The sequence below is a fragment of the Bacillus sp. FJAT-45066 genome (assembly GCF_002335755.1).
Taxonomy (GTDB): Bacteria; Bacillota; Bacilli; order Bacillales; family Bacillaceae_I; genus Bacillus_CD; species Bacillus_CD alkalisoli.
In genome coordinates this window covers 576,716-807,401 of record NZ_NISQ01000001.1, presented here as the reverse complement: position 1 = coordinate 807,401, position 230,686 = coordinate 576,716, and the positions used below count along the sequence as shown (strand labels likewise).

Annotated in this window: 253 protein-coding genes, 4 pseudogenes, 4 riboswitches and 2 other annotated features (1 of these 263 only partly in view); of the genes and pseudogenes, 45 read left to right on the top strand and 212 right to left on the bottom strand. The window is 36.2% G+C overall.

What is annotated here, in order from left to right:
• The 26 genes and pseudogenes from aroA to CDZ92_RS04000 all read right to left on the bottom strand — a co-directional run.
• Nucleotides 1–1,041, bottom strand: partial view of a 3-phosphoshikimate 1-carboxyvinyltransferase gene (aroA, locus tag CDZ92_RS04120; RefSeq protein ID WP_176483707.1) — the 5' portion only. It extends 258 nt beyond the left edge of the window; 1,041 of the gene's 1,299 nt are visible here — the first part of the coding sequence; it begins with the start codon at nt 1,039–1,041; its stop codon lies off the left edge, out of view.
• Between the two features lie 21 nt (nt 1,042–1,062).
• Nucleotides 1,063–2,166 carry a prephenate dehydrogenase gene (locus CDZ92_RS04115; RefSeq protein WP_096153784.1) on the bottom strand — a complete coding sequence of 368 codons (1,104 nt, stop codon included), beginning with the start codon at nt 2,164–2,166 and terminating at the stop codon, nt 1,063–1,065.
• A gap of 82 nt (nt 2,167–2,248) precedes the next feature.
• The gene (gene hisC, locus CDZ92_RS04110; RefSeq protein ID WP_096153782.1) at nt 2,249–3,364 is read right to left on the bottom strand and encodes a histidinol-phosphate transaminase; all 1,116 of its coding nucleotides are present in this window, start codon (nt 3,362–3,364) and stop codon (nt 2,249–2,251) included.
• 312 nt (nt 3,365–3,676) lie between these two features.
• Complete coding sequence (gene trpA / locus CDZ92_RS04105) at nt 3,677–4,480, bottom strand: tryptophan synthase subunit alpha (RefSeq protein ID WP_096153780.1); 804 nt, start codon at nt 4,478–4,480, stop codon at nt 3,677–3,679.
• Nucleotides 4,480–5,685 carry a tryptophan synthase subunit beta gene (trpB, locus tag CDZ92_RS04100; RefSeq protein WP_255249850.1) on the bottom strand — a complete coding sequence of 402 codons (1,206 nt, stop codon included), beginning with the start codon at nt 5,683–5,685 and terminating at the stop codon, nt 4,480–4,482. The genes trpA and trpB overlap by 1 nt, the downstream gene beginning before the upstream one ends.
• 18 nt (nt 5,686–5,703) lie before the next feature.
• Nucleotides 5,704–6,306, bottom strand: a pseudogene (locus CDZ92_RS20215) (phosphoribosylanthranilate isomerase); the annotation flags it as partial.
• Nucleotides 6,303–7,079, bottom strand: a complete 777-nt coding sequence (trpC, locus tag CDZ92_RS04095) for an indole-3-glycerol phosphate synthase TrpC (protein ID WP_096153776.1) — start codon at nt 7,077–7,079, stop codon at nt 6,303–6,305. The pseudogene CDZ92_RS20215 and the gene trpC, both read right to left, overlap by 4 nt.
• Nucleotides 7,054–8,094: an anthranilate phosphoribosyltransferase gene (gene trpD, locus CDZ92_RS04090; RefSeq protein WP_096153774.1), complete on the bottom strand. Its 1,041-nt coding sequence runs from the start codon at nt 8,092–8,094 to the stop codon at nt 7,054–7,056. Before trpD ends, trpC begins: the two co-directional genes overlap by 26 nt.
• The gene (gene trpE / locus CDZ92_RS04085; protein WP_096153772.1) at nt 8,087–9,604 is read right to left on the bottom strand and encodes an anthranilate synthase component I; all 1,518 of its coding nucleotides are present in this window, start codon (nt 9,602–9,604) and stop codon (nt 8,087–8,089) included. The genes trpD and trpE overlap by 8 nt, the downstream gene beginning before the upstream one ends.
• Nucleotides 9,605–10,089: 485 nt before the next feature.
• A complete protein-coding gene (gene aroH, locus CDZ92_RS04080; RefSeq protein WP_096153770.1) occupies nt 10,090–10,455 on the bottom strand; it encodes a chorismate mutase in 366 nt (121 codons plus the stop codon).
• Nucleotides 10,456–10,489: 34 nt separating this feature from the next.
• Nucleotides 10,490–11,596, bottom strand: a complete 1,107-nt coding sequence (aroB, locus tag CDZ92_RS04075) for a 3-dehydroquinate synthase (RefSeq protein ID WP_096153768.1) — start codon at nt 11,594–11,596, stop codon at nt 10,490–10,492.
• Nucleotides 11,580–12,752 (bottom strand): chorismate synthase, encoded by a 1,173-nt coding sequence (aroC, locus tag CDZ92_RS04070; RefSeq protein WP_096153767.1) that lies wholly within the window; start codon nt 12,750–12,752, stop codon nt 11,580–11,582. Before aroC ends, aroB begins: the two co-directional genes overlap by 17 nt.
• A gap of 353 nt (nt 12,753–13,105) precedes the next feature.
• Nucleotides 13,106–13,882, bottom strand: coding sequence for a CheR family methyltransferase (locus CDZ92_RS04065; RefSeq protein WP_096153765.1), 777 nt, complete (start codon nt 13,880–13,882; stop codon nt 13,106–13,108).
• A 194-nt stretch (nt 13,883–14,076) separates the two neighbouring features.
• Nucleotides 14,077–14,523, bottom strand: a complete 447-nt coding sequence (ndk, locus tag CDZ92_RS04060) for a nucleoside-diphosphate kinase (RefSeq protein WP_096153763.1) — start codon at nt 14,521–14,523, stop codon at nt 14,077–14,079.
• Between the two features lie 108 nt (nt 14,524–14,631).
• Nucleotides 14,632–15,594, bottom strand: a complete 963-nt coding sequence (gene hepT / locus CDZ92_RS04055; protein ID WP_096153761.1) for a heptaprenyl diphosphate synthase component II — start codon at nt 15,592–15,594, stop codon at nt 14,632–14,634.
• A 22-nt stretch (nt 15,595–15,616) separates the two neighbouring features.
• Nucleotides 15,617–16,330: a demethylmenaquinone methyltransferase gene (gene menG / locus CDZ92_RS04050; RefSeq protein WP_096153760.1), complete on the bottom strand. Its 714-nt coding sequence runs from the start codon at nt 16,328–16,330 to the stop codon at nt 15,617–15,619.
• Between the two features lie 3 nt (nt 16,331–16,333).
• Nucleotides 16,334–17,152 (bottom strand): heptaprenyl diphosphate synthase component 1, encoded by an 819-nt coding sequence (locus CDZ92_RS04045; RefSeq protein WP_096153758.1) that lies wholly within the window; start codon nt 17,150–17,152, stop codon nt 16,334–16,336.
• A 386-nt stretch (nt 17,153–17,538) separates the two neighbouring features.
• A complete protein-coding gene (mtrB, locus tag CDZ92_RS04040; RefSeq protein ID WP_096153756.1) occupies nt 17,539–17,766 on the bottom strand; it encodes a trp RNA-binding attenuation protein MtrB in 228 nt (75 codons plus the stop codon).
• 27 nt (nt 17,767–17,793) lie between these two features.
• A complete protein-coding gene (folE, locus tag CDZ92_RS04035) occupies nt 17,794–18,363 on the bottom strand; it encodes a GTP cyclohydrolase I FolE (protein WP_096153754.1) in 570 nt (189 codons plus the stop codon).
• A 134-nt stretch (nt 18,364–18,497) separates the two neighbouring features.
• A complete protein-coding gene (locus tag CDZ92_RS04030) occupies nt 18,498–18,770 on the bottom strand; it encodes an HU family DNA-binding protein (protein WP_096153752.1) in 273 nt (90 codons plus the stop codon).
• Between the two features lie 733 nt (nt 18,771–19,503).
• Nucleotides 19,504–20,982, bottom strand: coding sequence for a stage IV sporulation protein A (gene spoIVA, locus CDZ92_RS04025; RefSeq protein ID WP_096153750.1), 1,479 nt, complete (start codon nt 20,980–20,982; stop codon nt 19,504–19,506).
• A 242-nt stretch (nt 20,983–21,224) separates the two neighbouring features.
• Nucleotides 21,225–21,950 (bottom strand): hypothetical protein, encoded by a 726-nt coding sequence (locus CDZ92_RS04020; RefSeq protein ID WP_096153748.1) that lies wholly within the window; start codon nt 21,948–21,950, stop codon nt 21,225–21,227.
• Nucleotides 21,951–21,958: 8 nt separating this feature from the next.
• Nucleotides 21,959–22,162 carry a DUF2768 domain-containing protein gene (locus CDZ92_RS04015; protein ID WP_096153746.1) on the bottom strand — a complete coding sequence of 68 codons (204 nt, stop codon included), beginning with the start codon at nt 22,160–22,162 and terminating at the stop codon, nt 21,959–21,961.
• A gap of 615 nt (nt 22,163–22,777) precedes the next feature.
• Nucleotides 22,778–23,809, bottom strand: a complete 1,032-nt coding sequence (locus tag CDZ92_RS04010) for an NAD(P)H-dependent glycerol-3-phosphate dehydrogenase (RefSeq protein WP_096153745.1) — start codon at nt 23,807–23,809, stop codon at nt 22,778–22,780.
• Between the two features lie 14 nt (nt 23,810–23,823).
• Nucleotides 23,824–25,134 (bottom strand): ribosome biogenesis GTPase Der, encoded by a 1,311-nt coding sequence (der, locus tag CDZ92_RS04005; RefSeq protein WP_096153743.1) that lies wholly within the window; start codon nt 25,132–25,134, stop codon nt 23,824–23,826.
• 180 nt (nt 25,135–25,314) lie between these two features.
• On the bottom strand, nt 25,315–25,935 hold the full coding sequence (locus CDZ92_RS04000; RefSeq protein WP_096153741.1) for a YphA family membrane protein: 621 nt from the start codon (nt 25,933–25,935) through the stop codon (nt 25,315–25,317).
• Between the two features lie 126 nt (nt 25,936–26,061).
• Between CDZ92_RS04000 and CDZ92_RS03995 the strand changes: the two genes are divergently transcribed.
• Nucleotides 26,062–26,196, top strand: a complete 135-nt coding sequence (locus tag CDZ92_RS03995; RefSeq protein ID WP_096153739.1) for a YpzI family protein — start codon at nt 26,062–26,064, stop codon at nt 26,194–26,196.
• 52 nt (nt 26,197–26,248) lie between these two features.
• On the opposite strand, the gene fni is transcribed toward CDZ92_RS03995, so the two are convergent.
• The 9 genes from fni to prsW form a co-directional block, all read right to left on the bottom strand.
• Nucleotides 26,249–27,304, bottom strand: a complete 1,056-nt coding sequence (gene fni, locus CDZ92_RS03990; RefSeq protein WP_096153737.1) for a type 2 isopentenyl-diphosphate Delta-isomerase — start codon at nt 27,302–27,304, stop codon at nt 26,249–26,251.
• 21 nt (nt 27,305–27,325) lie between these two features.
• Nucleotides 27,326–28,468, bottom strand: coding sequence for a 30S ribosomal protein S1 (rpsA, locus tag CDZ92_RS03985; protein WP_096153735.1), 1,143 nt, complete (start codon nt 28,466–28,468; stop codon nt 27,326–27,328).
• 322 nt (nt 28,469–28,790) lie between these two features.
• Complete coding sequence (locus tag CDZ92_RS03980) at nt 28,791–29,372, bottom strand: lysophospholipid acyltransferase family protein (protein WP_096156904.1); 582 nt, start codon at nt 29,370–29,372, stop codon at nt 28,791–28,793.
• Nucleotides 29,373–29,375: 3 nt separating this feature from the next.
• On the bottom strand, nt 29,376–30,062 hold the full coding sequence (gene cmk, locus CDZ92_RS03975) for a (d)CMP kinase (protein WP_096153734.1): 687 nt from the start codon (nt 30,060–30,062) through the stop codon (nt 29,376–29,378).
• Nucleotides 30,063–30,146: 84 nt separating this feature from the next.
• Entirely contained in the window at nt 30,147–30,338 is a 192-nt protein-coding gene (locus CDZ92_RS03970; protein WP_319830036.1) for a DUF5359 family protein, read from the bottom strand.
• Nucleotides 30,339–30,371: 33 nt separating this feature from the next.
• Nucleotides 30,372–31,028: a flagellar brake protein gene (locus CDZ92_RS03965; RefSeq protein ID WP_176483706.1), complete on the bottom strand. Its 657-nt coding sequence runs from the start codon at nt 31,026–31,028 to the stop codon at nt 30,372–30,374.
• 394 nt (nt 31,029–31,422) lie between these two features.
• Complete coding sequence (gene ypeB, locus CDZ92_RS03960; protein WP_096153728.1) at nt 31,423–32,763, bottom strand: germination protein YpeB; 1,341 nt, start codon at nt 32,761–32,763, stop codon at nt 31,423–31,425.
• A 15-nt stretch (nt 32,764–32,778) separates the two neighbouring features.
• Nucleotides 32,779–33,828: a spore cortex-lytic enzyme gene (gene sleB / locus CDZ92_RS03955; protein ID WP_255249849.1), complete on the bottom strand. Its 1,050-nt coding sequence runs from the start codon at nt 33,826–33,828 to the stop codon at nt 32,779–32,781.
• Nucleotides 33,829–34,179: 351 nt separating this feature from the next.
• Nucleotides 34,180–34,830 (bottom strand): glutamic-type intramembrane protease PrsW, encoded by a 651-nt coding sequence (prsW, locus tag CDZ92_RS03950; RefSeq protein ID WP_096153724.1) that lies wholly within the window; start codon nt 34,828–34,830, stop codon nt 34,180–34,182.
• Nucleotides 34,831–34,941: 111 nt separating this feature from the next.
• Here prsW and CDZ92_RS03945 point away from each other — a divergent pair, with 111 nt between their 5' ends.
• Entirely contained in the window at nt 34,942–35,916 is a 975-nt protein-coding gene (locus tag CDZ92_RS03945) for an asparaginase (protein ID WP_303621588.1), read from the top strand.
• A 339-nt stretch (nt 35,917–36,255) separates the two neighbouring features.
• On the opposite strand, the gene CDZ92_RS03940 is transcribed toward CDZ92_RS03945, so the two are convergent.
• The 4 genes from CDZ92_RS03940 to CDZ92_RS03925 form a co-directional block, all read right to left on the bottom strand.
• Nucleotides 36,256–37,227, bottom strand: a complete 972-nt coding sequence (locus tag CDZ92_RS03940) for a YpdA family putative bacillithiol disulfide reductase (RefSeq protein WP_096153722.1) — start codon at nt 37,225–37,227, stop codon at nt 36,256–36,258.
• A gap of 170 nt (nt 37,228–37,397) precedes the next feature.
• On the bottom strand, nt 37,398–38,678 hold the full coding sequence (locus CDZ92_RS03935; protein ID WP_096153720.1) for a Glu/Leu/Phe/Val family dehydrogenase: 1,281 nt from the start codon (nt 38,676–38,678) through the stop codon (nt 37,398–37,400).
• A gap of 380 nt (nt 38,679–39,058) precedes the next feature.
• Nucleotides 39,059–39,649 carry a genetic competence negative regulator gene (locus CDZ92_RS03930; protein ID WP_096153718.1) on the bottom strand — a complete coding sequence of 197 codons (591 nt, stop codon included), beginning with the start codon at nt 39,647–39,649 and terminating at the stop codon, nt 39,059–39,061.
• Nucleotides 39,650–39,892: 243 nt separating this feature from the next.
• A complete protein-coding gene (locus CDZ92_RS03925) occupies nt 39,893–40,801 on the bottom strand; it encodes a MerR family transcriptional regulator (RefSeq protein ID WP_096153716.1) in 909 nt (302 codons plus the stop codon).
• Nucleotides 40,802–41,138: 337 nt separating this feature from the next.
• Between CDZ92_RS03925 and CDZ92_RS03920 the strand changes: the two genes are divergently transcribed.
• Nucleotides 41,139–41,726: a hypothetical protein gene (locus tag CDZ92_RS03920; protein WP_096153715.1), complete on the top strand. Its 588-nt coding sequence runs from the start codon at nt 41,139–41,141 to the stop codon at nt 41,724–41,726.
• 70 nt (nt 41,727–41,796) lie between these two features.
• Here the strand turns inward: CDZ92_RS03920 and CDZ92_RS03915 are convergent.
• The 8 genes and pseudogenes from CDZ92_RS03915 to CDZ92_RS03880 all read right to left on the bottom strand — a co-directional run.
• Nucleotides 41,797–41,934: pseudogene (locus CDZ92_RS03915) on the bottom strand (IS1595 family transposase); the annotation flags it as partial.
• A 96-nt stretch (nt 41,935–42,030) separates the two neighbouring features.
• A complete protein-coding gene (locus CDZ92_RS03910; RefSeq protein WP_096156902.1) occupies nt 42,031–42,759 on the bottom strand; it encodes a metallophosphoesterase in 729 nt (242 codons plus the stop codon).
• A gap of 45 nt (nt 42,760–42,804) precedes the next feature.
• On the bottom strand, nt 42,805–43,173 hold the full coding sequence (locus CDZ92_RS03905; RefSeq protein ID WP_096153713.1) for a hypothetical protein: 369 nt from the start codon (nt 43,171–43,173) through the stop codon (nt 42,805–42,807).
• Between the two features lie 80 nt (nt 43,174–43,253).
• Nucleotides 43,254–43,709 (bottom strand): DUF2663 family protein, encoded by a 456-nt coding sequence (locus CDZ92_RS03900; RefSeq protein WP_096153712.1) that lies wholly within the window; start codon nt 43,707–43,709, stop codon nt 43,254–43,256.
• 464 nt (nt 43,710–44,173) lie between these two features.
• Complete coding sequence (locus tag CDZ92_RS03895) at nt 44,174–44,824, bottom strand: LysM peptidoglycan-binding domain-containing protein (protein ID WP_176483704.1); 651 nt, start codon at nt 44,822–44,824, stop codon at nt 44,174–44,176.
• Entirely contained in the window at nt 44,811–45,434 is a 624-nt protein-coding gene (locus CDZ92_RS03890; RefSeq protein ID WP_441296490.1) for a CPBP family intramembrane glutamic endopeptidase, read from the bottom strand. The genes CDZ92_RS03895 and CDZ92_RS03890 overlap by 14 nt, the downstream gene beginning before the upstream one ends.
• Nucleotides 45,424–46,968 (bottom strand): RecQ family ATP-dependent DNA helicase, encoded by a 1,545-nt coding sequence (locus CDZ92_RS03885; RefSeq protein ID WP_441296489.1) that lies wholly within the window; start codon nt 46,966–46,968, stop codon nt 45,424–45,426. The genes CDZ92_RS03890 and CDZ92_RS03885 overlap by 11 nt, the downstream gene beginning before the upstream one ends.
• Complete coding sequence (locus tag CDZ92_RS03880) at nt 46,946–48,013, bottom strand: helix-turn-helix domain-containing protein (protein WP_096153704.1); 1,068 nt, start codon at nt 48,011–48,013, stop codon at nt 46,946–46,948. The genes CDZ92_RS03885 and CDZ92_RS03880 overlap by 23 nt, the downstream gene beginning before the upstream one ends.
• Nucleotides 48,014–48,295: 282 nt before the next feature.
• Here CDZ92_RS03880 and CDZ92_RS03875 point away from each other — a divergent pair, with 282 nt between their 5' ends.
• Together CDZ92_RS03875 and CDZ92_RS03870 are read left to right on the top strand one after the other, a co-directional pair.
• On the top strand, nt 48,296–48,544 hold the full coding sequence (locus CDZ92_RS03875; protein WP_096153702.1) for a ferredoxin: 249 nt from the start codon (nt 48,296–48,298) through the stop codon (nt 48,542–48,544).
• A 179-nt stretch (nt 48,545–48,723) separates the two neighbouring features.
• The gene (locus tag CDZ92_RS03870) at nt 48,724–49,623 is read left to right on the top strand and encodes a TIGR01777 family oxidoreductase (RefSeq protein ID WP_096153700.1); all 900 of its coding nucleotides are present in this window, start codon (nt 48,724–48,726) and stop codon (nt 49,621–49,623) included.
• A gap of 126 nt (nt 49,624–49,749) precedes the next feature.
• Here the strand turns inward: CDZ92_RS03870 and CDZ92_RS03865 are convergent, their stop codons facing one another.
• The 21 genes from CDZ92_RS03865 to CDZ92_RS03770 all read right to left on the bottom strand — a co-directional run bounded on the left by CDZ92_RS03865 (nt 49,750) and on the right by CDZ92_RS03770 (nt 69,993).
• A complete protein-coding gene (locus tag CDZ92_RS03865) occupies nt 49,750–50,337 on the bottom strand; it encodes an ECF transporter S component (protein WP_096153698.1) in 588 nt (195 codons plus the stop codon).
• Nucleotides 50,338–50,500: 163 nt separating this feature from the next.
• Nucleotides 50,501–50,688, bottom strand: a riboswitch (FMN riboswitch).
• A gap of 232 nt (nt 50,689–50,920) precedes the next feature.
• Nucleotides 50,921–51,802: a M23 family metallopeptidase gene (locus CDZ92_RS03860; RefSeq protein WP_141395196.1), complete on the bottom strand. Its 882-nt coding sequence runs from the start codon at nt 51,800–51,802 to the stop codon at nt 50,921–50,923.
• Nucleotides 51,803–51,987: 185 nt separating this feature from the next.
• The gene (locus CDZ92_RS03855; RefSeq protein ID WP_096153697.1) at nt 51,988–53,238 is read right to left on the bottom strand and encodes a hypothetical protein; all 1,251 of its coding nucleotides are present in this window, start codon (nt 53,236–53,238) and stop codon (nt 51,988–51,990) included.
• Nucleotides 53,228–53,764: an RNA polymerase sigma factor SigX gene (gene sigX, locus CDZ92_RS03850; protein WP_096153695.1), complete on the bottom strand. Its 537-nt coding sequence runs from the start codon at nt 53,762–53,764 to the stop codon at nt 53,228–53,230. Before sigX ends, CDZ92_RS03855 begins: the two co-directional genes overlap by 11 nt.
• A gap of 467 nt (nt 53,765–54,231) precedes the next feature.
• Nucleotides 54,232–54,756 (bottom strand): ECF transporter S component, encoded by a 525-nt coding sequence (locus CDZ92_RS03845; protein ID WP_096153693.1) that lies wholly within the window; start codon nt 54,754–54,756, stop codon nt 54,232–54,234.
• Nucleotides 54,756–55,157, bottom strand: a complete 402-nt coding sequence (locus CDZ92_RS03840) for a DUF4430 domain-containing protein (RefSeq protein ID WP_096153691.1) — start codon at nt 55,155–55,157, stop codon at nt 54,756–54,758. The genes CDZ92_RS03845 and CDZ92_RS03840 overlap by 1 nt, the downstream gene beginning before the upstream one ends.
• A gap of 82 nt (nt 55,158–55,239) precedes the next feature.
• Nucleotides 55,240–55,368, bottom strand: coding sequence for a hypothetical protein (locus CDZ92_RS20210; RefSeq protein ID WP_255249776.1), 129 nt, complete (start codon nt 55,366–55,368; stop codon nt 55,240–55,242).
• A gap of 441 nt (nt 55,369–55,809) precedes the next feature.
• Nucleotides 55,810–56,003: riboswitch (cobalamin riboswitch) on the bottom strand.
• Nucleotides 56,004–56,105: 102 nt separating this feature from the next.
• Nucleotides 56,106–57,881 carry an ATP-binding protein gene (locus CDZ92_RS03835; protein ID WP_096153689.1) on the bottom strand — a complete coding sequence of 592 codons (1,776 nt, stop codon included), beginning with the start codon at nt 57,879–57,881 and terminating at the stop codon, nt 56,106–56,108.
• Nucleotides 57,878–58,597, bottom strand: a complete 720-nt coding sequence (locus CDZ92_RS03830; RefSeq protein ID WP_096153687.1) for a response regulator transcription factor — start codon at nt 58,595–58,597, stop codon at nt 57,878–57,880. The genes CDZ92_RS03835 and CDZ92_RS03830 overlap by 4 nt, the downstream gene beginning before the upstream one ends.
• Before the next feature lie 310 nt (nt 58,598–58,907).
• On the bottom strand, nt 58,908–60,074 hold the full coding sequence (gene ccsB / locus CDZ92_RS03825) for a c-type cytochrome biogenesis protein CcsB (protein WP_096153685.1): 1,167 nt from the start codon (nt 60,072–60,074) through the stop codon (nt 58,908–58,910).
• 11 nt (nt 60,075–60,085) lie between these two features.
• The gene (gene resB / locus CDZ92_RS03820; RefSeq protein WP_096153684.1) at nt 60,086–61,738 is read right to left on the bottom strand and encodes a cytochrome c biogenesis protein ResB; all 1,653 of its coding nucleotides are present in this window, start codon (nt 61,736–61,738) and stop codon (nt 60,086–60,088) included.
• A 15-nt stretch (nt 61,739–61,753) separates the two neighbouring features.
• On the bottom strand, nt 61,754–62,290 hold the full coding sequence (resA, locus tag CDZ92_RS03815; RefSeq protein WP_096153682.1) for a thiol-disulfide oxidoreductase ResA: 537 nt from the start codon (nt 62,288–62,290) through the stop codon (nt 61,754–61,756).
• A gap of 317 nt (nt 62,291–62,607) precedes the next feature.
• Nucleotides 62,608–63,336: a pseudouridine synthase gene (locus CDZ92_RS03810; RefSeq protein ID WP_096153680.1), complete on the bottom strand. Its 729-nt coding sequence runs from the start codon at nt 63,334–63,336 to the stop codon at nt 62,608–62,610.
• 346 nt (nt 63,337–63,682) lie between these two features.
• Nucleotides 63,683–64,216, bottom strand: a complete 534-nt coding sequence (locus tag CDZ92_RS03805) for a spore maturation protein (RefSeq protein WP_096153678.1) — start codon at nt 64,214–64,216, stop codon at nt 63,683–63,685.
• Nucleotides 64,216–64,809, bottom strand: coding sequence for a nucleoside recognition domain-containing protein (locus tag CDZ92_RS03800; RefSeq protein WP_096153676.1), 594 nt, complete (start codon nt 64,807–64,809; stop codon nt 64,216–64,218). Before CDZ92_RS03800 ends, CDZ92_RS03805 begins: the two co-directional genes overlap by 1 nt.
• On the bottom strand, nt 64,802–65,962 hold the full coding sequence (locus tag CDZ92_RS03795; RefSeq protein ID WP_227521465.1) for a D-alanyl-D-alanine carboxypeptidase family protein: 1,161 nt from the start codon (nt 65,960–65,962) through the stop codon (nt 64,802–64,804). Before CDZ92_RS03795 ends, CDZ92_RS03800 begins: the two co-directional genes overlap by 8 nt.
• A 285-nt stretch (nt 65,963–66,247) precedes the next feature.
• Nucleotides 66,248–67,120 (bottom strand): superoxide dismutase, encoded by an 873-nt coding sequence (locus CDZ92_RS03790; RefSeq protein ID WP_406564879.1) that lies wholly within the window; start codon nt 67,118–67,120, stop codon nt 66,248–66,250.
• A gap of 265 nt (nt 67,121–67,385) precedes the next feature.
• Nucleotides 67,386–67,874 carry a YpuI family protein gene (locus CDZ92_RS03785; RefSeq protein WP_096153674.1) on the bottom strand — a complete coding sequence of 163 codons (489 nt, stop codon included), beginning with the start codon at nt 67,872–67,874 and terminating at the stop codon, nt 67,386–67,388.
• Nucleotides 67,875–67,896: 22 nt separating this feature from the next.
• Nucleotides 67,897–68,331 carry a hypothetical protein gene (locus tag CDZ92_RS03780; RefSeq protein WP_096153673.1) on the bottom strand — a complete coding sequence of 145 codons (435 nt, stop codon included), beginning with the start codon at nt 68,329–68,331 and terminating at the stop codon, nt 67,897–67,899.
• 317 nt (nt 68,332–68,648) lie between these two features.
• Nucleotides 68,649–69,230, bottom strand: a complete 582-nt coding sequence (gene scpB, locus CDZ92_RS03775) for an SMC-Scp complex subunit ScpB (protein WP_096153671.1) — start codon at nt 69,228–69,230, stop codon at nt 68,649–68,651.
• Entirely contained in the window at nt 69,217–69,993 is a 777-nt protein-coding gene (locus CDZ92_RS03770; RefSeq protein ID WP_096153669.1) for a segregation/condensation protein A, read from the bottom strand. The genes scpB and CDZ92_RS03770 overlap by 14 nt, the downstream gene beginning before the upstream one ends.
• A gap of 139 nt (nt 69,994–70,132) precedes the next feature.
• Between CDZ92_RS03770 and CDZ92_RS03765 the strand changes: the two genes are divergently transcribed.
• A complete protein-coding gene (locus CDZ92_RS03765) occupies nt 70,133–70,648 on the top strand; it encodes a DUF309 domain-containing protein (protein ID WP_096153667.1) in 516 nt (171 codons plus the stop codon).
• A 19-nt stretch (nt 70,649–70,667) separates the two neighbouring features.
• Here CDZ92_RS03765 and CDZ92_RS03760 read toward each other — a convergent pair whose 3' ends face one another.
• The 25 genes from CDZ92_RS03760 to spoIIM form a co-directional block, all read right to left on the bottom strand.
• Nucleotides 70,668–71,015 (bottom strand): GNAT family N-acetyltransferase, encoded by a 348-nt coding sequence (locus CDZ92_RS03760; RefSeq protein ID WP_096153666.1) that lies wholly within the window; start codon nt 71,013–71,015, stop codon nt 70,668–70,670.
• Nucleotides 71,016–71,153: 138 nt separating this feature from the next.
• Nucleotides 71,154–71,618 (bottom strand): 6,7-dimethyl-8-ribityllumazine synthase, encoded by a 465-nt coding sequence (ribH, locus tag CDZ92_RS03755; RefSeq protein ID WP_096153664.1) that lies wholly within the window; start codon nt 71,616–71,618, stop codon nt 71,154–71,156.
• 38 nt (nt 71,619–71,656) lie between these two features.
• On the bottom strand, nt 71,657–72,859 hold the full coding sequence (locus tag CDZ92_RS03750; protein WP_096153663.1) for a bifunctional 3,4-dihydroxy-2-butanone-4-phosphate synthase/GTP cyclohydrolase II: 1,203 nt from the start codon (nt 72,857–72,859) through the stop codon (nt 71,657–71,659).
• A 13-nt stretch (nt 72,860–72,872) separates the two neighbouring features.
• Nucleotides 72,873–73,523, bottom strand: coding sequence for a riboflavin synthase (gene ribE, locus CDZ92_RS03745; protein ID WP_096153661.1), 651 nt, complete (start codon nt 73,521–73,523; stop codon nt 72,873–72,875).
• A gap of 162 nt (nt 73,524–73,685) precedes the next feature.
• Nucleotides 73,686–74,771, bottom strand: coding sequence for a bifunctional diaminohydroxyphosphoribosylaminopyrimidine deaminase/5-amino-6-(5-phosphoribosylamino)uracil reductase RibD (gene ribD / locus CDZ92_RS03740; RefSeq protein WP_096153659.1), 1,086 nt, complete (start codon nt 74,769–74,771; stop codon nt 73,686–73,688).
• Nucleotides 74,772–74,896: 125 nt separating this feature from the next.
• Nucleotides 74,897–75,049, bottom strand: a riboswitch (FMN riboswitch).
• 251 nt (nt 75,050–75,300) lie between these two features.
• Nucleotides 75,301–75,738 carry a peptidylprolyl isomerase gene (locus CDZ92_RS03735; protein ID WP_096153657.1) on the bottom strand — a complete coding sequence of 146 codons (438 nt, stop codon included), beginning with the start codon at nt 75,736–75,738 and terminating at the stop codon, nt 75,301–75,303.
• Nucleotides 75,739–75,890: 152 nt separating this feature from the next.
• A complete protein-coding gene (gene lysA, locus CDZ92_RS03730) occupies nt 75,891–77,210 on the bottom strand; it encodes a diaminopimelate decarboxylase (RefSeq protein ID WP_096153655.1) in 1,320 nt (439 codons plus the stop codon).
• Between the two features lie 281 nt (nt 77,211–77,491).
• Entirely contained in the window at nt 77,492–78,964 is a 1,473-nt protein-coding gene (locus CDZ92_RS03725; protein WP_096153653.1) for a spore germination protein, read from the bottom strand.
• Entirely contained in the window at nt 78,909–79,523 is a 615-nt protein-coding gene (locus tag CDZ92_RS03720) for a stage V sporulation protein AE (protein WP_096153651.1), read from the bottom strand. Before CDZ92_RS03720 ends, CDZ92_RS03725 begins: the two co-directional genes overlap by 56 nt.
• A 7-nt stretch (nt 79,524–79,530) precedes the next feature.
• On the bottom strand, nt 79,531–79,881 hold the full coding sequence (gene spoVAE, locus CDZ92_RS03715) for a stage V sporulation protein AE (protein ID WP_096153650.1): 351 nt from the start codon (nt 79,879–79,881) through the stop codon (nt 79,531–79,533).
• Complete coding sequence (gene spoVAD / locus CDZ92_RS03710) at nt 79,882–80,895, bottom strand: stage V sporulation protein AD (RefSeq protein ID WP_096153648.1); 1,014 nt, start codon at nt 80,893–80,895, stop codon at nt 79,882–79,884.
• A gap of 17 nt (nt 80,896–80,912) precedes the next feature.
• Nucleotides 80,913–81,368, bottom strand: coding sequence for a stage V sporulation protein AC (gene spoVAC, locus CDZ92_RS03705; protein ID WP_096153646.1), 456 nt, complete (start codon nt 81,366–81,368; stop codon nt 80,913–80,915).
• Nucleotides 81,369–81,383: 15 nt separating this feature from the next.
• Nucleotides 81,384–81,806 carry a stage V sporulation protein AB gene (locus CDZ92_RS03700; protein ID WP_096153645.1) on the bottom strand — a complete coding sequence of 141 codons (423 nt, stop codon included), beginning with the start codon at nt 81,804–81,806 and terminating at the stop codon, nt 81,384–81,386.
• Nucleotides 81,796–82,416, bottom strand: a complete 621-nt coding sequence (locus CDZ92_RS03695; protein ID WP_096153643.1) for a stage V sporulation protein AA — start codon at nt 82,414–82,416, stop codon at nt 81,796–81,798. Before CDZ92_RS03695 ends, CDZ92_RS03700 begins: the two co-directional genes overlap by 11 nt.
• An 869-nt stretch (nt 82,417–83,285) precedes the next feature.
• On the bottom strand, nt 83,286–84,044 hold the full coding sequence (gene sigF, locus CDZ92_RS03690; RefSeq protein WP_096153641.1) for an RNA polymerase sporulation sigma factor SigF: 759 nt from the start codon (nt 84,042–84,044) through the stop codon (nt 83,286–83,288).
• Between the two features lie 13 nt (nt 84,045–84,057).
• Nucleotides 84,058–84,498, bottom strand: coding sequence for an anti-sigma F factor (spoIIAB, locus tag CDZ92_RS03685; protein ID WP_096153640.1), 441 nt, complete (start codon nt 84,496–84,498; stop codon nt 84,058–84,060).
• Entirely contained in the window at nt 84,498–84,848 is a 351-nt protein-coding gene (gene spoIIAA / locus CDZ92_RS03680) for an anti-sigma F factor antagonist (RefSeq protein WP_096153638.1), read from the bottom strand. Before spoIIAA ends, spoIIAB begins: the two co-directional genes overlap by 1 nt.
• 134 nt (nt 84,849–84,982) lie before the next feature.
• Nucleotides 84,983–86,149: a D-alanyl-D-alanine carboxypeptidase family protein gene (locus CDZ92_RS03675; protein WP_096153637.1), complete on the bottom strand. Its 1,167-nt coding sequence runs from the start codon at nt 86,147–86,149 to the stop codon at nt 84,983–84,985.
• A gap of 201 nt (nt 86,150–86,350) precedes the next feature.
• Nucleotides 86,351–87,655, bottom strand: coding sequence for a pyrimidine-nucleoside phosphorylase (locus CDZ92_RS03670; protein ID WP_141395195.1), 1,305 nt, complete (start codon nt 87,653–87,655; stop codon nt 86,351–86,353).
• A gap of 229 nt (nt 87,656–87,884) precedes the next feature.
• Nucleotides 87,885–88,685 (bottom strand): purine-nucleoside phosphorylase, encoded by an 801-nt coding sequence (locus CDZ92_RS03665; protein ID WP_096153633.1) that lies wholly within the window; start codon nt 88,683–88,685, stop codon nt 87,885–87,887.
• Between the two features lie 14 nt (nt 88,686–88,699).
• Nucleotides 88,700–89,884: a phosphopentomutase gene (deoB, locus tag CDZ92_RS03660; protein ID WP_096153632.1), complete on the bottom strand. Its 1,185-nt coding sequence runs from the start codon at nt 89,882–89,884 to the stop codon at nt 88,700–88,702.
• Nucleotides 89,885–90,293: 409 nt separating this feature from the next.
• Nucleotides 90,294–91,184: a site-specific tyrosine recombinase XerD gene (gene xerD, locus CDZ92_RS03655; protein WP_096153630.1), complete on the bottom strand. Its 891-nt coding sequence runs from the start codon at nt 91,182–91,184 to the stop codon at nt 90,294–90,296.
• A gap of 6 nt (nt 91,185–91,190) precedes the next feature.
• Entirely contained in the window at nt 91,191–91,418 is a 228-nt protein-coding gene (locus CDZ92_RS03650; protein WP_096153628.1) for a YqzK family protein, read from the bottom strand.
• A gap of 254 nt (nt 91,419–91,672) precedes the next feature.
• Nucleotides 91,673–92,137, bottom strand: a complete 465-nt coding sequence (gene fur / locus CDZ92_RS03645; RefSeq protein WP_096153626.1) for a ferric iron uptake transcriptional regulator — start codon at nt 92,135–92,137, stop codon at nt 91,673–91,675.
• 113 nt (nt 92,138–92,250) lie between these two features.
• The gene (spoIIM, locus tag CDZ92_RS03640) at nt 92,251–92,892 is read right to left on the bottom strand and encodes a stage II sporulation protein M (RefSeq protein WP_096153624.1); all 642 of its coding nucleotides are present in this window, start codon (nt 92,890–92,892) and stop codon (nt 92,251–92,253) included.
• A 297-nt stretch (nt 92,893–93,189) separates the two neighbouring features.
• Here spoIIM and CDZ92_RS03635 point away from each other — a divergent pair, with 297 nt between their 5' ends.
• Nucleotides 93,190–93,753, top strand: coding sequence for a GNAT family N-acetyltransferase (locus tag CDZ92_RS03635; protein ID WP_096153622.1), 564 nt, complete (start codon nt 93,190–93,192; stop codon nt 93,751–93,753).
• A 288-nt stretch (nt 93,754–94,041) separates the two neighbouring features.
• Here the strand turns inward: CDZ92_RS03635 and CDZ92_RS03630 are convergent, their stop codons facing one another.
• On the bottom strand, nt 94,042–95,211 hold the full coding sequence (locus tag CDZ92_RS03630; protein ID WP_096156899.1) for an endonuclease Q family protein: 1,170 nt from the start codon (nt 95,209–95,211) through the stop codon (nt 94,042–94,044).
• Between the two features lie 11 nt (nt 95,212–95,222).
• The gene (locus CDZ92_RS03625; RefSeq protein WP_096153621.1) at nt 95,223–95,774 is read right to left on the bottom strand and encodes an NUDIX hydrolase; all 552 of its coding nucleotides are present in this window, start codon (nt 95,772–95,774) and stop codon (nt 95,223–95,225) included.
• 73 nt (nt 95,775–95,847) lie between these two features.
• Here CDZ92_RS03625 and mciZ point away from each other — a divergent pair, with 73 nt between their 5' ends.
• Both mciZ and CDZ92_RS03615 read left to right on the top strand, forming a co-directional pair.
• Nucleotides 95,848–95,979, top strand: coding sequence for a Z-ring formation inhibitor MciZ (gene mciZ / locus CDZ92_RS03620; RefSeq protein ID WP_096153618.1), 132 nt, complete (start codon nt 95,848–95,850; stop codon nt 95,977–95,979).
• A gap of 103 nt (nt 95,980–96,082) precedes the next feature.
• A complete protein-coding gene (locus CDZ92_RS03615; RefSeq protein WP_255249774.1) occupies nt 96,083–96,997 on the top strand; it encodes an aldo/keto reductase in 915 nt (304 codons plus the stop codon).
• A 43-nt stretch (nt 96,998–97,040) separates the two neighbouring features.
• On the opposite strand, the gene CDZ92_RS03610 is transcribed toward CDZ92_RS03615, so the two are convergent.
• Entirely contained in the window at nt 97,041–97,304 is a 264-nt protein-coding gene (locus CDZ92_RS03610) for a YqkE family protein (RefSeq protein ID WP_096153614.1), read from the bottom strand.
• A gap of 200 nt (nt 97,305–97,504) precedes the next feature.
• Here CDZ92_RS03610 and CDZ92_RS03605 point away from each other — a divergent pair, with 200 nt between their 5' ends.
• On the top strand, nt 97,505–97,966 hold the full coding sequence (locus CDZ92_RS03605) for a DUF4362 domain-containing protein (RefSeq protein ID WP_096153612.1): 462 nt from the start codon (nt 97,505–97,507) through the stop codon (nt 97,964–97,966).
• 74 nt (nt 97,967–98,040) lie between these two features.
• Here CDZ92_RS03605 and CDZ92_RS03600 read toward each other — a convergent pair whose 3' ends face one another.
• From CDZ92_RS03600 to CDZ92_RS03590, 3 genes are read right to left on the bottom strand one after another with little or no spacing between them, the layout of a single operon-like run.
• The gene (locus tag CDZ92_RS03600; protein ID WP_096153610.1) at nt 98,041–98,709 is read right to left on the bottom strand and encodes a CoA transferase subunit B; all 669 of its coding nucleotides are present in this window, start codon (nt 98,707–98,709) and stop codon (nt 98,041–98,043) included.
• A 17-nt stretch (nt 98,710–98,726) separates the two neighbouring features.
• The gene (locus CDZ92_RS03595; RefSeq protein WP_096153608.1) at nt 98,727–99,416 is read right to left on the bottom strand and encodes a CoA transferase subunit A; all 690 of its coding nucleotides are present in this window, start codon (nt 99,414–99,416) and stop codon (nt 98,727–98,729) included.
• Nucleotides 99,417–99,436: 20 nt separating this feature from the next.
• Nucleotides 99,437–100,624 carry an acetyl-CoA C-acetyltransferase gene (locus CDZ92_RS03590; protein ID WP_096153607.1) on the bottom strand — a complete coding sequence of 396 codons (1,188 nt, stop codon included), beginning with the start codon at nt 100,622–100,624 and terminating at the stop codon, nt 99,437–99,439.
• A gap of 139 nt (nt 100,625–100,763) precedes the next feature.
• Here CDZ92_RS03590 and CDZ92_RS03585 point away from each other — a divergent pair, with 139 nt between their 5' ends.
• From CDZ92_RS03585 to CDZ92_RS03575, 4 genes are all read left to right on the top strand, one after another.
• A complete protein-coding gene (locus tag CDZ92_RS03585) occupies nt 100,764–101,675 on the top strand; it encodes a hydroxymethylglutaryl-CoA lyase (protein WP_176483702.1) in 912 nt (303 codons plus the stop codon).
• Between the two features lie 54 nt (nt 101,676–101,729).
• The gene (locus CDZ92_RS20205; protein ID WP_255249773.1) at nt 101,730–101,861 is read left to right on the top strand and encodes a hypothetical protein; all 132 of its coding nucleotides are present in this window, start codon (nt 101,730–101,732) and stop codon (nt 101,859–101,861) included.
• A 286-nt stretch (nt 101,862–102,147) separates the two neighbouring features.
• Entirely contained in the window at nt 102,148–103,062 is a 915-nt protein-coding gene (locus CDZ92_RS03580) for an alpha/beta hydrolase (RefSeq protein WP_096153603.1), read from the top strand.
• A gap of 185 nt (nt 103,063–103,247) precedes the next feature.
• The gene (locus CDZ92_RS03575) at nt 103,248–103,676 is read left to right on the top strand and encodes a ferritin-like domain-containing protein (RefSeq protein ID WP_096153602.1); all 429 of its coding nucleotides are present in this window, start codon (nt 103,248–103,250) and stop codon (nt 103,674–103,676) included.
• A gap of 325 nt (nt 103,677–104,001) precedes the next feature.
• On the opposite strand, the gene CDZ92_RS19835 is transcribed toward CDZ92_RS03575, so the two are convergent.
• From CDZ92_RS19835 to CDZ92_RS03550, 7 genes are all read right to left on the bottom strand, one after another.
• A complete protein-coding gene (locus CDZ92_RS19835; protein WP_176483701.1) occupies nt 104,002–104,142 on the bottom strand; it encodes a hypothetical protein in 141 nt (46 codons plus the stop codon).
• 19 nt (nt 104,143–104,161) lie between these two features.
• On the bottom strand, nt 104,162–104,698 hold the full coding sequence (locus CDZ92_RS03570) for a histidine phosphatase family protein (RefSeq protein ID WP_096156898.1): 537 nt from the start codon (nt 104,696–104,698) through the stop codon (nt 104,162–104,164).
• 24 nt (nt 104,699–104,722) lie between these two features.
• Nucleotides 104,723–104,920: a hypothetical protein gene (locus tag CDZ92_RS19560; RefSeq protein WP_141395194.1), complete on the bottom strand. Its 198-nt coding sequence runs from the start codon at nt 104,918–104,920 to the stop codon at nt 104,723–104,725.
• Between the two features lie 356 nt (nt 104,921–105,276).
• The gene (locus CDZ92_RS03565) at nt 105,277–105,711 is read right to left on the bottom strand and encodes a hypothetical protein (protein ID WP_096153600.1); all 435 of its coding nucleotides are present in this window, start codon (nt 105,709–105,711) and stop codon (nt 105,277–105,279) included.
• Between the two features lie 26 nt (nt 105,712–105,737).
• Nucleotides 105,738–106,529, bottom strand: coding sequence for a DUF817 domain-containing protein (locus CDZ92_RS03560; protein WP_096153598.1), 792 nt, complete (start codon nt 106,527–106,529; stop codon nt 105,738–105,740).
• 15 nt (nt 106,530–106,544) lie between these two features.
• Nucleotides 106,545–107,276, bottom strand: a complete 732-nt coding sequence (locus tag CDZ92_RS03555; protein WP_096153596.1) for a hypothetical protein — start codon at nt 107,274–107,276, stop codon at nt 106,545–106,547.
• A gap of 66 nt (nt 107,277–107,342) precedes the next feature.
• Nucleotides 107,343–107,864, bottom strand: a complete 522-nt coding sequence (locus tag CDZ92_RS03550; protein ID WP_096153594.1) for a DUF6886 family protein — start codon at nt 107,862–107,864, stop codon at nt 107,343–107,345.
• Between the two features lie 90 nt (nt 107,865–107,954).
• On the opposite strand from CDZ92_RS03550, the gene CDZ92_RS03545 reads away from it, so the two are divergent.
• Nucleotides 107,955–108,359 (top strand): DUF4181 domain-containing protein, encoded by a 405-nt coding sequence (locus tag CDZ92_RS03545; protein ID WP_096153592.1) that lies wholly within the window; start codon nt 107,955–107,957, stop codon nt 108,357–108,359.
• A 259-nt stretch (nt 108,360–108,618) separates the two neighbouring features.
• Here CDZ92_RS03545 and CDZ92_RS20445 read toward each other — a convergent pair whose 3' ends face one another.
• From CDZ92_RS20445 to CDZ92_RS03525, 5 genes are all read right to left on the bottom strand, one after another.
• Nucleotides 108,619–108,702, bottom strand: a complete 84-nt coding sequence (locus tag CDZ92_RS20445; protein ID WP_227521574.1) for a putative holin-like toxin — start codon at nt 108,700–108,702, stop codon at nt 108,619–108,621.
• A 778-nt stretch (nt 108,703–109,480) separates the two neighbouring features.
• Entirely contained in the window at nt 109,481–110,941 is a 1,461-nt protein-coding gene (locus tag CDZ92_RS03540) for a protein adenylyltransferase SelO (protein WP_096153591.1), read from the bottom strand.
• Between the two features lie 237 nt (nt 110,942–111,178).
• Nucleotides 111,179–111,544 carry an NUDIX hydrolase gene (locus tag CDZ92_RS03535; RefSeq protein WP_096153589.1) on the bottom strand — a complete coding sequence of 122 codons (366 nt, stop codon included), beginning with the start codon at nt 111,542–111,544 and terminating at the stop codon, nt 111,179–111,181.
• An 83-nt stretch (nt 111,545–111,627) separates the two neighbouring features.
• Complete coding sequence (locus tag CDZ92_RS03530; RefSeq protein ID WP_096153587.1) at nt 111,628–112,092, bottom strand: NUDIX hydrolase; 465 nt, start codon at nt 112,090–112,092, stop codon at nt 111,628–111,630.
• 111 nt (nt 112,093–112,203) lie between these two features.
• On the bottom strand, nt 112,204–112,599 hold the full coding sequence (locus CDZ92_RS03525; protein ID WP_141395193.1) for a hypothetical protein: 396 nt from the start codon (nt 112,597–112,599) through the stop codon (nt 112,204–112,206).
• A 360-nt stretch (nt 112,600–112,959) separates the two neighbouring features.
• On the opposite strand from CDZ92_RS03525, the gene CDZ92_RS03520 reads away from it, so the two are divergent.
• The 3 genes from CDZ92_RS03520 to CDZ92_RS03510 all read left to right on the top strand — a co-directional run bounded on the left by CDZ92_RS03520 (nt 112,960) and on the right by CDZ92_RS03510 (nt 115,990).
• A complete protein-coding gene (locus CDZ92_RS03520; RefSeq protein WP_096153584.1) occupies nt 112,960–114,684 on the top strand; it encodes a hypothetical protein in 1,725 nt (574 codons plus the stop codon).
• A 339-nt stretch (nt 114,685–115,023) separates the two neighbouring features.
• Nucleotides 115,024–115,266, top strand: coding sequence for a hypothetical protein (locus CDZ92_RS03515; RefSeq protein WP_096153582.1), 243 nt, complete (start codon nt 115,024–115,026; stop codon nt 115,264–115,266).
• Between the two features lie 289 nt (nt 115,267–115,555).
• Complete coding sequence (locus tag CDZ92_RS03510; RefSeq protein ID WP_255249772.1) at nt 115,556–115,990, top strand: hypothetical protein; 435 nt, start codon at nt 115,556–115,558, stop codon at nt 115,988–115,990.
• A gap of 147 nt (nt 115,991–116,137) precedes the next feature.
• On the opposite strand, the gene CDZ92_RS03505 is transcribed toward CDZ92_RS03510, so the two are convergent.
• From CDZ92_RS03505 to CDZ92_RS03480, 6 genes are all read right to left on the bottom strand, one after another.
• Nucleotides 116,138–116,338 (bottom strand): hypothetical protein, encoded by a 201-nt coding sequence (locus tag CDZ92_RS03505; RefSeq protein WP_096153580.1) that lies wholly within the window; start codon nt 116,336–116,338, stop codon nt 116,138–116,140.
• A gap of 150 nt (nt 116,339–116,488) precedes the next feature.
• On the bottom strand, nt 116,489–118,129 hold the full coding sequence (metG, locus tag CDZ92_RS03500; RefSeq protein ID WP_096153578.1) for a methionine--tRNA ligase: 1,641 nt from the start codon (nt 118,127–118,129) through the stop codon (nt 116,489–116,491).
• Nucleotides 118,130–118,192: 63 nt separating this feature from the next.
• Nucleotides 118,193–118,470: a binding site (T-box leader), on the bottom strand.
• A gap of 165 nt (nt 118,471–118,635) precedes the next feature.
• Nucleotides 118,636–119,400, bottom strand: coding sequence for a nucleotidyltransferase domain-containing protein (locus CDZ92_RS03495; RefSeq protein WP_096153576.1), 765 nt, complete (start codon nt 119,398–119,400; stop codon nt 118,636–118,638).
• 63 nt (nt 119,401–119,463) lie between these two features.
• Nucleotides 119,464–119,889, bottom strand: a complete 426-nt coding sequence (locus tag CDZ92_RS03490; protein ID WP_096153574.1) for a hypothetical protein — start codon at nt 119,887–119,889, stop codon at nt 119,464–119,466.
• A 23-nt stretch (nt 119,890–119,912) separates the two neighbouring features.
• A complete protein-coding gene (locus CDZ92_RS03485; RefSeq protein WP_096153571.1) occupies nt 119,913–120,359 on the bottom strand; it encodes a GNAT family N-acetyltransferase in 447 nt (148 codons plus the stop codon).
• 83 nt (nt 120,360–120,442) lie between these two features.
• Nucleotides 120,443–120,916: a GNAT family N-acetyltransferase gene (locus CDZ92_RS03480; protein ID WP_096153569.1), complete on the bottom strand. Its 474-nt coding sequence runs from the start codon at nt 120,914–120,916 to the stop codon at nt 120,443–120,445.
• A 462-nt stretch (nt 120,917–121,378) separates the two neighbouring features.
• Here CDZ92_RS03480 and CDZ92_RS03470 point away from each other — a divergent pair, with 462 nt between their 5' ends.
• Both CDZ92_RS03470 and CDZ92_RS03465 read left to right on the top strand, forming a co-directional pair.
• The gene (locus CDZ92_RS03470) at nt 121,379–121,978 is read left to right on the top strand and encodes an HD domain-containing protein (RefSeq protein ID WP_096156896.1); all 600 of its coding nucleotides are present in this window, start codon (nt 121,379–121,381) and stop codon (nt 121,976–121,978) included.
• A gap of 3 nt (nt 121,979–121,981) precedes the next feature.
• Nucleotides 121,982–122,434: a GNAT family N-acetyltransferase gene (locus CDZ92_RS03465; RefSeq protein WP_096153567.1), complete on the top strand. Its 453-nt coding sequence runs from the start codon at nt 121,982–121,984 to the stop codon at nt 122,432–122,434.
• A 119-nt stretch (nt 122,435–122,553) separates the two neighbouring features.
• Here CDZ92_RS03465 and CDZ92_RS03460 read toward each other — a convergent pair whose 3' ends face one another.
• The 7 genes from CDZ92_RS03460 to CDZ92_RS03430 form a co-directional block, all read right to left on the bottom strand.
• Complete coding sequence (locus CDZ92_RS03460; RefSeq protein WP_096153565.1) at nt 122,554–123,606, bottom strand: DUF2332 domain-containing protein; 1,053 nt, start codon at nt 123,604–123,606, stop codon at nt 122,554–122,556.
• Between the two features lie 48 nt (nt 123,607–123,654).
• A complete protein-coding gene (locus CDZ92_RS03455; RefSeq protein ID WP_096153563.1) occupies nt 123,655–124,425 on the bottom strand; it encodes a class I SAM-dependent methyltransferase in 771 nt (256 codons plus the stop codon).
• An 83-nt stretch (nt 124,426–124,508) separates the two neighbouring features.
• Entirely contained in the window at nt 124,509–124,940 is a 432-nt protein-coding gene (locus CDZ92_RS03450; RefSeq protein WP_096153561.1) for a hypothetical protein, read from the bottom strand.
• Between the two features lie 20 nt (nt 124,941–124,960).
• Nucleotides 124,961–125,581, bottom strand: a complete 621-nt coding sequence (locus CDZ92_RS03445; RefSeq protein WP_096153560.1) for a hypothetical protein — start codon at nt 125,579–125,581, stop codon at nt 124,961–124,963.
• A gap of 203 nt (nt 125,582–125,784) precedes the next feature.
• Nucleotides 125,785–126,537 (bottom strand): class I SAM-dependent methyltransferase, encoded by a 753-nt coding sequence (locus tag CDZ92_RS03440; RefSeq protein WP_096153558.1) that lies wholly within the window; start codon nt 126,535–126,537, stop codon nt 125,785–125,787.
• 22 nt (nt 126,538–126,559) lie between these two features.
• A complete protein-coding gene (locus tag CDZ92_RS03435; RefSeq protein ID WP_096153556.1) occupies nt 126,560–126,874 on the bottom strand; it encodes a DMT family transporter in 315 nt (104 codons plus the stop codon).
• A complete protein-coding gene (locus tag CDZ92_RS03430; protein WP_096153555.1) occupies nt 126,875–127,213 on the bottom strand; it encodes a DMT family transporter in 339 nt (112 codons plus the stop codon).
• Between the two features lie 272 nt (nt 127,214–127,485).
• A riboswitch (guanidine-I (ykkC/yxkD leader) is annotated at nt 127,486–127,597 on the bottom strand.
• 106 nt (nt 127,598–127,703) lie between these two features.
• On the opposite strand from CDZ92_RS03430, the gene CDZ92_RS03425 reads away from it, so the two are divergent.
• Nucleotides 127,704–128,942, top strand: coding sequence for an MBL fold metallo-hydrolase (locus CDZ92_RS03425; RefSeq protein WP_096153553.1), 1,239 nt, complete (start codon nt 127,704–127,706; stop codon nt 128,940–128,942).
• A 5-nt stretch (nt 128,943–128,947) separates the two neighbouring features.
• Nucleotides 128,948–129,217, top strand: a complete 270-nt coding sequence (locus tag CDZ92_RS03420) for a DUF3006 domain-containing protein (protein ID WP_096153551.1) — start codon at nt 128,948–128,950, stop codon at nt 129,215–129,217.
• A gap of 212 nt (nt 129,218–129,429) precedes the next feature.
• Here CDZ92_RS03420 and CDZ92_RS03415 read toward each other — a convergent pair whose 3' ends face one another.
• Entirely contained in the window at nt 129,430–130,245 is an 816-nt protein-coding gene (locus CDZ92_RS03415; RefSeq protein ID WP_096153550.1) for a hypothetical protein, read from the bottom strand.
• A 150-nt stretch (nt 130,246–130,395) separates the two neighbouring features.
• Here CDZ92_RS03415 and CDZ92_RS03410 point away from each other — a divergent pair, with 150 nt between their 5' ends.
• A complete protein-coding gene (locus CDZ92_RS03410) occupies nt 130,396–130,908 on the top strand; it encodes a GNAT family N-acetyltransferase (RefSeq protein WP_227521461.1) in 513 nt (170 codons plus the stop codon).
• Between the two features lie 72 nt (nt 130,909–130,980).
• Here CDZ92_RS03410 and CDZ92_RS03405 read toward each other — a convergent pair whose 3' ends face one another.
• Together CDZ92_RS03405 and CDZ92_RS03400 are read right to left on the bottom strand one after the other, a co-directional pair.
• Nucleotides 130,981–131,223, bottom strand: coding sequence for a DUF2552 family protein (locus CDZ92_RS03405; RefSeq protein ID WP_096153546.1), 243 nt, complete (start codon nt 131,221–131,223; stop codon nt 130,981–130,983).
• A gap of 2 nt (nt 131,224–131,225) precedes the next feature.
• The gene (locus tag CDZ92_RS03400; protein ID WP_096153545.1) at nt 131,226–131,555 is read right to left on the bottom strand and encodes an iron-sulfur cluster biosynthesis family protein; all 330 of its coding nucleotides are present in this window, start codon (nt 131,553–131,555) and stop codon (nt 131,226–131,228) included.
• Nucleotides 131,556–131,737: 182 nt separating this feature from the next.
• Between CDZ92_RS03400 and CDZ92_RS03395 the strand changes: the two genes are divergently transcribed.
• Nucleotides 131,738–131,950 carry a CDGSH iron-sulfur domain-containing protein gene (locus tag CDZ92_RS03395; RefSeq protein ID WP_096153544.1) on the top strand — a complete coding sequence of 71 codons (213 nt, stop codon included), beginning with the start codon at nt 131,738–131,740 and terminating at the stop codon, nt 131,948–131,950.
• A gap of 41 nt (nt 131,951–131,991) precedes the next feature.
• Here CDZ92_RS03395 and mntA read toward each other — a convergent pair whose 3' ends face one another.
• The gene (gene mntA, locus CDZ92_RS03390; protein ID WP_096153543.1) at nt 131,992–132,396 is read right to left on the bottom strand and encodes a type VII toxin-antitoxin system MntA family adenylyltransferase antitoxin; all 405 of its coding nucleotides are present in this window, start codon (nt 132,394–132,396) and stop codon (nt 131,992–131,994) included.
• A 169-nt stretch (nt 132,397–132,565) separates the two neighbouring features.
• Here mntA and CDZ92_RS03385 point away from each other — a divergent pair, with 169 nt between their 5' ends.
• On the top strand, nt 132,566–132,805 hold the full coding sequence (locus tag CDZ92_RS03385) for an HPr family phosphocarrier protein (RefSeq protein WP_096153542.1): 240 nt from the start codon (nt 132,566–132,568) through the stop codon (nt 132,803–132,805).
• A gap of 102 nt (nt 132,806–132,907) precedes the next feature.
• On the opposite strand, the gene CDZ92_RS03380 is transcribed toward CDZ92_RS03385, so the two are convergent.
• From CDZ92_RS03380 to CDZ92_RS03370, 4 genes are all read right to left on the bottom strand, one after another.
• Nucleotides 132,908–133,516 carry a hypothetical protein gene (locus CDZ92_RS03380; protein ID WP_096153541.1) on the bottom strand — a complete coding sequence of 203 codons (609 nt, stop codon included), beginning with the start codon at nt 133,514–133,516 and terminating at the stop codon, nt 132,908–132,910.
• Between the two features lie 49 nt (nt 133,517–133,565).
• A complete protein-coding gene (locus tag CDZ92_RS20200; RefSeq protein ID WP_255249771.1) occupies nt 133,566–133,691 on the bottom strand; it encodes a hypothetical protein in 126 nt (41 codons plus the stop codon).
• 110 nt (nt 133,692–133,801) lie between these two features.
• Nucleotides 133,802–134,125 (bottom strand): YolD-like family protein, encoded by a 324-nt coding sequence (locus CDZ92_RS03375; protein ID WP_096153540.1) that lies wholly within the window; start codon nt 134,123–134,125, stop codon nt 133,802–133,804.
• Nucleotides 134,126–134,148: 23 nt separating this feature from the next.
• Nucleotides 134,149–135,414 (bottom strand): Y-family DNA polymerase, encoded by a 1,266-nt coding sequence (locus CDZ92_RS03370; protein WP_096153539.1) that lies wholly within the window; start codon nt 135,412–135,414, stop codon nt 134,149–134,151.
• Between the two features lie 211 nt (nt 135,415–135,625).
• Here CDZ92_RS03370 and CDZ92_RS03365 point away from each other — a divergent pair, with 211 nt between their 5' ends.
• A complete protein-coding gene (locus tag CDZ92_RS03365) occupies nt 135,626–135,814 on the top strand; it encodes a YqzH family protein (RefSeq protein WP_096153538.1) in 189 nt (62 codons plus the stop codon).
• 89 nt (nt 135,815–135,903) lie between these two features.
• On the top strand, nt 135,904–136,398 hold the full coding sequence (locus CDZ92_RS03360; protein WP_096153537.1) for a hypothetical protein: 495 nt from the start codon (nt 135,904–135,906) through the stop codon (nt 136,396–136,398).
• 25 nt (nt 136,399–136,423) lie between these two features.
• On the opposite strand, the gene CDZ92_RS03355 is transcribed toward CDZ92_RS03360, so the two are convergent.
• Nucleotides 136,424–137,743 carry a DUF4179 domain-containing protein gene (locus CDZ92_RS03355; protein ID WP_096153536.1) on the bottom strand — a complete coding sequence of 440 codons (1,320 nt, stop codon included), beginning with the start codon at nt 137,741–137,743 and terminating at the stop codon, nt 136,424–136,426.
• A complete protein-coding gene (locus CDZ92_RS03350; RefSeq protein WP_141395192.1) occupies nt 137,736–138,257 on the bottom strand; it encodes a sigma-70 family RNA polymerase sigma factor in 522 nt (173 codons plus the stop codon). The genes CDZ92_RS03355 and CDZ92_RS03350 overlap by 8 nt, the downstream gene beginning before the upstream one ends.
• 200 nt (nt 138,258–138,457) lie before the next feature.
• On the opposite strand from CDZ92_RS03350, the gene CDZ92_RS19830 reads away from it, so the two are divergent.
• Nucleotides 138,458–138,613 carry a hypothetical protein gene (locus CDZ92_RS19830; RefSeq protein ID WP_176483700.1) on the top strand — a complete coding sequence of 52 codons (156 nt, stop codon included), beginning with the start codon at nt 138,458–138,460 and terminating at the stop codon, nt 138,611–138,613.
• Between the two features lie 93 nt (nt 138,614–138,706).
• Here CDZ92_RS19830 and CDZ92_RS03345 read toward each other — a convergent pair whose 3' ends face one another.
• The 5 genes from CDZ92_RS03345 to CDZ92_RS03325 all read right to left on the bottom strand — a co-directional run bounded on the left by CDZ92_RS03345 (nt 138,707) and on the right by CDZ92_RS03325 (nt 141,960).
• Complete coding sequence (locus CDZ92_RS03345) at nt 138,707–139,147, bottom strand: hypothetical protein (RefSeq protein WP_096153535.1); 441 nt, start codon at nt 139,145–139,147, stop codon at nt 138,707–138,709.
• A gap of 24 nt (nt 139,148–139,171) precedes the next feature.
• Nucleotides 139,172–139,543, bottom strand: coding sequence for a hypothetical protein (locus CDZ92_RS03340; protein WP_096153534.1), 372 nt, complete (start codon nt 139,541–139,543; stop codon nt 139,172–139,174).
• Nucleotides 139,527–140,087, bottom strand: a complete 561-nt coding sequence (locus tag CDZ92_RS03335; protein WP_096153533.1) for a DUF3221 domain-containing protein — start codon at nt 140,085–140,087, stop codon at nt 139,527–139,529. Before CDZ92_RS03335 ends, CDZ92_RS03340 begins: the two co-directional genes overlap by 17 nt.
• 99 nt (nt 140,088–140,186) lie before the next feature.
• Entirely contained in the window at nt 140,187–140,975 is a 789-nt protein-coding gene (locus tag CDZ92_RS03330; protein WP_096153532.1) for an SDR family NAD(P)-dependent oxidoreductase, read from the bottom strand.
• A gap of 10 nt (nt 140,976–140,985) precedes the next feature.
• On the bottom strand, nt 140,986–141,960 hold the full coding sequence (locus CDZ92_RS03325; RefSeq protein WP_096153531.1) for an MBL fold metallo-hydrolase: 975 nt from the start codon (nt 141,958–141,960) through the stop codon (nt 140,986–140,988).
• A gap of 525 nt (nt 141,961–142,485) precedes the next feature.
• Nucleotides 142,486–142,711, top strand: a binding site (T-box leader).
• 59 nt (nt 142,712–142,770) lie between these two features.
• Between CDZ92_RS03325 and proC the strand changes: the two genes are divergently transcribed.
• Complete coding sequence (gene proC / locus CDZ92_RS03320) at nt 142,771–143,583, top strand: pyrroline-5-carboxylate reductase (protein WP_255249770.1); 813 nt, start codon at nt 142,771–142,773, stop codon at nt 143,581–143,583.
• 157 nt (nt 143,584–143,740) lie between these two features.
• The gene (locus CDZ92_RS03315; protein WP_096153529.1) at nt 143,741–144,571 is read left to right on the top strand and encodes a TVP38/TMEM64 family protein; all 831 of its coding nucleotides are present in this window, start codon (nt 143,741–143,743) and stop codon (nt 144,569–144,571) included.
• 177 nt (nt 144,572–144,748) lie between these two features.
• On the opposite strand, the gene CDZ92_RS03310 is transcribed toward CDZ92_RS03315, so the two are convergent.
• The 7 genes from CDZ92_RS03310 to CDZ92_RS03280 all read right to left on the bottom strand — a co-directional run bounded on the left by CDZ92_RS03310 (nt 144,749) and on the right by CDZ92_RS03280 (nt 151,209).
• A complete protein-coding gene (locus CDZ92_RS03310) occupies nt 144,749–144,946 on the bottom strand; it encodes a DUF2281 domain-containing protein (protein WP_096153528.1) in 198 nt (65 codons plus the stop codon).
• Between the two features lie 40 nt (nt 144,947–144,986).
• Nucleotides 144,987–145,553 carry an AAA family ATPase gene (locus tag CDZ92_RS03305; protein ID WP_096153527.1) on the bottom strand — a complete coding sequence of 189 codons (567 nt, stop codon included), beginning with the start codon at nt 145,551–145,553 and terminating at the stop codon, nt 144,987–144,989.
• Between the two features lie 114 nt (nt 145,554–145,667).
• Nucleotides 145,668–146,042: a hypothetical protein gene (locus CDZ92_RS03300; RefSeq protein WP_255249769.1), complete on the bottom strand. Its 375-nt coding sequence runs from the start codon at nt 146,040–146,042 to the stop codon at nt 145,668–145,670.
• 329 nt (nt 146,043–146,371) lie between these two features.
• Entirely contained in the window at nt 146,372–146,770 is a 399-nt protein-coding gene (locus CDZ92_RS03295) for a hypothetical protein (RefSeq protein ID WP_255249768.1), read from the bottom strand.
• Nucleotides 146,771–146,817: 47 nt separating this feature from the next.
• Nucleotides 146,818–147,666 (bottom strand): DUF5700 domain-containing putative Zn-dependent protease, encoded by an 849-nt coding sequence (locus CDZ92_RS03290; protein WP_096153525.1) that lies wholly within the window; start codon nt 147,664–147,666, stop codon nt 146,818–146,820.
• Between the two features lie 211 nt (nt 147,667–147,877).
• Nucleotides 147,878–149,500 carry a sensor domain-containing diguanylate cyclase gene (locus tag CDZ92_RS03285; protein ID WP_096153524.1) on the bottom strand — a complete coding sequence of 541 codons (1,623 nt, stop codon included), beginning with the start codon at nt 149,498–149,500 and terminating at the stop codon, nt 147,878–147,880.
• Nucleotides 149,501–149,595: 95 nt separating this feature from the next.
• Nucleotides 149,596–151,209, bottom strand: coding sequence for a M20/M25/M40 family metallo-hydrolase (locus CDZ92_RS03280; RefSeq protein ID WP_096153523.1), 1,614 nt, complete (start codon nt 151,207–151,209; stop codon nt 149,596–149,598).
• Nucleotides 151,210–151,345: 136 nt separating this feature from the next.
• On the opposite strand from CDZ92_RS03280, the gene namA reads away from it, so the two are divergent.
• The 3 genes from namA (at nt 151,346) to CDZ92_RS03265 (ending at nt 153,935) form a co-directional block, all read left to right on the top strand.
• Nucleotides 151,346–152,362, top strand: a complete 1,017-nt coding sequence (gene namA, locus CDZ92_RS03275) for an NADPH dehydrogenase NamA (RefSeq protein WP_096153522.1) — start codon at nt 151,346–151,348, stop codon at nt 152,360–152,362.
• A gap of 346 nt (nt 152,363–152,708) precedes the next feature.
• Nucleotides 152,709–153,200 (top strand): CBO0543 family protein, encoded by a 492-nt coding sequence (locus CDZ92_RS03270; protein ID WP_227521459.1) that lies wholly within the window; start codon nt 152,709–152,711, stop codon nt 153,198–153,200.
• A 222-nt stretch (nt 153,201–153,422) separates the two neighbouring features.
• On the top strand, nt 153,423–153,935 hold the full coding sequence (locus CDZ92_RS03265; protein WP_176483699.1) for a DUF3231 family protein: 513 nt from the start codon (nt 153,423–153,425) through the stop codon (nt 153,933–153,935).
• Nucleotides 153,936–154,105: 170 nt separating this feature from the next.
• Here CDZ92_RS03265 and CDZ92_RS03260 read toward each other — a convergent pair whose 3' ends face one another.
• The gene (locus tag CDZ92_RS03260) at nt 154,106–154,792 is read right to left on the bottom strand and encodes a DUF1287 domain-containing protein (RefSeq protein WP_096153520.1); all 687 of its coding nucleotides are present in this window, start codon (nt 154,790–154,792) and stop codon (nt 154,106–154,108) included.
• Nucleotides 154,793–154,804: 12 nt separating this feature from the next.
• On the bottom strand, nt 154,805–155,302 hold the full coding sequence (locus tag CDZ92_RS03255) for a GNAT family N-acetyltransferase (RefSeq protein WP_096153519.1): 498 nt from the start codon (nt 155,300–155,302) through the stop codon (nt 154,805–154,807).
• 204 nt (nt 155,303–155,506) lie between these two features.
• Between CDZ92_RS03255 and CDZ92_RS03250 the strand changes: the two genes are divergently transcribed.
• Nucleotides 155,507–156,472, top strand: a complete 966-nt coding sequence (locus CDZ92_RS03250; protein WP_096153518.1) for a ring-cleaving dioxygenase — start codon at nt 155,507–155,509, stop codon at nt 156,470–156,472.
• A gap of 48 nt (nt 156,473–156,520) precedes the next feature.
• Here CDZ92_RS03250 and lepB read toward each other — a convergent pair whose 3' ends face one another.
• On the bottom strand, nt 156,521–157,132 hold the full coding sequence (lepB, locus tag CDZ92_RS03245) for a signal peptidase I (RefSeq protein ID WP_096153517.1): 612 nt from the start codon (nt 157,130–157,132) through the stop codon (nt 156,521–156,523).
• Nucleotides 157,133–157,365: 233 nt separating this feature from the next.
• Here lepB and CDZ92_RS03240 point away from each other — a divergent pair, with 233 nt between their 5' ends.
• On the top strand, nt 157,366–158,085 hold the full coding sequence (locus CDZ92_RS03240; RefSeq protein ID WP_096153516.1) for a SurA N-terminal domain-containing protein: 720 nt from the start codon (nt 157,366–157,368) through the stop codon (nt 158,083–158,085).
• A 41-nt stretch (nt 158,086–158,126) separates the two neighbouring features.
• On the opposite strand, the gene rnz is transcribed toward CDZ92_RS03240, so the two are convergent.
• Nucleotides 158,127–159,047, bottom strand: coding sequence for a ribonuclease Z (rnz, locus tag CDZ92_RS03235; RefSeq protein ID WP_096153515.1), 921 nt, complete (start codon nt 159,045–159,047; stop codon nt 158,127–158,129).
• A gap of 136 nt (nt 159,048–159,183) precedes the next feature.
• Between rnz and CDZ92_RS03230 the strand changes: the two genes are divergently transcribed.
• Nucleotides 159,184–160,017 (top strand): HAD family hydrolase, encoded by an 834-nt coding sequence (locus tag CDZ92_RS03230; protein ID WP_096153514.1) that lies wholly within the window; start codon nt 159,184–159,186, stop codon nt 160,015–160,017.
• Nucleotides 160,018–160,062: 45 nt separating this feature from the next.
• Here CDZ92_RS03230 and CDZ92_RS03225 read toward each other — a convergent pair whose 3' ends face one another.
• Nucleotides 160,063–160,698 (bottom strand): 2OG-Fe(II) oxygenase, encoded by a 636-nt coding sequence (locus tag CDZ92_RS03225; protein WP_227521573.1) that lies wholly within the window; start codon nt 160,696–160,698, stop codon nt 160,063–160,065.
• A gap of 186 nt (nt 160,699–160,884) precedes the next feature.
• Between CDZ92_RS03225 and CDZ92_RS03220 the strand changes: the two genes are divergently transcribed.
• Together CDZ92_RS03220 and CDZ92_RS19825 are read left to right on the top strand one after the other, a co-directional pair.
• The gene (locus CDZ92_RS03220) at nt 160,885–161,097 is read left to right on the top strand and encodes a hypothetical protein (protein ID WP_096153513.1); all 213 of its coding nucleotides are present in this window, start codon (nt 160,885–160,887) and stop codon (nt 161,095–161,097) included.
• The gene (locus CDZ92_RS19825; protein ID WP_157842695.1) at nt 161,081–161,257 is read left to right on the top strand and encodes a hypothetical protein; all 177 of its coding nucleotides are present in this window, start codon (nt 161,081–161,083) and stop codon (nt 161,255–161,257) included. The genes CDZ92_RS03220 and CDZ92_RS19825 overlap by 17 nt, the downstream gene beginning before the upstream one ends.
• 14 nt (nt 161,258–161,271) lie before the next feature.
• Here the strand turns inward: CDZ92_RS19825 and CDZ92_RS03215 are convergent, their stop codons facing one another.
• From CDZ92_RS03215 to mce, 5 genes are all read right to left on the bottom strand, one after another.
• Nucleotides 161,272–162,513 (bottom strand): DNA polymerase IV, encoded by a 1,242-nt coding sequence (locus CDZ92_RS03215; RefSeq protein ID WP_096153512.1) that lies wholly within the window; start codon nt 162,511–162,513, stop codon nt 161,272–161,274.
• A gap of 97 nt (nt 162,514–162,610) precedes the next feature.
• A complete protein-coding gene (locus CDZ92_RS03210; RefSeq protein WP_096153511.1) occupies nt 162,611–163,072 on the bottom strand; it encodes a chemotaxis protein CheW in 462 nt (153 codons plus the stop codon).
• 81 nt (nt 163,073–163,153) lie between these two features.
• Complete coding sequence (locus CDZ92_RS03205) at nt 163,154–164,272, bottom strand: tripeptidase T (RefSeq protein WP_096153510.1); 1,119 nt, start codon at nt 164,270–164,272, stop codon at nt 163,154–163,156.
• A gap of 240 nt (nt 164,273–164,512) precedes the next feature.
• The gene (locus tag CDZ92_RS03200; RefSeq protein ID WP_227521458.1) at nt 164,513–166,066 is read right to left on the bottom strand and encodes an acyl-CoA carboxylase subunit beta; all 1,554 of its coding nucleotides are present in this window, start codon (nt 166,064–166,066) and stop codon (nt 164,513–164,515) included.
• Nucleotides 166,056–166,475, bottom strand: coding sequence for a methylmalonyl-CoA epimerase (mce, locus tag CDZ92_RS03195; RefSeq protein ID WP_096153509.1), 420 nt, complete (start codon nt 166,473–166,475; stop codon nt 166,056–166,058). Before mce ends, CDZ92_RS03200 begins: the two co-directional genes overlap by 11 nt.
• 148 nt (nt 166,476–166,623) lie before the next feature.
• On the opposite strand from mce, the gene prli42 reads away from it, so the two are divergent.
• Nucleotides 166,624–166,719 (top strand): stressosome-associated protein Prli42, encoded by a 96-nt coding sequence (prli42, locus tag CDZ92_RS19820; RefSeq protein ID WP_157842694.1) that lies wholly within the window; start codon nt 166,624–166,626, stop codon nt 166,717–166,719.
• Nucleotides 166,720–166,760: 41 nt separating this feature from the next.
• Here prli42 and CDZ92_RS03190 read toward each other — a convergent pair whose 3' ends face one another.
• The 19 genes from CDZ92_RS03190 to CDZ92_RS03095 form a co-directional block, all read right to left on the bottom strand.
• Complete coding sequence (locus CDZ92_RS03190; RefSeq protein WP_096153508.1) at nt 166,761–167,270, bottom strand: L,D-transpeptidase; 510 nt, start codon at nt 167,268–167,270, stop codon at nt 166,761–166,763.
• A gap of 69 nt (nt 167,271–167,339) precedes the next feature.
• The gene (locus tag CDZ92_RS03185) at nt 167,340–168,311 is read right to left on the bottom strand and encodes an aromatic acid exporter family protein (protein ID WP_096153507.1); all 972 of its coding nucleotides are present in this window, start codon (nt 168,309–168,311) and stop codon (nt 167,340–167,342) included.
• Between the two features lie 169 nt (nt 168,312–168,480).
• Entirely contained in the window at nt 168,481–170,361 is a 1,881-nt protein-coding gene (gene pepF / locus CDZ92_RS03180; protein ID WP_096153506.1) for an oligoendopeptidase F, read from the bottom strand.
• Nucleotides 170,362–170,806: 445 nt separating this feature from the next.
• Complete coding sequence (locus CDZ92_RS03175; RefSeq protein ID WP_096153505.1) at nt 170,807–171,529, bottom strand: amino acid ABC transporter ATP-binding protein; 723 nt, start codon at nt 171,527–171,529, stop codon at nt 170,807–170,809.
• Nucleotides 171,522–172,181, bottom strand: coding sequence for an amino acid ABC transporter permease (locus tag CDZ92_RS03170; RefSeq protein WP_096153504.1), 660 nt, complete (start codon nt 172,179–172,181; stop codon nt 171,522–171,524). Before CDZ92_RS03170 ends, CDZ92_RS03175 begins: the two co-directional genes overlap by 8 nt.
• A 123-nt stretch (nt 172,182–172,304) precedes the next feature.
• Nucleotides 172,305–173,081 carry a transporter substrate-binding domain-containing protein gene (locus CDZ92_RS03165; protein ID WP_096153503.1) on the bottom strand — a complete coding sequence of 259 codons (777 nt, stop codon included), beginning with the start codon at nt 173,079–173,081 and terminating at the stop codon, nt 172,305–172,307.
• A 232-nt stretch (nt 173,082–173,313) separates the two neighbouring features.
• Entirely contained in the window at nt 173,314–173,751 is a 438-nt protein-coding gene (locus tag CDZ92_RS03160; protein ID WP_096153502.1) for a BrxA/BrxB family bacilliredoxin, read from the bottom strand.
• A gap of 413 nt (nt 173,752–174,164) precedes the next feature.
• Nucleotides 174,165–175,178: a methylmalonyl Co-A mutase-associated GTPase MeaB gene (gene meaB, locus CDZ92_RS03155; protein WP_096153501.1), complete on the bottom strand. Its 1,014-nt coding sequence runs from the start codon at nt 175,176–175,178 to the stop codon at nt 174,165–174,167.
• A complete protein-coding gene (gene scpA / locus CDZ92_RS03150; protein WP_096153500.1) occupies nt 175,168–177,342 on the bottom strand; it encodes a methylmalonyl-CoA mutase in 2,175 nt (724 codons plus the stop codon). Before scpA ends, meaB begins: the two co-directional genes overlap by 11 nt.
• Nucleotides 177,332–179,179 carry a methylmalonyl-CoA mutase subunit beta gene (locus tag CDZ92_RS03145; protein WP_176483698.1) on the bottom strand — a complete coding sequence of 616 codons (1,848 nt, stop codon included), beginning with the start codon at nt 179,177–179,179 and terminating at the stop codon, nt 177,332–177,334. The genes scpA and CDZ92_RS03145 overlap by 11 nt, the downstream gene beginning before the upstream one ends.
• 145 nt (nt 179,180–179,324) lie before the next feature.
• Nucleotides 179,325–180,293: a nuclease-related domain-containing protein gene (locus tag CDZ92_RS03140; protein ID WP_096153498.1), complete on the bottom strand. Its 969-nt coding sequence runs from the start codon at nt 180,291–180,293 to the stop codon at nt 179,325–179,327.
• Nucleotides 180,294–180,982: 689 nt separating this feature from the next.
• On the bottom strand, nt 180,983–182,311 hold the full coding sequence (locus CDZ92_RS03130) for a dihydrolipoamide acetyltransferase family protein (RefSeq protein WP_096153496.1): 1,329 nt from the start codon (nt 182,309–182,311) through the stop codon (nt 180,983–180,985).
• A gap of 104 nt (nt 182,312–182,415) precedes the next feature.
• Nucleotides 182,416–183,399 (bottom strand): alpha-ketoacid dehydrogenase subunit beta, encoded by a 984-nt coding sequence (locus tag CDZ92_RS03125; protein ID WP_096153495.1) that lies wholly within the window; start codon nt 183,397–183,399, stop codon nt 182,416–182,418.
• A 12-nt stretch (nt 183,400–183,411) separates the two neighbouring features.
• On the bottom strand, nt 183,412–184,404 hold the full coding sequence (locus CDZ92_RS03120) for a thiamine pyrophosphate-dependent dehydrogenase E1 component subunit alpha (protein WP_096153494.1): 993 nt from the start codon (nt 184,402–184,404) through the stop codon (nt 183,412–183,414).
• A 107-nt stretch (nt 184,405–184,511) separates the two neighbouring features.
• Nucleotides 184,512–185,933, bottom strand: coding sequence for a dihydrolipoyl dehydrogenase (lpdA, locus tag CDZ92_RS03115; protein WP_096153493.1), 1,422 nt, complete (start codon nt 185,931–185,933; stop codon nt 184,512–184,514).
• 15 nt (nt 185,934–185,948) lie between these two features.
• Nucleotides 185,949–187,058 carry a butyrate kinase gene (buk, locus tag CDZ92_RS03110; protein ID WP_096153492.1) on the bottom strand — a complete coding sequence of 370 codons (1,110 nt, stop codon included), beginning with the start codon at nt 187,056–187,058 and terminating at the stop codon, nt 185,949–185,951.
• Between the two features lie 162 nt (nt 187,059–187,220).
• Nucleotides 187,221–188,324 carry a branched-chain amino acid dehydrogenase gene (gene bcd / locus CDZ92_RS03105; protein ID WP_096153491.1) on the bottom strand — a complete coding sequence of 368 codons (1,104 nt, stop codon included), beginning with the start codon at nt 188,322–188,324 and terminating at the stop codon, nt 187,221–187,223.
• Nucleotides 188,325–188,361: 37 nt separating this feature from the next.
• Complete coding sequence (gene yqiS / locus CDZ92_RS03100; RefSeq protein ID WP_096153490.1) at nt 188,362–189,261, bottom strand: phosphate butyryltransferase; 900 nt, start codon at nt 189,259–189,261, stop codon at nt 188,362–188,364.
• A gap of 135 nt (nt 189,262–189,396) precedes the next feature.
• Nucleotides 189,397–191,451, bottom strand: coding sequence for a sigma-54 interaction domain-containing protein (locus CDZ92_RS03095; RefSeq protein ID WP_096153489.1), 2,055 nt, complete (start codon nt 191,449–191,451; stop codon nt 189,397–189,399).
• Nucleotides 191,452–191,640: 189 nt separating this feature from the next.
• Between CDZ92_RS03095 and CDZ92_RS03090 the strand changes: the two genes are divergently transcribed.
• Complete coding sequence (locus CDZ92_RS03090) at nt 191,641–191,874, top strand: DUF2627 domain-containing protein (protein WP_096153488.1); 234 nt, start codon at nt 191,641–191,643, stop codon at nt 191,872–191,874.
• A 41-nt stretch (nt 191,875–191,915) separates the two neighbouring features.
• On the opposite strand, the gene CDZ92_RS03085 is transcribed toward CDZ92_RS03090, so the two are convergent.
• A complete protein-coding gene (locus tag CDZ92_RS03085; RefSeq protein WP_096156890.1) occupies nt 191,916–192,650 on the bottom strand; it encodes a glycerophosphodiester phosphodiesterase in 735 nt (244 codons plus the stop codon).
• A gap of 111 nt (nt 192,651–192,761) precedes the next feature.
• Between CDZ92_RS03085 and CDZ92_RS03080 the strand changes: the two genes are divergently transcribed.
• Together CDZ92_RS03080 and CDZ92_RS03075 are read left to right on the top strand one after the other, a co-directional pair.
• Nucleotides 192,762–192,908, top strand: a complete 147-nt coding sequence (locus tag CDZ92_RS03080; protein WP_096153487.1) for a YycC family protein — start codon at nt 192,762–192,764, stop codon at nt 192,906–192,908.
• Between the two features lie 250 nt (nt 192,909–193,158).
• Nucleotides 193,159–193,626, top strand: a complete 468-nt coding sequence (locus CDZ92_RS03075; RefSeq protein ID WP_096153486.1) for an STAS domain-containing protein — start codon at nt 193,159–193,161, stop codon at nt 193,624–193,626.
• 91 nt (nt 193,627–193,717) lie between these two features.
• Here the strand turns inward: CDZ92_RS03075 and spo0A are convergent, their stop codons facing one another.
• The 25 genes from spo0A to CDZ92_RS02950 all read right to left on the bottom strand — a co-directional run bounded on the left by spo0A (nt 193,718) and on the right by CDZ92_RS02950 (nt 217,817).
• Nucleotides 193,718–194,503, bottom strand: a complete 786-nt coding sequence (gene spo0A / locus CDZ92_RS03070; RefSeq protein WP_096153485.1) for a sporulation transcription factor Spo0A — start codon at nt 194,501–194,503, stop codon at nt 193,718–193,720.
• Nucleotides 194,504–194,803: 300 nt separating this feature from the next.
• Entirely contained in the window at nt 194,804–196,096 is a 1,293-nt protein-coding gene (gene spoIVB, locus CDZ92_RS03065) for a SpoIVB peptidase (protein ID WP_096153484.1), read from the bottom strand.
• A gap of 174 nt (nt 196,097–196,270) precedes the next feature.
• Nucleotides 196,271–197,977, bottom strand: a complete 1,707-nt coding sequence (recN, locus tag CDZ92_RS03060; RefSeq protein WP_096153483.1) for a DNA repair protein RecN — start codon at nt 197,975–197,977, stop codon at nt 196,271–196,273.
• A gap of 26 nt (nt 197,978–198,003) precedes the next feature.
• Complete coding sequence (ahrC, locus tag CDZ92_RS03055; RefSeq protein ID WP_096153482.1) at nt 198,004–198,453, bottom strand: transcriptional regulator AhrC/ArgR; 450 nt, start codon at nt 198,451–198,453, stop codon at nt 198,004–198,006.
• A 113-nt stretch (nt 198,454–198,566) separates the two neighbouring features.
• Nucleotides 198,567–199,403: a TlyA family RNA methyltransferase gene (locus CDZ92_RS03050; RefSeq protein WP_096153481.1), complete on the bottom strand. Its 837-nt coding sequence runs from the start codon at nt 199,401–199,403 to the stop codon at nt 198,567–198,569.
• 5 nt (nt 199,404–199,408) lie between these two features.
• Nucleotides 199,409–201,301, bottom strand: coding sequence for a 1-deoxy-D-xylulose-5-phosphate synthase (dxs, locus tag CDZ92_RS03045; protein WP_096153480.1), 1,893 nt, complete (start codon nt 201,299–201,301; stop codon nt 199,409–199,411).
• 19 nt (nt 201,302–201,320) lie between these two features.
• On the bottom strand, nt 201,321–201,920 hold the full coding sequence (locus CDZ92_RS03040) for a hypothetical protein (protein ID WP_255249767.1): 600 nt from the start codon (nt 201,918–201,920) through the stop codon (nt 201,321–201,323).
• A gap of 800 nt (nt 201,921–202,720) precedes the next feature.
• Nucleotides 202,721–203,635, bottom strand: coding sequence for a polyprenyl synthetase family protein (locus CDZ92_RS03035; RefSeq protein WP_096153479.1), 915 nt, complete (start codon nt 203,633–203,635; stop codon nt 202,721–202,723).
• The gene (locus tag CDZ92_RS03030; protein WP_096153478.1) at nt 203,616–203,849 is read right to left on the bottom strand and encodes an exodeoxyribonuclease VII small subunit; all 234 of its coding nucleotides are present in this window, start codon (nt 203,847–203,849) and stop codon (nt 203,616–203,618) included. Before CDZ92_RS03030 ends, CDZ92_RS03035 begins: the two co-directional genes overlap by 20 nt.
• A gap of 2 nt (nt 203,850–203,851) precedes the next feature.
• Complete coding sequence (gene xseA, locus CDZ92_RS03025) at nt 203,852–205,210, bottom strand: exodeoxyribonuclease VII large subunit (protein ID WP_096153477.1); 1,359 nt, start codon at nt 205,208–205,210, stop codon at nt 203,852–203,854.
• A gap of 129 nt (nt 205,211–205,339) precedes the next feature.
• A complete protein-coding gene (gene folD, locus CDZ92_RS03020) occupies nt 205,340–206,215 on the bottom strand; it encodes a bifunctional methylenetetrahydrofolate dehydrogenase/methenyltetrahydrofolate cyclohydrolase FolD (RefSeq protein ID WP_096153476.1) in 876 nt (291 codons plus the stop codon).
• Between the two features lie 33 nt (nt 206,216–206,248).
• A complete protein-coding gene (gene nusB / locus CDZ92_RS03015) occupies nt 206,249–206,647 on the bottom strand; it encodes a transcription antitermination factor NusB (protein WP_096153475.1) in 399 nt (132 codons plus the stop codon).
• Nucleotides 206,648–207,207: 560 nt separating this feature from the next.
• Nucleotides 207,208–207,609: an Asp23/Gls24 family envelope stress response protein gene (locus CDZ92_RS03010; protein ID WP_303621586.1), complete on the bottom strand. Its 402-nt coding sequence runs from the start codon at nt 207,607–207,609 to the stop codon at nt 207,208–207,210.
• A gap of 16 nt (nt 207,610–207,625) precedes the next feature.
• Nucleotides 207,626–208,984, bottom strand: a complete 1,359-nt coding sequence (gene accC, locus CDZ92_RS03005; RefSeq protein WP_096153473.1) for an acetyl-CoA carboxylase biotin carboxylase subunit — start codon at nt 208,982–208,984, stop codon at nt 207,626–207,628.
• 12 nt (nt 208,985–208,996) lie between these two features.
• Nucleotides 208,997–209,500, bottom strand: coding sequence for an acetyl-CoA carboxylase biotin carboxyl carrier protein (accB, locus tag CDZ92_RS03000; protein ID WP_096153472.1), 504 nt, complete (start codon nt 209,498–209,500; stop codon nt 208,997–208,999).
• Nucleotides 209,501–210,125: 625 nt separating this feature from the next.
• Nucleotides 210,126–210,722: a SpoIIIAH-like family protein gene (locus tag CDZ92_RS02995; protein WP_096153471.1), complete on the bottom strand. Its 597-nt coding sequence runs from the start codon at nt 210,720–210,722 to the stop codon at nt 210,126–210,128.
• Between the two features lie 3 nt (nt 210,723–210,725).
• Entirely contained in the window at nt 210,726–211,388 is a 663-nt protein-coding gene (gene spoIIIAG, locus CDZ92_RS02990) for a stage III sporulation protein AG (RefSeq protein WP_096153470.1), read from the bottom strand.
• Nucleotides 211,389–211,390: 2 nt separating this feature from the next.
• Nucleotides 211,391–212,014, bottom strand: a complete 624-nt coding sequence (gene spoIIIAF, locus CDZ92_RS02985) for a stage III sporulation protein AF (protein WP_096153469.1) — start codon at nt 212,012–212,014, stop codon at nt 211,391–211,393.
• A 13-nt stretch (nt 212,015–212,027) separates the two neighbouring features.
• Nucleotides 212,028–213,200 (bottom strand): stage III sporulation protein AE, encoded by a 1,173-nt coding sequence (gene spoIIIAE, locus CDZ92_RS02980; protein ID WP_096153468.1) that lies wholly within the window; start codon nt 213,198–213,200, stop codon nt 212,028–212,030.
• Between the two features lie 26 nt (nt 213,201–213,226).
• Nucleotides 213,227–213,616 (bottom strand): stage III sporulation protein AD, encoded by a 390-nt coding sequence (gene spoIIIAD, locus CDZ92_RS02975; protein WP_176483831.1) that lies wholly within the window; start codon nt 213,614–213,616, stop codon nt 213,227–213,229.
• Between the two features lie 16 nt (nt 213,617–213,632).
• Nucleotides 213,633–213,836 carry a stage III sporulation protein AC gene (gene spoIIIAC / locus CDZ92_RS02970; RefSeq protein ID WP_096153466.1) on the bottom strand — a complete coding sequence of 68 codons (204 nt, stop codon included), beginning with the start codon at nt 213,834–213,836 and terminating at the stop codon, nt 213,633–213,635.
• A 17-nt stretch (nt 213,837–213,853) separates the two neighbouring features.
• On the bottom strand, nt 213,854–214,366 hold the full coding sequence (gene spoIIIAB / locus CDZ92_RS02965; RefSeq protein ID WP_096153465.1) for a stage III sporulation protein SpoIIIAB: 513 nt from the start codon (nt 214,364–214,366) through the stop codon (nt 213,854–213,856).
• Entirely contained in the window at nt 214,354–215,295 is a 942-nt protein-coding gene (gene spoIIIAA, locus CDZ92_RS02960; RefSeq protein ID WP_096153464.1) for a stage III sporulation protein AA, read from the bottom strand. Before spoIIIAA ends, spoIIIAB begins: the two co-directional genes overlap by 13 nt.
• 100 nt (nt 215,296–215,395) lie before the next feature.
• Complete coding sequence (locus CDZ92_RS02955) at nt 215,396–215,680, bottom strand: YqhV family protein (RefSeq protein ID WP_096153463.1); 285 nt, start codon at nt 215,678–215,680, stop codon at nt 215,396–215,398.
• Nucleotides 215,681–216,149: 469 nt separating this feature from the next.
• A complete protein-coding gene (locus CDZ92_RS02950) occupies nt 216,150–217,817 on the bottom strand; it encodes a glycoside hydrolase family 13 protein (RefSeq protein ID WP_096153462.1) in 1,668 nt (555 codons plus the stop codon).
• Nucleotides 217,818–218,063: 246 nt separating this feature from the next.
• Here CDZ92_RS02950 and CDZ92_RS02945 point away from each other — a divergent pair, with 246 nt between their 5' ends.
• On the top strand, nt 218,064–219,305 hold the full coding sequence (locus CDZ92_RS02945) for a TolB family protein (RefSeq protein WP_096153461.1): 1,242 nt from the start codon (nt 218,064–218,066) through the stop codon (nt 219,303–219,305).
• A 46-nt stretch (nt 219,306–219,351) separates the two neighbouring features.
• Here CDZ92_RS02945 and efp read toward each other — a convergent pair whose 3' ends face one another.
• From efp to CDZ92_RS02925, 4 genes are all read right to left on the bottom strand, one after another.
• Complete coding sequence (efp, locus tag CDZ92_RS02940; protein ID WP_096153460.1) at nt 219,352–219,909, bottom strand: elongation factor P; 558 nt, start codon at nt 219,907–219,909, stop codon at nt 219,352–219,354.
• Between the two features lie 90 nt (nt 219,910–219,999).
• On the bottom strand, nt 220,000–221,061 hold the full coding sequence (locus CDZ92_RS02935) for a M24 family metallopeptidase (RefSeq protein ID WP_096153459.1): 1,062 nt from the start codon (nt 221,059–221,061) through the stop codon (nt 220,000–220,002).
• 1 nt (nt 221,062) lies between these two features.
• Nucleotides 221,063–221,503, bottom strand: a complete 441-nt coding sequence (gene aroQ, locus CDZ92_RS02930) for a type II 3-dehydroquinate dehydratase (protein ID WP_096153458.1) — start codon at nt 221,501–221,503, stop codon at nt 221,063–221,065.
• 80 nt (nt 221,504–221,583) lie between these two features.
• Nucleotides 221,584–222,111: a YqhR family membrane protein gene (locus CDZ92_RS02925; protein ID WP_096153457.1), complete on the bottom strand. Its 528-nt coding sequence runs from the start codon at nt 222,109–222,111 to the stop codon at nt 221,584–221,586.
• A gap of 319 nt (nt 222,112–222,430) precedes the next feature.
• On the opposite strand from CDZ92_RS02925, the gene CDZ92_RS02920 reads away from it, so the two are divergent.
• Complete coding sequence (locus CDZ92_RS02920; RefSeq protein ID WP_096153456.1) at nt 222,431–222,805, top strand: SA1362 family protein; 375 nt, start codon at nt 222,431–222,433, stop codon at nt 222,803–222,805.
• Nucleotides 222,806–222,951: 146 nt separating this feature from the next.
• On the opposite strand, the gene CDZ92_RS02915 is transcribed toward CDZ92_RS02920, so the two are convergent.
• The 5 genes and pseudogenes from CDZ92_RS02915 to CDZ92_RS02890 all read right to left on the bottom strand — a co-directional run bounded on the left by CDZ92_RS02915 (nt 222,952) and on the right by CDZ92_RS02890 (nt 229,190).
• A complete protein-coding gene (locus CDZ92_RS02915; RefSeq protein ID WP_096153455.1) occupies nt 222,952–223,836 on the bottom strand; it encodes a patatin-like phospholipase family protein in 885 nt (294 codons plus the stop codon).
• 140 nt (nt 223,837–223,976) lie between these two features.
• Entirely contained in the window at nt 223,977–224,396 is a 420-nt protein-coding gene (gene mntR / locus CDZ92_RS02910) for a transcriptional regulator MntR (protein ID WP_096153454.1), read from the bottom strand.
• A gap of 164 nt (nt 224,397–224,560) precedes the next feature.
• Nucleotides 224,561–225,703: pseudogene (locus CDZ92_RS02905) on the bottom strand (hypothetical protein); the annotation flags it as partial.
• 776 nt (nt 225,704–226,479) lie between these two features.
• Nucleotides 226,480–227,922: pseudogene (locus CDZ92_RS02895) on the bottom strand (vitamin B12-dependent ribonucleotide reductase); the annotation flags it as partial.
• Nucleotides 227,923–228,353: 431 nt separating this feature from the next.
• The gene (locus CDZ92_RS02890) at nt 228,354–229,190 is read right to left on the bottom strand and encodes a lipoate--protein ligase family protein (protein WP_096153451.1); all 837 of its coding nucleotides are present in this window, start codon (nt 229,188–229,190) and stop codon (nt 228,354–228,356) included.
• A gap of 208 nt (nt 229,191–229,398) precedes the next feature.
• On the opposite strand from CDZ92_RS02890, the gene CDZ92_RS02885 reads away from it, so the two are divergent.
• On the top strand, nt 229,399–229,782 hold the full coding sequence (locus CDZ92_RS02885) for a rhodanese-like domain-containing protein (RefSeq protein ID WP_227521455.1): 384 nt from the start codon (nt 229,399–229,401) through the stop codon (nt 229,780–229,782).
• Nucleotides 229,783–229,878: 96 nt separating this feature from the next.
• On the opposite strand, the gene CDZ92_RS02880 is transcribed toward CDZ92_RS02885, so the two are convergent.
• Nucleotides 229,879–230,259 carry a DUF3221 domain-containing protein gene (locus tag CDZ92_RS02880; RefSeq protein WP_157842692.1) on the bottom strand — a complete coding sequence of 127 codons (381 nt, stop codon included), beginning with the start codon at nt 230,257–230,259 and terminating at the stop codon, nt 229,879–229,881.
• Nucleotides 230,260–230,293: 34 nt separating this feature from the next.
• Nucleotides 230,294–230,479, bottom strand: coding sequence for a hypothetical protein (locus CDZ92_RS19815; RefSeq protein ID WP_157842691.1), 186 nt, complete (start codon nt 230,477–230,479; stop codon nt 230,294–230,296).
• Nucleotides 230,480–230,686 lie beyond the last annotated feature (207 nt).

Below are 230,686 nucleotides of genomic sequence, written 5' to 3'. Positions count from 1 at the left end.
ATTCGTTTCTTTCACTTTTAATTCTTCTGCGTCTTTAATAATAGTCGTTCCCTCTGCACATGTTGCAAGTAGCGCAATTATTGGAATCTCGTCAATTAATCTTGGGATGAGGCTTCCGCTAATTTCTATCCCTTTTAAACTCGATGACATTACCGTTATATCGGCATATGGCTCTGCTACATCTTCACGCAAGTTAGTGATAGTAATGTGTCCTCCCATACGTTCAATCGCTTCGATTATACCTGTACGTGTAGGATTCATCCCCACTTTTTTCAGCGTGATTTTACTATTTGGCACGACCAGACCTGCCACTAGAAAAAATGCTGCCGACGAGATATCTCCTGGAACGGTGATATGCATACCGCCTCGTAGACGTTGCTTCCCTTCCAATATAACCGTATTTCCGTCTTCTTCCACCGTACAGCCAAACGCCCGCAACATTCTCTCCGTATGGTCTCTAGATTTATATGGTTCTTGCACGGTTGTAACTCCTTCTGCTTGCAATCCAGCTAAAAGAATAGCTGATTTTACTTGGGCAGAAGCAATCGGCGAGGAATAATTTATACCTTGTAGTTCCCCACCATTGATCGTAATCGGTGTATAGTTAGCATCTTCTCTACCTGTAATATGGGCACCAAGTTCTCTCAATGGGTTCGTTACTCTTTTCATAGGTCGTTTGGCGATAGAATCATCACCAACTACAACAGAGTGAAACGGTCTTCCTGCTAATACACCCATCATTAATCTCGCCGTCGTACCAGAGTTCCCAACATCTAGTATTGCTTTTGGCTCTTGTAACCCTTCTAGTCCGTTCCCATACACAGTAACACTTGTGCCTGCTTGCTCGATTGTCACTCCTAGGTTTCGAAAGCAGTTTATCGTACTTAAACAGTCCTCGCCATCTAGAAAGTTTTCAATGGTCGTTTTGCCGTTTGCGATAGAACTAAACATGACAGAACGATGTGAAATGGATTTATCGCCAGGAACTTGAATATCACCAATTAATCCTATTGTTACGTTAGAAGTAAGTTTCTTATTCACTATGGGTTGCCCCCCTTTATTCTATAAAATATATGTATCGTAAGTTGTCTTATTTTTGATACAATCCGCTGCTTTTTCTCGGTCTTCTTCTGTTTGGAAGCTAATTGTTAATACTCCATACACTTCCGTACGAGTTTCAATAATGCGGATATTCGTAATACTAATTCTTTCATCTGCTAAATGACCTGTAATTTCGGAAATGACCCCTGGGCTATCTGGAACGTCAATAAATAGGTCGTAATAAGAGGGAATAGCACCTTTCTCTTTTAAAGGTAACCCATCTCGATATTTTTTGGCAACTTCAAAGAACGTGTATAGAGACGTTTCATCTCCTTTTTGTATGGAATCTTTTACATTGGCCATATGATGTATCCAATTATCCATAATAGATAATAGCGTCTCTTTGTTTTGTAATAAGATATCTTTCCACATTGTAGGACTACTTGAAGCAATACGGGTAATGTCTCTGAATCCTCCAGCGGCTAATCGATTCACATAAGGAAATGATTGTTCATAGTGCTCCGCTTGATGAACAAGACTTGCAGCTATAATATGTGGAAAGTGACTTATAACACCTGCAACAGTATCGTGTTCATCCGCTTCCATTATAACAAACTTAGCTCGGGTACCACTTAATGCTTCTTTTAACTGTTCCACTTTTTCCGGTTGTGTATGGTTAGTAGGAGTTAGTATGTAATAGGCATTCTCAAATAATAATGTTTTGGCAGCAGTTACACCACTTTTATGAGAACCAGCCATCGGATGGCCTCCGATAAACGTTAAAAATTCATTCGAGAATTTCGCGTTAGCATATTCAACAATCTTCTTTTTCGTACTACCTACGTCTGTTATCGTAATAGGTTTTTTGTATTTAACTTTGGACAGATTTTCCATTACCTCGATCGTTTTTTCTACAGGGACGGCAATGATAACAAGGTCACATTTTTTGGCAGCTGACATATAACATATTGCTTGTTCATCTATTACTTTGAGCGCTTGGGCTACATTCATTGTTTGTTTGTCTATGTCAAAACCGATAATGTTTAATTCTGGGTTTTTATTTTTTATCGCTAGTGCAACGGATCCTCCAATTAAGCCGAGGCCTATAAGTAATACATTTTTCATGTTGTTATAACTCCTTTAAATATGACAATGATACTGTTAATAAGGAAAGGAACCATCATTTTAGATTCTGGTTCCTTTTCCATTAGGCATAGTATTTAGCATTTCCTTCTGTTTGTCTTATATAATCTGATAATATAGTAATGATTTCTTCGTTTTGATTATGTGTACCTACAGTTATGCGTAAGTGTGTTGGAAAACCTAACGCTTTACCTGATCGAACAATATAGCCGTGTTGTAATAAGTATTGAAATACAACATCGCTATCTTCTTCCACATCAATTAGAATAAAGTTGCCTTCGGATGGATAATAGTTTAGGTTATTTTCGTTACAAAAAGTATAATACTGAGATAAACCTTCTTTGTTTTTTTGTACGCAATTTTTTATAAATAGTTGGTCGCCAATGGCTGCTGTAGCAGCAACTTGGGCAAAAGAGTTACCATTGAACGGTTCTCTTACTGGTTCTATTTTCTTAATAAAATCTTCCGTACTAATACCGTAACCAATTCGGAAGCTAGCAAGACCATATACTTTGGAAAACGTTCTAGTTATCAATACATTTTTATATGAAGTTAATAGTTTGATTGTATTAGGATAGTCGCTTGCAGTGGCATACTCACAATATGCTTCATCTATGACAACTAACGTAGTACTAGGTACTTGATTAATGAAAGCTTCAAGCTGTTCATTTGAAATGTATGTTCCAGTTGGGTTATTTGGGCTGCATAACCAAACAACTGCTGTGTTTTCGTCTATAGCATTTAACATTGCTATTAAATCATGATTTCCTTCATTGTCCAGTGGTATTTCACGTACTTCTGCTCCTTCAATGGTAGCGTTATGTTTATATTGAGGAAAAGTTGGCGTTGCCATAACAGTATTTTTACCAGAGTATAAGAGACTTCTACATACCATTTGAATGACTTCATCTGAACCATTACCAAATATAAGTTGCTTTTCGCCAATTTGAAGGTGGTTTGATAGTTTTTTTCTTAAGTCTGTCGCATACCCGTCTGGATATGTGGAGGCCTTTTCTATTTGTTTTGTAACAGCAATTTTAACTTGCTCGGAGCATCCAAACGGATTCTCATTGGATGCCAGCTTTGTTATTTTTTCTAATCCCAATTCCCTCTTAACTTCATCCATCGATTTACCAGGTTGGTATGGAGTTAACGTGTGTAGCTGCTCTTTTATCTTCATAAATATCACCTTTCATTTAGGCTATGTTAATAACCGCTGTTGATTTCCGCGCAAGTCTCCGCTTTTCGCGGGCGTGTCTAGGTCAAGCGGCTAGCTCCTCGAGGATAAGCCATGGCCATCCTGAGGGCAAAAACCGCCCACAAGCTGACCCTGTCTTATCCTTGTCGGAGCTGTGCGAGCCGCTTCACATTTCGTAGTGGCTGGAGCCTCCTCGGCTTCGCCTGTGGGGTCTCCAGTCCCCCGCTACTCCCGCAGGAGTCTACGACTTGCGCAGAAATCAACCGCTTATTAGGTTTCAATCAATATTAACCTCTAACACATCCGTCTTTCATTTAAAATAGGAGAAATGATTTCTTTTATGCGTTGTTTTATCTGTAATAGAGCAACTGCTTCGTCTTGTTTTATCGTGTCTAATAGCTCTTCTACCATTCTCACAATGGCACTACCAATTATGACACCATCGCATATTGAGCTAACATATTCGACTTGATTTTTATTAGATATGCCAAAACCTACTGCAACTGGTACGTTGCTAAACTCTTGTGCTTGTTTCACAAATGCTTCTATATTCGAATTTAGCTCTGACCGTTCTCCAGTTACTCCTACAGAAGAAACACAATATAAGAATCCTGTTGCACGTGTTGCAATTTTTTCTATTCGCTCTTTGGAAGTTGGTGCAACTAGTGATATTAGCTCTAATCCATAGTCGGTACATATACTTCTACACTCTGTACTTTCTTCTAAAGGAAGGTCAGGAATGAGTAGTCCATCTACACCATTTTGCTTCGCTAAAGCACAAAAGGATTTGTATCCTAATTGTAACACAGGATTTAAGTACGTAAAGATAATTATTGGTATTTTCAAACCGTTTAAGCGCATTTCACCTGCAAGTTCTATTGCTCTTACAATATTCATTTCATTTTTTATTGCTCGACTAGATGCTCTTTGAATAACTGGTCCATCCGCAAGTGGGTCTGAATATGGGACACCAAGCTCTAGTATAGATGCTCCCACTTCTTGAAGAGTAAGCGCTAATTTTATTGTAAAAGAAGGATTCGGATCTCCAGCCATAATAAATGGAATGAATAGTTTGTTATCTGACGGTAAATTATTCATTATAAATACCTCTCTTCTAAAACTGGTAATAATGACTGTACATCTTTGTCTCCTCGTCCAGACAAGCAAACTACGATACTATCTTTTTCACTCATATAGGATGCGTTTTTCATTGCTAAGGCTAGAGCATGTGATGTTTCTATGGCTGGGACAATTCCTTCTGTTTGAGAAACAATAACTAAAGCCTGCAGTGCTTCTTCATCCGTAACACTTTCGTACGCAACGCGTTTATTATCTTTTAAGAAAGCATGTTCTGGTCCTATTCCAGGATAGTCTAATCCAGCAGAGATGCTATATGGCTCTTGTATTTGTCCGTAATTATCTTGTAGTAAATAAGTAAAAGAACCGTGAATAATCCCTTTCGTTCCTTTAGTTAAAGTAGCGGCATGATAAGGGGTATTTGTACCTTTACCAGCTGCTTCTACTCCAATTAATTCAACTTCATCCTCTATGAAAGCATGAAACATCCCAATAGCGTTACTTCCACCACCAACACAAGCAACTATTTGTGTTGGCAACATTCCTTCTCTTTGAAGAAATTGTTTTTTCGTCTCTTCTCCGATCACTTTTTGAAACTCTCTTACCATATAAGGATAAGGATGAGGTCCAACAACGGAACCTATCATATAAAAGTGATCTTCACAATGTTGAACCCAGTAACGTATCGCTTCATTTGTTGCATCTTTTAACGTCTTACTACCGCTATGAACAGGGATTACTTCTGCCCCTAATAGCTTCATTCGAAAAACATTTAGTTGTTGCCTATTAATATCTTCTTCTCCCATAAAAACTTTGCATGAGAGTCCAAACTTTGCAGCAACAGTTGCTGCTGCTACACCATGCTGTCCAGCACCTGTTTCTGCAATTATTTTTTTCTTCCCGAGCTTTTTTGCTAATAGAGCTTGAGCAATTGCATTGTTAATTTTATGTGCGCCAGTATGGTTAAGATCCTCTCGTTTGAAGTAAATTTTTGCTCCACCAAGTTTTTCTGTTAGGTTTTTAGCGAATGTTAACGCAGTCGGTCTTCCAGAGAATTCTTGCAAATGAAAAAGAAGTTCGTCTAAGAAGTTCGGATCTTTTAATGCATCGTTTAACCCTTTTTCTATTTCTTCTAAAGGAGCCATTAACGTTTCTGGTACATATTTTCCTCCAAATTCACCAAATCTGCCAAAAAAATCCGGTTTGCGGTCTGTAGAATTTATCATGCTTTCCATCCTCCTCATTAATAGTTCATCTTTCCTGAAATCACATTCTATTCCAGAAGAAATATCTATTCCATCTACTTTGTATTTTAATAACTCATGTATATTTGATGCATTTATTCCACCAGCTATGAAGCATGGAATAGATAGTTTTCGGGCTACTTCTTTGTAGGTTGGTATATGTGTCCAATCAAACGATCTACCCGTTCCCCCGTATTGAAGACCAATTTTACAATCTATTACCATTCCATCTATTATCCCTTCAAAAGCAAGAATATCTGAGGCTTGCCAATCAGGTGTGTGGTGAAACACTTTCCAAATATCTTGATTTACTTTTCCTCTCAATCTTTTAATATATTGGGGAGACTCATCACCATGTAATTGAATTATAGATAGTGGTAAAACATTGGAAGTACGAACTACTTCTTCAATTTCTTCATTTACAAAAACTCCAACCAACCTCTTATCGCCAATGCTGACTTTATCTATCCATAAAGCTACCGTTTCTGCACCTACTTTTCGTTTGCTCTCTGCAAAAACGAACCCTATATAATCTGCCTTTGACCTAATAGAAAGGCAAAAATCTTGTATGCTTTTATTGCCACAATATTTTAATTTCGTCATTTGCCTACTTCTCTACTAAACATCTTTTCTATTCCTTCTTGAATATCATTGGATTTCATAATAGCTTCCCCTACTAAAACTGCATTAGCTCCATATTTTTTCACATAATCTAAATCTGCCCTTGTAAATATTCCACTTTCACTAACTAAAATAGAGGATGCAGGTACGAGAGACATAACGCTTTTTGTAGTTTCTATGGAAGTCTCAAATGTCGTGAGATCTCTGTTATTTATGCCTATGATTTTTGGATTGAAAGTATCTAAAACTTCTAAAAGTTTTCTACTACTATGCACTTCTAGTAACACTTCCACTCCTAAGGAAGTAGCTAATTCATATAGTTTCTTTAGTTTTTGCACCTCTAATGCTTCCGCTATTAGTAATAATGCATCCGCTCCATACTCTACACTTTGAATAACTTGTGCTTCACTTATAATAAAATCTTTTCGAAGAACAGGAACATCTACAACTTCTTTCACTAATTTGATATAGTCGATTGATCCTTGAAAGTATGTCTCATCTGTTAAAACCGAGATAGCGTCCACCTTTGCTTCTATAAACTGCTTTGCAATTTCTACAGGATTGAAATCGGCACGAATAACTCCTTTAGACGGTGAAGCCTTTTTTATTTCAGCGATTAAGGCAATGTCTCTTTTGGGATGTTTTAGTGCATGAATGAGCGACTTACCTTCTCTATGTTCGTGTATTTCATTTATTTTTTTAGAGTTTAGTTGTAAGTTTTCGATTTTTTTAGTTTCCAGTATTTTTGCCAGCATATATTTGACCCTCTTCCTCTTGTAAACTAAGAAATTTCTTAAGTGCTACTCTGTTTTGTAATAGAGATTTCGCAAAATGAATCCCTGACTCAAAGGTTGGTTTCACACCAGAAACATATAGTGCAGCACCAGCATTTAATGCAACAATATTGATAGCACTCTCAGGAGTTTTCCCTAGGAAAATATCTTCTATAATGGATGCACTTTGTTGTGTATTTTTCACTTGAATTTCTTTTATATCACTAAGTTCCATCCCAAAGTCTAATGGAGAAACTATATATTCATTAATCGTTCCATCTTTTATCTCGATTACGTCCGTTTCAGATGAAATACTTATCTCATCTAAACCATCACGTCCAGAAACAATCATTACATGATTTGTACCAAGATATTGCAATACTTTTGCCATCTTTCTTGCATAATCGATAGAAAATACACCGATAACTTGATTTTCACATGCTACTGGATTAGCTAATGGCCCTAAAATATTAAAGATTGTTCGAAATCCGATTTCTTTTCTAGAGAGAGCCACGTTTTTCATAGAAGTGTGAAACTTCGGTGCAAATAAGAAAGCCATTCCTTTCTCATTTAGTCTAGTAATGGCAGCTTGTTTATCTAACTGAATCGGAATACGAAGTGCTTCTAGTACATCCGCACTCCCTGTATTAGAGGAAAAAGCGCGGTTCCCATGTTTGGCTACAGTTGCTCCACCACTAGCTGCTACGATAGCTGCAGCTGTTGATATATTAAAGGTAGATGCTTTATCCCCACCTGTGCCACATGTGTCCACTAAGTTTGTTTGTTGGTAGGAAATTCGGCTCATTTTTTTCCTCATAGCCATTGTAAAGCCAATCATTTCTTCAACCGTTTCCTCTCTAAACCTTAATATGGTTAAGATACTTGCGATTTGACTATCTGTAACTTCCCCGTTCATGAAAGAAGTCATTGTTTTTTCTGCTTCATCAATTGATAAAGTTCTTCCGTCTAGTAATAGTTGAATTGTTTGTTTAATCATTCGCTAACACCCCTTTTTCAGAGAAAATGTTATGTGCCATCTGAATAGCATGAAGCAATGCCTTCGCTTTGTTTTTAGTCTCTTCCCACTCTAACTCTGGAATAGAATCCGCAACGACACCGGCACCTGCTTGTATATGAAAGTTATCATGTTGTTTTTCTATTGTTCTTATTGTTATACAAGAATCGATGTTGCCATCAAAACTTAAATAGCATACAGCTCCTGCATATTTATTGCGTGCTATTGGCTCTAACTCTTCTATTATTTGCATCGCCCTTACTTTTGGAGCACCTGAAACGGTACCCGCTGGAAAAGCTGCTAACAATGCATCCATCGGTGACTTTGATACGTCTAATTGACCATTGACTACACTGATAATGTGCATCACTTCGGAAAAATAGACTATTTCTCTTAATCTAGTCATTTTAACGGATCCATACGTTGCAACCCTTCCGATATCATTACGAGCTAAATCTACCAGCATAATGTGTTCCGCTGCTTCTTTTTCATCTTGTAAAAGGCTTTCCTTCAATTTCTCGTCTTCTTCTGTCGTATTTCCACGTCTTCTAGTTCCTGCTATCGGATGAATTTCTAGTTCGCCGTTTTTCACTTGAATTAATCGCTCTGGTGAACTACCTATCAACTCACTATCTTTTAACTTAATATAAAATAAATAGGGAGAAGGATTTGTGTTGCGTAGCACCCTGTAAACGTCGAAAGCTTGTATATTTGACTTTACAGTAAATCTTTGTGACAAAACGCATTGAAAGATATCTCCCTGGTGTATATACTCTTGAATCTTTTTTACGTCATTACAATATCTTTCTTTCGTATAACTAGAGGCGACAGGCAAGTATTTTTTTATACTTCGCTTGTCTAACGTAGATGGTATTTCTTTTTTATCGTTAACCGATTGATGAATTTGTTGTATCAACGTTTTTAATTTACTTTTACCTTTTTCGTAATGCAGTTTTTTCTGGTCAGCAGTTTCCTTTCCACTTAATTGAACATAGTGAATAATCGAAGTGTTATTCTTCTTATGATCCATTACAAGGAGTGTTTCACATATATACAACTGGACTGTGTGATCGTTTCTGTTTCTTTTTTTAAGCGGTACTTTATCTATAAATTGGATATGATCATATGCTATATATCCAACTGCTCCCCCTGTAAAGGGAAGGTTCAAATCTTTTACCGTTTTAATTTTAAAAATATCTGTTAATGCTTGAAAGATTGCAGAAAGACTTGTCGATTGAAAAATAATCTTTCCTTTCATATCTTTTAAGGAAATGACTTCTGACCCTTCAATCGTAAACATAGGTTCTAAGCCAATAAATGAATAGTTTGACCAAGCAGATTTGTCATCTTTACTTTCTAACAAATAAACAGCCTCTTTTTTTAATGACTCAAATATTTCTATTGGTGTCATCCTATCCGATAAAAAGTTCTCAAAAACAGGGATAATCTCATACTCTTGGGAATGTTGTAAAAAAGAAGTTAAACTCAAAATACTCGCTCCTCCATTTAATAATCATGGAGAATGAGTGAAGAGGAATGTATAGATGCCTATACTGTAGTGGAATTTTTCTATTATTGGCTCTGCTAAACATAGCTGTTGATTCACGGGAGAGTCGCTGACTCCCGCTCCAATCAACAGAAAGATATGTTTATATCAACAATACTTTTTAACAAAGCCCATTATTCAAGGATTTCTCCTAAAAATAAACAACCCAAAGACACTTTCGTCTTTGGGTAGAAAAATTTTAAACGTTAACTCTGCTCTTCTCAACTCATTCTCAGCTCTACCCTACTCATCTCAACTAATAATCAATTCTCAAGTCTCATCTAATAACTATCTCTCAACTAAAAACCTAACTAATCTTTAACTAAACTAAGAATATTCTCTATATTCTTAGTTTAAAACTTTATCTTTATTTTTTACTTTTGTCAATCTATAATGCGTTGCTATGAATGACGGATTGTTTTAATACTATCCTATGTTTTCAACAGATCCGGGCGAAGTTTGGTTGCACCGTTTAAATAAACATGATTTATCTGCTTTTGTTCTAGGTTTGTATTAACCGTCATCATAATTCTTATACATAGTGGTAAGGCGTCAGGAACATTTATTTCTTTCATGCACATTACTGGTACATAGTCCCATCCTTTAAAATTTCGTAGTGCTTTTGCTGGAAAGCTAGCATTAATATCATCTGTTACAGAAATTAAAATTTGGGCAACACAATCAGACTGTACATCATTTGTTTTAATCATTTCTGAAAGTAGTTGCTCTGTTTTAACCGTAATTTCCTGTTCATCATTTTTATTAATTGTTGTAGCTCCGCGAATTCCTCTTATCATTGAATCCCCCCCTAATAATCATTTCGAAAGGATGTTACTTTTTTGGTATAAATTGCGTTACTACTTCTAATACAAGATAATCCTCTACAGGCTGTACATACACTTCGCCAATTCGACTAATTAATACCATATGTATATGCCCATCTTTTGATTTTTTGTCTTTTTTCATTTTAGCTACAATTTTTTCTGCATTCATTGTTGGCTGTAATGCCGTAGGAAAACCAAAACGCTCTAACATTTTAAGTATTTTATTATATTGTTGAAAGCCATTTAATTCTTCGCTTATTTTTGCAGCAATTAACATTCCAATTGCTACGGCGTCTCCGTGTAAAAAAGTTCCATAACCTTGATAGTTTTCAACCGCATGTCCTGCTGTGTGACCAAAATTTAAAATTGCACGAACTCCTGACTCTGTTTCATCTTCTTTTACAACTTCAGCTTTAATTTGTATTCCCTTTTCTATACATGTAGTAATAATATCTCTTTTATTTAAGTCATGAATAGTAAGGACCTTTTGTTCAAGCCAATGGAAAAATGTTTGATCTTTAATGAGTCCGTGTTTGATTACTTCCGCAAAACCCGACCGTAACTCCCTTTCGCTTAAAGAACGAAGAAAAGACACATCGTAAAGCACTGCTTCTGGTTGATAAAAGGCACCAATCATATTTTTACCTAACGAATGATTGATGGCGACTTTGCCTCCAACTGCACTATCATGGGCAAGTAATGTAGTTGGCATTTGAATGAAGCGAATGCCTCTCATATACGTTGCCGCTACAAACCCAGCTAAGTCCCCTACAACACCGCCACCTAATGCTAAGATTAGAGAATTGCGATCAAAACCTTGCTCTAACAAATAAGTTTGGATCATATAATATTGGTCGAAATTTTTCGATGCTTCCCCACTAGGAATCATGTAATGGTACGTCTGGAAACTTTCGGAAACCTGTTGTTTTATGTCGTCTAAATATAGGGTTGCTACTTTATCATCTGTCACGATACATATTTTAGTTGGTTTTTTCGGAAGGTTTAAAAGAAACGGTACTAGTTCGGACCGAACATTATCTCCAATGTACACTGGATATGATTTAGACTTTGTTTCAATAAGAAGATTAGAGCTGCTATTAAAATTTGGCTGCATGCTCTTTCATTCCTTCAACATTGTTCCGAATAGCATCCATTCGATCTTGGCCAAACTGTTCTACTACTGCACAAGCTACTTCCCAAGCAACAACCGCTTCTGCAACAACACTTGCAGCAGGAACTGCACAACTATCGGAACGTTCTATACTTGCTTGGAATGGCTCCTTCGTTTCGATGTCGACACTTTTTAATGGTTTATAAAGAGTAGGAATCGGCTTCATTACACCTCTAACAACGATTGGCATCCCCGTTGTCATTCCACCTTCAAATCCACCTAAATTGTTAGTTAGTCGATAATAGCCTTTTTCTTCACTCCATGCAATTTCATCGTGTACTTTACTACCAGGAAGGCGAGCTGCTTCAAACCCAATTCCAAACTCCACGCCTTTGAATGCATTTATACTAATAATAGCGGACGCAATTTTGGAGTCTAGTTTGCGATCATAATGCACATAACTTCCTACTCCAGGAGGCATGCCATCCACAATTACTTCGACTACGCCGCCGATGGAATCCCCGTTTTGTTTTGCTTCATCTATTGCTTCCATCATTTGTTGTTCCGCTTGTTTGTCAAAGCAACGTACTGGTGATTGTTCTGTTGCCGTTTGTAGCTCTTCTATTGTTTGAACGTTTATGTTAGATGCTATTACTCCACCAATCTCGACAACGTGCCCTGCAACTGTAATTCCAAGCTCTTTTAATAGTTTTTTTGCTACAGCACCAGCTGCCACTCTCACTGTTGTTTCCCTTGCAGATGACCGTTCTAATACATTTCGCATATCACGATGGCCGTATTTAATGGCTCCGTTTAAATCGGCATGACCAGGTCGTGGTCTTGAAACAATTCTTTTTCCTTCATCTTGTTCATTTTCTTCTGGAGGTTCAATACCCATAATTTTTGTCCAGTGTGTCCAGTCTTTATTTTCTACTACTAATGCAATAGGTGAACCTAAAGTCAGTCCGTGACGAACTCCACTTGTAATTTGTACGCTGTCTTTTTCAATTTGCATTCTTCGTCCACGACCGTGCCCTTTTTGACGTCTAGCTAACTCTATATCTATATCTTCTTTTGTTAGTTGTAGACCAGCAGGAATACCTTCTATAATTGTTGTAAGTTGAGGGCCGTGTGATTCACCAGCAGTTAAGTATCTCAATTACCCCGCCTCCTCTTTATTTATTTAAAGCGTTTAAGTGTTAATGCGTATGTATTTACTATATCATAAGATACAAAATATTTCTCAACATACTATACCATTTTTTTTATGACTGTGTTAAAGACCGCTGTTGATTTCCGTGAAAGGCTCCGCTTTCCGCGGGCGGGCCGGGAGCCTCCTCTTCGCATTCGCGACTGCGGGGTCTCCCGCTCCCCGCTTCTCCCGCAGGAGTCTCCGCCTTTCACGGAAATCAACGCTAATTAGTAGTTTTACTCAACGACTAGTATTGCTTTAATAATCAACAATTTTCTTTTCATAGCCTTTAAAAAAGGGTTCATCTACTTAGATGAACTCTAGATTTTGCGGTAGAAGAATGTGTCGACTACTTCTAGACCGTAGTGGGCTGGCTGAAATATTTGTTCGGTACTGCCGACAAAGAGAACTCCACCTTTTTTTAAAGCGTCACTGAACTTTTGATATAGTTGTACTTTTGCTTCTTCTGTAAAGTATATTAAAACATTTCGACAAACAATTAAGTCAAAGTTTTTTTCAAACGGGTCGGCTAAAAGATTTTGCTTTTTAAATGTAATAGGTGTTCTTACTTCGTCATTTATTTTATATAGACTATTTTGCTTGGTGAAATATTTTCTTTTCATTTGCTCTGGGACTTCTTGTAACGCTCTTTCTTGGTAAAATCCTACACGTGCTTGAGATAGTATAAGTTCATCAAGGTCTGTTGCTAATATGTTTATTTTTGTAAAAGGGAAAAAGTTTGCTAGAACCATTGATAATGTATAAGGTTCTTCTCCAGAGGAGCATGCAGCACTCCAAACTTTTAATGGGCTTCCGTTATTGTTCTTGATTAGTGCAGGAATTACTTTATTCTCAAGCACTTCCCACCTTTTATAGTTACGATAAAATTCTGATACATTAATAGTCATTCTATCTAAAAACTCGTTTAAGCCTTCTTGATTTTGCTCAATAAATTGAAAATATTCTCTAAAACTTTTGAACCCTTTTTTCTCATATAAAGAAGTTAATCTCCTCTTCATCTGTGATTCTTTATATAGGGATAAATCTATCCCCGTCTTTTTCTTCACACTCAAAATAAACTGACCATAATCATCCATGCGTACATTCCCTCTCCATACTATTACAGCAACATTACAGGTGCCAGGCACATTAAATATTGTTGTAATATTTGTTGTTAATTCAAGTATAATTTTTTTTGCTGGATTATGTAAGGTAGATTGATAATTTTTTTAATTGTATACAAAATAAAAAAACCAGCTTTTCAGCTGGCTTCGTAAACGTTTACAAAAAATTAATAAATCCAAGTATTCATTTCTTTTTTGTATTCTACTAATTGATCTTCATTGAAGAATAATCCGATTTCGCGTACAGCGCTGTCAGGAGAGTCGGAACCGTGAATAATGTTTTTACCTACAGTTACTCCGAAGTCACCACGGATTGTTCCAGGCATTGCATCTTTAGGATTAGTAGCACCCATCATTTGACGAGCAGTAGCGATTACATTTTCACCTTCCCATACCATTGCGAAAACTGGTCCAGAAGTAATGAAGTCTACTAGTTCACCGAAGAAAGGACGCTCTTTATGCTCACCATAATGAGTTTCAGCTAAAGTTGTAGGAATTTGCATTAATTTAGCTCCAACTAAGTGGAAACCTTTTTTCTCAAAGCGAGAAACGATTTCACCTACTAAATTTCTTTGAACACCATCAGGTTTTACCATTAAAAATGTTTTTTCCATAATAAAATCTCCACCCCAAAAATTGAAATATGTACTGTTAGAAACAATCTAACCATAGAAAATATATCACTCTTTTCTATGTTTTTCAACTTAAAGTGGAGAATTATCTTAATATTTTCGCTTTCCAATAAATTTCGCAATATTATTTAATGTTCGTTTTGCTTGGCCACTTGGCAGCTTTTCTAATTGCTTAAAAGCTTTTTCCAAATAACGATCGCTTAACGCAAATGAACGATCCACTGCGTCGCTTTGTTTAATAAAATGAATAAGTTCAAGTAAATCTTCCTCTGGAGACTGCTCATTCAAGCGATTCAATTTCTCTTTAAACGAGTGGTTTTCCATAGCATATAACACTGGCAACGTAATATTCCCTTGCCTTAAATCACTACCAGCAGGCTTACCTAACTGTTGTTCTGTTGCTGTAAAGTCTAATATATCGTCGGTAATTTGAAACGACATTCCGACATAATAACCGAATTTAAAAAGTGCTTCATGAACTTCTTTAGGTGCGTTGGCTGTAAGTGCCCCAATTTGACAACTAGCTGCAATCAACAACGCGGTTTTCCTCTTAATTCTGCGTAAATATGTTCGTAAATTTTGGTCAGTATTAAACTTATCTCTAATTTGTTCGATTTCCCCACGGCAAAGTTCCACTATTGTATGAGAGATAATACGATGTGCTTCTACATTGTCAATTCTCGTCATTAATTCCAGCGACCTGGCGAAAATATAATCCCCAGTATACATGGCTATTTTATTATCCCATCTCGCTTTAATCGTTGGCTGTCCTCTTCTCATATCTGCATCATCAATTACGTCATCGTGGACTAGAGAAGCCATATGAATTAATTCCAAAGCTACGGCTACATGTTTAACTCTATGAATGTCATAGTCACCAAACTTCGCTGCTAACAGAACGAAGACAGGTCGAATTCTCTTTCCACCCGCTTGTAATAGATGCAACGAAGCTTCCTGTAACAAAAATCGATCGGTTTCAATCGATTTTTCTAATTCTGATTCTATTAATTGAAGATCGGTATTCAAGAAAGAATACATCATTTTTAATTTCATGTAGCTCACCTTTTAACGTTTACTAGTTAGACGGCTTAATCCCTAGATGCATTGCCGCTACCCCACCTGTATAGGCTTTCATTTCTACTTGTTTAAATCCTACTTCTTCAAACATCTCTTTAAGTTCTTTCATTCCAGGAAAATCTTTTGCCGATTCATGTAGCCATGCATATTCGTCATAGCTTTTCGCAAATACCTTTCCTAGTAACGGCATAATATGTCCAAAGTATAGAAAGTACATTTGTCTAAATCCAAACATGGTTGGCTGAGAAGTTTCCAGACAAACAACCTTTCCACCAGGTTTTACAACACGATACATTTCTTTTAACACTTGTTTATAATCTGGTACGTTTCTTAGTCCAAATCCGATTGTAACAAAATCGAACGTGTTGTCTTCAAAAGGTAAATCCATTGCGTTTCCATGTATTAGTTCCACGTTTTTTCTATTTTGTGCTTTTACTTTTTCTTTTCCAACAGACAACATATTTTCACTAAAATCTAGACCTTTCACTTCACCAGTCACCCCGACAGCGTCCGCTAATGCTAATGTCCAGTCTCCAGTTCCACAGCAAACATCTAATGCACTGTTACCTTTTTGTACAGCCATTCTTTTCATTGTGTCTTTACGCCAAGCTGTATGGCGTTTAAAACTAATAACAGAATTCATTTGGTCGTAGTTTTTATAAATTTTTTCAAAAACATGATGAACTCGCTCTTCTTTTGATCGTTGTTGCATTTTTTACCCTTCTTCCACAAACTTTTTTGTTTGAAGTGGTAGAACGAAAAGTATTTCGTCGATTCTACTCCTCATGTACTCATAGTTATTCGGTAATTTTGTGAGTAATTTCTCTATTGTTTCTGAAGTGTGATAAATATATTGTTCTAACATGGATAGCAAATGTTTTTCTTGATCGATAGAACCTATTTTTTTGTCTAGCTCTGCTTTTGGGAATGAAATATTTCTTAATACATCCATCAAAAAGGAAGTTTTGGTTGTTACGTATCTTGTTCGTTCATCAACAAGTCTTTTTAATAACAATATTTTAGAACTTAGCTCTTTCCAACTTGAGTTGGAAAAATATTCGGAAAAAGATTGGATAAGTGCTGAGTCAATACTTGAAAGGCATTCCATTAGGTTTTCTACGCTGTCCACGTCTTTTTGGTAGTATGTAATTTTATTTTCATTAATCTGTTTAATGGCCGCTGCTAAAGTTCGTATCATCGACAAGTCTTCCAACTTAGCTAATATATGATAATAAAGGCCACTATAGTAGTCTCCAGCTAGTATGGTTAGTTGTCTTGTTTGAAGCTGTTCTTCTGTACTTTCGTTTGATACTAGATCATGTGTATCAAGTGCAATTTGAACAAGCATAGTGGATATTATGTATTTTGATTTTTCTTCTTCTGACATTGGTAAAGGTTCCAATATAGAGTGAAGCATAAATAATTTGTCTTCGTCCATAACTGGAAATTCTATGTTTTGGACTAAATATGGATGAGCAATTTGTTTGTGTAGTTGCTCTTTTAAGTTTGATATATGTATTTGAATGTTACTCACAACAGACCACCCTTTTTATGCCCATCATACTCGTAAATGATAGACCCGTATCGAGCCTTATACTGATACTTGATTCTTTTAAATAGATTTATGTATGTAATAAACTCCCTCTCACTATCAAAAGAAAGGGAATAGACAACGTTTATTATAGCATAAACCTATTGCTTTATGGCGGGAAAAGTTTATTTACTTTAGTGTAACCGAATTATATCTATAAAAACATTTTTTGTAATAGGAATTTTCATTATTAAGACTGCTTTTTTGTAAGTCCGAGTTTGAAACGCCTTTATTCTAAATTGCTCCTACTAACCAGTTAAATTTTTAAAAAAAGAAAAGCAGAAAATAGCAAAAGCTTCTTTCTGCTTAATATCGGGTGGGTCTAAAGATTAGGATTTATCCGATGTTATTTCTCCATGTGCGGATTGGATGATAGCTTTTCCTCTAATTTTAATGGCAGATGTGTGTTCCGTAAATTGTGCAATCATCACTTCACCTTTATCTAACTTTTCAGAATGGTGAAATCTTGTGTCCGTCCCTCGAGTTAATCCTATAACATTTACGCCGTCTTCTTCTGCTTTTATGACGATAAAATCAGAGACTTGAGATTGTTTCATAAACTATTACACCCTTTCGATAACTAACTAATTACCTTTTATGAAAGATAATACTTCTGCTCTAGCAGCTGGGTCATTTTCTAGAACTCCGCGTACTGCTGAAGTTACAGTCATTGCTCCTGGCTTTCTTACTCCACGCATTGTCATGCACATGTGCTCTGCTTCGACAACAACCATTACACCATGTGGGCTTAATGATTCAACAATAGAGTCTGCAATAGTAGATGTAATTCTTTCTTGTAACTGCGGACGTCTTGCTACAACTTCTACTGCACGTGCTAATTTGCTTAAGCCTGTTACTTTTCCGTCTTTAGGTATGTAAGCTACATGTGCTTTACCATAGAAAGGTACTAAATGGTGTTCACACATTGAGTGGAATGTAATGTCTTTTACTAATACTAATTCTTCATGTGGCTCACCAAAAACAGTTTTGAAGTGCTCTTTCGGATCTTGATGCAATCCTGAAAACATTTCTTCATACATTTTCGCAACTCGTTTCGGTGTATCTAATAAACCTTCACGGTTCGGGTCTTCTCCTACCGCTTCAAGTATTAATCTAATCGCGTGTTCGATTTGTTCTTTATTTACTTGTCCCATGATGTACATGTCCTCCTACTATAAAAACAATACTGTAAATCGATTCTAGCATATTGGAGAAAATAATTGCAAAAAGAAAGAGGCGCTTAATGTGCGCCTCCTTCCATTTTGATGACTATAATTTATGTAGCCGCTTATTTAACAGCATCTTTAAGTGCTTTACCAGGTTTGAATGCTGGTACTTTGCTTGCAGCGATTTCGATATCTTCACCAGTTTGTGGGTTGCGTCCTTTACGAGCTGCACGCTCACGTACTTCGAAGTTACCAAAACCGATTAATTGTACTTTGTCACCGTTACTTAATGCGTCTTGAATTGTATTGAAAACAGCATCAACTGCTTTTGTAGCGTCTTTTTTAGAAAGTTCACTAGCTTCAGCAACTGCGTTAATTAAGTCTGTCTTGTTCATGCCATTCACCTCCTCCCAAAGGAGTTTATTACTTTGATAGACCTTTTAATAAAAGTCTTTTAAAACCGTTATTATTCTCATTTGTTCACACTTTTAAGCTTTTCTATACCTGTCATCATTCAACATCGCTTATGTTAAACGATAATTCGATAGATTTCAACTAAAATGTTATAGAATGTTGAGATTGTAGGAATAATTCTCCATTTCAGAGAAGAATTTCTGTTAGTAGATTAACATAAGAAAAACCTTTAGGCAATACACTTTTTGATAATTATTAGAGAAAATGTTGATTTTATGCGGATTTTGTCAACTTTTTATGAATTTACCCCGTGTTGGGCGAGAATAAACATTTAAGAAAGGATTGCCTTTAGGTAGCGGAAATTTTGATTTGAAACGGTCTATCGGTACTTTTTTGGGGGATATGGTCACTTTTCGTGGTCCTATAGATACTTTTTTGACTTCTATGGATTATTTTCACTATACTATAGGCGTTTTTCTTTTCTATCGATACTTTTTGAGGTCCTATAGATACTTTTTTGACTTCTATGGATTATTTTCTCTGTACTATAGGCGTTTTTCTTTTCTATCGATACTTTTTGAGGTCCTATAGACACTCTTCACTATTCTTATGGATACTTATCCTATCTCTATAGATTATTTTTTATAGCTCTATCGGACTTTTTCCTAAATACAACTTAAAAACCACGCCCGTCTTCAGGCGTGGTTACTATTTTTAAAGGATAATAGCGATAAGTCCGCCAGATCCTTCATTGATAATTCTTTCTAACGTTTCTTTCAGCTTATAACGTGCATTCTCTGGCATTAGTCCTAGTTTAGCATGAATGCCTTCACGCACGATGGAGCTTAAAGAGCGGCCGAAGATGTCTGAGTTCCAGATGGATAGAGGATCATCTTCAAAATCTTGCATTAAATAGCGTACTAATTCTTCGCTTTGCTTTTCTGTTCCGATGATTGGTGCGAACTCTGATTCTACGTCCACTTTAATCATATGGATAGAAGGAGCAACAGCTCTTAATCTAACACCGAAGCGTGAACCTTGGCGGATGATTTCTGGTTCTTCTAAACTCATATCTGCTAGAGCAGGGGATGCGATACCGTAGCCAGTTTGTTTTACCATTTTTAATGCATCTGACACTTGGTCGTACTCTGCTTTTGCGTGAGCAAAGTCTTGCATTAATTGTAGTAAATGGTCTTTCCCACGAATTTCAACACCAACAACTTCTTTTAAAATTTGGTCATATAAATCGTCCGGAGCGTAAAGATCAATTTCTGCGATACCTTGCCCCATTTCGATGCCAGCTAAACCAGCACGGTCAATGAACTCATATTCACTGAATTGCCCTACAACGCGATCCACATCACGAAGGCGCTTAATATCTTTCACTGTATCTTTCACCGCTTCTTGATAGCTCTCACGAAGCCAGTGGGACTCTTTTAATACCATTACCCAGCTCGGTAAGTTTACGTTCACTTCTAATACTGGGAACTCAAATAATGCTTCACGAAGTACGTTGAATACATCACCTTCGCGCATGCTCTCTACACTCATTGCTACAACAGGTATATCATACTTTTCGCTTAACTCTGCACGTAGCTTTTCTGTATCTGGATGATACGGCTGAACAGTATTGATAACCATAATGAATGGTTTACCAACCTCTTTTAACTCCGCTACAACACGCTCTTCCGCTTCTAGATAGTCACGACGAGGGATCTCACCGATTGATCCATCTGTTGCGATTACCACTCCAATAGTACTATGCTCTTGAATAACCTTTCTTGTTCCAATTTCCGCTGCTTCGTGGAATGGAATCGGTTCTTCATACCAAGGAGTGTTGATCATTCTAGGACCATTTTCGTCCTCATAGCCTTTTGCACCTGGTACAGTATACCCTACGCAGTCCACTAAACGAATGTTTACATCTAATCCTTCATCTACTGCTACTTTTACTGCTTGATTTGGTACAAACTTCGGCTCTGTTGTCATAATTGTTTTTCCAGCTGCACTTTGTGGTAACTCATCTTGCGCTCTTGCTCTGTCTGCTTCGTTGCCGATATTCGGCAGAACCACTAACTCCATGAACCTTTTAATGAACGTTGATTTACCAGTACGAACGGCACCTACTACGCCTAAATATATATCGCCGCCAGTACGTTCAGCGATATCTTTGAAAATATCTACTTTTTCCAAGTGATTCCCTCCCGACCTAAAAATAGGGATTTATTTTTTTCTAGTAAGAATGTAATCTAGGACACTATATGTGTATGATGTTGTCCTATTTAAATATGACTACTTTTTGAATAAACCCTATTTATTTTGAATTTTATTTTAAGGAAAGATGAAGGTTGAATGGAATTCGCACATCGTTCCAGCATTTTTCTCCAAATAAAAAACCCTTCCTTAGAGTTTATTCTCTAAAGAAGGGTTCATGACTAATTTAAGAAAATTGGTTCATTATTTTCGTCAATCGTGTAAGGTACGGAAAAAGCAGGTACAAATACAGAATGCTCCACTAATATATCTCGTACATCATCGCCAGTTTCAAATTGGTGGTCATTACTTTGTAAATACTCATATATATCCATAGAGTAATCTACAATAGCATTCCCGCTCGTATCGATTATTACTGGTAAGTTATTACCAGTAAAAGGACTAACGACATATGGTGCTGTATCATAGTTTAGTTTCTCGTGGTCCAATCTAAAAGCTGTATTACTTAACATTTCCTTGACTGGCGAGAAACGATGTTGATTTCGATAGATGTTGATACGTAAATTAACTTCCCTTAATTGTTCCGCAACTCGAAGATCAATTAGTTTGACTGTTGGTTCCGTTTCTACATTAACAAGTACATATAAAAATACTCCGCCACTTTCAAATGCATTTCCTGGTGCATCTTGCAAAAACCTTGCATGCATTAGTTTATTAAAGTCTATTGGATACTTTTGATAGATTGGCGTGTCCATATCACGGTCTTTTATAGGTAACAAGCCACCTGATGCTTCTTGGTATTGATCAACAGCTGATTGTACAGACTGTAACTGGTCTAAGTATGGTACTTGATTCTCAGATCGTCGTTCTTGTGGGTATAAACACCCCGTAAGTAGATTTGTAATAAGTAGTAAAAGGACTAAAATGGCTATATTTTTTTTAAACATTTTTTTCATCACTCCGGTACTGGTCCGCTAAATACGACGAAGAATATAATAATACCTGAAAAAACGATAAGCAAGAAAGCTATTACATTTAAGATTCCTTTAATTACGTTGTTTTTTAATTTAAATCTAGTAAAGTAAACCATTACAACTGATATAAACATAAATCCCATTGCAACGAAAGAAATCCACATTTTCATTAAAGCTGGTGTCATTCTCATCTCTCCTTTTCCGTTGACCATTATAGCATATTCCGCGCAGTTTATGAACTTTGTCTCAGGGCTTGTCCTGAAGAAATTCTTACAATTTCATGAATTTATTCATAAAGAGTTACTTTTTGGGTGCTAAGAATTGATGATAGCACGAGGCTCTTTCTTTCCGTGGGTGGTCTCGGGAGCCTCCTCGTCACATTTGCGACTGCGGTGTCTTCCTTGACGCACTCTCCCGCAGGAGACTCGCACCTCGTGCGATCATCAATCTGATATTTTAAAATATTAAAAGGTACCTGCAAAATCTTCAATACAAACTTTTTCATGAATATAGACTATAAAACAAAAAAATTCCTTAACAAAAAAAACTGAAGTAAATGGGGCAGATTTACTTCAGCGAAATGGACTAAATACGAACCGATCCTACAGCTCAACCATTGATTATCCTCATATACATCTTATGCAAAAGAATGAAACGTGCATCACCAAATGCCTATTCTGATGTAAAATTTGAACATTTTGGGTTTCTGTAAGACATAATAAGTATTATTGTTCTTTCATACAATATGCGCTCTTATTCTATAAGGTGACTATCCCAACACATTGAGCGCTCAACAATAATTATTGGTTACCGAGCAATTGTGACAAATCATCTAACTCAGAAGTTTTATCACGGCTCATTAATAAATCAACCGCATCTTTAGGATTCACGTTATTAAAAAGAACTTCGTATAGTGCGAATGTTAACGGCATGTTTACATCCATTTTTTTAGCTAATTGGTACGTTGCCTTTGTCGTTCGAACGCCCTCAACAACCATGCCCATACTCTCTAAAACTTCGTCTAAGTTTTTCCCTTTTCCGAGCATATTTCCTGCACGCCAGTTTCTACTGTGTACACTAGTACATGTTACAATCAAATCTCCCATACCCGTTAATCCTAGGAATGTAAGTGGATTCGCTCCAAGCGCTGCACCGAGCCTAGCTATTTCTGCAAGTCCACGTGTAATTAAGGCTGCTTTAGCATTATCCCCATATCCTAGTCCATCGGTTATTCCGGCAGCCAATGCGATAATATTTTTAAGGGATCCACCAATTTCTACTCCAACTACGTCTGGATTTGTATATACGCGGAAATGTTGATTAATGAACAAGTCTTGCACCTTTTTTGCCGCATTCATATCGTATGAAGCAGCCGTCACTGTTGTTGGTTGTCTTAAGCTAACTTCTTCCGCATGACTTGGTCCAGTAAGCACTACAACAGCTTCACGCAAATGCTCTGGCACTTCTTCTTCTATCATTTCAGACACACGTAAATGAGTGTCTGGTTCAATACCTTTACTAACATGTACAAGGACTAGTTTTTCCGTTAAAAGCGGCACAATTTGTCTACACACTTCTCGCATCGCTTTTGTTGGAACTGCTAAAACGATTGTGGACGTATCTTGTATTGCTTCTTTTAAGGAAGTACTCGCTTTAATATTTGTCGGCAACTCTATACCTGGCAAATATTTTTCGTTGCGGTGTGTTTTGTTGATTTGATTAACTTGCTCCTCACGATGTCCCCACAGTAATACGTCATGATTATTATCAGCAAGAACAAGCGCTAGGGCAGTTCCCCAGCTACCAGCACCTAGTACCGAAACTTTACTCATACAATCCCCTCCAATTATTTACGTGCACGTGCAATTAATCTAATTGGTGTTCCTTCAAATCCAAACGCATCTCGAATGCGATTTTCTAAGAAACGCTCATAACTAAAGTGCATTAATTCTGGTTCATTTACGAAAATAACGAACGTTGGTGGTTTTACGGCAACTTGTGTTGCATAATAAATTTTCAACCTAGTACCTTTGTGAGTAGGAGTTGGATTCATTGCCACTGCATCCATGATAACATCATTTAATACCGTTGTTACGACACGTAACGAGTGGTTCTCACTTGCAAGATTAATCATAGGTATTACCGTGTGAATACGTTTTTTCGTTTTTGCCGATAAGAAAACGATTGGGGCATAGTCTAAAAACAAGAAATGTTCTCTAATTTGTTCTTCAAATTCTTTCATTGTTTTCTCATCTTTTTCAACTGCATCCCATTTATTTACAACAATTACTACTGCACGTCCAGCTTCATGAGCATAACCTGCGATTTTTTTATCTTGCTCGATAATTCCTTCTTCTCCATCAATTACTACCAAAACAACGTCTGAGCGTTCGATTGCTCTTAATGCACGAAGCACACTATACTTTTCAGTCGTTTCATATACTTTCCCTTTTTTACGCATACCCGCTGTATCGATAAGGACGTATTCTTGTCCGTCGTACTTATATGGCGTGTCAATTGCATCTCTAGTTGTACCTGCGATATCACTAACGATAACACGCTCTTCTCCTAATAGTGCGTTTACTAATGATGATTTCCCGACATTAGGACGACCAATTAAAGAGAATTTTATTATTTCATCGCCATACGGATCTTCTTCACGCTTAGGGAAATTAGCCACAACTAAGTCCAGAAGGTCACCTAATCCTAAACCGTGAGAACCTGAGATTGGCATTGGCTCACCGAACCCTAAAGAATAAAAGTCATATACTTGGTCACGCATTTCTGGGTTGTCCACTTTGTTAACTGCTAGTACTACAGGTTTTTTTGATTTATACAAAATTTTAGCCACTTGCTCATCTGCAGAAGTAACCCCTTCACGACCGTTTGTCAGAAAAATAATGACATCTGCTTCATCTATAGCAACTTCCGCTTGTTGGCGAATTTCTTCTAAAAATGGGGCATCTCCAATTTCAATACCACCCGTGTCAATAATGTTAAAGTTGTAATTCAACCATTCTCCAGCGCTATAAATTCTATCACGAGTGATACCTGGTATATCTTCGACGATGGATATACGTTCTCCTACTATACGATTAAAAATTGTAGACTTACCTACGTTTGGACGTCCTACAATTGCAACTGTTGGTTTAGCCATATTTTTGTTCATCCTTTCAACTATGTAACAATGTACATTTCCGCTCTATTTTTAACGGTTGTTATTATTATGTGTAATCATTCATGAGAATAATGAAATATTTTCAACGTTATAAAATAAACCCTTCAAAATGAAGGGTCTAACTAAAATATTATATCACTAGATGCAACAAGTGTAAACTCATTTCGTGTTAATGGTTTTGGACACTCTATTTTGTTTTATATGTTTTTGTATTAAAGAATTTAGGTATGCGGTTGTTTTTTCAAAAAGCACCCAAATACTTAATCCAGCAATAGAGAGTGTAACGATCTCCCAGAATGGTAATTCTGCTACCATATTATAACCGAACACACTATAAATAATAAAAGCCGCAAGAAGCTCTCCTTGCAACAAACCTGTTAGTACTCCGATGTAGCGTTGTTCTTTTTCTTTAAACAACATAAAACACATGTAGAGGATAATAAACGTTAACATCCATTCACGGCCTAAAAAAATGAACACCGGATCAAAAATTTCAAAAATAATAAAAGTTACATAAACGAGTGAAATGGATGTACTAGCAAAATACATATAAACACTATTTTTCCGAGTGACTTTTGACAGAAAGAAAAATGTAGCGACTAATAAAACGAAATAAGCTAAATTCCAACGAAATTCTAAAACATTAATATAAAAATGAGAGCAAATAATTAATAATAAAATAACGGACGATAATAAAAATCGCAATTTTTTATCAGAAAAAAAGAAAAAGACAATAATCCATCCAACCCATGCAAGATAATAAAATAAATGACCTTCCATATTATCGTTACACCTCCTATCCTTGTTCAGTATTACTTTATTTTAAGAAACTTAATCACAAGAAAACGAATGTTTTAAGCTTGATAGGAAAATAATAAAACGAATAGACATAAGGGGTGAACATTTATGGGTAAAGATAGACAAGAGAAAAAGCTGAAACAGCAAAAAAGAACCGAATCAGATCGTGATCAATCTTTAAACTACCCAGGTGCAACAACATTAGAAGGACCTGACGCAGCAAGAGAGCGTAACAAACAATAAAAGAGTTTTTTTCACACATAAAAAAAAGGAATAGTCAGCGCGACTATTCCTTTTATCGTTTTATACTAAATTTCTTCGTATCCATTCCTCTTTCTGTAAGCCAATGGTGGGTATTGCCAGAAATAATGAGCGGAACTTGTTTTAGTTGGTCTATCGTGTTGACACCTAGTGCTGTCATAATCATCGTTAAGTCTTCATGAATAGATGTTATTTCTTCTATTAGACCTTCTTCGCCATCAGCAAGCAATATTTTCAACAAATATCCTGCCATACCAACCGCTGACGCTCCAAGTGCAATAGATTTTGCAATATCAAGTGGAGATTGAACCCCTCCAGAAGCAATAACAGACCCGTGTTGCTGCATTACTTCCTTTACTTCAACAATAGAAGTGGTCGTCGGGATTCCCCAAGAATCGAAATATTGTAGTTTTTTACTTCTTCGTGCATTTTCAATTTTAGAGAAGTTTGTTCCACCAAATCCACCTACATCAACAATAGAAACACCGATACCCTTCAATTCCTCCGCTGCTTCTTTGCTTATTCCGAAACCTGTTTCTTTTACGATTATTGGCACAGATAAAGTATTTGTGATTTGCTCTATTTGTTTCAAAGCACCTGTAAAATCTCGGTCACCTTCTGGCATCACTAGCTCTTGAATGACATTCAAATGTATCTGTAACGCATTTGCTTCTACCATATCAACCGCTCGTTTCGCTTGTTCGACAGTTGCTTCACTTCCGAGATTAGCCAAAATAATTCCATTTGGATTTTCCTCGCGCACAACTCTGTATGTAAAAGCTTCGTCTGGATCTTTTATAGCCGACATTTGCGAACCTACTGCAAGTACTAAACCACATTTGCGAGCGACGGAAGCTAAGCTTTTGTTTATACGGTAAGTTTGTTCACCGCCACCGCCAGTCATCGCATTGATAAAAATAGGCGAACTCAAAAACAGTTCGCCTATTTTCGTATGAAGTTTAACGTTTGCAACAGATGAATCTGGTAGACTTTGATGAACAAATGTAATGTCTTCAAAACCATGTTTTCTTTCTTGACCAGTCGAAAGAGAATGTTCAATATGGTCCATTTTACGTTTTGCTCTGCTCATCTTCCATCTCCTGTTGTCAAATTACTTCTTTAATTTGCTTAATTTATCGCCAATCATTTCACTTAAAGAAAAACCACTAGATTCTTCTTGTTGGTTATATTGGCTGTAGTCTTCTTCCTCTTCTACTTCCTCAAGTTCGCGAATTGTTAAAGAGATACGTTGCTCTTTTTCGTTTACCTCTAATACTTTTACTGTAACCGTTTCACCCTCTGTTAATACTTCATGAGGAGTACCGATATGTTTATTAGAAATTTGTGAAATATGAACAAGTCCTTCTACACCTGGTAATAGCTCAATAAATGCACCAAATGTAACAATACGACGTACTACACCTTCCGTAATAGTACCAGGAGATAGTTTCTCAGATACTGCATTCCATGGTCCAGGAAGTGTTTCTTTAATAGACAATGAGATTCTTTCGTTGTCACGGTCAACAGAAAGTACTTTTACTGTCACCTTTTGTCCTTCTTGTACAACGTCAGAAGGTTTGGAAACGTGCTCGTATGATAATTGTGAAATATGAACTAATCCATCAATTCCACCTAAATCAATGAATGCACCGAAATCTGTAATACGTTGAACCGTACCTTCTAGTGTTGCTCCAGCTGTAATAGAATCCAGTACTGACTGCTTTTTACCCTGTAGTTGTTCTTCTACTACTGCACGGTGAGAAAGAATAACTCTATTTTTCTCTTTATCTAGTTCTACTACTTTAAAAGTTAATGTCTTCCCTTTATAATCAGCAAAATCTTCCACAAAGTAGTTTTCAACTAATGATGCCGGAACGAAACCTCGTACGCCAATATCAACTACAAGGCCGCCTTTTACAACATCTTTCACTTCCGCTTCGAAAACTTCACCTGTCTCGAATTTTTTTACTAAGTCTTCCCAAGCTAATTCTGCATCCACTTGTTTTTTCGAAAGAACTAAGAGCTCATCTTCTACTTTTTTAACAACTAAATGTAAAGAGTCGCCTTCTTTCACAACGTCTGTTGCTTGTTCTACATGCAAACTTGATAGCTCGCTGATAGGAATAATTCCGTCTAATTTACAATCTTTGATGTCTACGATTACTTGCTTTTCTTCTACTTTCGTCACTACACCTGTTACTTTATCCCCTGGTGTTAATGATACTACCTCTACATTGTTCATTTCTTCTGTCATTACAAATACCCTCCTTAATACAACGCCGAAAAATATGTATGTAACGAGACCGCTACAAGTATAGAGTAGATTTTTTCTATATATTCTACTCATGCTGCTTTTGTAATTTACCCTCATATGAGTCCGTTCCGTAATTAAAATCCCATTTCAGCTTTTAATAATCGAAACGTATCATTAAAAAACTCATATTATAACTATATCATTTTTTGAAAAATTGGTCATTTAATAAGCTCCATAAAATGAAAAGTTTCCAAACAATGAATACCCATTCACTTATACACTGTAATATATTCCTGTGTTTGTCAAATGAGAATAGCAGCTATTATTTATTCTTTTCTATTAACTCTTTAATTGTATTCATGATGATATCTGTCGTATCTTCAGCATTTACTTTTTCTGCACGTAATTTTTCCATGTTAATTGGTGGTCCGTAAACCACCTTCAACGGACTAAAAGCTTTGTATGGTCCAATAATCGCACATGGTACTACTGCAGCTTCTGTTCTAAGTGCGAAGAAGCCAGCTCCAGCTAATCCTTTTCCAACTTCTCCTGTTCTGCTTCTTGTTCCTTCCGGAAAAAGTCCAAGAACATGTCCTTCTTTTAATACTTTTAAACCCGTTCGAAGTGCTTCACGATCACTCATACCTCGCTTAACAGGAAAAGCATTTAACCCTTTCACAATCTTCCCTAGAACAGGAACATCGAAAATCTCCGCTTTAGCCATAAAGTGAATAGGACGCGGACTAGTGATCCCAACAACAGGTGGATCAAAGTTATGAATATGATTAGAACAGATTAACACTCCACCTTCTTTTGGTACATTTTCGGTACCGATAATCTTAATTCGGTACAAAGGCTTAAAAACAGTGTATACGAGACCTCTCACAAATGAATAAAATGTAATCATTTACACCACCCTTTCTTTTACTAGCTCCATAATATTTGTAACTACATCTTCTATTGTTAAAGAAGTTGTGTCTAATTCTACCGCATCATCTGCTTTTTTTAACGGAGCAATTTCGCGCTCTGAGTCTAGTTTATCTCTTCTAGCAATTTCTTCTTTTAGTTTTTCTAAATCGGATTCATACCCTTTAGACAAGTTTTCTGCATGACGGCGATTGGCTCTTTCGTCTACTGATGCCAATAGAAATACTTTAATTTCTGCTTTTGGTAATACATGTGTTCCAATATCGCGTCCATCCATGACAACGCCACCTTTTTCACCAAGCTCACGCTGGCGTAAAACTAGTTCCTCTCGTACTACTTTATGTTTTGCAACAACCGAAACATTATTTGTTACTTCATGAGTGCGAACAGCCTCTGTAACGTCTTCCTCATTAATGAACACATGTTGTTTACCGTCTGATCCTACACGTAAGTCTATTGTAATATTCGCTAAAATATATTTTAGTTCCTCTTCGTTTTCGAGATTTATTCCTTGTTTTAATGCGACATACGTAACCGCTCTATACATTGCACCCGTATCTATATATAAGTAACCTAGTTTGTCTGCTACTATTTTTGCCACTGTACTTTTCCCAGCAGCAGCCGGCCCGTCTATTGCAATCGAAAAGTTTTTGTTTTGAGTTTGCATCGTATTTCCTCCAATAAACTGAGTTAATTTCATGAAAAAAAGCAGGTTCTCCCCGCTCGTAAAGTCTTCATTATTTTATCATAGTCATTTCTGTTGGTCGAATGTTTCTATGTATTGTTGTATCGTTTGTCCATTTACCCCCTCATAGTGAACCACTTTTGACATATACGGTGCTGCATTCGTGTACAAGGTCATACCTTGTGCGAATAACAAGCACACAAATTGAATGATAATCAGTTTGATAATGATGTTTTCTACTTTTTTCAAAACGGTCACCTCTTCTACTATATAGTTTGGTGACAGAGTGTTTTAACTATACACTTTTCTTTTTAAAAGTTGTTGTTCAAAACAATATTTAATAACATGCTGGCGCTCTATATCTTTCAAGTTCAAAAATTTAATGGAAGCTCTATGTCTACCTTTATCTACACCTTCGAACATTCTTATAACTTTTCCCTCTACTTTTAAGTATTGGATATCATCATTGTTATAATGCATAACCAAATCTAACGTAATATAAGCGTCTTCGTCTAAGAAAACTCCTTTAGGTAAGTTAATAGCACAACCTCCAGCACTTATATCGTGTGTAACCGTTACAAATGGTTTAAATGTTCTTGTAACAGAATGTACTGCTGTATCCACACTACTTTCTACACGAACATATTCTCTCCTTTGAATCTTTGTAAACGTTTCTTTTGGAGGTAGTAATAGTTTTATTAGTGGTATAGCTTTTTTTGTTCTTCCGATTATTTCAGAAGAAAATTCATATGCAGCACCTTCTTCTGCAACAAAAGAAGCGGTAACAGGAGTACCATTCATTAAGAAAGTAGTTTTCTCTGTAAAAAGGTGAATTGGGTAATCTATTAGTAATTCGGAATTACCGACTTCTTGTACTTTACAACGATATTTATCATTTCCATTTTCATTATGGATAATAAGTGTCAAAGTTAAGCCTTCTTTTAACACTACAGTTCCCCACTTTCTTACTAGCAATTAATTTTTTAGTAGTTCTAATATCCTATTTCCATTAAACCATTCATAATCGGAATTGTGAAGGGTATTTGTCATTATTGTGTAAGATAAGACTTTATTACCGGTTTTTACTATAACTCATAAAATTTTCAATAATGACCGTTCCTTTCCGCTACAGGCACTGGCTTTCCGCGGGGAGCGCAGCGGAAGGTTAATTTTCACTATCGTGAAAAAACTACTCCTCGGCGTACCGCCTGTGGGGCTCACGCTTCGCTCTACTTCCCGCAGGAGTCCAGTGCCTTCCGCTGCAAGTCACTAAATGTTTAATAAATACAAAAAGAGCAAAAAAACAAACGGAAAAGCAGATTATTGCTTTTCCGTTATTGGCTTATAAATCATATAAAGGTTCTGCGTTTTTTAGTTTTTCTACGCTTTCTTCACGGCCGTTATCAGCGTTTATAAAGATTTGATAGGTGTCGTCATTTATTGTTCCCATAAATTCGTAACAAAGTACTTCTTCACCAAAGTCATTATTGATTACCGCTAAACGATTTTCCATGATTGATACTTTTTCATTAATGGAGTCTCTTGCTTCTTCTATTGAAATACCTGGCTCTGGAATGTCACGAGTGTGATGTGCCATTAAGTAGTCTTTAGCAGAAAAACCAACAATTTCTCCACTATCAAGACTAATTTTCATACGAATTGCATCTGAATATATTCTTACACCCTCTACTTCCGAAACGAAAGTGAAAGCACCGACATTATCATACTCCATTGATTCATATAAATCTAAGCTATCAAAGTTATTGTCTTTTAAAAACTCGCGAGCTTTATTGGCAGCATCATTCAAGCTTATATTCTTTTTCTTAATTTCACGGTTTTGTATGACGTAAATTGGATAGCCACCTTTTTTTGTTATATCCATATACGTATCTTTTTCATCTTTATCAATGATTGTCACACTATAAAAACCTTCGTTTGCACCTTCTCCACTTTCTGTTACGCGAATTTTTTCATCTCCTTCAAGACTTAAAAATTTTATCGCTATTTCTTTTGCTTGATTTTCATTAATTTTTTTTCCACGTAAATATTTAAAACCTTCGTCTGAGTTAGAAAGGGATGTAAAAGTTGGACCAAAATCTGCTTCTTCATATCCCTCTACGTTTTTCTCTACTGTTTTAAAGCCATTAATGATAGTGTTATCTTGAGGTTGATTTTGTGCAGAAAGTGCAAGTTCAACATCCATCCATCTTAAGTTATTTTTAATAACTAAATTTTGGACTTTTCTTAGTTCTTGTTGAATTTCTCCTGCTTTTGAATACAATTGTTCCAACGTATTGTATTCATCACTAGATAACGGTTCATTTGTTAGATCACGAACAGCTACTTTATAGCTAAACGTACCGATATTGGATAAGAATTCTTCTGTTTTGTTAAATGGTATTAACGCAAGAGGAAGTTGTCCTACATCGTTTTGAGCTTCTGATGTTATTCTCCAAACTTCAGCTAGTGATGGAGATAGTCGTTCTCTTGAGCTCATCGCAAGCGTTGTACCGATATTATCTTGGAGTAAATCTAAATGATAAACTAAGTCATGAAACGCACGTTGATAATTGTTTTCTGCATTGATGAGGACAGCATTTTTATCTTGATGCTCTTGATATCCCCAATATCCTGTACCTACAACCGCTACAGTCAACACAGCGATTATTACAAGTCTTAACATTGAATATCACCCTCTTTAGTCACAGAAAATATGTTTTCCGATTCTTTTTATTTGTGGTCGACCCCAAATCCATCCACTTGTTGCAGTATCTGGGTTGAAATAGTATGTTGCACCTTCTGAAGGATCTTGGCCATTAATTGCATCTAGCACCGCTCTTCTTGCTGTTTCGTTCGGTGTTAACCAAATCTGACCATCCGCAACTGCAGTAAATGCTAACGGTTCAAATATGACACCTGAGACTGTATTAGGAAAAGTAGGGCTATTTAATCTGTTGATAATCACTGCAGCAACTGCAACTTGACCCTCAAACGGCTCTCCTCTTGCTTCTCCATATACAGCATTGGACATTAATTGAATATCATTTTCAGAAAAACCACCCGGCATGTTCATAGCAGTCGGTGTTTCATCCGCTTCTTCTGTATCATCTTCTTGTTGAGCGGGTTGTTGTTCTGGTTGTTGTTCTGGTTGTTGTTGCTGTTGTTGGTCTGGCTGTTGCTGCTGTTCTGGCGGTTGTTGCTGTTGCTGGTCTGGCTGTTGTTGCTGTTGTTGGTCTGGCGGTTGCTGTTGCTGGTCTGGCTGTTGTTGCTGTTGTTGGTCTGGCGGTTGTTGCTGTTGTTGGTCTGGCGGTTGTTGAAATTTAGGCTTTTGTTTTGCCCATTGTGTTTGTGCTGCTTTTTTAGCTTTTTCAACAGTTTCAGGTACCGGTGCAACTTGTTGCTCTAATGGCATTCCACCGTAATGAGTGAACCTTTTTCCGTTTTTTAAATTTTGATGTACCCAATCTTTATTGAATTTTGTTGCTCTTTCTAACATATCTTTCGTTTTTGGACCAACCAATCCGTCCACATCATCTAAACCAAATTCTTGTTGGAAATTTTTAACTGACCAATAGGTAGACCAGCCATAAACTCCATCAATTCTACCGTGGTAATAGCCGTTATATTGGAGGCGAGATTGCAACTCAATAACGTCATCACCTGTAGCTCCCCTTTGAATAATTTGTTGTGAAAATGCCCCAACTTGTGGTTGATTTATAATAAACAAACTAAAACAAAAAAGGAACAGGCATGAAAATATTGCTATTCGTTTCACTTTCGTTTCCTCCTTTTACTTTCAATAAGCATGGGTCGAATTAATTTCATAATCACGGTTCGTTTAGTGAAAAATGAATTGATATCCCTTACTAAGCATATAATGTTCGTTTAATAAAGCGCTTTTACTAAAGGGATAAATTGTTTAATTCGTTTTTCGTATAAGTAATCGTATTATGAAACTTACTCTGTTAAAAGTATTTTTTGTAGAAGTTGGTATTTTATACATTTTAAGAAAGAAAGTTTCAATATAGGGTTATTTTACTTTAAGTATAAAAACAAAAAAGGACCTTCATTTAGTAACTTTACTTAAATGAAGGTCCTTTTATAGTGAGTATTTTTTTGCTTTTTTTACTTTGTGCAAACCAAGCCACCATAAAAATATCATGAAAGGTAGCATATAAAAGCCCCAGTGTTTGCCTGAAAGAAGTATAAAATCATATGTACCATGTAATAAAAATGGTAAAACTAGAGCTAAACTTAGCCAAAAACTTATTTTTTTCTTATCGGTTTTGAATTTTGCTCGCCCAAGATAATAGCCCATTATTACACCAAATAGCGCATGACTTGATACAGGTAAAATCGCTCTCCCAAGTGCAAATTCAATGCCATTAGCAAACAAGTACAAAATGTTTTCCGCCGTTGCAAATCCTAAAGAAATGGTAACTCCGTATATAATTCCATCATATCTTTGTTCAAATTTCACATGTTGATATACGAGGTAAATTAATATAAACCATTTAAAAAATTCTTCTAAAAGTGCAGAAATAAAAAAAGATTGAATAAATGCTGATTTTATTGCCAACTCAAATTCTAGTACATATTGAATAAACATTAGTGGAAAGACAAGTATAGAGCCGAAGATAAACAACCGAATTAAGGTAGGAACGGCTTCTGAGTTAAATCGTTCTTTTAAATAGAAATAAGATAAAAGTGCGAAACCAGGAGCTATTCCTGCTGAAATAATGGCTACCATGAAAAAAGCCTCATTTCTATCTATTTTTTTTAATGGTAACATGATATGTTATTGATGAAAACAACTTGTCTTCATTTTCCCAAAAAAATGAAAACTAAGGGGATGAACAACTTGAAGAAAAAAATATTAGTCATACATACTGGTGGTACTATTTCTATGCAAGAAGATGAACATACAGGGGCTGTTTCCCCTGGAGCTGCCAATCCACTTGTTACTAACCCACTTGTAACAGATTCAAACACAATTATCGAAGATTGTGAATTATTCCATTTGCCATCACCACATATAACACCAAGTCATATGTTGAAGCTTGCTCAATTTATTGATGCGCAAGTACTAGAAAAGTCATATGATGGGATTGTTATTACACACGGAACGGATACACTTGAGGAAACCGCATTTTTCCTAGATTTAACGACAAAAGCTAATGTACCAATTGTTTTAACGGGAGCGATGAGATCTAGTAATGAACTCGGATCTGATGGACCGTACAATTTACTCTCCTCGATTAAAGTTGCTTCGAGTGAAAGTGCAATTGGAAAAGGCGTATTAGTCGTATTAAATGACGAAGTGCATACTGCCAAAAATGTTACAAAAACACATACAAGTAACATTGCGACTTTTCAAAGTCCACAATACGGACCTATCGGGTTAGTTACGAAGCGTGGCGTATCATTCCATCATATGCCTGTTCAACAAGATAAATACAAAATAACGGAAGTAAATAAAAATGTCATGCTATTAAAAGCTTATTCTGGGATGGATTCTTCGATTTTCGAGGCACTTAAATCAATGAGAATTGATGGTCTAGTAATAGAGGCTTTAGGTCAAGGAAATTTACCTCCATCTACAATTGATGGCATTAGAAGCCTTTTAGCAGATAACATTCCCGTTGTTCTCGTTTCGAGGTGTTTTAATGGTATTGTCCAGGATATATACGGGTATGAAGGTGGAGGCCGCCGCTTAAAAGAATTAGGTTTAATCTTTTCGAATGGATTAAATGGACAAAAAGCTAGAATAAAATTATTAGTTACACTTGAAAAGACAAATGATTCCGAGCAACTACAAGCGTTATTTTTAAAGTGAAAACTTAAATAACTAGGTTGAAAAACGACGGTAACAAGTGGAGAGGCCCCAAGAAAAAATTGTTCTTGGGGCCTCTCTATATAAATTCACAGGGCTCTTTGTCCCTGCCTTTTTTACGTAATGGATGTTGTTGAAGTACATATTAAGCTAATTTTTACGTTAAGATGAAGTTCATCTTTGATAAATTTTTAAGGGGTAATGAACTTCATCGGCCTTATGAAGTTCATTATCGATATAATTTTTAGGCTTATTGAACTTCATCGCCCTTATCAAGTTCAACTTCAACTTTTTTCTAAGGTAAATTAAACTTCATTGACCTTTGTCGCAATCTCTCTTTTCTTATGTTTCTTTTAATTGAATCGCTTTTGCAATACCGTCACCGTGAAATCTACCGTTCTCAATAAAAATTTCATTTGCGTTGTTACCTGCAGCAATAACACCGGCAATAAATATTCCTTCTACATTTGTTTCCATTGTTTCTTCATTAAATATAGGTCTACCTGTAAGGGTGTCAATATCAACTCCCATCTTCGTTATAAATTGATGGTCAGGATGATAGCCAATCATGGCAAAAACGAAGTCATTTTTTATGGTAGTTGGTTCACTAAGCTTGGTTTGATAAGTTACTGTATCTTTTGTTATCTCCGTCACGTTTGCATCGAACACCATCTTAATGGTTCCGTTTCGAACAAGAGCTTCAAATTCCGGAAGAATCCATGGCTTTATACTCGGGGAGTACTCACTACCACGATAGATGACAGTAACTCGAGCGTTCGCCTTCACTAATTCAAGTGCTGCATCCACTGATGAATTTTTCCCACCAAGAACAACAACATCATTATCAAAGTATGGGTGGCCTTCTTTGAAATAATGCGATACTTTTGGAAGCTGCTCGCCAGGTACCCTTAGTACGTTTGGATTATCATAATAACCTGTAGCAATTACAACATAAGGGGTAACATACGTTTCTTTTGAAGTAGATACAACAAATGTACCATCTTTTTGTTTTTGAACCGATTTTACTGTTTCAAAAGCATTTACTCTTATGTTTTCTCTTCTAACTACTTCACGGTAATATGTTAAGGCTTGGATCCTAACAGGTTTTCTATTTTCTGTTATGAATGGCACTCCACCTATTTCTAATTTTTCACTTGTACTAAAGAAGGTTTGATGTGTTGGGTAGTTGTATATGGCATTTACGATGTTACCTTTTTCTAGTACGAGTGGGTTTTTCCCTATTTTTTGCAGGCTTATTGACGCCGCTAATCCACACGGTCCGCCTCCGACAATTATGACGTCTTCTTTCAGCACAAACCGTCACTCCTTTATTTATGTTCTAATCATTTCTTTAAAATATATAGGTAGTGAATTGTACAACTACTAACATATCATAGAAGAAAAAACTACATTCCAGACTTCAAAATCCAATAAAGAATCCCCTACCTTTATATGATAGGGGATTGGTATGGGATGTGCAAATATTAAATCCAGCCTCTGAAGCGAGATGCTTCTGCCATTTTACGTACACCAACCATGTAGGCAGCTAGACGCATGTCAACTCGGCGGTTTTGACTTGTTTCATAAATGTTGTTAAAGGACCTTACCATAATCTTTTCTAATTTTTCTTCTACTTCTTCTTCAGACCAATAATAACCTTGGTTATTTTGTACCCATTCGAAGTAAGAAACTGTTACTCCACCAGCACTAGCTAATACGTCTGGTACAAGTAAGATACCACGCTCTGTTAAGATCTTCGTTCCTTCAATTGTAGTCGGACCATTGGCTGCTTCTACTACAACTTTTGCACGAATGTTATGAGCATTATCTTCCGTAATCTGGTTTTCAATTGCTGCTGGAACTAAAATATCACAATCTAATTCTAGTAATTCTTTATTTGAAATTGTATTATTAAATAATTTCGTTACTGTTCCGAAACTATCACGACGGTCTAATAAGTAGTCAATATCTAATCCATTCGGGTCGTGAAGACCACCGTACGCATCAGAAATACCGATTACTTTTGCGCCTGCATCATGCATAAACTTTGATAAGTAACTACCTGCGTTTCCGAAACCTTGAACAACGACGCGAGCACCTTTTAATTCAATGCCACATTTTTGCGCTGCTTCACGGATACAAATTGTAACACCTTTAGCAGTAGCAGATTCACGACCATGAGAGCCACCTAGTACAAGCGGTTTACCTGTAATGAATCCTGGAGAGTTAAATTCGTCAATACGGCTATACTCGTCCATCATCCACGCCATAATTTGGGAGTTTGTAAATACGTCTGGAGCCGGAATATCTTTTGTTGGTCCAACGATTTGGCTAATAGCACGAACGTAACCACGGCTTAATCGCTCTAACTCACGGAAGGACATTTCACGCGGGTCACAAACGATCCCACCTTTTCCTCCACCATATGGTAAATCAACAATACCACATTTTAAACTCATCCAAATCGAAAGTGCTTTTACTTCCTTTTCAGATACGTTCGGATGGAAACGAATTCCACCTTTCGTTGGTCCAACTGCATCATTATGTTGAGCACGGTATCCAGTAAAAATCTTTACAGAGCCGTCATCCATACGAACTGGAATTTTTACTGTTAACATGCGAATTGGTTCTTTTAATAACTCATACACTTCATCTGGATATCCAAGCTTTTCTAACGCTTTATGTATCACGACTTGTGTTGATCTCAATACGTCAAGCTTATCCTCTTTTTGCTGAGCTTTTTCATTATTATTTTCGGCTACCATAAGTAAACCTCCTAGAATGTTTCCCTTTGTTTGTTAGTTGAGTCAATTTCATAATTACGGTTCGTTTAGTGAAAAACGAATGTTTTACTATTATACGGAGTTACTTGCTCGTTTTTAAAGTATTTTTCAATAAAAATATGCTGTAAGTATTCGTTTTTCGTATTGTAGTAATACATTATGAAACGGACTCAGTTGTAATATATTGTGTTGCACTCAGACATTAGTATACACCTTCCATGCATTTATGCAAAGATAGAAAATAATATTTTTTTAAATAAATGTAACCGATTACATTGTTGAGACAAAAGCATTTATAGTGAGTTTAATTAGCTAATTATTCAGAAAAAACATCTCTACAAAAATAATATGTAGAGATGTTTTTATAGTGCGTTTTTAAAATATTTCCTTATTGTACTAAGTGCATTTTCTTCCATAATTATTTTTCCATATTCGTGAATTCTGTGAATCGTCATTGTCGCAGGGCAACCATACTCTGACAATAAAGAAATAAGTGTATCTATGTCCATATGGTTGTTTTTTTCTTCTAGTAACAAAAAGTACAAGTCTTGATAACTATATAGTTTTCCAGTTCCCATTTGGAAAGGTTTTAGTCTTTTAGCAAGGTCAATAATATGTTCAAATGATGAAAATTCATAAAGAACTTCTTCACTTTCATCTATCGTTACTTGCATTTCAATGTAATCATCCAAAAATTCTTCGTCCGATATGTCATCTGTCACCGTGACGATTATAACCATCCCTTGCGCTTGTAGCGAATAAACTTCTACCGCTAAAGAACCATTTACTTCAAATCCTAGTTCGTCGTTTGCTGAATCCATCATATCGCGAAATAGTTGATGTACTTTTTCTGAATCTTGCCACAAGTCTTCTTTCGTTAATCCTCTATCTGAAAGGTCATCAAACGTGAGGAATACTTTAATCTTGTTATTCGTAATGCGTTCAAGCCGCATGAAAAGTCTCCTCCCAACAATACAGTCCGATAAATTGCTATCATCTTAAATAGTATTTCACTTCACATACATTCGCTTTACTGTTTGGTTTTCAATAATTAGTACGGGTGATGCATTTATAGCTTAATGTAGTTTATGAAAGTATCTCTCAGTTGGTTCGAAGATAATATGGTGAAAAAACTTATAAACTACACTAAAAACAAAAAGGGCACCAACATACTATATGTTGGTGCCCTTTCACTTCTATTCATTCATCTTTTGTTTTAACCAATGATCCCACTGCTCTATATTCAACCCGATTATATTTTTATCGAACTTTGCTCTTTCTTCTTCATTCATATAACCAATGGCATGACCACCAATTCCAACATGTAAGTTTGGATATTTACTTTCTAATTCGACTACAAGTAATAATGTTTTTTCTAAATTATCTTTCAATGTACAAGATAAAAATAGAAACTTTGGATTAATTTCTTCTATTACTACATGGATATCATTATCCGCTAATGACACACCGAGGTAAATCGTGTCAAAGCCTTTACGCTTAACATATAACGTATATATTAATAATCCTAATTCGTGCCACTCTCCTGGTCCGCATACAGATACTGTTTTTGGTAAAAAGCCATTTGTCGGCAACGTGTGTAATATACTTCCGATACGAGATCGCAAAAAGGAGGAAGCAAAATGCTCGTGAGCACTTGTAATTGTTCCTTCTTCCCATAATGAGCCCACTCTTACTAAAAGCGTACCTAAAATGTCTATTAACACCTTTTCAACCGAATAAATAGTAAAGACTTTATCCATTATTACGTGTGCTCTCGCTTCATCAAAAGATAACAGCGCATCTAATAGTTCGTCAAATAATACTACTGATTTATCGTCTATTGTTTCTTTAACCGTATCTGTAATGGACAGTTCGTTTTTTTCTAACAATGAGACTGCTTGACTAATCGTAAATCCTTTATCTACTTTTTCGATTAACCATTTAAGTATTTTGATATGTTCTTCTGTATATAAACGATGACCAGAATCATTGCGCACTGGTGCTATTATTTGGTATCTTCTTTCCCAAGCTCTTAGCGTACCAGCTTGAATGCCTAGCATATTAGAAACTGCTTTTATATTATATTTTCCTTCTTGATTTTGCATAGTAATCCCTTTCTCTCGTTTAAATCTTATCTGAATTATAACGAAGTGAAAGTGGCGTGTAAACTTTGTGTATGTTTTGGATAACTTCTACAGTTAATTAATCTCTATTTCTTATATATTCAGAATTAAAATCTTGCCTGTTCCTTTCCGCTGCAGGATTTAAATATAGCAAAATCAATAATTTTTAATTATGGAATCTATAATAAAAAAACGCTGTTTTCGTAAAGATTGTTGTTTTTAAAGGAATTAAAAATAATAATTGAAATAAAAAAAGTTTACTAAATATTGAAACCTTTTAGTAAATAAGTTCGTAAAAGCATATTAAGGAGTGATGGATATGAAGAATAACTTATTGATAGCTACAATAATCCTTTTAGGAGTTTTATTTGCAGGTTGTCAGCAGCAAGCAAGTGGGTTACTTAATACTTCAAAGTTAGAAGAAGAGCAACAAGGAGGACAAACAGATAATATTCCTAAAGTTTATCAAGCACCGACATTAGAAGTCGCATTAGACGCTGTTCCTTTTCAAGTAAAAGTACCTACCGAATTACCATTTGAAAGTAATGGTTTTGAAGAATTTGAAATCAGAGATTGGTTTGAGCGTGATGACAAAAAAGACATTTCACTTACACTAAAAGCAATAAACAAAGATAGAACAGACAATCACTTTCAACTAATTGAAGTATATATTTATGATTTTGAAGTTTACTACGACAATGTAACTCCTAGTGATGAAATAACATTGAAAGATGGTATAAAAGCACATTTTTACAATGGCGGGAGTAATGGTGGGAGTATTACATTTTCTTATAATGATTTAATAGTTGAAATCGGATACATAAATCGAGATGATTCTAACCAAGTTAGTGAAGAACGCGTATTAGAAATATTGACAAATTTAGCAAATCAGATGATTGATTATTAATTTGCCGATTTACTGAATGAACTCCTTAACGATTTTACGGTATAGTAATTCGAATTTTGAACATCATTAGGGTTTCACGAATGTCCTTGAGCATCTTTGCAATATCCTCTCGTTCTTCTGGAAATAAGTCCTTCTTCATTGCTTTAAATAACGCTAACTGTTCCGATTTCGATAGGTCGCTGAAATCAAGATAAACGTGTATCCACATTGACGACACCTCCATAAGTGGCATTATATCAACCTATTTTTAGTATGGTCAAATAGCAACAATCTATTTGAAAACAGCGTAAAAAAAAGAAGGCTTTCACCCTCTTTTTAATGTTAGAATATGTGTTTCTGCTGGTGCTCCAAGTCTTAGTGGGAGCAGAGATGTCCCGTAGCCGTTACTGATGAAAAGTTTCGTATGTGGTAACACATGTAATTTTCCTTTTTCATAAGGACCAAAACCGAAGATACGTATTTGCCCTCCATGTGTATGTCCACATAGAACAAAAGAGATTTTTTCTTCTTCTGTAAACTTTTCTATTATTTCTGGATTGTGGGCGGCAAGTATTTTAAATGAATTCGTTCTACAATCTGATAACGCAAGTGATAAGTTATCTTTTTCTACACTTAATTCGTCCACTCCTAACAGTTGTATGTATTCACCTTCTCTGGATTCAAATGTTACTGCCGTATTATCTAACACTTTTACACCATGCTGCAAAAGGATAGCATCTAACGTTCGAAAATCAGTTTCGTAATCATTATTACCCCATACAAAATATATAGGTGCACCAATAGTTTTTAGCTTTTGCAGATTTGCTTCTACTCTAGCAAACGGCACTTTCTTTTCCGTTAAGTCACCACCGATTACAACAATATCTACTTTTTTCTTAACTTTACTCAACACTTCGTCTGTTATCTCTCGTCTATGAACATCTGAAAGGAAGAAAATTTTCAACTCACCAAAAGTTTTTGGGAAGTCTTCAATTAGGATTGTTTCTTCTGTAACATTATCAGCAAATGCTTGCTTAAACATATAAAACAACATGATTAGAATGAAAATGATAATGGATGTGATTAACAAAGGGATCAATTATTTTACTCCTTTAACTATTGTTCTTTTCGTATTTACTGCAGAAATCATACCATAAATGATGGAAAAGAGTAACAACAACACGCCCTTCATTCCACCAACTAACACTAATAATACTAGACTTACCATTATCCCTACAAAAAAAGTTTTTTCATAACGATGAATGTGCCTACTGTACCTTAATTCATGAAACAATTCCCCGTAAAAAATAAAGCTAAACAACAAGCACGTTAAACTTGAGAACAATGTAAAGGGACTAAAAACAAAAATAGAAAGCAGTTCATTGAATGAATCTGCTTTAGGAAAGATATCAATAAATTTATATCCAAAAAAGCATGCACCAATAAAATATAAACTATGTTTTACCATGGACAACCACTTCTTTGTTGACGGAGTTTCAACGTTTTTAATTTATACAAAATTAGACCTCCTACCGAAAGGGAAAAGCGTTACTTCCCTTCATGATACAAGTTAATATCAAACTCTTTTTTCATCATGGCAAATACATGATGGCGTTGTTTCCATTCATGGGTTTGTTTCCAGTAGTCATCACTACGTTTTACGATTTCTTTTCGAAGTTCATGATATTCTTTCTCTGCTTTATCTTTTTTCATTAAATAATACTTAATAATTGCTATTTGTATTCCTATAAACATGATAACGTAAAAATGAGAAGAATCATCTAATATGTGAGCAAACAATAATGAAAAGTTAATTACGTTCAAAACGATGAAATAATATAGGTACAAAAAGAACAATCCGATCGATGCTATACATAAAATCCTCCATGAGAATTCTTTTTTCTTAAAGGCATCGAATTTTCGTTTTTTATCTACAAGTGCTTGTAAGGTTTGTTTTGTTGCTTCATCTGTATAGGTATCTAAATTTTTTATTGAGCTTTCCATAAGAAAGGGCACTTCCTTTCACAACATCTTTTGTACAAAATATGCGCTTGTCTCTGTTCATATGAGAAGATGTTATAAAAAATTCCTATTGCTGTTGATTGGAGCGCAAGCCTTCGCTTTCCGCGGGCGAGTCGGAAGCCTCCTCAGCTTCACCTGTGGGGTCTTCCGCCACTCGCTTCTTCCGCAGGAGTCTCCGGCTTGCGCTCCAATCAACAGCTAGATAGTAATTTATAAATTTTTTTACTGAGTTAAAGTTTTCAAGTGAGTCCGTTTCATAATGTATGACTACTATACGAAAAACGAATAACAGCATCGTATTCTGTATTCATACATCTTAATAAACAACATATTATTTTGTATATCACTAAAATATTCGTTTTTCATTAAACCAACCGTAATTATGAAATTGATACAAGTAAAAAGGAATATGAAAAAACACCACATAAGTATGGTGTTTTTTGCGTTTATGAATCTTGCTTTTTAATTGGTATTTTCAAAGTTTGGCCGACGTTTACTTGGTTTGTTATAAGGTTATTAAAGTCTTTGATGATTTTTTCGCCATGTCGGCCGTTGTAGTATTTTACAGAAATACTAAACAACGTTTCTTCTTTTTGAACAGTATGATAAATGATTTCAATATCTTCTTCTATTGCTGACTCGTCGATGACAGGCTCTGAATTCTCTTGCTCTGCTTTATCTTCCTTCACTTCTTTATCTTGCTCCGAAGGTTCTGTTGCTTGCTCTTCTGTAATTACTTCTTTTAATTCCTCTTCATCCACCTTGTCTTCTGTTTCCTTTGAATCTGATTTGTCATCATCTGCAGCTGGCGGTGGTGTTGGTTTCAAGACGTGGATCGGTTCGTATATGGAAGATTCAGAAGGTAATATTCTTGAAATAATATTATTATCATCACTAAGCACTAGTGCTAATATCGCAATAGGAATTAGAAAGAATGCGATTGAAATTAACCGGACCATCGGATAATGTATTTTCCATTTTGTTTTCTTTTTCTTATTTGCATGCAACTCACTTCGAGGAGGTAACTTTTTCACCCTTACCGCTTTTTCTCTTAATGTTGACGCTTGATCTAGTTTATCTGTTTCATTTTTGCTCATCGTTATCCCTCCCACCATCATTATTTACGTATTTATTGATAAAATCATGTCTAATTTTTAACGCTAAAAGCAAATCTATTAAAAAATGTGCCCAAAATGTTACAAGAACACTACCAGTATATTCATAAATAAGTCCTAGTAAGAAACTTAATAACACAACAGAAAATAAGAGTAACCATTTAGATAAATAACGAATATGCATTAGGGCAAAAATGACGCTTGCTGCAACTAATCCAAAATGTGTTTGAATGACTCCTCTAAATAAAAATTCTTCCACTAACGCAATGATAAACGCTAGAAAAAAAATATGAAGAACCGTTCTCCTTTGAAACATTTTTTCATTTATGCCACCATCATCAAACATATACTTAGGAACAAACTTCATTAACAGTAGATCCGCAAAATAAACAACCAGTGCAAAAATCGTACCTATAACGAAAATATCAAATGGCTGAAAAGTCCATATGGATATAAACTCTTCCCAACTATCGAATAAAAAGAATGAAAGTATAACTCCCACCAATAAAAACAGCAATTGAGACACATAAAGATGGCCTAACAGTTCTTTATCTGACATATGTTTTAACGCTTCTGCTTGTTTATTTCTCACTTTGACCATCCTGAACTAGTAGTTTTTTTAATTGATTTCTCCACGAAAAAGGTTCTTCTTCGATTTCCATATCCTTTTTACGTATATATGTTTCTAAGGAAATACCACATATATCACAACAGTAGTCATTATTATCTAGAATACTTTCACTTGAAAAATAATGTAATAATTGTTTTCTTCTACAGTTAGAGGACGAATAAATCCATCTTTGCAAATGTTGTAACTTTTTTTGCTTCCATACCATTCTTTTTTCAACTTTATCGTGTAAATGTTCTTCTAAGATACCTACATTATTAGAAGAAAGTACGCCATTTAACGCAATATACTTTTCTATATGATACGATACGAAGCGCCAATGAACTTCTTCTATCCCGCACTCTTCCACAAAGTATTGTTCCATTTCACTGCTTTTTTGGGTAACCGTTTTATATTCAGAAACTAATCGCTGCAAAATAAAGGTTATCACTTGTTTGGATGGAAGTTCATTTTCAATAATAAATTGCGGCAAATAGTCATCATCTTCTGTGTGAAGTAAAATAGCGATACTTCGCTCCCCATCTCTTCCTGCCCTTCCGACTTCTTGAACATACGACTCAAGTAACGTTGGAAGTTGATAATGAATAATGAAGCGAATGTTTTCTTTATTAATACCCATTCCGAATGCACTAGTACAACAAATGATATTTATTTTATTTAAAATAAATTGTTGTTGTATTAAGACTCTTTCTGAAGTAGATAGACCTGCGTGATAAAACTCTACCCGCTCCACTCCATTTTCTTGTAAAAACTGCGCCATCTCTTCAGCTTTTGCTCTACTTGAAAAATAAATAATTCCTGGTGTTTTTAGTTCGTTACACAAGTAAAGTAGCCTTTGTCTTTTTTCTTCTGCATGATAAAAGTCTCTTTCCACCTTAAATGCAATGTTAGCTCGATCTACAGAATGGATATGCTCCTTTGGTTTCTGTAATTGTAATATCTCTTTCATGTCACGAAGTACTTCTTTTGTCGCAGTGGCTGTTAAAGCAAGACAAGGTGGACTTTTCAATTGTTGTCTCACTTCACCTAACTTTAAATAATCTGTTCTAAAATCGTGTCCCCATTGAGAAACGCAATGAGCTTCATCCACTACAAACAAATCAATCTGAATTTCACTTAACTTTTTTATCCACTTTTTTGACTGCAACATTTCTGGTGAAATAAAAATAAATTTAGCTGAAAGACTTTGTTTTAGCATTCTCTCTTTTTCTTGGTAAGATAAAAAAGAATTGATGGCTACTACTCTTTTTTCTCCAAATGCTTTCATTTGTTGTACTTGATCTTCCATTAATGACAACAAAGGAGAGACAATAAGGACAGACCCTTGTAAGATATAGCCTGGAAGTTGGTAGCATAACGTTTTGCCCCCACCAGTTGCAAGTAAAGCTAATACATCATGTCCATCCAAAACATCTTGTATAATTTCCTTTTGACCATCCCTGAAGGAATCGAATCCAAGCTTAGTTTTTAAAATGTCATTTAGGTTCAATACGATCACCAATCTTTGTCAATACAAGTCTAATGTGAAAATAGTTAATATTCTTATTGTTGATATATTCTTTTAATCGTTTTAATTGCTTCGTCTTCAAAGTTCGAATCGCATGTTCAATTTCTTTTCTATGTTTTTCACATACATATTCATCTATGCTAAATTGTTGGTCGTGCAAACTAATTTCTACTATATGATCTTCAATTGTACTCATTTTAAGAAGGCGAATTTGTGCAATCTGGTCCATTGAAAAACCTCTGTTTAACAATCTCCATGTTTTCTCTGTCGTAACAGTAAATGTACTTTCTTGCATTACATCCTCACATAATGAATAAAGCTCTGGAAAATCATCTTTATTTTGATCCAACTTTGTAAGCATTTGATGAATAGCCCCAATAAAAAGGATTTGAACCCATTCTTCCTCTACCTTTAGCCTTTTGGCTAGTTGATAAATGGTAAGACCTGCTTCCTTGTATCCAGAAAGTTGATACGTAAGTATCGTCGCTTCCTTTTCCGATAGCATTGCGAAAAGATTTTCTGTTTCACTATGAACTTGTTCAGCATATTGATGGGTAGACATTTTCTTAGATAAAATGGACTTTTTTATAAAATATTGAGTATCGAGATCTGTTTGAACAGGAAGGAAATTTGAATACTTGTTTAAAATATTTGAAAGTGTTTGGATTAATAACGAAAACCTTTTCCAAAACAAAAGAGACAATTTATGATATTGCCATCCGTTTAAATATGTTGGTAGGTTGAAATCATCACTAAACTTAATAAGCGTGTGTTGCCCTTTTTCCGTAAGTGCATAATGACCTTCATTATTTACGATAATAAGTAGGTGCTTTTCTAATTTCACGACTGCATCCGTAATGGATTCCCGTGTTACACTTGGTAACATACCGAAAAGAGAATGCAATTGAAATAACTGTCCATCTTGAATGGTTTGAGATGACTTTTTTCCTCTTAATAAATGATAAATGGCCGAAACAGAGCGTTCTCCATTAAATTTATTTAAACAGTACAAACAAATAAATTGTAAAGCACGCAATAGTTTTCAACACCTTTAATAAGATACTCTTATTTTATCAAAAAATGTGGAATTTTGGCACGTTTATATTTTGTCATAAAGGATAAATGTTTTATATCAGAAAAATATTGTTCTAATAGATAGAAAATGAAACACCTATATTAAAAAACCTTATATGATAAGTATTCTCAATGACTTTTCTATTGAAAAGTTTTGAAAAGAGCTATACAATAAACATTGAGGAATACGTTTCCAAAATTATTATTAGAAAATTGTGATTGAAAATCTTGGGAGGTTTGTTTCATGGCAAAATATACAATCGTAGACAAAGACACTTGTATCGCATGTGGCGCGTGTGGCGCTGCTGCTCCAGACATTTATGATTATGATGATGAAGGTATTGCATTCGTAACACTTGATGACAACGAAGGTATCGTAGAAATTCCAGACGTACTTATCGATGACATGATGGACGCTTTCGAAGGTTGCCCAACTGATTCTATTAAAGTGGCAGACGAGCCATTTGAAGGCGACGCATTAAAATTTGAATAGTCTTCACTAAAAACCTCATCCAAATCGGATGAGGTTTTTTATTTAGGGTGTGTTAAAGACCGCAGTTGATTTCCGGGCAAGACTTCGCTTTCCGCGGGTGGTTTCGGAAGCCTCACGGTATATCTTTTTATTGTATAATTATAGAAGCGCTACAATTAAGAAAAGAGGTTGGTCTTAACATGAACACGAAACCTAAAATAGTAATTGCCGGCGGGACCGGATTTATTGGAAAGTTCCTAGAAGAAAAATATAAAAAGCTAAATTACGATGTATTTATTATCTCTAGGCAGCCTCGGCACATACAATGGAACGAGCATGAAAGGGTAATTGCGGCGTTAAATGAAGCAGAAATGCTCATTAACCTTGCAGGTAAATCTGTTAATTGTAGATATAATGAAAAGAATAAAAAAGCTATAATGAATTCTCGGACAGGAACAACAGAAGTACTTGGGCAACTAATTGCTAAATGCACACATGCACCTAAACTGTGGATAAATTCTAGCACCGCTACCATTTACAGACACGCAGATGACCGTCCCATGACTGAAAAGAGCGGGGAGGTTGGAACAGGTTTTTCTGTAGAAGTAGCGAAAGCGTGGGAAAAAACTTTTTTTGATTCATCTGTACCCCATACTCGTCAAGTTGCTTTACGTATCGCAATAGTACTCGGGTCAGGTGGTGGAGTTATGACTCCATATAAAAACTTAGTGAAGTCTCGACTTGGAGGTCATCAAGGCAAAGGATATCAACAGTTTAGCTGGATACATATAGAGGATTTATATCGTATTATTGAATTTATTAAAGAACGGGAAGATTTGAATGGCGTTTTTAATTGTTCTGCACCTAATCCTGTAAATAATAAAGAACAAATGAAGATTATGCGCAATGCATATGGAGTGGGATACGGCCTGCCTGCTATGAAGTGGATGCTCGAAATTGGCTCCGTGTTTCTTCGTACAGAAACAGAGCTTGTGTTAAAAAGTAGATGGGTGATTCCTGAAAGACTGCAAGAAGAAGGCTTTTCTTTCAAATATCCTACATTAGAGGAAGCCATGTCTGAAATAGTGAAAAGCAGTTGAGTAGACGTATAAGGAGTGCGGTATAGAATTCTTACTTCTTCGATTTAGACGTTGGAGTTTGACGTAGACCCCGACAGAAACATCCAAAAGACGTAGACCCGCTAAAGCTACGTCTTTTCTAATTTCTTAATTTATATATTTAAGTTGCCATTCTTTCTCAAACCAATGTGATAACTTTTGGAAAAGTAACACGAATAAGAATCCGACGATGGCTCCTTTTATTAAATTAAATGGTAATATACCAACTACAACAACATTAACTAAGACGGGCATGGAATCTAAAGGATACCCTAAGAAAAAACTGTATGCCGGTAAAAATACAAATAAGTTTAACACACTCATCATAATTGCCATTGTAGCAGTACCAGCTAATAAGCCCATTTTTAATCCTTTTGAACTTTTAAACTTGTTAAAAACGTAAGCTGTCGGTAATACGAACAAAACTCCCGCTGTAAAGTTTGCAATATTGCCAACTGGAAAACCTGTCATACTTCCTTGAATAATGTAGTTCAGAATGTTTTTCACAGCTTCTACTGTAATACCAGCAATTGGACCAAACAAAATAGCTGCAATTAATGCTGGAATATCACTAAAATCCACTTTAAGATACGGTGGTAATAGTGGTAGTGGGAAGCTTAAAAACATTAATAAGTATGCAATACTACTTAACATCCCCACCATAACAAATTTCTTTAAATTCTTTTGACTCTTCATCTTTTCTCTCTCCTTTTCAAGAGATCCATCTCTGTTGAAAAGAGAAGTTCAACGTTCTTGAATATGTAAAAAACAAAACCCAATAGTTCCATAGAGAACTACTGGGAGTATTGGACATATTCAAATAAACGTTCAAACAGCGGTTTTTTGAACGCACTTGAACTTCCATCTCCTCCCATCCAGACTGTACTGTCGGCTTTGGATTCGCACCAAATCCTGCTATCCATATCTAAACAGTCATAACAAATTACGTTAAGACAGAAAGATTTTCGATACTTCAGGCTCGCGGGCTTAGAACAACTTTCGTTCATCACCGCCGGTCGGGAATTTCACCCTGCCCCGAAGATAGATCATATTAGATTGTTACATTTTCTATTATAGTAGAATATTAGAAAAAAAGAAAGCAGAAATAATGAATAGCGATTCAATATTCATATGATTATGATTAGCTCTTTAAGACAAGCATAACTCAACTTCTAAGATGACATAATTAATATACGTAATTTTCAGTTAAAATGTTTTATTACAATACTTTTGTCAACGTAATGTTTAATAATACCAACTATAATACTAAAAGTACGAATTATCGCACTTTTAGTATTTGGTTTGGATGAAGCATATTACCGATTAGATTGTTTAATGATTTTAGTTCATCCACAGACATCTCTAAATGATGCGCCACTTGTTCCATCGTTTCTCCACTTTGAACAATATAGGTTGCCTCTTCAAATATTATCAATTCTTGATCTGGATGAATGACATCCACAGATAGGTCATTCCACTCCATAATCGATGAAACTGTCACTTCAAATTGCTGAGCGATGTCCCAAAGCGTATCATTTTTTTTCACAATATAGACTTTCTCAGAGCTAGCTTGATTTACAACCAACTCTCCTTTAATTAAACTGTAGCCATTCATACCATTTTCTATGTGCATAGCACTTGCTGGTAACGCTCCGTCCTGTATGACAAACACAGTTAACGGATCCATCGCATTTGATTTTTTAATATTCCATTCACCCATATGTACTTCGAAATGTAAGTGAGGGCCAGTGGAGTGACCTGTAGAACCTACTTGACCGATAGTCTCTCCTTTCCTCACCTTTGCTCCCTCTTCTACCATTCTTCTATGTAAGTGAGCATATACTGTTTCTACTCCATTAGGATGTTGTAGAAACACAACATGACCGTAAGAACCAGAATAATAAGACTTAATAACTTCCCCATCAAAAGCTGCAACTACGTCTGTCCCAGTAGGAGCTGCAATATCTATTCCTTTATGATTTCCCCATCTTGTGCCAAATGTATCCGTAATTTCACCATCAACTGGCCATGCCCAGCTTTTCATTTCACTTAAAACTTCTTCGTTTGCTTGTGCCTTTACTACATTTCCACCAACAAATAATAACGCTATACATAAAGCCATCACGGCCACCACTGCAAATCTACGTAATATATCTAACATAAATAATGCCTCCTTGAAGAAATAAAAGTTGTTAGAGAATATGATTGCTTGGTCAATATTATGACAGGCTGTAAAGCTTGTAATTTTTTACATCACCGCTAAACCCCTTTAACCACTTAATTTTTTCATAAAAAAAACATATAAAAAGCAGGTAGAAAATTCTACCCGCCATTTAATATATCCACTTACTCCCATTTCATACGATTTGCTGCTATTGGAGTTGGAAGTTCTGTATTTAATTGAATTGAGCCAATCCTATCAAGTTTGTCTGATTGGAACCTTATTGTTTGAAAACCAAATTCTTTCGCCGTCATCTTTATTGCTTCTATTGCAAACATATCTTTCTCATTGAATTCAAGAGGAGTTGATAACGAAATTTCTATTGTTACAACAGACCCGTTTGAATCAATTACCTTTACTGACATATTTTCCGGAATAGAAGCATGACCATTATCTAAAGGTATATCTGGACCTGTTTGCATGATTTTGATTGCATCTTCAATCGTTTCATACACTCTATTTGAGCGAATTAAAAGGTTTGGCGATTCCGGACTATGTTGATAGCGAAAATAAGCTTTCCTTGGCGCGTTATCCATTTGCATTGAAGCTAAAGGACCAGTTCCACCAATGTCTAAATCATTCTTACCCTCTTTTACATATTCTATTTCATTGTATCCTTTCCATGTAAACGATATGGCAAGTTCATTGAAAAACGACGTGGATTGTGCGCTTGCGTATGAGCCGTGTTTATTTAATCCCTCTACAACTAATCTTTTCTTACCATCAGGCGTTTGTACTTCTGAATAATTAAAGTCATCATTTAGAATAGTAGAAACACCTAATACATGAAAGTCTACGTGGTATGCTACTAGTTTTCTCATTTCATTGAACTTTTCAACGTACGTTTTCCCATCTTTAGGAACAATAAAGGATAATGGTAAACTTAATTGAGCATTATTATCGGTTACACCAATCGTCACAACATATTCAGTCTCTTTATCATAATCCCATTCGGATATGGTGTAATAATTTGCAAACCCTTCGAAGGAATTTTCTCCCTCACCTCGGAACTCATCCGCCATTTTTTCCTTAGCAGGATCAACATCTAGTGTTTTAAAATCTACGGTGTCATCTGACCCAACATCATCATCATCTGAAGTAGCAGCATGATCATATCCAGCCATTTCTATTGTAGACTCGTTAGAACCACCACTTAGTCCAAAATTCATATTATTTAATAATGAAGGAGTAACTAAAGCTAGTAACATAATAGCAGCGACGATCGCAGCTACTGGAAAGAAATTTAGACGCCTTTTCGGTTGTTCCACTTTATGACGTATATTTTGGTAGATTTGTTGTGATGTCCTGTGGTCTTTTAGTTTTGGCATCTTATTAAGCATTTCTTCTAGCTGCTCTTCATCGAGGTTACGACGCATTATAATCTCCCCCCTTTTCTTCTGTATTTTGCATTAATTCTTTCAGCATCTTAAGGGCCCTATGTTGCGTTGTTTTCACTTTGCTTTCTGTCCAATCTAAGATTTGCGCAGTTTCTTGGATGGACATTCCTTGGATATACCTCAATATTAGTACAAGTCTAAAATCTTCTTTGCACTTATCCAAACATTGGTACATAAATTGAACTTGTTCATTTTGTACCGCTATTTCTTCAGGTAAAGGAGCGGCATCTTTTACTTGTTGTTTATTCCAATCGAATGTTTCAAGAAGTTTATTTTTCCACCCTTTTTGTTTTCGGAATGCATCTATAGCAACATGTTTCGCAATAGAAAATAACCATGTTTTTTCACTGCTTTTTCCTTCAAAACGGTCGTAGGATCGTAATACTTTTATATATACTTCTTGAACGAGGTCTTCGGCTTGTTCTCTATTTTTCACCATATAAAATAAAAATTGAAAAACATCGTGATGGTATTTTTCATAGAGTTCTTGAAAAACGGTGTTCATCCTTTACCCTCCGTTCAATACATTAGTCGTTAACTTGTTTAAAAAAGTTACATTACAAATATATTACAAAATATTACGAATTACTATATTCTTATAGGAATTTTTTAACAAGTTTAGTCTATACAAAACGCCCGTTCCTCTCCGCTACAGGCACCTGCTTTCCGCGGGGAGTGCAGGGGAAGGTTATTTTCACTATCGTGAAAAAACCTACTCCTCGGCGTCCCGCCTGTGGGGTCTTCCGCTTCGCTCTTTTTCCCGCAGGAGTCAGGTACCTTCCGATCCAATTCACTCATGTCTTTGTATGAGTAAAATCAACAAATATAGAGAATGAATATCCTGTGGATCAGTAAAGTATGTATGATGACTATATATCCCTATACTACAAGATAATAGTTCCTTTGAATATATAATTCTTTCTAAAAAAGAAGAAAAAGAAGCTAAGTTTCATATAGCTTCTTTTTCTTCTTTTAATATAATGGATCTTTTTTTTCTCGTTGGATAAAGGGACTTGCTTGGGATACTATTACAGTTGAAAGTATTGGGTACAATAGGACAAAGAAGATGATGTTTCCTATTGCATGCATCATATCAAATGGTAAACCAGCTAAGTAATATGGCCAAAACATTTTACCTATAATAACTCTTTCTAATGAAATGACAAAACCGTAAATCAAGCCACATACACCTGCATAAAAGGCAAACAGGAGTAATGGTATTTTTTTTACGTATTTGCCAAGAAGTCCACTTGTAACCCCGATAAAAGACCAAGAGATAATTTGAAAAAGTGTCCACGTACCGCTTCCTAGTAACATATTAGATGCTACGGTGGATCCTGCTGCTAAAAGTACGCCAGAAACAGGTCCCAACCAAAAGCTACATATAATAATTATTGCTGTAACAGGCTGTACATTTGGTATAAAAGCAAATGCTTGTCTCCCAACAACACATAGGGCAATCAATATGGCTAGTAAGGCTATTTTTCGTGTAGACATTATCCTTCATACTTTGAATAATTGAATTCGACTTTGTCGTCTGCTTTTAACTTCACATCTCTTGGTCCTTCAAAAACTTCCTCGCCATTTATCGTATATGTCCAGTAATAGGAGTTTTCATCGTCTGACTCAATACCATCAATTCCTACGATAAATGCATCTTCATAGGCTGTTGTTAACTCAAAATTGCGAGCCATTACTTCCATTAGCGTCTCGCCTTCTTCAATTTCGATATTTTTTTCGCTTATTACTTCTTCGCCGCTGTCTTTTACTAAAGTAATTGTTACTTCTTGAGCCTGTTTTTGTTCTGTGTTACTTGATTCTTCTGCATTGTTAGCTCCTGCACAACCTGCAAGTAATAATGTTAAAACTGAAAATAATGTAATTAAGATCTTTTTCATTTGTTTCTCCTCCAATATGTATTATTTAATTCATTTTCTTCTTTTTTCTTAGGCAAAATGATCTTCATTCACCTTATCAAGTTCACTTTCTACTTTTTACTTGGGCAAAATGAACTTCATCGACCTTATCAAATTCACTTTCTCCTTTTTTCCCGAGCAAAATATCTTCATCGACCTTATCAAGTTCAGTTTCTACTTTTTTCTTGGACAAAATGAACTTCATCCGCCTTATCAAGTTCATTTTCTAATTTTTTCTTGGACAAAATGAACTTCATCCGCCTTTTCAAGTTCACTTTCTACTTTTTTCTTGGGCAAAATGAACTTCATCCGTCTTATCAAGTTCATTTTCTCCTTTTTTCTTGGGCAAAATGAACTTCATCCGCCTTATCAAGTTCACTTTCTACTTTTTTCTTGGGCAAAATGATCTTCATCGACCTTATCAAGTTCACTTTCTACTTTTTTCTTGGGCAAAATGAACTTCATCCGCCTTATTAAGTTCACTTACTCCTTTTATCTTGGGTAATTTCCTAAACAACGAAAAAGCTCATCCTCTAAATGGATGAGCTTGAAAACGACAATGATAGACATACATATTTCTGCAGCAAACACGTATGTTTTATGTCGTTTCAGCTACTCAATCCCCGAAGCTTCGAAACTTGCGTAATGTTTGGCAGGTCTACTGACTTATGCTTCTTCCTACTTTGAGCCTTCCCATATGGTAAACTTTCATTCTTCCATACAGTGGTTATCTCATTTCGTCCACATTTACAGTTGCGGGGACAGCTTTGGATTCACACCAAATTCCCTTTTCAGTCACAAAGTGACACCAAAAATTACTAAAATATTCTGTTAAAGTTAACTCCTATTAATATTACACAATACAAACTTCGTTGACAAGTAAAAAATTTGTTTCATGCTAAACAAGATTATTCGCTAAAGAAAAACAAATTACTCCTTAATTTGAGGAATGATAATCGAAAATGTCGTTCCTTCGTTTATTTTGGATCGGACCGTAATTTGACCTTCATGGGCATCAATGATGTTTTTCACGATTGCAAGACCAAGGCCAGTGCCTGCTCTACCTCTCGTTCTTGCCTTATCCGCTTTGTAAAAACGCTCAAATACAAATGGTAAGTCTTCCTCTGGTATTCCATGGCCAGAGTCTTGCACTTCAATTTTCAAGCCATGTTCTAGTATCTCTGCATATATGTGGATCAGGCCTTTGCTCTCTGTATGACGAATAGCATTGTCAATCAAGTTCGTTAATACTTGTTCCATTTTATCCACGTCAAAGTAAACAAGTCCATCACCTGTAACGGTTGACTTAAGGATAATTGATTTTTCTTTTGCTAAGCCGTGGAATTTCCGAACCATTTTTTCGATAAATTCGTGAATGTTCATGTCTTCTTTTTCTAAAGAAATATGGCCCGCTTCCATTCTAGCTAAGTCGAGCAAGTCGTTTACTAACCTTCCCATACGCAACGATTCATCATAAATGACAGAAGCTAGTTCTTTTTTCTCTTCCTCTGAGCCAGCAATATCATCTACAATCGCCTCGCTATAGCCTTGTAACATGGAGATAGGAGTACGCAACTCGTGCGATACGTTGGCAATAAAGTCTTTACGAAGTTTGTCTAATCTTCTTTCTTCGGTCATGTCACGAATAACAGCAACCGCACCTCGAACACTTGTATTATTGTAAAGTGGGCTCATAACAACAACCCAACTTCGACCTTGAAAGGATAGTTCCATACTTTGTTCTTTTTCTGTTGAAACAACGCGCTGAAACATTTCTGTCATCTCATGAGGAAGTGATTCTCCTGTTTCATTTCCTTCTTGGTAATACCATGCTTGTAAAAATCGTTCTGCAGGAGGGTTAGATATTAAAATCGAACCATCTTTATTCAACGTAATAACTCCATCTGCCATACTACTTAGTATGTTGGCTAGATGTTCTTTTTCTTGATTTAACGCATTAATATTGAATTTCAATTGGCGGCCCATTTGGTTAAATGCCATTGCTAGTTCGCCGATTTCATCGTACGTTAATGTAGGCACTTTCGTATCGAATTTCCCTCGTGCTACTTCAAATGCTACCTCTCTCATTTTACGAAGTGGTGCTGTAATACGGGTAGATAAGAAAAAAGCAAAAATAGTAGTTAGTACGATAGCAAACCCGGCAGCTAATAAAATGATTTTCGTTGTTTGCTTTGTTGTTTCTTTAATCGCCAGCAACGATTGATATATAAATACAGCACCAGCCATATTTTCTTCAATATGAAGAGGACTACCGACGATCATAATTTCACCGTGAAGGTTACCATCCATTCCATCGTTTAACTCTTGTACATATGATTTCTGTTTTATTATCGTTTCATCTTGAAATACGAGTGATAAATCTGGGTCATCTAGAAAAAACTCAGCCGGTAAATTTACAAGTTTGTCGTTTTCTGAGTACCATACGGTTTGTTCATTCGTAAAAATAACTACTTTTGAAACGTCATCTGCTAATTGATTTGTAATTGTTTTTGACATGTCTAAGTCATCATGTTCTTCTACAATAAGAGAAATCTTTGTTGCGAGTTGTGTTAATTCTTTTTCCGCTTCACTCACATGATAATTTTCAAAAAACTCAAGTAGAAGAATCGTTAATACAAACAGTACGAAGGAAACGAGTAAAAGAATGGTAAGCCAAAGTTTCCCTACTACACTTTTCCAAATCATGACTCATTTACAACCTCGAATTTGTAGCCTACTCCCCATACCGTTACAATCATTTTCGCCGCTTGCTCGGAAACTTTATTTAACTTTTCACGAAGTCTTTTTACGTGTGTATCTACTGTACGTAAATCTCCGAAAAACTCATATTGCCAAACTTCTTTTAATAGTTGTTCACGGTCAAACACTTTGTCTGGTGATTTAGCTAAGAAATAAAGTAATTCATACTCTTTTGGCGTTAAGTTAACGTCTTTCCCATCCGCTGTAACTCGATGTGCATCATTATCAATGGTTAAGTGTGGATATACAATCACATCTTTTGAAGAAGTTTCAGCGGAAACGAATGTTGCAGTAGAAGATCTTCTTAAAAGAGCTTTTACTCGTAGCACTACTTCTCTTGGGCTAAATGGCTTTACGATGTAGTCGTCTGTTCCAACTTCAAATCCTTGAACTCTGTTAGCTTCTTCACCTTTTGCTGTAAGCATAATGACAGGCGTAGCTTTTTTCTCGCGTAATTCTTTACATACTTCGATACCGTCCATTCCTGGCATCATAATATCTAGTAAAATCAAATCATAGTCATTGTTAAAAGCAAGCTCTAGAGCTGAACTACCGTTGTCTGCTTCTTCGATAACATAGTTTTCGCGTTCTAAATACATTTTTAATAGTCGTCTAATTCTATCTTCATCGTCTACTACTAAAATTCTTACTTCTTTTTCCACCGTAAAAACCTCCTAGTAAAGTTAAATTATCCCTTTTAAAAGGTATTCAAGAAAAGCCTTCACGACATATGAGTGTGAAGGCTTTTTAATTATTCAATCAATCTTGATAGATTCTTGTAAGTATTTTATCCGTTCCTTTCCGCTACAGGCACTGGCTTTCCGCGGGGAGGAAGTCGAGCCTCCTCGGCTTCGCCTGTGGGGTCTCGACCTTTCCTCTATGTCCCGCAGGAGTCCAGTGCCTTCCGCTTCAATCCACTCTAGATTTCAAAGAATAAAGAGCTTAATAAACAAAAGGAGGTTAATATAAAACTTACATAGCGTATGAGTGTAATCCTGCAATAATTAAGTTTACTCCGATTAGGTTAAACATGATGATGGCAAAGCCGATTAGAGCTAGCCATGCAGATTTTTCTCCATCCCATCCTTTTGATAAGCGAAGGTGTAGGTAGGCTGCATAGAATAACCATGTAATAAGTGCCCATACTTCTTTTGGGTCCCAACCCCAGAAACGTGTCCAAGCAATTTGTGCCCAGATCATCGCGAATATTAATCCACCTAGTGTAAAGACTGGGAATCCAATTGTAATAGAGCGGTAACCAATTTCATCTGCAATATCTAGGTTAACTTTTCTAACAGCTGGCTTTAATACTACTCCAAGCGGTCTTCTAGCTATTGCCCAGAATAATCCGTAAAGAATAATACCACCAAAAATGGACCATAAAACTGTATTTAGTTTTTTAGTATTAATGATAGCTGGTAAATTTACTAGAGCACCCATTCGGTCTTCTGTAAGGAGTTCCCCTTGATAAGGCCCTACTAAAGCAGGTAAATGATACTCTACAAAAGCATCTTCTCCTTTTTTATCAACATATTGGAAATTCGCTTCATAGTTTGAAGCTTCAAATCCAGCTGTTACGATAATAAATCCGATAAAACATACTAAAGTAAATAGTGTAAACTCTAACCAGAACGGTTTCTTACCTTTTTTACTGTAATCAACTACTTTGATTAAATAAATTAAAGCTGCCACAAAACTCATACCTAAAATAGCGATTCCAAGTGCCGTTGTAATAACGTGAATCCATAGCCAATGAGTTTGTAGGGCTGGAATTAATGGTGAAATCTCTCTTGGGAACATACTTGCATATGCAATCATTAGTAATGCAATTGGTAATGCAAAAAGTCCTAATGTACTAGTTTTATAAATAAAATAAAGAACGATAAATGCTAAAACCAGCATCATCCCAAAAAATGTTGTGAATTCAAAAAGATTACTAACTGGTGCATGACCACCCGCAATCCATCTTGCAATAAAGTAGCCTGATTGGGCTAAAAATCCAGCAATAGTTAATGTAATTCCGACTGTGGAGAATTTGCCACTTTTCTTTTTACTAGCAATTGCTCCTCCGAAAAATGCTGTACCGATTAAATACATAAAAAACGCAGTGTACAGCAAGTTAGCACTTAACTGGGCCATTCTTTTACCTCCTAAGCCTTATTGTCTTCTTGTATCTTTTCATCTTCTTCTTCGTCCGCCTGCTCGACAGGTAGTGAAACAGAAGTGTCTTTAAATGCTTTATTAATATCAGCGTTTAAACCAAACCAGTTTTTGTTCGTGTGCGCAGCAACCCATACTTCATTCTCTCTGCGTTGAACCCATACACGACGGTGATTCCAATACATCCCTTGAATAACACCTATCATAAAGATGGCTCCACCTAAACCTATAATTCCTAATGTGTAGTCTTTGCGTACAATTAAACCAGAAACATTGCGCGTTTCAATGCCTGCAAATCTCATTGCATATTGATTTTCGCCATCGGGTTCAATGTTTTGTTGAATGGCAACTAAACTTACTTCTCCATTAGGTGTTTCAGGTGTAAACATACGGAAAACAAATGCTGGGTTATTTGGAATACGCGATCTTGTATTAGGTTTTCCTTGGTCTAAGAAAAAGTCAGGGAAATAGCTAGCAATCTCCACACGGTACCCATCCTCTAAATCGTAACTGTTAGAAGGGTTCGTTAAGTCAATCGTAATAGTACCAAAGTTATCGCCTGTTTCTTTGTTTGTAAGATTAAAAGACATTGTATGAAATTCATCTAACTTAAAGTCTACTTGATATAGAGCATACGAATCATGTTTTAGCGGTTGGTTCACTCGAATTTTAAACTCGTTTACCTCTTCAAGCAATGGAGGTGCACCTGGTACAATATCGTCTACTCTTTCAAACAGAATCGCGTTTGTCTGGAAGTTACTTGCTAACATGCCATCGCCAATTCTATCTAATGCCGTATCGAACACTTCACCACTCGTTTCTCTTTCATACATCTCTAAAATGAAAGCTTCATTTTTCAAGTAATATTGACCGTTTGTTCCTGGAATAACTTGTGTTTCTCCTTCACGAATCCATAATACTTCATCTACAAACATTCCTGGGAAAAATCGAAGCATAGCACCGATTAAGAAAATAATTAACCCTGCATGGTTCACATAAGGACCCCATCTAGAAAAGCGATTTTTTTCGGCTAATATATTTCCTTGTTCTTCACGGATGTTATAACCTCGTGACTTCAACCCGTCTTTAATTTTGCTAATCTCATCTTCTGTATTTTCCACTTTCGTTGTACCAAAAACACGTTGGCGTTTTAGGAAGTTATCATGTCTAGATACTCGTTGATTTTTTAATGCTTTGTATAAAGGTACACCTCTATCTAAGCTTGCTATAATTAGAGAAACAGCAATCGAGGCAACAAGTAACATATACCACCATGAACTGTACAGATTATGAAACCCTAAATCGTAATAGATTTGCCCAAGGATGCCATACTCTGCAGCATAATGTTCGCTTGCAGATACGGTTGGTGGTATGTACATTTCTTGCGGATAAATCGTACCTAAAGCGGAAGCTACTACGGTAATAAATATTAGCCACACTCCAACTTTAACCGAAGAAAAGAAATTCCAAATTTTATCTACTATTGTTTTGTTGTATGTTTGTGAACGTCTTGCACTACCTTCATAGCGCATATCCAATAACTTGGATTCACTTTTTTCGTTTACTGTCGGTTTTCCACACGCTTCACAAAAAATGGTACCATGAGCATTTACGTGACCACATTCACATTTTAGTTCCTTCATACGAAAAACTCCCTATTATTGTTGATTCGGCACTATACGTTCCATCATTTCTATAATCATTTTTTCTGATAGTTCACTTGATATCTTATACACGACAACCCCGTTTTCATCAATCAAAAAGGTTGTTGGCAACGGTTGAACACCATATGCATTCAATACTTGTCGGTCTCTATCAATGGCAATAGGAAATGTAAGGCCGTATCTATCTCTGAATCTTTCTACTACTAAATCCGTCTCTTGGATATTAACTGCAACAATCTCTACACCTTTATCTTTAAAGACATTGTATTGGTTTTCCATATAAGGCATTTCACGCTCACACGGCTTACACCAAGTTCCCCAGAAGTTAAGAAATACACCTTTCCCACGTAAGTCTGAAAGCATTACTGTATTTCCTTCAAGGTCTACTAAAGAAAAGTTTGGTGCAGTATCTCCAATATTAACTACGTCTCGTTGATTATTAAACACACTAGTGTAAATGGTATAGCCTATTGCAACTAATAGGAGAACAAGAATGACAGATCTCATTATAAGTCTCTTTCTTTTATCCAACGAAGACTCCCCTATCCTTATCTAGTATTCATCTACGATATTATAACATTTACCACTTTTCTCATAGTGAAAAGAATATGAACCTTATGTGACAGTTTTTATTTCATATACTCCACTTTTTTATGTTACACCTTGTACATTTTTTGTTACACCTGGAGCGTTTTATGTTACACTTCGCAAGATTTCTGTTACACCGCTGGCTCTTTAGCTACACTTTTTTCGTTTTATGCTACACCTTCTGCTCTTTATGCTACACCAAGTGCGTTTTATGTTACACTTCACTAGTTTTATGTTTCAACCAGACTCTTTTACAACGCTTATCTAGGTTTAGTAGTTGCTAGTGCTCTAAGTTGTTTTACTTCGTGTGGTGTTAGTTCACGAGCTTCGCCTGGTTGTAAGCCTTGTAATGTTAAGAAACCGTACTTTTCTCTTCTTAGTTTAATTACAGGATGACCAAGCGCTTCGAACATGCGGCGTACTTGGCGATTACGTCCTTCGTGAATAACAACTTCATAGATTGATGTGTTTTTCTTTTTATCAGAAGAAATTATTTTCACTTTAGCTGGCGACGTTTTACCATCTTCTAGGACAACACCACGCTCTAAGCTTCGTATTGCCTCTTTCGTTAAAACGCCTTTTACTTTCGCAATATATTGCTTGTCCACTTCATATTTAGGATGCATAAGTGCATTGGCAAAATCGCCGTCATTTGTAAGTACTAATAATCCTGAAGTATCGTAATCAAGACGACCTACCGGATAAATGCGCTCCTGAATTTCTGGTAAGAAATCAGTAACTACCTTTCTACCTTTATCGTCACTTACACTAGAAATTACACCTCTTGGTTTATACATCGCAAAGTAGACTGGCTTTTCTCTTTCTAATGGAATTCCTTCTACTTCAATTTTATCGTTGGATGTAACTTTAACTCCTAATTCTTTCACCACTTTGCCATTTACCGTAACTCTTCCATCTAAAATTAATTGTTCTGCCTTTCTTCTCGATGTAATTCCTGCACGTGCTATCACTTTTTGTAAACGTTCCATCGTTTCACCTCATTAATATATTTGTACCTTTATTTTTACATTGAAATAGTGAACATAAACATGCCCACCGAAATGCCTTTTTATATGGCTAGGTGGGATTTGATCGCCTTACTTCAAAAAAAATAATTTCTTCCTATAGAAGTCTAACTTCTATTGTACACTTTTTTTCATAAAAAAAGAAATAAACGCTAACGGCGTTAGCGTTTTACATGAATCGTTTCGTTTCGTGAAAAACGAAGATTTAGTTCGAAAAAATTTTTTTACGTTCGTTAAATAAAAAATTTCTTAAAAATAAGTTCTTATATGATTCGTTTTTCGTATAGTATTTGTACATTATGAAACTCACTCACATTCCAAATATTAAAATAACAACTACAATGGCTACTATAATACCAACAAGGTCTGCTAGAAGTCCAACTTTTAGCGCGTCACCCATTTTCTTTATTCCAACTGCACCGAAGTATACTGTTAAGACATAAAGTGTCGTATCAGTACTACCTTGCATCGTAGAGGCTAGTCTACCAATAAAAGAATCTGGCCCATGTGTCGCAATGATATCTGTAGTCATTCCAAGAGCTGCCGTTCCAGAGATTGGACGGATTAAGGCAAGTGGAACAATCTCAGGAGGTACGCCCAATGCATATAAAGCAGGTCTTAGTAAGTCAATGATAAAGTCTAGTGCTCCAGAAGCACGAAAGATAGAGATGGCCACTAACATCCCTACTAAGAACGGAATAATAGATACAGCAATTTTTATCCCTTCTTTTCCACCTTCTACAAACGTTTCATACGTTGGCACTTGTTTATACGTGCCATAAAGCAGGATTGTACAAATGATCACTGGTATGATCCATAATGAGACGAGTGAAATGAACTCCATTAACTAGCACCTCTTCTCACTCTTCTATAATAGAAAAAACGGTCTATCGCGATTGCTGCGATTGTGGAAAATAGGGTTGCAATAAGTGTCGTGCCGACAATTTCTGTTGGGGCACTTGATTCATAAGTCATACGAATAGCAATTACCGTTGTAGGTATTAATGTCAAGCTCGATGTATTAATAGCCAAAAAAGTAATCATGGATCGACTTGCTTCATTTTTGCCACCGTTTAATTCTTTTAATTGCTCCATCGCTTTAATCCCCATTGGAGTTGCAGCATTTCCAAGTCCAAACATATTGGCAATCATATTTGATAGCATATACCCCATTGCAGGATGATTGACTGGCACCTCTGGGAAAAGTCTTACGACTAGCGGTCGAAACAGTTGTGCTAATTTTTCTAATAAGCCAGACGCTTGAGCAATTTTCATTAAGCCTAACCAAAAAACTAGCACACTAATAAATCCAATGCAGATTGTAACCGCCTCTTTTGCCCCTTTAAACACTGCCTCATTTACTTCTGCCATTGTTCCATTAATCATTGCAAATGCTATTCCTATAACGGTCAAGGCAACCCAAATGATGTTAACCATCCGTCTTCATTCCTGTAAAGATAAAGAATATATCTTTAAATAAAGACCAAAAGCTTTTCTTCGGCTCATCTTCTTTATCATAGTAAATTGGTACTTCAGTTAGTACTTCATCGTTTGAAATGATCGTGAATTTCCCGACAACATCTGGTATGCTTTCTTCACTATCCCAACTTTTTTCAGGAGTTAACATGGATATATTTATACGAACATTTTCTCTTTCTTTTGAAGTAAGAGGATAATTTACGTCACGATCTAATTTTACTTTATTTTTATAAAAATCGTCTTTCACCAGTTTTAATGTCCCTTTTGATGCTAGATTGTAAAGTTGGTAATCTTGAAATGCTCTGTTAAACATAAAGATATGATCTTTCCAATCGTCTGGATCATGTAGGGTTACGGCAATTAACTGTAAACCATTTTTTTCTGCAGTAGATATAAGCGTTCTTTTTGCACGTTTTGTAAAACCAGTTTTCCCGCCTGTTGTATATGAATACATTCCAGTTACAAGACGATGTTTATTTGTCCAATTGCGATCCCAGTTCTCATCTGGAGGTCCAGGTGCTTTGTGAACTTTTGTACCAAAAATTTCTTGGAATTTTTCGTTATTCATCGCATAGCGAGTAAGCATTGCCATATCATAAGCCGTGCTATAGTGGTTCTCGTGATCATCTAATCCGTGTGGATTGGCAAACTCTGTGTTCAGCATTCCGATTTCGGCAGCTTTTTGGTTCATTAAATAGACAAAACCTTCTAAACTACCTCCAACATGCTCTGCTATCGCAACTGCTGAATCATTTCCTGAACGTAACATAAGTCCGTATACTAAATGTTCTAGTTTTATTTTTTCACCTGGTTTTAAATAAATGGAAGAGCCTTCTGTACGGACCGCCTTGTTGCTAACTGTTACCATTTCATCGAGTTTGCCAGATTCAACTGCTAAAATTGAAGTCATTACTTTCGTAATACTTGCTATTCGATGTTTATCATGTGCAGCCTTTTCAAAAATGATTCTTCCGCTTTCTTGCTCCATTAATATCGCATTACGAGCTGTAACACCGATGGGAGCTGCTTCTTTTTTTGCTGGAGCGATTATGCTCGCTATTGCAACAAAAAAGATTGTCCATAAAATAAACATCCACTTTACTCGAAACATTACATCCCCATCCTTTTACAATTGTGTCTATACTTTTTTGTATTGGCTTCTTTGACTATGCTTCTTTTTAAAAAGTTAATACTCATTTTTCCGTAAATAGTTTTTCTTTTCAGTATGTTTGTGGCTATGATTTTTCGATGTGTGTTAGTAGATTGATTGGCGAATAGGAAGTATTTAAACTAAAAAGAAAGCTCTTATTAGCCAATTTATGCACGACCTGTCCAAATATGAATAGGAAAATAGAAAAAAGCCCCCTAGATGTATGGGAGCTCTCAAAGCGATGTGTTAAAACGATTGCCACTTTAGTTTGGATGCTTCTGAAAATCGTTTTTCTACGTCTTTCCAATTTACGATATTCCACCAATTTTCAATATAATCTTTTTTGTCCGCTTTATATTGCAAGTAATATGCATGTTCCCACATATCAAGGCCTAGCAGCGGAATTGTATCCCATTGAGTAAACAATTGCTGTTTTTCCGTTTGCAAGATTTCTAGACGGTGTGCTCTTGGTGACCAAACTAATAGTGCCCAGCCAACACCTTCTACTTTATCGGCTGCTTCTGTGAAATGTAACTTAAACTTATCAAAACTACCAAAATCTAAGTTGATTTGTTTTGCAAGCGTACCACTAGGTTGGCCACCGCCTTTTGGTGACATGTTATCCCAGAACATCGTGTGCAAATAATGACCTGACCCATGGAATGTCGCTTCCCTTGACCAATGTTTAATTAAATCAAAGTTATTATTTTCTCTTGCCTTTTGCATTTCTTTTTCTGCTTTGTTTAAGCCATCTACATATGCTTTATGATGACGTGTATGATGCAACTCCATTATTTCTCTTGAGATATAAGGCTCTAAAGCATTATATCTGTACGGTAGTGGCGGTAGCTTATGTTCTCCAATCGGAACTCGCCTACTGGACGTTCTATCTTCTTGAATTCCAAGCGTGCTGCTAATTTCGTCTAATATTCTTTTTACATCTAGGACATCCATTTCAGAGATATAGTCATAGCACTGTAATTCTTCTACTTTTGCTAACAAGTGTTCCGTATGAAAAAGCGTTGAATCTCTGTCTTCCCATTCTATAGACAATATACCTTCACACCATAGTCTTACTTCTTGTAAATATTGTTGAAAAACTTGCTGATTATCGTGCAAGCTTACTCCCTCCCCTTTGCATCATCTTTGTATCGTATGCAGGAAAGGCTTCTCTTGGTGAGTTGTACATGAAAGAGAGCAAATTGACTTTTTTAAAAAACAAGGCTGTAATAAAGACCGCTGTTGATTTCCGGGCAAGACTTAGCTTTCCGCGGGCAGCCTTGCCCGGAAATCAACAGCTTATTAGTAATTATAACAACAGTAAGCTAACACATCCAAAACTAAAAAAACTTAGAGACACATACATCTCTAAGTTTTTTTCATTTTATTTACTTTGTAACATTTTCGTGCGGTAGTCTGTTTCGAAATATTGTAATTCTTCACGGATCGTTTGAAAGTTATTTTCTAATGAACGAATTACTTTTTGTAAAGAAGCTGGAGGTGTTTCATGAAATTGAACAGCATCTTTTCCAGTGTAGGCAGAGCGACTATCTTCAAACCATGCATCATTTTTAGGTGAGAAAAATTCTTCCACACATTGATGGAAAATCGTATATAGAACTTTCTCGGCTGCTGATTTACGGAATGGTTCACTAGTCAATAAAACTTGGCAAGCTTGATGCCCTTCATCACAAAATACAACTAACCTACGAACGGTCATTAAAAGTTGATTTACGTAGCCTTCACTTGCGTCACATTCATCTACTAATTTAGGAAGTGTCGTGTTGTTTAGAAAATCATTTAACTCGATAACCGTGGCTTTTAAAAACTGTTCCACTTGTTGCATTTGCGAAATGACCATAGAATTTGCCATGAAAGAAAAACCCTCCTATTTTTTATCTTACTACTTCAGAATCTTTCAGGAAGCTTAATGGAGAAGTAAGATTGTATTCTCCTTTTGACTCTAGTGCTTCATAGATATCTTTTAGTTTATTAATATTTACGTTATGAAAGTACTTTTCCATGTCTTCTTTTACATTTATGTATAGTCTTTTTCTGTTTTTGTAACTTGTGTTTTTGATTAAACAAGTTAATGCTACGACGTCTCTAAAATTAATTTGTTTTCCATTTACAGTGAAAAGTGGATTTGTTTTCGCTTCTGTTTCTACATAGTCAGCAAAAGTTTCTTCGAAGTACCTTACATACAGTACATGAAACGTCTTTTCAACTTCTTCGTCTAGAAATGTAACTTCAGAACGATTGAAGAAGTCTTCTGATGTATTGGATTGTGCTTTTTCAAGTTCGTAGCCTATTGCTTTTTTAATAATCACCGTTCCACCCCTATGAATGACATATATTTATTGGCTTTTACGAATCTATTCTAATATTTATATTATTACTTTGCCCGTTCATTTCCGCTACAGGCACTGGCTTTCCGTGGGGAGCGCAGGGGAAGGTTATTTTCACTATCGTGAAAAAACCTACTCCTCGACGTACCGTCTGCGGGGTCTCGCCCTTTCCTCTATGTCCCACAGGAGTCCAGTGCCTTTCGCTCCAATTCACTCTAGCCTTTGAATAAAAAAACAGCAAGATTTACGTAAAATACAAATATCATAAATATATTTTACCATAAATATTCTGAATAGCGTTATGATTCCAATGTTTCTTGGAATCTTTCGAAAAATAGGTCGGCCTCGTTGGAAAGGTCGTCTTCGTCTGATAGTTTCAACTCTGGAAGTTCACCTAAGTCTTTAAGGCCGAAACAATCTAAAAACTCTTTCGTCGTACCATATAAAATGGCACGTCCAGTTCCTTCTGCACGACCGACTTCTTTGATTAGCGCTTTCCCCACTAACGTATGGATTGGTCGTTCTGTTTTTACGCCACGAATTTCTTCCATTTCTGTTCTTGTGATTGGTTGTTTGTATGCCACAATCGCTAACGTTTCTAACGCCGCTTGGGATAATGTAGTGGATGCAGGTGATTCAACGAGACGTTTTAAATATGGGGCGTGTTCTTTTTTCGTAGTAAGTTGGTATGTGCCCGCCAACTCTATTATCGTAATACCCCTTTTACTGCTTTCATAATCTTTTTGCAATCCTCTAACTGTTTCCATCGCAACTGTCTCATCTACTTCTAGAACAGAGACAATTTGTTTTAATGATAGCCCTTCATCTCCTGCTGCAAAAAGTAATCCTTCTAAAATCGCTTTCCAATTAATAATCTCCAAAACTCTCGCTTCCTCCCTTGTTGTATGCGACATAAATGTCATCAAAGTTATCTTCTTGTTCCAAAATAATTTCATTCTTTTTAAGCAGTTCTAAAATGGCTAAAAATGTTACGACAATATATTCTTTGTTGACACTAGGAAATAAATCAAAAAAGTGTTTTCTTTTGCCACTTTTCTTTAAATCTTCCAACAGTTCTTGCATTCGTCGTTCAATTGGGATTTCTTGTCGTGTAATTTTTGTTTGTAATGGCTTTTGTAATTTCTTTCGGCGCATTAATTTTTGAAATGCTCCTAACAGATCGTAAAGCGAGACATCTAACTTCACTTCTTGAGGCTCCACTTGTTTTATAAATTCGCTTAAGTCACTTGGTGGTTTTGTAAAATATTCATTCCGTTCTGTTTCCATTTCTTTTAAATCTTCTGCTGCCTCTTTATATTTTCGATATTCAATTAGTCGATTCATTAACTCTTCCCGAGGATCTTCTTCGTAATCACCAAACTCATCTTGATCATCGAATAATTCTTCCTCATGTTTTGGAAGAAGCATTTTGCTTTTAATTTCAAGTAAAGTTGCTGCCATTACTAAATACTCACTAGCAACATCCAGTTGTAACTCTTTCATCGTATGTATGTATAATAAATACTGCTCTGTAATTTGAGCAACTGGGATATTGTATATATCTATTTCTAGTCGATTTATTAAATGTAGGAGTAAGTCGAGCGGGCCTTCAAAGGCATCAATTTTGACATTATATTCTTGCATTTCCTATTCATCCTTATCTTCTAAAAGCATTGATAATAATAAAACTACTTCATAGTATATAGTATAATTCATATATTTTATAGAGCTTACATCACTATGGTAGAATGAAATTATTATCCTTATATTGGAGTGGTTTATATTGTACCCTAAGCCTTATTTAGATTATCTTTATTATTTTCATTGTGCAAGAGATTATTTTGAATGTCATGAAGTGTTAGAAGAATATTGGAAAGAAAAACCTGCAGAAGAACGAGAAATTCATTGGGTTGGATTTATACAAATTGCGGTGGGACTTTACCATCATAGAAGAGGTAACAAGAAAGGCGCTTTACGGATGCTACAAAATGCATTAACCATTCTGTCTAATCAGAATTCAGTTGTAGAGTCTCTTGGTCTTGATAGTTTAAAGTTGAAGAAAACGTTAGAAGCGTACATTGTTAAAGTGGAGAATGACGAGCCATACGAGAGTTTAAATCTCCCTGTAAAAAATACTTCTTTAATCTCTTTGTGTGAACGAAAGAAAGAGGTGCCTTGGGGAACAAAGAGTGATTTAACGAATTTATATTTAATAAATAAACATACCTTAAGGGATCGTTCCGAAGTCATTTTAGAGAGAGAAACTAGATTAAAACGCAAAAAAAATAGCACTGATTAGTTCAGTGCTTGGTTGTTTCTTATTCTAGGTCGCATTTATCAATAAATGCTGCTGTATGTTCCGTTGCTTTTAAAGTGTGGTTAGGATAGATGTTTCTTAAGGCACAAACCATTTGTTTTCCAATACCAAGTTGTCGATGAGACGGATTAACGCTAATATGTTGAATCGTCAACAATTCATCCGTTAGCCCCATTCCAATGATTCCAATCACATCATCTTCTTCTTTCCATAAGAAAAGATGCCAAGAATCATTTTCCTCATATTCTTTCATTGTACATTGCAACTTTTTCAAGTCTTTTTCTGTAGGCATAAAAGACATTAGACCCATTGCAATCTTTTCGAAGCTTTTCTTGTATCGAATTAACATAAATTTACCCCTCAAATCGGTGAAACTTCAAAGTTAATTTTAATCCGTTTGCTTTATAATATTAAAATAAAAAGCTAACGTTACTAAGTATACATTTTATCCAATGCCTTGACAAATGTATACCTTTTTTACGAAAAATTATATTTCTCTTAACAAATTCGCCATTTCAATTGCTGCGGCTGCGGCTTCCCACCCTTTATTTCCTGCTTTTGTTCCCGCTCTTTCAATAGCTTGTTCAATTGTTTCCGTTGTTAATACACCAAAGATTACAGGGATTCCTGATTGCATAGAAGCAGCGGAAACTCCTTTAGCAGCTTCGTTACAAACAAAATCAAAATGCGGCGTAGCTCCACGAATTACAGTTCCTAGAGTAATAATAGCATCATATTTGTTTGAATCAGCTAACTTTTTTGCTACTAATGGAATTTCAAAAGCACCTGGTACCCAAGCAACATCCACATCAGATTCGTTTACACCATGTCTCTTTAAAGCATCTTGCGCTCCGCCTAATAGTTTACTTGTAATGAACTCATTAAACCTTCCAACAACTATACCAACTTTTAAACCAGTACCAACTAAGTTTCCTTCAAAAATTTTACTCATTTTATTTACTCCTCTATAGTATATTTTAAATTTATAAATTAGAAATGAAGCATGTGACCTAATTTGCTATTTTTTGTTTTCAAATAGTTTTCATTTTCAAGCTTTGTAGGCATTTGAATTGGAATTCTATCTACGACCTCTAATTCATACCCATTTAGCCCTTTTATTTTTCTAGGGTTGTTCGTCAATAATTTCATTTTTGAAACTCCTAAGTCTCTTAGGATTTGTGCCCCTATGCCGTAATCTCTTAGATCAGCTGCAAAGCCTAATTTTTCATTAGCCTCAACCGTATCGTAGCCTTCTTCTTGTAGCTTATATGCTCTCATTTTATTTAGGAGACCAATCCCTCTACCTTCTTGCCTCATATATAACAAGACGCCTCTACCTTCTTTTTCAATCTGAGAAAGTGCTGCATGTAACTGAGGTCCACAATCACAACGGTTTGACCCAAACACATCACCAGTTAAACACTCAGAATGTACTCTTACCATTGTTGGTTCTGTAGGGTCTATATCTCCTTTTACTAATGCTATATGCTCTTTTCCATCTAAAATATTGGAATAACCTATTGCTTTAAATTTGCCAAATTCCGTTGGTAGCTCTATTTCCACTTCGCGATTAATGAGCCTATCTTTTTTATTTCGATATTGTATTAAGTCTTTAATGGTAATCATCTTCAAGTCAAACTTCTTGGCAATCTCCTTTAGCTCGGGAACTCGTGCCATCGTACCATCTTCATTCATAATTTCACAAATTACTCCTGCAGGTTTTGCTCCACAAAGAAACGCTAAATCAACTGCCGCTTCTGTATGACCTGCTCTTCTAAGTACGCCGCCTTTTTTGGCTACAAGCGGAAAAATATGACCAGGTCTTTTAAAATCCAAAACTTTTGCTTCAGGGGAAAGCATCTCTAGTACAGTAGTTGATCGTTCAAAAGCACTGATACCTGTTGTTGTAGATTTATGGTCGATACTTACTGTAAAAGCTGTACCATGTGAATCAGTATTATGATTTACCATTGGAGTTAGTTGCAGTTTATTTGCCAAATCCTCCATTACTGGGACACAAATCAATCCTCTACCATGAGTTGCCATGAAATTAATTACTTCTGGAGTTGTTTTTTCCGCGATAGAAACAAAATCGCCCTCATTTTCTCTATCTTCATCATCACAAACAATCACTACTTTACCGTCCATTAAATCTTTTAATGCATCTTCAATTGTATTAAAATTCTTTTCCATCCTATCCACCACCTTACTTAAATCCATGCTCTTCTAGAAAACTTTCAGACAGTGATGATTTATGTAGTGTCTTTGTTTTCTTAGAAAGTAAATGGTTTATATATTTAGCTAACATATCGCATTCTATATTTACAATGTCACCAATTTCTTTTTTCCCGAGTATTGTTTCATTTAATGTATGAGGGATTAAAGAAATAGTAAAAGTATCTTCACCAACTCCAAAAACTGTTAAGCTAGTACCATCAACCGTTACAGAACCTTTTAACATCATATAATCGTGTAAAGCATTTTCTACTTTTATATCATAATAGACAGCATTGGATACCCTTTGCTTTTTCATAATTGTTCCTATACCATCTACATGACCGCTGACAAAATGTCCTCCGAATCGACCGTTTGCTTGCATAGCTCTTTCTAAGTTAACAGTCGAGCCTTGTTTAAGAGTACTTAAAGATGTCGCACGAACGGTCTCTGGCATAACATCTACTGTAAACTTATTTTTATTAAATGAGGTTACTGTTAGACAAACTCCATTTACTGCAATACTATCCCCTAAACGAACATCATCTAATATTATATCTGCTCCAATGGAAAACACTATAGAGTTTTCCCCTTGTTTCATACTTTTAACGATACCTATTTCTTCAATGATACCTGTAAACATATATAACTCTCCTATCTGAGTCCGTTTCAGATTGTATGAGCACTATACGAAAAACGATTGATGGCACCATTTTCTGTATTTATACAACTCAATAAACGAACATATATATGTAGTACTTTAAAATATTCTTTTTTCATTAAACGAACCGTATTCGTTATAGAGTCATCTAATTTTGGCAATTATCTTTATATCGTTTCCAATCATAGATACTTCTTCGAATGACAGGGAGAGCGTTTCTACCATCTTTTGAAATCCTTCTCCACCGAAAGAGGTAGGTGCTTTTCCTCCGCCAATTAATGTTGGTGCGATATAGGTGATAAGTTGGTTGATTTTCTTTTCTTTAAGGAAACTTCCATTAACAGTCGCTCCACCTTCAACAAATAATGATGTTATTCCTCGTTTTCCTAACAGTTTTAAAACAGCACTTATTTTAAGTTCGTTAGATTCTAATTGGATTACTTCTACTAAATGATTTTTATTTAATTCTTTTATTTTGTCTTGCGATGCCATCAGACTAGTAATAATCCAAGTAGGAGCTTCTTTATCTGTTAGAACGTTCGATTTAGTTGGTATCCTTAAAGAAGTATCCAAAACTATTCTAATTGGATTTTTACCACCACTATCTAGTCTAGTTGTTAAACTAGGATCGTCTGCTATAACTGTATTCACACCAACTAAAATAGCATCATGCCAGTGGCGATATGTATGAACATCATAGCGTGCTTCTTCACCTGTAATCCATTTACTTTCACCTGTATGTGTTGCCGTTTTTCCATCAAGACTTATAGCTGTTTTCACCGTAACAAACGGTTCCTTCGTTTGCATATTATAAAAGAAAACATCATTTAGTTTTTTAGCAGAATCCTCTTCAACACCAACAATAACCTCAATACCAGATTCCTTTAACCTTTTAACTCCATTTCCACTAACTAACGGATTTGGATCTAGGGAAGCTATTACAACTTTTGATACTTTCTTATCAATAAGTAAATTTGCACAAGGTGGTGTTTTACCATAATGGCTACAAGGCTCTAATGTAACATACACTGTCGAACCTACCGCCTTATCACCAGCCATCTGCATCGCAAGCACTTCGGCGTGGCCTTCTCCAGCTTTAAGGTGTGCGCCAAATCCTATGATTTCTCCATTTTTCACAACTACTGCCCCTACTGCGGGGTTAGGAGATGTTTGCCCTCTCGCTTTTTCTGCTAAATCAATGGCAAATTTCATGTAAAAAGAATGGTTCATCCTCTCACCACCTCTCATTTCAAATATAAAAAACACCCAGGAAAAGTTGTCCTCGGTGTAAAAATTAGATTTATTGCATACTCAAATAAGCAGAAAAAAATATGATTTTTTTCTACTTTTGCAATTAAATCCTTCTCCCATCCAGACTTTCACTGTCGGCCCTGGAGTTTCACCAGATCCACCAATTTCCTATAAATAAGAAATTGGGTCACGGACTAAGAAGTAAAGTTTACTTCATCACCGCCGGTAGGGAATTCCACCCACCCCCGAAGGACATTATATGTAGTTGTATTAATTAATGATAGCATACATGGGCTGTCTTATGAAACATAAATGCTTTTATACTCAATAATCACACAATAAAGAACCAGTAAATTAATCCCCAAACAAGCGACATACCTACTAAAATACCAAATAAAATCCAGTTTGTTTTTTGCATTACATTCCCTCCGCAAACCTACAATCAAATGGCTAGAAAAAGACTTAACACGAATGCTAAGTCTTTTTCTCTGATGATTATACTTTTATATTATGCTTCGTCCCAAACTTTAACTTCTTTCATTACATCGCCATTTTTCATTTTAAGCGCTGTTTCTAGTCCTTCAGTTACTTGACCGAATACAGTGTGTACACCGTTTAAGTGTGGTTGAGAATCGTGTACGATGAAGAATTGGCTTCCACCAGTATCTTTTCCAGCGTGTGCCATAGAAAGAGATCCTGGTACATGCTTATGAGGGTTACCTTCCGTTTCACACTTAATTGAGTAGCCAGGGCCACCTGTACCCATTCCGTTCGGGCAACCACCTTGAGATACGAATCCAGGGATTACGCGGTGGAAATTTAAACCGTTGTAGAAACCTTCGTTTGCTAATTTTTCGAAGTTAGCAACTGTACCAGATGCTTCGTTTTCGAATAAGTCAATTAAAATCGTTTCGCCATTTTCCATAAGAATGCTAGCTTTTTTCATATGTATAACCTCCTAATTTTCACCATTATTTTATGTAACCTTATTTATAGTACTATATTTTGTACAAATAGAAAAGTAATCCGATAATTCCCCGTATTATCTGAACATAACAAAGTACCTACTTCACCAATGAAGTAGGCACCAATTGTTAGTTATTTTAACACTTTTGAGTTTAATGGTAAGTCCAGTCTTACTATGTCTTCTAAGCTTTCTCTTTTCACAACTAAGTTAGCTTCCCCGTTTTCTACGAATACTACTGCAGGTCGTGCAATACGGTTATAGTTGTTGGACATAGAGTAGCCGTAAGCCCCTGTACAAAAAACAGCCAAGTAGTCATCTTCGGTTGTTTTTGGTAGCTCAATGTCCCAAATTAACATGTCACCTGATTCACAAGCTTTACCAGCAATAGATACAGTTTCTTCTTTTGAATCTTCCACTCGATTTGCTAAAACCGCTTCGTATTTTGCTTGATATAAAGCAGGACGCAAATTGTCACTCATACCACCGTTAACTGATACATATGTGCGAACATTCGGTATTTCTTTTCTTGCTCCGATCGAATAAATGGTCGTTCCAGCGTCACCAACTAATGAGCGTCCTGGCTCAATCCATATTTCTGGCATTTTCATATCATATTTGGCAATATAATTTTGTACTTGGCCGATAATTTCTTCTACATAAATAGAAACAGGTATTGGATCGTCCTCTTCTGTGTATCGGATTCCAAACCCACCACCTAAGTTAACAACCCTCGCCTCAAATCCTGCTCGTTCTTTCCAGTCGTTCAATGTTGCAAACATTTTTTCTGCTGCCACTTTAAAACCAGTCGTTTCGAATATTTGAGAGCCAATATGACAGTGAATTCCTAGCAACGTTACATGCGCTGAATTTTCAGCTAATTGCATCGCTTCAAATGCTTGCCCACTTTGTAAGTCGAAACCAAACTTTGAATCTTCTTGTCCTGTTAAAATGTAATCGTGTGTATGCGCTTCAATTCCAGGCGTTAAACGTAGTAAGATTGGCATGTTATATTCATGTCTAGCACAAATACTCGTTAATAGAGATAACTCTAGAAAATTATCAACTACCACACAACCAATTTTATTAACTACAGCCATTTCTAATTCTTCTGCACTTTTATTGTTGCCATGGAAATGAATTTTTTTTACTGGAAAACCAGCCTTTAATGCTGTGAATAATTCACCTGATGAAACTACATCTAATGACAAACCTTCTTCTTCTGCTAGTTGAACCATTGCAATCGTTGAGAATGCTTTGCTAGCGTAGGCAACTTGTGCTTTTACACCTAAGTTTAAAAACGTGTCACGAAACTGTTTGGCTCTTTCTCTAATTAATGCTACATCAAATATATAAAGTGGTGTACCATATTGTGTTGCTAAATCGATTGTATCTACTCCACCAATTGTTAAATGTCCTTTGCTATTTACCGAACTGCTACCATAAAAATGCATTCTCGCTACCCCTAACTGTTATAATCTGTGCTCTTTCTAGTACAGTATTCGCTTGTCACATTTTTGGACAGGGCAATTGTACTAGTTCAAACTCGTAAAACTTGTTTATATTGGAAAAGACAGCTAAAACTTCTTTTAGCTGTCTTTCGTTCTTTAGTTAATTAAACTAAATTTATCATAAACATCTTTTTGTATCAAGGAAATTCGACGTGATTCTCGTTGGTATTTTTTATTTTTAGCGCTCTGTTAAACAAACTTTTAAAAAATAGCTTGCTCATTCATCAAGGCTGTCTGAATCGATCTTTTGGGTGGACGATGCTCGGACGTATTTTTGACCCTGGTACTGCTCTTCTGACTAAAATTTGCATCAATGCTTTTGGTCTAAATGGTAGGAACGGCCATAGATATGGTGTATTTAACGATTTAATGCTTGCTAATAGTAGAATAAACCCTGTAATACCTACAACAAATCCAACTGTATGGAACATTGCAACTACCAATAACAAAATAAGTCTTGCTATTTTATTTGCCACACTCAATTCATAACTAGGCGTTGTGAAAGATCCGACACCAGCTAACGCTACATACAAAATTACTTCCGGTACAAACAATCCAACATCAATAGCAATTTGGCCAATTAATACAGCTGCAATTAGACCCATTGCGGTCGAAAGTGCAGTTGGGGTATGAATGGCTGCTAGCCTTAGAAACTCTATCCCAATATCCGCTAAAAATATTTGAGCAATTATCGGAATGTTCGTTTCCTCGTTCGGTCCTATAAAAGCAAGTGCTTCTGGTAATAACGATGGTTCAAGAACGAACAAAAACCATAGTGGCAACAAAAAGATAGAAGCCATGATACCGACGAATCGAATCCAACGCACAAAGGTACCAACCGTTGGTGATTGTCTAAACTCTTCCACGTGTTGTACATGGTGAAAGAACGTAGTTGGCGTAATAATAACACTCGGTGAATTATCGATAAAAACGATAACATGTCCTTCTAATAAATGCATTGCGGCAATATCAGGTCTTTCTGTATATCGCACTAGAGGGTAAGGATTATACCCTTGCTTCACAATGAATTCTTCTACCGTTTTGTCTGCCATTGGAATGCCATCAATTTTAATTGCCTTCATTTCTTTTCGTACGATATCAACTAAGTCATCATCCGCAATATCTTTTATGTAAGCAATACAAACATCTGTTTTGGAACGTTCTCCAATTTGAAATATTTCATGACGTAGCCTTTCATCACGAATTCTACGACGGGTTAAAGCTGTATTCACAATGATATTTTCTACATAACCGTCACGTGAACCGCGTACAACTTTTTCTGTATCTGGTTCTTCCGGTCCTCTACCAGGATATGCACGAGTATCTACAACAAATCCTGACGATTCTCCTTCTATTAAAATAACAATCAAGCCACTTAAAACTTGGTCTACCGCTTCATCTAAGTTTTGTATTTCTTCTACTTGCTGGTGAACGAGTCTGTTATGAATGATTTCTCTAACTTTATACGACTTTCTCTCTATATCATTGATATGAACTAACTGTTCCATAATTTCAATAATAAACATTGTGTCACAAAGACCATTTACATAATAAATGTTTATTTCTTTGCCTAGAACAGTTATTTTTCGGACACCTAAGTCAAAACTGACATCAAGACCTACTTCATCTTTGAAAAAATTCTCATTCGTCGACAATTTCGGTGATATCGGAATTTTTTCCAATCCATTGTGAGACATCATATCCATTCCTTTCTAATATGATTTCAACTGCTTTGCGTGTCACAGGTGCTCCATTATTCACATCGTCTTTTCGAGCCATTTTTCCGATATCTCCAATACCTACAATAATTGGTACAGCTAGTTCATCTAGCACATACACTGTATCCCCATTTATCCTTCCCATATCAAACTCCTGTATGCCACTTTTATCCACACCATAATTCGTAACATTCAAGTCACGATCTACCGTTATATCAACTCTTGTCCACTCAGACATATGAGTTTTAGAGGCTACGGCTATGATTCCAAGTACTTCTATTTTTGGATGACGGGCAACTTTTTTCAAAGCTCTCTCACCCGCACCTTCCCCTAAAAATCCACTATCATCGAACATGACAAACACAGGGTCATTCGGAGCTTTACAAATAAGCTGTACAATTTCTTCACCAGACAAAGTAGTTGGGTTGCCGTACGAGCTTGATATACAACGTCCTCCGAACAACTTTGCTACATATTGAATTGTCTTTTTTGCGTATTCATCTCCATCAGTAACTAAAATGACCCGTCTTTTATTCATGTAGTAATTATCCTTTCGGTTTAAAAATTACTGCTACTATAAAAGCAAATAGTATTGCCGCTGAAATACCAGCAGACGTTAATTCAAAAATCCCCATCCCTATTCCAATAAATCCATGTTTATCTGCTTGTTCCATTGCCCCATGTAAGAGAGAATGGCCAAAGCTTGTAATTGGAACAGTCGCTCCGGCACCAGCAAATTCAATAAATTTATCATATATTCCGAATCCATCTAGGACGGCTCCAGCTACTACAAAACTACTCATAACGTGGGCTGGTGTAAGTTTAAAAATATCCATAAGTAGTTGACCTACAACACATATTGCTCCTCCTACGACAAATGCAATAAAGTATTCCATTTATTCTCCACCCACCCTTTCTAACACAACACCGTGTGCAATCGTTGGGATCGATTCTTTTTGTTGAATCATCGTTGGGTTTAATAGTGCACCAGTTGCCACAATGAACACTTTATTTAAGGAACCCTCTTCTAACTCTTTCATGATATGAGCGTACGTCACAACGGCAGAGCAACCACAACCACTTCCACCTGCGAACACCCCTTGATCAGGTCTATATATCATAAGTCCACAATCGTTATGTCGAGTGGCAACATCATATCCTTCTTCCATTAGCAGTTCTTTTAAAATTGGACTGCCAACACCTGATAAATCTCCCGTTAAAATTAAATCGTACTCTTCTGGTTGAATGTTTAAATCTTGAAAATGTATTTGTATTGTATCCGCTGCTGCAGGTGCCATCGCGGAACCCATATCAAAAGGATCTGTTATTCCTAAGTCATTTACTTTTCCAATAGTTGCAGATGTAACTCGAACTTTTCCTTTTTCCTTACTTACTAAAGCCGTTCCTGCACCAGAAACGGTAAATGTAGCGCTGTCTGGCTTTTGTCCTCCATATTCTGTTGGATATCGGAATTGTCTTTCCGCCGTAGCGTTGTGACTACTTGTGGAGGCTAGTACTCGATTGGCAAATCCCCCATCCACAAGTGCGGAGGCAACAGCTAATGTTTCCATGGAAGTAGAACAAGCTCCAAACATACATAGAAAAGGGATTTGATTATGCCTAGCGACATAGTTTGCTGTTACGTTTTGATTTAACAGGTCACCAGCTAAGAAAAAATCAACATCTTTTGTTGTTAAATTTACTTTTGTTAAACAAGAATGTATAGACTGCTCCATTAGCCTTCTTTCTGCCATTTCCCAATTGTCTTCACCACAATGCAATTCATCATGTGTTTCATCAAAAAGTTTTCCAAGAGGTCCTGCCGCTTCTTTCGGTCCAACAGCTGTACCAGTTGCATTAATGTATATTGGATTCTGAAATACCCACGTTTGTTTGCCTACAAGTCTCACGCTCTACATCTCCTGTCCTACATAAATGTCATATTAAAAACATATCGAATGATGCCAACCACGTAGGCTGCAACTACTCCAAACACTATAACGTTCCCAGCCAGTTTGAACATGTTCGTTGCAATACCTAGTACTAATCCTTCACTTTTATGTTCTAATGCAGCACTTGCCATCGAGTTCGCAAAGCCTGTAACAGGTACTGCTGATCCTGCTCCCGCAAATTGACCTAGCTTATCATAAACACCGAGCCCTGTTAATAGTGCAGCAATCAAAATAAGTGTTGCTACTGTTGGATTTCCTGCATCTTTTTCCGAAAAGTGAAATACATTCATATAGAAATTTTGTATACCTTGACCTAATAAACAAATAGCTCCACCTATTAAAAAAGCTTTAACGCAATTTATAACATAAGGTGGCTTTGGCTGAAATTTTTTTATATTCGTAGAATAACTGTCCTTTAATTTATCTGGCATTGGATGTTCCTCCTTTTACAAATCTACGTATACAACCCAATGAAATAGTGAACCTAATACTTTACCAAATACGATTGCCATTAAGAGAATTACAATTTTACTTTCCACACCTATACGTTTGGCCATTATTGGTAGAACATTTAGCACTTCTGTTAAGGCAGCTGCGAGTAGACCGACAAAGATTCCACAAATAAGACCAATAGGTATCGTTACCAATGAAGGAAGATTAAGCTTCACATCATGTAAGCTAATCCAACTCCCAAACAATGCACCACCAATAACTCCCCATTCATAAGCGTGTATATATTTATTTGTTTTTGAAAGTTGCGTTAATCGAGGAATAACACCTAATACCGTTAAAAATGCAACAAATCCTGCCCCTACTGCTATTCCACCAGCTAGGCCAAGAAATACGGTAAACAACACACTAATTGTCATGCATTTTTTTCATACTTTCCTTGTTCTCATGCATCACAACATAATTGTCTAAGTCTTGCTGATAGTTAAACATCTCTACCTCTAACGGGCTAGGTTCCTCATTAATTCGTTTGCGAAACACATGATTGAAGAACAATATCATCCCAATACCTAATCCTAACGAATAAGGAATTTGCAGCAGTAACGGTTTGTCGTCTTCTACACCAGTAATCGTTTGGAATAACTTCTGATGCACCACTCTCATACTTACATCTTCGTGAAAATTCATAATGGCAAGTGCAGCACCGAAAAATAATAATAGCCAAACGCCAACGAAAAAAGCAGGGCGAAACTTTTTCTGTTTGTAAATTATCTCGACAATCGTTTGTGCAGGACCCACTGTTTGTACTTCTAAATCTGGATCTACGCTTACAATTTGTTTCATCACTTTCATAACATCGAGTACTACAATGGAATTGTCACTCATATTAACGTGATGCAATGTGATTTCTCCAATGAGTTTTATATCCTCTTGGCTTGCGACGATTTGAGCAATATCTTTCAATTTAATAGCTTGGTTTGGTCGCGCTTGAACTTTATGCCGCATTCGAATATAAACGGTCCTTTCCATCACAAACACATCCTGACAAAGATTTCTGTATTTGTAGTATGTATGATTGGCCAATTTACCATGCAAAGGAAATTTTAGAGGGAAGAATTACCAATGAATGTTAGATAGGGAGGATTATCTGGCCGGAAAATTGATTTGAGACGAGAATTACGGATGAAATGGGTTTTTGTTTCATTCTGGACGAATTGTGTTTCAATCTACTTAGTTTAAGTTTCAATCCACCTATACCATCTATCTACTACTTACTTGTGTTTCAATTTACGGAGCTTGTGTTTCAATCTGGGCGAGTTGTGTTTCAATCTACTCAGTTTGTGTTTCAATCCACCTTTACCATCTATCTACTACTTACTTGTGTTTCAATTTACAGAGCTTGTGTTTCAATCTGGGCGAGTTGTGTTTCAATCTACTCAGTTTGTGTTTCAATCCGCCTAATTCACCGATCTACTACTTACTTGTGTTTCAATTTACGGAGCTTGTGTTTCAATCTGGACGAGTTGTGTTTCATTCTACTCAGTTTGTGTTTCAATCCATCTAATTCACCGATCTACTACTTACTTGTGTTTTAAATTACAGAGCTTGTGTTTCAATCTGGACAAGTTGTGTTTCAATCTACTTAGTTTGTGTTTCAATCCACCTTTACCATCTATCTACTACTTACTTGTGTTTCAATTTACAGAGCTTGTGTTTCAATCTGGGCGAGTTGTGTTTCAATCTACTCAGTTTGTGTTTCAATCCGCCTAATTCACCGATCTACTACTTACTTGTGTTTCAATTTACGGAGCTTGTGTTTCAATCTGGACGAGTTGTGTTTCATTCTACTCAGTTTGTGTTTCAATCCCCTCTCAGACAATAAAAAAACCGCTTAGACGTCATTCGTCCATGCGGTCTTTCATCTGAATTAAAATTTTCTTCTCTAACCTGGAAACTTGTACTTGAGATATACCAAGCCGCTCTGCTACTTCGGTTTGCGTTTGGTCTTTATAATACCTTAAATACACAATGAGCTTTTCTCGTTCATCTAGTTCTTCGATTGCCTCGCGTAGAGCAATTTTATCAAACCATTTTCCTTCCGATTGGTCGGCAATTTGATCTAATAAAGTAATAGGATCTCCATCGTTTTCATATACCGTTTCATGTATAGAACTTGGAGCACGAGCTGCTTCTTGGGCAAGGATTACTTCCTCTGGAGTAATTTCTAAAAACGCCGAAATCTCGTTCACTGTTGGGACACGACCGTGTCTTTTAGACAGTTCATCCTTCGCCTTACGAATCTTATTAGCCATCTCCTTTAAGGAACGACTAACCTTCACACTTCCGTCATCGCGGATAAATCGCTGTATTTCACCAATGATCATTGGTACAGCGTACGTTGAAAATTTTACGTCATAAGATAAATCAAATTTATCCACAGACTTTAACAAGCCGATACACCCAATTTGGAAAAGGTCGTCTGGTTCATAGCCGCGATTAAGAAAACGTTGAACGACTGACCATACGAGTCTAATATTTTTTGAAACAATTAGATCTCTTGCATCTTGGTCCCCATCTTGGCTTTTTTTAATTAATTCTTTTACTTCATGGTCCTTTAAATACGTGATAGGTTGCTCTTTTTTGACCTCCACATCCATAGGCGATAACTCCTTAATTACAAAGCGCTTGGCTCTTGGCTAAGTATTTTGTCATGCGGATTGTGGTGCCTGTGTCTCGTGCTGAATGAATCTCTACAAAATCCATAAAATTCTCCATAATGGTAAAGCCCATACCTGAACGCTCAAGCTCTGGCTTTGTTGTATATAATGGCTGACGTGCTTCTTCTACATCACTAATACCAATCCCACGGTCTTTAATTGTAATATGAACCGCGCTATCCTCTAACTCTACTGAAATATAAACAATTCCATTCGGATCACTTTCGTATCCGTGAATGATAGAGTTTGTTACTGCTTCTGAAACAACTGTTTTGATTTCTGTTAATTCATCCATCGTCGGGTCGAGTTGCGTAATAAATGCTGCAACTGTCACGCGGGCAAATGACTCATTTTGACTAAGGGCAGAAAATTGAAGGTGCATCTCGTTCTTCATTACGCCACCCCCAATCTACTCAGTGCATGCTGTTCACTTTCTTCTAAACGCATAATTTTAAACAAACCTGACATGTCAAATAAACGTTTTACTGCAGGTGAAATCGAGCAGATTACCATTTCTCCACCAACATTTTTCACTTGTTTATATCTACCTAAAATCACACCAAGGCCAGAGCTATCCATAAAGGACAGTTCTTCCAAGTTTAATAAAATGTGTGTAATCGAATGTTCCTCAATTATGGCAGAAGCTTCCGCGCGCAACGCCTCAGCTGTATGATGATCAAGCTCACCTGCCAGACGAATGAGTAACACATTTTTCTTAATTTCAAAATCAATAGAAAGACTCACTGTACGCTCCTCCTTGTAGTTCAGTGTCAGTGAGTCATTTCTATATAGGGTTGTCCGATTCCTTCTACGATGACAAAACTAGTGTAAATTCGCTAAACGTTTTACAGTTTCGTCATAAAAAATAGGAATAATTATTAAGATGCTTTGGTAAATGTACCCATTGTACGCTTTAATAATTTCCACCAAGATGCTTCAGGATCATCAGCGCCAGCAACTAAGTTACTTTCAGATAATACTTTGTCCCCTTTTTTCAACATGATGGTGCCAACCACATCACCTTTTTTTACAGGTGCCTTTAAGCTTGTATTTAATTTCACTTCTTGAACTACATCATCAATATTCTCACCTTTTTTTGTCAGAACAGAAATCGGCTCTGAAGTAACAGCATCAATTTCTTTTTCCGCACCTTTGCTTACTTTTACTTTCGCAACAGTTTGATTTCTCTCGAACATTGGGTGTGTTTTATATTGACTAAAAGCGTAGTCTAACATTTTTGTAATTTGTGCATTTCTGTCTTTTGGAGTTGGAGCTCCAAAAACAACAGCAATAACACGCATATCATCTTTTTTAGCTGTAGCGGTTAAACAATATTTCGCTTCTTGTGTAAAACCTGTTTTCACCCCGTCTACTCCTGGATAGAATTTCACAAGGCGATTTGTATTAACTAACCAAAATTTCTTATCCGTATCTTCACGAAGGTAGTCTTCGTACTGCCCTGTATATTTCGTAATTGCATCGTCAAACTTTAATAGTTCTTTTGCGATGAGTGCCATATCGTTGGCAGTACTGTAATGTTCTTTAGCTGGTAATCCAGTAGGATTTTGGAACTTTGTATTTTTAAGTCCTAGCTCCTCTGAACGGTTATTCATCATTTGCACGAATGCTTCTTCAGAACCCGCAAGACGTTCCGCCATTGCAACCGATGCATCGTTACCAGACGCTATTGCAATACCGCGAAGCATTTCATCTGTTGTCATTTCTTCTCCAGCCTCTAAGAAGATTTGCGAACCTCCCATAGAAGCAGCATGTTCACTCGTACGAATTTTCTCATCCCACGTTAGTTCACCTTTATCGATTGCTTCCATAATTAAAAGCATTGTCATAATTTTTGTCATACTAGCGGGTGGAAGCTTTTCATTCCCGTTTTTCTCATATAAAACTTGTCCAGTATCTCTTTCAATTAAAATAGCAGACCTGGCATTGCTAGCTAATTCTACTGTTTGTTCCTGTGCAAACGTCACATTTGTGTATGCAGATAAAGCAAAAACGAATGAAACAATAGCGATTACGAATTTTTTCATTATCCAATACCTCCAATCTTTGTCCATAGTTAACATTTTTTCCAATATTATTCAAAATATACAAAGAAGTGAGTAAATAATGGATATTTTTATATTGCATTTTTTTAAAATGAGGTTAGTGAACTGGGGGGATTTAGGTGATAGAAATTAAAACACCGCATCTACAAAAGATACGGTGTTTTAACGAGTCGATTATCTCTATTATTCCGAAATTGTATCATACACAAGTGGTGGAACTGTAACATTACCATTTGTAATTTTCATACTGTTGTATAGTTTTTGTTTTACTTCCTCGACATTCTCTTGGTTACTATGAATGGTAGCTAAAGATTCACCTTTTGCTACTTTGTCACCGATTTTCTTACGTAAAACGATACCTACTGCAAGGTCAATCACAGAATCTTTTGTTGCGCGACCTGCTCCTAATAACATCGCTGCTGTGCCAAGCGAGTCTGCAACGATTTCAGATACCGTTCCTTCTTCTAATGCTTCTAGTTCTACTACATATTTAGCTTGTGGAAGGTTAGATGGATTATCGACAACAGATGGATCTCCACCTTGTGCCTCTAAGAACGTCTTTAACACTTCAAGTGCTTTCCCATTATTAATAACTTCTTCTAGTTTTGTACGTGCATCTTCTAATGAGTCCGCTTTTTCCGCTAAGTATACCATGTAGCTTCCTAGAGTTAGGCAAAGTTCATGTAAGTCTTCTGGACCTTCTCCGCGTAACGTATCGATCGCTTCTTTAATTTCTAAAGCATTACCTATTGCATATCCAAGTGGCTGGCTCATGTCAGAAATAACAGCCATTGTGCGACGCCCTACGTTGTTACCGATGTCTACCATTGCTTTGGCTAATTTTTTCGCTTCATCTAAATCTTTCATGAATGCGCCAGCACCCGTTTTAACATCTAGTACAATTGCATCTGCGCCCGCTGCGATTTTTTTACTCATAATAGAACTTGCGATTAGAGGGATGCTGTTTACTGTTGCTGTAACGTCACGTAGTGCATATAACTTTTTATCAGCAGGAGTTAAATTTCCACTTTGACCGATTACAGCTACTTTATTTTTATTTACTAAGTCGATGAATTGTTGGTTGTCAATTTCCACGTGGAAACCTGGAACCGCTTCTAGTTTGTCAATTGTTCCACCTGTGTGACCTAAACCACGGCCAGACATTTTTGCAACAGGGACACCTAACGCTGCTACAAGTGGTGCTAATACTAAAGTAGTTGTATCGCCAACTCCGCCAGTACTATGTTTGTCTACTTTAATTCCTTCTATTGCCGATAAGTCTATCGTGTCACCCGAGTTAACCATAGCCATTGTTAAGTCTGCACGCTCTTGGTCTGTCATGCCTTTAAAAAAGATTGCCATGTTTAAAGCACTCATTTGATAATCCGGGATAGAGCCGTCTGTAAAACCGTTTATAATAAAGTTAATTTCTTCTGTAGATAGTTCTTTTCCGTCACGTTTTTTCTCGATTAAGTCAACCATTCTCATGCGGAACACCAGCTTTCTCTCTATATTTAAGTAATTCGAGCAATTTGCTTATACAACTGAATCCATTTCAAAATTACGGTTCGTTTAGTGAAAAACGAATATTTTAGTATAATATACAATAATATGTACGTTAATTAAGGTATCTTAATACAAAATATGCTTCTATCATTCGTTTTTCGTATAGTAGTCATACATTATGAAACGGACTTAACTAATTGCTCATTAAAAATTACATATCTTTGATAATAGTTTTTACTAGACCAAGGAAGTTTGCGCGAACCATTTCTGTTGTTTCCATTACTTCGTCGTGTGTTAATGGTTGGTCTAGAATACCTGCAGCCATGTTCGAAATACAAGAAATACCTAGAACTTTCATACCGCTATGACGAGCAATGATTACTTCTGGAACTGTTGACATTCCAACTGCATCTCCACCCCAAGTACGTAGCATGCGAACTTCAGCAGGTGTTTCGTATGTTGGTCCAGTGTTTCCAACATATACTCCCTCTTGTACTTTAATGCCTAATTTTTCAGCAGTAGCTTTCGCTAATTTTTGTAAGTCTTTGCAATATGCAGTGGACATATCAGGGAAACGTGCACCGAACTGCGCATCGTTAGGACCGATTAATGGGTTTGTCCCCATGTTATTAATATGATCTGTAATAATCATTAAGTCGCCAGCTTCAAAAGAAGTATTTACTCCACCTGCAGCATTTGTAACAATAACTGTTTCTACTCCTAAAAGTTTCATTACGCGAACTGGGAATGTTACCTTTTCCATGGAGTATCCTTCATAGAAGTGGAAACGACCTTGCATGGCAATAACTGTTTTCCCTTCTAATTCACCAATTACAAGTTGACCAGCATGACCTTCTACTGTTGAAACTGGGAAATCAGGAATTTCGCTATATGGAATGACGATTGGTGATTGAATTTCTTCTGCTAAAACTCCTAAGCCAGAGCCTAAAATTAAACCGATTGTCGGTGTATTTGTTAATTTTTCTTTAATAAATGAAACAGAATTATTCATGGACAGTTGTCCTCCTATTTTAGATTTGGCAAAAAGCTTTCGCCGTGCTTTGGCATTTTTACATTAAAGTTGTCAGCCACTGTTGCTCCAACATCTGCAAATGTTTTTCTTATTTCTAATTCTTTTCCTTCTGTCATAGAAGGTGAGTAAACTAGTAGCGGTACATATTCACGCGTATGGTCTGTGCCTGGGAACGTTGGATCGTTACCATGGTCTGCTGTAATAATTAAAAGGTCGTTTTCTTTTAAGTTTGAAATAACTTCCGGTAGGCGGGCATCAAATTCTTCTAACGCTTTACCATAACCTTCTGGATCACGACGGTGTCCGAAAACAGCATCAAAATCTACTAAGTTTAAGAAACTTAAACCTGTGAAGTCCATTTCTACCGTATCAACGATTTTATCCATGCCGTCCATGTTGGAAACAGTGCGAAGAGAGTTAGTAACCCCTTCTCCATCATAAATGTCGGCAATTTTTCCGATAGAAATGACGTCAAAGCCAGAATCTTTTAATTCATTCATAACGGTTCTTTCAAATGGTTTTAGTGCGTAATCATGACGGTTCGATGTGCGTTTGAAATCACCAGGTGTTCCTAAGAAAGGACGTGCAATAATTCTACCAACCATATATTTCTCATCTAGTGTTAGTTCACGTGCAATTTTACAAATATCATAAAGTTCTTCAATCGGAACAATGTCTTCATGAGCTGCAATTTGTAATACAGAATCCGCGGACGTGTAAACGATTATGGCCCCTGTTTCCATGTGCTCTTTGCCAAGTTCATCAAGTATTTCTGTTCCAGAAGCAGGCTTGTTACCGATGATTTTACGACCAGTACGAGCTTCCAGTTCATTTAATAATTCATCTGGGAAACCTTCAGGGAAAACGCGGAACGGCGTATCAATTCTTAATCCCATTAACTCCCAGTGACCAGTCATTGTGTCTTTACCTGTTGATGCTTCTTCCATTTTTGTATAGAATGCAAGTGGCTTTTGGGCTTTTTCAATTCCTTTAATTTCACGGATATTGCTTAAACCCAGTTGTGCTATGTTCGGCATGTGAAGTCCGTTCATATGCAGTGCAATGTTTCCAATCGTATCAGAACCTGCATCCCCAAATTCTTTTGCATCTGGCGCCTCGCCAATACCTACTGAATCCATCACAATTAAAAAAATACGTTTATATGTATAAGAACTCAAAGTGAAACCTCCTTAAGTTTTAGGCTCTATTAAACACCGCTGTTGATTTCCGCGCATATCTTCGCTTTCCGCGGGCGGGCCGGGAGCCTCCTCGTCGCCTTCGCTCCTGCGGGGTCTCCCGTTACCCGCTATTCCCGCAGGAGTCTACGATATGCACTACAATCAACAGCTAGTTTTACAAAAAATAACACTATGTTTAAGTACAGCCTAATATTTTAATTTATCCATTTATTAGTATAGCTTTTTACGAACAATATTTTCCCCTTTTTCGGATAACATAACCAAAAAATAAGTTGTCAGAAGTCAGACATCTTAAATTATATACAAGCGCTTTCAATTTTTCAATTGTTTTACAAAAAATTAAGTAGAATAAGAGGTAAACTTTACCTCTCTTATTCTATCAGAAAAATTAAGCACGTGGGTGAAATTGACTATAGACGTCTTTTAATCTGCCTTTTGTTACATGTGTGTAGATTTGTGTAGTGGATATATCAGCATGTCCAAGCATTTCTTGAACAGCACGCAAGTCTGCCCCATTTTCTAGCAAATGAGTGGCAAAAGAATGCCGTAATGTATGCGGTGTTAAATCTTTTTGAATGCCTGCTTCTTTTGTTAAGGTTTTAAGAATTTTCCAAAATCCTTGGCGAGATAACGCATTTCCTTGATAGTTTAAAAAAAGTGCGTCTGATTGTTGTTTCTTATTGAATGCTGGACGACTTTCATTAATATATTTCTCGATAGCGTCTTGAGCTAGTTTTCCAATAGGTATGATACGTTCTTTATTCCCTTTTCCAATACATCGGATAAATCCCATCGAAATATGTGCATCGCTCAATTTAAGGGATGTTAGCTCTGACACACGAATTCCTGTTGCATATAAAAGTTCGAGCATCGCCTTATCTCGTATACCTATAGGTGTGTTTGTTTTCGGTGCTTCAAGCAATGCTTGTACCTCTTCGATTGATAAAACTTTAGGAAGTTTCACTTCTGGTTGAGGCGTATCAATATGTACAGTTGGATCGTGATCGGTTACTTTATCTCTTAATAAAAATTGATGAAAAGATCGGATGGAGGCAATATGCCTAGCAATCGTCTTCGAAGACTTTCCTTTTTCATGACAATGTTTAAGAAACTGTAAAATTTCGTTTCGTTTAGCGTTGTTAATAGAAGTGATCCCTTCTACTTTTTCTATATATTGTAGATAGCTTTTTAAATCTCGTTCGTATGAAATAATTGTATTATCCGCTAGCCCTTTTTCTACTAATAAAAAGTGCAAAAAATCTTGTAAGTGGTCCTTCATGAACTTCTACTCCCCGTAGTGGTAAAAAAACAATAGACGCTGTACCCAGCTGTCGTCCTTCTCCTCCACCATTTTTGTTACTTTTACGGCTGCTCCTTCTGGAACATCGTATCTGTGGTAATTCTCATATTCTTGGTTTAGCCATACAATACCATAATAAAAAAGAATCGTACATCCTGTAAACAAAATAAACACTTTTATTGTATTATAAACGGATTCAAACATAGATTTCATAGTATACCTCCATAGATTAAAGCATGTCTATTAGAAAGGTATGACAAATTGGAGTGGTTTTATACATGGATGTGGAGATTTTTCGCGAGTTAAAGTAATATTTTTGGGTCTAGCATTTACTAATCAGGGCAATTTTCCATATGATCGGGCCAGTTTGCTCTCACATCGGGCCAATTCTCAATCTAGGTCACACGACAGACAAATCACCTCTCTCAAAAAAATAAAACCTTCCCTAATATAGAAGTTAGGAAAGGTTATTCATTCGTTTCTTCTTCAGTTGTTTCGTCTTGGCAACGGTGACATACGCCGTGGAAAGTTAGGCGGTGGTCTTTAATTTTGAAGTTCCAGTCACGTTCCACAATTGCTTCGACATCTTCTAATAGGTCGTCTTGAATTTCGTCCACCGCACCACATTCAATACAAACTAGATGGTGGTGGAAGTGTTTAGCTCCTTCTTGACGAAGGTCATATCGGGACACGCCGTCACCGAAATTTATTTTATCAACAATTTTTAGTTCGGTTAATAATTCTAGCGTTCGATATACAGTAGCAAGTCCAATTTCTGGGGACTTTTCTTTAACTAGGAGGTATACATCTTCCGCGCTTAAATGGTCCTCTTCGTGCTCTAGTAGTACTCTAACAGTCGCTTCCCGCTGAGGAGTTAATTTGTAACTTGCGGAGTGTAAGTGTTTTTTAATACGATCAATTCTATTTTCCATCTATGTGTTCCCTCCCTAACGCTATCTTCTATATTTTAGCGAACAGAAAAGAAACTGTCAAAGAAAAATATAATCATTCTTATTAAGTATAAATAATTATTATTTAATAAAAATTAATCTAATATACTTACTATTGATTTCATTAATAAAGGAGAGAAATATGCTTCGACTAACGACGCTACACCTAACACTACTACGATAATGACCATTATGATAGAGTAGCGCAGGAACGATTGAAAAAATGGCTCGGTTATTTTTTTTACAAACAACTGACGAATCATTTTCATCGAGAATGCTACTGAAAGAGCCCCAATAACAATGTATGCCGGAATTGCCACTAGGTTTTGAGGCAAAATGGTGCCAAACGCCAGTAAAAATCCTTTCCAACTTAATTGACTTACAATAAACCCTACAGTAAAGCCCACTACTACACCCTTTAAGAAAAGCAAGATTAGTATAACGGGCAAACCTATTATCGAGATGCCAAGCACCCACATTACGAGGGCATATCTCATATGTTTGAAGAAACTTTGGAAAAAGATTTCTCTTGAATCTGCTAATTGACCTTCGGATACTTGTCCAAAAAAGCGATTGAGATACACGAGCAAATCTTGCTTTTGCGAAAAGTTCATACTATTGACGACGATTGCGCCGAAAATGACTCCCATGAAAAATAACACAACGACAAATAGGTATAATGAGGAATTGTCTCTAACATGTCCTAGTATCGACGAAAACTTGGTCTGTTTCTTCATTCTATTTCCTCCTATTAAGCTCTTACTAGATTGTATGAAGTCGTCCTATAAATATTCCAACATTAATTGGAAATTTCATATTTTACTAGATTGTTGTCTGTGCTATACTGTTGAAAATTGTCTTTTTGTAACACCGCTGTTGATTTCCGCACAAACTTCCGCTTTCGCGCCTGCGGGGTCTCCCGCTCCCCGCTTCTCCCGCAGGAGTCTGCGGTTTGCGCGGAAATCAACAGCTTATTAATATTCAAACCTCAACAATTTTCTAATAAGATGAAAAAATTGAAAGTAGGGAAATAGATGAATCCAGTATTATTAGATTTTCCTCATGAGTTTTCGTCAGATCGGTTGTTTATTCGCATCCCTCTTCCTGGGGATGGCCCATTTGTACACGATGCGGTTAAACATTCATTAAAAGAGTTACAACCGTGGATGCCTTTCGCGCAAGAGCTTTCTTCCTTGGAAGATATGGAAGCAAATATTCGCGAGGCGCATGCAGCATTTTTACTACGAAAAGATTTAAGGCTACATATTTTCCATAAAGAAGAAGGTTATTTCATCGGATCAACAGGTTTTCACCGTTTAGACTGGAAGACAAAAAAAGTAGAAATAGGCTATTGGATAGACTCTCGTTATAGCGGAAAAGGTTACATGCGAGAAGCGGTTCAAGCATTAACGGATTTTGCTTTTACACATTTTGAAGCAAATCGTGTAGAAATACGATGTGATGAACTTAATGTAAAAAGTAGAAGAGTTGCAGAAACAGTTGGATTTGAATTAGAAGGGATTTTACGTAATGAAAGTTTAGCAGTGGATGGAAAAACATTGAGAAATGCTTGTATTTATTCAAAAATAAGAGAATAATAAAGTGGCTGGGACAAATCTAATTTCTTATCTTTAAAACCGAATAATTAAAATAAGACTTCTAAGCCGCAGATGATTGGAGTGCAAGCCTTCGCTTTCCGCGGGCGGTCTCGTGAGCCTCCTCGGCGCAAGCGCCTGTGGGGTCTCACTTAACACGCTTTCCCGCAGGAGTCTACGGCTTGCACTCCAATCATCAGCTAGAAAAGTTAAAAATCCGAACGTAATCCTTTTTTTTGGATAATCATTCGGATTTTTCTTCATTCAAAATAGTTTTGTTCCAGCCTCTTCTTATTTATCTGGAGAAACTTTTCCGAACTTCCCTGCGCCACCTGCATGATACTGTAAAGTTCCTTTTCTAGCACCATCAATTAAATTGGCTATTTTTTCACCAACAACCTCACTCAATTGATCCTTTGTTGTGTAATGCAAAACGTTCATTTCTGTATGAAATGTTTCCCGTAACTTTAAAAGAGTTCTTGGACCTACACCTGGAATAAAATCAAGTGGTACTTGATGAATATATGGTGGACGATTTTCAAGTTTAGTGGGTTGATCAGAAAGTTCGTCAATTCTTGAGCTAACACCTTTGACGAAACGTTCATGACCACAATTAGCACATTGTATCACACCATTTTCCTTATGTGAAAAGCATTTTTCACATGCTGTTTTATAATATTTTCCCAAGTAGGGGTTTAGCCCATAATTAGTTAACACTTTTCTTCCATCCATGTTATGTAAAATTTTTCTTAGCTCTTCAAAAGAAGGACTAGCCATTTGCATCACTTGATACTCGCGACCAATTTTCTGTAAAGAATGGGCATCAGAGTTCGTTAAAAATGTGTAGCCATTTAATTGGCTTATGGAAGATGCCATCTCTGTATTAGAACTTAACCCTAGCTCTACACCGTCTATTAACTCTGGATTAAATACCTCTGTTATTTCTTTTCTTACACCTCGACCGAACATACTTTTAAAAGGAGTAAAAATGTGCGCTGGGATAAATAAGCCTTTTAACTCTTTCACTTTTTCTTGAATCACTTGTGCATTTTCGTATACTCTTTGCGAGGAAAGCGTGATATTTTTTAACCGTTCGCTTAGCCAATTAGAAAATTGCCACATCCCTTCAATCGTAGGGATGTATATGAGAACATGAATTGGCCCTGAACAATTTTCATCGTAGATTTCAAGTTCTGAACCTAAAATAAGGGTAAGCTCTTGAAAGTGCAGTCCACCTTCTTCACCCTCTATTAAATTCCCTTCTTTTTGCCACCTGCGAAGCTGAAGCAATACTTCGGGAACGTGACAATCAATCACTCCAATCATGTTCATACCTTTTCTGTCTCTAGCCTCTATTATTACGTTTTCAAGCGTTAAGTTTTTCGATGCGGTTATTTTTACTGGCTTGCCTGTATTTGTAGATCCTAAGTGAATATGTAGGTCAACAAAGTAACGATGCAACTTGTCTTGCATTACTTTCCGTTCACTTTTTGTAATTGTAAAAATTGAACAGCAAACGCCGTTTTCGCATCATGAATTTCTTCTTTTTCTATTAACTGTATCGCTTCTTCTAATGTCACTTCTAATACATCCACAAACTCATCTTCATCTAACGAATGTACTTCTGTGTCTTTTTTCAAACCATTTGCAATGAATAAGTGTACTAACTCATCAGCAAAACCTGGTGATGTATAAAATCTGATTACCTTTGTTAAAGATTCACAAGTGTAGCCAGTTTCTTCTTGAAGTTCTCTTAATGCTGTTACCTCTGGGCTTTCGCCTTTTTCGAGCTTACCTGCAGGAATCTCGACTAGAGCCTTTTCCATCGCTTTTCGATATTGTCTAACTAGTACTAATTTCCTTTCTTCCGTAACCGCAATAATTGCTACCGCACCTGGGTGTTTAACAATTTCTCTCGTGCTCGTTTTTCCATTTGGTAATTTTACTTCCTCTAAATATAAATCAATCACTCGACCAGTAAATAGTTTTTCGGTTTTTATCGTTGTCTCTTTTAAATGATCCATCATTACCACTCCTCGTTCTATGACAAGTTTATCCAACATACATTCTACCATACAAGTGTTGGAGGAATGAAAAATGAAGGTATTGGTGCGAGAAAATGGTGTTGTGCTTGTAGGAAAAGCATGGGAAATAAGGGAGAAGTTAAAGGAATATTGCAAGATGTATGATACCGTTCAAGAATGGATTTCGCTCAAAGAAAGTAAATGAGTACATTCGATCTTGTATCACTAATAATCGAGTTCAATTTAAGTATTATAATTTGTCCCTTTCACCTGCGTTATGTAAAATAACAAGCAAGGAGGGGATTTTTTTGTTAAGAAAAAATCGTATCGGACAATCTAGTTTATTTGTTAGCGAAATCGGACTAGGCTGTATGTCACTCGGAACGGATGAAAAGAAAGCAGTTGACATCGTTAAGAAAGCAATAGACATAGGAATAAACTATTTGGACACCGCCGACTTATATGATTTTGGTTTAAATGAGGCTATCGTTGGAAATGCCATTAGAGAAAACCGTGACAATGTTATTCTAGCTACAAAAGTTGGAAACCGTTTTGAAGAAGGTAAGTCTGGATGGGATTGGGATCCTTCTAAATCTTATATAAAATCTGCAGTGAAGAAAAGTTTACACCGTATGCAAACAGATTATATTGATTTATATCAACTTCACGGTGGAACATTGGAAGACAACTTGGAAGAGACTATTGAAGCATTTGATGAGCTAGTGGATGAAGGAGTAATTAGATATTATGGTATTTCTTCTATCCGTCCAAACGTTATAAAGGAGTATGTGCAAAAATCGAATATCGTATCTGTTATGATGCAATATAGCATATTAGACCGAAGACCTGAGGAACAAATCTTAGACTTATTATATGATCATCATATTAGCGTTATTGCACGAGGACCGCTAGCAAAAGGTTTATTAACAGATAAATTCACTGAAAAGATAAATGGATCTACATACTTAGATTACACTACCGATGATTTAACTACCTTCTTACCAAAGTTAAAAAATCATTTTGAAAATAAGTCATTAAACAATGTTTCGTTACGCTATAGTTTGCATCACCCTGCAGTTGCAGCAGTTATTCCAGGTGCTAGTTCTATGAACCAACTACTTGAAAATGTGGAACAAGTTCTAGCCGGTCCACTAACTGATGAAGAGTACTTGTGGATACAATCAAACTCAAAAGAAAACGTTTATAGTTCTCATCGAGATTAAGAAAAACCGCATCGCCTTTTAAATGGCAGATGCGGTTTTCTATTTATTTATATTCTTTCCAGTTCAAGTTACTGTCATTTAATAAATCTTCAAAAGATTTATTCTTCTCTTTCCGTTTTGCTTCTTCTCTCTTTCTTGCGGCTTCCTCTTCTTGTTTGGCAGTTTCTTTGTCTTGTAGGTTTTGTTTCATTGATTTTAGTTTAGAGAATACATCGTCTTGTAGCTGATCTTTTAGAGTTGGTGTTTCTTCTTTTTTGGATTTCGTAAAATTTTCTTGATGCTTTTGTTGTTTACGTTTTTTGCTCATTTTGCATAACTCCTGTAAGTTGTTTTGTATATTATAACATGTTTATTAATCATTTTTCCTTTTTAAACACCACTGTCTTTGTAATCCTTATAAGACAAAAGATGCGATTGCAACACCTACTCAAATGTCAGGTTATTCTAATTAGGATTTCGTATTAAATGATATAATTTATTAAAGGTAGCTATTTTAGGAGGGAAAGTATGAAAAAGATTTTTGTTTTTATCGGAACATTACTATTTATTCTTTCAGGATGCCAATCAAATGAGATAATTCAAAGCAATGAACCATCTAACAACACAAGACAAGACAATATCCCTAAATATGTTCAATCGTCAGAGGATATAGTAGATATGCATGGAGACATTACAAACATAGATAAGTTCTTAACATTTCTAGAAAACGTGAACCTAGGTGTGAAAGATAAAGTTAGAGTTGTAAGGTATACAGAAGAAGGAGACCCAATGTTGCATGACCTTGAGCATGATGGTGAAATAATCCTTTCAACGACAGATACAAGAAGAGATACTTTTGGCTCTGGTAGCATAAACACAGCAACTTGCAAATCAATCGAGATTAAAGATGGTGAAAGAAGAACTGATTACGATTTAACAGGTTGCGACCAAACCAATAGAGATAATAGCATTTTGGTAATTTGGAAGTAAAAAATCTAGTAAAAAGGCATTGTTATTGTAACAATGCCTTTTTTATTGCTAAATATAGTGTTAATTATTTGTTATTAATATGCTTCTAATGCTACATCCTCACCAACAATTAAAGTAGGTTCGGTTGAGTTGATGATGTCTTCAACAGTATAACCTTTTGCTACTTCTACAAGCTTTAGTCCATCAGGAGTGATGTCTATTACGGCGCGGTCAGTAATGATGCGGTCGACAACACCTTTTCCTGTTAACGGAAGCGTGCACTCTTTTAAGATTTTCGCTTCTCCGTCTTTGTTCACATGATCCATAATGACGATGATTCTATTTGCACCGTGAACAAGGTCCATGGCACCGCCCATACCTTTAATCATCTTCCCTGGGATCATCCAGTTTGCTAGATCACCGCTCTCACTTACTTCCATTCCACCAAGGATTGCTATGTTAACATGTCCGCCGCGAATCATGGCAAATGATTCTGCACTGTCAAAATAAGCAGCACCTGGTATAGCAGTTACTGTTTCTTTTCCAGCGTTTATTAAGTCAGGATCCACATCGTTTTTACTTGGATAAGGTCCGATTCCAAGAAGTCCATTTTCCGATTGCAATACAACTTGTTTATTGTCGGATATGTAGTTTGCCACAAGTGTAGGCATTCCGATTCCAAGGTTTACGTAAAAACCACTTTCGATTTCTTTTTCAGCACGTCTCGCTATTTTTTCACGAGTAAGAAATTTTTCGTTTGCCAATGTGTTCTCCTCCTCGCTTAGTCTCTTACTGTTAATCTTTCAATCTTCTTCTCTTGTGCTCCTACGATTAATCGTTGCACATAAATACTCGGAGTTTGTACTTCGTTCGGATCGATGTCACCGATTTCTACTAATTCTTCTACTTCGGCAATCGTCACTTTACCAGCAGCAGCAATCATCGGGTTAAAGTTTCGAGCTGTTTTGTTGTACACTAAGTTCCCCATTTTGTCCGCTTTTGTAGCACGAACTAAACTGAAATCAGCCGTATAAGCTTCTTCTAGTACATACTCTTTTCCGTTGAAAGTGCGAATTTCTTTCCCTTCTGCAATTGGAGTTCCTACTCCAGCAGGTGTATAGAAAGCAGGAATGCCTGCACCACCAGCACGGATTTTTTCAGCAAGTGTTCCTTGTGGTGTTAATTCTACTTCGAGTTCACCTGATAAAACTTGACGCTCAAACTCTTTGTTTTCTCCAACATATGAACCGATCATTTTCTTGATTTGTCTATTTTTCAGCAGTAACCCTAGTCCCCACTCGTCCACACCGCAGTTGTTTGAGATAACTGTTAAATCTTTTACTTCTGTTTCAACAAGAGCTAAGATCAAGTTTTCTGGAATACCACATAGGCCGAATCCACCTACCATAATGGTTGCACCATCTTGAATATCTTTTACCGCTTCTACAAAAGAAGAATAAACTGGCTTCATCCTGTAGTCCCCTTTCTCTATTACCTAAAGTTTTCAATTATAGTAGCGACACCTTGTCCGCCACCGATACAAAGTGTTGCAAGACCTTGATTTACTTCTCTACGCTTCATTTCGTGAATAAGTGTTACTAATATTCTAGTTCCACTTGCACCGATTGGGTGACCTAGAGCGATGGCACCACCGTTTACATTTAACAATTCTTTATCAAATGAAAGTTCTCTTCCAACTGCTAGTGCTTGAGCAGCAAATGCTTCATTTGCTTCTACCAAACCAATATTGTCAAGTGTTGTATTTGCTTTCTTTAAAGCTTTTTGCACAGCGGATACTGGTCCTATCCCCATGATACTTGGGTCTACTCCTGCGCTTGCATTAGCAACTACTGTTACAAGTGGTGTAATACCAAGTTCTTCTGCTTTCTTTCTGCTCATAACAACAACAGCTGCTGCTCCGTCGTTAATACCAGAAGCGTTTCCAGCTGTAACGGAACCGTCACGTTTAAAGGCTGGACGTAATCCACCTAATTTTTCTGCTGTCGTGCCACTTCTAGGATATTCATCTTGATCAAATGAAATGATTTCTTTTTTCTTTTTAATGCTTACTGGCACAATCTCATCTTGGAATTTGCCGTCTTGAATGGCCTTTTCTGCTTTTTGTTGGCTCCATGCTGCAAATTCATCTTGCTCTTCTCTCGTTAATTGATAATTTTCACATAAGTTTTCTGCCGTTTGTCCCATGTGGTAATCATTGAATGCACACCACAATCCGTCACTAACCATGCTATCGACCATTTTTTGATCGCCCATTTTATATCCATCACGAGCGCCTTTTAGTAAGTAAGGAGCTTGAGACATGTTTTCCATTCCACCAGCAACTACAATATCAGCATCTCCTGCTATTATAGCTTGTGTTGCAAGATGAACTGCTTTTAAACCAGATCCACATACCTTATTTATTGTCATAGAGCTAACTTCTTGAGGTAAACCAGCTTTTATCGCCGCTTGGCGTGCAGGGTTTTGCCCTAGACCAGCTTGTAATACATTCCCCATAATAACTTCGTCTACCATATCTGGGCTTACCCCAGCTCGATTTAATGCTTCTTTAATAACCGTTGCTCCGAGTTCTGGGGCTGATACATCTTTTAGTGAACCCCCAAAACTTCCTATTGCTGTTCTGACAGCGCTTACAATAACTACATCTTTTGTTGACAATGAATCCATCTCCCTTCCCTTAAAATATTTCTTTATTCTTGTCGAAATTCCTTTTTTATTTAAAAAGTTTCTATTATTCTTGCAATTATTATACATGTATTACTAGAATAAAAGAAAATGATATGCTGGGGGAATTTTTATGAACTTGCCTAAAGAAGTAACGATTATTGAAGTCGGCCCACGTGATGGATTGCAAAATATAAAAGATTTTATTGAAACTGAAGTGAAAATTAACTTCATTCAAGGTTTAAAATCTGCTGGGTTACGTGAAATGGAGCTAACTTCTTTCGTTTCACCAAAATGGGTGCCACAAATGGCCGATGCAAATTCTGTCATTTCCGCTACACTTGGAGGGACTGTACGCGATTTTGTGCTTGTTCCCAATAAAAAGGGAATTGAAAAATTGTATGAAACAGATTGTAAAAACGCAGCTGTTTTTGTCGGAGTGAGTGACTCTTTTAATAAAAAAAATATTAATAAAACGACGGAGGAAAGCTTATTAGAGTTAACTCCACATATTGAAGAGTTAAAAGCAAAAGGTTATTTTGTGCGTGCATGTATTTCGACTGCTTTTTACTGTCCATATGAGGGGAAAATGAACGTAGATGATGTAGTTGCATTATGTAAACGATTTGAGGCAATTGGTGTGGATGAGCTAAGTGTGGCTGATACGATTGGAATGGCTAATCCGAAAGAAGTGTTCGAGCTTTTTTCTATCTTAAAGAAGGAATTAAGTTCCGTCATGGTAACCGCACATTTTCATGATACTCGTGGAATGGGGGTTGCCAATGTATTTGCTGCACTTCAAGCTGGAGTGGATCGTTTTGACACATCAGCTGGAGGGCTAGGCGGCTGTCCATTTGCGCCAGGTGCTTCTGGGAATGTCGCGACAGAGGATGTTGTGTATATGCTAAGTGCTTTAGGGATTGAAACAGGCGTTAGTTTAGATGATGTAGTAGCAGCTTTGGAGAGTTTGGAACCTCATTTGAGTAAGAAATATGAAAGTAAGTATTATAAGCTTGCCGAGTTAAATGCTGCGCAAAATGCATAAAAGTTAGTCTCTCTTGTCACATTAACTGTAGTATGTGAAAGGGAGTTGATTGAAATGGCGGCAAAACATCGAGCTACTAAAGGGCAAAAAGGACAACCAAATTCAGAAAAGGTGAAACAAGTTGTTTCGGCAGAAGAGGTTGAACGTGCTTCACACCCGACGAAACGACAAAATTCAGAGCAGTAATCAATTAGGCCACAGATTTTTCTGTGGTTTTTTATATTTTTTGTCGTGCGTTATATTTGTTGTCTATGTGGTCCGTGATTTTCTTTTACAAAAAGCTAATATAGTTCCTAATTTGTCTATGAGGACCATCTTCATCTTTCTATTGCTAAAGTGGTCCTCATCTAATCTATGATTCCAGATTAATCCCACTGGACAACATTCAGTAAATAAAACAATTTCAATGCCCCTCTTTAAACTGTATAAAATAATGGTAAAATATAGATAAAAATAGCTGGAGTGAATCTAAATGAAACTTAAGCGACTTTTCATTATTTTAGGGACTATCATTTCCTACATCTTAATTATTGGCCTCTTTTTCACGAACAAAGTAATGTACATTAAACGGAAGACGAATGAAGAAATCATTGAGAGGGAAACAACGCTTGGGCATTACAATGAACAAGAGTATGCGAAACTTCCGAAAAAACCTCTCACCATCCCTTCTCCATTCGGTTATGACATTTATGGAGAGCTCATACCAGTGGAAGGATCAAAGAAATATATGATTTTTTGCCACGGAGTTACCCAAAATACATTAAATTCGATAAAGTACATGAACATTTTCCTAAAACGTGGATGGAATGCCATTATTTATGACCACCGTAGACACGGAAAAAGTGGTGGTAAGACGACGAGTTATGGCTTTTATGAAAAGCATGACCTAAAAGCAGTTGTGAATAGAGTGAAAGAAATCGCTGGTCCAGACAGTATCATTGGAATTCACGGAGAATCGATGGGTGCGGCAACATTACTACTTTATGCAGGCGATTTAGAAGATGGAGCTGACTTTTACATCGCCGATTGTCCTTTTTCAGACCTAGAAGAGCAACTTGCATACAGACTCCAAGTTGAATTTAAAGTTCCGAAACCGTTAGTCATGCCAATTGCTACTTCTTTCTTAAGATTAAGGGACAAATATTCGTTAAAAGACGTTTCTCCTATTTCCGTTATTGAAAATATAAACAATCCGATTTTGTTTATTCATAGTGAGACAGATGATTATATTCCGGTTTTGATGACACAACAACTTTTCGAAAAGAAGAAAGGAGCTAAAAAGTTATACCTAGCTAAAAATGGGCTTCATGCGATGAGCTATTCGGAAAATCGGGAAGAATACGAAAAAACGATTGAAGAATTTTTAGAGGAAAACAACTTCCATTAACTTGGGTGCCCTGTCAGGCATCCTTTTTTTGTACTTGGCTGTTTGCTTTTAATTTTAATCTTAAGTGGATTGGAGCGAAAGGAACGGCCAAAATTCATATTCAAAACAACAAAATTTTATAGAAGAGCTTGCACATTTTTTTCTCTCCAATAGAGATACTATTAATAGATTAGGGGGTACTCTAAATGGAAAACGAAACGGTAAAAGAATTAAATGAGTTTTTAAAAGGCGAATTTATGGGAATTCATGCGTATGAACAATATATTGAAAATGCAGAAGATGCGTCTGTGAAAAAAACACTTCAAGCCATTCAGCAAAGCCATAAGAAACATGCAATGACCGTTGCCGAACGAATTCAAAACCTTGGAGGGAAAGCGGTGGACGATGTTGGTTTCACTGGTTCTATTCAAGAAGGAATCTCATCATTAAAAGGTTTTCCTAAAAACAAGATTGACTTAATAAAAGGTGCCATGAAAGGAGAAGAGTTAGGTTCGGAAATGATGGAAAAGTTCGTTCGTGGTGATTTAGATGAAGTAAGCAAAAGTATGATTCAAACCATTTTGGATGAGCACGAACGTCATCGAAAATTATTAGCTGAACATTTGGAGGATTAACCATTTAGGCTATTCCTCTTTTCATATAAATTTAACTCTCCAACTAATTTTCATATTTATTTAATTGTTTTAATACATACTCTTATAAAAAAAGGAAAGTTTATGTATAAACAAGGAATTTTGGCCGAGCATTATTAAGCAATGGAGGTTTACAAGTGGAAACAACTAATCACCATGTACCTTTAACTTCATCTGAAATTTGGAACCTTTGGACATAATATATGAACGATTCGTTAGCTCACTGTATTCACCCGTATGAAATAACATTAATTTGTCAGATAACTTAACAAAAGCAAAACAGGCTTATATTGACTCTAATCCTGTTTTACTTTTTTCTCCCCTCGGTAATATCATCAAAAGGAGTATAGTTATTGGAAGGCAACTTCCTTTTCTTTTTCACTTTCCAAAATGAATATAGTAAAACGATCACAATGACTGTCGGAAACAGAATAGCGATTAACTCCATCTTTCTCCACCCTCTCTAACTACTTATTTAATTTAAAACTATATATATTATATTCCCCATTATCAGATGAATACATTATGATATTCTTATCTTCAGGAATACCGTAGAAATAAGCTCCTATAGCACCTGTTGTACATCTATGGCCAGATAATAAGATATTCATTTCTCTATCACCATGTTTTTCCTTCAACTCGCTCATAAAATGAAACACTCTTTGAACAAAGGCTTGAGGATCTTCTACTCCTTCATAAACGTTTGAATCTGGAATAGCTCCCGCCCATTTTACTTCTTGCGTTTTTAGTGTGTTTGCTTCTCCTAAATCAAAAACATCTAATCTATCATCAATAATCGCATTTAACCCAGTTGCTATTTCTGCTGTTTGAATGGCTCTTTCTTGAGGCGAAGAGTATACATAATCGAATGTTATGTCTTTTAATTTTTCTTTTAAATTATTTGCTTGGAATAATCCTTCTTCATTTAAGGGCATACCTTGTCTACCTTGTAATTTTTTTTCTTTGTTCAGGTCTGTTTGGCCATGTCTTATACAGTAAATTATCTTCCTCACTCCAATCTAGCACTTTTATGCTTCTATCCTTGAATCGGAATTAATATCTCTACAATCTCCTGGATGAAAGAAAACAACTACAATCAAAAATGGTTTGAATCTTCTTTTCCGATAGAGATTTTTTAACTCAAAGATTTTTCCATATCCCTTTTCGATTGATTTATTTGTACAAGTTACTTTTGCTTTCACTAACGGTACTCTAAAACCTATCATTTCCTTCTAGGATATGTTCTAAGTCCGAAACTTCTAAACAAGCAAAATATGTAGCTATGATATCATTACACATATAAAGACTGAACAAGATTTATTTATCTACTGCATTCTTTACTAGATCTCTCTTTTTTTCAAGCTCTTGTTGCACTTTTATTGCTGCATTTGGAAAAGAAGATGGAATGTTAGCCGTAATGCTTTTGCCAACTAACAAAAATTCTTTTTCAATAATCTCTCATTCTAACATACTTTTCTTTTACTATCATTCATTCTACTCACCTAAAATTTAGAAAATTTAGTTATTTTATTCTACCATATTTTTACCATAACAGATAACCACCCTAGTAAAAATAGTAATATTACTCATTGAGATTGATTTCTAGATGTTCAAACTCATCAAAATGTTTATCCGAAGCAAAACTAATTTGATAGATTTTGTCCTTCTCTACCCAATAGCTATAAATAACATCAGGTTCACTTTCAAAAACAACACTAATATAGTATGGATTTAAATGTTTATAGCCATCTTCACGATGTGGAACGGTTGAGATAGCCCAGCTTTCGTCAGGATAGCGTTCCTCTAAATATTGTATAAGTAGGTCTACTTTTTTGTCTATTTGTGTGTCAATCCAAATGGGCCTTGCAAAGTAAAAAACAACATAAGCTACAAGTACAATAACTGCTAAGAGCCAGCCGAATTTTTTCATTTTTCCTTTTAAAAACAAAGTGGCAATTATTATAATTGAAATAACTACCACTACTGAAATAATTTCTATAATTTCTGTAGGATGCAACCTTCCTCCCCCTAACATTATGGTGGTTATAGCGCATGTGCTTTTTTTTCATCCACCACTTTACTTGCTTTCACCATTTTTAATTGCGCGACAATAATAATACTTATGACAATTAACAAAAACCATGAACTGATTTTACCGATATGTACGAGTTCCCATTGATCACTTTGGTTTGGATAACGATATCCATCAAAGAGCGTTGAAATATTTTCTGCCACCCAAATGAAAAAACCTATTAAAAAATAAGATAAGATGATAGGCATTTTTAGGCGGCGGTTGTCTACCGTAAAGTTAACATACGTTTTATAAAACACTACAAATAACGCACCCATCAGAACCCAGCGAACATCATATACGTAATGGTGTGTGAAAAAATTACCGTATATGAATAGGGCTAAAGGGATCGTCATCCATGAAGAAGGCCAGTGAACAAACTCTAAATCTAGTCTTCTCCAAGATTGCATAATGTAACTTGCCACACTTGCATACATAAACCCACTATATAATGGGACATCTAACACTTTAAAATAAGCCACCTCAGGATACACCCACGAACCCATATGCACTTTATATATTTCTAATACAAGTCCGATGATATGAAACAAGGTAATCGCCTTTAATTCATCTTTCGTTTCTAAACCGTACTTCACCATTAAAAACTGGGCTACAATACATACGAGCAAAATAAAATCGTATCTAGGTAGATAAGGTATTTGTACTTTTAAAGAAACAGCCATCGCCATAAAAACAACGACTGGAAAGATACATGCTAAACTTTGTTGATAGGCAAAGATTAATAGTCCTCTAATTAGTTTCATTACATAACTCCTTGTTTACGTTTCATTTGCCCTGTTTTCTACAATGCTTTTCATATTTTCAGTTCCAAAAGCCCCTGGATTTAACACATTCGACTTTAACCAATAGCTAATTCGGAAAGAGGAGCCATCATTTAAATGTACTCGAAGAAAAACCATCTCTTCGTCATGGATTATACTTTTATAAATTTCACTAAATCCTACATGCTTTAGCTGTAAGTATTCTTCAATAAATGAATTTTTTTCTTCTTCTGTAAAATCTAATAGATGTTTACCATCATACGTACTTTCCATGCTTAATTTTGCTACCTTGTTTTCAATATCAAATAACTCCGATATCGTTTTTGCTTTTTTATTTTCACTTACTTGATATACTTTATCTCCTGCAATGATACGGAAATTCGACTTATACCCAACCATCTCGTAAACTGGAGTTCCTATCCTTAAAAAAGCAGCATGGCCATTTTTAGATCGGTGATTGGAACAGGCCTCATCCGCTAATTTAAATGTTACTTCGCCAATTTTTTTTCCTTTTTCGAAATCTTTGAAATGACGTAGTTCATCATCTTCGCCGTAATACATCACATCATTAATCATCACAAAATCTACCCAATCAATTTCTCCATCTGGACACTTGGATTTTATTACCTTTTCTCCATCAGGTTCTGTCGTGATCTGTTTAGGTGATGAGCATGCGGCTAAAGTAGCAATAACTAGTAAGATTATCGCCTTGTGTATGTAAGATTTCATAAATGAATCCACCCCCATAACTATAGACGACAGAAACAATCATAAGTTTCAAAATATTTCTAGTTTTTATACTCGAGGCTGGGCATTCCCCATTCTACACATAGACCAATTAAAAGATGTTTGTTGAATTTCATCACTTATATTCCATAAGTTATCTGTGACTCTTACTTCAACATTACGTTCAAATAATGCTTCAAATAAATCCGTTACCACTACCTTATCAACTGGTTCCACCGGTTTTTCACTTACATAATATCCTGCATTTTCGTCCTGAAGATAAAAAGGAGTTGAGTCGAATTCATATAAATATAGCTTTGTATTTTTCATGATAGAAAACCAATTATGTTCTATTATTACTACATGCTCTACTGAATCAGAAGATATGTATTTTTTCTTATCTTCAATCGTTGTGTTTTCGTTGCAATAATAAGTAACACGTGGACAGTCCCTTGGTGTGAGAAAATTAGGTAGACATTGCTCATTGATAGCCCATACTAGATCTTTTGATCCGACTATATCTTTCCTTGTTGGAATACGCGGGTGAAAAATCTTAATATTATCTTCTTCGCTAACGTGGAATAATTTCATTATTAACCTCTTTTCAAACTTCCATTTTATGCTATAATTATTTTATCATAATTTTCAGTAATTATATTTTATCATAAAGGTGGTCGTCACATGTTTGTCAGCAAACTTCTATTAATGATAGGTATAATAATTGGACTCATTTACCTTTTTAATCTCTTGCTAAGTAAACTGCTCAGGATGGGACGCAGAAAAATATTCTTTTCATACGTTTATGTAAGTCCGTTACATAGAAAAATAGATTGGATTGTTCGCATAATTATGGGATGTACGATGTTTTATTTCATTGTTAAAATGTCCATAAATGAGTCAATCCTGTTTCATAACGTGTTACTAATTATTGCACTTTTAGCAGTTATTCCCGATATTGTCCGTTGCATATTCGAATGGACACATAAGCAGCGTAAAGACGCCGTTATTACTATAAGTAACTGCGGACTTTTCTTCTTAATCGTATTTGTCGTTTTACAATTTGAGATTTATAAGTTTTTTGTATAATACAAAAGGGCATTTCCGACAATAAAAATCAGTTGTTCCTTATATAAGTATAAATTTACATTTATGTAGTACACGCATATAGGTTTTCAACTACGTCTATTTCGGTTATAATAGAAATAATTAAATGCATATACTAAAAAAGACCAAAAGGTGTTCAGAACACCAATTGGTCGATACAATAGTTGATACCCATTCATGGGTGATCAGCAAAAATACGTGAAATAATCCACCCTATCTTGCTGGCAGGCTCAAGGGTGGATTATCTTTTGTGTTTAAAAGATATGATGGACACTACTAAACCTGCGAATGAAATCATCAACACAAGCGTTTGAAATGTTGTCATCATAAGCATCACCCCCTTTCAAAATGGGGTAATGCTGACCACCCTTAAGTTTACCTACTATTGTGACTTTATTTTAGCATGAAACGAAACGTTCGTTCTAATTATTTATAATATTTAAATAGTTTTGCCTATTTTTTTGTTTAACGGTGAGTATTTAGACATGCTTTACTATTAATTTTAAGGCTCTTTTCGCATATTTTGTTGTTTATAATTTAATTTATCAATAGAATGTTATCCGTTCCTTTACGCTACAGGCACTGGCTTTCCGCGGGGAGCGACGTGAGCCTCCTCGGCGTTCCGCCTGTGGGGTCTCACGCTTCGCTCTACTTCCCGCAGGAGTCCAGTGCCTTCCGCTCCAATCCACTCTAGTTTTCAAATACATAAAAAGCAACAATCTTTATGAAAAGAGCCATTTTATTAGAAAGTATCAATAATCCAAATGGCAAGAAGGTAAAGTGAAGTTGAAGTACCTGCAATCACCAATGTGAGAATTACTTTTTTATTAAAGTCTTTTTTCCGAGTTTTAATAGCTTGAAAAAGTCCACTAAAAACTAAAGAATCAACTGCTTTTCCTTTTCTGTTAGTTGTTGAGATTTCTTTCTTTCTTCTCTTTCCATTTTAATCTCCCCTTAAAAAGAGGTCACCCTCTTTAGTCACTAAAATATTCCATTATTTAATATTTATTTCGACATGGATTTTTTTAATCCTTGCAATAGAAAGTTAAACAAAAAATGCAGTCGAAAAGTACGACTGCATTTTAGTAAGCATTAATAAGTTATCATGTTCCACAAAATGTTTGATAAGATGAATCGGCATCAGGTGGTATAGAGCAATATTTTTCTTTTTTGGTTGTATGTTCATATGGCTTTGATAATTCAGCTAACAGTTTTTCCATTACTGAAAAATCTCCTTGTTCAGATGCTGCTTCAAGTGCTTCTTCCACAAGGTGGTTACGCGGAATAACAGATGGATTGCTGTTTTGCATAAGTTCGTGGGTGGATTCTTTTGATTGTCCTTGTCTATCAAGTCTCTCTTGCCATTTGTTTCTCCAATTAGAGAAGTCTTCAGATTGGAACATTTTAATCTCATCCATTTTTTCAAATGTAAGTGCAATAAAAGTGTTAGTGAAATCCGCTTCATATTTTTTCATCAATGAAAGAAGTTCCGTAATTAATACTTCATCATTCTCTTCTTCGTTCATAATACCTAGTTTAGCTCTCATTCCTGATAGCCAGTAGTGTTTAAAAATCTCTGTAAATTGGGATATTTCTTCCTGCGCAATTTTTACCCCTTCTTCCACATTTTCATGTAAAATTGGCAATAACGTTTCAGCAAATCGTGCCATATTCCAAGCTCCGATGTAAGGCTGATTACCATACGCATAGCGACCTTGTGTATCAATAGAGCTAAATACAGTATCCGGATTATACGTATTCATAAATGCACACGGACCATAATCGATCGTTTCACCACATATTGTGACATTGTCTGTATTCATGACTCCGTGAATGAAGCCGACACATTGCCATTTTGCTATTAGGGATGCTTGAAGGTGCATTACTTTTCGAAGCAAGGAAAGATAACGATCTTTGTTTTCTCTAAGCTCTGGGAAATGACGTTCGATCGTATAGTCTGCTAACTTCTCTAAGTTTTCAACTCCACCAAATTTAGCTGCATACTGAAAAGTGCCGACACGAATATGACTTGAAGCTACACGGGTTAATATAGCCCCAGGTAATTCCGTTTCTCTATAGACTGGCTCTCCAGTAGTGACAACGGCAAGACTACGAGTTGTTGGAATACCGAGGGCATACATAGCTTCACTAATAATGTATTCTCTAATCATTGGACCGATTGCAGCTCGGCCATCGCCTCCTCGTGAGTAATGGGTTCTACCTGGTCCTTTCAGTTGGATATCATACCTTTCGCCCTTTGGAGTTATCTGCTCTCCCAGGAGGATTGCCCGACCATCTCCGAGCATATTAAAATATCCGAACTGATGCCCACCGTATGCTTGAGCAAGTGGTTCCGCCCCTTCTGGTAATGCGTTTCCAGCTAATATCTCTACCCCTTGTTTACTTTGAAGGGGTTCGGATTGTAACCCTAAAGATGTAACTAAAGGTGAATTGAAAATGACCATTTGTGGCACTTGAACTGGTGTTGGCTTTACTCTTGAAAAAAACGTTTCGGGAAGTCGGGAATAACTATTATCAAAATTCCATCCAATTTGATTTGTCATGTCAGAATCCTTTCTATTCATGTATTAAATTCGTCAAAATTATGTATGTAGGTATTATACCCTTCCAAAACAAATTGACGCACACATATAGACTCGCGAATCCAATTACTCCCAGGTGCCAGGCACCACCCGAAAAATATTGTTTCACAAAATGTTTCACAGGTTTGTTTTTATAAAATCTTTCATTTCTGTGTGCTTAAGTTTGTTTAGTAGGTCTTCTCTGACAAACCATTTACATTAGTTTATTTCGTCGTCGTTAGGGATTAGTATTGGATCTTCCCCTGTGTACTCTACAAGAAAAATAGTTGTTAGTTGTCTTTCGTATCCTAATTGATATTGCACTTTTTTTGGGAATATAAACTCTAATTTGTTACTGTACTGCTTAAAGATTTTATACTCTTCACTACCTGTTTCTTCCTTTAGTTCTCTTAGCAAAGCAGCTTCAAGTGATTCATCCTCTTTTTTCACTCCACCCTTCGGAATATCCCATTCACTTTTCATCTTTACTTTCACACCAGCATCTTCTCCGTATTTTACTTTCTCAACGAGCAAATATTCATTCTTTCGATTTTTTATAAGTGCACCTACAGCTATTCTAATCAAGTTGAATCTCCTTTCGAACTGCTTTCATATAATGAAAGGCTCAGTTACAGTAACTGAGCCTTCTTTATAGTGCTTTTATTATTCTATCGAATCTTCGCAGAATTTTCACGATCTATGTAATGTACTATAAACTCTCTATACTCAGAAGTAAGTTTCTCTGGTAAATTGTCCATACCGAAATACTGCATTCTTTCTGATTCTGTATAATCAATCTTTATGTCTCCACTTGCATTGCTAGTATAATAAACTGCTGTAACCGAGTATAATTCGTCACCATTTGAAACTTTCAAGTAATATTGAGAACCAGAATATACATTCAGTAACTTTAGATTTTCGACCACCAACCCGGTTTCTTCAAAGACTTCCCTTTTTGCTACTTCTTCAAAGCTTTCTCCCAAATCCATTAAGCCACCAGGTAACCCCCAATTTCCATCGTGTCTTTTTTGCAGTAACACTTCACTTTTTTCATTTAATATAATCACAACAGAACCAGGTAAAATAATTGGTTTTTGCCCTACGTACTGCCTCAAATACTTATAGTATTCCATTTACATTTCCCCCTTTTTAAACCCCAGGTGCCAGGCACCACCCGAAAAATCTTGTTTCACAAAATGTTTCACACAGGTTGAGATTCTATAGTTGTATGTACCAGTACACAACTACCCTTCAAGTAGTTCCATATAATAGAGTTCTTCCCCTTTATAATAAACGAACAGCATACCACCATCTTTTTCGTCAAGAGCATAAATCTTTGTCCCTTTTGGTAGTTTGGTTGCACTAAAATCAGTAAATAATAAGCTGCTGTTAGACTGTTTTTGGATTTCACCTACATAGTAATCTTTGGAAAATGAGATTTTTTCCTTGCGATCTTCAAACCACTCTAGATTTGTCACATTGCTAAAAACTCTGCTGTCATATTGAATAATGTCCGCATTTTTGTTTTGTTTCAATACGTCTCTGGCAGTCACTTTCCCACCATCAGCCCTTCCACAACTAGATAGCATGAATAGAGTTATAGTCGCTAACAACACTGCATTTAACAATTTATTCATCATTTTCCCCTCCTTCCATCCTACTTTATATGACAATAATTAATAAACCTATTGTTCTATAATTCATTGTGTCTACTCCGGATGATTCAAAAACCAATTAAAGTTCTTTTTTGTTTTCTGTAAATTGAAAATACTCATAAAGATATCCTTATTTTAACATATATATCCAATTCAACAATCTTGTTTATATTCCAAATTCACTTTTTATGTTGGCGATAGAGTTGGATACACAATCTTAGTTAGAAATTCTACTATGAAAAACTTAAAAACATAGGTATTTAGACTCTTATCATCTAAAAAAATCGATATATGATTAGTTTGTAGTATGTTAATGTAAGTATTTTACTAACCGGAGGAATCTGTGTGAACGCTCAAGTGAAAATTTATTCTCTATTAAATAAAATGGAATCTCAAGATCCTGAAGTTCGATTCCAGGCGATGGAATCTCTACACGACTTAGATGTAGACCAACTAGCTATTCCAGTATTTATAGACATGATAATAGCTGCTGGTAAAAGCTATCCTGATCCGATTGATGATATGGATGACCCTAGTTTTTGCATTATGACTTTTGTTTACGAGTATTCACACCCAGATATGATGAACATCATTGAAAAGACGTTTCCTCTTATGTCAGCTAGAGCAAAAAGTAAAGCACTAGAAATGTTACAACTATTAAATAGAAAATCTAGTGTGGAGTTATATATTAAGCTACTGCAAAACGAGGGCACTGATACAGAAATTCCTTATTTGCACTTAGAAGGTTTCAGTGACGAAGGAAAATATGCTCCAATTCTTTTCCCAGCACTAAACCCTTATGCGAAACAACCGTACTTTGCTGATGAAATTTACCGACTGGCTATTAGTTACATTGAAAATAAAAATATGGAAGTGTCTGTTATTCAAGATTTAGAGCCTTTTGTTCTTAAGCAACTAAAAGAACAACTTCCTGAATTTTATCGATATCAATCTAGCTTGAGTCACCATAATATGTGGAACGTTTGGAAAGAAAGCTACTTTGAAATCCGAACAAACATTGGTTTGTTTATAAACATGTTAGCTTACTTCCAATCGGAAGAAGTACAAAACATGTTAGTAGAAATAAAAGACAATACTAATGATGCTTATGTGCAAACGTTTATCGTTCAAGCTATATTGTCCCATAACTCTACAGCAGACCTTGAAGAAAATTACTTATATGATATTGCTAAAAATGACGAAGCAAGAAATATTCTTTATTCTATTTTAGACGAAAGAGACTCTCTTTCTCTTTTTCCGAAAGAGTTTTGCACGCACGAAGCGTTCGCATTAAGTGATATGACACTTTGGTTAATCAGACATTCTGATTACAATAAAGCACCTACTTTCATTGAGTACGTATCTCCTTATAAAGACCCTGAAGAAGTAGAGCTGTACCATTTAGTTCGTTTTAAAATGTACCATGAAGAGCTCGAAGATGATTGTTATTATGTTGGATTAGTTGGAGCACAAGAAATTTCTGCACCACCGAGTCCTTATTACACTGGCGTTACTTATTCTATTTTTACAAAATTAGAAGAAGATACAGTTGAAAACCATATGATTACCTTATACGATGACCTACAAGAACATATTATTGAAACAATTAATGAAGAGATCATTACGTTTCATCCGAAATTAAGTTATGGAGCATTAGGATTGCTCGTTCTTGTAGCTGCAAAGTTTATAATGAGCTTTAAACAATTAACAACAGAGGACTACTATTTCTATGGTTTCTTTGCTTTATTGGCCCTTATTGGATTAGGCGTTAGCCAATATAACCGTAAAAAAGTAAGTGTGACACTTTTAATTGGTGGCATTGAATACATCCATAACGGAAACACCATTATCATCGATTACTCTGATGTTGCTCATTTTGAAAAAATCAAAGACAAATGGCAAAAAGGAGAAAAATTACTCCCAACTCCTTTTAAGACAAAATTTTATCAATTCAAAGATGAAAATGGGGAAGTTATTCTTCGCATCCCAGAAAAATATGTAGACGTTGATAACTTTGAAACGATTATCTTCAACGCAATTGGTGAAGAAAAAATGGAGATGTCAGCGTAAATGAATGAAGGCTCTAATTATAAGGTAGCGGATTCCCACCTTTCACTAGAGCCTTTTTTATTGAAAAAATAAGCCATCTAGCTGAGTCCGATTCATAATGTATGACTACTATACGAAAAACGAATAATAGAATCGTATTCTGTATTTATACACCTTAATAAACACGCTAGGAGCTAGCATACAATTGTCACCAGACCGTATTTAACATACATCTAGTATCTTACAATCAGTAGGATTTTTGATGAATGGTATAATCAATAGAAAAATCTAAGCCACTTTATGAAACTAAATTATGTGTATTTCGTATAACTATTAAATATGTTGAAAGGGGTAACATATATGTTTAGTTGGTTATTTGATATTTTTTTAGCAAGAACTTATGATATTTTTTCGTCATCAAATATTTCAAGAATTGAAGAGGTAAAGAATTTATTAAATAGAAATAGCATTAAGTATAAAATCGGTATCACTAAAACAGATATTAGATTTGCAGCGAGTGTGCCACCTGTACAACATATAAAAGTCTTTAGAAAAGATTTTCAAAAAGCAAAAGAAATTATTGAAGGTATAAATAGACTTTAATTTAAATCCATAATAAAGGTGAACTTAGTAAATTTTATAAGAAATTTTTTTATGATATCATCATCATAAACCTCTAATAAAGCCAAAAAAATGTTGTTCTCCTAGAGTAATATTTGTTTTTCATAAAACGAACCGTAATTATGAAATTAATTCAAGTATAAGTAATCCCAGAAAAAATATGATTATCCCTTTAGGTAAAAAAACTGTGTTAATATTTTAACAAAGTAGCTGTTTCGATATTATTACATAGTCTCCCAAAGGCGGAGCATAATACCCATGAGGTGATATTATGTTTATCCTAAAAATGATTTTATCTATTAGTCTCTTTTGCAATCTGGCTAATACTATTCTGACTAACAACGAGGTAACAGCTCCTCCACCAAATGTCATTAAGGGAGCTTATACTAATATTCCAGAAGAACACAATTGGGTAATAGTACCAAAGGGAACAAAAGAAATAACCATTTTCGTAGAAGCTGAGAATACAGAAACGGTTTTATTTTGGCTTATTCCTACTGGAACTCAAACATGGTGGGAAAGAAGGCTAATAGGTTATGATATCAATAAAGAGATGGAAAAATCATTTCATAAACCTCAAAAGTTTTCTTTCACTTGGAAAATAGATGAACCTTTTCTACATGACCATTTGGAAGTGGAGCTTATTGGGATGCAAGAAGTTACTAAGGGTGGTAGTATAAACATTACCACGGATAGTTCCGATTGAGTAAATCCTTTCTAAGTCCAAAAGGCGTATCTAATTAATTTGATACGCCTTTTTCTGTTCATTCACAATTAAATACTTCTCACCTTTTCTCTTCTTAGTAAAATAAATTCCGTAAAAGAGCTCTTCTCCAATTCTTACACCTATAATTTAAGAAGTTTCGTTATCAGTATATTTTATCAAGGTAAAATTTTTAAGAATTTCACTTTCATTAATAGAAACACTACTTGTTAAATCTCTTGTTCTCAATACAAACTCTTTAACCCCAATGAACTCTGATTCAGCCACTAAGTAGAACTCTGTTCCTTTTTTATATCCTTTAAATTGCTTTTTAAGTGCGTATATTTTCATTAGATAACCTACCTGATCTTGCAACTTTTTATGATTGGATTATATCATGTTGATGATTTTATGTTTAATGAAAATTAATTACAAAGTTATCACTTCTACTACCTTTTAGCTGATGCTAAAAACTTATAATACTCTATATATGCTTCCAAATTACTCTTTTATAGTTTGATTGTTTAAGCTTTGAAGCTCTTCTTCAATTCTAGCTGTCTCGATTCGTTCAAACAACGGTTCCACCTTTGTAATGTGTGTTGATTTCACTAGAAACGCTTTCCATTCGGTTTCTGTTGTGTTTATCATATCCTTAACTTTTCTGCTTGAGAAAGGAAGGAACGGTGTAAGGATATGAGCTAAATTTGCAATAAGATAAACACAATTTGCTAAAGTATTTTTACAAGCCTCCGTATCATCCTTTATTTGTTTCCATGGTTGCTGTTCATCAAAATATTTATTTGAAAATCTAACAACCCCAAATATTTTTTCCAAACCTTGTTTGAAGGAAGCACCTTCAATACAATGACCCACTTCCTTGTAGAGGCGATTAACTCTTTCTTGAATACTCAAAGTAACATCCTTTTCTGGTATAGCTCCATCAAATGACTTTTCTATAAACTTTAATGTGCGGTTTACAAAGTTGCCATAGGCTCCTAATAATTCACTATTGTGGCTATAAACGAATTCCTTCCAAGAGAAATCAGCATCTCGCTTCTCTGGTGCATTGATTGTTAAGAAATACCGTATGGAATCTGGTTCATATCTTTCTAAAATATCTGGAACCCACACAGCCCAATTTTTACTTGTTGATAATTTTTTCTTTTCTAAAGTTAAATATTCATTTGAAACAATGTGTGTTGGTAACGGGTCTTTTCCAAGGCCAGCAAGAATTCCAGGCCATATAATCGAATGAAATGGTATATTGTCTTTTCCGTGTACGTAATAGGATTTAGCAGTAGGATTCCAAAACGGAGAATCATCTTTATTAGTGTCTTTCATCCATAGTTTACTTGCTGTGTAGTAGCCTGATACCGCCTCAATCCAAACGTAGATTTTCTTATCTTCATAACCAGCAACTGGAACACTTACTCCAATTGGCAAATCCCTAGAAACTGCTCTATCTTGCAATCCTTCCTGTAAGTAGCGTTTCGTTAGTGAAATAGCATTTTCCCTCCAAAGACTATTTTCTTCCGCTTTTTGAGTATACTTTTCTAGCACAGTTTGAAATGAGTTTAAAGAAAAGTAAAAATGCTCTGTTAATCTTGTAGTAGGTTCGTTCCCACAAATTTTACACTTCCTTTCAAGTAGATCAAGCGGTTCTAATATGGTTGAACAGTTATCACATTGGTCTCCACGGCAAGGATCCTTGCAAAAAGGACAATATTCTTCAACATATCGGTCGGGTAAAAACTGTTTACAATGTTCACAATACGTTTGTTCCACCTCTTTTTTGTAAATCAGTCCTTTTTCTAGTAACTCTAAAAATATTTCTTGAACAATTTTGTGATGGTGTTCGGTATCCGTTCTTGTATAGGTATCATAGGAGAAACCTAGTTTTAAAAAACATTCTTCAAACTCTTTATGATAACGATCTGCAATCACTTTCGGAGAAACACCTTCTTGTTTTGCTCTGACTGTAATTGGTGTTCCGTTACAATCGCTTCCCGATACATATAAAACCTTTTCTCCTTTTAAGCGATAATATCTCGCTAAAATATCACCAGGTAACAAACTTGAAAGATGACCAAGATGCAAAGATCCATTAGCATAAGCCCATGCACCGCCAATAAAAATACTCATACATAGTACCCCCTAATAAAAATTAATTTTTGACAACAAAAAAACCTCGCCTTAACTGTAATAGTTAAGGACGAGGTTTGAATCTCCACGCGGTACCACCTTAATTCGCAAATAGCTCACACTATTTGCCTCAACGAGTACGGAGTAACTAACTTATCTTACTCTTATACTGTGACATTGATAACGAGTGCCAAAACTCGTCGTATCCTACTTATACATAAGTATGTTCAGTACGAAGCTCAGAGACCATTGTTCAAACGAAGGTTTTTGCTTCTTTTCAGCTACCGAAGCTCTCTGGTGAAAAACCATTTCATTCTACTTTTTCTCTTCAAAGCCTTTATTTGATAATTAACGATAGTTTATTCAAATTGTGACTTAAAGTCAACACTTTTTTGGAAACTATTTACACCTTTCGATAATCTTACATTTATCTAAACACAAAATTCCAACTGTTCTAGTTATTTTCCCTCTATAGTAAAACTTGTTCTCAACACCCTCTCTCACTTTCATATATTTGCATCAATTATCCGCTCCCACAACGGCTTTATTTTATCAGGCTTAGCCACCTCTTCGAAAATCCATTGAGACTCATTAGTTAATAGATTACATATAAGTTTAACTGCCTCATTGTGTTTTTTCGGTGTAATAGTTTCATAGATTAATTTAGTATATTGAACTACCTCTTCTGGAAGAGAGGCCTCCATGGTTTTCAACCCCAATTGTGCCTTGTTTGGATTATATTTGTGGAGTAATACTCTTGATAGATTCGTCATAACATGATGCAGCATATTAACCGACCATATATCATTTCCTCGTGCAGAAGACTTTTTATACTGGAACATAAACCACGCAATATCATCCACTGCGTCTTGAAACTCCTCTTTTGATAAGGTTAAATTCTGATTTTGCTTAAATTTCTCTAGCTTATTGGCTGGATCGTAAAGGACTTTTATGTAATCTTTTTCTATATATGTTGGTTCTGTTACCGTAAACAGGTCCACATGTACGAAGTTCTCGTAGACAGCCAGGATTTGCGGAGCCACAATAAATATTTCATCGTGAAAAAGTAGTTTGGTATAAGACTCTAAGTGCCCGATTCTACTTTGATTAAACTCCTCTACATCTTCTTCATCTACTAGACAGTACATATCTATATCTGAATGCTCGTCCTGCTCACCCCGCCCCATCGAACCTTTTAAAAAGATGGACTGGACCCTTTTGTCTTGTATAAGGCTATTTGCTATCGCGTCTACTGCATCGTCTAAAATCATAATCAGTTCCCCCGCTCCATAAATTTGGTGTTGCTGCTCTCGGGCTAACATTTCATATCGAGTTTAAACTGTATAGCGTTCATTCCAGCTCTTAGGGAAGTCCATTTTATTAGCATAAGCATAGCGAATTAACTGACCATGATGCTGCACCTCGTGTTCTAATAGGTCAATTAACAGATTCATATTCCTATCTTCCTTAGTTGGTTCATGAAAAAAACGTTGTATATTAGTATACGTTTCTTCTAGTTTGTTCAAAATTAATGCCTTATCCTTATTGTCATTTAGGCTACAATCAAACCCAGCCCATTCTCCAACTCTCAATGCTTTTAAATAACTTTCTCTCGCTCCGATCAAACAATATGCCTGATCCCCAATTGTATTAGAAGGTACATTAGAAATTTTCATAGTTAAACAAACCCCATCAATATAATTGTAAAAATCATATGTTAACTTCATGGCCTGTAATATCCTTTGTTTAAGTAAATCCATTAATTTATCCTCCATTAAGATATTTAGTTTTTCTCAAAAAAAGTAAGTGATAAGTTTTCGGTTACATAAACTTCGTTCCTCATTTGAAAGCCGTTTTTTTTATAAAATGTAACTGCTGGATAGTTTTTAGATCCTGTCGCTACTTTTATTGTTTCAAACTCAAAATTGTTTTCCAGGTAATCTAATAGAGATTGTGCTATTCCTTTTCTAAAGTGGTTTGGGTGTACAATTAACCTATGTATATCCAATTCCTCTTTTTCTACTTTTATTGAAATGGCTCCGCACAATTCCTCATTTAAGTAATAACCAAAAAATGTTTCACCGCATTGTTGTAAACTAGCAACTGTATCTTTTAGTGGCGGTATCTCATATGAACCAATTATCTTAGCCTCTACTTTATAAGAAGGTATTTGAACTCTTAAAACACTCTCAGCGTTATCTCTTTCAGTAATATCAATTCTTTTAATCAATTTAATCCCTCATTCATTATCTTCGTTTTATATCTAAAGTTGATGTAGGAAACCTGCTTGTCTCACCTGCTCGCATGTAGATATTAATTCAAATGTTTTATGAAAAGTACTCTGTCTTGATTTGGGCCATCATAATTTGAATGGACTTCAATCCCATCCACTTTTGAATCGCCAATTTCGATTTCAAATCCCATTTTAGTGTGATAAGCAATGGACACTTTGTTTACTGGAGACGTAACACATCGAACAACGTTACTGCCATTTCCTTTTACAACATGAAAAAATTGATGGTAGAGTTCTTTACCAATTTGATGTTTTCTGTAATCAGGATGTACTCCAACAAAATGAATATAGGCTTCTTCAGGTTGAGATTGGGATAGGAAACCTATCAGAAAACCAACAATTACTCCGTCCTTTTCTGCAATAAAACTAGTATTGGTGAAATGACCAAAAAATAACTTTGGTAGCATGTCGGACATATTTCTTCCTCCCCACCATTCGTTGATTAATAGAGATATTGTTTCATAATCTGAACTTTTTACAAAACGGATTTTCATTTTATCTTCACCTTCTATATTTTCTTGTACGTGCTGTATTATTTTTCTAAACGACTCTAGAAATTTCTTGTTATACTAATACTATATATTAATAGAATTGGTGGGAAAAGGATGAAAGTTGTTACGTTGTGTGGTTCTACAAGATTTAAAGCGCAGTTCGAGGAAGCGAACGACTATTTAACGAAGCAAGGATATGCTGTTTTCAGTGTTGGATTTTTTGAAAAAAGTGAAGGAAAACAAGTTACCGTTGAAGAAGCAAAACTTTTCGGTGAGTTACATTTTAAGAAAATAGATTTATCCGATGAAATTTTTGTTATCGATGTATGCGGCTACATTGGAGAGTCTACAAAAAGAGAAATAGAATATGCTACCGTTCATAATAAGAAAGTTCGCTACTATTCGGATGAACTGGAACGTACGAGAAAAGTAGATTCTATTTCACCGTTGCAACAAATTCTTTCGATGATAAAGCTTGGAGAAAAATTAAAAATGGAAATGCGACATAGTTGGTTATCCAACGGTCGTCATGAAAGTGTTGCAGAGCATACGTGGCGCGTTGCATTTATGGCGATTTTACTCGAGCCTTATTTGAGCCAAAAAGTTCAGATGGAAAAGTTGTTGAAGATGATTTCAATCCACGATATCATCGAAGCGATTGCTGGTGATGTCCCTGCCTTTGACACCCTCACTTCCCAAAGTACAGTTGAGTCCAAAAGGCAAAAAGAACTGGCTGCCATTATAGAAATTAGAGACAGTCTACCTTCTGAAGTTGGTGAGCACCTATTTATGCTTTGGCATGAATTTGAAGAAAAACAAACTTTCGAGGCCAAAGTAGCCAATGCCCTTGATAAATTGGAAGCACAACTTCAACATAACGAAGCCGGAATTGACACTTGGCTAGAAATAGAATTTGAAATGACGTTTCTTCTTGGCAAACATGTGAACTTTGACGAGACGCTCACATGCTTAAAGGATATCATCGTTAATGAAGCTGAAGATGAAATGATAAAAGCAGGTTATGATGTTGATAGCTTTAAGCAAAAAGCAAAAGTTAGGAGTTAGAAAATGGACAACCGAATTTGTACGAGACGTGCTACGCTAGCAGATTGGGAAGAGCTTTGGCCGCTATTGAAAGAAATTGGTAAAACAGATTCTGAAGAAAACACAAAAGAAAGATTTGAGTTAATAGTAACAAATACTGCTTATTTTCTTCCCGTAGCGATATATGATGGAAAGATAGTAGGTTACACATGGGTTCAAACTTATGGACCTCATTTACGCAGCGGAGAAATCACTAGTAGAATTCACGATATGTTTGTACTCGAACCTTACCGCAAAAGTGGTGTTGGTAAAATACTAATGGAAACTATTAAAGATTGGGCTATTTCTACAAATACTAAATGGCTACAATGGAACTCTAGCCCGAAAGCAGTGGAATTTTACAAAAGATTAGGCTTAGAGTCTATAGAAGAAGATCCTAACTATCCTCTCTTTGAGATTGAGTTTCTAAAAGAATGAACTACTAATTAGTTAGTAAGCTATCCCCTTAAGGGGGACCATCAAAACAGCCATCTTAGCGATTAATAGAGCTAAGATGGCTGTTTAATGGATTAAATTCCTTTTTTGGAACAACTTTATCATTCTACTTGTTTAGCATTTTGGCTTTCTAAAAACCATTTAAACCATCTACCGTGTCCATCGGTTTCAGCAATTGTATTTTTACTTTCCATACCATCCAAATAGTAATCAAGATGTAAGTACCTATCTTGAATGTTATTGTAAATATGGAAAACGTCTCTTTTCCTACCGATAGCTTCTACAGTTTGCAACAGTTGTTCTTTCATTTCTAAAGTCATTTGGTTTGCAACGTGAGTATGAAAAATACAAATTACACTATCTTCTTTGATTGTATCAACAAAATTAGGTAATAAACTAACTCCATCACCATTATGTAAACTAACCTGTACTTCTTTAAAATAATTCGAAGCTTCCTCAAACATTAACAGCCTCTCTGTATGTTCGGTCCAAATTAAGGATTTAAGCCATAATTTCTCATCTTCATCATTTAAATCAATGGTATTTAAATCTATTCCCATTCTTGTTGATACAGGTGGAGGTGTGGAATGGAGGATTGGAGTATTTTCTCCTTTAATTTCTGCTGTAATATGAAGTTTGGATTCAATATTGCCATAAATATCATTTTGTCTGTATGAATAGGAATACTTATCCCAAAGGAGTTGTAGCCCTGCACTAGTTCCAATTTCAATAAGTGCTAATGGTTTCTTCACTTTCTCATAAATCGTGCAAAAAACAGGATAAAGGTAGGCACATCTTCGTACTTCATTCGTTTGGACAAGTCTAGTTTTGAGGATTGATTCAATTTCATTCTTATATTTTAAACAAAAATCCTTAAAGAATTCAAACGAGTCTTTATATGATTTTGGATTACTTACTATACTCGGGTAAAACTCCTTTAATGGATGATTTTTACCTTTTATTAAAAGATAATGTACTGCACCAAATAACAGGTTTGGGACAGGTTGCCCCTTACCTGCATAACTACAAATTTCAAGAAGTTTATCATCTTTAGAAATTTTAATAGACAAAAATTCATATAATAGACTAGACCATTTACATTCCTTTTCCGCAAAGTTCAAAAAAGTTTGAGACAAAAGCTCGTAATTAGCCAAAGAAACTTCTCCTTTCTATAACAATCTCCTAAATACCTTTACTAGTAACTAACTTATCTTCCTACATACGTAAACCATTTCATAACTTTCGTTAGTGATTGGTGTTTCTTTCCAGTCGCCGTAAAGGTGAAGGATCTCAAAACCATGAGAGTGCAATATTCTTTCCATTTCCTTAGGAAATACATATCTTAAACTGATGTTAGTTCTTTTTTCATTTATAATTTCACCATCAATGTTTTTGTATTTCCTAATCGTTGTGTAATGTTGAATTTGATTCAATGAGTCATAGTCACTAATAGTAAATACATCCACTGTATTTAGAGTTTCACTATCTGTATAAGTTCTCCAAAACTCTTCTGTACTTGGTTGTAGTAATTCTTCAACACTAGGAAACCTTGTACCAAAAATGAAAACTCCATCAACTTCTAAATGTTTGTTTATAGACATTAGTAATCCATCTTGTGCTTCGTTTGTAAGGAAATGTTGAAAGGAGTTACCAACTGAATATATCAAATTACTCTTCATGTTTAAATTCAGTTTCGTACAGTCTTGTTCTACCCACTCTATTTGCAAATTAAGTTTGGAAGCCTTATTTTCGGCTTCGGTTAACATTCCTTTATGTATATCTACACCTACAATTTTATACTCACTTTTAGCTAAAGGAATCGTTACTCTACCAGTACCACAAGCTAAATCAATAATGGTTCCTTGTTTTTTCTCCGCCCATTTTAATAGTAATGGTACCTCTGGTATATATGATTCATTTTCTTTATCATATAAAATAGGATCATCATATTCTTCAAAATTATCTAAAACCATTTTTGTCTCCTTTTCAATGAATTTAAATTACTTGAATTCTTGAAATTCTTTCATTTAGTTCTTTGCGAGTGACTACAAAACTATTAATTATTGTTCTTCTTCATTCGTAAGATAATGATTACAACGACAGCCCCTAAAATTAGTAAAGGTGCTATTTTTTTAGCTAAATTCATCCAATGAAAAGGTGCTTTGTGAACAAAATTCGCTTTAAGCCACTTCTTCTCTTCGACTTCTACAGCAATAGAATTTTTAGTAGGTGTACCACTTATCTCAAAATATTTTGTTCCTTTTGGGTAAGCATTTGAAGCATCTCCATAATAATTCCCAGTCATTTCATTAGGTTTTGTCTTTACTTCCCCTATGACCTTACCTATTTCACCTTCAAGCACATTTTCATTTGTAACTTCGTAGACATTCCCATTCCAAACAACAAAAGAATAAGCCCAACTTAGTGCCTGAACAGAAGTTGTCAACGAAAATATACATAATAAAAAAAACAACACTTTTCTTGTCAAAAACTACCCCTCCCATTAGTTCAAGCTTGATTTTTTACTATTTCATCAATAACTTCCATTCTATATTTGTTACTTATTTCTTGATTATCTTTTAGTTTATATTCTTCTTCTAATAACGGATATAACTTCTCACCGATTTCCCATCTCTCATAGATATGTCTATCAAAGATATAAAAAAATTCATTTATACTATACCCCAATGCATTTGCAAGATAATAAGGTATTTCAAACTCTTCTTCTTTTAGAGGGTTTAAAGTAATTTCTAAAATCTCCTGTAATCTTTCTTCGTTTAACTCAACTCCGTATCTTTCAAAAGCTAAATCTTGCCACGTTTGTTCATATAACATATACAATTGACTGTCCTCATATACTTGTTCTTTATTCTCTATTTCTTTGCCAGCAGAAATATAAATTAAGAAAGTACGAACTAACCAATCTCTTGCTTCACCTTGGAGATCTAATGAAGCAGCCTCATTTATCGCATTATCAATATCTTCTTTTTCTAACTCTAATTCACCAGCTAATTGAGTAACTTCAATCAACTTTTCCCTTAATTCCTTTTGTTCTGAAGTATCAGCGTTGTTATTACAGGCACTTAACAATACAATCGAAAGTAACAATAGTATTCTTTTTTTCATCAAGATTTCTTCTCCCTTTACAAAAGTTATTATACTTACGTTAACTCAACACTTCTGTTTGGTTAATAAAACAACAAACCCCTTTTCCAATTTTACCATATAATTACACAAACAAATACAAAAAAAGCAGTGTTTTTTCTGGTGAGAAATACACTACTTTAATATACTTTTTCCTATGCTAGTTAGTGTTGGTATGCGTCTTTGTTTTACTTTTTTTCACATTCTATTATGATTTCCATCGCATCATTTACTGGTTCGACTTTTTCGTAAAGTTTATATGTTTTAATATTAGTGAACCCACACTCTTCTAAAAGCTGAAAAATAGATTCTTTTTTTAATAACTTTACACGGAAATCCTCAAGCTCCGAATCTAGCAATTTACCATCTTTAAATAATTCATATTTATGAATAGACCTCATTACGTTTGTGTTTGCGTCGTAGGAGTCAGCAAATTTTGTCATATAAATCTTTGCTCCGTCTGCACGTTCTCTAATAGATCCCGTTACCACATGAAAGTTTTCTGGCTTGTATTCTACTGTGTCCACTTCAAACACTAACTTAGCCCCTGGCACCATATATTGGTTTATTTTTACAAATGAAGCTTTTAATACACTATCATCTGTTATCAGTCCAATTGAACCTGCTGGTATGATAACTAAGTTATATTTTTTCGGTAGGTTAAGCTCATTCAAAAATTGCTCGTACACATTAGTTGTTAAGTTTAGTTTCTCAGCATTTGCTAAACAAGCTTGATTCATAGATGGCGATGCATCTATTCCATCTACTTCATATCCAAGTTGTAAAAATGGAATTAAAAATCTTCCCGATCCTGACATTGGCTCAAGTATGGGTCCATTTGCTTCTTTTACATACTGTAAATAAAATTGAAACGCATCTTCCGGAGCAGTCGGCTTATCAATATCGTAATACTGCACACATAAACTTTGGTACATTTCCATTTATAACATTACCTGCCTTTAACTACGAAAATAATTTCAACCCAATCGTAGCACCAATTACTAGACTAATAAAGAAAATTCGCATCCAATCTTTCGACTCTTTGTAAAATATCATTCCTAAAATAGCTCCACCTGCAGCCCCGATGCCAGTCCAAACAGCATAGGCCGTGCTCATTGGTAAAGTCTCCATTGCTAGTGCTAAAAATAAGAAGCTAAGTCCAAATCCCCCTACTAAAAGGAAAAAAGAAGACACCTTACGATCGTGGTGCAATTTGTTAATCATGACTACTGCAAACATTTCAAATAGCCCAGCAATTATTAAGTACATCCACTCCATTTAAGCTTCTTCTCCTTTCGGCTGTGGTTTTGTCACAACTTTTAGTCCCATTACACCGAGCAGTAATAATCCTATAAACAATAACTTGGTTGGATTCAATGGTTCATGGAAAAAGATTATTTCTATAAAAACGGTGCCAGCTGTGCCTAGCCCGACGAAAACAGCGTAAACCGTACCAACAGGCAAAAACTTTCCGGCCATAATCATTAAATAAAAACTTATTATAATTGCGATGATGGTTATTAGCCATGTTGTTGGAGTTGTGGCATATTTTAATCCAGTGACCCAAATTACTTCGAAAAATGCCGCGATGAATACTTTTATCCAGTGTTTGGTCATATTGGTTCCTCCTTAATTATCATAGGCTGTTTAAATACCGCGGTTGATTTCCGCGCATATCTTCGCTTTCCGCGGGCGGTAAAAAGGAAGGTTATTTTCACTGTCGTGAAAAAACCTACTCCTCGGCACAAGCGCCTGTGGGGTCTCCCGCTCCCCGCTTCTCCCGCAGGAGTCTACGATATGCGCGGAAATCAACCGCTAGAAAGGCTCAATTAATGAACAATATTCTTCGGAACAACCTAAAAAAAGCCTGAGAGATATTGTGATGAAATATCTCCCAGGCTTTTTTCCTTCCGTGTACACAAGCTTTCGTACTTCTTACTCGTGCGCCTTCTCTCGGACCAGACTAGCTTGAGTTGCTACGGAACCCTAGAATGCTTTGTATTTAAATTTATTCCATTATACTAAATCCAAACTTGTTATTTCAATTATTATCACATATTTTCTGCCCTTTCCTTTATAATGGTATGGTGACTTAAGGAGGTCGGAGATGCATAATAAACTATTACTTTCTATTCTTAGTATACTAGTTTTTTTCTTTGCTAGTGGATGTGGAATAGAAACTACAACAATAAACCATCAAGAAGTTTCACAAGAAGACGACTCTCCTACTGAAATTCAGACATCTAATGAAAGTTCAGCTGAAGACGAGAAAGAAGACATTTCAACAAATATAAGTGACGGATCTTTAGAAAATTTATCTGTCCATTACATCGATGTCGGACAAGCAGATTCCATTCTTTTCAACTATTCGTATGAAGGCGAAGATTTTCGTATTCTTTATGACACTGGAAACTGGAATCGAAATGATGTAGTTCAGTACTTGGATATCCAAAAAATTGAACACATAGATATTATCATTATTAGTCACCCTCACGCCGATCATATCGGACAATTGGATAAAATTTTGGACAGTGGCATTTCGGTTTCGGAAGTGTGGATGTCTGGAGATATCTCAACTTCCCAAACGTTTGAGCGTGCCATGGATGCGGTGGAAAGAAGTGGCGCAGACTATCACGAACCAAGAGCTGGAGAAGTATATGACATTGGCCCATTAGTTTTGGAAATAATAAATCCAGAAAAATTAACTGGAGATGTTCACAAAGGTTCTGTTTCGATGAGAGTTCAATACGGAGAGGTTTCTTTCCTTTTCACCGGTGATGCTGAAAGACAAACAGAAGAAGCCATGCTCAAGCGTGGTCATCATTTAGATGCAGACATTTTAAAACTTGGACATCATGGTTCAAACACATCCACCACATCCGCATTTTTACAGGCAGTAAACCCGAAAGTAGCGATATATTCTGCCGGCGTTGGAAATAATTACGGCCACCCACATGATGAAGTATTAACGCGGGTAATGGATGCAGGTGTTGATTTGTACGGTACCGACATACACGGTACGATTGTTATTACGACCAATGGCGATACTTTTGATGTGCAGACTAAAATGGATGGAACGATTTCACCAACTTCTAGTGGAGAAACAGCTTCAAAGCCTGAAGTTAAAAAGGAAGACCCTGAAACTGCAACACCTAGTGATTGCATCAATATTAATACAGCAAGCTTCGATAGCTTACAAGAGATCAAGCATATTGGGCCTGCTCGGGCAGAAGAGCTTATTTCTAAACGACCGTTTCAAAGCATCGATAGCTTATCTTCTATCTCAGGGATTGGTGCAGGAAGACTAGCTGATATTAAAAATCAAAACTTAGCTTGTGTGAGGTGATCCGAATGAATGTTAAAGGTGTTTTAGATAGAATCGTTGACGGAAAGCACGCCACTATTTTAGTTGAGGATTTGCAAAAAGAGTTTGTCATAGACGTGTCTCAACTTCCGCTTGGCTCTAAAGAAGGTAGTCACTATCATCTAACTGTATTTGGGGAAGAAATTACAGCACTCACTCTCGATTCTCAAAGCGAACAAAATTCACAACAAAAAGTTTCGAGTCAAATCAATCGCTTAAAATCGAAAAGTAAAGGTAGTCGTTTTAAAAGACAATAGCAGTAACTAAACAACGTAACTGCTAGTAGTTTTACTACTCTGTTTTAACATTATGGTAATTTTAAACTTTAACTATCGTTTTTGGTGTAAAAAGGAACCTCCTCTTTTCGTAACGGGTTCCGTTTTATAGCAAAAAATAAAATTACAGACCAAAATGCAAGCTAAAATGCACTGCTTTATGCAGTGCATTTTATCATTTAATACGAAATGATTTAATTTTCATTTATGAACTGTTCTACCATTTGTTCAAATTCATCAACATATTTTCGGATTTTCATTTCATCTTTTTCTGAAGATAAAAACGGTTTTCTTTTACCGCAAATTAGAATATCCTTTTCTGTACTATTTACATCATTAAATTTAACATATGGATTTAATGAATACCCTTGTACATTTGGTAAATTCGCAACTAACCACGCTAACTGCTCTGTAGTGTATAGGTTGGTCCGAAAATTTAATCTTTCAAGATTTGGCATTTTAGTATAAATTGTTATATCCTCTTCCTTAATGGCTTTACCCGCAAAATGGAATTCTTTCAACCTTGAGTTTTCCAATGCCTTCAGGTCATTTAATACACTGGTGTTCCATACGGCATCACCGAAGTACAATCGCTCTAACTTGGGTGCATTTTTTATTCCATCTAGCGAATGTAGCCTCGTAAAGTCGCTAATATAGAGACCCTCCAGTGAATTGTTTTCAGTCATATCCCATAGTTGCGTAATCCGTTGATTGTGGAAGAAGCCGATAAATTTTACATTTTTTAATGTAGATAGAAGTGACCAGTCCTCAACAAGCTTATTTTTCCAAAACATAATCGCTTGAAACTTATAACTCTGGGTACGAATGAAATACTCAAAAGAATCCTGTTTTAGTCCTGAAATCATTACTTTATCAATTTTTTGCATTTCGCTAATCTTATCTATTTCTTTAAAAGTTATTGTACCCCCAGTTATTTCTCTTTTTTTCTGCTCTACCCAAATATAATCATCAATTGAGTGACAAAGCCTTTCAAACTCTCCAGTTTCCATTATCTTTACCTCCATTACCTTCAAATATCAAGCGAGACAAATTGTGTTGATTATAGCACAAAAATCGTGTTAGATTTTTTAACAAACTCCTTTTATATGCTCCTGTCTTGTGTCACATTATTCATATAAATCATGTTAGGGTGTGGTTCTTTGGAAAAAATAGCTATTAGTGTTGAACAATGCATAAAGATTGAGGAAAACATAAAAGATCTTAGTGAACTAATAATAAATGTTGTTCAGCATGGTGCATCCATTGGCTTTCTTCCACCTCTAGTTTTTTTTGCGGCACAAGATTATTGGGAGAGCATCCAGGATTCAAACGTAATTCTTTTTCTTGCAAAAGCTAACGAACGAGTAGTTGGTAGCGTACAATTACACCTTTGTTCCAAACAAAATGGAAGCCATAGAGCGGAGATTGCAAAATTAATGACTCTCTCTAACTACCGTCGAATGGGAATTGGCCATTTATTAATGGAGAAGGCTCATGAAACAGCTATACAAATGGGGAAAACTTTAATAGTACTAGATACGAGAGAAGGAGATCCCTCCAATTTGCTTTACACTTCACTCGGCTACCAATATGTTGGTCGGATACCTGATTATGCAAAGTCGGAAAATGGGCATTTTGATGCAACTATCATATATTATAAAAAATTGACTTAATTTGTTTCAAAGGGAAATTTAGCAATTGTAACAGAACTGATTATTAAAAAAGCTCGAGGGGTTTCCTCAAGCTTAGCCTAGTACGTCTGTAATTCCGTCCATATTTGCTTTTATCCACTCAATCGCAGCATCTAGGCTTTCAAATTCTTGTACTTCAAATGTGACTTCGTCTTGAATAAGCCATACGTCTTTATCGTCGTGGTTAATACCGCCGATCGACCAGTGTAATAACGTGTATGGGTGATTATGGTTTAAAAAGCTTACCCAAGTCTTTTGGGCTGCAATATTTTTTAATGATTTTGTTTTATCACTCATGATTACGCCCCCACTTCTTTTAAAGACATACGTGGATTTAAGATTTGACTTGGGCATTTTAGCATGAAGGTATTAGCAGACTCGACAAAATCTACTGTCATGTCTTCGTCAAAAAAGACAAGCTTTGATTTTTCCATTACTAGCTTTTCTATATTAGTGTCTACTTCTACGTCATCCCATTCTGTTTCAGACGTAATCCATAGTGCTGAAACACCGCTCACAACGCAGCCGCATCCTTCTGTATCATATTTTATTTTCATCCATTTCGTTGGACTGTTTTCTAGTTTAGGCTGAATTTTCCCCAGCGCGCGTTCTGTAAATGTGACTTTCACCGTACTTGCCTCCAAAAAAGTTTGTACTTGCATTGTACCATAGTTTTTGTTATATGGTGATTTTCATGCTTTTTCTTGTTAAATGCGACATTCCTTCCTACTTTTTTGCAGATTAAAAGGTTGCGAATTTGGGCAATGATGTATAGGATACTAATATACGGAGAAAAAGGAGGAATTTTCTAATGTCAAAAGTACAAATTAAAGTAATGGATAACGGCGCTTTTCGTGTAACTGGTGATGTAGAACTTGTAGATGTGGACGGAAATAAGTTCGAGACAAAGCCTGCATTCTCACTATGCCGCTGTGGCTTATCAAAAAATTTACCATTCTGTGATGCTTCCCATAAAGGAAATTTCGAATCTTGCGTTCGCGCGGAGAAGGTTCTTGGAGACTAAATCTCATTTCTAGCGCTTGGATTCTAATGAACCCAAGCGTTTTATTTTTCATATATTTGACCACTTTCCATAATCCTCTTAAAAACCACTTCTCGTTCTTCATTTAATTTTGCGTACATCTTAAATGTTTTCATTTCAAAAATTGCTTTGCGGTATTCATCAGTGCAAAAAATAATTTCTCCTGTTCCAACAATCTGGGCCTGAAAAACAGTGGATGCTTTATTTAAATCGATTAAATCAACGTCTTTATCTAAAATGGACGCTAATCTTTGAGCGATGATAAACAGGTCATATGGCTCGAATTTCTCGTCTGAAAGAAATGCGATGTCGATGTCACTATCTTTCCTTGCAGTACCTTTTGCCATTGATCCAAAAACAGTTATATAATACGGATTTACTTCTTTAACTAAAAAATCACTTATCGTTTCTATCAACTTTTTATCCAACCGCTCCACCCGCTACTTCGTATTTCTTTTATCATATCACTTCTACTTATTCCTTTTCTAACAATATATCCATAATAAATTTTCATGAAAAATTGCTTGTTGTTTCGTTGTTTTAATCTATACTAAAGGTATAAACGTTTTGGAAAAAGAGACAAAGGAGTGTTGTGAAATGGTAGTTACTGTACTTAAACCAATTTTTGCTGAGAGTGCGAGTAGTGTTGTGAATACGACAAGTGCTTATCCTGGGACAATCTTATTTAAGAAAGAGCATTGGGTAGTCGATGCGAAAAGCTTACTTGGCCTACTTGCGTTAGCTCTACAGCCTGGTCAAGAGGTTGAAATTTCTTCTGACGAAGGCGAAGAAGTATTAGAAGCCTTACTTGGATTAGGGTTGTTTGAGAAAAAGTAAATAGTTAACTTTATCAAATAGAGTGCCAAACAAAATATGTTTTGGCACTCTATTTTTTGTGTAGTGTAATGAATTATGGTTGCTAATTTCTTTCAACGTTTTTTACCAGTTTTTTTGGAGAGCTTGTTGTAAATGACTTACATTGGAATTAAATTCTAAACTCTCATTATCCTCATGAAAAAAGCTTGTAGCTATACGCCAAAAATCATCTTCAAATGTATGTTCCCAATATTCATCTTTGATTACGAAATGAGACTCCAGTTTTATTATCCCTTTTTGAAGTGGAATTTCATTACTCCAATACTCAACAATGGATTGCATTGCCTTAAATATTTCCAACGAAGAATCATCTAATTTTCGAGGCTCTATCATATTTCTAGACAAAATATCTGTTGCATAATGAAGAACACCGATGGCTGAACTACTTTCTGCTCGTTCTGAATCAACATCGTTCATATTTCTCATTAATTTTACTAACTCCTCGTGAGAATTAAATAAACTACGAGCTTTCTCACTTAATAAATATGCATTGCTAAAACTTAACACTTCTTCTTCAAGAATTTCCTCGAGAATTTCATTCATGCTTAGAGACAAGTAAATGGATTCCACTTCTAATTTAACCTTTTCATCAAAAAATTCTTCATGTACCTTTTCATTTGAGCACCCTAAAAGTATCAATGATAATAAAATTAATAAAAAATTTTTTTTCATTTCTATCCACCTCTTAATTTTCCACTCTACCCGCTAGCTTAATATCTTCCTAACTTTTGTCATTTAACTTCTTTAATAAGTCTATTATTTCATCATTCTGTTTATTTGTTTTTCTAAGTTTTGCTTCAATAGAAAAAAGCGTTAAAAACAACCCAATAAATCCGAGAATCAGCAAAGAAATACCTCCTGTTTATCTTCAATTGAGCAATTTTCCTATACTGCTCCATTGTTAGAATAACTTCTACTTAAATAGGTATTTATCCTTCATATTTCCAAGAAATATGTTCAAGAAATATCCAATACATCTCCTAATGGCAAGTAGGAAACTTCGCCGAACTTGTCGACTACGTGCATACGGCGTTTTATTGGGTCAACATGGTGAATCGTACCGACAAACAGTTGATAGCGTTTATTTTCGTAGTATGTGATGGTTACTTCATTTCCGAACTCCATCGCTTCGCCAATTTGCTCATTCATCATTTCGATTTGTTGTTCGTCTAGTTCTGGTTTTATTTCATATGAGTCTTCTTTCGTCCAATCTCGGAGCATTTTGACATGCTCTGGTAGCATCATGGACGTCCATTTAATTGTTCCACGGTCACGAATCATGGCGATTATCCTCCTTTATTTATTTACGCTTTATGCCCACCAACAAGCCTGCTTCGGTGTCTCGCTGTTCCAGCATTTGTGTACGAAACTGCACGTAGCAATGCATCTGATCCGTATTTATTTCGAATTTGGTCCATCACATATCCGAGCTCTCTTCGTTTTGGTCGGTCGAGTTCGAACAAATTCAGTTGCATCTCACTATCATCGACGATATTGGATAGGGACACTGAAATTTTCCGAACGGTTTTGTTTACGTAGTTTTCTTTAAAAAGTTGAAGGCATGTTTCATACAGGTCCATCGTAATATTCGTTGGGCCTTCCATTGTTTTTGATCGGTAAAATCCGCCACCTAATTCGTCACGGCTATAACCGATTCCAAGACTAATTGTGCGGCCGGCTTTGCCGTGGTGACGCGCTCTTCTTGCCACTTCTTCACAAATTTCAAGAAGAACATGTTTTACTTCTGTCGGGTCTGTGTAGTCCCGAAGCAACATTTGACTTTTTCCGAAGCTAATTTGTCCTTGAATAATCGGTGCGCCAAGTTCGGATAGGTCAATTCCCCATGCGTGATAGTAAAGCTGATTCCCCATCACACCGAACTTTTTTTCTAATAACTCTAACGGGTAGTTGGCTAGCTGACCTACATTGAATATTCCCATTTTGTTTAATGTTTTTTGAACTTGTGAGCCAATTCCCCACATTTCTTTTAGCGGTGACAATGGCCAAAGTTTTGTTTTCACATCTTCATATGTCCACTCGGCGATGCCTTTCTTTTTTGCTTCAAGATCTAAACAAAGCTTGGACAGTAACATATTTGGGCCAATGCCAATCGCACATGGGAGCTGAAACTCGCGCTCGATGGCTTCTTTTATTTTTGCAGCAATGGTGTGTGCATCTCCCCAAATGGACTCCACTCCGTCTAATTTCAAAAAGCTTTCGTCGACGCTGTACGTATGAATGGCTTCTTTCGGTACGAATTGATGGAACAACTTTGTAATTTCAGTGGAAATTCGTAAGTATGTGGCCATCTTCGGATTCACGATTTGAATGCGCGGGTCGTTTGGTATTTCGAATAGTCTAGAGCCCGTTTTAATGTTGAATTCTTGTTTTAGTTTTGGAGAGGCCGCAAGCACAATGCTTCCTTGTCGCTCCGTATCTCCAACGACTGCAATGTAGCTTGTGAGCGGGTCTTGCCCCATCATGACCGCTGCACAACTTGCATAAAAACTCTTCATATCGACGCACAATATCTTGTTGTTGGGTAGCTGGCTGTAATTGATTGTCTCCATGAAAGTTCACCTCACAAAAGAATATATGTTCGTATTTATATTATAGTATTCATTGTAAGGGAATATACGTTCTGTTTCAATGGTAAAATTTTTTTATAAACACGGTGTTAAAATATATAGGAACAAAGCGTTTGGTTTTATGTCCTTTTCAGACATTTATATCCTGATTGCTTAAAACAAAGTATAATACCCCCATCGAGGTGAATTTACGTTGGACATAAAACTAATTGAAAAAATGATTCGAAATGCTTTCATACAGTATGAACACACTCCGCTCACGGAGCAACAATACATAGAACTAGCCGTACAAGTTCAAAAAACAATCCAAAGCGACGGGACTTCGGATCTTTTTGAAGTAGTGCAAGACGTCGTGTATGAGTACTTGAGTAAATGGGACTAAACCAATCTTTCCAAAAACTACAAATCATATTTCCTTTTCCAAAACACAAGCTATAATCAACGATGCTAGCAGAAAAAGGATGAAGTCCTATGAATAAGCAAAAAAAAATGTTGTGGTTAATGGTAATCCTTTCATCAAGTACGCTTCCGTTATTAGGTTGGAAGTCGATAAGGCGTTTTATACCGGCGATAACGTTCATTAACTTGTATCTTTGTATGGAAAGTCACTTCGCCTACAAGAAAAAATGGTGGGTCATAAAAGAAAAAATCCTTCCTTCCTTAATTGGAGAATTCGCTTTAATGGTAGGGCCATTTTTTGCAGGTACATTATGGATTTTAAAGTGGACGTACGGAAAATTCCCTCTGTATATGTTAGTAAACCTAGCCTTTGGATGGTTTTTTGCATTTCCTTTTTATGCTTTTTTTGAAAAACATGGAATATGGACGTTAAAGAAATTTAAGAGATGGCAGCTCTGGCTTGTTTTCACTAACAAGGCAATCCTCATGTACTTTTATCAAAAACTTGTAGAAAATGAAACGTACAAAGGGATAAAAGAAGCAAAAGAAGAGGAACAGTACTCGTGACGAGAAACTGTTCCTTTTTGCTTCCTTACTTTAATTTTAGACCGACATCCCCTTTTAGACGATTCGGGTAGTCTGTAATGGTAAAGGTTAATGGACTTTTCGCTTCACTAAAAAGTTCGAATCCAATTTCACGGATATTATTTAGTCTATCCCCCGAATGAAAAAAGCTAGAACGGAATTCCGTTCCATTGGCATCCACATAAGTGGAAGACAAAATAGCTCCTTGAGCCAATGAGTCGTCGGATTGATACTCAAATACAATATCCTTAAAAGATGTTGTAACGGAAATAAATCGGTTATCACTAGGCTGTTGGATAATTTCTTCTTGCTCAATATCCACTACTAACTCTACCTCATCTTTCGGCAAAGCCCTTACAGAAGAAAACTCCAAATATAGTTCTTTCGGTTCAGCGAAATAATTACTTTCAAAATATAAGGTAAATCTGTTCGGGTCTGTTTCAAAGAAGGAAATAGACGCAGTTTGTTCTGTCCAAATTTCTCCTTTTTCATCCATTAAGCGGATGTTGTCAAAAGCAAATATTTTATGTGTATTCAGTTCATCGTAAAGAATAGAAACGGCAATACGAGTTGGACGAATCTCTACTTTTTCTACAAGTATCTTTTGCCCTTCTATCGCCACGGTCTCATTCACTTCATACACTTTTTTAATGGCAGAAAATTTTTCGTAATCAATGGTAATCGGTATACCCTGAGAAATTAATACGTCAACACCATCAGCTTTAACCCCTGTGTGTAAAATGATTTCACTTGGAAGTTGATTTTCTACAGGATAAGCAAGTAAAAGTTCTCCACTAATAGGAGTGTTTTTTTCAACATTACCGTGTGAATATACACCGGAACTAAGTGGCAGTTCGTTTCCTTCTTTGTCTGTAAAACGAGCTTCACTTAAAATCACCTCTCGATAAGATTTGTCGGTTTCAATCGTGTAATATAAAAACGCGCGGTCTTCATCTACGATAATTGCATCAATCGTTAGTTTCACACCGTTCTCTTCTACTGTTGTGTCAATTATTTGTAAATATTCGTTTTCAATAATGGAGATCATACCTTTATCATTGCGCATAAGCTCGACGATTTTTTGCATCCCAGGAATAGAGCTAACATAGCCAGCAAATGTTGGGGAAACTTTAATTGACGTAAACATGATTAGCAGCAGTACACTTGCAGCAATGGCCCCCCATCTGAAGGAAGAGTGGAAAGTCCGCTTCTTTTCTTTCGCTTGGTGCATTCCTTTTAAAATATACTCATCGATGTTGGATGGCACTTCTACTTTATCAATTTTATCTTTCATTTCGTGTAATTTTTTTTCTTCGTTTTCAAACATGCTTGTTCCCACCTTTCTCGTCAAAATAAGAGCGCAGAGCCATTAGCCCTTTGTTTAACCATGTTTTTACCGTACCTTCTGGTGAATTCATAATGAGCGCGATATCTTTAATACGCAGATCTTGGATGTATTTCAGTTGTATGACGGAATGGTACGGTTCATCTAAGGATGTTAGTGCTTCCTCTACTTCTAGACGTAGTGTGTTATTACTCATCGCTGCAATCTCTATCTGATCGCCACGAGGGGTTTCACGCTTTTTCTTTCTTAATTCGTCGCTGCAGTAATTAATCATGATACGAATGAGCCATGTTGAAAAGTAATTTGGCTCTTTTAATTTTTTTATTGCTTTAAAAGCGCGAAACGTCACTTCTTGTATCGCTTCTAACGAATCTTGCTCGTTTTTAAAGTGAGCATAAGCGATTTTATATAATTGTTCTTTATGTTCAGACATTAACGAGAAGAAGGCTCCCTCATCCCCCTTCCGTGCCTTTTTAACAAGTAGTTCATTCTGCAAGTTGTTTCCCCCCTAAAACTCCAACCTTCACTTTTCACGCATTAGACATGTGAAGGTGGAAAAAGGTTTTGTTTTTTAAAATTTTTTTAGTAAATGCAAAAAACAATTATAGTAATTTCTATAATTGTTTATGTAACGCATGTAATTTTAACACTTGCACATATTAAAAACGATACTAACCCGAAAGTGAGATGACATGCATGTCTAAACAAGGCAGACAAAATAAGAACCAAACTCGAGAGCAAGTAGAAAAGCACGACAAACATAATGATGTGGAATTTGGAAGTGATTATCAAGTAGGTAATAGCAATTCACAAAGCCAGAAGAAAAGTGGCAAGCAGGCAAATAAAAAGTAAACAAGGGAAAACGCTAGAGGTAACGATAAAGTACTCTAGCGTTTTTTCTATTCTATTTGTGTCGTGTTTCTATTTGTCAAACAAATTCTTGCCTTATTCCCCCGCACTCATCTCTTCCGCGGTTTTCCCATGCAGAGAATAAATTTGACCATTCTTTATTGAAACGGCACCTATTACTTCTTCGCCATCCATCATAAGGACAACGGAAGTATAACCAAACAGAGTACGAAGAGGGTGATTTGCAACATAAAAACTTTTATCATGAAGATCCTTCCATCGATAAAAATCTACTGGTTGCTCTTGTACAGCTAGCAATTTACTATGTGGGAATTCCATTGCACTTCTTTTTGTAACCCGGTATGGTCCATTTTCACCCGCGTAATGAAGGACGATAAAGCCTTCTTGTTCTAAGTACTCTTTAGCAACTTTCGTCGTATCCGACTGAAGCGAAAAATGAAAAAATCTCAATCCTAGTAATCCAGCAACTAGCACGATAATACAGATAGCTATATTTTTAATAGCTCTAAGCTTCACCTGTCATCGCTCCTTCCTGCTCACTCACCACGGCCAGCGAATAAAAGGTTTTGGTAGAAAGGACGGTCCGTACACAATTATCTTTTGTATTTCATTCGTTTCCTCATACCAGACCCTCACTCGTTGCCCTTCTTTTAAAGAATCTTTATCATGAATAAACAAGCTCATAAAGCCGAATCCAGAAACTGTTGTCGAGTCTAGTATAGGCTGAGTCTCCAGTGGCCCATACGCAGCATCTCTGTAAAGTTTAATTGGACCAAAAATTACTCCCTCATCATTTACAGAGTAAATAATATGTTTGTCATCATAGTCTCGATAGGTAATAAAGTGGACACCATATAGGAGAACGGTAAATGCCAGAAGTGAAATACCTAACCATTTATAAAACCTTTTCATCCGCATCCTCCTCCGTGATCGAAAATACCTCGCCAGTTAAGTCGCTTATTTGCACAGTAAACTCAGAGTTTTCCTCGTATGTCGAGCTTAAAATCCGTACAATCTTTACGTCCCACATACCGTTTGAGAAATTAATTTCTTCTACCCCATATAAATCCCCTTGCTTATATGATTCATTTAGAGCAACAGAAAGCACTTTTTCTTGAGACAACTTAGCGCCTTCGACCTTTTCAAGGTTCATTCTTTTTATTTTCCGAGCAGAAGACTGAGCTGGATAGCTGTCGGCAACGATTCCACTACCCTTTACCGCCACTTTTTGACCTACTTGAAAATTGCCAGTCGTTCTTAAGAAAAGTGGAATTTTGTACCACGTTGCTTCGTAAAAATTGTGCTCGTTCCTCTCTTGCTCCACAATGAGTAATTGATTATCTTTTTTCTCCATAATATAACCAACAGTGGTTGGGTTTTTTATATCTATCATATAGTAAAATATAATACTTCCTAAAAAAAGGACGACTAGTAAACTAACAATAAACTCCCTCACAGTTTTTCACTCCCTTATGTAGGAAAAAACCGAAGCTAACTAAACTTCGGCTCACATATTATTGGACGTACAGAAAAGCGAAAAGTTTCGCATTCTACCTTATTTCTTACGAAAAGCTGAACCTGCCACTTTTTCTACAAACGTTGGGAATAGTTGATAGGCTTTCGCCGTCGCATTCATCCAGCCTGGCAAATTTATTTCTCGTTTGCCCGTAAACATCGCATCCACTATTTTCTTTGCAACGAAACTCGAGTCAAGCATCCACTTATCTACTTTAGAAGCATAATCGCCTGATGCATCCGCAACTTGGAAAAAGTTTGTTCGGATTGGACCTGGATTTACGGCTGTTACATATATATTCGTACCGTGAAGTTCCATGCGTAAGCTATTCGTAAAACCAAGAACTGCATGTTTCGTAGCCGAATACACACTTGATTTCGGTGTTGCGAGCTTGCCTGCTTGAGACGCGATATTAATGATATGGCCATTGTTTTGCTCCATCATCGTTGGTAAAACAAGCTTTGTACAAGCCATTAACCCAAACACGTTTACTTCAAACATTTTTTCCATATCTGAAAGATTCATATGTAATACTTCATCAAAAATACCGAAGCCTGCATTATTTACTAGGCAGTGGACAGTTGGCACTTTTTCTAAAAGGACAGAAAAAGCTTCTTGAACTTGTTCTAAGTTACCTACATCTACTGGAATGACGACTGCATCCTTATTGTATTGAGATTTAATCTGCGCTGCCACTTCTTCTAGTTTGTCTAAAGAACGAGCCATCAGAATTGGTGTAGCACCGCGTTTACTCACTTCTAGCGCTACTTCTTTACCGATTCCACCTGATGCCCCGGTAATGCAAATAAATTTTCCTTCTAGTGTCATTGTTACTCCCCTATTCTATTGCTTCGTATTGAAAAGGCAATTTCGACCTGTCTACCTTTATTTTACCTTTGTTTTCTAAATAGTCTAGTTGGCCGATTGTTTCGGACATCGTTAGCATGAGTTGTTTTTCAAACACTTGAGGGAATAAATGTTGGCAGACCTCATACGCCGTACAGGATCTTTCTTTTTCAATGAAGCGAAAAACTTTATTCGAACGCTTCTCTTGTTTTGTAAGGCGATCTTGTAAATGTTCTTGAACATTCGTCACGATGCTTCCATGCCCTGGTAAAACTTGTTGAATAGACAACCCCATCATCTTGTGAATAGAGTCGATATAATCTAGAAGTGGTTTCTTCCGCTCCATTTCTCCTGGGTAAGGTGGTTCTATTAAAGGGTTTGGTGAAATGTGATCTAAGATTAAGTCACCACCAATAAGTGTCCCGCTTTCTTCATCGAAAAGTACGAGATGACTGCTCGCATGACCTGGAGTTTCGTATACTTTCCAATTTTCTAGACCGACAAGTGTTTCTCCTTCTTCAATAAAACAAGTCAAACCAATCGTACTCGAAAATCTTAAAATATCATTTACACGTTTAATCATGGGGAAAAAGCGTGGGTCTACTCCACCTTCATGTAAAATTTGAAGATAAAAATCTTCATGTGTTTGGATATATTTTTTATCTTGGATCATCCATGGATGTGAGCGCTTATGCCCTATGATTGGAACATTGCTAGGGGAAAAATCGACTAATCCTACATGATCCGGATGGTGGTGGGTGATGAAAATTTGATCAATGTCACGTGAATGAAGACCATGATTATGTAATGTTTTCGTAAAAACGTCCCACGCTTCGTTTGTTTTTACACCAGCGTCTACAAGTGTCACTCTTTCACCGATAATTACATATGTATGAACATCCCCAACTGCAAAAGGGGTTGGTACAGTAATTTGTTTGATTTGTTGTTTACAGGATACCATTTCCATCTTCAGTCCAATCTCCCTTAATGTTATTTCTGTAAAAGTACGTTTCACAAAGTATAACTACAATCCGAAAAACGAAAGGTAACTAATCATTAGTAAATATGACAATTCTAAATGCAAACGTTACATCATAAGAACCACGAAAGTTCGTTTTTCAATAAACAAAACCAAAATAAAATTATACTAAAAAATATATGTCACAAAATGAATAGCGATTCATTGTTAGGATGTACTAATTTAACCAAAAAACAGTGTAGGTTGTAAACAAATTTCAGAAAAAAATTATTATTTTTATAAAGTGAATCAACATTATAATTACGGTTCGTTTAATGAAAAACGAATATTTTTCTATAGAAAAGAATTATATGTTCGTTGTTAAAGGGATTTCTATCAGCGTATACGGTAATTTGTTTCATTTTTCGTATAGTAGTCATACATTATGAAATGGACTCAAACAGAAGAAAAATATTAAGAAAACAACCTATTGACTTTCCTTTCATTCGGTTGCATAATAATAAAAATCAAACCGGAAACGTGTTGAATAGGACTAGTAAAGAACGTACGACGAAAAGAGATGGAGACTCACCGGCTGAAAGGTTTCCTCGTCCCCTACTTTCTTGAACCTACCTAGGAGCAATTAGGGAATAACCTAATCGTTAACCCGCGATAAGGGTAATGGAGCTGGGCTTAATGAATTGGAATTGTTAAGCCAACAAAGGTGGTACCGCGGATACAAGACCAATCCGTCCTTTTTTATAAGGATGGATTGGTCTTTTTTGTATACAAAACAATTAATAAAGGATGGTGAAAAGCATGAAAGTTGCATTTATTGGTGCAGGAAATATGGCAGAAGCAATTATTAGTGGTTTACTGAAGAAGGAGATTAGCAAGCCGTGTGACATAATGGTGACAAACAAGCAAGATGATCACAGACTAGAGCTTTTGGAAAACACGTATGGAGTTGTTGTTAGTCGTAATTTAGAAGTAATTTTAGAAAATGCGGATGTCGTTTTTCTTGCAATGAAGCCAAAAGATGCAAAAGAAGCCATCCAGTCTATTTCAAAATATATAACAACTAATATGTTAGTTGTCTCTGTCCTCGCAGGGATTTCCACTTCGATGATTGAAGGATTGCTCGTTACCGGAGCACGTGTCATTCGAACAATGCCAAACACTTCCGCAGCTGTTGGGTTATCTGCCACAGCGATTGCGGCTGGTAGTAATGTAAGTGAAAGAGACTTAGCTACTGCACAACATATTTTTTCAAGTATTGGTGTTTGTACTGTTGTAGAAGAAGAACAAATCCATGCAGTTACAGGGCTTTCTGGAAGCGGTCCAGCTTATTTTTATTACATGGTTGAATCATTGCAAAACGCCGCTGTCAAAGAAGGGCTAGGGGTAGATGTAGCAAAAATGTTAATTCGACAAACGATACTCGGAGCCGCTCAAATGTTAGCTGTTTCGGAAAAAGATGCTGCACAATTACGGTTAGACGTGACAAGTCCAGGCGGTACGACCGAAGCTGGAATTAGGGTACTGGAACAATATGCTACTTCCATCGCATTAGAAGCATGCCTACATTCAGCTGCAGAAAGATCACGAGAGTTGGGGGCTATGTTGGAATGAAGGGGAATATGCAGGATGTTTTTAGCATTAATAAAAATAGATAAATGTCTTCTCCTTATACGTCTTGAGACGTAGTGTAAAATAAACCGTTGGCCGTTATGTATCCAGATATATTTTAGTTAAAATAGGTTCATCGTAATCTATATGAGGTGTGAACATGAAAAAAGTTGGCAATAAATCTATTATTCACCATGTAATTTTGTATTCCACAATTATCTTAGTTCTCAATTTCTTATTACCTGATTTGTTTCCCATTTACAGAATAACTCTTATGAGTATCGCCACCTTAATTCTAATAAGTTTAATTACTTCATTTTTAATAAGTAAAAAGAGGTTTTACGATATTTTAAAATCGGTAATGAATTATTATTTTGTATTCATAATTGCAATTTTGCTTACTTACTATATAACTACATTCCTTGTATTTAAAGAAGTACATGGGCTCGAACAATTTTTTATAAATCATATCGCAACCGCTAAATTAATATATTTTTTAATCTGTGTACTTCAAAATATATTATTACCTATTCCAGAAGCCGCAACAATTATAGCAGGTAGTACTGTTTTAGGGTCACATAATGCTTTTATTATTGGTCTAATTGGAACTTTAATTGGTGTAACGACCATGTTTTTTATTACAAGGTATGGTGGAATAAAACTTGTTTCCAAGTACGTGAATGAGAAACACCTTATTCGCTATCAAAAATATACTCAAAAAAATGAAATTCTCTATCTATTTGCCTTATTTATTGTTCCCATCTTACCAGATGAAATAATTTGTATTGGAGCAGGACTTAGTAAAATTACTATCAAGAGATTCCTTGTAATAGCGCTAACGTCAAAAGTGTTAACAACCTTTATATTTGCTTATTCCATAGAATTAGCAGGGGCATTTTCGTTAACAACATCTCAAATTGTACTTTCCATTTCCATTATTGTAATTGGGATATTGATCGGCACTTTAATTGTAAAAAGGATAAAAAAGTAATAATTGATTTAAAAATATCGCTTATAAATTTTTGCTAGTTCCATTGCATAAGAATCATGCCTATATTCTGCTGTGAAAAGATCATGGAAGTTTGGGGCTATGTTGTCGGAAAATGAAAATGTAGACAATATAAAGAGAAAGTAGCCTTGAGGAGACAATTAGGGCTACTTTCGTTAATTATGCATCATTCCAAACCTCATCATCTATATTATTATCCCAGAACCCTATGCTGCTCTCACTTGCTTTTATTAAATCTTCGGTTAGGTTTTTTTCTTTTTTCGCTTTTAAATATTCAGCACTATCTAGAATCTTGTCGACTTCCTGCTCTGGAATTTCATCGATAATTTTAAGTAACCTTTCCTTTGCATTATTCATGTTATAATCACCTTCATATTATCTAGTTCTAGATTCTTTACTACATCATTTTGGAAATATCGACAATTTTATTAATCACAGAACCTACATCATCATTATCTTTTACTACAAATAAATAGTCCGCTTCCCATTCTTCAGGATCGGCAACATCTTCTAATTGTGATTCAGCTTGTTGCCTCAATAGCACTTGCTCAAAATTAGAATAAGCCCCCCTAAATATATTGATACTACGTTGGCTATGAATAACTCTCTCTTTAAGAACATCATCTGGGATATCAAAAAATACAAGAATACGAACGAATCTATTTTCATTAAACAACTCTTCAAGTAGATTCAACCGGCTTTTTCGGCTTCGATTTGAATTACAAATAATAAGATGCAAGTCAGTATTTGCTATTGCGTAGTCAACTATCAACTTCGAGAGGGCGTGCTTTATCATATTTGGCCCCTGTTCCACTTGCAGTTTATGATAAAAAGTATTTATAAATTCAGCGTTGTTATCTTGATCCATCACAAAAGAATTATTCAACTCTTGTTCTAGTTTTCTAGCGAATGTCGTTTTTCCACTGTGTGTTTTACCAACCGTCATAATCACTAACCTCTTCATAATTCCACCTTATTTAAAGTAATTCTTTTTTACATTATGGCAAGTACTTGCCATTCAACATAAAATTGCCAACCTGAATCTCTTCTGTTCCTTCTCTCAAATGCACCAGTTAACCTAAGACTGTTTCTCTAATTCCTCATAATATTTTTCAGGATCAGAAATATTATTTTCAACAAAAAATTTTGCTTGGCTTTTAAACAAATTTATGTAAGACTCCCTATCCATGCTTAAATTACTTAATTCGTCAACGTTATCCTCAACAGTCACCGAATCCTCTTTTAAATTAACAATCACTTTCATATATATCTTATCCTTATATATCACTGTACCAACTACCTTTTGTTCCTTTAAATCAACCAGTGGGAATTCGTGACGTACTCCCGTGGGAACAAACATTGTGTATCCAACATTCTTTTTTCTTTTGAAAAATACCCATGCTCCTAAAACAGTTATCCATAATAAATTTAGCTTACTTATAATTTTTGGCATCTAGAAGTCTCCCTTAATACTCTTTCTTTATCATTGGCTGTGTTAAAGACCGCTGTCTTCCACGCATATCTTTGCTTTCTGCTGGCGTTAAAAAGGAAGGTTATTTACACTACCGTGAAAAAACCTACTCCTCGACACATTCGCTCCCGCAGGAATCTATGATATGCGCGTAAATCAACCGCTTGAAATGTTTAAAAATCAACATTAGCCTTTACATAGCCTTATCTTTAATAAATACTCTCACTCTCTCCCTAGCACGAAAATCAACTGCTAGGAAGGTGTCAGGTCAAAAATCGACATTAACAATTAACATAGCCAGATAAAAAAAATTACGGTTTTAACTCAAGAAAGTACTCCCTTATTTCTATTGGTAACTCTTCCACAGCAAGCACCTTGAGCTTTTGAATTCTTGGCGTTCCTGGAGTAGTCATAATGATATAAGACTTATCTTCGTATTCAAAAATCGTGAACTGACTAATACTGTTTGCAGGATTTCCTAATTTATTTAAGTATTTAAAGTCTTCCTCAGTAAAATTATCCTCGTATCCTTTTAACATTAACATTTGGGCTTTTTCAAAGTCTCTGGCAAATGAAATAGATTGATATAAATCTATAGAGTTAGTAGGCTTAAAAAGATGAACAAAATAATGAAATGAAAGACTTATGGTGAAAACTAATATTGCAACTACTATCCTATTCTTTAACGACATTTTTTTGAAAAACCACACTCTCATACCCCCTTTATTTTTTTAGGCTCAGCTGTTTTTTAGTGAATTCAGGATTTTTTAAACTCCATAAGCACCTGCTCCATTTCTTCTATGAAGTTAGGTTCCTTCCATAATGTAATTGCCTTTAGCTCTCCAAACTTTTGGATAAGGAGCTTAAGAGCTATATAACCAATATAATATCCTAAACGTGTATGCCCATATTGCGTCCCCCCGTTAATGGAGAACCATTCTCGGAAAACATCCATATGTGACTCTGTCTTAGATTCGTTTAGAAAAGTAGCAATAATTTCTTCCGTATTACTTTGGGCAAACCTCAACCATTCATCTCCCTTGTCATCATAGGAAAAATAAACCGCCTCATCTACCACCGTCACCTGCTTCGAAAAATACGTTGCACAGCCTTCTTGTAATAACCATGTATACGGATGAAACCATTGAAGCTTTGACCAATCAATACCCGATAGGTCTGTCAACTTGTTATGGAGTGCGTGTCCGAACTCATGAGCAATAATGACTTTTAAATGCTCATCCTTTGGTGATAACTTCTCTAAACAAAACGTTATATCAGGTATTATTTGTCGATGTGTAAAAGCGTTTGATCCGTAGCAACCCACAATAATATGTACATCGTTCATAAATTTGATATCATATTTTACCTCGTAATCATTAACAACTTGCCTTATGAAAGATTCGATTTTCCGATTACACTCTTTAATTTCATTAATATCAGTTGAGTATCTTTCAATAGCAGCTCTCCTTTTCTCATCTGCATTTTTGCAATGATATAAAAAATACTCTTCAAAATGAGGAGAAAACTTTTCGTGGTAGTTTTGAAGAAGCTGCTTATTTGTTTTGAAATTCTCTAAAAAATATGGAACAGTATTGTAAATATTCATTTTCTCATCCTTTTATAAATGAAGTTGACAATATAATTTTAACATAATATCCCAGTACAAATATCTAAATTTTTGAATTATAATGAAAAATTGATCAAACTCTGAATTTAAGCTAATGGAAAAAAATACGCCTACCAAATTAACATCTAATTTGATAGGCGTTACAACTTTTATTATTTTACAAAATATCACAAGTGCCTGGCACCGACAGTTATGTGGAGTGGACGGTGTATTGGTTTTTGCCGTTTTGTTTGGATTGGTAGAGTGCTTGGTCAGCTCGATTGATGACTTTTAGTGGGTCTTCGTCCTTTTCCTTAGCATTCCAAAGGGCAATACCGATACTACATCCGATGTGTATAGGCTCCGTATTTTCAACTAAAAAGAAAGGTTTATTTAAAGACTGTATAATAACTGAGGCTACTTCATGAACCTGTCCTACATTTTGCATGCATAGAACAAATTCATCCCCTCCAAGGCGGACTACTATATCGTGGTTAGCTGTCACTTCTTTTAATCGCGCAGCCACTTCTTGAAGCAAAACGTCTCCTGTATGGTGGCCATACGTATCGTTTACTTGTTTAAATCCATCTAAATCTAAGTAAAAGAAAGATAAAGTATCTTCCGAATGTTCTTCTTTAAACCAACTCAAATATCTGTCCAGTGCTACTCTATTAGGCAGGCCGGTCAATTTGTCATGAAGTGCTAAATTTTGCATTTCACCGAGTTTGCCTTCTGTTTTCGTTAAAGATTGAACCAATTCACGCAAAGAAGTGGATAGAACTTCGATTTCATTGATTCCTTTCTGTACAGGGATATCTTTTCGCTTTCCAGTTCGTAACTCATCTGCATACTTACTAAGTTGACGTAAAGATTTGGAAATACGGCCAGCAAGTATCCAGCCTAAAAAAGCAAACACAAGCGCCCCGACTACACCACTCCACAGAATGCTATGGCGTAATTCTTTTACCGCTTCAAACGCAATGGATTCAGGTTGGCGAACTAAAACAGTCCATCCTAGCCCTGGATACTCCGCATAACCAGCACCGTAAGCATAACCTGTTACATATTTCTTTCCATCTGGCCATAATTCCACTGCCCATTCATTTTCACCAAGTCTAGATTGTTCAATACTATCAAGTTCAAGTGATTGCCCCACTAACTCTTCTGGTCCTAGTAAAACTGTATTATCAAAAGAACTAATAATTAGTATATCTAGTTGATTTTTATATTGCTCTTTTAAGGAAGAAACGACAACCGCTTGCGCCTCTTTAGACCATTCCCAACTTAAATGTGTCGCGAGAACCCCTTTAAATTCGTCATCATCATTAAAAATCGGTGTACTAATATCAACAAATTGTAACGGCTCACCTGATGGATTTGGTAAAAGACTAGATAACAATACTGCATCGTGAACATCACCTATAAATGTCTCTTTTTGCGACTCCGTAAATACTGGTCTAGAAGAAATATCTACCCCTTCCAAAATATTGCCTGTTGACACTTGTACAATTCCATTTTCGTCCGTAAACCCTATCCAAGAAAAGGATGGGAAGTTACGTTGAAGTTCATTTATTAAGTTTTGTGTTTCTTCTGCATCATCAAATTCTTTAAATGCATTTAATGTACTTAAAACTTGTACTTCTCCGTACCTAGCCCACATGAAATGGTCTAACTTATCTGCCATAACGTAGGCAACACTTGCTAAAGAATCCCCTATTTCCGATTTTACTTGCTCGGTAGTTTTGTTTGTAATCGACCAACTAATGATAGAAGTAAATAAAATAATAAATGTTGCAAATATAATCGCAACGTACGTTCGTAAAGTAATAGACATATAAAAATCCCTTTATTTAGAAATTTTACTACTCTACCATTATACTTTTCTTTTGTCGCTTTTTGGAGAAAAACATTTGTTTATCTGAAGAAATTTTAGTTAACTTTCGCTAGCCTTTTAACTAGATCTTCTAGCATGCTCGGAAACTCTCCAAAACTAAACGCAACATTTAATCTTTCTGTCCATTGGTGTGGGTCTTTTCCGACTGGTCCAAGATTGAATACTGGCATTTGCAAGCTCTTCATATCGTTAAAAGGTAGTGAGAAAGAATGGTCATATATCGGAATATTCTTTTCTAGTAATTGATGATCTGTTAAATTTGCTTTTCCTACAAAACTTAAATCACATAGCCCTGAGAAATAGATTTGTTTCGTCCAATTTACCCCTTCTGCATTCCAAGTATGAATAAATTCCTTTGCTATATTCATTAGCTCGTCCTCTTCCTCTGTCGCAACAGCCGGATAGAAAGGTGGAGCGAAGAAGAGAACAATCATCGGCGCTTCTTCTCTACATAACGAAGCAATTTCTTCTACCACTTTTATTGATTGCTCTCGCTCATCAAACTGAGCATTGGCTTGTATGACTCCTGCGATACGAGAGTTAATTTCCTCTTCTCCATGCTTCTCTTTTGCCATCGCTAGTAATTCCTCGTACGAATAAACGGAAACTTGATATTCAGGCTTAGAAAAAGATTCGAAACGAGCATACGCATTTATTTTTAGCTTCATGTGTTCTTCTATATTAACAGCCGCTTGGCGGGCAATTTGGATAAATTCCGTCTTCCACTGCTGCAGCGATTTTTTCATAAACAACACATTAAATAGTGTGACGGCTGTATGTGGAATTTGTACGGAGTATTCGGTTTTTAAATCTTTTTGGATCAGGTTACTTGGCGGTGGTGTTACTTCACCTGAAACTTCTTCACATAAATCCACATTTAATTCTAGTAAACGATGAACTTCTGAAACCATTAAGTTAGCATTTAAGCCTGCAAGTGGCTCGCCAACGTGTGTTTCTTTCCCGTAGCAAAAAAATCCAGGAAGTAGCTTACCGATTGAACCTGTATATAGGTAGAGATTGTCATCCCCTGGATATTGTTGAAACATTGGTTCTGAATTCACACATGCTAAATAGTTTAAATTATGTTCCGCTGCTAGTTGGCTTAGAGCTGGTAGGGACTGTAGCATTCCTTTCGAGTTTACCTCTTCGTCTGGGACAGCCAACAACAGCAAATTTACGTCCCAGTTTTCGTGGATGGCTTTTTCAATCAGTCCCATTTGCAACGCTAGTCCAGCTTTCATATCCATCGTTCCACGACCAAACAACCAATCCCCAGAAAGTAAATGCTCTTTTGCTTCTTCGGGTAGACTATCCAAATGATTGTGAAGTTCACGAGTCAGTTCTACAGGTTGAAAGGCCAGGTCTTTTAAAACACCGTAGTCTTCTACTCCAACTACGTCAAAATGGCTCAGTAAAATGATTGTGTCAGACTTGGCCGATTGTTTGACGAAACCAGTAACGAAGGAACGGCCATCCTCCATTCGATGCTGTTGCAAGTGCTCAGGATTTTTCTCAAAAAAAGGAAGTTGTTGCAGTTGATAATATATGTAAGAGGCTAGGCGATTTTCTTCGTCGGAAAGTGTAACGCTACCGTGTTGTACGAGTGATACTAATAGGTCGGTTAGTTGTAGTTTAGTTTGCCAGTTCATGTGAATTCCCCCTAGTAAAGAATGTTCTGATTTTTATCATACTATTTTTTTCGCTATAAAAACACCTATTGTTTGGGTTCAGAAAAAGAGCGTGCTATACTTTATTTAGCAATACGAAACATCAGGAGGTAAGTTTATGAATTCAGCTTTATTTACACCATTTACAGTGAAAAATGTCACAATGAAAAATCGAATTGTTATGTCACCAATGTGTATGTATTCAAGTCATAAAGAAGATGGACATGTACAAGACTGGCATGTAACACATTACGTGTCGCGCGCTGTTGGTCAGGTAGGTTTAATTATGATTGAAGCGACGGCAGTATTGCCTGAAGGAAGGATTTCTTCTAAAGACCTTGGCATTTGGAATGACGATCATACTCGTGGATTAAAAGAGTTGAACCGCCAAATGAAAATGTATGGTTCTAAAACGGCGATTCAATTAGCACATGCAGGGCGAAAAGCGATGGTTGATGGAGATATTTTTGCACCTTCCGCTATTCCTTTTAATGAAAAAATGCGCACACCAGTTGAAATGAGCTTGGATGATATTAAGCATACTGTGAATGCTTTTGTGGAAGGAGCTCGCCGTGCAAAAGAGGCTCATTTTGATATTATTGAACTTCATGGAGCTCACGGATATTTGATTAACGAATTTTTATCACCGCTTACGAATCAACGCACTGATGAATACGGTGGGTCTAAAGAAAACCGTTACCGATTCTTAAAGGAAATTATTGATGGCGTGAATCAAGTGTGGGATGGCCCGTTATTCGTTCGTGTATCCGCTAATGACTACCATCCAGAAGGATTATCGCCTGAAGATTATGTAGAGTATGCGGCTTGGATGAAGGAGCAAGGAGTGGACTTAATCGACGTAAGCTCAGGTGCAGTAGTGCCTGCGGCTATTCCTGTCTTCCCTGGATATCAAGTTACTTTTTCTGAAAAAATAAAGCATGGGGCAGCCATTTCTACTGGTGCGGTAGGTTTAATTACAACAGGCATACAGGCTGAAGAAATTGTACAAAACAATCGTGCAGATTTAGTGTTTATCGGCCGTGAATTGTTACGCGACCCTTATTGGGCTAGAAGCGCTGCAAAGGAATTGAATGTAGAACTTGCTCCACCTGTTCAGTATGAGCGTGGGTGGTAGACACCATATAATCTGGAGAAATTGCACTCTACAGTTTAATCAACAAAGAAGATCGGCTTCATTAAGCGGTCTTCTTTTTTAATTTTTTTTCATTTCTACCACCGCACTTCTTAATCTTAATAACTAATATTTTTGTTTTCATCTTCTATATATTCTTGTATCAGTTCTTTTAGTTCATCTTCGTTATGGTATCACTTCATTCAATTCCATACCAATCTTGTAGATTCTTCTTGTGATTGGATACTCACCTATTTCAAAATAGAAAGTTAATAACTCTTTTTCTCATATAATATTTTTCGAATAAAAAAGTTTAAATTACTAAAAGATATGATGGGAGGTGCATAAATTGATTAAAAAAAGTGATTCATATTACTTTTTAATTATAGCTACAATAATGGGACTAGTTTTACTACCGTTTGCTATCGTAAAACGATCATTTAAAGATTGGATTATTGTTTACCTTGTAAGTTTCATTGGTAATTATTTCACAGATAAATATTTAGTTAATAAAGGATTTCTGAAATATCCAAAAAAGCTTTTTCCGAAGTATAAAATCCAACTTCCTTTTGATTTTATATTCTACCCTTTAATGTTACTTTATTATAATCAATGGACACTGAACAGCAGACCCGTTGGAATTATTGCAAAAATTTTTCCTTTTGTAATACCTATTACAATCTTCGAGACTATTGCAGCAAAAAAAACCAAGCTAATTAAGTGGAAAAAAGGATGGACTTGGTATCACTCACTAATTAGTCTTACTTTAAAACTGTTAATATGTAGAGGAATTATTCTAATTATTAGAATAATAAACAAAGGTAAAGTTTCGGTAACTTAAGAAGAGAACATGAATATCGTTCAGTCTCTTCTTAAGTTGATTAACTCCTCTTTAGCACAATAAACGACTACTCTTATTACGCAATCGCCACCAAAATCATTTATTTGACTTTTTACAATCAAATATTGAATAGAAATCTATTCGCTTACAGATACTATACTTGTAATTTCTTCGGCAAGGAGAAGATATATGAATTTTACAGAATCAATAAGGAGTGTTTTTATGGGAATTTTAAGTGGTAATCCAACAAATGAACCAATGCACTATGGAGAAGTTTTTGCAACTTGGTCATTTCTTTTAACGGCTAAAGGATTAATTGCAGGCTATCAAACTCAATTAAACCACGCTGGTGATGAAGACTTAAAAAAATTACTGGAAGAAGCGATTCAAGGTGGTCAACAAGAAATCAAGCAAATAGAAGATTTATTAAAAGAAAATGGGATTGGATTACCACCAACACCACCAGAACGCCCTAAGGCTAGCTTAGATGATATTCCAACAGGAGCTCGTTTTCAAGACCCAGAGATAGCAGCATCTTTAGCTAAAGATATTGCAGCAGGGTTAGTAGCTTGTAGCCAAATTATTGGGCAATCCATTAGAGAAGACATTGCGATGATGTTTGGACAATTCCATATCCAAAAAGCAACACTTGGAGCAAAAGTTCTTCGACTAAACAAAGAAAAAGGCTGGTTAATTCCGCCACCATTACACCATAGTAATGTGGAAGGTAGCTAAGGTTGAAGGAACAGAATTACCATATTCTGTTCCTTTATTTTTACCAAGGTCACCTCAAGGGCTACGGCTTAAACGGGAGAGTTAATCCATCCTATTTGCCAGTCCAAGCCAAAGGATGAGTTATTTTTTTCTGTCTTAAATACGAAATGATGAAATGTAACACTTACCTTTTAATATTTCCATCGATAATGCCCAGCGATTGGAGTTTTAATCGACGAGAGCTTTACTTCGGCCGCAAAAGGTTTTGTGTTATGGATAAAATAAGGTGTCCCGTCCTTTGCTCGTTTCTCAGACACAATCCCTACATGATGAAACCCATCCAAAAACACGACTATATCTCCTGGCTGCCATTGTTGTAAATTTTCTATATCATAAGGAATTAGTTCAGTTGTTAAACTCTCTGCAAACCGCTCGAAGTAAACAAATTGATTAGGCACTCGCCTAAAATCTATGTTTGGATCTGCTTTCCCATCTATACGCCAATACTGCTTTGTATTCTCTGCAATATCTTCATCCATTAAATCTTTTAACGTAATATTAGCCCCAAGAAATCCACGCCATACTACATCTGTACAAACTCCTTCACTATCAGGAGGGTATCCGCCCGCATAATACGCACTTTGATAGCGCGTTTTTTGCTTCACTTCTTTTCTTGCTTCATAAACAATATCCAGTGCGTCTGGCACACCGTTATTGTTTTTATCAGTTTGAGAGAAAGTTTGCGGTACATCTATTCTCTTTGCAAACGGATTATCCACTTTTATGCCAATATGTTCGAGTATTAGGCCATCTCTATAAAGGAACAAAAAAATTAGAAAAACAAAAGGCACGATAATAAAGATTAATTTTTTCTTCATCCATTCATCCCCTTATTTCAAAATCTTTGACAAGTAATATTCGTCTACAAATTCACCATCTACAAATAATGAATGTTTCTTCGTCCCTTCAATTTCAAAGCCATTCTTTTTATATAAGTTGATAGCCACTTCGTTATGTTTCAATACTGTTAGCTCTAACCTCTTCAATCTTTGGCGATTTGCCCACTCGTTTAAAGATTCAAACAGTCTACTTCCTACCCCAATACCTCGAGCTTCACTTGATACCCCAACAACGAGATAAGCGACATGTTTTACTCGTTTACTTTGCCCACCAAATGCAAATAAGTAGCCTACAAGTTTATTATCTAATTCCGCAAGAAAGATGTTTGAGTTATCTTCCTTTGCGACCATCTCTATTCTATTTTTCATTCCATTTACATTTTTCGGTCGTTCAAACGGTTCGAATAACATTAATCCAGATTGTTCTACTTCATATATTAACTCTACTATTTGTTGTGCATCTTCTTTTTTTGCCTCTATAATAATCATGTTGACGTCCCTTCCTTTACTTCTAGACTCTAAATAACAATATTCTCCATTTCTACTTTTTATCCTTCTTAATAGTGCCCAATTGTGGAATCTTGAGAAAAAATACTTTGAATTCGAGATAAATTTTGTTATAATAAAATTATCTCGAATTCAAAGTTTCTGCAAAGTCAAATTGGTTATTATATAAATAAGGAGGCATCATGTATGGAACTATTAGGCTTACACCATGTTTCATTATTAACAACAAACGCAGAGAAAAACTTTCAATTTTTCACTGGAGTTTTAGGAATGCGTTTAGTAAAAAAAACAGTCAATCAAGATAACACTTCCTCCTATCACCTTTTTTATGGAGATGCAAAAGCAAACCCGGGTACAGAAATTACATTCTTTGACATCCCTGGGCTTGGACGCACTTACGAAGGAGTATCTAGTATTTCATCTACTTCATTGCGAGTAAAAAACACAGAATCCCTACATTTTTGGAAAGATCGTTTTGATAAGCTTGGTATTAAACACGACAAAATCGTAAAAAGAGCAAATAGAGACACACTCGCTTTTGAAGATTACGAAGGAACGAAATTAATATTGGTTGTGGATAACGGTGAAGAAGGTGTGGCAGCTGGTATACCGTGGGAGCGAGAGGATATCCCTGAAGAACATGGAATAGTTGGCCTTGGACCAGTCACCTTAACCGTTGGGGATGCTACACGAACTGTAAAAGTGTTAACGGAACTAATGGGGTTTAGAAAAGTAGGAACTTACCCATCACTTGCTGGTGTATTTCCAGATGTAGAAGTATATGCAACTGGTGAAGGTGGGTCTGGAGCGGAAGTACATGTAGCTGTTCGTCCGGACCTTCCTCGTGAGCGCCAAGGACGCGGGGCTGTCCATCACGTTGCTTTCCGCATACCGAACGAGGAAGAATATAACGCATGGGCTGAAAAACTAAGCAAACAACGTATTCCTTTCTCCGGAAAAGTTGACCGTTACTACTTTAAAGCACTCTACTTTAGAGAGCCAAACGGCATTCTTTTTGAACTCTCCACTGACCTACCAGGCTTTGATGCAGACGAGCCAATGGAAAGCTTAGGAGAAAAGCTAGCACTTCCACCATTTTTAGAACCAAAGAGAAAAGAAATTGAAGCTAGCTTAAGACCTTTAGAAATATAAGTATAAAAGGTTGGATGCATTTAGCCATCCAACCTTTTGCTATAGCGTCTAAAACGATGTGAATTTATCAAACGGGTAAAACCTGAAAACAACCTTTCCGACAACGTGATCTGTAGGAACTGCTCCAATATGGCGACTATCTCTACTATCGTTTCGATTGTCTCCCATTACAAAAACATGATTTTCTGGTATCTTTACCGATTCAAATGGAAAGAACATTTCTTCATTTAAGTATTCTTCTTCCAACTCTTCGCCATTTCTAAACACTTTTCCCTCAAAAAAAGAAATGGTGTCCCCTTCTTTACCAATTACCCTTTTCACCCAGTATTGGTCTTCTCTTTCATTTTGAAATGTTCGGAGAAAAGGATTGTCTCCGATGGCATCTTTTAAACCTCTATCTTTTGTTAAATCACTATCAATAACAACAACATCCCCATAATTCGGTTCTTTTCCTAAAAGATATGGACTTTTAAAAATTAATAGTCTATCGCCAATTTTTTCTTTATCGTACTTATCTAAACCCTCTATCGTTGGTAGCATGGAACTTCCACTGACGGTAAAAGGTTGGGCTACAAATGCCGTTAAAACAAAAGATAAGAGTATAGCAATAACAATCGCCTTCCCCCACTCTTTTATTTCTTTAAATATTTTTTTGAACATAAAGACGCTCCTATCATAGATGAATTCTTTTAATAAAATTCTATGCGATCGAATAATTTCCTGTATTTATGAGGAAAAAATATAGATATGTTTCTAATGAAAATCTAATAATCCGGTGAAAACGTTGTTGGAGTAGGATATCTGACCATTTTATGGGTCCTTTTTATTTGCTTTCTAAATAAAAGCATGTTTCAATGTATAGAGTGTTACAGAAAAAGAAATGAGGGAAACAAATGAAAAACAAATTTACTATCTTAATTCTTACACTAATGATGAGCATGTTCGTTGCAGCATGTAGTGGAGACAATAATAACGCACAAGAAGATACAAATGCTCCAGATCAAACAGAAGAGCAAGGATATGCCATTGAAGATGAAATTGAAGCTGACCAAGTGGTAGTAAAAGTGAATGGCAAAGAAGTTAAAGGTAGTGACTTTATCATTATGTATAAAGACACAGAAATGATGATGGCACAGTGGGGACAACCTGTTGAACCAGACCTAATTAAAGAACAAACATTAACAATGTTAATTGAGCAAGAAGTATTGTTAGCTGCTGCACAAGCGAAGGGCTACACAGCAAGTGAAGAAGAAGTAGATGGTTATTTAGAAGAAGTAAGAGCAAACTTTGAAACGGAAGAAGAATTTGAAGAAGCTTTAGCTTCTACACCATATACTTTAGAAACGTATAAAGAGCGTATTGCAAACAGCCTTGCGATTCAAGAGTTTTTAGAAAATGAAATTGGCATGGCTGAAGTAACGGACGAAGAAATTCAAAGCTATTATGACGATGCTGTTGCGGAAGCGGAAGGTAACCCTGAAATTGAGTTACCATCGTTCGAAGAAGCAGAACCACAAATTCGTCAATATTTAGCTAATCAAAAGAACCAAGAGAAACAAGCAGCATTAATTCAAGAACTTGTTGATAATGCTGATGTAGAAACGCTTATTTAACGAATAAAAGTGCGAGCATATTAAAATGTGCTCGCACTTTTTTATTTTATTTCTATAGATAGAAAATCTTCTGCGATGGTGGTGTTAGGGAAAATCTCTCTTGCTTCTGATAATAGTTGTTCCATGTGTTCGGCTTGATATCTTGAGCTAATATGATTTAAAATCAGCAGTCCGACATTTGCTACTTGTGCAACTTCAGCAGCTTGCTTTGTAGTTGAATGAAAATATTGAGAGGCTAGTAATTCATCCGCGCCAGCAAACGTAGCCTCATGAATTAATACGTCTGCATTTTCAGAAAGCGTTATACTATTAGAGTGAAATCTAGTATCTCCTAGAATGGTAATGACTTTTCCCTTTTTCGGTGCACCTAAAAAGTCCGCTCCATTTATCATTCGGCCATCTTCTAATTGTATAGTAAGCCCAGCTTTTATCTGTTTTAACAAAGGACCTACAGGAATACAAGCCTCTTTTACCTTATCCATTAACAATGGACCTGGCATCTCTTTTTCTTCTATACGAAATCCGAAAGACGGAAGACCATGTTCTAACGGAGCAACTCGAACTACATACTCCTCGTCATCAAGCAGCATTCCTTCTTCCTCAAATTCATGAAAACTAATTTCGTATTTTAAATGCGTACCACTAACGCGCAGTGAAGTTTCAACAAACTCTTTAACTCCAAGTGGCCCATAAAGAGCTAAAGGTGTTTCTCCACCTTGAAACGACCTACTCCCGAGTAAACCAGGCAAGCCAAAAATATGATCGCCATGTAAATGAGTGATAAATATTTTTTCGATTCTTCGAGGTTTTAATGATGTATGTAAAATTTGATGTTGAGTGGCTTCACCACAATCAAACAGCCATATGGCACCGTCTTTATTTTCTAAATGTAAGGCAAGCGATGATACATTTCGATGTTTTGCTGGCACACCTGATCCTGTACCTAAAAAAGTAATTTTCAATCGTTTATCCTCCTATTGCTCCGTGAATCCCTTTCTTTAATAGTAATGAAGTTTTACCTATTTAGCAATGCGAACTGCTTTGTGTATTCCAATAAATATTGTAAGATAACAGTAACAAGTTTTTGGAGGGGATGGAATGAAAGATACAAAAGTAATTGTTTTTGACTTGGATGGTACATTATATGAAGATACACACCATTTTTCCTATTATGCAGAAAGACTAAAATCAAAATTACCTACTGAGGCTCAACTTCTATTTCAACAAGATTATGAAGATGTTTTAGCAGGAAAACATGCATTGAAGATGGGCAGAGTTTATGATGTACATAAAGACCGTATTTTAGTTCATGATGAAGGACATGTGTTAGAAGGTTATACGTGGGACGGAGAACGTATAGAGCAAGAAATAATTGTACAAGACTACCAAGAACCACTTGCCTTTGATTTCACAACAAAGTTAAGCATAGGTGATTTATGGTGGATACCTGTTTCCATTGCAGCTCATTACGGCATAACTCGTGAAGTGAGTTATGCGTGTTTCATGCAAACACGTGAACATATGATGACACCTGAGTTTGTGTTAGTTGCAAATACAGCATTTCACCACACGTTAAAATCTTTGACAAAAAATTATAAAGTTGTCTTAATGACCAATAGTCCGCAATCTGATAGTGATGTCATCATTGAGAAACTAGGTTTCACCTCTTATTTTGAACATAAAGTGTATGAAGCAAGCAAACCAATCCATACGAAGAAAAACCTAACCGAGATCGCAAATACATTTAATGTAACCCCTGAAGAAATGCTAAGTATTGGTGATAACTACATAAACGAGATTTTACCTGCCAAACAACTTGGTTGTAAAACAATTTATATTGACGCCCACCAATTAGGCGAAGCGAAAGCTGCCGATAAAACAGTTAAAAACTTAGATGAGTTAGCAAAAGTATTGAACGATCTTTTATTATAAATTATGTAGAAAGCAGAGCCGTTACAGCTCTGCTTTTTCTTATTTTCAATTGGTTCTTTGTCTTCTCATCCATTGTGTTGCAGCCCATTTATCTCCTTTAATGATGGGAGCCCCACCATGCAATGTTAATTCATTTAGCGTTTGATCATCATAGAAGTATTCAAAGTATACTGCCATCCCCTTCTTGGGCGAAACGGAAAAATTCAATTTAGGGAAATACGTTTCTCCCCCTTCTTCCACATCATTTAAATACATAACTATTGTACTGATTCGAGGGTTTTTAACTGGTTTGCTTGCAGAAGTAAAAAAATCAAAATGAGCCTTATATTCTTGTCCCATTTGATAATTTAAAATTTGTAAACCTTCTCCATGTTCATATGGGACATTCATAATTCGAGAAACCCTTTTCTCTATACGGGTAATTAAGTCGTTTTCTCCCTCTTGAAAAAACATACTACTGCTCGTACGGAGCTCCGCCTCTAATGAATCACGAAGTTTTGAACGTTGCATTCTATCTTTGGACAAACTAATAAGTTGGTCACATTCTTCCTCACTTAATACATTTCCTAATACTACTATTAAAGGTTCTTCCATTTTAGCAATAATATGTATATCTCTATCTTCCGTTTGTATCTTATAGCCTTTGTGGTTAAAAATAGTTTGTTCTTTCAAATTTATCAGCCTCTTTAACGTTTTTTTATCTGGATTGTACTTAATATTTCTAAGAAGTAATTACTACACTTTATTTTACTTGGTAGATACTAAAAATTCTATTAAAAATTTATTAAAAAATACTTGCAATAAGAACAAATGTTCCTTATAATAAAAATAGAACAAACGTTCTAAAATACTTTGAGGTGATAAATTATGAATACACTACTTAAAAAGTCTACATACGTACTATTGAAAATAACGGCAACAATAGGATTTGGAATCTTATTTTATTTTATTTTGACAAACAATATGGAACGCTCTTCTATTTTAGCTTTTAGTGTTTTAACTACCCTTTGTCTTTTATTTATTCCTGGATTAAAACAAAGCTTTACTACAGAGGAAGAAGAATATGGAAACAACTATTAATACAAAACATAACCAAAAACTAGAAGCTTTAATCATTGCTAAAAGATTAGTCGACCAAGGTGTTACTAACGACCTGGATACACTTTCTTCTGTAACAAGCTTATGCAAAGAAGAAATAGCTCACTATCTATTTAAAAACAAAAAAGCTAACCCTGAATAATTGGATTAGCTCATTTATTTCAAAAAATCTTTTTGAAAACTTGTTGTAATTTTTGCTTTACTTGGGGCATTTTTCACAACAACGCCTTTTTGTATGACATTTTGCCCAAATTTCTCCTTTAACTTATCAATTGTTTTTAACAATGGCTCATCTTTTGCATCTTCTTGGAACGAGAAAATATCTAATTGCTTCGTTGAGGATTGTTTATCTGTTAAGTCTTGTGCGGTAACTCCTAACAGTCGAATAGGCTCACCGTTCCAGTGTTTTTTCAGCAAAAACAATGCAGCTTGAAGTATGGCATCTTCTTTACTAACCGGATTTTCTAACAATCTACTTCGGTTTACTGTTTTACGATTGCCATAACGAATCGTTAACTGAATATTATTACTTACTACATTTTTTCTTTTCATTTTTTCTGCCACGGAGTTAGAGAGACTTTGAAGGACAGAATGTAACTCTCGCTCATTATCACTATCTTCTTTTAACGTAGTAGAGTTACCAATACTTTTAAAATCATCTACTGAATCTGGATCAACAGGTCGGTTATCCGCCCCATTTGCTTTATTAATAAGTCTCTCACCGTTTATTCCTAATAGTTGCTTCACTTGATACAAGTCTGCATTTGCTAAATCTTTAATTGTTTTTATTCCGATTCCCATTAGTTTTTCCGCTGTTTTATTTCCTACACCGTGCATTTCACCAACTGGCAATGGCCAGAGGATAGTAGGAATTTCTCTTTTTCGTAAAATTGTAATTCCTAACGGTTTTTTCATATTGGACGCCATTTTTGCTAAAAATTTATTCGGTGCAATACCTATACTACATGGTAGCATTAACTCTTCTACTAGACGCTTTTGTATTTCCTCTGCCAGCTTAATCGCTTGCTTAGAATATTCGGTATCTGTAATATCTATATATCCTTCATCTATAGAAACTGGTTCAACCATATCCGAATAGTTTCGAAGTAAATCAAACATTGCCATGGAGCTGGCACGATACCGTTCAAAGTTTGGCTTACGTAAAATAAGACCTGGACATTTTTTCTTTGCTTCCCATATCGGCATTGTCGTTTTCACACCGAATGCACGAGCTTCATAACTACATGTAATAATTATCCCTTTTCTCTCTTCTATGTTTCCAGCAACAGCAACGGGCTTACCTCGTAAGGAAGGATCATGAGCCATTTCAACCGATGCATAAAAACTATTCATATCCACATGGAAAATAATTCTTGCTTTACTAGTTTCTCTGGCCATGCCACTTCCTCCATTCGAAAATAATTATTTATATTATACAATAAAAAAAATGCACCTTGTCCATGATACATAAACAAGGTGTACTTTTTAAATATGATTAAACTTCTTGCTCTACAAGTGCATCTTTTATTTGCGACACATTTGTAAAAGTAGATACCATTTCCGTAGGCTCAACGATCGAGATTAATTTATTTGGTAATTGAGCGATGCCTTTCAAATATGGTGTCGCTGTTAAAATAGATAATAGTTTCATATTTTCTGCAGGCACATCTATAATTTCTTTAGCATCTTCCACTAAAAATGAAGCAGCAAACGCTTCTGTTTCAACAACTATCAATCTAGCTTTCTCATTTTTTTCAGTCACTGTCTGAAATAACATATGCTTCATATCGAAGACAGGAATTAACTCATTTCGTACTTTTGTAATACCTAACACATAATTCGGCAAGTGTGGCACAGGGTGTATGGGTAACACTTTTTCAATGGAAATGACAAACTTTACATCAATCCCATATGTTTCACCATTCGTCTCAAAGGTTACTAATTTTAATGCTTCCATCTAATGAACCCCCTAAAATCAACAATCTGTATTTAAAAGAAGCTTGGCTTTTCAGTTACCAAGCTTCTTAAGTAAACTATATTATTTTGCTACTTCTTTCATAATAGAAACAACTAGTTCTGTTGTTTTCACTAACTCTTCAATTGGCATTCTTTCATTAGTAGTGTGAATTTCTTCATATCCCACTGCTAAGTTAACAGTTGGTACACCAAATCCTGCGATAACATTAGCATCACTACCACCACCACTTTTTTGTAGTGCTGGTGTACGACCGATTGCAGATACCGCACGTTTAGCAACTTCTACAACATGGTCACCCTCACCATACTTAAAACCAGGGTACATGATTTCTACGTCAACTTCTGCTCTACCGCCATTTTCAGATGCAGCTGTTTCAAAAGCTGTTTTCATTTTTTCGACTTGTGCTTCCATCTTTTCAGGCAGTAATGAGCGAGCTTCTGCTAAAATATCTACACGATCACAAACGATATTTGTTGGTCCGCCACCTTCGAATCGACCGATATTAGCAGTAGTTTCTTCATCAATTCTTCCAAGAGGCATTTTCGAAATAGCTTTTGCAGCTAAAGTTATTGCAGAAACACCTTTTTCTGGAGCAACACCTGCATGAGCTGTTTTACCATAAATAGTCGCTTTTACTTTTGCTTGTGTTGGAGCAGCAACGATAATGTTACCTACTTTTCCATCACTATCTAACGCGAAACCGTAAGATGCTTTTACTAAACTTGGGTCTAATACTTTCGCTCCTACAAGACCGGATTCTTCTCCAACTGTGATAATGAATTGAATCGTTCCATGCTCTATATTATTTTCTTTTAATACTCTAATTGCTTCAAACATTGCTGCAATACCAGCTTTGTCATCTGCACCTAAAATAGTCGTTCCATCCGTTATTACATACCCGTTTTCAATGGAAGGTTTGATACCTTTTCCAGGTATAACTGTGTCCATATGAGCAGTAAAGTAGATAGTGTCTACTCCTTCTTTTGTTCCTGGTAATGTACAAACTAAGTTTCCTGCACCATGACCAGTTTGCTCCATTGTGTCATCTTCAAAAACTTCTACACCTAGTGTAGAGAATTTATCTTTTAACACTTTACAAATTTCTGCTTCGAATCTTGTTTCGGAATCTACTTGAACTAGCTCTAAAAATTCTTCTACTAAGCGTTCTTGATTAATCATTATGTATTTCCTCCTAATTACTTATAACTATATGTCACATTATATCTTATTTTCACGATTGTAGGAAATATTGACTGTTTAAAATGAACTTTCTGAACAACTTAGTCGTGAAAATAAAAACGTGCCGGTTGTATGAGCGCTTTCCGCAGGGGAGGCGGTCATACAACCGGCAGTTGAATATATATAAATATAATTTCATTTTCCTTATATTATTAAAGATGAATACTTCAATAACAGAACTTATAAAGGGATGTTTCCGTGTTTCTTGTAAGGCCGGGTTTCTTTTTTGTTACGAAGCATTTCTAATGATTGAATTAATTTAATACGAGTTTCTCTTGGATCAATAACGTCATCAACCATACCTTGACTAGCGGCAACATATGGATTTGCAAATTTTTCACGGTACTCTTCTATCTTTTGTGCTCTTGTTTCTTCCGGGTTTTCACTCTCGTTAATTTCTCTAGCAAAAATAATATTTGCTGCACCTTGAGGACCCATTACCGCAATCTCAGCGTTTGGCCATGCGTACACTAAATCAGCACCAATTGATTTACTGTTTAATGCCACGTATGCTCCACCATAAGCCTTGCGTAAAATGACTGTTAATTTAGGCACCGTTGCTTCTGAATATGCATACAAAATTTTCGCCCCGTGACGAATAATTCCACCGTGCTCTTGTTTTACACCTGGGAAAAAGCCAGTCACATCTTCAAAAGTAATAATTGGAATGTTGAATGAATCGCAGAAACGGATAAAACGTGCCGCTTTATCTGATGAATCAATATCAAGGCCACCAGCCATCACTTTCGGCTGGTTACACACAAGTCCTACCACTTCACCTTTAATTCTGGCTAATCCTATCACGATATTTTTCGCAAAGTCTTTTTGAACTTCCATAAATGAACCTTCATCCACCACTTGATTAATGACAATTCGAACGTCATACGGTCTTATTGCATCGAAAGGAATTGCATCGGCAAGATCTGCTCGATAGTCGTCTCCTTCTTCACAAGAAATGCGATCAGGCTTTTGCTCATTATTTTGTGGCAAGTAGCTTAGCAACTTACGAACTTGTGCTAATACTTCTTCTTCTGTTTTTCCGGAAAAATGTGCATTACCACTAATGGAGTTATGAACTTTTGCGCCACCTAGATCATCCGAGCTTATTTTTTCGCCTGTAACAGTCTCAATAACTTTTGGTCCAGTAATAAACATTTGACTTGTTTCTTCCACCATGAACACAAAGTCTGTTATGGCTGGAGAGTAAACAGCACCACCCGCACATGGGCCCATAATGACAGAAATTTGTGGTACTACACCGGAATAAATAGAGTTTCGATAAAAAATATGGCCGTAACCATCTAAAGAGAGAACTCCTTCTTGAATTCTTGCTCCTCCAGAGTCATTCAGACCAACGATTGGAGTGCCATTTTTAGCAGCTAGATCCATCACATTGGCAATTTTTTTCGCATGCATTTCTCCGAGTGCTCCCCCGAACACGGTGAAATCTTGCGAAAACAAGTAAATTGGTTTTCCATTAACTTTTCCAAAGCCAGTTACTACTCCATCTCCAGGACCTTTTTTGTTATGTAGGCCGAAGTCATGACAGCGGTGCTCAATAAATGGGTTTAATTCTACGAATGTCCCTTCATCAACTAACAATTCGATACGTTCTCTTGCTGTCAATTTTCCTTTTTCGTGCTGCTTTTCGATTCGGTCATCGCCTCCACCTAACTCTACTTCACGACGGCGATCGTACAATTCATTAATTTTTTCATATATATCAATTGTCATTGTTACTACCCCTCTTTTCACATAGTTCGTATAACACACCAGATGCGGCTTTTGGATGTAAAAAGGCTATGTTAGCTCCACCTGCACCTATTCTTGATGACGTATCTATCATTGGAATACCATTGTCTACAAATTCTTGTATTCTTCCTTCGATATCATCTACAGCTAGTGCAATATGATGAATGCCTTCGCCTCGCTTTTCAATGAACTTTGCAACTGGGCTATTCAATGAAGTTGGCTCTAGCAATTCTATTTTACAGTTGCCTGCCTTGATAAAAGCTACCCTAACTCGTTGCGCTGGAACAATTTCTACTGCTTCAAAGGATAACTTCAACACCTCTGTGTAAAAAGGCAAGGCATCTTCAATGGATTTTACCGCAATTCCTATATGATCTACTTTGTTAATCATCCCTAGTTCCCCCTTTGTTGACTTAGCTTACAACTATTTCGACATTGTTCGTGCATAATCCTTCCTCTAAATCTAGTAAAGTCCACTTGAGAAGTTTTTTCATTCAAGGTACAATAGAGACAGAATATTGAACGAGGAGTGATGATAGATGCATAACCGAAAATTCCAGAAGATTGTAGTTTATTTAATGATTGGTGTTATGATAATCACAACGTTATTTGCAGGCGCAGCAGCGTTTTTCTAAAATATAAAGAGAAGAGTCCAGCAATCTTTTGCTGGACTTTTTTATTTTATAATGCCTTTCTCTCTACTTAACTGTTCAAAAGATTTATCGCTTTTGAGGATCCAAATTTTTGTTCCGATTGGAACTTTCCCGTACAAATTCTCCACGTTCTCATTGTTTAACCGTATGCATCCTTGTGTAACGTAGTTTCCTATGGAATCTGGACTGTTTGTTCCGTGCACACCATATGTTCGTCCGTCTGTTTCTTCGGCATCAAAGCCAATCCACCTAGTTCCTAAAGGGTTTTTCGGATCGCCACCTTTAATGTCAGTTCTTCGATAATAAGGGTCTTTCGCTTTTACGATAATGTTAAATTCCCCTTCTGGTGTTAATTCTTCTGATTTTCCTGTTGCAACGAAATGAATCTCTTTTATTTCTTCCTCATAAATAAATGCAAGCTCGTTTGTTTGTTTATTCACGATTATATATGGATCACCAGGTAACGGATTGGGTCCTAGTGGCCATAATGGAGATGTTACGAGTGCAACGATGATAGCATAAATAATGACCAAGAATATCACCTCTACAATCGGCTTTATCAATCAGCCTTTTGACTCTTAGTGTAATTCATTGGCCCGAATTCATGCATTATATTGTTTTAAGCCACCTTTGAAATCACATTTAATAATCAAATATTGTTCTAATTCTTTTACTAAATGACGAAGTGAGGCGCGTGCTTCAAACTCAATTCTCGTTTCTGGTAGTGGCATTCCTTGAAAAATTTCCGTCATTTCACTCAAGTTATTTAGATGTACAATTGCTGTGTTACCTGGATGGACTGATTCTGCTAACTGTTCTAAAAACTCAGCAACAATTGCTGCTTGCTCCACATTCATTTCAATGGAAGCAACGATTGGTACCATTCTTTCCATCACATCTAATTGTCTTTCTCTCATTTTAAAATAGTGGTAGAAACTATTTTCATTTCGGCGTAAATGATTTTCAACGTCTCTAAAAGCTAAGCTTTTTGCTTTATGCAAAATGGATGCAGTCTCCGTCAATTCTTTTCCATCCCAGGCAGTATCTCCTTGACGTAAAAACTGGGCAAGTTGTAACAAGATTTGTTGGAAGTTGCTCTCAATTTCGAGTTGGTATGTTTTTAATTCTTTTTCAACGCTCGGCATGTAAATATTCATGATAAGCGCAATACCAATACCAATCGTAATAATACCTAATTCGTTTAGCACTAAACTAAACGTATAATCTTTAACTGAATATACATGCAAAAGAATAACGGAACTAGTTGCAATTCCTTCTGTTATTTTCAACATAACGGTTACTGGAATAAAGAATAGTAATAAAAGTCCAATTGCGACTGGATGGTAACCAATTGTTTCAAAAAACAGGAAAGCAAAAACTAAGCTTAGTATACAAGCTGCAAACCTTGAGCTTGCACTATGCAATGACTTTTTCTTTGTGTTTTGGATACATAAAATGGCGATAATTCCCGCTGATACATAAAACTCTAAGCCGAAAAACTGGGCGATGAATATGGCTAGTGTGGTACCTAGTGCAGTCTTAGCAGTCCTGTAGCCAATTTTAAACTTTTTCATAAAAATGTCCTCTCCTACTTTTCTGATAACATTATATAGGAAAACGGAAAAATCTACTAACTTTTACTTATAAGAATGTGCTTTTTATAATGTATGACTACTATTCGAAATACTATTATGAAATTTTTACATAGAGAAAGCACTGACCCATTTGCCAGTGCCTATCCTCTTATTCGTTTAACATTTCTTCAAACTCATCTAGAAGCTGTTCAAATCTCTTCATCGTTTGGACAATTGGCTTCTTGTTACTCATGTCAACGCCAGCGTCTTTCAATATGTCTACTGGTGGCTTGCTTCCCCCAGCTGCTAAAAGATTATCAGAAATTCTTGTTCTAGCATCTTCGCCTTCTTCTTTTAACTGCTCAGCCAGGGCAGCAGAAGCTGCAAAGCTTGTAGCGTATTGATAGGTGTAAAAACTTGAATGGAAAAAGTGTGGCACACGCGCCCATTCCATTGCCACTCTTTCATCCATTTTCACATCTTTTCCGAAATACTTTTCCACTAGTGAAAAATAAATATCTTTAATCGCTTCTGCATGAAGGGATTCTCCATTTTGTAATGTTTCGTGTATTTCTTTTTCAAACTCTGCAAATTGGGTTTGGCGGAACAATGTCACACGGAAATCTTCTAAATAACGGTACATCGCTTGGAGCTTTTCTTCTTTTGACTTTGCTTCGTTAATCCACTTTTGATGTAATAGATGTTCGTTTAAAGTAGAAGCAACTTCCGCTGTAAAAGTAACGTATCTAGCATTATGATATGGCTGACTTTTATTGGATTGATAAGAATGTAAGGCATGTCCTAGCTCATGTGCTAATGTCATAACATCTTGATGTGATCCTTGATAATTAATTAGAATACTTGGGTCTCCATCATAAAAGGAAAGCTGATATCCACCAGTTGCCTTACCCTTTGTTGTAAATACATCAATCCAATTGTTATCAAACGCATATTCAATTTTTTTCGTATATTCTTCTCCTAAAGGATCTAATCCATCTTTTACGAGTTTTCTGGCTTCCTCAATTGGTACTTCAGCTTCTCTAACTGTCGTTTTTGGTGGCGCACCTAAATCATAAACATACATTTCATCTAGTCCCGTATATTTCTGTTTTAACAATAAATATCGATGAAATAATGGTAAATAATCGTTTACTGTATTAATTAGTTCTGTATATACTTTTGGATCAATGTCTTTAGAAACCAAACTCGCTTCTAATGCACTATCGTATTTTTTTGTTGTAGCAAAAAAGTTATTAGCCTTTACAATGTTCGCCAAAATCGTAGCAAAACTATCTTGATACTTTCCTAACGTATCATAATAAGATGTAAATGCCGCCAGCCTTAATTCACGATCATCACTAGACATATACACGTTATACATCTGTGGAGTTAAGTAGTACTCCTCTTCTTTTACTTTAAAAGATGGTAACTGCAAATCTTTTGACATCATAGTAAAAATCTCACTCGGAGCATGTAAAAAAGGCATTGTTTGAATTAAAATATCTTCTACTTCTTTCGGAAGTGAATGATCTTTTTCTTCGTACACTTCTTTTAAATAGTATGTGTATGGTTGAAGTAGGTTTGACGAGATTAACTTCTTCCACTCTTTCTTAGGAATTGCTTGTATTTCATTAGAAAACCAGTTTGTTCTTTCTACTACATAAACAGAAACCGCATCTAATTCATTCGATCTTTGTTGCGCTGTTGGGTCACTCATATTTACGTCAAAAGATAGCCGTGCATAAACATATACTTTTTCAAATAGACGATATAGCTGAAAATATTCTTGAAGAAGTGACTCTAAATGGTCATCTAAATTTATTGCTTTTTCTTTCTTAGAAAAAGTGTCCGCTAGCTTTTTTAGCTTTTTTACATCTTTTTGAAATGATGCCTCGTCTTTATAAAGTTTTGTTAAGTTCCATTTATATTGAACTGGTATTTCATCACGTGTTGAGTACTGTTCTAACGCGTATGTTGAACTTATATTCATATAAAATAGAAGTGTAGAAATGGAAAGGATAACGATTAGTTTTAGGCTTGTTTTTTTCATGTATTACATCTCCCCCTTAAGAAAAAGTAGTAATACATAGTTTTCGTTTTCCATGTTTTTCTATACTAGGAATATTAAATTTTACAACTATTTTCAAAACCGCTGTTGATTTCCGTGCAAGGCTTCGCTTTCCGCGGGCTTGTCTAGTTTCAGCGGCTAGCTCCTCGAGTCATAAGACATTGTCGCCTTGAGGGTAAAAAGCGCCCTCAATTCGCCCCTGCCTTATGCTTGTAGGAGCTGAACGAGCCGCTTCAAACATTTCGTTGCGCCGGGAGCCTCCTCGTCGCAACGCTCCTGCGGGGTCTCCCGCTCCCCGCTTCTCCCGCAGGAGTCTACTGCTTGTGTGGAAATCCACCGCTAGGTTACAACTAAAAACTAAAATATATATTTTAGACCTTGAAAATAAAAAACGCATGATACAAGTATGTATCACACGTTTGTTCTTTTATAGCATTTTTTCTAGGAATACTTTTGCTCTTTCTGATTTTGGTGATGTGAAGAATTCTGCTGGTGGGGCGTCTTCTACGAGCATGCCGTTGTCTAAGAATAATACTCTGTCTGCTACTTCACGTGCGAAGCCCATTTCGTGTGTTACGATTGCCATAGTCATACCAGTTTGAACTAAACTTTTCATCACTTCTAGCACTTCTTTTACCATTTCTGGGTCAAGAGCGGAAGTTGGTTCATCAAATAACATTACTTCTGGATCCATCGCTAAAGCTCTCGCGATTGCCACACGTTGTTTTTGTCCACCAGATAAGCGGTTTGGGTATTCTAATACTTTTTCAGCTAAGCCAACTTGATTTAATAATTTTTTTGCTTTTTCATCTGCTTCCGCTTTTGATAGACCTTTTACGAAAGTTGGAGCGTACGTTAAGTTTTCCAACACCGTTTTATGTGGAAAAAGGTGAAAATGCTGAAACACCATCCCAACTTTTTGGCGGATTTTCATAATGTTTGCTTTTGACGAAGTCATTTCTTCACCTAACACATTAATGCTACCTGATGTTGGTGTTTCTAGTAAGTTGATACAACGCAAGAAAGTGGATTTACCAGAGCCAGACGGACCAATAATCGCCACAACTTCCCCTTTTTTAATTTCAGTTGAAATACCTTTTAATACTTCTAATTTACCAAACGATTTATTTAAGTTTTCTACCTTAATCACTTTTACGTAATCTCCTCTCTAACCACTTACCGAAGAGTGTTAAAATCATCACTAATACATAGTAGATTGCACCCGCAAATAGTAATGCTTCTACATTTAAGAATGTGTTTGCCCCTACTACCATCGCACGTCTCATAATATCAGCTAGTCCAATGATCGTTACGACCGCAGACTCTTTTGTTAATGTAATGTATTCATTCACTAATGCAGGCAAAATGTTTTTTAATGCTTGCGGTAAAATGATATCTTTCATCATTTGACGATACGGTACACCAAGTGCCATTGCCGCTTCTTTTTGACCTTTATCGACAGCATTTATCCCTGCTCTAATGACTTCGGATATGTATGCACCAGAGTTAAAACCAAATGCCAAAACGGCTGCAACTACGGGAGTTAATACGATATCAAACATTTGTGGGAATCCGTAATATATAATTGTTAATTGTAAAACAAGAGGCGTACCACGGAAAATGGATGTATATGCATCTGCTATCCAAGATAACACTTTTACTCGTCCAATTTTACAAAGAGCAAGAAGGGTTCCGATAATAAATCCAAGTATTCCAGCCATGGTCACTACTTGAAGTGTAATACCAAGCCCTTTTAATATATATGGTATTGAATCTACAATTCCAGCAAAATTCAAGTGAATCGTTCCTTTCCTATTCAGCTATTTCTTACTTAAACAAAGAAATTTAGTTCTTTGTTTAAGTAAGAAATGAAAAGAGGAGTTAGCCCCCTCTTTTCATTCTTCATGTTGATTATCGTCTTTCTATTACTCTTCTCCGTCACCAAACCATTTAAGAACAAGCTTCTCAAGTTCCCCGTTTTCTTTCATTTCATTTAAAACACGGTTGAACTCAGCAGTTAATGGGCTATCTTTCGGAAGGGCAATGGCAGAACCGCCTTCGTCTGTATCAAGGATGAATCCAGTTAAATCTTTTTCTTTTTCTAAGTAGCCTTTCATCACTGTATCTTCGATGATTACTGCATCAACACGGCCGATTTTCACTTCAGAGATTAAGTGTGGAATTCTGTCGCGCGTTTCAATTTTTACATCAATTTCTTCTGCGATTGCTTCTGCTTCTTCTTGTTGAATAGAACCAAGTTGAACACCGATCGTTTTACCAGCTAAATCTTCAATGCTATTAATATTGCTATCTTTCTTTGTAACAATCATATGGTTAGCTAAGAAATAAATATCTGTAAAATCAGCTTCTTTTAAACGCTCTTCTGTTGGCGTCATTCCAGCTAATATGAAATCAATTTGATTAGACTTCATTGCTGTTATTAAACTACCAAAATCAATATCCTCAATAACAATCTCATAACCTAGTTCTTTTGTAATTGCTTTCGCTAAGTCTATGTCAAAACCGATGATCTCGTCGCCATTTGCTGTGTCAATAAACTCAAACGGTGGGTAATCCGCTGAAGTACCCATTTTCAATACTTTCTTTTCTTCTCCACCTGTGTTAGGTGTATTCGTTCCACATGCTGCTAAAACTAAACTTAAGATTGACATTACTATAAACAATTTCATCCACTTTTTCATTTTCGTTCCCCCTAATTTTTATACATCTTCATGAATATTAATTCGATATTATGTATTCTATCACAGATGAATTTTTATACAATACTATTTTTAAATATAATTTAAGTTATAAAATTCTGAATTTTTAGTAAAGGTTTTTATGCAATCAACTAATATTATTCTACTTTTAGGAGCTTATTCCTTTTTTGGAAAGAAAAAAGAGAAGCTTTTATAGCCTCTCTTCCAGTTGTTTTTATACTTCTTCACAATACTCGTCGAAGTAACCTTGTAATTTAGAAATAACAGACATTGGTGAATGTCCTTCAATTTCGTGACGCTCCACCATTGTTAAGATCTTTCCATCTTTTAATATAGCAAATGATGGAGAGGAAGGTGGATAGCCTTCGAAATATTCACGTGCTTTTTCTGTTGCTTCTTTATCTTGTCCAGCAAAAACGGTTACTAAATAATTTGGTCGCTTATCATAATGAACCGCATGAGCAGCAGAAGGTCTAGCAATTCCGCCAGCACATCCACATACTGAGTTTACTAATACTAATGTTACACCTTTACGTGCGAATGCTTCTTCCACATCTTCTGGTGTGCGTAAGTGCTCATAACCAGCATTGTCCATATCTGCTCGTGCTTGTTGAACGACATCGTTCATAAACATATTAAAATCTATATTCATATTGTGTTTCACCTCATTTTTTTCTATATGTATATCATACCAATAATAATAATAAAATTACAATTAAATGAATGTGTTTCTTCAAGTTTTCTCTGATTTACCGTTCCTTTCCGCTACAGGAACCTGCTTTCCGCGGGGAGCTTAGTGGAAGGTTATTTTCACTATCGTGGTAAAACCTACTCCTCGGCGTCCCGCCTGTGGGGTCTCACGCTTCGCTCTACTTCCCGCAAGAGTCAGGTGCCTTCCGCTCCAATTCACTAATAATTCTAAAGAAAAAACAAAAAGAACTTAAAAATAATTACACCATCATGTTTAATATGAAAAACTCAGGGTATTATATAAATACATCTAGATATCCATACCCCTATACTCCCTAGATGAAGGAAAGTGCTATGCGGGCACTTTCCTCTTTTTTATGTTTTTTGATAAAGTTCGATGAGTTCTTGAACGGCTTTGGAGACGGAGAGTTCATCTTTTTTTATTTTTTCACGGTACAAGGGCAAGTTATTTTTCACGATGGCTTGCTGGAAAAATAATCGTTCGATATGCATTTTTAGCGATGCATCAAGCCATTTTTCTTTTTGTTCATTTCTTCTTTGTTCGAAAAATCCAGACTGCTTCATTTCTTGTTGAAAAGTTTGAATTTGTGACCAAACGTCACTCATTCCCTCATAGTATAAAGAAGAACAAGTTAATGCACTTGGGGTCCAACTTGGTGTGGCAGGTTGAAGAAAATGTAGAATTTGATTATATTCTTCGGCCGTTTTCTTTGCCTTTTTTACATTTTCACCGTCTGCTTTATTTACGACAATGGTATCCACTAACTCCATAATTCCTTTTTTCATTCCTTGCAATTCATCCCCTGCACCTGTTAAAACAAGTAGCAAGAAAAAATCGACCATATCTCGTACAAGCCCTTCACTTTGTCCTACTCCTACTGTCTCAACTAAAATAACGTCAAAGCCAGCCGCTTCACAAAGTAAAATACTTTCGCGTGTTTTACGATGTACTCCACCTAACGAACCACTCGATGGGGAAGGACGAATGAATGCTCTCGGATGCCTAGCCAATTGCTCCATTCTCGTTTTATCACCGAGAATGCTCCCACCACTTTTCGTGCTAGATGGATCAACAGCTAACACTGCTACTTTTTTTCCTTGCTCTACTAAAAATAAGCCAAATGCCTCAATGAATGTACTTTTGCCTGCACCTGGTACCCCACTAATGCCTATTCGTATGGAATTACCTGTATGGGGCATTACTTTTTGCAGCACTTCCTGGCTTTGTTGGAAGTGCCGCTCTGCATTACTTTCTACAAGGGTAATTGCTTTTGCTAGGCTCGTGCGATTGCCATTCACTATTTCGTCTCTTAACTTGTTTAAATCAGTGTCTGCTTTTTTCACGAGCTTTCGTTTTTTACTCGCCATTTTCTTCTTCCACTTCCTCGTATCCGAGACGTTCGAAGATTTCTTCTAACACTTTTTCAGCAGCTACTGGAATGACAGTACCTGGTCCAAAAATAGCACAGGCTCCTTTCCCATAAAGGAACTCGTAGTCTTTATAAGGAATAACGCCACCAATTACAACTAAAATATCTTCTCTACCTAACTTCTTTAGCTCTTCTACTAGCTTTGGAAGTAGTGTTTTGTGTCCTGCAGCAAGCGAGCTAATCCCAACAACATGTACATCATTTTCTACTGCTTGTAGTGCTGTTTCTTCAGGTGTTTGGAAAAGAGGTCCAATATCCACATCAAATCCTAAGTCGCTAAATGCTGTGGCAATAACTTTAGCTCCGCGGTCGTGGCCATCTTGCCCCATTTTTGCAATCATAATGCGAGGTCTTCTACCTTCTAAATCGAAAAATTCATCTGTTTTTTCTTTAACGAGTCGAACTTCTTCTTCATTAGAATATTCAGTGCTATACACGCCACTGATAGAACGGATTACCGCTCGATGACGTCCAGAAACTTTTTCAACTGCTTCTGAAATTTCTCCAAGACTCGCTCTAGCTCTTGCTGCTTCTACAGCTAATTCTAATAGGTTTCCTGTGTTTGTTTCTGCCGCTTTTATAATGGCAGCTAGCTTTTGTGCAACTTCCGCTTCATTTCTATTCTCTCTTAATTGCTCAAGACGTTTGATTTGTTTTTGTAAAACTTCTTCATTATTAATGTCCAATATTTCAATGTTTGTATCTTCTTTTTCTAATTTGAACTTGTTTACACCTATGATAGATTCCGTACCAGAGTCAATTTTCGCTTGACGCCTTGCAGCTGCTTCTTCAATTCGCATCTTCGGAAGTCCCGTTTCGATCGCTTTAGCCATACCTCCTAAAGACTCGATCTCTTCAATATGTTTCCACGCACGGTCTATTAGTTCTTTCGTTAACGTTTCTACATAATAAGAACCACCCCACGGATCAATCACTCTTGTTATCTCCGTTTCATCTTGTAAATATAGCTGTGTGTTTCTTGCAATTCGCGCTGAAAAATCGGTTGGTAGCGCGATCGCTTCATCTAATGCATTTGTATGCAATGACTGTGTATGACCATTCGCTGCAGCAAGCGCCTCAATGGCCGTTCTTGCGACGTTATTAAACGGGTCCTGCTCGGTTAAACTCCAACCAGAAGTTTGAGAATGTGTTCGTAATGCCATTGACTTTTCGTTTTTTGGATTAAACTGTTTCAACATCTTTGCCCATATATACCGAGCCGCACGCATTTTTGCCACTTCCATGAAAAAGTTCATGCCAACCGCCCAGAAGAACGACAGTCTCGGGGCAAATTTATCAATATCGATTCCAGCTTCTAAACCTGTGCGAACATATTCCAGTCCGTCCGCTAATGTGTATGCTAGCTCAATATCAGCCGGTGCACCTGCTTCTTGCATATGGTAGCCTGAAATACTAATACTGTTAAACTTCGGCATATGTTGGGATGTGTAGGAGAAAATATCCCCAATGATACGCATCGACATTTCTGGTGGATAAATGTACGTGTTACGAACCATATACTCTTTTAAAATATCATTTTGAATAGTACCAGCAAGCTGTTCTTTTGACACACCTTGCTCTTCTGCTGTTACGATGTAAAAAGCCATAATCGGTAAAACAGCACCGTTCATTGTCATGGAAACAGACATTTGATCGAGTGGAATTCCATCAAAAAGCACCTTCATATCAAGGATTGAATCAATGGCTACTCCCGCTTTTCCAACATCCCCAACTACGCGTGGATGATCGGAATCATATCCACGGTGAGTGGCTAAATCGAATGCAACAGATAAACCTTTTTGTCCCATCGCTAAATTACGACGGTAAAAAGCATTACTTTCTTCAGCTGTGGAGAATCCTGCATACTGACGTATCGTCCACGGCCTATTCACATACATCGTTGGGTACGGCCCTCTGGTATACGGTGCGATACCAGGTAACGTATCTAGGTGGTCTGCCTTTTGGACATCTTCTTGCTTGTACTGAGCTTTAATTTTAATTTTTTCGTTCGTTTCAAAAAATAAATCGTCTATTTGTTCCACTGATAGTTCTTCTTTTACTGTGTTTGTTTGTAATTTTACTTTTGAAAAATTAGGCCTCATCTGTTATCACCTCTAATACTTCTTGAATGGCAACTAGTTGTGTGTAGCAATTAGAACGCAAGTGAATAAAATCATGCACACCTGCTCCCATTAATGCAACTTCGTCTTTTCGATTGCCTGCTACTATAATGTAAGTACTTGGTAATGCAGCTTTCACTTCTTTCACTGTATTCGTTAACATTTCATCGTACGTTGTATCTGAACCACAAATAATTACTACTTTCGATATTTCTTGGTTGGATTGTAACCAGTCTTTTACTGTATCTTGTGTCGTTAAGCTAGGGCTACTAGATGTGTTAACTCCCCCCACATATAAGAAGCTCGTTGCAAAATCAGTTCGCGGTTTATGATCTTTTAGCTCCCCAATGTTTATTAGCATTGCCTCTGGAAGTTGGCCCGTCCTTTTTTCAAATTCTTTTGCTTGTAGTCGTAATTGCTCAAATGGCTCCGCTAGATGGATTGCTTTTAGCGGTTGGATTGTTGTTTTGTTCGTTCGTGTATTTGTGTCTTTTTTTTCTGAGAAAATATTTTCTTGGATATTAGCGTACATGTTAACTCCAACGAGCTTTTTCTTTCTATTTTTCACATCTTGAAGTTTTAAGTCGGCAATCATTTTGATGTCATTTTGGATGGAGCTTGATTTTAATGAAGCCAAGATGCCGCCTTCTGACTCGATTTCTTGGAAATAAGCCCAAGTGATTTCTGCTAGTTCGTGCGTTAATGTTTCTATATAATACGAACCTGAAGCAGGGTCCACTACTTTGTCTAAGAATGACTCTTCTTTTAAAATATAATGTGTGTTGCGAGCAATTCTCCTAGAGAAAGCGTCGTTAGCGTTTGCAAAACTGTCAATGTTTAAACTGTCTACTCCACCTATAGCTGCTGCAAAAGCTTCGGTTGTTGTACGGAGCATGTTTACGTGTTGGTCAAGGAACGATTTATTGAATTTTGATGTTCTTGCATGAATGGTCATTGGTGTTTGGTTTAGACCAAATTCTTTTTGTATGTTTGACCAAATAATTTTTGCTGCTCTTAATTTAGCGATTTCCATAAAAAAGTCGCTGCCGATAGAGAAAGTGAATACGATTTGGTTGGCGATTTCTTCTGGAGTTAGTCCTCTTTTTTGTAGTTGCGATATATACTCCACAGCAGTTGTAACGGATATTGCCAATTCTTGAACGGCATTTGCTCCTGCATTGTGGTAGGGTTGTGAGTCAATCCATATAGTTTTGACGTTTAAATTGTTGTTTTGGCAAAGTTTGATTGTTTCTGCCATTTCGTCGAGTTGAGTTGGTAGGTCTGGTACTTCTCCATTGGCTGCTAATGTGCCGATTGGATCGGCCCCGATGTAGCCACTTAATAATTGAGGTTCTTTTGTATAGTTTAATAGAATTTCTAAGAAATGTTTGGAGTTAGTGCCAGTATGTACGTGCAAAGGTACGTTTGTAATATCAATACCATCTAATACCTGCTCTAATTCTTCTACTTTTGTAATGGTAATGGCATTCTGGTTTGTAGAAGGATAGGTGTAAAAGTTTATAGCCTGCAAGCCATAATGTAATTCACCTTTAATTTGTTCATTTGTTTCTTTTAGTGTTGATTGAGGCTGTAGTGTTTGACTTACTAGCCATGAGTTGTTGTTTATTGTTTGTGGAAGCGGTGTTGTGTTTGGTGCTTCCGTATACAATGGTTGTCGTACAATTGCTTCGTACGTTCTGCTATTTAATGAATCTACTAGTTTTCCTTTTAATGTTTGCTCGACTTTTGCAATCCATTCTTCTTTTGTTGCATTTGGAAAACTACTATTTTTCATGTTTGGAAAATTCGTCGTGTCCATCTCCATCCCCCTTAGATGCCGTCTGGTGTTGGTTGTGCGTGTTGGTAACCGCTTACACCTTATTGTAACAAATTTTGAACTATTTCTAATTTTTATTTTAATATAATGTGGTTGTAAGTAACAACTTAATTGTTTTTGGGATTGGTTAGTCGGTTAGGGGGAGGTGGTAACGGGTGTGTTTGCATTTTCCTGTTTGGATTAAATTTATATTTTTTAGTATATTTTTAGCTCTAATTTGAGATGGTAAATTAAAGAATTCTCTGAACTCACTATTACTAAAACTGGACGAGATTAATAATGAATAGTCAATTAATGAATGTTGGACGATATCTTTAGTCTTCACTTTACAGTTATTGATGCACTTCCATTTATTGTTTTTTAATTCCAAAGGTAGAGCATTGCATTTAGGACATTTTGCACCTAATATTATTTCATCTTTATTAACTCCGTATTTGGATAAAATGTCGATCTTTTCAGGCTTATGATCTTGTACCAACTTTTCTCCAACTAAATTGAATTGTTCTGTATTGTATTTTGTATATTTTATTTTTTCGTCTAATTCTTGAATTTTCCAAGGTAGGGCATCTATACCGATGACTTTCTTAGCAAGGTTAGGAGGTAGTTTTGTAACATCAAATATTGTAGTAGGGTTTGTTATAACAACAAATGAGTTAATTGGAATTGAGGGGAAGTTGTTGTAGTTTAGCCATTTTCTAAGCATATGTTCTTGCCTTTGTACTTGCCAAATTGGATTTGTATAACTCTCTTTTTTACCATTATTGTTAATCTTAATTACTTGAGCCTCATCAAATATGACTTCGCCACTATAATTTTTTGCTTCAATTATATTAAATTGTTTCTTTGAATAAACAACGGAATCGTTTTGTGATGTAATTCCATCTACTTTTAGCCTCAGGTTTTGAATAATGTTAAATGTGCTGGGACAAATATATTGAAGTTGGTAATCTGTAGCCTTTTCACCTTGAAAACCAGCATTATACTTGCCGAAATCGGATTCTATTAAATGTCTTTTGTAGTGATTTTGGGAAAGTCTAGTTAAAAATGCTTCATATGTTTGTATTTTTAAAGGCTTATTTCTATATTTTATTATCAATAAATATCACTCCTATCATGTATGTAAAATACAAGATTAAATTATCATGTAATTTTTAAAAGGTCAATATTATTATTGGAATATTTTTCTGATTTTCAATCTATACTTTCTTTGCGTATGGATACTTTTTGCATGTCTATGGATACTTTTCTGGCCGCTATCTATACTTTTTTGAATTCTATTGGTACTGTTTTCTTCTCTATCTTTACTTTCCTCTGCTATGGATACTTTTTGTAGGTCTATGGATACTTTTTTGACCTCTATCTATACTTTTTGAGGGTCTATCGGTACATTTTTGAACTCTATCTATACTTTCCTCTGCTATGGATACTTTTTGTAGGTCTATGGATACTTTTTGTAGGTCTATGGATACTTTTTTGACCTCTACCTATACTTTTTGAGGGTCTATCGGTACCTTTTTGACCTCTATCTATACTTTCCTCTCCTATGGATACTTTTTGCAGCTCTATGGATACTTTTTTGAACTCTATCTATACTTTTTGAGGGTCTATCGGTACATTTTTGACCTCTATCTATACTTTCCTCTCCTATGGATACTTTTTGCACCTCTATCAATACTTTTCTTTTCGAAGTTCTATCATTATTTTTTCCTACCCAAACTATACTTATAAATGTTTGGTTCCATATAAAAACCCCAGCCTCAGCTGGGGTCACCATACACTTACATATTAATATACAGAAGTATTTTCCTTCGACATCTTCTCGATGATTTCTTTCACGCGTGCTAAGAAGCGGCCGCAAACTAGGCCATCTAGGACGCGGTGGTCAAGAGACATACATAGGTTTACCATGTCGCGAACTGCGATCATGCCGTTGTCCATTACTACTGGACGTTTCACGATAGATTCCACTTGCAGGATAGCTGCTTGTGGGAAGTTGATGATACCTTGTGATTGTACAGAACCGAATGAACCAGTGTTGTTCACTGTGAACGTTCCACCTTGCATTTCTGCAGATGTTAATTTTCCAGCGCGAACTTTACCAGCTAGGTCTGTAATTTCACGAGCGATACCTTTGATTGTTTTTTCGTCCGCATTACGGATTACTGGAACGTATAATGCATCGTCTGTTGCAACTGCAATTGAGATGTTGATGTCTTTTTTCTGAACGATTTTTTCGCCAGCCCACATAGAGTTGATTTGTGGGTACTCTTTTAATGCTTGTGCAACTGCTTTTACGAAGAATGCGAAGAATGTTAGGTTGAAACCTTCTTTTGCTTTGAATTCTCCTTTAATGGAGTTGCGGTATCCTACTAAGTTTGTTGCGTCTACTTCGATCATAGTCCATGCATGTGGAGCTTCGTGTTTCGAACGTAACATGTTAGTAGCGATTGCTTTACGTATACCAGATACAGGAATTTCGATATCGCCTGGCTCAACTGGTATATTCACTGGTGCTGCTGCTTTTGGAGCAGGAACAGATGTTGCTGCCGCTGGAGCCGCTGCAGGAGCATTAGCCGTCTCAACCTTTGCTGCTGCTGAAGTTTCCGATACTGCTGGCTTACTATCAGCAGTTGGTATGTTTCCAGATTCGATCACTTTTTGAATGTCTTTTCTCGTAATACGTCCGCCTGCTCCAGTACCTGTTAATTGCTCAAGGTCGATATTGTTTTCTTGTGCAAGACGTAATACTGCAGGAGAGTAACGACGTTTGTTTGGTGCATCCGCATCAGATGTAGCAGCTGCTGCTGGAGCAGTTACTTCCGACTTCTCAGGAGTTGCTGCAGGTTTTGACTCAGCTGTTGCTTCACCGCCACCTTCTGTTTCGATGTAACAGATGATTTCTCCTACTGCTAATGTGTCACCGTCTTCTGCTACTAACTCTTTAATTGTTCCAGTGAAAGAAGATGGAATTTCTGCGTTAACTTTATCTGTCATAACCTCTGCTAGAGGCTCGTATTTATTTACTTTGTCTCCAACGCTTACAAGCCAGCGACTGATTGTACCTTCCGTAACACTTTCGCCAAGCTGTGGCATTGTAATTTTCTCAACTGCCAAGATGATAACCTCCTTTTGTTCGTGAAAAAGTGGTGGGAATTAATTCGCCCACCAATATTCAAAGGGAAGGAAGTAACAGCTTCCTACCCATTTCATATAACAAATTAATACTCAGCTAATTCACGCATAGCCTTTTCTACTTTATCAGGGTTCACCATGAAGTATTTCTCCATTGTTGGTGCGTATGGCATTGCAGGTACGTCAGGTCCAGCAAGGCGCATGATCGGTGCATCAAGGTCGAATAAGCAATTTTCAGAGATGATTGCAGAAACTTCACTCATGATGCTTCCTTCTTTGTTATCTTCCGTAAGTAATAATACTTTACCTGTTTTAGAAGCTGCTTCCATGATCGCTTCTTTATCTAATGGATAAACAGTACGTAAGTCAAGAATGTGTGCAGAGATGCCATCTTGAGCTAGACGCTCTGCTGCTTGAAGTGCAAAGTGTACACATAATCCGTAAGTGATTACTGTGATGTCTTCCCCTTCACGTTTTACGTCTGCTTTACCGATTGGTAATACGTAGTCGTCTGTTGGAACTTCACCTTTGATTAGGCGGTAAGCACGCTTATGCTCGAAGAATAATACTGGATCTTCGTCACGGATAGCTGCTTTTAATAATCCTTTTACATCGTAAGGAGTAGAAGGCATTACAATTTTTAATCCAGGTTGGTTTGCAAATATCGCTTCTACGGATTGAGAGTGGTAAAGGGCACCGTGAACTCCTCCACCGTATGGAGCACGTACAACAAGTGGACAAGACCAGTCGTTGTTAGAACGGTAGCGAACACGTGCTGCTTCCGAAATAATTTGGTTTACTGCTGGCATGATGAAATCAGCGAACTGCATTTCAGCGATAGGACGCATGCCGTACATTGCTGCACCGATTGCAACACCAGCGATTGCTGACTCAGCAAGAGGTGCATCGATTACTCTATCTTCACCGAACTGATCGTAAAGGCCAGTAGTAGCCTTGAAAACTCCACCTTTAAGTCCAACGTCTTCTCCTAAAATAAATACTTTATCATCGCGTTCCATTTCTTCACGGATCGCCATTGTTACCGCATCAATATAAGATATAACTGCCATGATTTTTCCTCCTTACTCCGCGTATACGTGCTTTAATGCACTATCTGGATCAGCATATGGTGCATTTTCTGCGTATTCTGTAGCTTCGTTTACGATATTCATGATCTTGTCGTTCATTTCTTTTTCTTTTGCTTCATCTAGAATTCCTAATTCTCTTAAGTAGTTAGCAAAGGAAATGATAGGATCTTTTTGTTTTGCTTCTTCTACTTCTTCACGTCCACGATATGCACGATCATCGTCATCCGATGAGTGAGGCGTTAGACGGTAAGCAATTGTTTCTACTAATGTTGGACCTTCGCCACGACGGCCACGGTCTGCTGCTTCTTTAACCACTTTATAAACTTCTAACGGATCGTTCCCGTCAACTGTTACACCAGGCATACCGTAACCAATTGCACGGTCCGAGATTTTTTCACAAGCAACTTGTTTCTCATAAGGAACAGAGATTGCATATTTGTTGTTTTCACACATAAAAATAACAGGTAATTTGTGAACTGCTGCGTAGTTTGCACCTTCGTGGAAATCACCTTGGTTAGATGAACCTTCACCGAAAGTTACGAATGTTACTAAGTCTTTTCCTTCAAGACGTCCACCTAATGCAACACCAACGGCATGTGGTACTTGTGTTGTAACTGGAGAAGAACCTGTTACGATACGGTTTTTCTTTTGACCAAAGTGACCTGGCATTTGACGTCCACCGGAGTTTGGATCTTCTGCTTTCGCAAAACCAGATAGCATTAAGTCTTTCGCAGTCATACCGAAAGTTAATACAACACCCATATCACGGTAGTATGGTAATACGTAATCTTTTTCACGATCTAGTGCAAAAGCTGCTCCGATTTGAGCTGCTTCTTGCCCTTGACAAGAAATAACAAATGGGATTTTTCCAGCACGGTTTAATAGCCACATACGCTCGTCAATACGGCGTGCAAGTAGCATAGTTTCAAACATTTCTAATACATTTTCATCTGATAAGCCTAGGGCTTGATGACGATTTTCAGCCATGTAAAGTTACCTCCTTATATGTAGAGGGGGCTAAATTGCCCCATTTTTAATTTTAGATGTCTAGCTCCAGGCATTAGCAGCTAAGCAAATGCCTGGAGCTTTTCTTATTAAGAATGAATTGCTTTTCCATCAACAGCAAGTGCTGCTTCACCAATTGCTTCAGATAATGATGGGTGAGGGTGAATAGTGTGACCAATTTCCCAAGGAGTCGCATCAAGTACAAGCGCAAGACCTGCTTCAGAAATCATATCTGTAACGTGTGGTCCAATCATGTGAACTCCTAAGATGTCATCATTTTCCTTGTTGGCAATAATTTTCACAAAGCCATCAGATTCACCGTAAACAAGAGCTTTACCGATCGCGCGGAAAGAGAATTTACCTGTTTTAATTTCAAAGCCGTTTTCTTTTGCTTGTTCTTCTGTGTAACCAACACTCGCCACTTCTGGGGAGCTGTATACACATTTAGAAATGGAAACGTAGTCGATTGGCGATGGATTTTCTCCAGCAATGTGTTCAACCGCTACTATTCCTTCGTGAGAAGCAACATGTGCTAGTTGAAGACCACCAATTACGTCACCAATTGCATAGATGTGAGACTCTTTTGTTTGAAAGTAATCGTTTGTTAGGATAAATCCTTTATCAACTACGATATCCGTATTTTCTATTCCAATACCTTCTACGTTTGCTTGACGACCTACAGATACAAGCATTTTTTCTGCAGTAAAGGATTTTTCTATCCCTTTATGCTCTGCTTTAATTGTTACAACATCCGATTTTACTAATGTCTCAGGAAGCACTTTTGCACCTGTAACAACTTTCACACCATGCTTTTTCATTAGGCGTTGCATTTCTTTAGAAATTTCTTTATCTTCTGTTGGTAAAATACGATCTGCATATTCTAATACCGTTACTTCTACGCCAAAGTCAGATAACATGGAAGCCCACTCGATACCGATTACGCCTCCACCAACGATGATGATTGACTTTGGTAATTCTTCTAATTGAAGTGCTTCATCAGAAGTCATTACTAAAGTACCGTCAATTTCTAATCCTGGAAGTGAACGTGGACGAGATCCTGTCGCAACAATAACGTTTTTAGGAATTAACATTGCATTTTCATCGCCATTTTCAAATTCTACAGAAATAGTTCCTGGCATTGGTGAGAAAATAGAAGGTCCCAAAATACGTCCTGTACCGTGGAATACATCGATTTTCCCTTGTTTCATTAAATGTTGCACACCGCCATGAAGTTGGTCGATGATTTTTTGCTTACGTTCTTGAACTTTTAGGAAATCAAGTTTTACATCGCTTGTTACTACCCCAAATTCTTCACTCTTTTTCGTTTGTGCATATACTTCTGCACTACGAAGTAAAGCTTTACTTGGAATACAACCTGCATGTAGACACGTTCCACCAAGTTTTTTCTTTTCTACTACTGCTGTTTTTAGTCCTAGTTGAGAAGCACGGATTGCTGCAACGTAACCGCCAGTTCCGCCTCCTAGGATGACTAAATCATACTCTTCTGCCATTGTTTCCGCTCCCTTCTAGTTTAGTACTTTACTGTTTAGTTTCTTCCCTGGATAAACTTTTGCATCTTCTTCCCCACGAAGTACACGAAGTGCTCCTTCTGTTAATGCTTGTAGTTCATTTTCACCTGGGTGAACGATCACATCAGCAATCCAACTAATTCTATCTGAAATTGCCTTAACAAAACCTTTTCCGTAAGCTAATCCACCTGTTAAAATGATGGCATCTACTTTACCAGAGAAAACGGCACTTGCTGCACCAATTTCTTTAGCAACTTGGTAAGCCATTGCATCGTAGACAAGCTCTGCATCTTTGTCGCCAGCTTCAATCATTTTTTCTACTTTTACAGCATCGTTTGTTCCAAGGTAACCTACTAGTCCACCTTGACCAACAAGCTTTTTCATAATTTCGTCACGGTAAAAATCACCTGAGAAGCATAAAGAGACTAAGTCACCTGCAGGAACAGTTCCTGCACGTTCTGGACTGAATGGTCCATCTCCGTGAAGACCGTTATTAACGTCGATTACGCGACCGCCTTTATGAGCTCCTACCGTAATACCTCCGCCCATATGTGTAACAATTAAGTTTAAATCTTCGTATTTTTTTCCAAGTTCTTTTGCTATACGACGAGCAACTGCTTTTTGGTTTAGCGCGTGGAAGATACTTTTTCTTTCAATTAAAGAAAAACCTGACACACGTGCAATATCTGAAAGTTCATCCACCACAACTGGGTCAACGATAAATGAAGGTATATTTAGACCAGTAGCGATTTCGTATGCTAAGATTCCGCCAAGATTAGAAGCATGTTGGCCAGAGAAACCTACCTTCAAGTCTTGTAACATTTCAGCATTAACTGCATATGTGCCACCTTCGATTGGACGTAATAGTCCACCGCGACCACATACAGCACTTAGTTTTGAAATATTGATTCCTTCTTCGTCTAACGTTTCTAGAATCGTTTTCTTCCTGAATTCATATTGATCAAAAATAGTTGCAAAGCTATTGATTATTTCGCTATCATGACGAATTGTTTTTTCAAATACTGATCGCTCGTTATCAAAGACACCGATTTTCGTTGATGTTGAACCTGGATTGATGACTAGAATGCGATATTCTTGTTCTAACAAAGTTGAAACCTCCAATAAAAACTGGAAAGAAGCGTTACACCTCTTTCCATGTTCAGTAATTTTTAAAATACCCCTTTACGGAACAGTTATCTTCTTTTATCCCCTATAGTGTCCCTTTTTTATGGAAGTTGTATTTAAAAATAAATTGAATCTTATTATATATTAACGACCGTTGCGGCGGCTTAAAATGCTGTGTCCGTTTTGCAAGAATTGGCTACGAGTGTTTTTCATACGCTCGATACGCTCTTCTGCTAAACGGTCAGCTGCTAAATAAGTTGGAATGTTATCACGTTTTGCGATCTCGATAACTTTCTCAATGTTGTTATAAATTCCTTCAACACGTTTCATAGCACGGTCACGGTTGTATCCGTATAATTCGTCAGCTACGTTGATAACTCCACCTGCGTTGATTACATAATCAGGTGCATAAACGATACCCATTTCGTGGATGATATCACCATGTTTAGTATCTAATAATTGGTTGTTCGCTGCACCAGCGATTACTTTCGCTTTTAGTTGTGGAATTGTTTCGTCGTTAACAGTTGCTCCAAGTGCACATGGTGCATAAATGTCACAATCAACACTGTAGATTTCGCTTGGGTCTACTGCTTTTGCACCGAATTCTTCTAATGCACGTTGAACTGCTTCTTTATTAATATCTGTAACGATTAGTTGTGCGCCTTCTTCGTGTAAGTGACGGCAAAGGTTGAATGCTACGTTACCAACACCTTGAACTGCAACTACTTTACCTTCTAAAGAGTCAGATCCGAATGCTTCTTTAGCAGCCGCTTTCATACCAACATATACTCCGTAAGCTGTTACTGGCGAAGGGTTACCAGAAGAACCGAATGCTGGTGATACACCTGTTACGTAATCCGTTTCTTCATATATTAAGTCCATGTCAGCTACTGTAGTACCAACATCTTCCGCAGTGATATAACGACCATTTAGTCCTTGAATATAACGTCCGAACGCACGGAACATTTCTTCATTTTTATCTTTGCGTGGGTCACCAATAATAACCGTTTTACCTCCACCAAGGTTTAAACCGGCTGCAGCATTTTTGTAAGTCATACCTCTAGCTAAACGTAATGCATCTTCAATTGCTGCATCTTCGTTTGCGTATGTCCACATACGAGTTCCACCTAAAGCAGGCCCTAGTGTTGTGTCGTGAATTGCAATAATCGCTTTTAATCCTGATGTTTTATCTTGGCAAATAACTAATTGTTCGTAATCATATTTCTCCATATATTTGAAAATTTCCATTTGTAAATCCTCCCCAATAATATAAGTTTTTAGTTTTTTATTTAACCGAGCTAACCGCTAAAGCTAATGAGTTTAGTTTACTCTCTGCTGAGTCTGCTCGAGATGTTAATACAATAGGTGCCTTTGCGCCGGCAATAATTGCGCCTACCTTCGCGTTAGCAAAATAAATTAAAGATTTATATAATACGTTCCCAACTTCTATAGTAGGAACAAATAATATATCAGCTTGACCTGCAACTTCGCTTTCAATCCCCTTATGTTTTGCCGCAAGTGGTGACACTGCATTATCTAATGCTAGTGGTCCATCCACAATACAACCAGTGATTTGTCCGCGTTTGTTCATTTGAGTTAACAATGCTGCATCTGTTGTTGCTTCCATCGCTGGGTTTACAACCTCTACAGCAGCAATAGGTGCTACTTTCGGAAGTTCCACACCGATAGATCGAGCAACTTGAACTGAGTTTTGTACAATCTGAACTTTTTGTTCAATAGTTGGTGCAACATTCATGGCTGCATCTGTTACAAAAATCAATCTGTCATACCCTGGCACTTCAAAAGCAGCTACATGTGACAACACGCTACCTGCACGAAGTCCATATTCTTTATTTAAAACTTCTTTCAATATAGTAGCAGTAGCTACATTTCCTTTCATAAGGACATCTGCTTCTTTACTTGAAACAGCTTTAACTGCTAAATGTGCAGCTTCTTTAGGAGTTGAAGCGTCCATTACTTGCAAGCTTGTACCGTTCACTTCTAAATTATGTTTAGATAGTAGGTCTGAAATTTTCTTTTCATTTCCGTAAAGGATAAAAGAAGCTAAATTTCTTTTAATGGCTTCCGATACAGCTTCCATTACTTCTTCATCTTCCGCCGCGGCAACTGCGACTACTTTTGGTTCTAATTGGGTTGCCTTGTTGATCAGTTCTTCTAGTCTCACTTTTCAACCCTTCCTTTCTTGTACATAAAACATATATGCAAAAAGCGTGCCAACTTTAAAATTATGAAAACGCTTTAATAACAACATTTTTCGACTGAACGATTTTGCGCGCTATGAAATATTTTGCACGCAACTTTATTCAATATTATATTTTTCAATTTTGTAATAGAAATTTCGAATAGAAACTCCAAGCTCTTTTGCAGCTTTCGTTTTATTTCCATTGGTTTTCTTCAGTACTTTTTCTAAAATCGCCGCTTCGTACGATTCCATCATTTGAGAGAGGGATTGGGACTCGGTATTTAATGTAACATGATTCACTTCTTCTAACTTGTCACCTTTAATTTGCAAATCCGGTATATGATGCATATCAATCATTACTTCATGATAATTCATGAAAATAATTGCTCTACCTAATATATTTTCTAGCTCCCTTACATTTCCCGGCCAGTCATATGATATTAGATAATGTAACGCTTTACGCGTTAAGCCTTCCACATTTCTACCGTAGTCTTGATTTATTTTCGTTAACAGATGTTTACTTAAAGATTCAATATCTTCTTTTCGTTTTTTTAACGAAGGGATATGAATCGGCATTCTGTTTAATCTATAATATAAGTCTTCTCTAAAAGAGCCGTTTGCAATACCTTTTTCTAAATTAACATTGGTTGCTGCAATTACACGTACGTTTATTGGAATAGATTTCGTTCCACCTACTCTAATAATTTCTTGCTCTTGAAGTACTCTTAATAGCTTCGCTTGTGTGTTTGCAGATAACTCACCTATTTCATCTAAAAAAATACTGCCATTATTAGCTTCTTCAAACAAACCTTTTTTTCCACCGTGTTTTGCACCAGAGAAGGCACCTTCTTCATAACCAAACAATTCACTCTCTAGCAATGATTCCGAAAGGGCTGCGCAGTTTACACGAATAAACTTATTGAACTTGCGATTACTAGCATTGTGGATTGCATGAGCAAACAATTCTTTCCCTGTACCAGATTCACCTCTTAGAAGAACAGTTGCAGGTGTACGTGCCCCAAGCTTTGCTTGTTCAATTGCCAGGCTCATTTCTTCTGAACTTCCTATAATATCATCAAACGAGTACTTAGCTTCAAGTGTACGAATGATTTGCCGCGCCCGATCTAATTCAGTTGTTAATGTTTGTATTTCCGATACGTCGTGAACAACACCAACACTTCCCTTTAGCTTTCCATCGACTAAAATCGGGGCTACATTTACTAAAACTTCTTTTTTACTTGGTCCAACTTTCATCTTCACTCCGCGCACTGCTCTTCTCGTTTCCAATACCTTCATATGCATACTTTCACCTTCAGAGATGTCAGTAGTGGCTGGTTTACCAATAATTTGTTCCTTTTTTAAACCAGTTAATCGAGAGTAGGCCGGATTAATAAGTAAGCCTCGTCCAAATTCATCCACTACGGAGATTGCATCATCAGATGATTGAATAATAGCCTCTAACATCGTCTGTATACCTTTTAAGTTCGTTACTTCCTCCGCTAAGTTCACTACTTCTGTAATATCTTTAAAAACTGAAAAAGCGCCTATTACTTTCCCATCCTCGTCAATAAGAGGGCTTCGAGTTGTAATAATTTTTTTGCCATTTTCTAATAAAAGCTCTTTATTTTTTTCTACCTTTTTACTATGTAACACTTCAATTAAACGGCTTGATGGGATAAATTCTAGCACGTGTTGACCAATAATTGATTTCTTATTAATACCGGCGACGCGTTCAGCACTTTTATTAAAAAGAATTACTTTTCCAGCTTGATCTATAACGACTAAGCCATCATGTAACAAGTTAAAGATTAAGTCCCTTTTATGGAATTCATTTTCTAACTTTGTTATAAGCTCTTCACGATCTTCTACTAATTTAGCAGTAATATGTGCCACACTACCCGGTACAAGAACGGTTTTTTTACTTTTCTTCTCCCTAATTTGCTTAAAAACTTCATCTGACCCAGTTGCTTCAATAATAATGTCAATATCATCTCTTAATTCTTTTTCCCAGTTATTACTTGTTGGTATGTTTAATCTCTTTGCTAAATTTAAGCCAGGTGCTTCACTATTAACATCAACAACCATTTCAACTGAAAAAAGTTCTGAATGCGTTAACATTTTTAATAATGCTGATCCACCTTTACCTGCTCCAACAATTAATACCTTTTGCATAACAAACCCCTTAAATGGTTAATTTTATATTTTCTACCACTTATGATTTTTCTGAAAAATCTTTCATATTATCTGCAACGCATGTGAAAATTATTGCACACTCATATCTTATATTTTTTTGTCGTACTTTGCAACAGAAAAATGATATACTTATTATGCATTGAAAGTGAAAGTGAGGATTTAGAAAACATGCAACGAATAATTGCCCTTCTTATAGTGGTATTACCTGCGATTTTAGCGGTTTATGGAATAAAGTTAATGAGGGATATGGTTTTTGGGATATTAGTTTCGCCAATACCAAATTTATTACTTCAATTTATTATAGGTTTATTATTTTTCCTGTTAGGACTAGCATTTGTTGCTGGATTCATTTTTCACCGTGACCGAAAACGAAATAAAGTGCAGAATCGATTCAAAAAATAATAAGCATGCAGTCTTTTTCTCTAAGATAGACTGCATGCTTTTTAATTACTAATATTATCTCTTATTTCCACTGCTTCTTTTGGGTAGTCTGTGAAGAAAGCTTCACATTTTTCTGCGTATAACCTTTTCATTATATTCTCATCATTTACTGTAAAAGGTCTTACTTTTATTCCGTTTTGTTGTGACTCCAAAATGATTTCTGACGGAGCAGCGTAAATATATGGATGTATACTTCGGGCTCCTACCCATTTTGCATATTCCCATGGTTTGTATATGCCTTCCATATACAATACAGCTCGTTCGATTTCAGGAGCTAATTCTTTTAACTTGACGATACTATAATGGTTAAAGCTAGAGAATATAACTCTTCCTTCTAGATTATACATTTTAACTAATTGGATGACTTTTTCTTCCATACCTTCGTAAAAGAACACTCCGTTTTTTAATTCTATGTTGAGGAGTAGATTCGTTTGCTCTAACCAAACTAAAACTTCTTCTAATGTAGGTATTTCACAAAAGGAAAAAGAATCTTTAAATTTATGAACGGCATTTAATTCTTTTAATTCTTTAACTGTAAAATCTTTCACAAGCCCATTACCATTTGTCGTTCTATTTACTTTTTCATCATGGATCACTACTGGAATGCCATCTTTACTCAACTGTACATCTAACTCAATTCCATCCGCACCATCTTTAAAAGCTTGCTGAAAACTAATCATTGTATTTTCAGGATGCGTTCCCGCTGATCCTCTATGACCGAATATTTTTGTACTCATTTTTTTCACAACCTTCCATAAATTAGACATAAAACCTATACCCTATTCGAAATATGTAGTACAAATTAATTACTGAGCTATTTTTAACTAATAAATATCGAGGTGATCATCTTGCGTCCATTACAATTATCTGCTGAAACAGCACAAAAACTGTCCAAAGCATTAAATGTTTCATTAGAACAAGTTATGCACACTCCGCAACATATTCTTATTCAAAAATTAATAGAAATTGAACGTACAGAGAAAAAAGAACAATAATCTATTCTTAAAACAGGTAAATGCACTTACCTGTTTTTTATTTGTAAATAAAATAGTTCAATATACCCAATCCAAATCTAATTATTCAGAATTTATGTACACTATTTTAACACAGCATTTAAAGTTATATTTTAGGCATTACAGACATCATTCCACCCATTTCACGATTTTCACCTTGTAAACACAAAAAACTAGGTCTAAAATACTAATATAGGATAAATTGCCTAATCAAGCGGATAGGGTGATAATAATGATGAATTTCTCTATTACTAATACATTCGAAACAAAAAGAAGACAAATGATAAAAGAAATTAATAGTATTGAGTTAACGTCCGAGAAAGCTATCACGATGAGTCAAGAATTAGATGTTTATATAAACTTATTACAACGACGCTATCCTCATCAATCTTTTCAAGTATGGTGTTTTGAGCAGAGTTCCCATATAAAAGCTTCATTAAAAGGACACCTCGACTATTCATCAACAGATCAAGTAGAAACGTTTCTATCTTCTTTTTCTAAACGATTCTCTGGATTTGAATCTTTAGAGATCGATTTATCTCAGCTTACATTTATTGATTCTAGCGGTGCTAGGTTATTGTATGAATTAATTGTTACAGCACACGAAATTGGAATTCAAACTACTATCTCTGAAGCTAAAGGTATAGTTTATGAGCTTCTTGATATAATGGGTTTTTTTCACCTAGTGCAACATATTTAGATTGCCTCCTCCCCCTTTATATAGAAAAGACCAACAATTATTGTTGGTCTTTTCCTTTTTTAGCTAACAAACTAAATCAGCCCTTACCCTCTCAAGAAGCTTTATGCTCTAAGCGAAGTTTATCCGCAACCATTGCGATAAACTCAGAATTAGTAGGCTTTGCTTTTGACATAGAAACAGTGTAGCCGAATAGGCTTGATATCGAGTCAATGTTTCCGCGACTCCAAGCTACTTCAATTGCATGGCGAATTGCACGTTCCACACGGCTTGCTGTCGTGTTAAATTTTTTTGCAATGTCTGGATAAAGTACTTTTGTTATAGAACCTAATAATTCAATATCATTATAAACCATTGAAATAGCTTCTCTTAAATATAAATATCCTTTAATATGCGCCGGCACACCAATTTCATGAATAATAGATGTAATGTTAGCATCTAAATTTTTCACTTTCGGTTCACTTTGGCGAATTTGTGGGCTAGTTGAACGCTTCAAGAACGGTGTTCCTTTTCCACTAATTTGACGAATATGGTTCACTAAGTTCTCCATATCAAATGGCTTTAAAATGAAATACGATGCACCTAAGTCTACCGCTTTTTTCGTTACGTCTTCTTGTCCGAAAGCTGTTAACATAATTACATTTGGATGTTTTGGCATATTAAGTTCACGCATTTTTTCTAATACAGCAAGGCCATCTAGATGAGGCATAATGATATCTAACACAAGGATGTCTGGATTTTTTTCTTCTAATACATGTAAACAGTCTTGTCCGTTATATGCTACACCCACTACTTCCATGTCATCCTGAGCGGAAATGTATTCATCTAATAAACTAACTAATTCACGATTATCGTCTACAATACAAACTTTCATTTTCATCCTCTAAAATTCCTCCTCAAAATCCAAACGTTTATCGAATTTTTGTTAACATTGTTATTCTACATGTTCAATTCGACAATGCCATCCTATTTCCTTTAATTTTTTTAAAAAAATCGTAAATTTATAATAATACCTTTCATTTGCTTCTATTTTCTTCGTTTTTCGACTAAATACGCTATAAAACACTAAGCAACTTGCCTTTTGTCGAATAATCTTTATTTTAGTATACCACACTTTAAATTATAGATATATGATACATATTTAAACCGTTTTTTCCCAAAAAGAAAAACGAGCTAAAGTTTAGCTCGCTTTTTGTTTGTTTTGCTTTTGATATATATCGATGCCTGCTTCATTTAACATCCACTCAATATGAACACCATATCCACTAGTTGGATCATTTACAAAAACATGCGTTACAGCACCAATAATTTTCCCATTTTGTATAATTGGGCTACCACTCATTCCTTGTACAATTCCACCCGTTTTCTCTAATAAAACTGGGTCTGTTATTTTAATAACCATTCCTTTTGTAGCAGGAAACTTTTGTACAATCGTACTGACAACTTCCACATCAAACTCTTCCACTTCATCATTATCAACTACAGTCAAAATCTTTGCTTGTCCTTCTTTTACTTCATGAGGTAAGGCGATAGGTAGTGGCTCATCTAAAATCCCATTATCAATATCTTTATGCAACTTACCGAAAATACCGAATGGGCTATTTCTTGTGATGTCACCAATTGCTTCACGATCACTCGAAAAGCGGGCTAGCTTTTCACCTGGCACACCGTTGCTACCTTTTTCAATAGAAGTAACGGTAGATCTTACTACTTGACCATCTTGTACCACTATCGGTTTTTTCGTGTCCATATCTGAAATAACATGACCCAATGCTCCGTACCTCATTGTCTTCGGGTCATAAAATGTCATCGTTCCGATACCAGCTGCTGAATCACGAATATATAGTCCGATACGGTATGCGTCCTCATCTTTATCTTGTAAAGGCATTAATTCTGTTTCTAACGTTTTCTCTTCTCGAGCTATTTCTAATTGTAATGGTTTACCCGTCTTTCCAGACTCTTGCACAAATGGGGCAACATCGCTCATCTGTTCAATTGTTTTACCATTAATTTTTGTAATGATATCGCCAACTTGAACCCCAGCTATTTCACCAGGGGATTGCTTCCCGCCTGTTGTATCCACTAAATGATGTCCAACAACTAGTACACCGACCGTATTTAATTTGACGCCAATCGATTGACCACCCGGATACACTTTGTATTCAGGAATAACATCCACATTCATTTGCTTAATTGGAAAACCTGCAAGTTCCATTATGACTTTACCTTCACCAATGTTCGTACCACTTACAGCAACTATTCCATCTTCTTTCGCCACATCTAATGTTTTATGACTACTTACCACTCTGGCACTTGCAGGTATTGATGATGAAAAAGCAACACCTTGGCCTTCAAAAATGGTTAAGTTTGTAGGAAGTTGGACATAATCCTTTAAAGGTTGCCAAAAACTTAAAACCATGATGGAAACAAGGAGAAATGCGCCTATCATTTTTCTTATTATCTCTTTTGTCAACTGATTCACTCTCCTCGCTCCTATCCCACACCTTTCATGGCTACATTACTAATTTTGCCTCTAAACGCAACATTTATAACAAGGAAGCAAATAAAAAAAGCTACCCTTTTTGGATATTTTGCACAAAAAATAAACAGAGCAATAAAAAAACTACCGCTCTGTTTAAATATATTATTATGCACGCTTAACTTGCTCTGCTTGTGAAAGCAGTTCTTTTGCATGTTCTTTTGTTAAGTTAGTTACTTCAACACCTGAAATCATACGACCGATTTCCGCTATTTTTTCTTCTTCGGTTAAAGGTTTTACTTTCGTTTTTGTTCTATCCCCATCAATTTCCTTACTAATAAATAAATGAGTATCGGACATTGCTGCTACTTGTGGTAAGTGAGATATACACAATACTTGCGATCCTGACGAAACATGATAAATTTTATTGGCAATTGCTTGAGCTACTTTACCACTTACACCTGTGTCTACTTCGTCAAAAATAATGGAAGTAATGCCCTGGTGTTTAGAAAAAATACTTTTCATCGCAAGCATAATTCGAGATAGCTCACCACCTGAAGCAACTTTGGCTAAAGGCTTTAAGGGCTCTCCAGGATTTGTCGTTAAATAGTATTCCACTTCATCTACACCATGTTTTTGAAATTTTACATTACCTGTAGATTTGTCCATCTTTTTCGCAATATTCACTTGAAATATTGCCTTGTCTAAGTAAAGATCTTTTAATTCTTTATGGATTTGTTCTGTTAAATCCGCAGCTACGAATTTGCGTTCATCTGTTAATGCATTAGCTTCCAACTCTAAATCTTCTACGAGAGATTGCAGTCTTTCTTGCAACTGATGAATATGCGAATCACGGTTTTGCAGAGTTTCTAATTCTTCTTCTATTTTGGAAGCATATTGCAATATTTCTTCCACCGACGTACCGTATTTTCTTTTTAGATTCTTCATTTCGTTTAATCTACTCTCAATAAAGTCAAGACGTTTTGGATCAAATTCTAAATTATCAATTTCATCCCGAACTCGGTACATAATCTCTTCTAATTGATAATAACTATTTGAAATCACTTCATATACATCTTTTAAGTTTTTATCAATTGACTCTAAATCTTCAGATTCGCTCATTGCATGACTGATCCAATCAAGTCCTTTTTGTTCTCCATGAATGGCGTAGTACGTATTATTTAGTGCTTGAAATAATTTTTCATAATTACTAATTTTATTTCTCTCTTCTAATAAAGTTTCATCTTCATTTTCTTCCAAGTTAGCTGCACCAATTTCATCCAGTTGGAACTGCAATAAGTCTAACCTATGAGCAACTTTTTGCTCATTATGTGTTAGTTCCGTTAACCTCTTATTTAATTGTTGATATTCTTCAAAAAGCTCTTGATAAGCCGTTAACGTTTTTGCCATTTTTTCTTGACCATAAAAATCTAACAATTGTAAATGTTGTTCTGGATTCATTAGTTCTTGATGCTCGTGTTGACCATGTATATCAACTAATGTTTGTCCAACTTCACGCAGTATGGCAATTGTCACAAGCTTTCCATTCACACGACAAACACTTTTACCTGTAGCGTGTATTTCCCGCCTTAACACGACCATGTCATCTTCTATTTCTATTCCTAATTGTTCACAAACTTTATAAACTGGATGAGTTTCACTTTCAATTAAAAATAAACCTTCCATCTCAGCCTTTTTTTCACCATACCGAACAAATTCTTGAGAACCTCTACCACCGGCTAATAAATGAATAGCATCAATAATAATCGATTTCCCTGCGCCAGTTTCACCAGTTAAGACCGTTAGTCCTTTTTCAAAGGAAACGGTTAACGATTCAATTATGGCAAAGTTTTTTATAGATAATTCTGCAATCATACTTCATCACACCTTAAATTTCGATATTACAACATGTTCACTACTCTATCCGCTAACTCGGTAGCTTCTTCGGGTGTACGACAAATAATTAAACATGTATCATCACCACAAATAGTGCCTAAGATTTCATCCCAATCTAAATGGTCAATTAAAACACCTATCGCATTGGCATTACCAGGCATTGTTTTCATCACGACCATATGACCTGCTACATCAATTTTTACAAACGCATCAACTAGAGCGCGCTTTAGTTTTAATAAAGGGTTAAAGCGATGATCAGCAGGTAAACTGTATTTATAACGCCCATCCTGCATTGGCACTTTGACAAGGTGTAATTCTTTTATATCTCTTGACACCGTCGCTTGCGTAACATTAAAGCCTAATTCTTTTAAACAGTCAACAAGATCGTCTTGTGTTTCTATTTCTTCATTCGTAATTAACTCTCTAATTTTTATATGCCTTTGACCTTTATTCACCTTATACGGCACCCCTAACTATGTAAATAACCTTTTTGCTTATCTTTAGAGTAAACTATAATGGTAAAAAAACTCAACTACTTCTTACAAATTTTAAGGGAATAACATGATTGTTATTCCCCTTTTTTTACTGCATTCAATTCAACATGTGCTTCTTGCACAATTTGCTCTACCGTTTTATTACAATTTACAGTCCCAGGTTCTGCTTGTCCATTCCAATGTATATGAAGTAAAAACTCAATATTACCGTCTCCTCCAGTAATTGGAGAATATGACATGTCTTGAACGTCATATCCTTCGTTTAAACTAAACGAGATAATCTTATCTAAAACAGATTCATGAACTTTTTTATCCCGTACAATTCCTTTTTTTCCGACTTGCTCTCTGCCAGCTTCAAACTGAGGTTTTACAAGAGCTACCACATCACTGTTAGCCACTAGTAATGTTTTTAGTACAGGCAAAATAAGTTTTAACGAGATAAAGGAAACATCAATCGTTGCAAATTCAGGTAAGCCTTTTTGTAAGTCAGCAGGAGTAACGTAGCGGAAATTTGTTCTCTCCATTACTTCTACTCGTTCGTCTTGTCTTAACTTCCAAGCAAGTTGATTATACCCAACATCAAGAGCATAGCTCATCTTCACTCCATTTTGAAGGGCACAATCCGTAAAACCACCTGTAGAGGATCCGATATCTAACATTATTTTATCTTGAATGTTTAGGTCGAAAATTTTAAGGGCTTTCTCTAATTTCAAGCCACCTCTACTTACGTATGGCAAAACATTTCCTTTTACTGTTAAGACGGTATCAACTGGAATTTTTTCCCCTGGCTTGTCTAATCTTTCTTCGTTTGCATAAACAAGGCCAGCCATAATGGATCGCTTCGCCTTTTCACGGGTTTCTGCTAATCCTTGCTCTACAAGTAAAATATCTAATCTTTCTTTTTTCGCCATAAATATTAAGCCCTTTTTTGCTTTCTTCTTGCTATTTTTTTCACGTTGTTAACAACTTCTTCTGTTGTTAAGCCTATTTCATTTAATAATTCTTTTACACTTCCATGTTCAATAAAACGGTCAGGTATTCCCATTCGTCGAACAGGAACCATATATCCTTCTTCGTTCGCAAACTCGAGGACCGCACTTCCGAAGCCACCTTGTAAAACAGCTTCTTCAATTGTAACTATCGGCATTCCCGCTTTGAATAAATCATGTAACATCGCTTCATCCATCGGTTTAATGAATCTAGCGTTGATTACTTTTACAGAAATATTTTCTTCTTGTTCAAGCTTCTCTGCAGCTTCTAATGCCATCGGAATCGTGGTACCGAACGTTAAAATAGCAGCGTCTTGTCCTTCTTTTAAAACTTCCCATGAACCAATCGGGATTTGTTTTAATTCTTCTTCCATCGGAACTCCTAAACCATTTCCACGCGGATAACGAAGAGCAATTGGACCAGCATCATATTTAAGTGATGTGTAAACCATATGTTGTCCTTCATTTTCATCCTTCGGCATCATTAATACGATGTTTGGTAGATGACGTAAAAATGCGATATCGAAAACACCTTGATGTGTTTCTCCGTCTTCTCCAACAAGGCCAGACCGGTCTATACCGATAAACACATTAAGATTTTGACGACAAACATCATGAACTACTTGATCATAAGCGCGTTGTAAGAACGTAGAATAAATAGCTAAAAACGGCTTCATTCCTTGTGTTGCAATTCCTGCTGCCATTGTAGTTGCATGTTGCTCTGCAATCCCTACATCATACATACGTTCCGGGAACTCACTAGCAAATCCTTCTAACTTAGAACCAACCGGCATTGCAGGAGTTACTGCAACAATACGGTTATCTTCACGTGCCATTTTTCGAACGGTTTCACTAATGACACTACTCCATGCAGGAGGTGCCCCTACAGGTTTAATTAAATCACCCGTTTCAATCTTGTAAGGTCCAGTTCCGTGCCATGTTCCAATTTTATCCGATTCTGCTGGCATAAAACCTTTTCCTTTTTTCGTAACAACATGAATAATAACTGGTCCTTCTGTTTTCTTCGCATATTTTAAGTTTTCAATTAAGTCCTCGATATTATGTCCATCAATTGGCCCTAAGTAAGTAAAGCCCATTTCTTCAAAAAACATACCACTCACTAGTAAGTATTTAACACTATCTTTTATTCTTTCCGCTGTTGCAGCAAGTTTTCCACCTACTGCAGGGATTTTTTTCAATAGCATTTCAAGTTCGTCTTTAACCCAATTATACTTACCAGCAGTTCTCATGCGACCAAGTACATTGTGCAGCGCTCCAACATTGGGAGCAATTGACATTTCATTGTCATTTAAAATAACAATCATGTTCTTTTTCTCATGGCCAATATGATTTAGTGCTTCTAGCGCCATACCACCTGTTAAAGCACCATCACCTATAATAGGCACAACATATTCGTCCGTACCTTTTGCGTCTCTTGCTGCTACCATACCCATTGCAGCCGATAAGGATGTAGAAGAGTGACCCGTTTCCCAAACATCATGTTCACTTTCATTCATTTTAGGAAATCCGCATAACCCTTTGTATTGTCTTAATGTTCCAAACTGTCCAGCACGTCCAGTTAAAATTTTATGCACATACGACTGATGACCTACGTCCCATAAAAATTTATCTTTTGGGCTATCAAATACTTTATGTAGTGCAACTGTTAATTCAACAACGCCAAGATTCGGGCCGATATGTCCGCCCGTTTTCGATAAATTTTCTATTAAAAACTTACGAATTTCTTCACTTAGTACTTCTAATTCTTCACCTTCAAGCTTTTTTAAAAACTTTGGGTTTTTAATTTTTGTAAGATCCAACGGGGATCACTCTCTTTCCTTACTGTTTTCGTTTATTGCGCTTCTTTTTATTATTATTTAATAACATAATGTTAAAGTTGTTTTCTAGTATATAGAACACTTTACCTACCTGAAAAAGGATTGGCGTAGAATAGCGAATTGCTAGAGATTTACCGAAAGCTTTTCCACCTACTGTTAACGATGCTACGACACTTGTAAAAAGGACTGCTATTACATAATGGAAGATAGAATCTTCGACATGGTTCATAGACAGCGTAAATTGAATGACGACAATAGCAGATGCTGTACCACTTATTATACCTGAAATGTCTCCTATTACATCATTACAAAAGCTCGCGAACCTGTCAGCATTACGAATTATATGTATGGATTGTTTGGCACCGTTTACACGTTCGGCTGCCATTGCATGGAAAGGTGTTTCTTTTCCAGCAGTAGCTGCAATACCTACCATATCAAAAAATATCCCAATAAACACAATGATAAACACGATAATCATGCCAATTGCCCAAGTGACACCTGATAAAATCATCGTTGATACAATTGTAAAAATAGCCGCTAACACTAGTGTGATAACGGCGATAGCTAGACTCCAATGTATTGCGTCTTTCATCTTATTCATATATTCAACCTTTTATCTATTTATTTGGCTGTGTTAAAGTTCGCTGTTGATTTTTAATTATCAACACTAAGCTTTAACATAGCTATTTATTTATATATTAATTTTTTAGCAATAATTCCCCATATGTAAGTGGAGTGGTCATATAATGAGTAAAAACTGCGGCTTAGGTCCAGTAGGTTTTCCCAAGCAAGTACCAGATGTCGCCATACTGGCGGTTTCCCTTTAAACTCGCCTTAGCCGTGTCGCCACCAGCTAGACTAGATTACCACTTAGCCCGCACTATAATCCCCATTATATGTCTAAAAGCGAACAGCCTAGGAGTTTTCCTCTACAGCCCTTAACCAGGTCTTAGCCTCTTTTGCAGAACAGATTTCATACGGGTTGTAAAAGCATTCTTCGCTGGCCTAGCAGAAGAAGCTCCATACCATAATCCCCTCTAACTCCACTCAAGGCAGGCTACGCTGCACCTTTTTATCCCAGATAAATCAGTAGCAGGTTTATCACCATCCCGCTCCTCTCCCTTTAGAAAGATAAGCAAAAATGGGCCTCCACGGAAATAGGGTCCACGCCCACATGCCATTGTGGATCGCCCTAAAACCTTAACTCCCAGCATCAACCCAAGGCTGGGCGCCTCAAGCCGACACAAGAAACTTCATCGATGTGCCCTTTAGCGGATTTTTAGGCCCGCCTTCAGAAAAGGTGGACTGACTAGAATACTGCACCACTCCTATAAGTATCATATAGTATACCATAAAAATAGGAAATGCTCAATTTATAGAAATACTGCCTATTTTTTATCCTTAATGATCTCTTGAAGCAATTAGGTCGCATAAGTCATGGAGTAGGTTTTCTTTTAGTGGTAGTTCATTTAGGATTGTTTTTGCTTTGTCTATATGTTCTGCTAATTTATCTTTTGCACCTTTCATCGTTAAAAGAGAAGGATACGTAACTTTATTGTTAGTCGTATCAGAGCCCACTGGTTTTCCAATCTTCTCCTGTTCTCCTTCAATATCTAAAATATCATCCCTAATTTGGAAGGCAATCCCTATATGATAAGAGAACTCTCTTAATTTTTTCACTTCTTCACTAGTTGCATTCGCTAGCATAGCTCCTGACATAATACTAAATTGTAATAGTCTACCCGTTTTATTTTTATGAATATACTCTAGTTGTTCTAATGTTAATTGTTTACCTTCTCCTTGCATATCAGCTACTTGACCGCCAACCATTCCTTCTGGACCTGCAGCTTTTGCTAGCTCATATGTAAGATCAATGATAGTTTCTGGATGTACGTTATATTGTAATAAGTCCTTCAAAATTTGAAAACTGTATGTTTGTAATCCATCGCCAGCTAATACAGCCATCGCTTCGCCAAAAACTTTATGATTCGTCAGTTTGCCTCTTCTAAAATCATCATCATCCATGCACGGCAAATCATCGTGAATAAGCGAGTATGTATGAATCATTTCAACAGCGCAAGCAACTGGTAAACCTATTTCCTCATCTTTTCCAAAGGAGCTTAATGTTGCTAACACAAGAATGGGGCGCAGCCTTTTGCCACCTGCATCTAAAGAGTAATTCATCGATTCTATTAATGTTTTTGGTGCGTTTAATTTATTAATATATTGAATCAAATGTTGCTCGATTTTTTCTTTTCTTTCCTTCATGTACGGTGCTAATGCAAGTTGTGACAAATCATTCTTCCTCCTGTACATCGAACGGCTCTAATTCACCATTTTCTCTTAAAATTTGTTCCATTTGTTGTTCCACGTTTTGTAATTTTTCATGACACAACTTTGAAAGTTTCATCCCTTCTTTATAAAAAGAAATAGCTTCTTCTAATGGAACATCACCTTTTTCTAACTGTTCTACTATAACTTCTAATTCTTTCATCGCGTTTTCAAATGTTACTTCTTTTTTGTCCGCCATGATTAACCCTCCATTTTTTTATCTATTATTATATTCTTAACTGTACAGTCTAACTTTCCATCTTGCACATGCACTTGTATGGACTTTCCAACCTCTGTTTGTGTAGTAGACTTTATTAACTCGCCGTTTTCGTTATATGAAATGTTGTATCCCCTTTTCATTATATTTAAAGGACTTAACATTTCTAATTTAGAAAGAGCAGATTGAAATTCCCATTGTTTTTTCAAAAGTGATTGATTCATCCCTGTTTGTAAAAGCTTTACTTGTCTTTCTAAGTTATTCTTTTCTATCTCCCACTGCTTCTTCGGATGATTTCTAATAACTAGGGCGGAAAGTTGTTCTAGCTTCATTCTTTTTTGCTCTAACAAACGTTTACTTGCAGTCTCTAAGCTATCCATAAGACGATCTAATTCTTGTTCTTTTTGTACATATAAATTTTGTGGATAGCGGAACGCGTACGACTTTTGAATTCGAACTAATCTTTCTTTATAACCTGAAATCACATTATGAACAGAACGATGTAATCTTCTTTCTCTATCAGAGAGGCGCTCTGCTAATTCAATTATGTGTGGGACAGCAAGCTCTGCTGCAGCAGTTGGAGTTGGAGCACGTAAGTCTGCAACAAAATCTGCTATTGTAAAATCTGTTTCGTGCCCTACTGCAGAAATTATGGGTACATTTGATTTAAATATTTCTCGAGCTACTTGTTCCTCATTAAAAGCCCAAAGCTCTTCAATGGAACCACCGCCTCGACCAACAATGATCACGTCGATGTTTTCTAATGTATTAGCTGTTGCAATCGCTTTCGCAATAGAAGGAGCAGCATGTACCCCTTGAACAAGTGCAGGAATGACCGTTACTTTTGCGATAGGATACCTTCTTCTTAGAGTTGTAATGATATCTCTAATTGCCGCACCAGTTGGAGAAGTAATGACTGCTATTCCTTTTGGAAATTTCGGAATAGGCTTTTTATGTTGCGCGTCAAAAAGACCTTCTGAAGCCAATTTCTTTTTTAGCTCTTCATAAGCTAAAAATAAGCTACCGATACCATCTGGTTGCATTTCTTTTATGTATATTTGATAGTTGCCACTGCTTTCATAGACAGAAATTTCGCCACGAACTAAAACATTCATTCCTTCTTCTGGAGTGAACCCTAGATTGCGGTTGTTTCCTGCAAACATGACAGCTAATATTCTCGCATTTTTATCTTTGAGCGTGAAATACATATGGCCACGACTATGCCACTTGAAGTTGGATATTTCTCCTTTAAGCCATACATCTTGCATATGTGGATCGACATCAAACTTCCGTTTTATATACTTTGTTAAGGCCGTTATAGTTAAATACTTTTTTTCTGACATTCGAAGTACTCCTTTAACTGGCGATTCTATTTCTTAGTTTACAATAACTGAGTGTGCTATTTCTATATTTCTTCAAATTAAAAAGGCAGTGAATCACTTATGTGTTCAACCACCTTTTAAGATATCATATTATAGGATATTCGTCTTGTTTTGAGATGCTTTCTTTTGAGCAGATTGTAGCGTGTTTTGTAATAGCATCGTAATCGTCATCGGACCAACACCACCAGGAACAGGTGTAATATAACTTGCTTTTTCTTTCACACTATCAAATTGCACATCTCCACAAAGCTTTCCACTCTCTAGTCTATTAACACCTACATCAATTACTATCGCACCGTCTTTTACGTAGCTTGAACTAATTAAGTTAGCACGACCAACAGCAACAATTAAAATATCGGCCTGTCTAGTAATATCTGATAGGTTTTTTGTTTTGGAATGGCAATAAGTAATCGTAGCATCTTCTTTTAAAAACAGTTGACCAACTGGTTTTCCAACAATATTACTACGGCCAACAACAATAACATGTTTACCAGTAATGGAAACATTCAATGACCTAATCATTTCTAATATCCCATAAGGTGTGCATGGAATGAATGAATCTTGGTTAATCATCATTTTACCAATGTTTATCGGGTGAAATCCATCTACATCTTTTTCAGGAGAAATTGCTTCAATAATAGAATTTTCATGTATGTGCTTAGGTAGAGGTAATTGCACTAATATTCCATGAATTTCTTCATTTCTATTAAAGTAGTCTATTCGAGATAATAGTTCTTCTTGCGTTAAAGTAGAAGGATAATGTTCTAATAAACAGTTAATCCCCGCTTCTTCACAAGCTTTCTTTTTTGCTTTTACGTAAGAGTGTGATGCAGGATCGTCTCCTACTAAGACAACAGCTAGTGTTGGTTGAACAGCATCGAACTGCCTCAACTTCGTTACTTGTTCCTTAATAAAGGTTCTCTTTTCTGTTGCTAGTTCTTTTCCTGAAATAATTACTGCAGACATGAATAGCTCCCCCTAACAAACCATTGATATTTTTTATTTTGACAATGCGTCTTTTACTTTAGATAAAACTGCATTAATAAATTTACTAGATTTGTCATCACCGAATTTTTTTGCAAGTTCAATCGCTTCGTCCATTGAAACACTTACAGGAATCTCATCTTCGTACATAATCTCGTACACAGCAATTCTTAAAATTGTTCTATCTACCGCACCTAAACGATTTAATGTCCAATTTTCTAAGTGATCAGTAATCATCACATCAATATCCGACATGTTTTCAACTGTTCCCAATACTAATTGAAGTAAAAATGGATCTTCCTTTTTAGAGGAGTTTTCTAGTACATTTTCTATTGCTTCTTTCGGGTCAATTTCACTTAAATCTATTTGAAAAACGGCTTGTAATGCCTTTTCTCTCGCTTCGCTTCTTTTCATATAAATAGCTCCTTCTCGTTCATGTAAAGAGTATAGAAAGATAATAGCATACTTTTTCTAGATAAGTATACTGTTTTCTCACTTTTTTTCACAAAAACACAAACATTCTAGCACGAAGTAAATGTTTTTATTCGTGTTTAAAAACTTTAATTTCCGAACATTCAAAAAATGGATGATTAGGTTATGTAATGAAATCACTTTCATCTTTTCCGAACGTTTTCTATCTTATACGATTTTGTTTTATAATCATAATAATTAATTATAAAAGCGGTGATTTCCCGCAAGTCTCTGGGTATGTTTCAATTTAATCTTTTTGTGTTTCAATCTGGTTAATTTGTGTTTCAATCTCACAAGTTTGTGTTTCATTCCCCCTTCACGCACTACAATTTTTTCCTTTGTGTTTCAATCTGGTCGACTTGTGTTTCAATTTCTTCTCATTGTGTTTCAATCTTACTAGTTTGTGTTTCAATTGTTGGGAATTCACTTTTAAACAGAAAAAACCTTGTAGATGCCAAGTGAAGCTGAACACCTACAAGGTCAATTTATGGAAAATGTCAAAATTACATTTCTTCTTCTACTTCCACTTCGTTTTTCGCCGTTTCGAATTGAATGCCAACTACATGGATGTTTACTTCTTTTACTTCAAGCGCTGTCATATTTAGTAATGCTTGACGAATGTTGTCTTGTACTTTTTGAGCTACAGTTGGAATGGAAATACCAAATTGCATCACACAGAACACATCAATAGCAATACCTTCTTCTGTTAAATCAACTTTTACACCTTTACCGTGGTTTTTCTTGCCTAGTCTTTCTGCAACACCTGCAGCAAAGTTACCACGCATTTGTGAAACACCTTCAACTTCTGAAGCTGCAATTCCAGCAATTACTTCAATAACTTCTGGAGCAATTTCAACTTTTCCAAGTGATTCATTGGTGTTCATTTCAAGTAAGTTTCTTTCCATAATAAATTCCTCCTAATTAAGAGTTCATAACATCGTATTTCTCTAAAAACTTAGTGTTGAAGTTACCATCTTTAAATACTTCGTGATCCATAAGTTTTAAGTGGAAAGGAATGGTAGTATGTACTCCATCGCCTTCTACGACAAATTCACTTAACGCTCGTTTCATTCTAGAGATTGCTTCTTCACGTGTAGCTCCGTACGTAATTAATTTTGCTACCATGGAATCGTAATAAGGCGGAATAACATATCCCGGGTAAACAGCAGAGTCTACACGTACCCCTAAACCACCTGGAGCAAGATACATATTTATCTTCCCTGGGGATGGCATAAAGTTTTTGGATGGATTTTCTGCATTAATACGACACTCGATTGACCATCCATTAAATGTTACTTCTTCTTGTTTAAGGGATAGCTTTTCTCCTGAAGCTACTTTAATTTGTTCTTTTATCAAGTCTACTCCAGTAACCATTTCTGTAACAGGGTGTTCTACTTGAATACGAGTGTTCATTTCCATAAAGTAAAATTTACGGTTTTGATAATCGTATATAAATTCTATCGTACCTGCACCCGAATAGTCTACTGCTTTTGCTGCTTTAACTGCCGCTTCTCCCATTTCTTGACGTAATTCGCCATCTAAAACAGGTGATGGAGTTTCTTCTACAAGCTTTTGTAAACGTCTTTGGATAGAGCAATCACGTTCTCCAAGGTGTATCGTGTTGCCAAAGTTGTCTGCTAACACTTGTATTTCCACGTGGCGGAAGTCTTCTATATACTTCTCTAAATAAACACCTGGATTTCCGAATGCAGTTGCAGCTTCTTGTTGGGTAACAGAGATACCTTTTTTCAACTCTTCTTCATTGCGGGCAACACGGATACCTTTTCCGCCTCCCCCAGCTGTTGCTTTAATGATAACAGGGTAACCAATCTCTTTTGCAATACGCATTCCATCATCCAGTGTTTCAATAATGCCTTGTGAACCTGGTACAATTGGAACATTCGCAGCACGCATTGTTTCTCTAGCAATATCTTTTGTCCCCATCTTACTAATTGCTTCCGGACTCGGACCAACGAATGTAATATTACATTCACGGCAAAGTTCTGCGAAATCAGCGTTTTCGGCCAAGAAACCGTAACCAGGGTGGATTGCATCTGATTCTGTTAATTTTGCTACACTAATAATATTTGTAAAGTTTAAGTAGCTATCTTTAGAAGCTGTCGGTCCTACACAATATGCTTCGTCTGCAAGTTGCACATGTAGGGAGTCACGATCTGCTTCCGAGAAGACAGCAACTGTCTCAATGTTCATTTCACGACAAGCTCGGATGATTCGAACAGCAATTTCTCCTCTATTCGCAATTAATAGTTTTTTAATCATGAATTTCTCCCCTTATGAAAGTCTTACTAAAAATAATGGTTGACCGTATTCTACTAATTGGCCATTTTCCACTAATACTTCTACTATTTCCCCTTTTACTTCTGCTTCAATCTCATTGAAAAGTTTCATTGCTTCTACAATACAAACAACAGAGCTCTCACTTACTTTATCGCCTGCTTTTACATAATTATCTGCATCAGGAGATGGAGAAGCATAGAACGTACCTACCATTGGTGATGTGATTTTATGTAAGCTTGGGTCATTTACCGCAGCTACTTTTACTTCTTCTTTTGGTGCAACTTTTGTTTCTACAGCTACTGGTGCAGCTGGTGCTGAAGGTTGAACTGCAGGTGCTTCTGTCACTACAGTTGTTGGTACTGCTTGAACAGGTGCAGGTGCTGCATGGACAACTTTTTTCATTTTAATTTTTGAACCGTCATGTTCAAAAGTAAATTCGTCTATATTGGATTGGTCGATCAGTTTAATAATTTCTCTAATTTCTTGGATTTTTAACATGTCTTTCACTCCTTGAATACTGTATCTTTTTTTGGATGGTTTGCAAGATTGAAGCTATGTAGAATGTAAAGAAATCGGACACTTTATGTTTTATGTGCTCGACTAAAAGAATGTTAGCTTTTTGGGCTAAGCATTTTAGTAAGAAAAACATTAGTTCATATTCATCATACGATACTAGTAAGCCAAATTCAACTAAAAATAGTAATAGATATTATTACCTAGTCATAAAAAAACAGATTTATTTTTGGTTCAAACTGTTGATGTTCCCTGCAGGTGCTCGCTTTCCGCGGGTGGACTAGGGAGCCTCCTCGGCGCATGGCGCCTTATTTATACAGATTTTATCCACTTACCCACGTTCATATGAAATCGCTTACATATTTCTATTGTAATATTCACATATCTTACAATCAACTTTTTATTGCATGAATCAATTTCATCATTACGGTTCGTTTAATGAAAAACGAATATATTAGTGCAATACATAATAATATTTTCGATTATTAAGGTGTCTTAATACAGAATACGAAGCTATCATTCGTTTTTCGTATAGTAGTCATACGTTATGAAACGGACTCATAAAGGTAAAGCCCCAGGATTGACCTAGGGCTTTGAATACTAAGTATAATTAGTTGTTTGCTGTTTGGAATTCGATGTGGATGTTTTCGTTGCGTAAGTTAGTGAATTCTTGACGCACTAAGTGTAATACTTCGTTTGCAAGCTTTGGAGATTTTTCTTCTGATTTTAATGTTACACGAATTTTTTCGCCATCTACTAATACTAATGCATCGTTAAAGCCTCTTGCTTTAATTGCTTGCTCTAATACTTTTTCTTTTTGCTCTACTGCATTTAACTCATGGAATTGCTCCCAAGCTCTATTGATTTCATCTGCAGGTAATGAAGCGTTCGCTACTACTGCTTCTAAGTTTTCTTTCGCTTTACTTCTTAAGTTCTCTAAGTCTAAACGTAGTTTCATGAATGTTTCATCTCGATCTGTTTCAAAAGAAACTGTGCCACCAGTAGTAGTATCGCTATCCTCGTCCGCTTCTTCGTCAGTAGGATTTGTTACAACATTTTCACCACTTGGTTGCTCTGCACCTTGCTTTGGCTCATTGTCCATAGCAACTTGATTTGCATCCTGAGGACTAAAAACATAATACACTCCAAGAACGAAAACTAAACTTAACATTGTTAACAACCATACTGTTTGTTTTTTTAATAACATTCCTTATTCCCCCTTAGGTTTCTTTGGTAAAACTGCTACGCGGTGTTGTGGTACATCTAACACTTTCGTAACTGCCTCGATAAGCATTTGCTGAACTTTTATACTTTCAGCTCCTTGCGCTACTACTAATACACCCTTTACAGAAGGCTTTTTTGTTTCAATTACAAGAGGCTTTTCTTCTTCCCCTTTTCTCACAATCACTACTTGTTGATCGGTAGAAACGTCCTCGACATCACGTTTGCCTCCATTGCTATCCACTTCATTTGTTTTTTGTGTATGTGTTACATGATTTTTTTGTAACACTTGTAACTCTGAAGCTTCCACATTAACAACAACTGTGACATCATTAACGCCTAAAATGTTCTGTAGAGCCTCTTTTAATTGATTTTCATAGAGTCTTTCGTAATCGGTAATTGTAGTTGGCTGGCTGTCATTACTTTTTGGGTTGAATACCGTTTCCGTTTGTTCTACATCGTTATTACTAACAGCAGATGTTGGCGGAGAAGATTTTACTTCTCCCTTAGAATATAGATTGCTGAACAACATAAATCCTACTCCAACTGCTAGTACAAGGATAATGTATTGAAATTTAGCAGATCTCTTATCTTTTGAATCACCGAGTAATCCTTTAAGCCATTCAAAGAGATCTTTATTGTTTTTATCCATACTTACCTTTTCCCCCCTTCCACTGCAACAGAAATAATATTAGGATGTAGCTGCCATTGTTCGGATAAAAAAGCTTGGACCTTTTCATGATCTTCGCTTGTCTCGTTTCGTTCCAACGGCTTGGAGGTATCAATGTTGACTGGCTTTACTGTTGAAATGGCTGTAACAGTTTCTGCGTCTACTAATATGACTTCTACATACTCCAAAAAGTCATCTTCTGGCAAGGATGAAAGAGGCCCATCTTTTACAACGGGTTTAATTGATTTAACTTTTAGCCCATACTGTTCCATCAACTCCTCTTCTACTTGATCTTTCATTTTGTCAGCCATTTGTTCTAATGTATATGCATGATGTAGGGCTTGTATTTCTCTTTTCTTCGAATCTGTTAAATTTTTTATATTTTTTTCAGATATGTTAATAGAATTCGTTGTCATAGATGCAAAAAGTTCGTCCATATCAGTGGATAATAGTTTTAATATCGGAGTTAATATGACGACAATCAATAAAAGGCCGATTACCATTTTGGCGTACTTTTGCATGCTAGAATTAGGTAGCAACATATCAATAACGGTTGCTAGTAAAATGAAAATAATAATACTTGTTATCCATTCCGTTAAAAAACTCAATCCACTCACCTCACTATCTGACCATCACCGTAATGTTTCCAGCGGCGATAATGATGGTTATACTTAAGAAAAACATAAAAGATACGATTGCTAGGGAGGCAAACACATAGATGACGTTTTTACTAATAATGTCTAAGCATTTAATTACTGGTCCTCCACCTAATGGTTGTAATAACGCTGCAGCTAGTTTATAAATCAGGGCAATTGATAGTATTTTAATAGCTGGAAATGCGGCTAGCATGATAATGGTTGCAACCCCTAATATTCCGACTGTATTTTTCAAAAGCAACGACGCACTAATAACAGTGTCAGTTGCATCTGTAAACATCCGTCCGATTACTGGAATGAAATTACTTGTGACAAATTTTGCTGTCCGAATCGTTATACCATCCGCTACTGCTGCACTTGCACCTTGGATCGAAATAACGGTTAGAAATACCGTTAAGTAAATCCCTAACAACCCGATACTAATATTTCTTAGTAGTTGAGCAAGCTGGGTTACTTTGTATTGCTCGCTTAACGTACTTACAATGCTAAGAACCGTCGATAAGTATAATAGAGGTAAAACGACAAACTGGATTAATAGACCACTTGTGTTCATTAAGAAAATAATAACTGGATGAAAGATTGATGCTGATATTAGCCCACCTGAACTTGCTATTAATGCTAGTAATAGTGGTACGAGTGCGATAATAAAGCCCATCATATTTTGGATGGCATCTTTTGTATAAGTAATGGCAATATGAAAACTGTTTAAAGAAAGAATGATTAAAACCATAAAAACAACCGCATAGGCAATTTTACTGACCGCTTTTTGTTCGAAAGCATTTTGTAATGTTTGAAGGAACGTACTAAAAATGGTTAACAGTATGAGGCTACCTAGTAGTTTTCCATTTACGAGTAATTCATGAAATAAGTATTTAAGTCCACCTTTGAACCATTCATCTATAGAGAAAGACTTGTCCCCTTTTACAAAATCCATGAACGGGCCTTTCTGACTTTCCGGTAAGAAACCGCCATATTCATTCATTACTTTATCCCAGTACTCTTTTATTTCGTCTACTCCTACTTGTTCTAACTGATCTGTTACTAATTCTGAAGGTGACGAGGGAGAGGCTTGTACATTATCAGCTAGAAAAAGAGTAATGATCATGGCTAGAATGGCTAGTGTGACGTTTTTTTTCATCCTCTTTCTCCCTCCTTCCTTTAAGTTTAAGAAGGTATCAATCTTATAATGGTTTCAATAATGACGGTTAGTATTGGTATCGCCATGGCTAGTATAAGTATTTTTCCAGCTAGCTCAATTTTGGAGGCTATCGCTCCTTGTCCAGCATCTTTTGTTATTTGTGCACCAAACTCTGCGATGTAGGCAATGCCAATTATTTTAAGTATTGTTTCTACATACACCATGTTTACGTTTGCGTTAATGGCAAGTCGCTCTAACATACTTATTACTTCAAACACTTGGTCCATTAGAAATAAAAAAATGGCACAACCTACAAAAACGACTAATAAAAATGCGAATGTCGGCTTTTGTTCCTTCACAATTAATGCTAGGAACGTGGCAACAAGACCTAATCCGACAATTTGTATAATCTCGATAGGTCATCACCCCTTATCATTGGAACAGGAATACGGATTTTATCTTTTTAAATAAGTCCTCTACGATACTAGCAACCATGAATAATATATAAATAAATCCAAGGAGTGTAACCCACTGTGCATATTCTTCTTTGCCTAACTGTTTTAACACCGTATGCATAAAAGCTACGATAATTCCGATACCTGCTATTTTAAATATTACATCTACCTCTATGCCCATCGTCGTTCCCCCTAAAATTAATACAATAAAATGACTAATAGTAATCCAGATAAGATCCCTAAGCTTTTAAACATCTTTTCGTTTCGAGCTTGTTTGTCTCTTGCATCTAACTCTTCTCTTTCTAAATGGGTCATGGCTAAAACTATATGTTTTTGTTGTGTAGCCAAGTCATGTTGGCCAAGTGTTTCGCCAAACTGCTTTAATATTTCAATCTCAGCTGATTTGAATGCTGTACTTTTCCAAACTTCTTCTAAACTATCATGCCAGGCTTGTTTTACCGATACATCACCTTTTTCGAGCTTGCCGGCGAAAGTCGCAAAAAACCATGTTAGTGGCTTATCCAATTGTTTCGCTATATGTTTACAAGCTTCTGCAAGTGGTGTGTGACCATACATTATTTCCGCCTCAAGTGACTGCAAGGCAACTTTTAGCTGCCTCAACTGCTTAGGTCTTTCCATTAAATGACGAGCTAGTTCAAAACCTGCCCAAGAAGTGGCAACTATAATTAATACCGCTCCTAATAATTGCATGATTGTATCACACCCTTATCTTTGGAGATAACCTTACCATCTTCATCTAGTATTTTTTGAATCGTACCTGGTCCATTTCCTCTACCTAAAATGACATATCGTTTGATTGCTTTCATCTCTATCATTTCTTTCACACTCGGACGTATTAGCAGTTCTTGAAAAGTAGATGCATGTGCAGACAATAGCAGGCCAACCCCAGCATTAACTGCTTCTTTTACCGCTTCACTATCTTCATTTCTACCAATTTCATCTACTACAATGACATCTGGGCTCATAGAGCGTATTAGCATCATCATCCCTTCCGCTTTTGGACAACCATCTAAAACGTCCACCCTAATCCCTAATTCATGTTGTGGAATACCTTTAACGGCGCCAGCTATTTCCGATCGTTCGTCGACGATACCAACTTTACATGAAGGAATATTTTTTTCCTTTACTCCCATACTCATCGCTCTAGCTAAATCACGCAACATCGTTGTTTTACCTGTTTGTGGTGCACCTAAAATCATCGTACTGTGCCATTTTCCTTCATATAAATATGGCAATAACGGTGTAGCTACCCCAATTTTTTGTTTAGCTATTCGTATATTGAAAGATGCTACGTCGCGAATTGCTTTCACATAGCCATTTTGTGTGATTACTTTTCCAGCCAAACCTACACGGTGTCCACCAGCAATTGTAATAAATCCCCGTTTCAGTTCTTCTTCTAGGGCATAAATGGAAAAATGACTTATCTTATTGAGTAATTGAATGCCGTCCTCTTCTGTAACTGTATACGGAGGAAAAACCGGTGTTCCAGCAACGATAAGCTCCAATGGACGATTTACACGCACTCGTACTTCTTCCATCCTTTCCAACGTCATTGGACTCAATGTTTGAATGATCTTACATATAGAAGCGGGCAAAACGCTCATCACGCTACTTAACATAAATAATTCTCCTTTAGTTCTTTCGTTACTTACAATCTATGCAAGCTTGACCAATTTATATGCTTGCTTGTACAAACTTTCTGGACTTATGTTTAAAGGATTATTTATAGATTCCATATAGTATGAATGAAACGCCTATCCCAATAAAGACGAGTTTGGAAAACGATATTTCATCTGCAATACTTATTAACCCAATCATCATCGTAGAAATAAAGATGACTGGTCCAACGACCGCAAGCATGGAGTTGACGACGACTGCTTTTTTTACATCGTTTAACATCAGCATAATAATAGCTGCACTTATTTCGATGAGACCAGAAACAAGGCGTAAACCTGCCATCGAAAGGACAGCTGATTCTATTTGTGTACCGAAAATCTTCTTCATTACAAGTCCTCCTATCCACCCTCATTCAGGTGGTACTTCCTACTTGTACAACCTATGCACGTATGTATAGAAAAAGAAGTGTAAAATGTGGTTTGATTGTGGTTGTTTTGAAGTAATCTGATGCTACTGAAGTTATGAGAAAGTGCTAATCTGGTTGACAACAATAACAAGGACTCATTTAAAGCAATAACCTAGCTGCTGATTGGAGCGCAAGTCGGAGACTCCTCGAAAATGCTAACGCATTTCCTTCGTGCGATGCATCGCTCCCGTAGCCCTCCTTGTCCTGCGGGAGAAGCGAAGTACGGGAGACCCCACAGGTGCGGATGCGCCGAGGAGGCTCCCGACTTGCCCGCGGAAAGCGAAGACTTGCACGGGTATCAACAGCGGTGTTTAACAAGATAATTAAAAATAAAAGCAAAAAAAGGCACACAGACTAAATTTAGCCTGTGTGCCTTTTCTATTCTTATACTTATTTCACTACATACACTCTTGTTTCATAAGGCTTTAACATAAACGTTGTTTCATCTTTATGTTCTGCAACTTCATAGTTCTGTAACTTTAAATTAGCAGATGCAACAGGTAGCTTTCCATAGCTGTACTCTACTTCTTCTGCACTGATGTTACAAATCACAAGACCTATAGCACCTTCTAAAGTACGTGTGTATGCATAAATATTTTTATCTTCTTCTAAAATCAAGTCATAGTTGCCGTATACAAAAACTTCTTCTTCTTTGCGAAGTTTAATCATATCACGGTAGAAGCTTAGCACGGATTCAGAATCATTCCACTGTGCTTCTACGTTAATGTTTTTGTAGTTCTCGTTTACACCTAACCATGGAGTACCAGTTGTAAATCCTGCATTTTCGTCCGCGTTCCAATGCATAGGTGTACGAGAATTATCGCGACCGTTTTTCCAAATTAGTTCCATTACTTTTTGAGCATGCTCTGCGCCTTTAACACTTTCAATGCGATAAAGGTTTTTCATTGCTACATCATCATATTGATCAATAGAATCAAATTTTACGTTTGTCATTCCAATTTCTTGACCTTGATAGATGTATGGAGTACCTTGCATAAAGAAGTATAGTGCACCTAACACCTTTGCACTCTCTACTAAATATTCCTTGTCATTGCCCCATGTAGAAACAGAACGTGCCTGGTCATGGTTTTCTAAGAATAAAGCATTCCAGCCATTTCCTTCTAAACCTTTTTGCCACTTCGTTAATGTTTCTTTTAATTGAAGGAGATCAACGCCGCCTTCCGTACCTTTATTCCACAAACCTAGGTGTTCGAATTGGAAAATCATATTGAATTTACCATTCTCCTCGCCAACCCACTCGTCCGCTTGGTGAATCTTTACTCCGTTTGCTTCACCGACTGTCATAATGTCGTATCGCGCAAACGTTTGCTCTTTCAGTTCTTGTAAAAATTCTTGAATGCCTTCTACATTCATCATGTAATCAAACGAAGGTACATAGTCTAATTTCTTTGGATTCGGTAAATCCGGAAATCCTGGTTCTTTTTTAATATGAGAAATAGCATCCACACGGAATCCGTCAATTCCTTTATCTAACCACCAGTTAATCATGTCATAAAGTGCAAAGCGTACGTCTTTATTTTCCCAGTTTAAATCTGGTTGCTTTTTGTCAAATAAGTGCATAAAGTATTCTTTTGTTTTCTCATCATATTCCCAAACAGAACCACTGAAAATACTTTCCCAGTTGTTTGGCTCTTTTCCATTTTTATCTTCTTCCCAAATGTACCAGTCACGTTTTGGGTTGTCTTTAGAAGACTTTGATTCGATAAACCAAGGATGCTCGTCACTTGTATGGTTAATAACGAGGTCAATAATAAGTTTCATTCCTCTTTCATGAACTCCAGCTAAAAGCTCGTCGAAATCTTCCATGTTACCGAAGTCTTCCATAATATCTTGGTAGTCACTAATGTCATATCCATTATCAGCGTTAGGTGACTTATACATTGGACAAATCCAAATTACATCAATTCCAAGTTCTTTTAAGTAATCTAGTTTTGTAATAATTCCTCTTAAATCACCAATTCCGTCACCATTTGAATCCATAAAGCTTCTTGGATAAATTTGATAAGCTACAGCTTCTTTCCACCAGACTTTATTCATAAAGCACACTCCCTTTATCTATAACCCTTATTAAATATTTCATTTCATTTTTTGCGTAAACGTTTGCACAATTGCACAAAAAAAATATAAATAGTTATTCTCACTACTTTACTATAACATTTTTTCTTTATTTTTCAAATGAAATTTAGCCTAGTTTTTCTGTTCTTCCGTATATCTGTTTTTACACATTATTTTGCTTATTTTGGTAATGCTATTAAAAAAGTTTAAAAAGCGGGTGTATTTACTTTGTATAAATATTTTCTAAGCTTCATTGTCATTTTATTGTTATTTCCTAATTCGTTTCAGGCAGCGGAAATCCCGAATGAAAAAGCTGCATTCACACGTGATGGACATCTTTTTATTTGGGTAAATGGTGAAGAAACGATGATAACAGATGATTTGTATGTTTCAGATCCAGCTTGGTCTTACGACGGCAACTATTTAGCTTATAAGGCAGTTCCTTCATTAGATAATAACGGCTCAGAAATTCAGGAAGTTTGGATTTTACATATTCCCACCAACAAACAGTACAAATTAAGTATTCAAGGTTCTGAATATAAGTGGTCTCCCACGAAAAATGAGCTAGCAGTACTTTCGGACAACTCCTTGTCCATTGCTCAATTAAAAGAGGATTCATTGCCAATCATTCATCCTTTAGCAAATGGAGTATGGTCATTTGTTTGGGCAATAGATGGCTCGAACATTCTTTTAAGTAAGGAAGCTGTTTTATTTCCAGACGGTTGGAGTCATCCACGGTTATATACAGTTTCTTGGGTAGAAAAAGAAGTAAACGATTGGGATGTGTCTGTGAATTCTTTATTTACTGCTCCTTCGCCAATCACTGTTGGAGATTCAACTATTCATTCTATTTCTATGGATCATTTCCGCTGGTCAAACGATTTGAAATGGTTAGCCATGATTATTACACCAACCGCTTCTTTATCAGAAGATAGTAATATTGTAGGTGCTTTTGCACCTGAGAATAAAGTATTTATTCCGTTAGGAGAAATGTTAAACAAAGAAGAATGGCTGCAATGGGCACCAAGCAAGCCGTTACTAGCAACTATACAAGGTAGTGGCAGATTACAAGCAGGATACTCTAATAAAAAACTTACGATCCAAACGGTTCTACCGATGAAAACAAAGGTGTACACTCCGGAAAAGTATGCAGATATTGATTTTACGTGGGTAGATGATGGGAACATTATTGTAGCAAGAGGAAAAGAAACTCCAGAGCCATCCACATTTGAGCCCTCTTTGTATTTAGTGGATATAAAAAATAATAAATCAACAAAGTTAGTTAATAACCCTAAAGGTTCATCAGATTATCGTCCAGTTATATTACATAATTACAAAAGTCTGACTTGGATAAGATCAGATGCCCAAGGAAATAAACATGTTTTTTTAAGTGAATTGGATGGACAATCAGAGAAAAAGATTATTACGAAAGTAGACAACATTACGTGGTATGTTGGAAAAGTAGAATAAAAAGAGGCAAGACACACATTCAATGAGTGTCTTGCCTCTTTTTTTATTATGCGCGGGATACGTAGCTTCCCTCTGTTGTATTAATGATTAGCACGTCACCTTCGTTAATGAAGAAAGGAACTTGAACTGATAGTCCTGTTTCAACTATAGCTGGTTTAGTACCACCTGAAGCAGTGTCACCTTTAATTCCTGGTTCTGTTTCTGTTACTTTTAATTCTACAGTGTTTGGAAGCTCGATACCGATTGTTTCACCATGATACATCATGATAGCAACTTCCATGTTTTCTTTTAAATATTTTAATTCGTACTCGATTTGAGTTGCTGGTAATTCAATTTGGTCGTATGACTCCGTGTCCATGAACACGTGTAAGTCACCGTTTGCATATAGATATTGCATTTTACGGTTGTCAATTTGTGCTTTCCCCACTTTTTCACCAGCACGGAACGTTTTTTCTTGAATCGCACCAGTACGTAGGTTACGAAGTTTAGAGCGAACGAAAGCTGCTCCTTTACCTGGCTTAACGTGTTGGAAATCCATTACGCGCCAAATTCCTCCGTCTACTTCTACTGTTACACCTGTGCGAAAATCATTTACTGAAATCATTTTTTATCCTCCTACTAATAAGCAAATATGACAGAGCTACTTTTATTGTTTCCTTTGAAACAACGGTTTACTCTGTATGCTTTTAAGCCATTATAATGTAATAAGTTCTTTTGTGGAGTGAGATAAGCTTTCATTACCGTTTTCTGTAACTACTGTATCATCTTCAATACGGCATCCACCTACACCAGCTATATAAATACCTGGCTCCACTGTTACAACCATTCCTGGCTCTAAGATTGTATCAGATTTAACCGACAAGGATGGTCCTTCATGTACTTCCATTCCTAATCCGTGACCTGTAGAGTGACCAAAGAACTCTCCATAGCCCTTTTCTGTAATATAATCTCGAGTCAACGCGTCTGCTTCACGACCAGTAATACCAGCTTTAATACCTCTCATACCGCGAAGTTGTGCTTCTAGGACAGTATCATAAATGTTACGAAGCTCATCACTAATTTGTCCAATCGCTACTGTACGAGTGATATCAGAGTTGAATCCTTTGTAAAACGCACCAAAGTCCATCGTTACTAGTTCACCAGTTTGAATTACTTTATCAGAAGCCACACCGTGTGGTAATGCTGAACGGTAACCGGATGCTACGATAATGTCAAATGACGAAGATACCGCTCCATTCTTTCTCATAAAGAATTCTAACTCATTGGAAACATCTAGTTCTGTTAAACCAGGTTTTATGTATGTAAGGATATGATCGAAAGCTGCGTCCGCTATTTGCGTTGCTTCCTTTAATATCTTAATCTCTTGCTCAGACTTAATCAAGCGTAATTTTTCCACCATGCTTGAAACAGGAACAAGTTCAGCTTTAATAGTTGTTTTGTATGCTAAATATGCAGAGAAAGTTACGTGATCTTGTTCGAAACCAAGTCTACTAATTCCTAGTTCTTTTACTTGTTCTGCAATCTCTTCTATTAATCCACCTTTTTGTTGAACAATCGTGTAACCTTCACACTGCTTGCTCGCTTGCTCTGTGTAACGGAAATCGGTAATGAACACCGCTTTATCTTCGGTAATAATTGCAACTCCTGCACTTCCTGTGAAGTTTGTTAAATAACTACGGTTTTTCCCGCTCGTTACTAAAAGTGCATCAATATTTGAATCTTGAAAATGATTTCTAAGCTTTGTTAACTTTTCCATTCTAATTCCCCCTACCTTTATTTAGCAATGCTAGTACTGCTAATTCGTATCCATGAAACCCTAAACCAACTATTTGTCCAATGGTAACTGGTGCAGTTACCGACACATGCCGGAAGCTTTCACGAGCATGAACATTAGAAATATGTACTTCTACCACCGGGATAGAAACGCTTTCTATCGCATCTCTAATCGCATAGCTATAATGAGTAAATGCACCTGGATTGATAACAATTCCGTCAAATTGATTTTCCGCTTCATGAATCCAATCAATAATTTGACCTTCATGATTGCTTTGAACACAGTTCACTTCAATTTGATGCTGGTTTTCCATCCCTTTTAAGTTGTGTTCTAAATCAGATAACGTTTTATCCCCATATATATGAGGCTCCCGTAGTCCTAGCCTATTTAAGTTTGGACCATTGATTACTAATATTCGCATTATACGATTCCCCTATTTTAAAAATGAAAAAAAGAAAAGAATGTCCAATTACTGAACATTCTATCATATTCTATTCATTTACTCTACTTGTTTGATGTTTGCTGATGGCTACCATGTTGCTTTCTATACTGCATTTCATTATGTTCAAACGAAATCGAATAACCTACAAACACTCCGAAAAGGATATATAAGCATAAGTTTGTAACGTTTGTTTCTAAAGTTAATTTATTTACCGTTTCAATAGAAGGAAACATCGGGTTCAAGATGATAAATACTAACCCCCATAGTGCTCCACCGTACAAAATACCAATCCAAAACTGAGGGAATTTTTTTAATGCGGCAAAATAAGCAATTGCGGCTCCGATTCCTAAAATTCCTATGACGACAATACTTATGATATTTCCAAGGATGCCATTTTTCCAAGCTCCTAGGGCCCACGGTTGTAGGACGAAATTTGGGCTGATTTCTGTAAAGTTAAATATGTAAGCTACATATCCAAGGGAACTCCATAATATGCCACCAACTAAACCTGTGATGATTACTTTTGTCATGAAGCTCATTGGTTCTTCACGTTTATTTTGATCTAACTGTTCGTTCTCACTCAACACCATTCACCTCTAACCTTTACTTTTAAACCTATCTTTCCATATTGTTTATTTTTCCATTCATCTTTATGAAACAAATTTGTGCGACTAGAGGTTTTTTTGTACATAAGGTAGAATATTAAGAAATAAGCTTCTAAATTTTGTTTTCAATCTAGGTAATTCGCAAATTAGTTGCAGAAATGACAAAACAAGCAAAAAAGATTGTAAAGGACAGTATAAAAATCAGCAACAAGCCTTATCCTATACTATATAATAAATAATAATCTAGGTGAACGATAGGAACATAGAACGTTTCTTCTCATTGGGTTGTTGGGAGGTGCCGAAAATGAAAAAAAGTATACAGAAACCAATATTAATCACCATTTTATCTTTGGCAGGTTTTTATGTTATTTACGAGCTCTTTAACAATACAAGAGGTTTTATAACTAGTATGCTTGTAATCGTTGGAGTAGCGACACTTATCTTTTTTGTGTTCCGTTATTTTATTTCGGGTCGAATTGTGGGATCGGACTCCAATTACAGAAAAGCATTGCAGCAATCAAAGAAAAAATATAATGCAAACTCTAAGCCGGTCGTTACACTTAATGGCAAAGAGAGAAAGCCAACGAAATCGACTTCATCTATTAAAAGAAAATCTTCTACGCATTTAACTGTGATTGAAGGAAAGAAAAACAAGAAAAAAAACCGAGCATTCTTTTAAAATAGAATGCTTGGTTTTTTGCTTTTAAATAGCTATTACAAGCGCTGCGGATTGTCGGGCAAGTCTTCGCTTTCTGCGGGCTGGTCTAGTTTCAGCGGCTAGATAGTATTTAAATCCTACAACATTATATAACTCTTCAACGCTGTTCAATAACACCATTTTCTTAGGAAGAGTTCGGCTTTTTGTTTTCCTAATTGGACGAGGGCTTCTTTTTTTAGTTCTGCTAGTTCGAATTCGGTGGCGATGACATGGTCGGTTGGGATGAAGATAATGTTTTTTTCGTGTCTTCTTGAGATATATTTTGCATCGTGGGCGTCTTTCATTGTTTCAAAGAGTGCACCGAACATCGTGATGGCGTTATTTATTTTATTAACTGGGCCGTCTTCTAAATTTGAACTTAGCTGAATTCCTAGAGCAGGTCTGACTTTCGGTATTCTATCATTGTCAAATAACCATAGTGGAAAGTTACTTAACACTCCTCCATCTACAAATAAGTGGCAGGCACCTTTATTTTTCAATTTTACAGGTTCAAAAAAGTAGGGAATGCTACAGCTCATACGAATTGCTTTTGCAACGGGAAATGTTCTTGGATTTACATTGTATTTCGGAAGATCCTCTGGCAATGTGACAATTCTTCCGCTAGTTAAGTCTGATGCAATAATACGTAATGACTGAGGTGGTAAATCGCCAAAAGAGTAAATTCCTTTCGCAGCTAATTTTTTTGTCAGCCACGCTTCTAATGCATCTCCCTTATATAAACCTAGTCGCCAATATAAAAGGAGCCACTTTGTGAAAGAGAACGGGAGAAACGTTTTTCGCTCATCTAAAAATTGTTTCACATTCATCTCGTCTAACATTTTATTCATTTCATCTGCGGTGTAACCTGCTGCAACAAATGCCGCAATGATAGATCCAGCACTCGTGCCTGCAACTCGAACAAAGCGAAGGCCTTTGTTTTCAATTGCTTGTAAGGCACCTACTAACGCATATCCTTTAATTCCTCCTCCAGAAAATACACCATCAATGAACAAAGGAGTACCACCTCCATCTGTTTAAAATGTAGTTTTGGATTGAAAATTTTATGACTGGAAAATGAAGCTAATTGCACATTTTTGTAAAATAAAAAAATTAAAGGCTAGCATCCTTGTGCTAGCCTTAGAGTGTGTATTATTTAATTTTCGTTTTTGTGTTGAATTTCCTGCAAGACTTTTGTTCTATTTTCGTCTTCTTCGAAGTATTGAACTAAATCGCCAATTCTGTCAATGGCATTCCAACTTAGGTGATGTTCTATTCCTTCTACATCGTTGTATATGTTTTCTTCATCTACGCCGATAATTCTTAAAAATTGTTCTAGTAATTCATGACGGTCAACTAATCTTTTCCCTATTTTTTTCCCTTTAGCTGTTAAAACAAGACCGCGGTATTTTTCATAAACTAAGTATTCATCTTTGTCTAGTTTTTGAACCATTTTTGTAACGGATGAAGGGTGAACGGCTAACGCTTCTGCGATGTCTGAAACTCTGGCGTATCCTTTATCTTCTATTAACAAATATATTTGTTCAATATAATCTTCCATGCTCGGTGTCGGCATGCAAACCCCTCCATCTTCTCTATCTTTTAGGAAAACCCGATTGTATGTACGATTTTCTTATTCTCTCAATACGTCTATTTAAAATCATACATGAAGTGAGTAATGCTGACAAGTTTACGAGAGAAAAACACCAACCTGTTGACTGGCTGGTGTTTTCTTTTATTTTATAATCCGCATTTCAATTGTGCTCCGCAATCTGTACATGTATTACAGCCACCAATTTCTTTAACAGTACCGATACGGCATACCGGACAAGTGTTTCCAACTTCAGATCCGTACGTTACTGTTGTGGAGCGTAGGTCTCGAATAGTTTCAATCAAGACAACTGGTTGCTTCTTCTGTTCTGCTTTTACTACTTCTTCCATTTGAATTTGCTCTGCACCGTCATCCATCATGTTTTCTTCGGCTTTTAAAGTTAATACTTGTGTATCGCGACTTCCGTCCACGTATACAGTACCACCCTTTGCTCCGCCTTTATATAGACGCTCGTACACTTTTTCTACTTGATTTACAGAGTACCCTTTAGGAGCGTTAACTGTTTTACTGATAGAGCTATCAATCCAGTTTTGGATAATACATTGTACATCCGCATGTGCTTCAGGTGCTAATTCCATTGCAGAAATAAACCATTCAGGTAAATGCTCTGGATCTGCATCTGGGTTTGTATCTACATATTCTTGGACGATATCCGCCTTCACTTCAATGAACTTCCCTAAACGTCCACTGCGGAAGTACGAAAAGGAAAAATATGGTTCCAACCCTGTGGAAACGCCAACCATCGTACCTGTGGATCCTGTAGGAGCAACAGTTAATAAGTGAGAGTTGCGAATTCCAATTTCTTTAATAGATTCTTTAACGTCAGCAGGTAATTTGTTCATAAAGCCTGTATTTGTGAAAGCTTCTCGTAGTTTAGCTGTTTCTTCTTCCTTTTCACCTACAAGGAAAGGAAAACTTCCTTTTTCTTTTGCAAGCTCAACTGATGCACGATAGGCAGTAGTAGCAATTGTTTCAAACACTTCGTCAACTAGCTTGTTCCCTTCATCAGAGCCGTAAACAGATTCACAGTAGATTAGTAGGTCATGTAAGCCCATTACTCCTAAACCTACTCGACGCTCACCTAAAGCTTGTTTTTTATTTTCTTCTAAAAAGTATGGCGTCGCGTCGATAACGTTATCTTGCATTCTTACGCCAACTTCAACTGTTTTCTTTAGCTTTTCAAAGTTTACTGTTTTATTTTCTTTATCAGCCATTTCTGCTAAGTTAACTGCAGCTAAGTTACAGACTGAATATGGCGCAAGTGGTTGTTCCAGTTTGTTATCCTAGAGGCTTTTTATCCCCTAGTTCTAACGGTTTAGTTCCCGTTAGTTCAGCATATATTTTCACTACTTATTTTTTTCATAAACCTGATTAAATCTTTTCTACCAGTGTCAACACCTAATACAGCCTTACAAATAACCCTAATATCAGAAACACCATACCTTATTTTGATTTCATCAAGTAAAGGTTTAAGACTTGTTCTTATTTTGTTATAAGGTGTTTTAAAGACAATTTCCTTATTTGTAATAGACCATTGTATTACAAGAATCCTAATACATTCATGAATATGATTTCTATTTGCTACATAAGCTACTGTGGCGTTTCTAATAGCTTCTTTACCCGAACAATTTCTACCACAATAAGTTTGACTTAACTTCGACTATTTTTGTAAGGTGTTTATTTGAATCATAGATAAAAAAATCAGGTTTATATTTCTTATTATTAAATTCATATATTTCCACTTCGTAATCCCAATAAAAAGAATAGAAATCTAAATATTTAGCATATGCAAATTCATAGGAACTTCTTAGAAAATGCTCTTTGTAATATCCAGAATATCCTCGATTCATTTTATTCCTCTTCCTTAGTAGATATAAAAAAAATAAGTAGTGCTGCGGCCTCGTGGATAGATTATATTCTGCCTAGGCAGGTTCACTATCTATGCGTTGCCCCTGACTAAAGTTTTATCCTTAGCCTTCGGTTCGGATTAGCATCTCAGCCTTCCCGCTTTATTCCGCAGTTTTTAACGTGAGGCAAATCAAGCCACTTTACCACACGGATTCGTTGCTACTACCTTTTGACCATAACTTTGAGCATTTGTCATGTCGTTTGCATTATCTATAAAGAAAATACCAGGTTCCGCAGAGTAAGTTGCGCAAATGTTTATTAAGTTCCAAAGTTCTTTTGCTTGAATCTTACGGTACGTACGAACTTTATGGCCGATTTTTTCCCATTCTCGTACGTCTCCAACTTTTTGCCATTCTGTATTGTAAACTTTCATCTCTGCTTTTGAGTAGCTTTCTACTGCTGGGAAACGAAGTTCGTATTCTGTGTCATTTTCTACTGCTTCCATAAAGTCTTTTGTTAAGCAGACAGAAATGTTTGCACCTGTTAAAAATTCAGAGTTATGAACCGAATATGTTCCACCAGTTTTCAGCTTCAATTCTGCGTCTTTAATAATCGATTCACTGAATCCTCCGTAACCAGCAATGTGTTTATAATTTACAATCCCTTGATACATTGCTTCTTCTTGTAATGTTAAAGGAGTGAACTTTAGCTTATCTTCCGCTGCCTTTTTAATTCCTTCATCATTTGTATTTTCAATTAAATAACGAAGAATTCTTGGGTTTTGCATTTTAGAAATAATAAACTCAATTATATCTGGGTGCCAATCCGAAAGCATAATCATCTGAGCTCCGCGGCGCGAACCACCTTGCTCAACTAAATGCGTCAGCTTCGCGATATCATCTAACCAAGAAACGGATCCAGATGATTTTCCGTTTACGCCTCGAGCTAGTGTGTTTCTTGGGCGTAGTGTCGAACCGTTCGTTCCTACTCCACCACCTCGGCTCATAATTTCCATTACTTGCTTACGGTGTTCCGAAATGCCTTCACGAGAGTCTTGAACATAAGGCATCACGTAACAATTAAAAAAAGTAACGTCGGTACCGGCACCTGCTCCGTACAATACACGTCCTGCTGGAACAAAATTCATGTTCACTAGTTCATCATAAAATTTAGCCGTCCACTCTTTTCGTTTTTCTTCCGTCGTCTCCACAGCGGCTAACCCAGTTGCATTACGTAACGCGATCTGCTCGTAGAAAATTTCTAACGGCTTTTCTATTACATCCAAAGAACGTTCTACCACTCCTGTTTCCACTTCTTCAGGCTTCGATAACACGCCACGGTAATCATCTTCTACTAATACTTTTGCTTTTTTCGTTGTCCAGTCAATATCTTGAATGTATCCAAGACCTCGAGCTGGAAACTTAGGGTCCTCTTTAATCGTTAGCACAACAAAATCGCCAGTCGTTAATGTTAATTTCTCTGTATCTTTAAAAGCATAACGATCTAGCATAACGAGTCTAGATACACCTTTATGAGTAATGTTCATCGCTTCTGTAATTTCATGCACTTGAGGAAAAAGTCTAATGTCTGCGTTCAATTTTTCAACATTTGCTTTTAATTTTTCTCTTAGGCTAAGTGCCATCTTCCCAACTCCTTAAAACTATTATTCTCTACCAAGAATTTCATTTGGTAGTTTTAATCTAAAATTAAGGTACCATATATCGTGATAGAATTTCAACTAATAAATCAATATATAGTATCTTTTTCTTTCGACACGACACCATATATAGTTTTCGTTCAAGTCATTCCTTTTTTGTCAAATGTTAAAACTAGTAATAAATGAAGGAAAAAAGAGATAAATAGAGATAAAAGCCTTTTCATTAAATTATTTGGCTGATTTTGTTACTTGAAAAAAAGTAAAGACGGTTCAACTATTGATAAATAAACGTTTCCCAAAAATCCTTTCAAAAAATTAAAAAATATTTTTTTATTAGATGCCCCTTTACATTTCCACTTATAGTAGTTCTTGAAACTCACATATCTATATATAGAAAAAAGGCAACGGATTTACCGTTACCTTTTATAATTCCAGTCGTCTGTGGCATATTTTTCTCTTACTATTTTATCTACATATGCTCTCTCTTCTTCTGTTAACTCGTATGGCTCTAAATGAATGTTAAGTCCTTTTTCAAATCCTTTTTTGAACGCTCCTTTTGCTTCTTCTACCGTAACTGGTTTGTCACGTAAAGCATTAACAGCAACTGCTTTGTTTTTGAAGTTCTTTTGCATACGTTCTTTTACTCGTTCACTCGGATAGTTGAACAGGCTGAAGAGTAGATCTTCATCTATATCTAGTAGGATAGAACCGTGTTGTAAAATAACACCTTTTTGACGTGTTTGCGCGCTTCCCGCTACCTTTCTTCCTTCTACTACTAACTCATACCAAGAAGGAGCGTCAAAACAAACTGCTGAACGTGGATCTTTTAAGCCTTGTTTTTCTTCTTCTGTACGTGGTATTGCAAAATAAGCATCTAATCCTAAAGATTTAAACCCTTCTAATATACCTTCTGAAATAACACGATAAGCTTCTGTTACAGTATGTGGCATATCTGGATGTTCTTCTGATACGATAACACTATACGTTAACTCTTTATCGTGTAACACACCTCTACCACCAGTAGGTCTGCGAACAAAACCTAGATTACTCTCCCTAACTGCATCCATATTAACTTCTTTTTCTACTTTTTGAAAATAGCCAATAGATAATGTTGGGGGATTCCAGCCATAAAACCTAATAGTAGGTGGAATCCTACCTTCACTATGCCAGTCTAATAACGCTTCATCTAATGCCATATTAAAATAAGGGGATTTTTCTCCTGAATCTATAAAACGCCAAGTTTCTTTCTGCATGTAGTTACCTCTTTTTTCTTTTATCAAGGTTTTATTTTTTAGTTCTATTTCGTAATTTAGTCTAGCAAATCTGTTTTGTTTTTACAAAACATTAATATAATTAAATTCAAAATTTGTTTAAAAAGAACATTAGAGGTAAATAAGGATGACTTTTTTTGTTTGGTTTTATATAATACTATTTAGAGAAAGAAAAAGAGGGGTGAATGGATTGACTTTATTATATGTATTACTAGGGATTACTGCAGCAATTATTATTTATTCTATCGTTACTGTTTTGTATCAGCGTAAAATTATTACTTCCTTATCAGAAGAAGAATTTCGTGCTGGATACCGAAAAGCTCAGTTAATTGATGTTCGTGAGCCAAAAGAATTTGATGGCGGGCATATTCTTGGTGCAAGAAACATACCTGTTTCTCAATTTAAAATGAGAATGAAAGAAATTCGTCCTGACCAACCGGTTTATTTATACTGCCAAAACACTATGCGTAGTGGACGAGCTGCACACCTTTTACGTCGTAAAGGATACAAAAACTTGTATCAATTAAAAGGCGGCTTCAAAAAATGGGGCGGGAAAATTAAAGCAAAAAACTAATAACAATACCCTTCTATATAAAATAGAAGGGTTGTTTTTTATATTTACACTAATTTTCTACCTAACTTCCTAAGCCACCTAATCTTACTTTTCAAGTTACTTATTAGTAATCACTTCTATCTTATCTGCGCCACGTTGTGGTGGTTCTGTATCATTTTGATCCCCATCCCAATACACAATAACCTTTGTGCCTAATTCTAATTCTTCGTACTTACCTGGCGCAATCGAATAATAGGCTCCGTCTTTTTCTTGAGCTATCTTGACTAACTCATTAGGGGTTTTATTTGAAATATCTTCAAAATCAGTATTAGGAATAACTAATATCTGTTTCCTATTATTTTGATTCTCCTGTATTTCTGCAATAATTCCTTCTTGTTTGTTTATATAACTAGTGTTAATGCTATTATTACTCTCCCCTTGCTGACCGCAAGCACTCAAAATAAAAATAAACAAGATAAAAGATGACACTCTTTTCACCGTTAATTTCTCCCAACTAATCAATAATTTTTTTTTACAACCAATGATTTTCCTTATTACTATTTGGCGGATTTTGTTTTTGTACATCGTCTTTAATTGTTTCCAATCCTTCTTTTGCTTTTTTATCATTGATAGATTTATAACGATCCGTTTTCCTATCTAAAACATAACCAAATACTAAAAGCGCTACGACAAAAAGTAAGACATATAGCCATAACATAACATCGCCTCCTTATAACTATCCTATTCTTTATATGCCCACTAATTTCCTTTATTTAACTGTCTTGTTTTATTTTTTAAACCAATAAATTTGTATGCCTATTAAAATTTCAAAAAAGTACACACCTATTAACGGCGTGTACTATTTATTTAAGTTAATGGCTCTGTTAAAGACCGCTGTTGATTTCCGCGCAAGTCTCCGCTTTCC

Bases quoted from the DNA above. Each gene is read 5' to 3' on its own strand.
- CDZ92_RS04115 (WP_096153784.1), bottom strand. From the start codon at position 2,166: ATGAAAAATGTATTACTTATAGGCCTCGGCTTAATTGGAGGATCCGTT.
- hisC (WP_096153782.1), bottom strand. From the start codon at position 3,364: ATGAAGATAAAAGAGCAGCTACACACGTTAACTCCATACCAACCTGGT.
- trpA (WP_096153780.1), bottom strand. From the start codon at position 4,480: ATGAATAATTTACCGTCAGATAACAAACTATTCATTCCATTTATTATG.
- trpB (WP_255249850.1), bottom strand. From the start codon at position 5,685: ATGATAAATTCTACAGACCGCAAACCGGATTTTTTTGGCAGATTTGGT.
- trpC (WP_096153776.1), bottom strand. From the start codon at position 7,079: ATGCTGGCAAAAATACTGGAAACTAAAAAAATCGAAAACTTACAACTA.
- trpD (WP_096153774.1), bottom strand. From the start codon at position 8,094: ATGATTAAACAAACAATTCAACTATTACTAGACGGAAGAACTTTATCA.
- aroH (WP_096153770.1), bottom strand. From the start codon at position 10,455: ATGATAAGAGGAATTCGCGGAGCTACAACAATTAATAAAAATGATGAA.
- aroB (WP_096153768.1), bottom strand. From the start codon at position 11,596: ATGCAGCCAAATTTTAATAGCAGCTCTAATCTTCTTATTGAAACAAAG.
- CDZ92_RS04065 (WP_096153765.1), bottom strand. From the start codon at position 13,882: ATGGATGATTATGGTCAGTTTATTTTGAGTGTGAAGAAAAAGACGGGG.
- ndk (WP_096153763.1), bottom strand. From the start codon at position 14,523: ATGGAAAAAACATTTTTAATGGTAAAACCTGATGGTGTTCAAAGAAAT.
- hepT (WP_096153761.1), bottom strand. From the start codon at position 15,594: ATGAAATTAAAAATGATGTATTCTTTCTTGAATACCGATCTTCAATTA.
- menG (WP_096153760.1), bottom strand. From the start codon at position 16,330: ATGCAACAACGATCAAAAGAAGAGCGAGTTCATCATGTTTTTGAAAAA.
- mtrB (WP_096153756.1), bottom strand. From the start codon at position 17,766: ATGAAACAATCTCAAGTCTCTGATTTTATCGTCATAAAAGCAGAAGAA.
- folE (WP_096153754.1), bottom strand. From the start codon at position 18,363: ATGGGACAAGTAAATAAAGAACAAATCGAACACGCGATTAGATTAATA.
- CDZ92_RS04030 (WP_096153752.1), bottom strand. From the start codon at position 18,770: ATGAACAAGACAGACTTAATTAACGCAGTTGCTGAAGCTAGTGAACTT.
- CDZ92_RS04020 (WP_096153748.1), bottom strand. From the start codon at position 21,950: ATGTTTAAAAAAAATATAGCCATTTTAGTCCTTTTACTACTTATTACA.
- CDZ92_RS04015 (WP_096153746.1), bottom strand. From the start codon at position 22,162: ATGACACCAGCTTTAATGAAAATGTGGATTTCTTTCGTTGCAATGGGA.
- CDZ92_RS04010 (WP_096153745.1), bottom strand. From the start codon at position 23,809: ATGAGTAAAGTTTCGGTACTAGGTGCTGGTAGCTGGGGAACTGCCCTA.
- der (WP_096153743.1), bottom strand. From the start codon at position 25,134: ATGGCTAAACCAACAGTTGCAATTGTAGGACGTCCAAACGTAGGTAAG.
- CDZ92_RS04000 (WP_096153741.1), bottom strand. From the start codon at position 25,935: ATGGAAGGTCATTTATTTTATTATCTTGCATGGGTTGGATGGATTATT.
- CDZ92_RS03995 (WP_096153739.1), top strand. From the start codon at position 26,062: ATGGGTAAAGATAGACAAGAGAAAAAGCTGAAACAGCAAAAAAGAACC.
- fni (WP_096153737.1), bottom strand. From the start codon at position 27,304: ATGAGCAGAGCAAAACGTAAAATGGACCATATTGAACATTCTCTTTCG.
- rpsA (WP_096153735.1), bottom strand. From the start codon at position 28,468: ATGACAGAAGAAATGAACAATGTAGAGGTAGTATCATTAACACCAGGG.
- cmk (WP_096153734.1), bottom strand. From the start codon at position 30,062: ATGCAAACTCAAAACAAAAACTTTTCGATTGCAATAGACGGGCCGGCT.
- ypeB (WP_096153728.1), bottom strand. From the start codon at position 32,763: ATGTTAAGACTTGTAATAATCGCTGTGTTGACTGTAGCGGTTGTAGGT.
- prsW (WP_096153724.1), bottom strand. From the start codon at position 34,830: ATGGTAGCCATTATTTCAGCAGGAATAGCTCCTGGTTTCGCACTTTTA.
- CDZ92_RS03935 (WP_096153720.1), bottom strand. From the start codon at position 38,678: ATGGTAGCCGAAAATAATAATGAAAAAGCTCAGCAAAAAGAGGATAAG.
- CDZ92_RS03930 (WP_096153718.1), bottom strand. From the start codon at position 39,649: ATGCGGCTTGAACGCATTACGAATAACAAGATTAAAGTATTCCTCACG.
- CDZ92_RS03925 (WP_096153716.1), bottom strand. From the start codon at position 40,801: ATGCAAAATCAAGAAGGAAAATATAATATAAAAGCAGTTTCTAATATG.
- CDZ92_RS03920 (WP_096153715.1), top strand. From the start codon at position 41,139: ATGAAGAATAACTTATTGATAGCTACAATAATCCTTTTAGGAGTTTTA.
- CDZ92_RS03910 (WP_096156902.1), bottom strand. From the start codon at position 42,759: ATGTTGTTTTATATGTTTAAGCAAGCATTTGCTGATAATGTTACAGAA.
- CDZ92_RS03905 (WP_096153713.1), bottom strand. From the start codon at position 43,173: ATGGTAAAACATAGTTTATATTTTATTGGTGCATGCTTTTTTGGATAT.
- CDZ92_RS03900 (WP_096153712.1), bottom strand. From the start codon at position 43,709: ATGGAAAGCTCAATAAAAAATTTAGATACCTATACAGATGAAGCAACA.
- CDZ92_RS03895 (WP_176483704.1), bottom strand. From the start codon at position 44,824: ATGAGCAAAAATGAAACAGATAAACTAGATCAAGCGTCAACATTAAGA.
- CDZ92_RS03875 (WP_096153702.1), top strand. From the start codon at position 48,296: ATGGCAAAATATACAATCGTAGACAAAGACACTTGTATCGCATGTGGC.
- CDZ92_RS03870 (WP_096153700.1), top strand. From the start codon at position 48,724: ATGAACACGAAACCTAAAATAGTAATTGCCGGCGGGACCGGATTTATT.
- CDZ92_RS03865 (WP_096153698.1), bottom strand. From the start codon at position 50,337: ATGAAGAGTCAAAAGAATTTAAAGAAATTTGTTATGGTGGGGATGTTA.
- CDZ92_RS03860 (WP_141395196.1), bottom strand. From the start codon at position 51,802: ATGTTAGATATATTACGTAGATTTGCAGTGGTGGCCGTGATGGCTTTA.
- CDZ92_RS03855 (WP_096153697.1), bottom strand. From the start codon at position 53,238: ATGCGTCGTAACCTCGATGAAGAGCAGCTAGAAGAAATGCTTAATAAG.
- sigX (WP_096153695.1), bottom strand. From the start codon at position 53,764: ATGAACACCGTTTTTCAAGAACTCTATGAAAAATACCATCACGATGTT.
- CDZ92_RS03845 (WP_096153693.1), bottom strand. From the start codon at position 54,756: ATGTCTACACGAAAAATAGCCTTACTAGCCATATTGATTGCCCTATGT.
- CDZ92_RS03840 (WP_096153691.1), bottom strand. From the start codon at position 55,157: ATGAAAAAGATCTTAATTACATTATTTTCAGTTTTAACATTATTACTT.
- CDZ92_RS03835 (WP_096153689.1), bottom strand. From the start codon at position 57,881: ATGATTTGGAAAAGTGTAGTAGGGAAACTTTGGCTTACCATTCTTTTA.
- ccsB (WP_096153685.1), bottom strand. From the start codon at position 60,074: ATGGCCCAGTTAAGTGCTAACTTGCTGTACACTGCGTTTTTTATGTAT.
- resB (WP_096153684.1), bottom strand. From the start codon at position 61,738: ATGAAGGAACTAAAATGTGAATGTGGTCACGTAAATGCTCATGGTACC.
- CDZ92_RS03810 (WP_096153680.1), bottom strand. From the start codon at position 63,336: ATGGAACGTTTACAAAAAGTGATAGCACGTGCAGGAATTACATCGAGA.
- CDZ92_RS03805 (WP_096153678.1), bottom strand. From the start codon at position 64,216: ATGGAGTTCATTTCACTCGTCTCATTATGGATCATACCAGTGATCATT.
- CDZ92_RS03800 (WP_096153676.1), bottom strand. From the start codon at position 64,809: ATGGTTAACATCATTTGGGTTGCCTTGACCGTTATAGGAATAGCATTT.
- CDZ92_RS03795 (WP_227521465.1), bottom strand. From the start codon at position 65,962: ATGTTTCGAGTAAAGTGGATGTTTATTTTATGGACAATCTTTTTTGTT.
- CDZ92_RS03785 (WP_096153674.1), bottom strand. From the start codon at position 67,874: ATGGCAAATTCTATGGTCATTTCGCAAATGCAACAAGTGGAACAGTTT.
- CDZ92_RS03770 (WP_096153669.1), bottom strand. From the start codon at position 69,993: ATGCAAGAATATAATGTCAAAATTGATGCCTTTGAAGGCCCGCTCGAC.
- CDZ92_RS03760 (WP_096153666.1), bottom strand. From the start codon at position 71,015: ATGTTAATTCGATACAAGAAAAGCTTCGAAAAGATTGCAATGGGTCTA.
- ribH (WP_096153664.1), bottom strand. From the start codon at position 71,618: ATGAGTAAAATTTTTGAAGGAAACTTAGTTGGTACTGGTTTAAAAGTT.
- CDZ92_RS03750 (WP_096153663.1), bottom strand. From the start codon at position 72,859: ATGGAAAAGAATTTTAATACAATTGAAGATGCATTAAAAGATTTAATG.
- ribE (WP_096153661.1), bottom strand. From the start codon at position 73,523: ATGTTTACAGGTATCATTGAAGAAATAGGTATCGTTAAAAGTATGAAA.
- ribD (WP_096153659.1), bottom strand. From the start codon at position 74,771: ATGAACCATTCTTTTTACATGAAATTTGCCATTGATTTAGCAGAAAAA.
- CDZ92_RS03735 (WP_096153657.1), bottom strand. From the start codon at position 75,738: ATGAAAAAAGCTAGCATTCTTATGGAAAATGGCGAAACGATTTTAATT.
- lysA (WP_096153655.1), bottom strand. From the start codon at position 77,210: ATGCATTTTTATGGTAGCAGTTCGGTAAATAGCAAAGGACATTTAACA.
- CDZ92_RS03725 (WP_096153653.1), bottom strand. From the start codon at position 78,964: ATGTCTCACAATGGATTGGAAAAAATTCCGATATCACCGAAATTGTCG.
- CDZ92_RS03720 (WP_096153651.1), bottom strand. From the start codon at position 79,523: ATGAATAAAAGACGGGTCATTTTAGTTACTGATGGAGATGAATACGCA.
- spoVAE (WP_096153650.1), bottom strand. From the start codon at position 79,881: ATGGAATACTTTATTGCATTTGTCGTAGGAGGAGCAATATGTGTTGTA.
- spoVAC (WP_096153646.1), bottom strand. From the start codon at position 81,368: ATGCCAGATAAATTAAAGGACAGTTATTCTACGAATATAAAAAAATTT.
- CDZ92_RS03700 (WP_096153645.1), bottom strand. From the start codon at position 81,806: ATGACAATTAGTGTGTTGTTTACCGTATTTCTTGGCCTAGCTGGTGGA.
- CDZ92_RS03695 (WP_096153643.1), bottom strand. From the start codon at position 82,416: ATGGAAAGGACCGTTTATATTCGAATGCGGCATAAAGTTCAAGCGCGA.
- sigF (WP_096153641.1), bottom strand. From the start codon at position 84,044: ATGGATGTGGAGGTCAAAAAAGAGCAACCTATCACGTATTTAAAGGAC.
- spoIIAB (WP_096153640.1), bottom strand. From the start codon at position 84,498: ATGAAGAACGAGATGCACCTTCAATTTTCTGCCCTTAGTCAAAATGAG.
- CDZ92_RS03675 (WP_096153637.1), bottom strand. From the start codon at position 86,149: ATGAAAAAATTCGTAATCGCTATTGTTTCATTCGTTTTTGCTTTATCT.
- CDZ92_RS03670 (WP_141395195.1), bottom strand. From the start codon at position 87,655: ATGAGAATGGTTGACTTAATCGAGAAAAAACGTGACGGAAAAGAACTA.
- CDZ92_RS03665 (WP_096153633.1), bottom strand. From the start codon at position 88,685: ATGAATAATTCTGTTTCATTTATTAAAGAAAAATTAACAAATACACCG.
- xerD (WP_096153630.1), bottom strand. From the start codon at position 91,184: ATGAAGGACCACTTACAAGATTTTTTGCACTTTTTATTAGTAGAAAAA.
- CDZ92_RS03650 (WP_096153628.1), bottom strand. From the start codon at position 91,418: ATGAAATCTATGTTTGAATCCGTTTATAATACAATAAAAGTGTTTATT.
- fur (WP_096153626.1), bottom strand. From the start codon at position 92,137: ATGGAAAATAGAATTGATCGTATTAAAAAACACTTACACTCCGCAAGT.
- spoIIM (WP_096153624.1), bottom strand. From the start codon at position 92,892: ATGAAGAAACAGACCAAGTTTTCGTCGATACTAGGACATGTTAGAGAC.
- CDZ92_RS03635 (WP_096153622.1), top strand. From the start codon at position 93,190: ATGAATCCAGTATTATTAGATTTTCCTCATGAGTTTTCGTCAGATCGG.
- CDZ92_RS03625 (WP_096153621.1), bottom strand. From the start codon at position 95,774: ATGGATCATTTAAAAGAGACAACGATAAAAACCGAAAAACTATTTACT.
- mciZ (WP_096153618.1), top strand. From the start codon at position 95,848: ATGAAGGTATTGGTGCGAGAAAATGGTGTTGTGCTTGTAGGAAAAGCA.
- CDZ92_RS03610 (WP_096153614.1), bottom strand. From the start codon at position 97,304: ATGAGCAAAAAACGTAAACAACAAAAGCATCAAGAAAATTTTACGAAA.
- CDZ92_RS03605 (WP_096153612.1), top strand. From the start codon at position 97,505: ATGAAAAAGATTTTTGTTTTTATCGGAACATTACTATTTATTCTTTCA.
- CDZ92_RS03595 (WP_096153608.1), bottom strand. From the start codon at position 99,416: ATGAAGCCAGTTTATTCTTCTTTTGTAGAAGCGGTAAAAGATATTCAA.
- CDZ92_RS03585 (WP_176483702.1), top strand. From the start codon at position 100,764: ATGAACTTGCCTAAAGAAGTAACGATTATTGAAGTCGGCCCACGTGAT.
- CDZ92_RS20205 (WP_255249773.1), top strand. From the start codon at position 101,730: ATGGCGGCAAAACATCGAGCTACTAAAGGGCAAAAAGGACAACCAAAT.
- CDZ92_RS03580 (WP_096153603.1), top strand. From the start codon at position 102,148: ATGAAACTTAAGCGACTTTTCATTATTTTAGGGACTATCATTTCCTAC.
- CDZ92_RS03575 (WP_096153602.1), top strand. From the start codon at position 103,248: ATGGAAAACGAAACGGTAAAAGAATTAAATGAGTTTTTAAAAGGCGAA.
- CDZ92_RS19835 (WP_176483701.1), bottom strand. From the start codon at position 104,142: ATGGAGTTAATCGCTATTCTGTTTCCGACAGTCATTGTGATCGTTTTA.
- CDZ92_RS19560 (WP_141395194.1), bottom strand. From the start codon at position 104,920: ATGATAGGTTTTAGAGTACCGTTAGTGAAAGCAAAAGTAACTTGTACA.
- CDZ92_RS03560 (WP_096153598.1), bottom strand. From the start codon at position 106,529: ATGAAACTAATTAGAGGACTATTAATCTTTGCCTATCAACAAAGTTTA.
- CDZ92_RS03555 (WP_096153596.1), bottom strand. From the start codon at position 107,276: ATGAAATCTTACATACACAAGGCGATAATCTTACTAGTTATTGCTACT.
- CDZ92_RS03550 (WP_096153594.1), bottom strand. From the start codon at position 107,864: ATGAAATTATTCCACGTTAGCGAAGAAGATAATATTAAGATTTTTCAC.
- CDZ92_RS03545 (WP_096153592.1), top strand. From the start codon at position 107,955: ATGTTTGTCAGCAAACTTCTATTAATGATAGGTATAATAATTGGACTC.
- CDZ92_RS20445 (WP_227521574.1), bottom strand. From the start codon at position 108,702: ATGACAACATTTCAAACGCTTGTGTTGATGATTTCATTCGCAGGTTTA.
- CDZ92_RS03540 (WP_096153591.1), bottom strand. From the start codon at position 110,941: ATGACAAATCAAATTGGATGGAATTTTGATAATAGTTATTCCCGACTT.
- CDZ92_RS03530 (WP_096153587.1), bottom strand. From the start codon at position 112,092: ATGGAATACTATAAGTATTTGAGGCAGTACGTAGGGCAAAAACCAATT.
- CDZ92_RS03525 (WP_141395193.1), bottom strand. From the start codon at position 112,599: ATGATGAATAAATTGTTAAATGCAGTGTTGTTAGCGACTATAACTCTA.
- CDZ92_RS03515 (WP_096153582.1), top strand. From the start codon at position 115,024: ATGTTTAGTTGGTTATTTGATATTTTTTTAGCAAGAACTTATGATATT.
- CDZ92_RS03510 (WP_255249772.1), top strand. From the start codon at position 115,556: ATGTTTATCCTAAAAATGATTTTATCTATTAGTCTCTTTTGCAATCTG.
- CDZ92_RS03505 (WP_096153580.1), bottom strand. From the start codon at position 116,338: ATGAAAATATACGCACTTAAAAAGCAATTTAAAGGATATAAAAAAGGA.
- metG (WP_096153578.1), bottom strand. From the start codon at position 118,129: ATGAGTATTTTTATTGGCGGTGCATGGGCTTATGCTAATGGATCTTTG.
- CDZ92_RS03495 (WP_096153576.1), bottom strand. From the start codon at position 119,400: ATGATTTTAGACGATGCAGTAGACGCGATAGCAAATAGCCTTATACAA.
- CDZ92_RS03490 (WP_096153574.1), bottom strand. From the start codon at position 119,889: ATGGATTTACTTAAACAAAGGATATTACAGGCCATGAAGTTAACATAT.
- CDZ92_RS03480 (WP_096153569.1), bottom strand. From the start codon at position 120,916: ATGAAAATCCGTTTTGTAAAAAGTTCAGATTATGAAACAATATCTCTA.
- CDZ92_RS03470 (WP_096156896.1), top strand. From the start codon at position 121,379: ATGATAAAGCTTGGAGAAAAATTAAAAATGGAAATGCGACATAGTTGG.
- CDZ92_RS03465 (WP_096153567.1), top strand. From the start codon at position 121,982: ATGGACAACCGAATTTGTACGAGACGTGCTACGCTAGCAGATTGGGAA.
- CDZ92_RS03455 (WP_096153563.1), bottom strand. From the start codon at position 124,425: ATGGTTTTAGATAATTTTGAAGAATATGATGATCCTATTTTATATGAT.
- CDZ92_RS03440 (WP_096153558.1), bottom strand. From the start codon at position 126,537: ATGGAAATGTACCAAAGTTTATGTGTGCAGTATTACGATATTGATAAG.
- CDZ92_RS03435 (WP_096153556.1), bottom strand. From the start codon at position 126,874: ATGGAGTGGATGTACTTAATAATTGCTGGGCTATTTGAAATGTTTGCA.
- CDZ92_RS03430 (WP_096153555.1), bottom strand. From the start codon at position 127,213: ATGACCAAACACTGGATAAAAGTATTCATCGCGGCATTTTTCGAAGTA.
- CDZ92_RS03425 (WP_096153553.1), top strand. From the start codon at position 127,704: ATGCATAATAAACTATTACTTTCTATTCTTAGTATACTAGTTTTTTTC.
- CDZ92_RS03420 (WP_096153551.1), top strand. From the start codon at position 128,948: ATGAATGTTAAAGGTGTTTTAGATAGAATCGTTGACGGAAAGCACGCC.
- CDZ92_RS03415 (WP_096153550.1), bottom strand. From the start codon at position 130,245: ATGGAAACTGGAGAGTTTGAAAGGCTTTGTCACTCAATTGATGATTAT.
- CDZ92_RS03405 (WP_096153546.1), bottom strand. From the start codon at position 131,223: ATGAGTGATAAAACAAAATCATTAAAAAATATTGCAGCCCAAAAGACT.
- CDZ92_RS03395 (WP_096153544.1), top strand. From the start codon at position 131,738: ATGTCAAAAGTACAAATTAAAGTAATGGATAACGGCGCTTTTCGTGTA.
- CDZ92_RS03385 (WP_096153542.1), top strand. From the start codon at position 132,566: ATGGTAGTTACTGTACTTAAACCAATTTTTGCTGAGAGTGCGAGTAGT.
- CDZ92_RS03380 (WP_096153541.1), bottom strand. From the start codon at position 133,516: ATGAAAAAAAATTTTTTATTAATTTTATTATCATTGATACTTTTAGGG.
- CDZ92_RS03375 (WP_096153540.1), bottom strand. From the start codon at position 134,125: ATGATTCGTGACCGTGGAACAATTAAATGGACGTCCATGATGCTACCA.
- CDZ92_RS03370 (WP_096153539.1), bottom strand. From the start codon at position 135,414: ATGGAGACAATCAATTACAGCCAGCTACCCAACAACAAGATATTGTGC.
- CDZ92_RS03360 (WP_096153537.1), top strand. From the start codon at position 135,904: ATGAATAAGCAAAAAAAAATGTTGTGGTTAATGGTAATCCTTTCATCA.
- CDZ92_RS03355 (WP_096153536.1), bottom strand. From the start codon at position 137,743: ATGTTTGAAAACGAAGAAAAAAAATTACACGAAATGAAAGATAAAATT.
- CDZ92_RS19830 (WP_176483700.1), top strand. From the start codon at position 138,458: ATGTCTAAACAAGGCAGACAAAATAAGAACCAAACTCGAGAGCAAGTA.
- CDZ92_RS03340 (WP_096153534.1), bottom strand. From the start codon at position 139,543: ATGAAAAGGTTTTATAAATGGTTAGGTATTTCACTTCTGGCATTTACC.
- CDZ92_RS03330 (WP_096153532.1), bottom strand. From the start codon at position 140,975: ATGACACTAGAAGGAAAATTTATTTGCATTACCGGGGCATCAGGTGGA.
- CDZ92_RS03325 (WP_096153531.1), bottom strand. From the start codon at position 141,960: ATGGAAATGGTATCCTGTAAACAACAAATCAAACAAATTACTGTACCA.
- proC (WP_255249770.1), top strand. From the start codon at position 142,771: ATGAAAGTTGCATTTATTGGTGCAGGAAATATGGCAGAAGCAATTATT.
- CDZ92_RS03315 (WP_096153529.1), top strand. From the start codon at position 143,741: ATGAAAAAAGTTGGCAATAAATCTATTATTCACCATGTAATTTTGTAT.
- CDZ92_RS03310 (WP_096153528.1), bottom strand. From the start codon at position 144,946: ATGAATAATGCAAAGGAAAGGTTACTTAAAATTATCGATGAAATTCCA.
- CDZ92_RS03305 (WP_096153527.1), bottom strand. From the start codon at position 145,553: ATGAAGAGGTTAGTGATTATGACGGTTGGTAAAACACACAGTGGAAAA.
- CDZ92_RS03300 (WP_255249769.1), bottom strand. From the start codon at position 146,042: ATGCCAAAAATTATAAGTAAGCTAAATTTATTATGGATAACTGTTTTA.
- CDZ92_RS03290 (WP_096153525.1), bottom strand. From the start codon at position 147,666: ATGAATATTTACAATACTGTTCCATATTTTTTAGAGAATTTCAAAACA.
- CDZ92_RS03285 (WP_096153524.1), bottom strand. From the start codon at position 149,500: ATGTCTATTACTTTACGAACGTACGTTGCGATTATATTTGCAACATTT.
- CDZ92_RS03280 (WP_096153523.1), bottom strand. From the start codon at position 151,209: ATGAACTGGCAAACTAAACTACAACTAACCGACCTATTAGTATCACTC.
- namA (WP_096153522.1), top strand. From the start codon at position 151,346: ATGAATTCAGCTTTATTTACACCATTTACAGTGAAAAATGTCACAATG.
- CDZ92_RS03265 (WP_176483699.1), top strand. From the start codon at position 153,423: ATGGGAATTTTAAGTGGTAATCCAACAAATGAACCAATGCACTATGGA.
- CDZ92_RS03260 (WP_096153520.1), bottom strand. From the start codon at position 154,792: ATGAAGAAAAAATTAATCTTTATTATCGTGCCTTTTGTTTTTCTAATT.
- CDZ92_RS03255 (WP_096153519.1), bottom strand. From the start codon at position 155,302: ATGATTATTATAGAGGCAAAAAAAGAAGATGCACAACAAATAGTAGAG.
- CDZ92_RS03250 (WP_096153518.1), top strand. From the start codon at position 155,507: ATGGAACTATTAGGCTTACACCATGTTTCATTATTAACAACAAACGCA.
- lepB (WP_096153517.1), bottom strand. From the start codon at position 157,132: ATGTTCAAAAAAATATTTAAAGAAATAAAAGAGTGGGGGAAGGCGATT.
- CDZ92_RS03240 (WP_096153516.1), top strand. From the start codon at position 157,366: ATGAAAAACAAATTTACTATCTTAATTCTTACACTAATGATGAGCATG.
- CDZ92_RS03230 (WP_096153514.1), top strand. From the start codon at position 159,184: ATGAAAGATACAAAAGTAATTGTTTTTGACTTGGATGGTACATTATAT.
- CDZ92_RS03220 (WP_096153513.1), top strand. From the start codon at position 160,885: ATGAATACACTACTTAAAAAGTCTACATACGTACTATTGAAAATAACG.
- CDZ92_RS19825 (WP_157842695.1), top strand. From the start codon at position 161,081: ATGGAAACAACTATTAATACAAAACATAACCAAAAACTAGAAGCTTTA.
- CDZ92_RS03215 (WP_096153512.1), bottom strand. From the start codon at position 162,513: ATGGCCAGAGAAACTAGTAAAGCAAGAATTATTTTCCATGTGGATATG.
- CDZ92_RS03210 (WP_096153511.1), bottom strand. From the start codon at position 163,072: ATGGAAGCATTAAAATTAGTAACCTTTGAGACGAATGGTGAAACATAT.
- CDZ92_RS03205 (WP_096153510.1), bottom strand. From the start codon at position 164,272: ATGATTAATCAAGAACGCTTAGTAGAAGAATTTTTAGAGCTAGTTCAA.
- CDZ92_RS03200 (WP_227521458.1), bottom strand. From the start codon at position 166,066: ATGACAATTGATATATATGAAAAAATTAATGAATTGTACGATCGCCGT.
- mce (WP_096153509.1), bottom strand. From the start codon at position 166,475: ATGATTAACAAAGTAGATCATATAGGAATTGCGGTAAAATCCATTGAA.
- prli42 (WP_157842694.1), top strand. From the start codon at position 166,624: ATGCATAACCGAAAATTCCAGAAGATTGTAGTTTATTTAATGATTGGT.
- CDZ92_RS03185 (WP_096153507.1), bottom strand. From the start codon at position 168,311: ATGAAAAAGTTTAAAATTGGCTACAGGACTGCTAAGACTGCACTAGGT.
- pepF (WP_096153506.1), bottom strand. From the start codon at position 170,361: ATGAAAAAAACAAGCCTAAAACTAATCGTTATCCTTTCCATTTCTACA.
- CDZ92_RS03165 (WP_096153503.1), bottom strand. From the start codon at position 173,081: ATGAAAAAGTGGATGAAATTGTTTATAGTAATGTCAATCTTAAGTTTA.
- CDZ92_RS03160 (WP_096153502.1), bottom strand. From the start codon at position 173,751: ATGAATATAGATTTTAATATGTTTATGAACGATGTCGTTCAACAAGCA.
- meaB (WP_096153501.1), bottom strand. From the start codon at position 175,178: ATGGCGAGTAAAAAACGAAAGCTCGTGAAAAAAGCAGACACTGATTTA.
- scpA (WP_096153500.1), bottom strand. From the start codon at position 177,342: ATGAGGCCTAATTTTTCAAAAGTAAAATTACAAACAAACACAGTAAAA.
- CDZ92_RS03145 (WP_176483698.1), bottom strand. From the start codon at position 179,179: ATGGACACGACGAATTTTCCAAACATGAAAAATAGTAGTTTTCCAAAT.
- CDZ92_RS03125 (WP_096153495.1), bottom strand. From the start codon at position 183,399: ATGGCAGTTATATCTTATATTGATGCGGTAACAATGGCGATCCGTGAA.
- CDZ92_RS03120 (WP_096153494.1), bottom strand. From the start codon at position 184,404: ATGGCTGAAAATCGTCATCAAGCCCTAGGCTTATCAGATGAAAATGTA.
- lpdA (WP_096153493.1), bottom strand. From the start codon at position 185,933: ATGGCAGAAGAGTATGATTTAGTCATCCTAGGAGGCGGAACTGGCGGT.
- bcd (WP_096153491.1), bottom strand. From the start codon at position 188,324: ATGGAAATTTTCAAATATATGGAGAAATATGATTACGAACAATTAGTT.
- CDZ92_RS03095 (WP_096153489.1), bottom strand. From the start codon at position 191,451: ATGCAAAAGGTATTAATTGTTGGAGCAGGTAAAGGTGGATCAGCATTA.
- CDZ92_RS03090 (WP_096153488.1), top strand. From the start codon at position 191,641: ATGCAACGAATAATTGCCCTTCTTATAGTGGTATTACCTGCGATTTTA.
- CDZ92_RS03085 (WP_096156890.1), bottom strand. From the start codon at position 192,650: ATGAGTACAAAAATATTCGGTCATAGAGGATCAGCGGGAACGCATCCT.
- CDZ92_RS03075 (WP_096153486.1), top strand. From the start codon at position 193,159: ATGATGAATTTCTCTATTACTAATACATTCGAAACAAAAAGAAGACAA.
- spo0A (WP_096153485.1), bottom strand. From the start codon at position 194,503: ATGAAAATGAAAGTTTGTATTGTAGACGATAATCGTGAATTAGTTAGT.
- recN (WP_096153483.1), bottom strand. From the start codon at position 197,977: ATGATTGCAGAATTATCTATAAAAAACTTTGCCATAATTGAATCGTTA.
- CDZ92_RS03050 (WP_096153481.1), bottom strand. From the start codon at position 199,403: ATGGCGAAAAAAGAAAGATTAGATATTTTACTTGTAGAGCAAGGATTA.
- CDZ92_RS03040 (WP_255249767.1), bottom strand. From the start codon at position 201,920: ATGAATAAGATGAAAGACGCAATACATTGGAGTCTAGCTATCGCCGTT.
- CDZ92_RS03035 (WP_096153479.1), bottom strand. From the start codon at position 203,635: ATGTACAGGAGGAAGAATGATTTGTCACAACTTGCATTAGCACCGTAC.
- CDZ92_RS03030 (WP_096153478.1), bottom strand. From the start codon at position 203,849: ATGGCGGACAAAAAAGAAGTAACATTTGAAAACGCGATGAAAGAATTA.
- xseA (WP_096153477.1), bottom strand. From the start codon at position 205,210: ATGTCAGAAAAAAAGTATTTAACTATAACGGCCTTAACAAAGTATATA.
- folD (WP_096153476.1), bottom strand. From the start codon at position 206,215: ATGTCTGCAGTAATTATTTCAGGAAAAGAACTAGCAACAGAAAAGAGA.
- nusB (WP_096153475.1), bottom strand. From the start codon at position 206,647: ATGAAAAGAAGCGAAGCGAGAGAAAAGGCATTACAAGCCGTTTTTCAA.
- CDZ92_RS03010 (WP_303621586.1), bottom strand. From the start codon at position 207,609: ATGGAAAGAAACTTACTTGAAATGAACACCAATGAATCACTTGGAAAA.
- accC (WP_096153473.1), bottom strand. From the start codon at position 208,984: ATGATTAAAAAACTATTAATTGCGAATAGAGGAGAAATTGCTGTTCGA.
- accB (WP_096153472.1), bottom strand. From the start codon at position 209,500: ATGTTAAAAATCCAAGAAATTAGAGAAATTATTAAACTGATCGACCAA.
- CDZ92_RS02995 (WP_096153471.1), bottom strand. From the start codon at position 210,722: ATGTTATTAAAAAAACAAACAGTATGGTTGTTAACAATGTTAAGTTTA.
- spoIIIAG (WP_096153470.1), bottom strand. From the start codon at position 211,388: ATGGATAAAAACAATAAAGATCTCTTTGAATGGCTTAAAGGATTACTC.
- spoIIIAE (WP_096153468.1), bottom strand. From the start codon at position 213,200: ATGAAAAAAAACGTCACACTAGCCATTCTAGCCATGATCATTACTCTT.
- spoIIIAC (WP_096153466.1), bottom strand. From the start codon at position 213,836: ATGGGCATAGAGGTAGATGTAATATTTAAAATAGCAGGTATCGGAATT.
- spoIIIAB (WP_096153465.1), bottom strand. From the start codon at position 214,366: ATGCAATTATTAGGAGCGGTATTAATTATAGTTGCCACTTCTTGGGCA.
- spoIIIAA (WP_096153464.1), bottom strand. From the start codon at position 215,295: ATGTTAAGTAGCGTGATGAGCGTTTTGCCCGCTTCTATATGTAAGATC.
- CDZ92_RS02955 (WP_096153463.1), bottom strand. From the start codon at position 215,680: ATGAAGAAGATTTTCGGTACACAAATAGAATCAGCTGTCCTTTCGATG.
- CDZ92_RS02950 (WP_096153462.1), bottom strand. From the start codon at position 217,817: ATGAATAAAGTCTGGTGGAAAGAAGCTGTAGCTTATCAAATTTATCCA.
- efp (WP_096153460.1), bottom strand. From the start codon at position 219,909: ATGATTTCAGTAAATGATTTTCGCACAGGTGTAACAGTAGAAGTAGAC.
- CDZ92_RS02935 (WP_096153459.1), bottom strand. From the start codon at position 221,061: ATGGAAAAGTTAACAAAGCTTAGAAATCATTTTCAAGATTCAAATATT.
- CDZ92_RS02925 (WP_096153457.1), bottom strand. From the start codon at position 222,111: ATGGTGTTGAGTGAGAACGAACAGTTAGATCAAAATAAACGTGAAGAA.
- CDZ92_RS02920 (WP_096153456.1), top strand. From the start codon at position 222,431: ATGAAAAAAAGTATACAGAAACCAATATTAATCACCATTTTATCTTTG.
- mntR (WP_096153454.1), bottom strand. From the start codon at position 224,396: ATGCCGACACCGAGCATGGAAGATTATATTGAACAAATATATTTGTTA.
- CDZ92_RS02890 (WP_096153451.1), bottom strand. From the start codon at position 229,190: ATGCAGAAAGAAACTTGGCGTTTTATAGATTCAGGAGAAAAATCCCCT.
- CDZ92_RS19815 (WP_157842691.1), bottom strand. From the start codon at position 230,479: ATGTTATGGCTATATGTCTTACTTTTTGTCGTAGCGCTTTTAGTATTT.